Origin of the sequence: Pseudomonas sp. Marseille-Q5117 (assembly GCF_946901175.1) — a bacterium.
In the GTDB taxonomy this organism is placed as follows: Bacteria; Pseudomonadota; Gammaproteobacteria; order Pseudomonadales; family Pseudomonadaceae; genus Aquipseudomonas; species Aquipseudomonas iranensis.
In genome coordinates, this window is the sequence record NZ_CAMPPP010000010.1 from 1 (window position 1) to 210997 (window position 210997).

Genomic DNA, 210997 nt, shown 5'->3' on the forward strand with positions numbered 1-210997 from the left:
ACCGGATTCACTTCAAGCGCGGGCGGATCATCGACATCGAAACCGCCACGCTGAACATCCGCGCCAGCAGCGCGGTGAACTTCGACACGCCGGTGATAAACCAGACCGGCAAGATCGTCTCCACCGGTGATCAACTGGCCGGCGGCATCAGCCAGATCAAACACGTGCATGTTGGCGTCCAGGCCGGTAACGGTCAGACCGGCGCGCCGGCAGGAGGCCAATGATGTTCATCAGCCAGAACCTCCACGCCGCACTGACCCGCGCGGTGCTGATCAGCCTGTTCACCTGGCGTCGCGCCGCCGATGACGATGCCCTCGATGACGAAGAACGCTTCGGCTGGTGGGGCGACAGTTTTCCCACGGTTGCCGACGATCGCATCGGCTCGCGGCTGTGGCTGTTGCGCCGGGTCAAGCTGACCCGGCAAACGCAGATGGACGCCGAGTTCTATGCCCGTGAAGCCCTGCAATGGCTACTCGACGACGGCCACTGCAGCGCCATCGACATCATCAGCGAACGCCTCGACGCCCAGCGCTTGAACCTGCGCACGGTCCTGACCCTGGCCGACGGTGAGCGTCTGGACATCAACCCCGATAACAGTTGGCAGGTGATCTATGCCGTTTGAAACCCCTTCGCTGCCGGCGCTGATCAAGCGCACCCAAAGCGACCTGGCCGGCGATTCGCTGCGCCAGTCCGATGCGCAAGTGCTCGCCCGCACCCTCGGCGGCGCCGCTTATGGTCTGTACGGTTATCTCGACTGGATTGCCGAGCAGATCTTGCCGGACAAGGCTGACGAGTCAACCCTGGAACGCATCGCCGCACTGCGCCTGAACCAGCCGCGCAAAGCTGCGCAAGTGGCCACCGGCAGCGTCAGTTTTATCGCCACTCCGGGCGCCGTGCTTGACGTCGACACGCTGCTGCAAGCGAACGATGGCCGCACCTACAAAGTCACCACCGCGCGCACCACGGTCAATGGCAGCAACAGCACCACAATTGCCGCGTTGGAGGCCGGCAGCCTCGGCAACGCTGACGCCGGTCTGACGCTGACCCCGGTGCAACCGATTGCCGGCATTGTCGGCAACAGCTTCGTGGTGCTGGCGCCGGGCCTCAGCGGTGGCGTGGCCCGCGAAAGCCTTGAATCGCTGCGCTCGCGGGTGATTCGTTCCTACCGCGTGATTCCCCACGGTGGCGCGGCCAGCGACTACGAAACCTGGGCACTGGAAGTGCCGGGCGTGACGCGGGCGTGGTGCCGTGGTGGTTTGCTCGGCCCGGGCACCGTAACCGTGTTCATCATGCGCGACGACGATCCGCAACCGGTGCCGAACGATGAGCAGTTGGCGGAGGTTCAGGAGTACATCGAACCGCTGCGTCCGGTGACTGCGGAAGTGCACGTGCAGCGACCGGTTCAGGTGCCGGTGGTGTATCGCTTCAAGAGCGTCAATCCGGACACCACCGCCGTGCGCGCCGCCGTCGAAGCGCAGTTACGCGATCTGCACAACCGCGAGGCTGACCTCGGCGTGCCGTTGCTGATCAGCCATATCCGCGAAGCCATCAGCAGCGCCGGCGGCGAATACGATCACACGCTCACTGCTCCAGCCGCCGACGTGCCGGCCGGGCAGAGCGAACTGCTCACCTTCGGAGGCTGCGTATGGGGGGCATAAGAACCGCCGCGCAATACCAGGCGCAGTTGCGCGCCTTGCTGCCCAGTGGCCCGGCATGGGATCCGGAACGGGTGCCGGAACTCGAAGAAGTGTTGCAAGGCGTCGCCGTCGAACTGGCCCGTCTGGATGCGCGCGCCGCCGACCTGCTCAACGAAATGGACCCGGCCGGCGTCAGCGAACTGGTGCCCGACTGGGAACGCGTCATGCAATTGCCCGACCCGTGCCTGGGCACCACGCCACTGTTCGACGACCGCCGCCTCGCCGTACGCCGCCGCTTGCTCGCGGTCGGCAGCCAGGCTGTCGGCTACTACCTCGACATCGCCAAAAGCCAGGGTTACCCCAACGCCAGCATCACCGAACACGAAGCCCCACGCATGGGCCGCGCCCGCTTCGGCTCGGCGCATTGGGGCACTTGGGAAGCGCAGTTCATGTGGACGCTCAACACCGGCGGCCGCCTGCTGCTCGGCCGCCGTTACGGCGCGAGCTACTGGGGCGAGCGCTTCGGCGTCAACCCGGGCTCGGCGCTGGAATGCCTGATCCACCGCAGCGCGCCGGCGCATACCAAGGTGCATATCAATTATGACTAGGGAGGAATGAGGGATGGATTATCCGAAGAGTGTGCCGAGCGTCGGCCTGGTCGATGGTCGGTTTGTTGATGAAAACCCGGTGGCGGGGACGCCGGGCTCGTTGATTCCGGCGGTGTGGGGTAACAGCGTGACTCAGGAAATCCTGAGCGTGATTACCGGCGGGGGGCTGGAGGCTTCCGAAGCGGACAACGGTCAGTTGTTCAAGGCGATTCAGGCGATTGTCGGCGGCGCCAGTCCGATGCGTTCGGTGATTACCCGGCTGGCGGCCACGAAAACGCTCAGCGAACAAGAACTCGGGCTCGTGCTGATCGACGGCAGTCCCGGTGCCGTCACGTTGACGCTGCCGCCCGCCAATGCCGCGCTAGGTGTGCGCGATGTGATCGTTCGCCGGGTGGACAACAGTGGCAGTCGCATGGTGATCCAGGCGGCCGGTACTGACCGGATCCGTTTTCATACCCACCTCTCGCCGAATGGTTATGCGTTTTTCGTATTGATGGGGAATGGCGATTGGTGGCATTTGCGCAGTGATGGGGCAGGGAATTGGTGGCCAGTGGGGCGTTACGACAACACCCCTGTTGGCAGGCCATTTTTCGACACGACCATCGCGCTTAGTCCGGGCGGATACGGTGCGTTGAATGGCGCCGTCATGAAGCGCGCTGAATGGCCGTGGCTGTGGGACCACGCTCAGCAATCAGGAATGCTTGGATCGGAAGCTTTGCGCGCGGGCACTGAAGGGAAATGGACCACGGGTGACGGTGCCACTACATTTCGCGGCCCTGAGGGCCGGGGCGAATTCCTGCGGGTGCTGGACGAAGGGCGTGGTGTTGACTCGGGGCGTGTGATGGGGACTTTTCAGCCCGGCTCGACTCACTCCTTTGCCTTGGGCGCGAACGGCGGCGGGGCAGTGGGCTCGCGCTGGTCGGACAGCCTGATCGGCTTCGGCGCCGACACCCGTGAAGAAGCTCAACACGTTTCCGGGCTCGTCAATGGCGGCCCCACCTTCCCGGCCGGAACCAACTATCAAATGGATCCCGGCGCCACGCTGCTTTACACGTTCAAATCCCGCCCCCGCAACATCGCCTATCCCGGCCGCATCAAACTCATCTGAGGCGCATATGTTCAATTATCTATTTGATGGCTCGGGTGCCCTGTCCGGGCCGGTCGAGTTTCCCCTCACGCCTGGAATAGGCATTCAGCTTCCCGCCAACGCGGTTGAGCTGACGTACGAATTGCCTGAACCGGAAGCCGGTCGCAGCTGGGCGTTGATCAATGGCATACCGCGTGAAGTAGTTGACCGCCGCGGTTTGGTCTACCGCAAGGATGGTGGTGCTCAGCAGGTCTGGACCGAGCTGGGCGAGCTACCTGACGCTCTGACGGCAGAGCCGTGGCCCGGTGATTTTCATGTTTGGCGCGACAACGCCTGGCAGCCTGATGAGCAGACCCGCCTGGCGGATGCCAGGGAGCGGATCCTGACAACACGCGACGGGTTGCTGCGCGACGCTGTTCTGCGCATCGCGCCCCTGCAATACGCCGAAGACATCGGCGACGCCAGCCACGACGAACAATTGCTGCTGATCGAGTGGAAACTCTACAGCGTCGAGCTGAACCGCATCGAAAAGCAAAGCGGTTTTCCCCACGTGGTCACCTGGCCGGTGGTGCCTGGTGCCACGGTAGCCGTGATTGCATAACCAGGAGGCGGACAAATGGATTATCCGAAAAGTATCCCCGGGGTGGGACTGGTCAACGGTGGCTTTGTTGATGAAAACCCCGTCGCTGGAACGCCGGGTTCGTTGATTCCCGCTGCGTGGGGCAACAGCGTTACACAAGAGATTCTCAACGTGATCAAGGCGGCCGGGTTGACACCCGATGAGGCCAAAACGGATCAACTCGCCAGTGCGATCGGTGCACTGGTCGATTTCACCAAACTGAAAAATACCCCGACCACATTGGCCGGTTACGGCATCACCGATGCGGTGGGGCGGCAGCTGGCGGTCAGACAGATCGAGACGGTCGGTATTACGGTTTACAAGCCAAATCCCAAAGCCAAGCGGATCCGAGTGCGGTTGGTGGGTGCGGGTGGTTCCGGTGGCGGGTGTGGGCCGGTGCCGGCGGGCAGCCAGATTCTGGGGGGAGGTGGCGGTTCAGGTGGTTACGCGGAAAGCTTGTATGACGTTACCACGCAAATGCTCGCCGGTGTCCCGGTTTCGCTGGGCGCGGGTGGTGCGGTCAGCAACTCCACAGGCCTGGCGGGCGGTGGAGCTTCTTTTGGCGCCTACATGAGTGTTTCGGGCGGTGGTGGTGGGCAAAAACTGGCGATCGTGACGTCGGCTACATCATCTGGATTCATTCAGGGCGGTGTTGGCGGGACCGTGACGGGCGGCAATCTTTGCAATGCTCGGGGCATTTCGGGTGGATTCGGCATGAGCAACGCTAACTGGGGCTTGCTATCCGGTTGCGGAGCCGCGAGTGCGTTCGACGGAGGCGGCCCGTTCACGGGGTCGGACACCCCAGGCAGCGCCGGCACCCGTGGTTCCGGGGGCAGCGGCTCATGTTCGGTTCTGGCCACGGCCTCAGTGGTCAGCGGCGCCGGCGGCAACGCCTTCTGTGAAATCTGGGAGTATGAATAATGGCCATTTATGCACGGGTCGAGAACGGCGTGGTCGTCGAACGGATCGACGCCGGTGAGTACGCTATCTGCGAGCTGTTTGCTCCATCCTTCGTCGAGACGATGGTTCGCGTGCTGGAGGGTCAAGAGGTCGAGATCGGTGCGCCGATCAGCGGGCTTCCGACAGTCGCCGAAGAACTGCCTGCACAGCAGAGCCGTGTGGTAGCTCAGGCTCCCATTGTTGCGGAAGAGGAACCTGCGGCCGCACTTGTCTGGCGCCAAGCCTCTCTGGCCACGACCGAATGGTTAGTCACGCGGCATCGCGATGAACAGGACCTGGGACGCGGCACATCGCTCAAGCCCACGCAGTATCTGGAACTGCTTGAGTACCGACAGGCATTGCGCGACTGGCCTGACTCAGCGCTTTTCCCGGCGCTGAATGCCCGCCCTCTGGCACCCGCATGGCTCGCTATCAAAACAGGAGAACAGTAATGGATTACCCAAAAAGCGTCCCCAGCGCAGGGTTGGTGGATGGTAGCTTTGTTGATGAAGACCCGCTGAACGGCAGACCGGGATCGCTGATTCCGGCGAGTTGGGGCAATGGTGTCACCCAGGAAATCCTGAATGTCGTTCAAGCCGGCGGGCTGACGCCGAGTGAAGCGTCCAACACGCAAATGCTGGGCGCACTGCGCAGCGCCCAGCTTTTTAGGACCGCCGCACCTTTCGATATCAGCCGTTCGGCGGCGACTTGCGAGTATGTTCAGCGGGCTCTTGGCAACTACGCGGGGGCGCGTGACATCCTTGCCACTACGCAACTAACTCTCGCTGACCTGGGCTGGTCGTTAGGTCTGGGTGGTAACTCGCCTTACACCGTGACCCTGCCGGACATCGACAAGGTTCCAATGGGCGCCGCCATTGCATTTCACTGCCGTAGCAATGCTCCGGTCACGATTGCTCACCCGGGCGCCGCCAAGATAAGCCCGCAGGGCGTCTTGTTGAATTCGATAGTGATCAACAGTGGCGAGAGCGCCACCATCGTCAGGGAAAGTGGAGCCTGGGCGGTACACGGGACGGCGAGTCTGAAATATGCCTCGCTTTTTTCCGGATTGACGAGTGCCCAGGGATATCAAAAACACGCCAGCGGCAATATCGATCAATGGGGCTCAGGTCTGTCGAATGCTGCTGGACTGGTCTACGTGACATTTCCAATCTCTTTTCCGAGGGCCTATTTCTCGCTCGTGGCCACACATGCGGGAGGCGATACCGCAATGATCGTGCTGAATGCCGCCAACCAACAGGGCTGCACCTTGAAAATTCGCGATGCGAATGCGCAGTTGGCTGCCAATTGCACCGTCAACTATTTTGTAAAGGGCTATTGAATGAACACCTTCAACGTTTTATTCAGCGCCACCACCCGAGGTGTTTACGTACCCGGCATCAACTCGACGGACATCCCCGACGACGTCATCGAAATTCCTCAGGGCTACTGGATCTCGCTGCTGCAGCAACTGGCGGTGAGTGCGAAAATGATTGGGGTACGTGCGGACAATGGCTACCCGATTCTGGTAGATCCACCGCCACCCTCGGCAGAAGAAGTCGAGGACATTGAACGTCTATGGCGCAATGCGCAATTGGCAGCCACCGATGGCATGGTTGCACGCGATCGCGATGAATTGGAGGATGGCGGTGGCACGACGCTGACCACCGGACAATATGCCGAACTGCAAGCCTATCGACGTGAATTGCGCGATTGGCCGCAAGGGTCTTCCTTTCCCTTCAGCGAGCATCGCCCGCTTGCACCGCGCTGGTTGGTAGCGACGCCCTGACCCAGCGTCACTCACAAATACTTTCGCGGAAAACTCTGGAAAAAAATGGCTGGCAAGCATCAGCCGCCAGCCGTGATTCAATCGGGACAACATCCAGGGAGGATCATGCATCATGCAATTAACTGAAAAACACCTTACCGACATCATGCCCAACGCCCGCTCCCAAGCGGGCGTTTTTGTTTCGGCGCTCAACACCGCGATGGCCAGGCAGCGCATCGATACGCCAAAGCGTATCGCGGCGTTTCTGGCACAGGTCGGTCACGAGTCGGGCGAATTGCGTTACGTGCGCGAACTGGGCAATAACCAGTACCTGAGCAAATACGACACCGGCACGCTGGCGCTGCGTCTGGGCAATACGCCCGAGGCGGATGGCGACGGGCAAAAGTACCGAGGACGCGGGCTGATACAAATCACCGGTCGCGCCAACTATCGCCAATGCAGCCTCGGCTTGTTTGGCGATGAGCGTCTGTTGGCATTGCCCGAACTGCTCGAACAACCGCAATGGGCGGCCGAATCGGCGGCGTGGTTCTGGGCGCAGAAGGGCTTGAATGAACTGGCCGACGCTGACCAGTTCAACACCATCACCCGCCGGATCAACGGCGGGTTGAATGGCTTGCAGGATCGACTCGAGATTTGGGCACGGGCGAGGGCGGTGCTATGTCCAGCTCCTGGCGCGTGATGGGTCTGTTGCTGCTGCTGGCCGGGGCGTTTGCAGCGGCATGGCAGTTTCAGGACTGGCGCTACGGGCGGCAATTGGCCGAGCAGGCGCGGTTAAACGCCGAAACCCTCAATCAACTGACGCTGACCGCCGCCACCGCGCAACAGGCCGAGCAGGACAAACGCCTGGCTCTGGAGCAGCGGCTCGCGGCCAGTGAACAAACCCATTATCGAGCGCTGAGCGATGCCCAACGTGATCAGGATCGCCTGCGCGATCGCCTTGCTACTGCCGATGTGCGGTTGTCGGTCCTTCTCGACGCCGGCGACGTTGCCCACGGCGGTGCGGTGCCAGCCACCGCCGGCACCGGCGGCGTGGATTCTGCAGCCGTACGCGCCCGACTTGACCCGGCGCATGCTCAACGAATTATCGCCATCACCGACACCGGCGACCGTGGATTGATTGCCTTGCAGGCCTGTCAGGCCTATGTCAGAGCACTGGCGCCCGAACATCTTGAATGATTCTGTGTATTGAAAGCGCGTCCGGCTCGTGTACGGTGAAGACATTCCACACGATCCGGAGCTCGCCGTGAAAGAGACCACCCAACTGGCCGCAGAACTGGGCCGACGTCTGCAAGTGCTCAATGCCCATGTCACCACCGCCGAGTCCTGTACCGGTGGCGGTATCGCCGAAGCGATTACGCGGATTCCGGGCAGTTCGGCCTGGTTTGAAGCGGGGTACGTGACGTATTCCAATCGGCAGAAGACCCGGCAGCTGGATGTGCCGGGCGATTTGTTCGAGACGGTAGGGGCGGTCAGTCGCGAAGTGGTCGAGGCCATGGTGCGCGGTGCGCAGCAGCACAGCCTGGCGCATTTTGCCGTGGCGGTCAGCGGTGTCGCCGGCCCCGACGGTGGCACACCGAACAAGCCAGTCGGCACGGTATGGCTGGCCTGGGGTGTTGGCGACGAGGTTTACAGTGAGGTTCAGCACTTCCCCGGCAACCGTGATGAGGTCCGCCGACAAACGGTGAAGGCCGCGCTAGAGGGGCTTGTGCGACTAGCGGCACGAGAAATCGAAAATCAGGGGTAGGCGATCTTCGAACGCTGTGGAATAATACTGGCTACTTATACAGGTGTTGGCCGTCAGGCCTTATTGATTACGTGAGGACTTTAATGGACGACAACAAGAAGAAAGCCTTGGCTGCGGCCCTGGGTCAGATCGAACGTCAATTCGGCAAGGGTGCCGTAATGCGTATGGGCGATCAGGACCGTCAGGCAATCCCGGCCATCTCTACTGGCTCTCTGGGTCTGGACATTGCACTCGGCATCGGCGGTCTGCCAAAAGGCCGTATTGTTGAAATCTACGGTCCTGAATCCTCCGGTAAAACCACACTGACCTTGTCCGTGATCGCCCAGGCGCAAAAAGCCGGCGCGACCTGCGCATTCGTCGACGCCGAACACGCGCTCGATCCAGAGTATGCCGGCAAGCTGGGCGTCAACGTCGACGACCTGCTGGTTTCCCAGCCGGACACCGGCGAACAGGCACTGGAAATCACCGACATGCTGGTGCGCTCCAACGCTGTTGACGTAATCATCGTCGACTCCGTGGCGGCACTGGTACCGAAGGCTGAAATCGAAGGTGAAATGGGTGACATGCACGTCGGCCTGCAAGCACGTCTGATGTCTCAGGCGCTGCGTAAAATCACCGGTAACATCAAGAACGCCAACTGCCTGGTCATCTTCATCAACCAGATCCGTATGAAGATCGGCGTGATGTTCGGCAGCCCGGAAACCACCACCGGTGGTAATGCGCTGAAGTTCTACGCTTCGGTTCGTCTCGACATCCGTCGTACCGGCGCGGTGAAGGAAGGCGACGAAGTGGTCGGCAGCGAAACCCGCGTCAAGGTTGTGAAGAACAAGGTGGCTTCGCCGTTCCGTCAGGCCGAGTTCCAGATTCTTTACGGTAAAGGCATCTACCTCAACGGCGAGATGATCGACCTGGGTGTGCTGCACGGTTTCGTCGAGAAGTCCGGCGCCTGGTACGCCTACGAAGGCACCAAGATCGGTCAGGGCAAGGCCAACTCGGCCAAGTTCCTGGCGGACAACCCGGAAATTGCCGCGAAGCTCGAGAAGCAGCTGCGTGACAAGCTGCTGTCGCCAGCGGTGATCGCGGACTCCAAGGCCTCGGCGGTCAAAGAGACCGAAGACGACCTGGCCGACGCTGACCTCTGATACCAGCGATGACCACCGCCGTACTGGATACCCTCGTCGCGGTGCGGCGAACCGCTATGGACCTGCTCGCACGTCGCGAGCATGGTCGAGTCGAGTTGACGCGTAAGCTGCGTCAGCGCGGCGCCGAGGCGGAGCTGATCGAAACAGCCCTCGACCGTTTGACGGAAGAGGGGCTGCTTTCCGAAGCCCGTTACCTTGAAAGTTTTGTTTCCTACCGCGCCCGTTCCGGCTATGGCCCTCTGCGAATTCGTGAGGAGCTCAGCCAGCGGGGCTTGCAAAGTGCCGATATCGAAATCGCCCTGCGCGAAAGCGGTATCAATTGGCAGGCGCAGCTTCAGGATACGTGGCAACGCAAGTTCTCCGGACATTTACCGATTGATGCGAAAGAACGGGCCAGGCAAGGCCGGTTTCTGGCGTATCGGGGGTTCTCGATGGAGATGATCAACCGCTTGTTCAGCGGTCGAGGGATGGACGATTAGACCGATTCAACAAAAAAGGCCCGCTATTTTTTAGAAAATAGCGGGCCTTTTTTTTGCTTTCAAATCACGTTGAAAGGTTCGCGTGAGCGTTGTGCAGTGGGCGGTTTCGAATCGGCCCAGTTTTCCGGCAGATTGATAAAGTCCACCAACTCCCTCAGGCGACCATGGGTACGGCCATTGAAGGCAAACGCCAGCCGTGCCAGATGGCTGAACTGTGCATCGTCGTGTTCTTCACCGCTGTAGGCGTGTTGATGAAACTCGTCGCTCAGGCACAGGTCGGCGAACTCTTCCTGCATCTGTGTCAGTGCCTGGTCGCTGAGCTTGTGGTTCATGCGAATTACAAATTGCCGCTTGAGCCAGCGGCTGGAGTGGAAGTTGCTATAGAACTGATTGATCTCATCCACCGCGTCTTCAACGCTGTAAACCAGTCGCATCAACTTCATATCGGTCGGCAGGATATAGCGGTTTTCTTCCAGCTGATTGCGGATGAAGTCCAGCGCTCCCTGCCAGAAGGTACCGCCCGGAACATCCAGCAATACCACTGGCACCAATGGGCTTTTGCCGGTCTGAATCAGCGTCAGCACTTCCAGCGCTTCATCAAGGGTGCCGAAACCGCCCGGGCACAGTACCAGCGCGTCTGCCTCTTTGACGAAGAACAGTTTTCGGGTGAAGAAAAAGTGGAATGGCAACAGATTATAGGTGCCGTCGACGGTGGGGTTGGCATGTTGTTCGAAGGGCAGGGTGATGTTGAATCCCAAACTGTGGTCACGCCCGGCTCCTTCGTGGGCGGCGGCCATGATGCCGCCGCCGGCGCCGGTGATGACCATCATGTCTGCGCGTGTCAGCGCTGCGCCGAGTTCGCGGGCCATCGCGTATAGCGGATGTTCCACTGGCGTACGTGCCGAGCCGAACACGGTGACTTTGCGCCGGCCCTTGAATTGTTCGAGCACGCGGAACGCCTGCTCCAGTTCACGCAGGGCTTGCAGGGTGATCTTGGCGTTCCAGCGGTTGTGGTCTTCCTGAGCCATGCGCAGCACGGTCAGGATCATGTCGCGGTAGATGGGGATGTTCGGGCTGTTGGTGGAAATACGGTTGAGTTGGGCTTCGACCTGGCTGATGAGGTCGCCGCTTTCCTGAAAATGACGGCTCAAGAGGTCATTCGGTTGATAAGGCATTCAACGTCTCCTTCTGTACAGAGCGGGTAGCCCGGACAACCAGCGTCCGGGTCGCACTGCAAAACACACAGGGCCGGCAGTTCCATTTCTGCCGTTAACGAATGATCGGGAATACTCTCAATCTAGACCCTCGCACGCATTCGCGCTGACTTGAACAGTGCGCTGTAACGTTTTGCCTGGCAACCGCTTACTGATTTGCGCCAAAGCGTCGCCGCTCGTCTGAACGTGTCGCAAAGGGCCATCACTCTGATTTACTCAAATACAGACGTCGTAAGACAACCTTGCGCTTGCGCAAGGCTAGGCAATTCATGGATTCGTGGGTGGCAAGGAGGCGGGATGCATGGTCAGAGTGGTTCTGGAGATCGATACTCAGCTGTATCGAATGTTGCAGGAGTCGGCCGAGACGCATCAATTGAGTCTCGAAGAAGAGTGCTGCCGACGATTGGCCGGCGGCGAACGTCGCTCGCGCTATCTGCAAGCGCTAGTGGCGGAATTGCGCGCCGCGGATGAGCAGCGGCGCGCCAAGGCTTCGCGCTGATTACTTCTTCTTCGCCGGCGCGGCTTTCGGGCAATCGGATTCCTGATAGCTGGCCGAACCGATGGCTTTGTTGGTTTTCACTTCGGTGAAGTCGTAGCGCATGATCGCGCCCTTGGCCATCAGCTTGCGGTACGACGGGTTGTTGCAGACCGACGCGCCCAACTGGAAATAGACAGCCTTGGGATCGGCGCGCATCTTGTCGGCGTGGCTCTTCTGCACACTCAGATGGTTGATCAGCTGCGTGCCCTCGACGGTGTAGCCTTGATCAAGAATGTCTTCATTGATCGCCCGTGGCGTGCCGACGCTGCTTTGGGCGGCGACGTTGCGCAGCTCTCGGTTCAGATTCTGCTCACTCAGGGACGCAGCCTGAGCGGTAAAGGACGACGCCAGCAGAATGGCAGCGGTGGGAACGATAAGGCGCAGCATGAAACTCTCCTGATTCGGTGACTGGTGGTTCGACCCGTCACGGGGCGGTGCGTTCAGTGGCGGCGAATTATAGGTGAGCCGGTCTGGACGGTACAGGCTTGTGGCCGTCGCTCTGGTAAACTGCCGGCCTTTATTGCCCTGCCGAGTGTCGTTCGTGTCGAGTTTTCCTGTCTGCCGGTGTTGCCTGCGATGATCCATGCCCCCAACGCCGTGGCCCGCCTGCGCGATCAGCGTGAGGACGAAGGCATCAAGCCGATTCAGGCGCGCGGCTTTCGCTCCGAGCGTTGCCGCGATTGCCGGGTCATCATCAGTCATTGCCTGTGCGCGTGGCGACCAAGCGTCGACACCCGTTCCGGCGTGTGCCTGATCATGACCGGCAAGGAAGTGTTCAAGCCAAGCAACACCGGTTGGCTGATTGCCGATGTGGTGCGCGACAACCACGCGTTCATCTGGTCACGCACCGAGCCCGACCCGCACATGCTCGCATTGCTCAACGATCCGCAGTGGCAGCCGTATCTGGTGTTTCCGGGTGAGTATGTCGAACCGTCGCGGGTGACCAACACGGTGACAGTCGATAGCAGCAAGCGGCCGCTGTTCATTCTGCTCGATGCGACCTGGACTGAAGCGCGGAAGATTTTCCGCAAGAGTCCGTATTTCGACCGCTTGCCGATCCTCAGCCTGCTGCCCGACAAACTCTCGCGCTATCGCTTGCGCCGTTCGACCCGTAGCGAGCATCTGTGCACCGCCGAAGTCGCGGCGTTGTGCCTGGAATTGGCCGGTGACAGCGCTGCCGCTTCGGCGCTGGATGCTTATTTCGATGTGTTCAGCCAGCATTACCTCGGTGCCAAGCAGCAACTGGACATGAATGAATCAACGCCCGCTCACGCCGAACTGTTGCCCTATATACGAAAGCCGCAGCCGGAGTTGGCCCGATAGTGGCCCATACTGTCGACAGCGCTGGCCATGTTGCTTGACCACCCCGGCTGCGCTGGGCATGCTTGGCGCCGATTAGGGTGCGGCCAAGGTTTGAGACGCCGTGTTTGCTGTTGATTGGCGTTGAACGTGCCCCTGTGGATATCGCTTCCAAGCGCTGTCTCGAGTTGCTTTGGCAAGACCGGAATGCACCGCGTCTGCCATCAAAAAACAGGATCATTTGAAAAATGGCCACATACGACATCCTGATTGCCGATGATCACCCCCTGTTTCGCAGCGCCCTGCACCAAGCGGTGACGCTGGGCCTTGGCCCGGACGTGCGACTGGTGGAGGTTGCGAGCATTGCCGAACTGGAAGCGCGCCTGACCGAAAAGGCTGACTGGGATCTGGTCCTGCTGGATCTGAACATGCCCGGCGCCTATGGTTTTTCCGGGCTGGTGCTGCTGCGCGGGCAGTATCCGCAGATTCCGGTGGTGATGGTCTCGGCCCAGGAAGAAGCTTCGGTGATGGTCAAGTCCCGCGAGTTCGGCGCCAGTGGCTTCATTCCCAAATCCAGTGACTTGAGCGTGATTCAGGAAGCGGTGCGCAAGGTGCTCGATGGCGACGTGTTCTGGCCGCCGCAAGCCTTCGAAGCGGTAAGCGTGTCGGATGAAGCGAAAGCCGCCAGCGATGGCTTGGCCAGCCTGACGCCGCAACAGTTCCGCGTGCTGACCATGGTCTGCGAAGGTTTGCTGAACAAGCAGATTGCCTATGAGCTGAGCGTGTCGGAAGCGACCATCAAGGCCCACGTCACGGCGATCTTTCGCAAACTGAACGTGCGCACTCGCACGCAAGCGGCTTTACTGCTGCAACAACTTGAGTCAATTCCCAGCCAGTGATGGCTGGCGGTTTCACGCTTTTTTGACTTTCGTTGATCTAGCTTCCCCACACCTTTTTGGCTGGTTTTTTTCTTATGTCACCTTTCAAGGGCCAGACCGGCCTGAAACGCATCCTCAACGCGTCCGGCTATTCGCTCGATGGCCTGCGCGCGGCCTTCACTGGCGAAGCGGCATTCCGCCAACTGGTGCTGCTCAACGTGGTGCTGATTCCGCTGACATTCTTCCTCAATGTCAGCCGGGTCGAGCAGGCGGTGTTGATCGCGGTTTGCTTGCTGGCGCTTATTGTCGAGCTGCTCAACTCAGCGGTGGAAGCGGCCATTGACCGCATCTCGCTGGAATTGCATCCGCTATCGAAGAACGCCAAGGACATGGGCAGCGCCGCGCAATTCGTGGCGCTGAGCATGATCGGACTGGTGTGGGCGGTGATTCTGCTTTAAGCAATGGTCGGCAAGACGATCTCGTCGCTGCGCTGCACCCCGGCGGTAAAAGCGCGGCACAGCTCGAGAAACTCGCGCATGGCCGAGGTCTGGTACTTCTGTTTGTGCCAGATGAAATAGAACTGCCGGGCCAGGTCCAGATCCGGCGTCTCCACCGGCACCAGACTGCCGCGCCGGAAGGCATCGCGCAGCGCCAGCCGCGAAATGCAGCCAATCCCCAAGCCGGATTCCACTGCGCGCTTGATCGCTTCGGTGTGTTCCAGCTCGAGACGAATATTCAGCGCGCTGCGATGGTGACGCATGGCCTGGTCGAAGGTCAGGCGCGTGCCGGAACCCTGTTCGCGCAGAATCCACGCCTCATGGGTCAGCTCTTCCATGGTTGCACTGCCGCGTTTGGCCAACGGATGCTGCGGCGCGCAAAACACCACCAACTCATCCTCGACCCAACTCTGCACTTCGATGTCCGGGTGGCTGCAATCGCCTTCAATCAGACCCAGATCAATTTCGTAGTGGGCGACCTGTTGCACGATATTGGCAGTGTTCTGAACGTGCAGCTTGACCTGACTTTCGGGGTGGCGCTGCATGAAGCTGCCGATCAGCAGGGTGGCCAGATAGTTGCCAATGGTCAGCGTCGCCCCCACTGATAACGAGCCGAAACCGGATTTGCCGTTGAGCAGGTCTTCGATTTCCTTGGCCTGGTCGAGCAGGGCCACGGCTTGCGGCAATAGTTGTTTGCCGAGGGCGTTGAGGCTCAGGCGCTTGCCGGCGCGGTCGAACAGCTGGCAGCTGGACTGGCGCTCAAGCTCGGTGATCGAAGTGCTGGCCGCCGATTGCGAGAGGTTGAGCAGACCCGCAGCACGGGATACGCTTTCCTGCTGGGCGACGGCGACGAAGACTTGCAGTTGACGGAGAGTAAATCGCATATCGATATAACCGATAACCCTTATCTTAATAATCCAGTTAACAGATATTGTCGTCGCTATTAGAATGCGATGCAATTGCGCACGTTAAGCCTCGTTGAGCCGCGCAGACCAATCTCCAGGAGTCAAACGTACATGAGCAACATGAACCACGAGCGTGTCCTCAGTGTTCATCACTGGAACGACACTCTGTTCAGCTTCAAGTGCACCCGCGATCCGGGCTTGCGCTTCGAGAACGGTCAGTTCGTGATGATCGGCCTGCAACAGCCCAACGGCCGCCCGCTTATGCGCGCTTACTCGATCGCCAGCCCGAACTGGGAAGAGCATCTCGAGTTCTTCAGCATCAAAGTGCAGGACGGTCCGCTGACCTCCCAGCTGCAGCACTTGAAGGAAGGCGACGAGATCATCATCTCGAAGAAGCCTACCGGCACGCTGGTTCTTGATGACCTGAACCCGGGCAAGCACCTGTACCTGCTGAGCACCGGTACCGGTCTGGCGCCGTTCATGAGCGTCATTCAGGACCCTGAAACCTACGAGCGCTTTGAGAAAGTGATCCTGGTTCACGGTGTGCGTTACGTCAACGAAGTCGCTTACCGCGAATTCATCACCGAGCACCTGCCGCAGAACGAGTTCTTCGGCGAAGCGCTGCGTGACAAGCTGATCTACTACCCGACCGTGACCCGCGAGCCGTTCGAGAATCAGGGCCGCCTGACTGACCTGATGCGCAGCGGCAAGCTGTTCAGCGACATCGGCCTGCCACCGATCAACCCGCAGGACGACCGAGCAATGATCTGCGGCAGCCCGAGCATGCTCGATGAAACCAGCGAAGTGCTCGACAGCTTCGGCCTGAAGATCTCGGCGCGGATGCGCGAGCCGGGTGATTACCTGATCGAGCGTGCGTTCGTCGAGAAGTAAGCGCCACAGAGAGCCCCCATTGCCTTGCAGGCAATGGGGGCTTTTTTATGCCCGACACATTTCCCCATGCTTACGACAATCTCCTGTAGGAGCTGCCGAAGGCTGCGATCTTTTGATCTTGATCTTAAAAGCAAGATCAACAGATCGCAGCCTTCGGCAGCTCCTACATCGACCGTGAGCATCAATCCCCGGCAGGAATGACTTCCAGCACGCGGATCTGTTCGGGCGTCGGGTAGTGCCAGCGCACGTCCAGGTCCCAGAACTGTGCACCATATTCACGTTCCGGCGCCGGCGTCTGATACGCCGGGCGCGGATCCTGCGCCAGGCACTGCTCGATCAGCTCAACCAGCGGCTCATCGAGCCGCTGAGCGTGGGTGTGCGCCTGTTTCAAAGCCGAATCCGCCCACTGCACTTCGATCAGCTGCGGCGCGGCGCTGGCGATGTCATTGGTCGCCCCCGGGATGATATCGGCGTACGGCACATAGGGTTTGATATCCAGCACCGGCGTGCCGTCGAGCAGATCGATGCCGGAAATAAACAGCCGATTACCTTCGACCCTGTCCAGCTTCACCACCGATTGGCCGATGCCGTTCGGCCGGTGCGTGGCGCGGGTGGCGAACACGCCCATCGACTTGTTACCGCCCAGGCGTGGCGGGCGCACCTTCAGGCGTGGCTTGTCTTCCAGGGCCTGATGGAACAGAAACAACAGCCACACATGGCTGACCTGTTCCAGCCCCTGCACGGCGTCACCCTGATCGAACGGCGCGACCAGTTCCAGCACGCCACGGGCGGCCGGGGCCAGTTGCGGCTGGCGAGGGATGGCGAACTTCTCCTTGAAGCAGGAGCGCACGAAGCCGATGGGGGAGACGCTGTAAGTCATGGTCTGGGATCGAAGCGGGTAGGGCGGGCATGATAACCCGGCTCGCTTCAAGTCTGGTGTTGACAGGGCTGGCCTCTTCGCGAGCAGGCTCGCTCCCACAATGTAGCTGCGTCGTGTATGAAATCCCTGTGGGAGCGAGCCTGCTCGCGAATGCCGCACCGCCGACCTACAGACTGAACCCTCCATCCAGCGGAATGATGTTCCCGGTCATATAAGCCCCCGCCGTACTCGCCAGGCTGATCGCCAGCGCCGCCATCTCTTCCTCACGCCCCCAGCGCTTCATCGGAATCAGCGCAGTATCCTCAGCCAATGCCTGCTCATCATTACCAATATGCTGGGTCATCTTGCTCGGAAAGCGGCCCGGCGCAATCACGTTGACGTTGATGTGCTGGCTCACCAGTTCCCGCGCCAGAATGCGCGACAACTGATGCAGGGCGGCCTTGCTCGGCCCGTAGGCATACGCCTGCTCGCCAAACGAAGAAATCCCCGCCACCGAACCGATATTGATGATCCGCGCCGGATTCGCCGCCGAACCGGCCTTGCGCAGCAACGGCAGGAACTGCTGGATGCAACTGAACACCGAGGTCACGTTGAGCTGCATGACCTTTTCCCAGCCCTTGACCGGATAACTCTCCAGCGGCGCGCCCCAGGTGGTGCCGGCGTTGTTCACCAGAATATCCAGATGAGTGATCTGCTCACCCAGGCGCGCGGCCAGTTCCCGCACACCTTCTTCGGTCGCCAGATTCGCCGCCATGCCGTGGCAAGTGCCCAGGGCGCCAAGTTCTCCGGCGGTTTGATGGCAGGCTTCGACGTCGCGCGAGCACACGTAGACATGGGCGCCGGCCTCGACGAACGCCTTGGCGATCATTTTGCCGATACCACGAGTACCGCCAGTCACCAGAGCGGTGCGGCCTTGCAGGGAAAAGTAGGGATGCATGGCGAATCCTGAAGATTAGGGATCAGTACACCCTAGTCGTCAGCCGCGAAAAGCGGAGCCATTATTTTTGCAAGGAATGAACGGTCATGCGTTGCGGCGGCGACTATCGGTCGCCACCGCACAAGGGCATCAGGCAGGGCGGACGCGCAGGGTCAGGCCCTTGAGGAAGTTACGCAGCAACTGGTCGCCACACGGGCGATAGTTGGTGTGGCCGACCTTGCGGAACAGCGCGCTCAGTTCAGGCTTGGATACCGGAAACTCGGCGGCCTTGAGGATCGCGTGCATGTCGTCTTCTTTCAGTTCGAAGGCCACACGCAGTTTTTTCAGGATGATGTTGTTGGTCACCGGCACTTCGATCGGCTGCGGCGGACGGCTTTCGTCCTTGCCGCGCTTGAAGATCACCAGACCGTCGAGGAAGTGCGCGATGACTTCGTCCGGGCAACGTACGAAGCCTTCTTCGTCTTCTTCTTTCTTGTCGAGCCAGGTGATGACATCGGCGAGTGTGACGTCCATGCCGCCCAGTTTGATGATCTCGACAACTTTCTTGTCGCTGATGTCGAGCATGTAGCGCACGCTGCGCAGTACGTCGTTATGAACCATGTCGGTATTCCTGATGCGTTGTGGGCAGCGCTCGTAAGCGCTGCCGGAATGTGGGGCGGCAGTGGAAGTTCTAGAACTTCTCTTTGCCGGACAGGTAGCGCCATTGGCCAACCGGGACCTTGCCGATCGACACGCCGCCGATGCGGATGCGGCGGATGCCGATGACCTTCAGGCCGACCGCTTCGCAGAACTGCGCGATGATTCCCGGCTGCGGGTTTTTCATGGCGAAGCGCAGACGGTTTTCGTTCTGCCAGCTGGCCTTCACCGGCGGCAACTCCTTGCCCTTGTGCGTCAGGCCATGCTGCAGGCGGTTGAGGCCGTGGGCAGCCATCTCACCTTCGACTTCGACGATGTATTCCTGCTCGATCTTCGCTGCGTCGGCGGTGAGCTTGCGCAGGATTTTCCAGTCCTGGGTGAACACCAGCAGGCCGCTGGCCTTGGGCTGCAGGTCGGCGCTGGCGGTCAGGCGCAGGAAATGCCCGCGCAACGGACGCTTGCCGTAGCGATGCTCTTCGCTGAGGGTTTCGGCGCTGAGCGATTGCATGGCGCTGTCGACATCCATGCCGGCGGGCGCGTTAAGCAGGATGGTCACCGGCTCCGGCGCGGTGGCCTTGGCGTCCTTGTCGAGCTCGACCTTTTGCTCGCCAACCTTGAATTGCGGCTCATCGATGACTTCGCCGTCCACGGTGACCCAGCCGCCCTCGATGAACAGCTCGGCCTCCCGGCGGGAGCAACCGACCAGTTCGATGAGGCGTTTGGAGAGGCGAATCGGGTCAGTCATGACGGGGCCGTAACAAAAAAGGGGTGGGCATTGTACCTGTGTGGAAGCGGTTAAGCCCGGTTCCATTTGCAGGCACTGTATTCAATGTGGCAGCGAGCCCGCTCGCGAAGGCATCCCGCCAGTCAATGTTTGCAGTGACTGATCACCGCATTCGCGAGCAGGCTCGCTCCCACAGGGGTTCCATGGTGTGTCAGCCGTTGCTTGAGCGCTGTTGGGACTGCCGCAAGCGCATATGCAGCAGCGGATACGGCTGGCCCATGCCATCGACCTCGGAGCGGCCGATCACTTCAAATCCCTGCTTTTCATAAAAACCCAAGGCTTGCGGGTTCTGCTCATTGACGTCGAGTTCATCGGCGTTGAGCCGTTCGATCGCATAGCGCAGCAACTGCTTGCCCAAGTCTTGACCACGATGATCAGGATCGATGAACAGCATTTCAATCTTGCCCGCCGCCACACCGGCAAACCCGGTGATGCGCTGCTGGCGGTCCTTGGTGCAGATCAGCATGACCGCATCAAGATAGCGGGTGAGCACCAGATTGCGCAGCAGCTCGATGTAGCTGTCCGGCAGGAACTGGTGAGTCGCACGGACCGAGGCCTCCCAGACCCGGGTCAGTTCTTCGTAATCGCTGATTTTCGGTGTGTGAATGACCGAATGCTGACGCATGTGCGTGTGCCTCTTGTGCGGTTCAAGGGAGTCCGTCCCCCGCTAAACGATAGCCGCAAAAAAGCCCCGCATCTCGGAAAAGAGCGGGGCTTTTTGGATTTGTTGCGGTGTCTGGCTGGCTATTTCTGTCGCCAGCAAGATCTCTCCCCCTCACCCCAACCCTCTCCCCCAGAGGGGGCGAGGGGGAAGGGAGCTGATCTTCGTGCTGTTCAAAGCCTGAGTTCGACTCGATATTTCAAGTCGCCATCCTTTGAAGAGCACCTCGATCAGTCCCCTCTCCCTCTGGGAGAGGGCTAGGGTGAGGGGCTCTTGACGTTCAGATCTGCTCAGCCCACAAATCATATTCGTCGGCGTCAGTCACCTTGCACCAGACCTTGTCGCCCGGCTTCAGGTTGCTGCCATTGTCGATAAACACGTTGCCATCGATCTCCGGCGCATCGAAGAAGCAACGGCCAACCGCGCCTTGCTCGTCGACTTCGTCCACCAGCACTTCGATTTCACGACCGATGCGCATTTGCAGGCGTGCCGAGCTGATCGCCTGCTGGTGCGCCATGAAGCGCTCCCAACGATCCTGCTTGACGTCGTCCGGTACCACTTCCAGATCCAGATCATTCGCTGGCGCGCCATCGACCGGCGAGTACTGGAAGCAGCCGACGCGGTCGAGCTGGGCTTCGGTCAGCCAGTTGAGCAGGTACTGGAAGTCTTCTTCGGTTTCGCCCGGGAAGCCGACGATGAAGGTCGAACGGATGATCAGGTCCGGGCAGATTTCGCGCCAGTTCTTGATGCGTGCCAGGGTCTTGTCTTCGAACGCCGGGCGTTTCATCGACTTCAGGACTTTCGGGCTGGCGTGCTGGAACGGGATGTCCAGGTACGGCAGGATCTTGCCGGCGGCCATCAGTGGAATCAGCTCGTCGACGTGCGGGTACGGATAAACGTAGTGCAGGCGGACCCAGACGCCCAGCGTGCTCAGTGCTTCGCAAAGCTCGGTCATGCGGGTTTTCACCGGCGCGCCGTTCCAGAAGCCGGTGCGGTATTTCACGTCGACGCCGTAGGCGCTGGTGTCTTGCGAGATCACCAGCAGCTCTTTGACGCCGGATTTGACCAGGCGCTGAGCTTCGTCGAGCACGTCACCGACCGGACGGCTGACCAGTTTGCCGCGCATCGACGGGATGATGCAGAACGAGCAGCTGTGGTTGCAGCCTTCGGAAATCTTCAGGTACGCGTAGTGGCGCGGGGTCAGCTTGATGCCTTGTGGCGGCACCAGGTCGATCAGTGGGTTGTGATCCTGACGCGGCGGCACCACTTCGTGCACGGCGTTGACCACTTGCTCGTACTGCTGCGGACCGGTCACGGCCAGCACGCTCGGGTGTACGTCGCGGATGTTGCCTTCTTCCACGCCCATGCAGCCGGTGACGATGACCTTGCCGTTTTCCTTGATCGCTTCACCGATCACTTCCAGCGACTCGGCCTTGGCCGAATCGATGAAGCCGCAGGTGTTGACCACCACGACGTCGGCGTCCTGATAGGTGGACACCACGTCATAACCTTCCATGCGCAGCTGGGTCAGGATGCGCTCGGAGTCGACCAGTGCTTTCGGGCAACCCAGAGATACAAAGCCAACCTTTGGATTGGCCGGCGCAGGAGTGGTGGACATGTCTAACCTCGGTATTTTGTGACGTCGCTGGCCACACGCGGCAGCTGACGGATGGGCGCTTGAGATGCGCCTCTGATCAAAAAGTGCGCAATTCTAGCGGCGGGCAACGCACTTGACCAGCTTTATACGGGGAAATACGACGAGTGCTGCGCTATGCTTCGCGCCGTTGAGCTTTACCGATTTCGTGCAGTCAATCATTGGTCTGTAACAACAGGTAAAACAGCGCATGCTGCAACTCAAAGCATAGTGCTTCCTTCAAAGAAGCCGGTATCGAGATCAGGAGTGTTGGATGGGTCAGGCAAGTAGTCATGCGGCGGGCGCCGAGGGTTCGGCAAGCAGACCGCTGAGCATGCTGGTCGCGGCGGTCGGGGTGGTTTATGGCGACATCGGCACGAGCCCGTTGTACACCCTCAAGGAAGTGTTTTCCGGCGGTTATGGTGTGCCGGTCAATCACGACGGCGTGCTGGGCATTCTGTCGTTGATCTTCTGGTCGCTGATCTGGGTGGTCTCGATCAAATACATGATGTTCGTCCTGCGCGCCGACAACCAGGGCGAGGGCGGCATCATGGCCCTGACGGCACTGGCACGGCGGGCAGCGGCGGGGCGCAAGCGCCTGCGCACGCTGTTGGTGGTGTGCGGGCTGATCGGCGCGGCGCTGTTCTATGGCGACAGCATGATCACCCCGGCCATTTCGGTGCTGTCGGCGATCGAAGGCCTCGGCCTGGCGTTTGAAGGCATCGATCACTGGGTGGTGCCGCTGTCGCTGGTGGTGCTGGTCGCGCTGTTTCTGATCCAGCGCCACGGTACCGCGCGGATCGGCATTCTGTTCGGGCCGATCATGGTCACTTGGTTCCTCGTCCTCGGCGCCCTCGGTGTGTACGGCATTAGCCACACGCCGGAAGTGCTGCACGCACTGAACCCGATGTGGGCGGTGAATTTTTTCGTCGTGCACCCGGGCATGGGCGTTGCAATTCTCGGCGCCGTGGTGCTGGCGCTGACCGGCGCCGAAGCGCTGTACGCCGACATGGGCCACTTCGGCCGCAAGCCGATCGCCCGCGCCTGGTTTCTGCTGGTGCTGCCGGCGCTGGTGCTCAACTACTTCGGCCAGGGCGCATTGCTGCTGGAAAACCCGGACGCCGCGCGTAACCCGTTCTACCTGCTGGCACCGAGCTGGGCGCTGATTCCGCTGGTCGGCCTGTCGACCCTGGCCACGGTGATCGCTTCGCAAGCGGTGATTTCCGGTGCGTTCTCCCTGACCCGTCAGGCGATCCAGCTCGGTTACATACCGCGCATGTACATCCAGCACACCTCCAGCGACGAGCAGGGCCAGATCTACATTGGCGCGGTGAACTGGGCGCTGATGGTCGGCGTCGTCTTGCTGGTGCTGGGCTTCGAATCCTCCGGTGCACTGGCCTCGGCCTACGGCGTGGCAGTGACTGGCACCATGCTGATGACCACTATTCTGGTGTCGGCGGTCATGCTGCTGCTATGGAAATGGCCACCGATCCTCGCGGTGCCGGTGTTGCTTGGCTTCCTGTTGGTGGACGGTCTGTACTTCGCCGCCAATGTGCCGAAAATCGTCCAGGGCGGCGCGTTCCCGGTGATCGCCGGTATCGCCCTGTTCGTGCTGATGACCACCTGGAAGCGCGGCAAGCAACTGCTGGTCGAACGCCTCGACGAAGGCGCGCTGCCGCTGCCGATTTTCATCAGCAGCATCCGCGTGCAACCGCCGCATCGCGTGCAGGGCACCGCTGTGTTCCTCACCGCACGCTCCGACGCCGTGCCCCACGCGCTGCTGCACAACCTGCTGCACAACCAGGTGCTGCATGAGCAAGTGGTGTTGCTGACAGTGGTCTACGAGGACATCCCGCGCGTACCGCCATCGCGGCGCTTCGAGGTCGAAGCGCACGGAGAGGGTTTCTTCCGGGTGATCCTGCACTTCGGCTTCACCGACGAGCCCGACGTGCCGCAAGCGTTGAAGCTGTGTCATCTGGATGATCTGGACTTCAGCCCGATGCGCACGACCTATTTCCTCAGCCGTGAAACGGTGATTGCTTCGAAACTCGAGGGGATGGCGCGTTGGCGTGAGGCGTTGTTTGCGTTCATGTTGAAGAATGCCAATGGGAACTTGAGGTTCTTCAATCTGCCGCTGAACCGAGTGATTGAGTTGGGGACGCAGGTGGAGATGTAGCCTGCGCCTCAACTGAAAAGCCCCCGTCAGCCTTGCGGCTGGCGGGGGCTTTTTTGTGCCTGTGCCCAATCCTCAAACCACCGCTGATTCCCTGTGGGAGCGAGCCTGCTCGCGAAGGCTTAGTGTCAGTCGAAGCATGTGGTGGCTGAACCACCGCATTCGCGAGCAAGCTCGCTCCCACAAGGGGCTGCAGTGTTAGGGGCTATCAGGTAATTCTTCTTCAGATTCAGTCTTCGTCCGCGCGGGTCGTGGGATCAGCGCTTGGATCACGTCATCAACCAAGGCTTTGCCCATCATCGTCAGGTAATGCGCAGCCCAGGCGTGGCGGTCGGTGTCTCTGTTGAAAGCAGCGTCTTCTGCGAAGGATTTGGCGAGGGATAGCAGGTCGGAGGATTGCGACAAGGCATCGATGATCGGGATGCCGGCGCGGACGTTGAAGAACGCTTGATCCGAGTGGTAGAGGAAGGGGGTGAAGCCGATGGTTTCAAGATCAGATGGATTGTTCATTGTCAGTTCCCTTGATTTCGAGAGCTGCCGCATCCGATACCAAGCGAATGGGTGGCAGCTGTGCGCAGGTTGGTAAACCGGGGAATCAAGGAAACCGGCACGCCCGAAAGCGTCCCACGCACAGCTGCCATAACACAGGGACTCGGACGGGATTTCGGCTGAGTCGTGTCGGGTGCGCTGTTGCGCCTTATTCCACCGGGTTACCAAGCCCGATCGCTGAATGGGTCAGCGACGTCCGGAGAGTATCCCGTCGAAAAACAGCGCAATAGAGCGGCACAGCGCCCCAACAAGAGTTTCGGAGTTTGCCTACAAGGTCTGTGGGCGTCATCTGATATTGCGAGACTGGAAGTAAACGAAACTAAACGTTGCTGGCGATTTTGTGGGTATTTGTTCGGTAGATGAATGGGTGTGGAGTTGATGATTCGATAATGCCAATCATGCAGGTGTCCACGTTTTATGGAATGTGGACACTTGGCGTTTTTATCTTCCTGAAGAGTCAAGAAATTTACGAGCGTCGGCACAAAACCGCTGAATTTAGCGCAATTCCCCTGTGGGAGCGAGCCTGCTCGCGAAGACGTAGTGTCAGTCGACGAATCTGTAAACTGACCCACCGCTTTCGCGAGCAGGCTCGCTCCCACCAGAGATTTTGTTCGCGGCTGGAATGTAAAAAGCCCCCGTAACTGCGAAGTTGTGGGGGCCTTTTGTGGATGCGGCTCAGATCACTCTTCGGCGACCGAGTTCTTGCTCTGACGCTTCTCGATCAAGTCCACCAAACGCTTGGCCAGCGCCGGGTAGTTCTCGTCGAAGTGGTGGCCGCCAGGCAGCTTCACTGCCTCACCCACTGCCGTCTTGTCCGTGCAGCCGCTCTCGTCGGTTTCTTCTTCACCATAGATGCACACAACCTTGGCCGCTGGCAGTTTGGCCATTTCCGGGCCGGTGGCGGCTTCTTTACCAGCGTTGCCCAGCCAGCCTTCGACTTCGATTTCGAAGCTGCCGGTGCGGGCGAAGGCGAGCAGGATGATCGCGTCGACGCGTTGCTGTTCGTTCTCTGGCAGGCGGTTGTAGATCGCCGGGAGGACGTCAGCGCCGAACGAGTAGCCGGTGAGGATGAAGCGCTTGGTGCCCCATTTCTGCCGGTAGTGCTGCATCAGTTCGGTGAGGTCGAGTGCGCTTTGCTCCGGGCTCTTGTGCTGCCAGTAGTAGCGCAGGGTGTCGATGCCGACCACCGGGTAGCCGATCTTGGCCATTTCCCCGGCCACGTCGCGGTCGAGGTCACGCCAGCCGCCGTCGCCGGAGAGGAACAGGGTAACGGTGTCGTTGGCCTGACCGGCCGGCACTTCCACGACCGGGATCGCCAGGCCGCCGTTGGCCTTGTCGCCACCGACGAGGATTTTGCGCAGTTCGTTGTTCAGCACTTGCGGCAGGTTGATGTCGTAGTCGCTGATGCTGGTTTCGGCGTTCGGCTGATCGCGCACGAAGCCTGCGCTGGCGTCGTCCGGGTTGTCGTTCCACGCCACCAGCCAGTGGCCGTGGGCGGCGGATTTCGGCAGCAGGTGGGTGCAGCCGGGCTTTTCCAGAGCCAAGTCGACGGAGATGGCCTGGGCCTTGTCGTCTTTCTGTTCCGCCAGCCAGCGCCACGCCAGCACAGCGCCTGGGCCGATGCCGCTGACCAGAGTGGCCGGGCCATTCAGTTCACGCAGGCCTGATTGCAGGGCGCGGCTTTGCAGCAGGCAGTCCTTGGGCAGAATCACCTGAACGATCTGCGCCGAAGCGCTGCGGCTGAGGGTGGTCAGTTGTTTCTCGGAGAGCTTCTGTTCGTCGTTGACGGCCACCAGCACCTGAGCCTTCGGCTTGCTGCCGGGGATCACGCGGGTCATGGCTGTGCCATCGGCGGGTTTCAGTTGTTCGACGGTCGGTTCCGGTGCCGGACGTTTGAGGTACCAGTAACCGCCGCCGGCAATCACGGCCAGCACCAGCAGGGCGGCCAGGATGTACTTCAGGGAGCGTTGAATCATCAGCGTTTCACCAATCCAGTCAAGCCGCCCGCGATCAGGGCGGCAGTGTCGGCCAGCGCCACGAGCGGATCGAGTCCGGCGGGCACGGCCATATAACGGGGTTCCCAGTCAGGCTGGAACTTGTCTTTGAAGCGGCGCAAGCCTTGGAAGTTGTACAGTTGCTCACCACGGCGGAAGACCATCGAGCCCAGGCGCTGGGTCAGTGGTGCGCCGCGCCGGGGTTGCAGCCCCGACAACGGCACCATGCCCAGGCTGAAGCGCGCGTATCCGTGACTCTTATAGTGTTGAATCAGGCCGACCATCATGAATTCCATGGTCAGCTTCGGCGCTTCCGGGTGCGCGCGCATCAGGTCGAGACTGGCCAGATCGTGGCTGTAGGTCTCGAGCAGATTGGCGAACGCCACCGGGCGGCCTTCGAAGCGAATCACCGCAATGCGGAAATGCTTCAGGTAATCGTCGCTGAAACGGCCGAGGGAGAAGCCTTTCTCACGCACGTTCTTGCCCGTCAGCCAGGCATCGGAAATCACTTTCAGCTCGTCCATCGGCGCCTGCCCGGGCTCATGAATTTCCAGCGAAAGTCCATCGCGGGTACCACGGTTCCAGGTGTAGCGCAGGTCCTTCATCTCCTTGCCCTTGGCTTCCAGATCGAAGCGCAGCAGATCGACCCGGGCTTCTTCGCCGAGCTTGATCGCCGTCAGGCCGATGTCCATGTAGTACGGCAGGTTCTCCGCGCGCACTTGATAGAACACCGGGCGCGTGTGGTGGATGTCGCAGAGATCGCGGAACTGCCAGATCATTTCCGCACGTTGCTGGCTCGGCCCGATCGGGTCGTACAGCGCCACCAGACTGCGGCCACGGCGGGCGTACATCAGGAACGCTTCATCGTTGGGGTGAAACAGCAACGCCTTGTCACCGGTCAGCGCGAGGCCGCCATCGGGTTGCGACGAGGCCATGAGGATTTTTGCCGCGCGATCCAGTTCGTCCGGCGTCGGCAAATGGATCACCGGGCGCGCGGTGCGCAGCAGCCAGGTCAGCGAGATTATTACCAGCAACACCGCCGCACCGAGCAGCGAGCGCAGACCGCGCGGCGCGTCAGCGTCGAGGGTGAACTGCCACCACAGCTGATGGCTGTAGGGCACGTCCTGATAGGCGAACAGCAGCAACCAGGCCGAAGCGCCCAGCACGCAGAGACTGGCGACCAGATACAGCGGCGAAAACGGCAGTTCGGTCAAACGGCTCGGGCGATAGAAGGAGCGGCGGAACACGCCGAGCAGCGCGGCCGTCAACGTCATCAGCGTGGCTTCTTCCCAGTCAAAACCTTTGAGCAGTGAGAGCAGGGCGCCGACCAGCAGCAGAATGGTGGTCAGCATCCACGCCGCCGACAGGCGTCGGCGCAGGCCCTGCGCGAGTAACAGACAGAGGACGCCGATCAGGCTGGCGCCAAAGTGCGACGCATCGACCAGACGATGCGGGATCAGAAACCCGATGTGCTCCAGGCGCGTGTCGATCTCCGGGGTGGCGCCGGAAAACAGCAACCCCACGCCCGACAGGAACACCAGCACCGCCAGCACCGGCGCGGCCAGACCGGACGCCGCGCGCATGGTCTGGGATTGAAACAGGCGCTGGCCTTCGTTGATCAGCAGCAGTACGCAAGCGACCAGCAGCGGCAGCACCACGTAGATCAGGCGATACAGCAGCAGTGCGGCTGCCAGCGGCGCGGCGCCGAGCTTGTCGGCAAACGCGGCGAGCAGAATTGCTTCGAACACACCGACGCCGCCAGGTACATGGCTGAGGACACCGGCGGCGAGTGCCAGCAGATACACCAGCAGGAACGGCGCAAACGGCGGCGCTTCCGGTAGCAATAAATAGAGAACGGTGGCGGCAGCCGCGACATCGAGAGCGGTGATCACCAGTTGCAGAAAGGTCAGGCGCCGACCCGGCAGGCGCAGGGTGCGCCGCCCGGCACGGACCAGCAGATTGTCGGGGTAGGGTTGTTCCGGCAGGCGACGACGATAGATGCCGATCGCCAGCACCGCACCAAGGATCAATACGGCAGCGGCGACCGAGCCCAGCAAGAATTCGGACAGCCCAAGCGCTTGCGAGGCGGCGGGCAGGTTGCTCAGGGTGGCCAGCGCTGCCAGTGGCGGCAAGGCGCAGCCCAGCGAGAGGCTGGCAAATAGCGTCATGTGCGCAACTTCCGACGCACCGACGCCCAATCGCGCATATAAACGATAACGAACCGAGCCGCCGGACAGCAGCGACAGACCAATGGCATTGCCAATCGCAAAAGCGGTGAAGCCGCCGAGCGCAAGCGTGCGCGGCGGCAGTTTCACGCCAGCGTAGCGGCTGGCCGACCATTCATAGCCGAGCAGAATGATGAAACCGACCACGGTCGCGCCAATGGCGCCGAGCAGGGCCGGTTTCGGCACGTCCAGAATCGAGTCATGCAGCGCGTCGAGATCGAGCTCGGCGAGCAGATGGCGGCAGGCAATCAGGGCAATGGCAAACAGCAGCAACGTGACGGCCAGACCGATCGGCTGACGGTATTTGCTTAATCGATCCAGCCAGCGCAAACGCTCGGGTTTGATCGGTTGTTCTGCTGTAACGGTGTCTTGTGGATCAGACGAGTTGGCGCGCATCAATCACCTCTTGGATTGTGCGCGACAGGATGGAGGTATCCAGCCAAGTTACCAATCCCTGTAGAAAAAAATAATCACAAAATACTACGCCTCTCGTCGGGCATCGGCGAGGGCAGTTCCTGGATTGCAGATACCTTGTCCGCGACTCAAGCATAGTCGCAAGTCAGTGGTACTGATGATCCCCAGCGGTTCACTGCACAGTGACAGATCATTGTTGCGAAAGGACTTTTTCAACAGATACAAAAAAGGCCACTCTTTCGAGTAGCCTTTTTTGATGTTTGGTTGCGGGAGCCGGATTTGAACCGACGACCTTCGGGTTATGAGCCCGACGAGCTACCAGACTGCTCCATCCCGCGTCTGTGTGGCGGCATTCTACAGGCGAACGACGAGATGTCAACCGCTAATCCAGGAATGGGCCAAATAACTGCGAAATCGCGGCAAACGGTCGCAGGTGATGCGTAAGTTTCGGAAATGCAACGAATTGCCGTTTCGCCAGCGATTGAGCGGGGCGCCCCTTTGCAAAACAGACGCGCACAAAAAAGGCCACTCTTTCGAGTAGCCTTTTCTGATGTTTGGTTGCGGGAGCCGGATTTGAACCGACGACCTTCGGGTTATGAGCCCGACGAGCTACCAGACTGCTCCATCCCGCGTCTGTGTGGCGGCATTCTACAGACGTTCGCGAGCGTGTCAACCGTCGATCTGGATAAATCTGTTGAGGTTCAAGCGCTTAGCGTCTTTTCGCGGCGGTTGGCCGGCGCGCAGGGCAGGTAGCGCAAGGCTTTCAGCTCTATTGCACCTTGATCTGTGATTGAAAAAATAAATTCAGCGGAAATCTCCTACGGTCGGAAAAGAACATTCAACCACTGGTGCTATATACAGGTGCCAATGAGATACTGCCGCTCCGGCTTGCCACGTTGTCTTTTTCCGACATGACCCAGCGAAAAATCATCCACATCGACTGTGACTGTTTCTACGCCGCCATCGAGATGCGCGATGATCCGCGTCTGGCCGGCAAGCCGTTGGCGGTGGGTGGTTCGGCGGATCGGCGCGGGGTGATCGCCACCTGCAACTATGAAGCGCGCGCCTATGGTGTGCGCTCGGCCATGGCTTCCGGGCATGCATTAAAGCTGTGCCCGGACCTGACCATCGTCAAGCCGCGCATGGAGGCTTATCGCGAAGCTTCGAAAGAAATTCATACGATCTTTGCCGACTACACCGACCTGATCGAGCCGCTTTCGCTGGACGAGGCCTACCTCGATGTGTCGGACAGCGCGCATTTGGGCGGCAGCGCCACGCGCATCGCTCAGGACATTCGTCGCCGGGTCTCCAATCAGTTGCACATCACCGTTTCCGCAGGCGTTGCGCCAAACAAGTTTCTGGCGAAGATCGCCAGCGACTGGAAAAAACCCAACGGTTTGTTCGTGATCACCCCGGATCAGGTCGAGGAGTTCGTCAGTGGTCTGCCCGTGAGCAAGCTGCACGGCGTCGGCAAGGTCACCGCCGACAAGCTCGGCAAGCTTGGTATCGTTGACTGTCAGCACTTGCGCGAGTGGGGCAGGCTGGCGCTGGTGCGCGAATTCGGCAGTTTCGGCGAGCGCTTGTGGAATCTCGCCCGTGGAATCGATGATCGTTTGGTGCATAACGACAGCCGGCGGCAGTCGATCAGTGTGGAAAACACCTACGACGTTGATCTGCCGGACTTGCGCAGCTGCCTGGACAAATTGCCCGAGTTGCTCGATACCCTGAAAACCCGCATGGCGCGGATCGACAGCAGTTATCGACCGGGCAAGCCGTTCGTCAAAGTCAAATTTCATGATTTCACCCAGACCACGCTGGAACAGGCCGGGGCAGGGCGTGACCTGGGCAGTTATCAGTTGATGCTGACGCAGGCGTTCAATCGCGGCGGCAAACCGGTGCGGTTGTTAGGGGTGGGGGTGAGGCTGGAGGATTTGCGCGGCGGGTTTGAGCAGATGGAGTTGTTTGAGCGGTAGATTTGCGGTGCCTGGCAGGGGCTCTTCGCGAGCAGGCTCGCTCCCACATTGGATCTGCGTCGTTTACAGATCCCTTGTGGGAGCGAGCCTGCTCCGGGCGGCGTTCCGACGAAGCTTCTAAGCTTTAATTCGGTCCCGGATCAGCCACTAAACGCCCGGCATCCTTGGCCAGAGACTTGAGAAACTCAGTCTGCAACTCAGGATCATTGCGGGTCAGTTCGATCAGACTCTGCTCCAATTCGCTGGCTTCTTCTTCCAGGCCCAGCTCCGACAGGCGTTTGACCCGGTGTACCCACTGGCTCACCTCATCATCTTCCAGGTCGTCATAAATCAGCCCGTGCGCCTCGATCAACTTGCCGCGCAGGTGGCCGCTGAGCATCAGGGTCGAGTCGGTATGCACGTCGTCCTTGGCGTCTTCAACACTGATCTGCAAGCGGCCAACATGGTTGAGGTCATGTTCGGCGAAAGGGCTATCGAGCAGATTCAAGCGCAGCACACCGTTGCGGTCGGTGGTCATGTCGAACGTCTGCTTGCCGGCCTTGACCTGCACCGGTCGTTCGCTCCACGGCAGGCTCGAATACTCCGTGCGCTTGTCGCGCTGGACTTCGTCGATGCCCGCGAGGTTCTGCTGCGCGCGACCATTGGACTGCACGTTCATGAACGGGTTGAGCCCGGCAAAACCGTAGCTCAGCCAATCCTTGGTGACGCTGTCCGGCAGGTTACCGAGGGCAAACACGTTGACCACGTTGGCACCGACACCACCGACCACGGCCACCGCCCCCAGCGGAATCTCGTAGACTTCGCGCCAGGGTTGATAAGGCGTGTAGCGGTCGTAACGGCGGGTGACCTCGAACTCGGTGACTTCGAAAGTCTTCTGCTCGTTGATCTTCACGCGTCGCTGCGGCAGCTCGAGCACCTTGGGCTCGCCGACATCGATCTGCAGGCTGTGATCGAGCAGTTTTCGCTCGACCCGCTCTTCGTGCTCGCTGCGTTGCGACATGTGATTGGCGCAGCCGCTGACCAGCAGGGCGCCGCACAGGGCGGCGCCACCGAGGCCTAAGGTGTTTCGCTTGAACATGACGTCTCTATCTGGTTTCAGCGGCGGATACGGGCCTGAAGGAAGGACACAACATCGGCCACCGGCAGTGCTTGCGCCTCTGCTTCGGAACGACTCTTGTATTCCAGGTTGCCTTCGGCGAGGCCGCGGTCGCTGACCACGATCCGGTGTGGAATGCCGATCAGCTCCATGTCCGCAAACTTGATGCCCGGGCTGGTTTTCTTGTCGCGATCGTCCAGCAGCACTTCGAAGCCGGCCGCCGTAAGTTCGGCGTACAGCTTGTCGGTGGCTTCGCGCACCTGCTCGGTTTCATAGCGCAGCGGTACCAGCGCGATCTGGAACGGCGCCAGGGTGTCGCTCCAGATGATGCCGTTGGCGTCGTTGTTCTGCTCGATGGCAGCGGCGACCACGCGGGAAACGCCAATCCCGTAGCAGCCCATTTCCAGGGTCACCGGCTTGCCGTTTTCGCCCAGCACTTCGCACTTCATCGCCTTGCTGTACTTGTTGCCCAGCTGGAAGATGTGGCCGACTTCGATGCCGCGCTTGATTTCCAGCGTGCCTTTGCCGTCCGGGCTTGGGTCGCCGGCGACGACGTTGCGCAGGTCGGCAACGGTCGGAACCGGCAGATCACGCTCCCAGTTCACGCCGAAGTAGTGCTTGTCGTCGATGTTCGCGCCAATGCCGAAGTCGCTCATCATCGCGACCGAGCGGTCGATGATGATCGGCAGCGGCAGGTTCAGCGGGCCGAGCGAACCGGCGCCGGCGCCAATCGCGTCACGCAGTTCGGCATCGGAGGCCATCACCAGCGGGCTGGCCACGCCAGGCTGGTTGGCAGCCTTGATTTCGTTCAGTTCGTGGTCGCCACGAATCACCAGCGCGATCAGCTTGCCTTCTTCTTCGGCGTGGACGATCAGGGTCTTGATGGTCTTTTCAATCGGCAGATTGAATTTTTCCACCAGCGCCGCGATGGTTTTGGTGTCTGGCGTATCGACCAAGCGCAGTTCTTCGGTTGGCGCAGGGCGCGAGGTTTCCCGTGGCACCGCTTCGGCTTTTTCGATGTTCGCCGCGTAGTCGGAACCGTTGCTGAAGACGATATCGTCTTCGCCGGACTCGGCCAGCACGTGGAATTCGTGGGAGCCGGCGCCGCCGATGGAGCCGTTGTCGGCTTCTACCGGACGGAATTTCAGACCCAGACGCGTGAAGATGTTGCAGTAGGCTTCATGCATGCGGTCATAAGTGATCTGCAGCGACGCCTGATCAGCGTGGAAGGAGTAGGCGTCCTTCATGATGAATTCGCGGCCGCGCATCAAACCGAAGCGTGGGCGGATTTCATCGCGGAATTTGGTCTGGATCTGGTACAGGTTGATTGGCAGCTGTTTGTAGCTGCTCAACTCGTTGCGCATCAGATCGGTGATCACTTCTTCGTGGGTCGGGCCCGCGCAGAAATCACGACCGTGGCGGTCTTTGATGCGCAGCAGCTCAGGGCCGTATTCTTCCCAGCGCCCCGATTCCTGCCACAGCTCGGCCGGTTGGGTGCTCGGCATCAACACTTCCAGAGAACCGGCAGCGTTCATCTCTTCGCGAACGATGGCTTCGACCTTGCGCATGACTCGCAGGCCCATCGGCAGCCAGGTATACAGGCCCGAGGCAAGCTTGCGGATCATGCCGGCGCGCAGCATCAGCTGGTGGCTGATCACGACCGCGTCGGAAGGCGTTTCTTTCTGTGTGGCGAGCAAAAATTGACTGGTGCGCATGGTTGGCCGTTGTCGGTTGCTATGACTGGAAATGACGGAGCAGTGTACCGGCGAGTTTTGCTGACGTACAGAAGTGTGGCCGGCGGAAGGCGCCAGCGGCGGGATTCCTCCCGCCATTGGCGAAGCGTCCTACGATTCTTCGGTGACGGGCGTCGGTGCAGGCTCGGGCGTCGGTGTTTGTCCTTCGCGGCGGCGCTCCTGGAACCAGTGCAGCGCGATCAGTAGCAGCGTCGGTACGCCGAGCAGGGCGGTAATGAGGAAGAAGCTGTGATAACCGAACTTCTCGACCAGCACGCCGGAATAGCCGCCCATCAGGCGCGGCAGCAGCAACATGATCGAGCTGAGCAGGGCGTACTGCGTTGCGGAAAACTTCAGGTTGGTCAGGCTCGACAGGTAGGCAACGAACGCCGATGTCGCCAGGCCCGAGCTGAAGTTGTCGAGGGAAATGGTCACCACCAGCATCTGCAGGTTCGGGCCCATGTCCGCGAGCATGACGAACAGCAGGTTGGTCGCTGCCGAAGACACACCGCCGATAAACAGGATCGGCAGAATGCCGAAACGCACGATCAACAGGCCACCCATGCCGGCACCGACGAGGGTCATGATCAGGCCGAAAATCTTGCTGACACTGGCGATCTGATCCTTGGTGAAACCCTGGTCGATGTAGAACACGTTGGCCATCACGCCCATTACCGTGTCCGACATGCGATAGGTCGCGATCAGGCCCAGCAGCAACAGCGCCTGCCAGCGATAACGCAGGATGAAGTCATTGATCGGCGTGAGTACCGGCGCCAGTCCGCGTCGGCCCATGGCCGACAGGCACATGCCGGTGAGCAATATATAGAGGATGGCGCGCAGAAAGGCGCGGTCTTCGAGAAGTAGGTCGAGCGGGCTCATGTCACCGAACAGCACGCCAGCGAAATCGGTGTTGTATAGCTGGGTGAACATCGCCGGCACGGAAACCAGCAGAACGATCAGCACGAACACCGACATCAATTGATGCATGAACGTGTAGCGCCCGGCCTGCAACTGCGTGCGCAGCGGCACCGGTGGTTCACGCATGAACAGCGTGGTCAGCAGTGCGGGCACCATCAATGCGCCAAACAGTACATAGGTGCCGGTCCACGCCGCGTGCTTATAGTTGAAGCCGGTTGAGCCGAAACCTTCGGCGAAAAACAGCGCGCCGGCGGTGGCGAGCAGGGCGGCAACGCGGTAGCCGGACATATAGCTGGCGGCGAGCGCGGCCTGGCGGCTGTCATCGGCGATTTCCAGGCGATAGGCGTCGACCGCGATATCTTGGGTGGCCGAGGCGAAGGCGACGACGACGGCAATGGCGATCAGCCAGGACAAATGCTTTTGCGGATCACAGAAACCCATGCCGATCAGGCCGAGAATCACCAGTGCCTGGGAGAGCACCAGCCAGGAGCGGCGACGGCCGAGTTTGCCCAGCAAGGGCAGGCGCCATTGGTCGAGCAGGGGCGACCAGACCCATTTGAACGCGTACGCCAGGCCGATCAGGCTGGCATAGCCGATGGTTTCACGGGCCACGCCCGCTTCACGCAGCCATACGGAGAGCGTCGAGAACACCAGCATGTACGGCAGGCCGGCGGCAAAACCGAGCAACAACAGCACGAGCGTCGAAGGACTGGCATAGGCGGCGAGCGCGGCGCGCCAGGTTTTACGGGGCATGGGCTGAAGTCTGCCTCAAAATTGCGAAAACAAAGCGCGCACTCTAACCGCTGTGCTCTACCGGACGCCAGCCATGGCGCCGAATATCCACACGATTGTTCTGGACGGTGATGCCTTCCATGCGCAATCGCGCACGCTGTTCATCACCGGAAGGGCTGCCGACCGGCAGGCTGATGCGTCCGCCGGCGCCGAGCACGCGGTGCCAGGGCAGCTTGGTGTCGCCGGGCAACTGGCTCAAAGTCCGCCCGACCCAGCGCGCGGCGCGGCCCAGCCCGGCAAGTTCGGCTAACTGGCCATAACTGACGACTTTGCCTTCGGGCACTTGCGCGAGCGTCGAGTAGAGTGCCGTGCGTCGGATTTGCGCATCGTTTTCGACGCTGTCGAGTGGGTCTTTCACGTACGCGGCTCCTGAGCATTGGCGTGACGATGGCGACAAGGGTAATCGCTCGTGGCGCAGTTGAGAAATGAACTCAATTGAAATAGTCCGGTCAGTCCTTGTCATGGGCAAAATCCTACGGATAATGCCGACCCTTTTCGCCAACTCCGAGCCCCCGATCTGCTTATGTTCCCCAGAACCCTGTTGTGCCTTGCTGTTTTCAGCGCGTCCACGCCCCTGCTTGCCGACACCGTCTGGTTGAAAAACGGCGACAAGCTGAGTGGCACTATCACGGTATTCGACGGCGGCAAGCTGTTGATCCAGACCAAATACGCCGGCGCAGTGGCGATTGACTGGAAAGAGGTCAAGACCCTCGACAGCGATCAGCATCTGCTGGTGAAGCAGGACGCCTATGCCGGTGAAGTGTCGAAGTCGCTGACGGCGGCCGACGATGGCAAGGTCACCCTGGCCAACGGCGAGGCGCCGAAGACGGTCGAGCTGGCGAGCATTCAGCAGATCCTCAAGCCCAAGCCGATCGTCACCGACCTGGTATGGAAGGGCAACGTCGATCTGGCGCTGGACTATCAGCGCGCCGAAAAGGACACCGACGATTACGACGTTGCCTTCAAGACTTCGGCTCGCCATGGCCGCTGGCGCCATACCGGCGAGGGTGAGTACAACCGCGAAGTCCAGGATGCGGAAACCACCACCAACAACTGGCGCGCCGAATACTCTCTCGACCGTTTCCTCACCGATCAGTGGTTCTGGCAGGGGCGCATCAACTACAAGCGTGATCACATCGAAGAGCTGGCGCGTCAGCGCGTGGTCGGTACCGGTCCGGGCTACCAGTTCTGGGACGACGAACTCGGCGCGTTCTCCCTGGGCTCGTTGCTCAACCGCACCGATTACGAGTATCGCGATGGCAGCAAGGACAACTTCTATTCCGTCGCGATGAAGTGGGACTATAACCGCTACCTGATCGGCAAGAAGGTCGAGTTCTTCACCAATGGCGAAGTCGGCAAGCCGCTGTCGGGCGTTGCCGATTACGCGCTGGATGCCGAACTGGGCCTGCGCTACAAGGTCACCGACTGGGCCTCGCTCAACCTCAAGGCCGAGCGCGACATCATCAGCGGCACCAACGATGCGGATCTGAACAAGACCCGTTATACCGCAGGGTTTGGTGTGGCCTGGTAAGCACCTGCGCTAGAAAGGAGAAAGCCCCGTGATTGCGGGGCTTTTCATTGTCAGCTTTCTGCTTTGGTCTTGCTGACGGGAATCGAAACACATTCTCCCTGCCTGACGCCCATCTGGTATTGGCATTGGTAGCTAAGGCTGCCGTCTTTCCTGAAGAAGCGCATCGGTCCATGCTCGGCGCCATCGATATAATCGGTAAATGAAGCCATCTCACCGTTTTCGTGCCATGTCGTGGATGATCCGTGAAGGTTGCCGTCTTTGTATTTTCGATGTTCTTTAAGCTGGCCGGTCGCGTACCACTGTTTGAAGTCGCCCTGTTGGCGATGTTTTTCATCCCACTGCCACTGCAAGGTTTGCCTGCCTTGCTCATTCCATTGCTCATAGCTTCGTTGCACACCGTCCCTGTAAAACTGTTTCTCTTTGACTGTCCCGTCGATGAAGTAAGTGGTTAGCCAGCCATCTGGCTTGCCGTCGACATTGGTGCGGGAGGTCTCAACGGCTCCATTATCAAAATAATGATTATTTGGCCCTTGGGATTTGCCGTTGATGAAAACGGTTTCGTACCTGATCTGTCCATTCGAGTGGTATCCAAGGGCAGGGCCGTGGAGAACGTCATTTCGATAACTGCTGCGCCCGATCAGCGTCCCGTCCTCGTCATATTCCAAATACTCGCCATCTACATGCTTGCCCAGATGCCAATTGTAGGACTCAGCGATTTTGCCATTTTCGTGATAGATAAATTGCCAACCCTCGAGATGGTTGTTGAGGTAGTTTTCACGCTTGATGACGACCCCTTGTTCGGAATATGTCAGCGCCTCGCCCTGACGCAGGCCGTTAGCATCATTCTGGTAGGTCCGGCGGGGTTTTCCGTTTCGATAGTAAGCTTTGTATGTCAGAACGGGTTTCGCTGAAGCGAAGTCTTCTCTGTCGACGTAATGCTCGCTGCGTAGACTTCGCGTGTCCCGGTAAAAAATTTGTGCTTGCCACGCCTGTTTTTCTTCGTCATAGGACATTGGCATTTTCAGGTAGTACAACGCCAGGCCTTCGCCGATCGGCTTGAGGTGCTCGTCCAGATAAAGCTTGTCGTCTGCCAGAGGGTTCGTCAGGTCTGCGCACTCCTCAGGAGTGCAGGGGCGTACCTTTTCGAAGAAGGCGCGTTTTCGCTCGCAAGCGGAGAGCGTCAGAATCAGGGGGATTTTTTGGTCGATCAAGTCTTGGACTTCGCCGAGCGCTCGTCGAAATGATTCGTTCGGAATGCCCAATGATTCTGGCGTCAAATAGACCTCGTTGCTCCCGCAGGCGTGAGGAGTCGAGAGCGTCAGGAGCGCTGCGCCTCTGAGTTGCATCGAAGAGTGGCCATTGACTTCTGGTCCTTTCGCCAGATATGTCGCACGAGGGTTCATGCCGAGAATCACCGTCGGATGATCAGATTTGGTCTCTGCATTCAGAGGGGGGGCGAACGCCAACAGCAACGCGTTGAATGTGTTCCAAGAGATGAATTGCATCCTGCTTCTTCCATGTGATTCCAGGGCGCGGATCATATAGAGCGGAGGCAAAAAGAGGGGCAAACAAAATATACAGACACAAAAAAGCCCCGCTTTTAAGGGCGGGGCTCTTTTCTAAAGAAGCTACAAGTTAGATAACTTGTACTTCTTCAGCTTGCATGCCTTTCTGACCGCGGGTAGCGATGAAAGAAACCTGTTGGCCTTCTTTCAGGCTTTTGAAGCCGTCGGATTGGATAGCTTTGAAGTGAACGAACAGGTCGTCACCGGATTGTGGAGTGATGAAGCCGAAGCCTTTTTCATCGTTGAACCACTTAACGGTACCGGTTTGGCGATTAGACATGGTGTAACTCCTTGAACAAAGATAACTGCGACTCAGGAAGAACCCTGGCCGAGACTGAGTGCAAAGAGCAGGAAAAATTCTTGTAGATGGTTGGATCGAAATTCAACATATCGTGTAGAGATTCTCAGTGACACAAGCAACACAGTGACGCCACCTTAACCCTTTTTCCGGAACGTGCCAATGTTTCTTGCAAAGGATTCTGTGTTTTAGGGATCGGCGGTGCGACGGCTCGTCGCCACAGCGCGTAAATACCGGGTGTTTGCCCAGGATTGCGTTGCGCACTTTGATCGCGGCGACGCGCCCGGTAAGATGCCGGACAGAATTTTTCCACCTCGCTATTCAGGACAAACCCGCCATGAGCATCAAATCGGACAAGTGGATTCGCCGCATGGCGCAGGAACACGGCATGATCGAACCGTTCGTCGAGCGCCAGATGCGCGGCAGCGACGACAGCCGGGTGATTTCCTACGGCGTGTCGAGCTACGGCTACGACGTGCGTTGCACCAACCACTTCAAGGTGTTCACCAACATCAACTCGGCCATTGTCGACCCGAAGAACTTCGACGCCGGCAGCTTCGTCGACATCCACAGCGACGTCTGCATCATTCCGCCGAACTCCTTCGCCCTGGCCAGCACCGTCGAATACTTCCGCATTCCACGCAACGTGCTGACCATCTGCCTGGGTAAAAGCACCTACGCGCGCTGCGGCATCATCGTCAACGTCACTCCGCTCGAGCCTGAGTGGGAAGGTCACGTGACCCTGGAATTTTCCAACACCACCAACCTGCCGGCGAAAATCTACGCCAACGAAGGTGTGGCGCAGATGCTCTTCCTCGAATCCGATGAAGAATGTGAAGTTTCCTACAAGGATCGTGGCGGCAAATATCAGGGCCAGCGTGGCGTGACCTTGCCGCGTACCTGATCGACTATCCGACGGATGTCGGGAATTCTTTGGCGGGCAGACACTCTATGGGGTGTACTGCCCGTTTTTGTTACACACAGATTCGGGCCTTCACTGAGGAGTGCCCTATGAAGATCGACCCGCGAATCAGCGCTGAACTGGCAAGGCTTGAGCCCAATCAGATAGGCGTTCTGGCTTGGTCGTTACTGGCGAATCCGTCTTTGAGCCTGTCCGGCGGCGTGCCCGGCCAGCCCGATCCCGATACTCCCAACGAACAACCGACCGAACCAGGCGAACCGACGCTGCCGGATGAGCCGCCGCCGGCGCCTGTTGCCTGATCCACTGTCATGAATATGGCCCGTCAGTCTGATCGATTTGCGATCTAGCTGACGGGCCATATTTCGTTGTCGCCGATCACGAAGACCTTGCAGCTGTCATCGCGCTCGACCTGATAGCCGCCGGTAAACGCACCGAATGCCGGCATCAGGCTGATGCGTTCACCCAACCTGAAGCAGGCCAGGCGCAAGCTTTGCCGACCCTTGCCGTGCAATCGATAAACCGGGTGTACGTGGCCAGCGAGCACATGCCGCTCCGGATGCGCATCGGGCTCATGCTGCAAGGCAAACGGCCCGAGTAACAGCGGTTCTGGCACCACGCGCATATTCAGCGAGGCCGGCGGGTCGCCTGCGCGTTTGTCATGGTTGCCGCGAATCAGCGTCATCGGCAGGTCAGCGTGGCGCGCTCGCCATTCTGCCAGTGCGTTCAGGGTGGTCGGGACATGTGACCCGGGGCCATGCAGAAAGTCGCCGAGGAAGATCAACTGGCGACACGGCAGCCGCGCCAGCAACGCGTCGATCACCTCGATGTTGCTCGCCGTCGTGCCATGCGGCACCGGCTGGCCGAGGCTGCGATAGGCCGCCGCCTTACCGAAATGCACATCGGCGATCAGCAATGCTTCCTGCGCTGGCCAGTACAGCGCTTTCTCCGGCAGCAGCCATAACTCCTCACCGGCCAAACGTACCGGGTAGGCACTCACGACGATTTTCCGTTATCAGCGGTTTTTTCCAGGTCACCGACCATTCTTCTGATCCTGTCAGCCAGTTTTTCCGAACTCATGCTCTCGCGCATCCGCTCCACCAGCAGCGGAAAGCCCAACGGTGTAGGACGTTTAACCTGATGCACGTCGAGTTTCATCTGATTGATGCGCTCCAATGTCTGTTCCAGACGACGAATATCCAGTTCCTCGCGTAGGACTTCTTCCCCAGCCTGGGCCAGCAGCAGGTTGTCGGCGTCGTATTGTTTGAACACCTGGAAAAACAAGCCACTCGACGCCTGCACCTGGCGGGTACTCTTTGGTGCGCCCGGATACCCGGCGAAGACCAGCCCGGCGATCCGCGCGATTTCGCGGAAGCGGCGCAACGCCAGCTCACCGGCATTGAGACTGGCGAGCACATCCAGCAACAAGTCATCGGCGTTGAACAGCTGAGCGTCGATATGCGCGGCCCAATCCACCGGCGTGGCGCTGAGCAGCTCCAGGCCGTAGTCATTCACGGCAATCGAGAAGGTCACCGGTTGCCGCTGACTGACGCGCCACGCCAGCAGGCTCGCCAGTCCCAGATGCACTTGGCGCCCGGCGAATGGATAGAGGAAAAGATGCCAGCCTTCGCGGGATTTCAGTACCTCGGCGAGCAGATTTTCCGTGGTGGGCAAGCCGGACCAGCGTATCTGCGTCTCCAGCAGCGGCCGCAGCGCGTGCATTTCCGGGCCGTTGAACTGACCTTGAGCAGCGGCGCTGAAGCGCGTCACCACTGCTTCGGCCAGTTCGTTGGATAACGGCATGCGCCCGCCATTCCAGCGCGGCACGGCGGCTTTTTTTGCGGTGCTGCGTTTGACGTAGGCGGTCATGTTTTCCACCCGCACCAGTTCCAGCAGGCGGCCGGCGAAGAGGAAACCATCGCCGGGTTTCAGCCGGGCGATAAAGCCTTCCTCGACGCTGCCCAGCTGTTTGCCGCCGCCGCCCTTGCTCCAGAATTTCAGGTTGATGCTCGCGTCGCTGACGATGGTGCCGATGCTCATGCGATGGCGCCGCGCCAGGCGCGCATCCGGCACGCGCCAGACGCCGTGTTCGTCCGGCTCGACCCGGCGGTAATCCGGATACGCTGTAAGAGACATCCCGCCATGGCGAACGAACGCCAGCGCCCAGGCCCAATCCGCCGCTGTCAGGTCGCGATAGGCCCAGGCGCCTCGGACTTCTTCGTACAAGTCTTCAGGAATAAAGCCACCGCCAAGGGCCATGCTGACCAAATGCTGGACCAGCACATCCAGCGGCTTGTGCGGTGACAGACGCGGCTCGATGCGCCGCTGTTCGACGGCATCCCGTGCGGCAACCGCTTCGATCAGTTCAAGGCTGTGGGTCGGCACCAGCGTCACCCGCGAGGTGCGCCCCGGCGCGTGGCCGGAACGCCCGGCACGTTGCATCAAGCGCGCGACGCCTTTCGCCGAGCCGATCTGCAGCACGCGCTCGACCGGGAGGAAATCCACACCCAAGTCCAGGCTCGAAGTGCAGACCACCGCTTTCAACTGGCCATTCTTCAACGCCTGCTCGACCCAGTCGCGGGTATCGCGTGACAGTGAGCTGTGGTGCAGCGCGATCAACCCGGCCCAGTCCGGCCGCGCTTCCAGCAGCGCCTGATACCAGATCTCCGATTGCGCGCGGGTGTTGGTGAACACCAGGCTGCTGGCGCAGGCGTCGAGTTCGGCCACCACCTGCGGCAGCATCTTCAGGCCGATGTGGCCGGCCCAGGGAAAACGCTCGATGGCCGGTGGCAGCAGGGTGTCGACTTGCAGGGTTTTTTCGCTTTTGCCCTGAACACTGACGCCGCCGCCCTGTGGGATCAGCACTTGCTCGGCGTGGGATTGATTACCGAGGGTGGCGGACACGCCCCAAACGATCAGTTCCGGCTGCCAATGACGCAGGCGGGCGAGGGCCAGTTGCAATTGCACGCCACGCTTGTTGCCGAGCAACTCGTGCCATTCATCGACGACGATCATGCGCAGGCTCGACAACGCCGTGCGCGCATCGGCGCGGGCCAGTAGCAGAGTCAGGCTTTCCGGGGTGGTGATCAGCGTCGTCGGCAGACGTCGGCCCTGGCGGGCGCGTTCGCTGCTGCTGGTGTCGCCGGTGCGCAGGCCGATGCTCCACGGAATCTGTAAATCATCCACCGGGGTTTGCAGCGCGCGGGCGGTATCGGCGGCAAGAGCGCGCATCGGCGTGATCCACAGCACCGTCAACGGCTCGGCCGGCGGTTTGCGTTTGCGCGGTGTAGCCACGGGCGGTTGCAGGCGGGCGAAGCGGTTGAGCGCAGCAAACCACACCGCATAGGTTTTACCGGCGCCGGTGCTGGCGTGGAGCAACCCGGATTCGCCGTTTTTCACCGCCGCCCACACCTGTTTCTGAAAGGCGAACGGCTTCCAGTCGCGGGCGCTGAACCAAGTTTTTGCAAAGTCGGGGGATTTCGCCATGCCGGCTGCGTGCGCTCTGGAGGTGTTGTTTCAGAGACAGCGAAGCGGGGGGACAAGTTTAACTTTGTCGGTCGATGGATTCCCCCTGTGGGAGCGAGCCTGCTCGCGAATGCGATGTCTCATTCAACATTGATGTTGATTGATAAACCGCTTTCGCGAGTAGGCTCGCTCCCACACAGGGCGGGGGCCAACCTTATTTAAGATTGCCGCTGAGGAACTGCTTCAGGCGTTCACTCTTGGGATTGCCCAGCACGGCTTCCGGCGCACCTTCTTCTTCCACCAGACCCTGATGCAGAAACAGCACCTGATTCGACACCTTGCGCGCAAAACTCATTTCGTGGGTGACCATGATCATCGTCCGACCTTCTTCGGCCAGGCCCTGAATTACTTTCAGCACTTCGCCGACCAGTTCCGGATCTAGTGCCGAGGTCGGTTCGTCGAACAGCATCACTTCCGGTTCCATCGCCAGTGCCCGGGCGATCGCCACGCGTTGTTGCTGGCCGCCGGACAGGAACGCCGGGTATTGATCGGCGACCCGCGCCGGCAAGCCGACTTTGTCCAGATAACGTCGGGCGCGATCCTCGGCTTCCTGTTTGCTGCAGCCCAGCACCCGGCGCGGGGCCATGGTGATGTTTTCCAGCACGGTCATGTGGCTCCACAGGTTGAAATGCTGGAACACCATTGCCAGCCGCGTGCGCAGGCGTTGCAGTTCATCGGCGTCGGCGACGTGCATGCCGTGCCGGTCGGTGACCATGCGGATCGCCTGGCCATCGAGGCTCATGGCGCCGTCATTCGGTTGCTCGAGGAAATTGATGCAGCGCAAAAAGGTGCTTTTGCCCGAGCCGCTGGCGCCGATCAGGCTGATCACGTCGCCGGTTTTGGCCTTGAGCGAAACGCCTTTGAGCACCTGATGATCGCCATAGCTTTTGTGCAGGCCTTCAACGGTCAGTTTGTACATGGACGAGCATCCTCAAGGCGAAAGTAGGTAGCCGCTGCGATAGGCTTCGGCGCCCGCGACGTGGGCGATGACCATGCCGGCAGTGGCCATGCGCCGCAGCGAGCGCGCATACAGCAGGCCGGCGGCGGTGCAATGAATGGGGGTGACCTTGTCGTGGACCGGGTCGATGATTTCGGCGATCTGCTGGCCGGCTTCCAGGTATTGGCCGGGTGTGGCGCAGTACACCAGCAGGCCGCCGACTGGCGTGGTCACCGGTTCGACCCCGGCCAGCGGCGTGGGAGGGTACGGCAGTGGCGGTTGCGGCTTGGTCTCGCCGACGATGGCATCGAACTGGATCAGATAGTCGATCAGCGCCTGACAATCGCGGCTGGCCAGCGGGTGGTTGACGTCACCCTGGCCGCGCAATTCGACGGTCACCGAGAAGCTGCCCAGCGGAATCTCGAACTGCTCGCCGAAGCGCTCGCGCAGTTGCCACCAGAGCAGGGTGAAGCATTCGTCGAACGACTGCCCGCCGGAATCGGTAGCGAGCAGACTGGCCTGCGCTTCGATATAGCGCGCCAGTGGCTCGACCTGTGGCCAGGCCTCGGGCGTGGTGTACAGGTGCACCACCGATTCGAAGTCGCAGTGCAAGTCCAGCACCATGTCGGCATCGCAGGCCAGGCGTTGCAGGGTCAGACGCTGGGATTGCAGTTGTGTGGTCGGCGTCTGGCGGGCGAGGGCGTTGCGCAGGCTGGTGCGGATCAGTTCGAGGTTGTGCTGCGCGTCGTCGTTGAGTTGGCCTTCGATGGCGTTGCCGATTTCTTCGCTGAGGTCGACGAACCAGCGATTGAAGTTCTGCCCGCTCTCCAGGTCGTAACGGCCCAGCGGCACGTCCATCAGCACTTGTTCGAGGCCGACCGGGTTGGCCACCGGCACGAGGACGATTTCGCTGCGCAGGCGGCCGGCAGCTTCCAGCTCGGCCAGACGCTGCTTCAGGTGCCAGGCGACCAGCATGCCCGGCAGTTCGTCGGCATGCAGCGAGGCCTGAATGTACACCTTGCCCTTGGCCTGCTGTGGGCCGAAGTGGAAACTGTGAATCTGCCGTGCGGTCCCCGGCAGCGGGGCCAGCAAGTCATGAATCTGGTGGCGCATTGTTATCTCTTTATTGTCAAACCGGTGCTAGTGAGTCGGCCCGAGGAAGGCCAGCCAGCGGCGTTCGGCAAGGCGGAACAGACCGACCAGCGCAAAAGTAATGGTCAGGTAGATCAGCGCGGCGATGCCGAATGACTGGAAGGTCAGGAAGGTCGCCGAGTTGGCATCCCGCGCGACTTTCAGGATATCGGGAATGGTCGCGGTGAACGCCACGGTGGTCGAATGGAGCATCAGGATCACTTCGTTGCTGTAGTAAGGCAACGAGCGGCGCAATGCCGACGGCATGATCACGTAGGCGTACAGCTTCCAGCCGGTCAGGCCATAAGCCTTGGCCGCTTCGACTTCGCCGTGGTTCATGCTGCGAATCGCCCCGGCAAAAATCTCCGTGGTGTACGCGCAGGTATTGAGCGCGAAGGCGAGGATCGTGCAGTTCATCGCGTCGCGAAAGAAACTGTCGAGGATCGGCTGTTCGCGCACGGCGGCGAGGCTGTAGATGCCGGTGTAGCAGATCAGCAACTGGATATACAGCGGCGTGCCACGGAACAGGTAGGTGTAGAACTGCACCGGCCAGCGAATGTAGAAGTGCGGCGAGACGCGGGCAATCGACAATGGGATCGAGACGACGAAGCCGATGCAGATCGAGGCGCTCAGCAGCCACATCGTCATCGCCAGCCCGGTGATGTTCTGGCCGTCGGTATAAAGGAAGGCGCGCCAATATTCCTGGAGAAGTTCGATCATCGTACGGCCTCCCGGGCACCGGCGGCGTAGCGGCGTTCGAGCCAGCGCAGGATGAAGTTCGAAGCACTGGTAATCAGCAGATAGATCAAGGCGGCGAGGACCAGAAAGTAGAACAGTTGATAGGTGCTTTTACCGGCGTCCTGCGCTGCCTTGACCAGATCGGCGAGGCCAATGATCGACACCAGCGCGGTGGCCTTGAGCATGACCATCCAGTTGTTGCCGATGCCTGGGAGGGCAAAACGCATCATTTGCGGAAACACCACAAAGCGAAAACGCTGGCCACGTTTGAGGCCGTACGCGGTGGCGGCTTCGACCTGACCACGCGGCACCGCGAGGATCGCGCCACGAAAGGTCTCGGTGAAATACGCGCCATAAATGAAGCCCAGCGTCAGCACGCCGGCGCTGAACGGGTCGATTTCGATGTATTCCCATTCCATGTAGTCGGTCAGCGACGTCAACCAGGTTTGCAGGCTGTAGAAGATCAACAGCATCAGCACCAGGTCCGGCACGCCGCGAATCAGCGTGGTGTAGAGCTGCGCGGGCAGGCGCACCAATTTGACTTTCGACAGTTTGGCACTGGCGCCGAGCAGGCCGAGCAACACGGCCACCAGCAGCGACATCGCCGATAATTTGATGGTCATCCAGGTGCCTTGCAGCAGCAACGGGCCGAAGCCCTGCAGACTGAACGAGGCCAGCCCCAGATTTTGCAGGAGGGTTTCAAACATAAATCAGCAACCTGAGCGGATGGAAAAGGCGCCCATCGAGGATGGGCGCCGGGGCATTATTTGCCGCTGTACAGATTCAGGTCGCCAAAGTGTTTCTTTTGAATCTCGGCGTATTTGCCGTCGTCGTGTAACGCTTTGATACCTTTATCCAAAAGTGCTTTCAGCTCAGTGTTACCTTTCTTGATACCGATAGCGGTTTTCGACGGCAGCAATTCGCTGTCGACCGGCTGGCTGACTTCGTAACCTTCGCCTTTCGGCGACTTGAGGAAGCCCAGTTCGGCTTGCAGCATGTCCTGGATGGCTGCGTCGAGGCGGCCGGAGGTCAGGTCGGAATACACCTGATCCTGGTTCTGATAGGCCTGGGTTTTCACACCGGCCTTGTCCAGCACGGCTTTGGCATAGGCTTCCTGAATCGTGCCTTGCTCATAGCCAACGGTCTTGCCCTTCAGCGACGCGACGTCTGCGCTCAGGCCGGAGCCTTTCTTGAACACGTAAGCGGTCGGGCCGGAAAACAGTTCGCTGGAGAAGTCGATGACCTTCTCGCGCGCCGGGGTCACGGTCATCGACGAGATCACGCCGTCGAATTTGTTGGCCTTGAGGCCCGGAATCATGCCGTCGAAATCGCTTTCGACCCATTTGCACTTGACCTTCAGTTCGGCGCAGATCGCGTTGCCCAGATCGATATCGAACCCGACCAGGCTGCCATCGGCCGCTTTCGACTCGAACGGTGCGTACGAAGGGTCAACGCCAAAGCGCAGCTCTTTGTATTCCTTGGCCAGCGCGGAGCCGGCGGCCATGCACAACGCCAGTGCAGAAAGGGTCAGCAATGCTTTTTTCATTATTCAATCCCTAAGAACCAATATGAGCGCTTGTGGCGCAGAATTATTGTTACTGCAACGCTTACGACCTATAGAAAGTAGCAATTTCCGAACCAGAGTGCCGAACAGGTGTTTTAAAAGGTCGAGTGGAGACAGGCAAGGGTAGTTGAATGCCCGGAAACGGGCATTGCTGTTTGCATGCACTGTTTCGGTTCAAACGCGTAGTTCAGAGCAGTTGAAACTGTGGCGAGGGGATTTATCCCCGATCGGCTGCGCAGCAGGCGCAAAAACCTGAGTTCACGATTTCAGGGGGAAATTGCTGGGGGCCGCTGCGCAGCCCAGCGGGGATAAATCCCCTCGCCACAGGATTCTGCGATGTGTCGAGAATGAATCAGGCCAACAAGTCTTGCAGGGTAGCGAGGCTGTCGGCTTCTTCGACGGTCTTGTCCTTGCGCCAGCGCAGCATGCGCGGGAAGCGCACGGCGATGCCGCTCTTGTGTCGGCGCGACAGGGCGATGCCTTCGAAGCCGAGCTCGAACACCAGGCTCGGTTTCACGCTGCTCACCGGGCCGAATTTTTCCACCGTGGTTTTGCGCACGATGCTGTCGACCTGACGCATCTCTTCATCGGTCAGCCCCGAATACGCCTTGGCGAACGGCACCAGCGAGCGCTGGCTGGATTCCGGCGGGCCGTCCCACACGGCGAAGGTGTAATCGCTGTACAGGCTGGCGCGACGGCCGTGTCCACGCTGGGCATAAATCAGTACCGCGTCGACGCTGAACGGATCGACCTTCCACTTCCACCACACGCCCATGTCCTTGGTCCGGCCGACGCCATACAGCGAATCGCGCGCCTTGAGCATCATGCCCTCGACGCCGAGTTTGCGTGACGCTTCGCGCTGGCGGCCGAGGTCGAGCCAGTCTTCGCCGTTCAATACCGGGGAGGGCAGCAGTACCGGGCTGTTGCAGCGCGCGATCACCTCTTCGAGTTGCGCCCGGCGCTTGACCTGCGGCTGGTTGCGCCAGTCTTCGCCCTGCCATTCCAGCAGGTCGTAGGCCAGCACTACCACCGGCACTTCTTCGAGAATCTTCTTGTCGAGGGTCTTGCGACCGATGCGTTGCTGCAGCAGGGCGAACGGTTGCACGGCCGGCGGCTCATCGGATTGCGGATCGAAGGCATCTTCGGTGGTCGGATGGGTGCTCTTCCACACGACGATTTCGCCGTCGATCACCGTGCCGTCGGGCAGGCCGTGGACCAGCACATCGAACTCGGGGAAGCGCTCGGTCACCAGTTCCTCGCCGCGCGACCACACCCACAGCTTGCCGTCGCGCTTGACCACTTGCGCGCGGATACCGTCCCACTTCCATTCCACCTGCCAGTCGCTGGCGGGGCCGAGCAGAGCTTCGAATTCCTCGACCGGTTGCGCCAAGGCGTGGGCAAGAAAGAACGGGTAGGGCTGGCCGCCGCGCTGGGCATGTTCGTCGGCGGATTCCGGGGCGATCAGTTTCAGATAGCTGGCGGCGTTCGGCCGGTTTGACAGGTCCGTGTAACCGACCAGGCGCTGGGCCACGCGTTTGCTGTCGAGCCCGGCCATTGAGGCGAGGGCGCGGGTGACCAGCAACTTCGAAACGCCGACGCGGAAACTGCCGGTGATCAGCTTGATGCACAGCATCAGGCTCGGCCGGTCCAGTTGCGCCCACAACATTGGCAATTGGCGCGCCAGGTACTCCGGCGTTTCTCCGCGCAGTGGCAGCAGCTTGTCTTCGATCCATTCGGCAAGACCGGCCTCGGAGCTGTGGGAATTTTCCGGCAGTACCAGAGAAATGGTCTCGGCCAGATCGCCGACGGCCTGATAGCTTTCTTCGAACAGCCATGGCTCCAGTCCCGAAACTGCGACCGCCAGCTCACGTAGGATGCGCACCGGTACCAGTTGTCGCGGCCTGCCACCGGAGAGGAAATACACCGCCCATGCGGCATCTTCCGGCGCGGCCTGCGCGAAGTAAGCCTGCATCGCCGCCAGCTTGGCGTTGCTCGACGTGGTGGCGTCGAGTTCGGCATATAACTCGGCGAAGGTTTTCATGGCGATGTCTCGGCAACGGTGGGTTCGCTGGCGATGTTGTCGTCTTCGTCATCGCCGTATTCGGTGGTGAAGCCTTGTGCATCGAGGCCCTGTTCGCGCAGATGGCGCACGAGCACGGCGATCGAGCCGTGGGTGACCATCACCCGTTCCGCGCCGGTCTGGTTGATCGCCCACAGCAGGCCGGGCCAGTCGGCGTGATCGGAAAGGATGAAACCGCGATCGACGCCGCGCCGCCGCCGGGTCCCGCGCAATCGCATCCAGCCGCTGGCGAAGGCATCGCTGAAGTCGCCAAAACGGCGCATCCACGTGCTGCCGCCCGCCGATGGCGGAGCAATGACCAGCGCCTGGCGCATGATCGGATCGCTTTTTTTCACGTCGCCCGCATAAATCGTCGGCGGCAGGTACACGCCGGCATCGCGGTACACACGGTTCAACGGTTCGACCGCGCCGTGGCTGAGGATTGGGCCAAGGGTTTCGTCGATGCCGTGGAGAATCCGCTGCGCCTTGCCGAAGGAGTAGCAGAACAGCACGCTGGCCTTGCCGGCGGCGATATTGGCCGCCCACCACTGATTGATCTCGGCGAAGATCTGCGCCTGCGGCTGCCAGCGATAGATCGGCAGGCCGAAGGTCGATTCGGTGATGAAGGTGTGGCAGCGCACCGGTTCGAATGGGGTGCAGGTGCCATCCGGCTCGACCTTGTAATCCCCCGATGCGACCCAGACTTCGCCGCCGTATTCAAGGCGCACTTGCGCTGAACCGAGGACATGCCCGGCGGGGTGAAAACTCAAGGTCACGCCGTGGTGGGTCAGGCGCTGGCCGTAGTCGAGGGTTTGCAACTGAATGTCCTGACCCAGACGCGCGCGCAGAATCCCGGCGCTGGCGCTGCTCGACAGGTAGTGCTGATTACCGGTGCGCGCGTGATCGCCATGGGCATGGGTGATCACCGAACGCTCGACCGGCCGCCACGGATCGATATAGAAATCCCCGGCGGGGCAGTAGAGACCTTCAGGTCGGGCAATAACAAGATCCATGTCGTGACCGGAATGGGGGGCTTGTTAGCTATGAGGCGGGCGTGAGGCTGGAAGTTCGATCGGCTTTAAAGCGCTACCCTCACCCCAGCCCTCTCCCAGAGGGAGAGGGGGCCGACCGAGGTATCTGGTGAGGTACATCGACCTGGGGGACCGAGTTGAATATTGATCCGGCACAGCCTTGAGCCTGATCCAATATTGGATTCACCGTCTCTCTTTCAGGTCGGCGCAAGACCCAAGCATCCCCCAATCAGTCCCCTCTCCCTCCGGGAGAGGGCTAGGGTGAGGGGCCGTTGATCTTTGCTTTATTTCCCTGGAGTCAGGGTCAAGCGGGTCTTGCCATACACCCGATCAAAGTTTTGCGGCTGCATCGGCAGGCCGATGTACTGACCTTTCAGCCACGCATCGATCCCGTTCAGGTAATTCGGACTCAGTGGATTGCCCGACTGTCCCGTAGCGTTCTGCGCCATCAGCGGCTCGCTCTGGCCGAAGTCGACGATAAAGCGCATCGACGGCGCGCGCGTGGTGACGAAGTCCTGGCCCCAGGCAAACGCCGAGCTGTTCAGCGTGGTGTGATCGCCACCGGCCGCCAGCGGCCCGCGTACAGTCTGACCGTTGCTGTTTTTCCACGCATAGCTGTGCAATTTGCCCCACTGCCAGGCGCGATGATCGCCGCCCAACTGGCTGTCGCCCGCTGTAATCGCCGCCGCGAGGCTGCGGGCGAGAATCACGGATTTGTCTTCCTTCTGCGGCGTGCGCAGATCATCCCAGAACGGACTGTCCTCACGTCCCAAGAGATGATCGGCCTGCGCCGCGTAGGACAGATCGCCATTGGCGACAAAGGCCTTCCACGCCGGGCTCGACTCAGGACCCAGTTCATCGAGGAAGATCTGCTTCATGCTTTCCTGCAGAAACAGTTCGTAGATCGCCGCATCCGCCGAGGTCGGGCTGAGCTTGCCGTCGAACGCCATCAATCGGGTGAAGGCTTCGCGCGCCTTGCTGCGTTCGGCGTCCGGCAGGGCGTCGATCGCCTGTTTCAGCGGTTGCTTCATCCCCGGTGCTTCGAAGACTTTTTTCAGCTTGGCGGCGAAAGTGGTGGTCTGGTCGTACTGCATGGCGATCACGCTGCGGCTGTCCTGCTTGCCGCTGCCAGCCATTTCCGCCAAGCGTTCGCCACGCTCCGGTGCCGCCCAGGATTTCGACAACTGCATGCCGTAGCCGTCGGGAATCACACGCTGGTTGGCCGTGCCGAGCCAGCCTTGTGCCGGGTCCTGATCGTAGGGGTGCAGCATCGGGTCGGCGTAACCGTCCCAGTCGTAGCGACCGTCCCAGCCCGGCGAGGGCAGCAGACCTTCGCCTTCGCGACGGTTGGGGAAGCGCCCGGTGACTTGCCAGCCGATATTGCTTGCATCGGCAAAGACCAGATTGAGGGTGATGGCGCGGATTTCGCGGCTGGCGTCCGAGGCGCGCTCGACGTTCTGCGCGCGGGTCAGGTCGAAGAAGGCATCCAGCGTTTTGTCGTCGGTGAAGCTTGGCGTCTGTAAAGCGAGACCGAAACCGCTGCCCTGCGCCGCTGCCTGGGCACTGTTGAGCAACGCGCCGTGGCGGGTTTCGTAAACGGCCTCGCGAATCGGCCGCTGGCCTTTGACGAAATAGGTTTCGTTGCGCACGCCCAACGGCTGCCATTTGCCGTTGACTTCATAAGTGAGGCTGTTGCCCTGACGGCGGATTTTCTCGAGGAACAGGTCCTGGTTATCGCCGAGCACGCTGGTCATGCTCCACGCCACTTTGCCGTTGAACCCACCGAGCACCATCGGCAGACCGGCAACCGTGACGCCGGCGGCCTGATATTTCGGCGCGCGGATCTGCACGAAACTCCACAGCGACGGCGCGGCCAGCGGCCCGTGCGCATCGCTGGCCAGCAGGCTCTTGCCGCTGCGGCTGCGTTGCGGGGCAATCGCCCAATTGTTCGCAGTCGGCGTGGCGAGCAGGTTCAGCGCCGACAGTTGCTGGCTGGCGCTGCTCAGTTCGGTCAGCCCCGGAATCTGCCCGTTGAGCTTGAGGCCTTGCAGCTTGTCGGCTTCAGCCACTGGCAGGTTTTCATCAGGCGCCGACGGGCTCAGCCAGGCGAGTTTGTCAGTGGTCACGGTTTGCGCGAGCACCAGCGACTGGATTTCCTCCGGCAGGTTGGCCGACTGGCTGAAATTCAGCAGGGCAAAAATCAGCGCCGAATCTTCCGGTTTCCAGTATTCGGGCTTGTAACCGCTGGCGGCGAGATCGCCCGGCAACTTGTCGGCGTAGCGGAACAGGTAGGCGTTGACGCCCCGTGCATACACCTCGAAGAAACGCTTGAGCCTTGGCGACGAGGCCTTGTACAGCTCGCCGGCGCTCTTCTTCAGATTGACCGCGCGCATGTAGCGGTCGGCATCGAGCATCGACGCGCCGGACATTTCCGCCAACCGGCCCTGAGCCAACAGGCGCAGGGTGACCATCTGGTTGATGCGGTCGCTGGCGTGGACGTAACCGAGACTGAACAGCGCGTCATGGAAGCTGTTGCTTTCGATCAGCGGCATGCCCATCGCATTGCGCCGCACCGAAACGTTCTGCGCCAGGCCCTTGAGCGGTTGCACGCCGGAGGTCGGCGGCAGGCTGTCCTGGGCGTTCCAGGTCTGGCAGCCTGACAGGCCGAGGACACCGGCCACTGCTGCGGCAACGCCGAACCGGGGAAGAATAAGTGTAAGGGCTGGCGAGGCCATGGCGAAGCTCCTGCGGGGGTATAAGGCTGGGGGCGCAATAAAGCCGCTACGTTAGTGAGGGCGCGATGGCCGCGCAAGCAGGGCGAGTGGTTATTTATGCAGTTGTCGGCTGATCGGTCAGGGCTGTGGCGGTTGCTTGTGGGAAAGCGCTGATGTTGAACTACGGAACAAGTCCCGAGCCCTGTCAGAAGAAAGATCGCTATGGAGCTTCAGAGCAACGCTGCGCTGATCATCATCGACCAGCAGAAAGGCATTCTGCATCCGCGTCTGGGGCGGCGGAATAATCCTCAGGCCGAGGAAAGAATGCTTGAGCTACTGGCGCTGTGGCGGCGCAGCGGGCGCCCGGTGATTCACGTGCAGCATTTGTCGCGCTCGCCTGATTCGGTGTTCTGGCCCGAGCAGGACGGGGTGGAGTTCCAGCCGCGCTTTATGCCGCAGGACGGTGAATGGCTGATCCAGAAACAGGTGCCGGATGCGTTTTGTGCCAGTGGGCTGGAGGCGCAGTTGCGTGAGGCTGGCATCGGGCAATTGATCATCGTTGGCGTGGCGACCAATAACTCGGTTGAGTCGACTGCGCGCACTGCGGGCAACCTGGGGTTCGACACATGGGTGGTAGAGGATGCGTGTTTTACCTTCGACAAGGCCGATTATTTCGGCACACCGCGTACCGCTGAAGAGGTGCACGGGATGTCGCTGGGCAATCTGCATGGGGAGTATGCGACGGTGGTCAGTAGTGTGCAGGTTTTGGCGGCAGGCTGAAGTTTTGTAGTGGAGGCGCCGCCGCCTTCGCGAGCAGGCTCGCTCCCACAGTGACCATATTTCTTCAGATGAAACGCGATCCCTGTGGGAGCGAGCCTGCTCGCGAAAGCGGTGTGTCAGGCGAAGAAGACCTTCGCCAGTGACATCAAGCGCCGTGGCACTTCTTGAATTTCTTGCCGTTGCCGCATGGGCAAGGGTCGTTGCGGCCGACGTCTTTCAAGGCGTTGCGCACCGGTTCCTGGTGGGCGTGGCCGCAGTTCGGGCCGTGGACATGGCCATGGTCGTGATCGTGATGGTGGTCATGATCGTGGTTGCAGTCAGGGCCATGGACATGGGGTTGCTGGGTCATCGAGGTCACTCCGGAGTTAGATCGGCGGGGATTATCACGCCATTGCGCTCAAGGTGCACGTAGTGGGCGATGAATAAACCGGTTTCCATTTCCCCCTGCAATCGATAGGGAATCTGCTGATTCGGGTTTTTCAGCAGTTTCACCACCTGTTTCACCTTCGGCCACAGGTTGGTGCGGATCGGCACTTTGAAGTAAGCGCTGCGCTTTGGCCCGACGGTAAACCAGTGCTCGTGCTCGCCTTCGGTGAGCAGCATGTCGGCCAGGTGAATCCGGTATTCGAGGCCGCGCACGGTCAGGTCGCTGTCGTTGGGATTGTCGACGCGAAAGTGCAGGATGAATTTCTGCTCGAGCAGTTTGGCCCGCACCACCTCGACTTTCACCAGATGCACGGCGGGCTCGACGCTTTCGTCGCTGAACCACGAGGCACAGCCGCCGAGGTTGAGGATCAGCATCAACAGCAGAAAATGTAATGTGCGCCGACGACCGAGCATGAAATTGACTCCCTTTGTGCCCAGTCTAGACCTTAAAAGATTTCAGCCTTCGGCTAATCCCGTGTAGGAGCGGCCGAAGGCTCGGGCCGCGATCGGACGATCTTTTGATCTTCAGCTCAAGCGCCGAAATAACCCGAACAACACTTCTTGAACTTCTGCCCGCTGCCACACGGGCAGCCGTCATTGCGCCCTAGCTTCATCTGTACCGTCGGATCGATGAAGTACCAGCGCCCGCCGTTCTGCACAAACGAGGAGCGCTCGCGATGGCTGTGCTCGCCCTGGCTGTCATGCCAGCGCGCGGTGAAGGTCACAAAAGCGTGTTCCGGCTGGCCGCCGAACACTTCCGAGCTTTCAACCTCAAGGCCGAGCCAGGTGCTTTGCGCACTCCAGTCGCTGATCGATTGTCGATTCAATCCCGCCTGCTGCGCGGGCAGGGTAGTCGCCACCAGATAATCGACGAGCCCCAGCACATAAGCGCTGTAGCGCGAACGCATCAAGGCTTCGGCACACGGTGCCGGGTGGCCGTCGTGATAAGGGCCGCAGCAGGCATCCAGCAGATTGCCGCTGCCGCATGGGCAAATGGCTGTACTCATTGCATTACCACCAGTATTTCCCGAAGTTTTCCGGATTGGCCCAGAAGCGTGAATTGAGCCAGTCGGGGACTTGTTTGTAGTCAAGCAGATCGTAGGTGAACAGGGTCAGCACCTGCTCGTCGCGCTGGAAACGCTCGCTGGCCTGCAGGGCCAGCGAATAGAAATCGGTTTCCTGCCAGCCACTGGCCGCCAGATCCGCCAGCACCGCGATGCGACTGGCGTTGAGATTGCGGATGCCGCCCAAAAGATTCAGGCCGTCGCGCTTCGGCAAATGTTCCAGGCAATCGACTACCAGCGCCAGATCGAAGCGTTGCGCGGCCAGCTCAGCCGGCAGTGCGCCGGGTGCGGCATGGGCGACCACGGTGTCTGGATGCGCGTCCTTGAAAGCGCTCAAGGCGGGAAACTCGCTGGCGCCGATCAGCAGCAGACGGGCCGGGGCGTAGCGATCCAGCAAAGCGGCCAACGCCTGTTGTGGCGTGCGCGAAGAAATGGCGGCGTTCATCGAAGCTCCTCAGTCAGACCGCCAAGACTAGCCTGCCAGACCGCGTCGGCAAAGCGCCCGGTGGCAGCGGTTTTCGCCAAAAGAGGCAAACCCCTGTGAACACGGTCGCAAACAGCGGTGGCCTATTGCTGGCGGAGATTAAAACTCCGGTCTTTACTCCCTGAATCGGTTTTAAGCCGATCCCTCAGGAGAAAACTAGATGAGCATAGTTCGGACAGCATTACCCTTGGTTCTGCTAACCAGTGTGTTGACTGGTTGCGCAGGTTTGCAGAAAACCGACTGGCCGACCTGTGCGGCGGTCGGTGGTGTCGTCGGTGCCGGTCTCGGCGCGACCGAGAGCGCCTCGTGGGCGGGCGGCGGCGCACTGATCGTCGGTGGTATGGCGGCGGCCTATTGCTGGGTGCATGGTGATGGCGATGAAGACGGCGATGGCGTGCCGGACAGTCGTGACAAGTGCCCGGGTACGCCTAAAGGCGTGCAGGTCGATGCTGACGGTTGCCCGCCACCGACGCCTGCGCCAGTGGTCGAAGAAGCGGTTGTGGTCAAGGAAGAAACCATCGTCATTCGTGATGTGCATTTCGAATTCGACAAAGCCACGCTGACCGGCCCTGACAAGCAAGTGCTGGACAAGGTCGCCGATCGCCTGAAACAGGAATCCTCTACCGCGCAACTGACCGTGACCGGTCACACCGACAGTGTCGGCAGCGATGCCTACAACAAGAAACTGTCGGATCGTCGTGCGCACTCGGTGGTGGAATACCTGATCCAGCAGGGCGTGCCACGTGCCAGCTTCGTTTCGGTGTCGGGCCTTGGTGAAAGCCAGCCTGTGGCTGACAACAAGTCGGCTGATGGTCGTGCGCAGAACCGTCGCACCGAAATCAAAATCGTCCGCTAGCCCCTCTCGCATCCGCGGCTTGTGCAGTCGCGGATGCGGGTCTTTACTCCTGTGTAACCGGTATGGGCCGGTACACAGGAGCGTTCACAAATGCGTCTTTTCTCAAGGTCCGTCTTGCCGGTGCTGCTGCTAGGCAGCTTGCTCACCGGTTGTGCCACTCACAGCGATGGCACCGCCCCCCTCAATCAACGTACGTGGCCGATCTGCAGCCTGCTTGGCGGTCTGGTCGGCGGCGGTCTTGGCGCCATTGAAAGCGCCGGCTGGGCCGGTGGCGGCGCGGCATTGGGCATTCTTACCGGTGGGCTGATCTGTTACGCCCAGGATGGCGATGAGGACAGCGACGGCGTGTTCGACCGCCGCGATCGCTGCCCGGACACACCGGAAAATACCGAAGTCGATCACCGTGGCTGCCCGCTGCCGCAATATCCGGCGGCAGTCAAACCGGTCGAACCGGCGCCGCAAACCGAAGTGATCACCTTGAGCGATGCCGGCAACGTGCTGTTCGATTTCGACAAGTCCGATCTGACCCCGGCGGCCAAAGCCCAGCTCGACACCTTGATGGACAAACTGCGCAATGCCGATGTGGTCAGTATCAAGGTCATCGGGCACACCGACAGCAAAGGCTCCGACGCCTATAATCAGGCTTTGTCCGAGCGGCGCGCGAGCAGTGTCGCAGCGTACTTGCTCAGTCAGGGCCTGGCGCCGAACAAGCTTACCAGCGAGGGTCGAGGCGAAAGTGAGCCGGTCGCCGATAACGCCACCGATGAAGGTCGCGCGGAAAATCGCCGGGTCGAGCTGCACATCAATCGATAGAAAGCGCCTGTAGTGCGCAGGCTAGAGCCGCCGGGTCGAGATCGTCGTCCCGGCAGCCATTTCATCCGCGTTTGCACAAATTTCATTTTTCCCTCTGGCTTATCCCCCGCAGAAGCCGGTACTGTGCGTGCAAAGAATAATTCGCAACACGGGGGAGCGTATGAAGGTGTTCTGGGGGCTGGGGCGTTTGCTGACCCTGCTGTTCTGCTGCGTGGTACTGGCCAATCAACTGGTGCCGTTTGTTCATCCGCTGCATCTGCTGGTCAATCTGGCCGGCGCTCTGTTGTTGCTGATTCATCTCCTCGAAGTGCTGCTGTGCAACCGCAGCCTCAAGGGCCGTCCGCACCCTTGGCGTGATCGTGGCCGCATCCTGTTGTTCGGCGTTTTCCACCTGCAAACCATCCCGGCCCCGGCCGCTCCGGAGGCTTCTTCCCATGCGTAAACTCTGCCTGCTCGCTGCATTCATCAGTCCACTGGCCTGCGCGCAGGTGGTCAACGTGCAAAGCAATTCTTTGATGCGCTTGCCCAACACCACCAGCACGCTGCAACTGGAGAAACTGGAAGTCGCCGATTACGGCACCTTGCTGATCCCGTCGAATGTGACCGAATTGAACATCGATGAACTGCGTCTTGGCCACGAAGCACGTATTGCTATCGTTCCGGCTGAACAAGCGCTGGAAGTGAAGGTCAAGCGCGCTGAGTTGAGCGAGGGCAGCCAGATCACCGCGCGCGGCGCCCCCGGCACTTATGAAAAAGCAGCCCGGGCCGGACGCAATCTGAATCTGCAATTTCAGGCCCTGAGCGCGCCGCAACTGACGGTCGATGCCCGTGGCGGCAGGGGCGCGCCGGGTTTCGTCGGCCTCGACGGCGGCAACGGTGAAGATCCGGGCTGCACCTATGGCTCGGCCGGCCACGGTGCCGATGGCAGTGACGGCAGCGATGGCCAGCCAGGCGCGCCGGGTGCGCTGGTGCGCCTGGCCGTACCACGGGATTTCCCGGTCGAGCTGATCAAGGTCAACGTGGCTGGCGGTGCCGGCGGCCCGGCGGGTGTCGGTGGTAAAGCAGGGAAGGGCGGCAAATCCAAGGGCTGCCTGGTGTACCGCGCTGACGGCGGCAAGAACGGCAAGGCCGGCGCGGATGGCCAGCCGGGGCCGGAGGGAGCGGCGGGTTCGGTTACCGTGCAGCGCCTCTAAAACTGCGACCCACTCTCTGATCAATAAAATGCTTTGGTGAGTGAAGATCTTTGGTGAGTGAAATTATGTGGCGAGGGGATTTATCCCCGCTGGGTCGCGAAGCGGCCCCGCTCTACAAATCAAAAGCGGGACTGCTACGCAGCCCAGCGGGGATAAATCCCCTCGCCACAACTGTGTTCACAGCAGAACAAGAGTGCGATTCAGAGCATCGGTCTCGCCGCAGCCACCGCCACCAGCACCAACCCGACCAGCAGATTAAGCCCCACCACCCGGCGAATCCGCCCCAGCACAGCCGCACCCGCCGGCCAATCCTTCGCCTCAACCGCCTTGCGCAACTCCGGCAGCATCAACCCCTGAATGCGGATGAACAGCGCCGTCATCACCACATACAAACCGATCATCACCTGCACATACTTCGGCGCGGTCTCGAAGCCGACCTGCTGTAGATGCAGCATGCCCACGCCGCTGATCGGCAACAGGATCACGGCGACCCAGACCCAACGGAAAAAACCTTGAAACACTTCCACCCACAGGGTCAGGCGAGCTGGGCCGTCCAGAGCCTTCATAGCCGCAGGGCGCAAGACCATCCAGGCGAAAAACATGCCGCCAACCCACACCAAAGCGGCAAGGACATGCAGGGGGTAAACGAGGCTAAAAGGTGTCATTGGGTCACTCCGTTCTGCGCGGGATCGATTAGCGGGGTATGATAGCCGCCGAATCAAACCACTGAAAATTTATCCAGCGTTTTGCGCCCGACACTCAATGATCAGCACTGAACTCAAAACCACGATCCAGGGCGCCTATTCGCGTTTTCTAGAGGCCAAGAGCCTCAAGCCGCGTTACGGCCAGCGCCTGATGATCGCCGAAATCGCCAAGGTCCTCGGGGATATCGACACCGATGACGAAGGCCGGCGCAGTGGCGACCCCGCGATTGTCGCGGTGGAAGCCGGCACCGGTACCGGCAAGACGGTGGCCTACAGCCTGGCGGCGATTCCTACGGCGAAACTGGCCGGCAAGCGTTTGGTGATTGCCACCGCGACCGTCGCCCTGCAAGAGCAGATCGTCTACAAGGATTTGCCTGACCTGATGCGCAACAGCGGGCTGAATTTCAGCTTCGCCCTGGCCAAGGGCCGTGGCCGCTACATGTGCCTGTCCAAGCTCGACATGCTCTTGCAGGAAGGCCACGCGCAAACCGCCACCGCTCAGTTGTTCGAGGAAGAAGGCTTCAAGATCGAAGTCGACGAGGCCAGTCAGAAGCTGTTCACCAGCATGATCGAAAAGCTCGCCGGCAATAAATGGGACGGCGACCGCGACAGCTGGCCGAACGCGCTGGAAGACGCCGACTGGGCGCGCCTGACCACCGATCACAGCCAGTGCACCAACCGTCATTGCCCGAACTTCGGCCAGTGCGCCTTCTACAAGGCCCGCGAAGGCATGGGCAAGGTTGACGTGATCGTCACCAACCACGACATGGTCCTGGCGGATCTCGCGCTAGGCGGCGGCGCCGTGCTGCCGGATCCGCGCGACACCATCTACGTGTTCGACGAAGGCCATCACCTGCCGGACAAGGCCATCGGCCACTTCGCTCATTACACGCGCCTGCGCTCCACTGCCGACTGGCTGGAAACCACCGCAAAGAATCTGACCAAACTGCTGGCTCAGCATCCGTTGCCGGGCGATCTCGGCAAGCTGATCGAGCAGGTGCCCGAGCTGGCGCGGGAGATCAAGACCCAGCAGCAGTTCATGTTCACCGCCTGCGAACAGATCGCCGATTTCAAACCCGGCGAAGACGTCGAAGGCCGCGAGCGTCCACGACATCGCTTTGTCGGCGGGGTGATTCCCGAGGACATGCGCGAAATGGGCATCGAGCTGAAAAAAGGCTATTCGCGCCTTAACGACCTGTTCCAGCGCCTGACCGACCTGCTCAAGGAAGGCATGGATGGCGAGGTCAATATCGGCATCGCCAGCAATCAGGCCGAAGAGTGGTATCCGCTGTTCGGCAGCCTGTTGTCCCGCGCTTCCGGCAACTGGGAGTTGTGGACCGCGTTCACCGCCGAAGACCCGGAAGACAGCCCGCCCATGGCCCGCTGGCTGACCCTGGCCGAAAGCGGTTCGCTGTTCGATATCGAGGTCAACGCCAGCCCGATTCTGGCGGCGGAAACCTTGCGTCGCAGTTTATGGAATGTCGCTTACGGCTGCCTGGTGACCTCGGCGACGCTGACGGCGCTGGGCACTTTCGACCGTTTCCGCATGCGCGCCGGTCTGCCGAAAAAAGCTGTCACAGCGGTGGTGCCGAGCCCGTTCCATCATGCCGATGCTGGCGTATTGCGCGTGCCGGACCTGAAGGCCGACCCGCGCGATGCCGCTGCTCACACGGCGGCGATCATTCGCGAACTGCCCGATCTGGTCGAAGGTTCCCGTGGCACGCTGGTGCTGTTCTCCTCGCGCAAGCAAATGCAGGACGTGTTCGACGGTCTCGACCGCGACTGGCGCAAGCAAGTGTTCATTCAGGGCAACCTGTCGAAACAGGAAACCCTCAACAAGCACAAGGCGCGGGTCGATGGCGGTGATTCCAGCGTTCTGTTCGGGCTGGCCAGTTTTGCCGAGGGTGTCGATTTGCCGGGTGCCTACTGCGAGCACGTGGTGATCGCCAAGATTCCGTTCTCGGTGCCCGATGATCCGGTTGAGGCCGCGTTGTCGGAGTGGATCGAGGCGCGCGGTGGCAATCCGTTCATGGAAATCTCCGTGCCCGATGCCTCGCTGAAACTGGTTCAGGCCTGCGGGCGTCTGCTGCGTACCGAAGAAGACCGCGGCACCATCACCTTGCTCGACCGGCGTCTGGTTACCCAGCGCTACGGCAAGGCGATCCTCAATGCGTTGCCTCCTTTCCGACGTGAAATATCCTGAGACGCGGGTGGGCCGATTGGCCCGCCGCGTTGTCTATCTCTCTGCCACCGCTTTTCCATTGGCCTTGACTGGTCGTTAGGGAGAACTCCGTTCTTATGATCCGCCGTTCGTTGCCCGCTGTTTTCGCCATGTTCTTTGCCGCGCCGTTGCTGGCCGCGCCCGCCGGTCAGCAGACGCTGTTCAACTTCGTGCGCCCGGCCGACGTGGTCAAGGTCGCCACGGAAAACGCCGACCTGCCCCAGGCCAATGCCGAACAGACCGCGGAAGGTGAAGTGCTGCGCCGGGTGACGTTCAATCCGGTCGCCCGGCCAACCTTGCGCCTGACCCCACAGACTGGCGCCTGGGACTGGTCGCAGTCCGGCATGATGAGCTTGCGTCTGCAGAGTGCGATGAACTGGGCGGTGACGGTTTATGTGCAGATCCAGAGCAACGATGGCCGCACCCTGATCAGCCGCGTCGATCTGCCGGCCGGCCCCGCGCAAACCTTGCTGGTGCCGCTGGTGGCTTCGACGCCGCTGAGCCAGGGCATGAAAGCCGGGCCGCCGATGCCGATGACCGTCGATGGTCAACGCATCCTGCTGGCCAGTAGCACCGGCGAGATCGACCGCAGCCAAGTGGTCTCGGTGAGTCTGTCGATGGATCAGCCGAAAGTTGCGCAGAGCCTGTTGCTCGAGCGTTTCGGCGTGCAGGACGGCGAGTCGGTGACGCGCGCGGTGTACGGTAATCTGGTCGATGCTTACGGGCAGTCGACCCGCAGCAAGTGGCCGGAAAAAGTCAGCAGCGACGAGCAACTTAAAAGCGCCGCCAGCAAAGAGCAGCAACAACTGAATACGTGGCTGACTGAGCGTGAAAAGGCTTCGCTGGACAAGTTCGGCGGCTGGAACAAAGGCCCGGCGTTCAAGGCCAGCGGCTTCTTCCGCACGGAAAAACGTGATGGCCGCTGGTATCTGGTGACCCCTGAAGGCCACCCGTTCTATTCGCTGGGCGTCAACACCGTCAGCCCGCAGGTCAACCAGACCTACGTGGCTGTTCGTGAGTACATGTTCGAATCGTTGCCGAAGAACGACGACCCGCTGGCCGCCCATTTCGGCGAGGGCGACAACCGTGGCGGCAACGGTGCCGATCAGGGGCGTGGCTACGGCAACGGCCGCTGGTACGACTTCTACGGTGCCAACCTGCAACGCCTTTACGGCGAACCGTGCAAGGCGGACAGCGACAACAAGGCCGGGGTTGCCGAAGCGGCAAAGGCGGGCGCGGCTGAGGCCGGTTCGGTGCAGGCTGCTGAGACTGCAGCGGTGCCTGTCGAGCCGAAATCGGGTATTGCCGAAGCGGCGCAGACTGACGCGGTGCAAGCGTCCAGCGCGCAAACCGCTCCGTGCAAAGCCACAATGGATGAAGAACGCTGGACCCGGCATACCCTCGATCGGCTGCAAGCCTGGGGCTTCAACACGGTGGGCAACTGGAGCGCGCCGTCGCTGGCGGATTCTGAGCGCGTGCCGTACACCTTGCCGCTGTCGATCGTCGGCGATTACGCCAGTATCAGTACGGGCAGCGATTGGTGGGGCGGGATGCCGGATCCGTTCGATCCGCGTTTCGCCATGGCCACCGAGCGCGCCGTGGCCATTGCCGCCCGCGATCACCGTGATGATCCTTGGCTGATCGGTTATTACGCCGACAACGAACTGGCCTGGGCCGGCCCTGGCGACGATCCGAAGGCTCGTTACGCGTTGGCCTACGGCACGTTGAAAATGACCACCGACGTGCCGGCCAAGCGCGCCTTTCTCAAGCAATTGCGCGACAAGTACCGCAATCAGGCCGGGCTGTCCAAGGCCTGGGGCATCGAGTTGCCGGCATGGGAATTGATGGAAGACCCGGGCTTCGTGCCGCCGTTGCCGAACCCGGAACATCCGGAAATCGAGGCGGATTTCAAATACTTCCAGAAGGTCTTCGCCGATACCTATTTCAAGACCATTTCCGATTCGCTGAAATGGCACGCGCCGAACCAGATGCTCCTTGGCGGTCGCTTCGCCACCAGTACGCCTGAAGCCGTGGCCTCCTGCGCGCAGTACTGCGATGTGTTGAGCTTCAACATGTACACGCTCAAGCCGCAGGACGGCTATGACTTCGCCGCGCTGGCGGCGCTGGACAAACCGGTGCTGATCACTGAATTCAACTTCGGCTCGGCTGACCGAGGGCCGTTCTGGGGCGGCGTGACGCAATTGGCCAAGGAAGAAGATCGCGGTCCGGCTTATGCCAACTTCCTCAAACAGGCGCTGAGCGAACCGTCGATTGTCGGCGTGCACTGGTTCCAGTATCTCGACCAACCGGTGACCGGGCGTTTGCTCGACGGCGAGAACGGCCATTTCGGTCTGGTCGGGGTCACTGACCTGCCGTATCAGGGCTTTGTCGAGGCGGTGCGTAAAAGCAATCTGCAGGCGCTGGAGCAGTTGGGCAAGGAGGCGCAGAAAACCCCGGCGGCGGAAGTGGAAGGCGGGCGCAAGGCCGAGGCTGGCAAAGCTGCGGAGGCTGCACAGGCGGGTGGGCATTCGGGGAATGGTCACTAGGTTTCCGACCGCGTTATCGTTCTTCGCGAGCAGGCTCGCTCCCACAGGGGATCTGCGCTGCTGTTGAGATCCAGTGTCGAGCGAGCCTGCTCGCGAAGGGATCAACACAAATTGCCGATCAACCGTCTGGCCCGCGCCTGTTCCCAAATCCCTCAAGGGCTGGAACAATGCGGGCCACTTTGTAGAGCGTTTTCGCGGGGGAGTTGCGGGTGCAGATTCAGGGACATTACGAGCTTCAATTCGAAGCGGTGCGCGAGGCTTTCGCCGCACTGTTCGACGATCCCCAGGAACGCGGCGCAGCCCTGTGCATCAAGGTCGGTGGAGAAACCGTCCTCGACCTCTGGTCCGGTACTGCCGACAAGGACGGCGCCGAGGCTTGGCACAGCGACACCATCGCCAACCTGTTCTCCTGCACCAAGACCTTCACCGCCGTTACCGCGCTGCAACTGGTGGCCGAAGGCAAGTTGCAACTCGATGCCCCGGTTGCCCGCTACTGGCCGGAATTCGCCGCCGCCGGCAAAGAATCCGTCACCCTGCGCCAATTGCTTTGCCATCAGGCTGGCCTGCCGGCGCTGCGCGAACTGCTCGCCCCTGAAGCCCTTTACGACTGGCAAACCATGGTCGACGCCCTCGCGGCCGAAGCGCCATGGTGGACGCCGGGCACCGATCACGGTTATGCCGCGATCACCTACGGTTGGCTGGTCGGCGAATTGCTGCGCCGCGCCGACGGTCGTGGGCCGGGTGAGTCGATTGTCGCTCGGGTTGCCAAACCGTTGGGCCTGGATTTCCATGTGGGTCTGGCCGACGAAGAGTTTCATCGCGTGGCGCACATCGCCCGTGGCAAGGGCAACGCCGGCGACGCGGCGGCGCAGCGCCTGCTGCAAGTGACCATGCGCGAACCGACTGCCATGACCACCCGTGCCTTCACCAATCCGCCGTCAGTCCTGACGAGCACCAACAAGCCGGAATGGCGACGCATGCAGCAACCGGCGGCCAACGGCCACGGTAACGCGCGCAGTCTCGCCGGGTTCTATGCCGGCCTGCTCGATGGCAGCCTGCTCGAGAGCGAGATGCTCGAAGAGCTGACCCGCGAGCACAGCATCGGCGACGACAAGACCTTGCTCACCCGCACCCGTTTCGGCCTCGGCTGCATGCTCGATCAACCGGATGTGCCCAACGCCACCTACGGCCTCGGCCCACGCGCGTTCGGCCATCCGGGAGCGGGCGGCTCGATCGGTTTTGCTGATCCTGAGCACGATGTCGCCTTCGGTTTCGTGACAAATACCCTGGGGCCTTACGTTTTGATGGATCCGCGCGCGCAAAAGCTGGCGCGGGTGCTTGCCACTTGTCTGTAAAGCTTCAACAGAGGTTCCAGGGTCGGAACCTCGAAGGGATTTTCGTTTCAAAACGGCTGTTTATCCGGGCGAAAGTGCTCTGATTTTTCATTACTTCATTTTGTGGATTTTCAATGTCATCTAAAAAGACCCTCGCCCTGGCCCTGTGTGTAGCGATCACCGGTTGCGCACAGACTCCGAAAAACGATGCAGACGGCGGCAGTTGGTGGCCGTTCGGATCTTCCGACAAAGTCGCGGCCAAAGATCCGGCTCCGGCTCCGGCTCCTTTGAAACCTGCGGCGACTGCGCCAGTGGCCAAGGCCGAGAGCAGCAACCCGTGGTACTGGCCGTTCGGTTCCAGCGATGAAGCGGTCAAGGCTGATCTGAAAGCCGAGGTCAAACCGGAAGCCAAACCGGTCGAGGTGGCCAAAGCCGAGGCGCAGTCCAATGGCAAATGGTGGTGGCCGTTCGGCGGCAAGGATCAGCCAACCGTCAAAGCCGTGCCGATGCCGGATCCGAAGGTGACTCAAGCCTGGCTCGATGACTACGAACCGCGTCTGCGTGAAGCGGTGAAAGACAGCAATCTGCAACTCGAGCGTCGCGACAACGTACTGGTGGTGACTGCGCCGGTCGAAGGCTCGTTCAACCCGGACCGCCCGGCGATGCTGCTGCCGGTCACCCTTGGCCCGTTCACTCGCGTGGCAAAAATCCTTGAAGCCGACCCGAAAACCGCAGTGCTGGTGCTCGGTCACAGTGACACCAGCGGTGCCGCGCCAGCCAATGTCAAGCTGAGCCAGGAACGTGCGCAATCGGTGGCGGCGATCTTCCGCCTCAGCGGCTTGCAGCGCGATCGCCTGATGCTGCGCGGGATGGGTTCCGAAGCGCCGCGTGCGGCCAACGACAGCGTTGAAGGCCGTGCCTTGAACCGTCGTGTCGAACTGCTGGTGACGCCGCAAAACACCATGGTTGCGCTGCTGAGCAAATACAACATGCCGGCGCCGAAGCCGGTGACGATGGTTGCTGCGCAGGACGTCAAGCCAGTGGCTAAACCCGCCACCCCGGCGCCTGCTGCCAAGAAAACTGCTGCCCCTGCGGCGAAAAAAGCGCCAGCCAAGAAAGCTGCCGCCAAGGCACCTGCGAAGAAGGCCCCGGCCAAGACTCCGGCGAAAAAGACTGCGCCAGCCAAAGCCGCCGCGACCGACAAGAAAGTCGCCGCAGCCGACGCCGCTAAAAAGTGATCCGCTAACGAAAAGGAATCCGCCATGACCCAGGCTCTGGCCGATATGCGTCGCGACTACACCCGTGACGGTTTGACCGAGGCGCAAGCCCCGGCCGAGCCGTTTGCGCTGTTTCACCAGTGGTTCGCCGATGCGGTGAAAACCGAGCAGGCGCCGGTAGAAGCCAATGCCATGACCCTGGCCACAGTCGATGCCGACGGTCGTCCGCATTGCCGCATTCTGTTGCTCAAGGGCCTGGACGAGCAGGGCTTCACCTTCTTCACCAACTACGACAGCGCCAAGGGCCAGCATCTGGCGGCCAACCCGTTTGCCGCCATGACCTTCTTCTGGCCAACCCTGGAGCGCCAGGTGCGCATCGAGGGGCGGGTGATCAAGGTCACGGCGCAAGAGTCCGATGCCTATTATCAGGTGCGTCCGCTGGGCAGCCGCCTCGGCGCCTGGGCCTCGCCGCAGAGCCGGGTCATCAACGGTCGTGGCGAGCTGGAAGATTTGCTGAAGGCCACCGAGCAACGCTTCAGCGATACCCAGCCGCACTGCCCGGAACATTGGGGTGGTTACCGCTTGTTGCCCGAGCGCATCGAGTTCTGGCAGGGCAGGCCGAGCCGCCTGCACGATCGCCTCAACTACCGCCTCCAGGGCACCGAGTGGATTCTGGAACGACTGGCACCCTGAGCAGTCTACCGAGCGAGATAAACGCGGATGGCGCAGGATCGCTGATTTGACGCTACCTTGAGTGGACGCTTGCGGGCATCTGTACCAGGCCTGAATGGAAGCCAATTTAATCCGGATGGTGTCGTGACAGGCGCCAGGCCACGGGGTTTAATGAACACATGTTCTTTTGGAGTTGATGCTATGCGTAAGTCTGTTCTGCTGGTTGCTTCCTTTTCGACGATGGCGATGTTGCTGACCGGCTGCCAATCGAGCCTCACCGGCGACTCCTACTCCCGTGACGAAGCGCGTCGTGTACAGACGATTCGCATGGGCACCATCGAATCCCTGCGCCCGGTAAAAATCGAAGGCACCAAGACCCCGATCGGCGGCGCAGCAGGCGCAGTGGTCGGCGGCGTCGGCGGCAGCGCCATCGGCGGCGGCAAGGGCAGCATCGTCGCTGCGGTCATCGGCGCAGTGGCCGGCGGCCTGCTTGGCTCGGCCACCGAAGAAGGCCTGACCCGCACCCAGGGCGTGGAAATCACCGTCCGCGAAGACGACGGCAGCATGCGCGCCTATGTGCAGCAGGTTCAGGAGAATGAAGTATTCCGCGTTGGCGAGCGGGTACGGATCTCCACCGTTGGCGGAACCAGCCGCGTTTCGCACTAAGCGAGAAGCTGGGCAAATGAAACCCCGATCAGGTGACTGGTCGGGGTTTTTATATATTTACTGCGTGCTCAGGTTACACGTCAGCTGGAAATAGCACATAGCGTCATGAACTTTTTTGACGAGTAATTTCTCCAACGCTTCAAGCTGATGCCGTTCAAGATCGTACCCTTCCCAGCCCCATTGTTCTTCAGTCCAACCCATGATGAGTTTTATTTTTTCATCATGTCCGCACGGAATTTTTTCCTCGAATACGAGAAGGTCAGTCGTTTTGTCGAAAGCCTCAATGACGTAGATCATGTGAAGTATTACCAGTTGTCGCTGTACTCAAAAGCAATTTGATAGTCGTATATGTCCATGGCGATAGGGTGTTGAAAAAAAGGCTGGATAATGTCCACCCAGTGTCCTAGGACATCGAATCCGCCATTGTTTATATTGTTTTCGACTGGGATCCCCAATGCATTTAGTACGGACTCATCGTCGCCTAAATCGTTGGAAAATTCCTCGCCTTGGCCAATGGCGGTTCTCTTGTCGTACCACTCCAAAACTATTTTCAGTCCCATCACTACCTCACAAGTATTTCCTTCGGATGCTTCTCTCAGGTTTGGGATCTTCTCGTCGTTCCCCTGTCGCCGGGTCAAACGCTCCCAAGTGGGCTCCATCACTTGCACGATATTCTTCCAGTTCACCGTGCATTGAGTCCCATTCGTAAATTCTCTTGCCCTTGGCATCTGTCCATCGTTTTCGAAGTCCTCCACCGCCTTGTACCGGATTCATTTTTTTTGCGATCTTCAGACCAGGGAACGCAGTGATTTCTTCAGTTCTGGGAGCTTTATGGTAGCTATGTCCTGCGGCCGCTAAACCTTTACGCGCCTCGTTGATTACGATGTAGAGAGGTTTAACACCCGACCCCATCGGAAACACCAAAATAAAATCCCGATACTCCGGCGGATAAACCGGATTCACCAGTATCCCGTCCGCCGCTTTCGTCGGTGGATACACCCAGATATGCGGTGCCTGCGGTGCGGCCTCCAGCGCTGGAATGCCGAGAATGTCCGAGCCATTCACCGCCGGGGTCCAGAGCAGTTCGACGCCTTCACCCAGATCGGCAACGAACCGGTCGCCGCGCGCAGTGAATTGGACGACATCGACCATTTCCCAAGCGCGGTTCTTACCGGTGTAGAAACCGTAACCCTTGAGGCTGCCATCGGCCTGTTGCTCGACGCGCAGGCGTACGCGGGTTCGGGCTTGTTTGAGTGTGCTTAGTTGCTCATCGGTGTAGAGCGCGCTGTCGCCCAGGCTGGATGGCATCAAAAGCGCAACCAGCCCCACCAAAGACGCAGCCGCCGCAGGGGAGGCGAGCGCCGGCAGCGCTTCGAAAGCCGAGCCTGCTAGTGCCAGACTGCCGAACCCGACCGGGATGGCGTTGGCGCTGATTTTCTTCAGAGGAATGCCGCCGCTTGGGTCGGCTTCGCGAGCGCCGAGCAGGATCAGCTCGCCGTAATCCTTCAGGCTGTCGGTCGGCACCATGCCGGAAGGATTGCTGTAATCGATAATCGCATCCGGCAACTTGCAGGACTTGGCGAATACACAGCCGGCACGCACGGCTTCAGGTTTTTTCGCAGCCACTTCACGGCTGCGCTCGAACGCCTCCTGCCGCGCCAGCATCGCGTCGTAAGCGTTTTGCCCGGCTTCGCGCTCGGCCAGTTCTGCGGCCGTCATATACCGCCAGGTAACGTGATGTCCGTCGCCCTCCGGCGGGTTTTGCACCCGGGGAATGTCCTTGTTCCGCGCCACTGATCGTCCCTTCGTTCATCATCGACAGCCCCTCGGAAAGGGGCTGCACGACGTTATCGAAGCGGGGAAAGTGTGGCTGTAGGACGGGTCGCTAATGACGTGGGGATTGTTCGCTGCGTAACTGTAAGGCGAGAAATCTGTGGCGAGGGCCAAGCTCCCTCGCCACAGGGGTTATTGCAGTTGTGAATTCTTGCGACTCGCCGCCGCCGTCACCGCATAACCAATCACCGCCGCTAGGATCGAGCCGGTGAGGATGCCCATGCGATCCATGCCGGCGTAATCACTCACGCCCGGTTCGAAGGCCAGCGAGCCGACGAACAGGCTCATGGTGAAGCCTATGCCGCAGAGGATCGCGACGCCGAGGACCTGGCCCCAGTTGGCGCCTTGGGGCAGGGCGGCGATGCCGATCTTGACCGCAAGCCAGGTCAGGCCGAACACGCCGATGGTCTTGCCCAACAGCAGGCCGATAGCAATGCCCATCGGTACGTCGTGGGTGAAGCTTTCGACGGTGACGCCGCTCAGTGACAGGCCGGCGTTGGCGAAGGCGAACAGCGGCAGGATGCCGTAGGCGACCCACGGGTGCAGCGCGTGTTCGAGGGTCAGCAGCGGCGACGACTCGGCGTTTTTCGTGCGCAGGGGAATGCAGAAAGCCAGGGTCACGCCGGCCAGTGTCGCGTGGACACCGCTCTTGAGCACGCAGACCCAGAGGATCAGGCCGATGATCATGTACGGCCCGAGCTTGACCACGCCGAGCCGGTGCATCGCCACCAGCGCGGCAATGCACGCAGCTGCCAGGCCGAGGGACAGGGTCGATAGTTCGCCGGAATAGAAGATTGCGATGATGACGATGGCGCCGAGGTCATCGATGATCGCCAGGGTCATCAGGAACAGTTTCAGCGACACCGGCACGCGCTTGCCGAGCAGCGCCAGTACGCCGAGGGCGAAGGCGATGTCGGTGGCGGTCGGAATGGCCCAGCCACTCAGGGCGGCGGGGTTGTCGCGGTTGAGGAACCAGTAGATCAGCGCCGGCACCAGCATGCCGCCGATCGCCGCTGCGCCGGGCAGGACGATTTGCGAAGGCTTGGACAATTGGCCGTCGAGCACTTCGCGTTTCACTTCCAGGCCGATCAGCAGGAAGAACATCGCCATCAGGCCGTCGTTGATCCACAGCAGCAGAGGTTTGGCGATTTTCAACGCGCCGATCTGCGCCACCACAGGAGTGTCGAGCAGGCCGGTGTACAGCCACGACAGCGGTGAGTTGTTGATGATCAGCGCGAGAACGGCTGCGGCGATCAATAGCAGACCGCTGGCGGCTTCCAACTGAAAGAAACGCGTGAAAGTGCTACGCAGAGGCAAGGTCGCTCTCCATCGAATCGAGAAAAAGGTGAAACACCCTAACCCGTACCGTTAGTTGTTAAAACAAAAGTTATATTCTTTTTTGTTATATGTCGTTACAGGCTGTCTGGTACGGGCAGCACTGAGCCTAGCAGTTGCCTGACACATTGAGACTCAGCTGTATCTTTGCCGCCTGCGGGATTTTTCCTAAGCTTGCGGCAGACCTTTTTCAGAAGACCGATCTTCTGGCTGATTCAACGAGAACCGAAACCATGAGCGACAACCGACAGTGGGCCCGCGAAGCCATCCGCATCATCGAGGCGGACTTCCAGCGCAGCGCCGACACCCACCTGATCCCTTTGCCGCTGCCCGGTTTTGCCGGCATCGAGTTGTATTTCAAGGACGAATCCAGCCACCCGACCGGCAGCCTCAAGCACCGCCTGGCCCGCTCGCTGTTCCTTTACGCGCTGTGTAACGGCTGGCTGAAACCCGGCGCGCCGGTGATCGAAGCGTCCAGCGGCTCGACGGCGATTTCCGAAGCGTATTTCGCGCGCATGCTCGGTTTGCCGTTTATCGCGGTGATGCCCGCGACCACTTCGAAAGAAAAGATTGCCCAGATTGCCTTCTACGGCGGCCAGAGCCATCTGGTGCAGGATCCGACGCAGATCTACGCCGAATCCGAGCGCCTGGCCCGCGAGCATGGCGGTCACTTCATCGATCAGTTCACTTACGCTGAACGCGCCACCGACTGGCGAGCGAACAACAACATCGCCGAGTCGATCTTCCAGCAGATGCGCTACGAAAAACACCCTGAGCCGACCTGGCTGATTTCCAGCCCCGGCACCGGCGGCACCACCGCGACCCTCGGCCGTTACGTGCGCTATCGCCAGCACTGCACCCGCGTGTTGTGTGCCGATGCCGAGCGTTCGGTGTTCTTCGATTTTTACCAGACCGGAGATGCCAGCCTGCGCCTGGACTGCGGCTCGCGCATAGAAGGCATTGGCCGGCCTCGGGTGGAAGCGTCGTTCCTGCCCAAGGTGATCGATGCGATGGTCAAGGTGCCGGACGCCCTGTCCCTGGCGGCCATGCATTATCTGGCGCAGCGTTTGGGGCGGCATGTCGGCGGGTCGAGCGGGACCAATCTGATCGGTGCGCTGATGGCAGCGCAGCAGATGAAAGCGGCGGGGCAGTCGGGGTCGATCGTGGCGATCCTGTGCGATGGCGGCGAGCGTTATGCCGACACTTATTACGACCAGGAATGGTTGAAAGCGCAGGGTTTCGAACTGGGTGAGTTGATTGCAGCAGTGGCGGCGAGTGCCGAGCGCGGGGAGGCGCTGCCGACCTCGGTGCTGCGCGCGAATATCTAAAGCTGAACGCAGAAACCACTGTGGGAGCGAGCTTGCTCGCGAATGCGGAGTCACATTCAACATCTTCGTTGATTGACAGGCCGCTTTCGCGAGCAAGCTCGCTCCCACCGGGCTTGTGTTGCGTCAGCTTATGCGGATCAGGCTTCCAGGCCGAGGATATCGCGAGCCACTGCCTCGGCAATGCGAATCCCGTCGACACCCGCCGAGAGAATTCCGCCGGCATAGCCCGCGCCTTCACCGGCCGGGAACAGGCCTTTGATGTTCATGCTCTGCAGCGACTCGTTGCGGGTGATGCGCAGAGGCGATGAAGTGCGCGTCTCGATTCCGGTCAGCACGGCGTCGTGCAGGGAATAACCGCGAATCTGCTTCTCGAACGCCGGCAAGGCTTCACGGATCGCCTCAATGGCAAAGTCCGGCAGCGCAAGCGCCAGATCGCCCAAGGCAACGCCCGGCTTGTACGACGGCTCGACTTCGCCCAGCTCGGTCGACGGCTTGCCGTTGATGAAGTCGCCAACCAGTTGCGCCGGGGCCTTGTAGTCGCTGCCGCCAAGGATGAACGCGTGAGATTCGAGGCGCTCCTGCAACTCGATACCGGCGAGCGGGCCGCCCGGATAATCGACTTCCGGGGTGATGCCGACAACGATGCCGGAGTTGGCATTGCGCTCGTTACGCGAGTACTGGCTCATGCCATTGGTGACCACGCGATTGGGCTCGGACGTCGCCGCGACCACGGTGCCGCCCGGGCACATGCAGAAGCTGTAGACCGAACGCCCGTTCTTGGCGTGGTGCACCAGTTTGTAATCGGCAGCGCCGAGTTTCGGGTGGCCGGCGTATTTGCCCAGACGCGCGCGGTCGATCAGCGATTGCGGGTGCTCGATGCGGAAACCCACCGAGAATGGCTTGGCTTCCATGAACACGCCACGGCTGTGGAGCATGCGGAAGGTGTCGCGGGCACTGTGACCGAGGGCCAGAACCACATGCTTCGAATGCAGAGTTTCGCCGCTGGCCAGTTGCACGCCGACCAGTTGGCCGTCTTCGATCAGCACGTCGCTGACGCGCTCCTGGAAGCGCACTTCACCGCCCAGTTCGCGGATCTGCTCGCGCATGTTTTCGACCATACCGGTCAGGCGGAACGTACCGATGTGCGGCTTGCTGACGTAGAGGATTTCTTCCGGCGCACCGGCCTTGACGAACTCGTGCAGGACTTTGCGGCCGAGGAATTTCGGGTCCTTGATCTGGCTGTACAGCTTGCCGTCGGAGAACGTGCCCGCGCCGCCTTCGCCAAACTGTACGTTGGACTCGGGATTGAGCACGCTTTTGCGCCACAGGCCCCAGGTGTCCTTGGTGCGCTGGCGGACTTCGGTGCCGCGTTCGAGAATGATCGGTTTGAAGCCCATCTGCGCCAGCAGCAGGCCGGCGAAGATGCCGCACGGGCCGAAACCGACGACGATCGGCCGCTGGCCGAGATCGCTCGGTGCCTGGCCGACGAATTTGTAGCTGACATCCGGCGCCACGTTGACGTTACGGTCGTCGGCGAACTTGCTCAACACTCTGGCCTCGTCGCGTACGTTGAGGTCGATGGTGTAGATGAAGCACAGTTCGGAGGACTTTTTGCGCGCGTCATAGCTGCGCTTGAACAAGGTGAAATCGAGCAGATCATCACTGGCGATGCCCAGGCGTTGCACGATGGCGGTGCGCAGGTCTTCTTCGGGATGGTCGATTGGCAGCTTGAGTTCAGTGATTCGTAACATGGCGGGGATCCGGATTCGCGGGGCGCACAACTGCGCCAGGGCGTTTAAAGGCGGCGATTATAAGCCGCCGCGAGCGGATCCGTGGGGGAAAAACGATCAGTCGTTACGCGCGCCGCCGAAATAGCCGCAGCCGCGCTGCACCTGACCGTCGATGCGCAACTCGGCGCTCATGTGCTGCACGCTGCCGGTGCTGCTGTCGACGCAGCGCTGTGGCGCGACCCACAATTCGATGCGCTGGTTGTTGGCTTCGCTGCTGAGATTGAAGCGGCCGTCGCCCAGTTGCTCTTCCACATACGGCACGGCCAGTGGAGCCTGGCCGTCGCGCTCGATGACCATGCCTTTGCCGCTGACCTTGACGTTCCACTCCGGGCCATCGCCGGCGGCGCGCAGGATCAGCAGTTTGAAATTCGGGTCGTCGCAGGCCGTGCCCGAGCGCTCGACGCGATATAACTGGCCGAGGTCGAGACGATCGCCGGAAACCTTGCCGCGCACATCGGCAAACAGCTTGCCCTGCTCGTCAGCGAGGGTGGCGGCTTCTTGCAGGACGCTGGTGCCGCCGATGTCGTTGACCACCAGTTGCCGCTGCTCCTGGCACGGCTGGAACACCAGTTTGCCGTTGGCGGCGGTCAGTTGCCCCTGCATCCGCGTCTGCCCGGCATGGGACACAATTTCACGCTGGCCGTCGAACAACTGGCAGGCGGCAAACATCGGCAGCAGGGCAACGAGGACGAACGAACGGGCAACACGCATCTTTGGCTCTCCAGACAAGTGTCGCCACGTTACGCAGCCTGACCGTTCATCACAAGGGCCTTAACCCACGTGAAACGTCTGACCGGTTTGCAGGCCTTCGACACTTTTCGCGTAGGCCAATGCCACTTCCGCTGCAGGAACCGGCTTGAAGCCACGGAAGTAGGGCGCGTATTTGCCCAGGGTTTCGGTCAGCACGGTCGGGCTCACGGAGTTCACCCGCAGGCCACGCGGCAGTTCGATGGCGGCGGCGCGGACGAAGCTGTCGAGGGCGCCGTTGACCAGTGCTGCCGAGGCGCCGCTGCGAATCGGATCGTGGCTGAGCACGCCGGTGGTGAAGGTGAACGAGGCGCCGTCATTGGCGAACTCACGACCGATCAGCAGCAGGTTGACCTGGCCCATCAGCTTGTCTTTCAGGCCGAGGGCGAAGCTGTCCCCAGTCATCTCGTCCAGCGCTGCGAAGGTCACGTTGCCCGCCGCGCAGATCAGCGCATCGAACTTGCCGGTCTGCTCGAACAGCTTGCGGATCGACGCGCTGTCGCTGATATCCACTTGCAAGTCACCGCTGTTGCGGCCGATACGAATGACCTCGTGGCGTTGCGACAATTCTTTGTCCACCGCCGAACCGATGGTGCCGCCGGCGCCTATCAACAGAATTTTCATCGAGCTGTACCCCATGTGTGTGAATGAGGTTTCAGTCTAGAGTGGTTTTTTCTGCGGATAAGCGCACTAATAGGCAACCTTTGGTTTTCAAATGGAAACAATCCTTGAGCGAAATGGATGACCTTGCTGCATTCGCCGTGCTGATCGAGGCCGGCAGTTTTACCCTCGCCGCGCAGCAGTTGGGCTGCAGCAAGGGCCAGTTGTCCAAGCGCATCAGCCAGCTCGAAGCGCAGTTCGGTGTGGTATTGCTGCAACGCACCACCCGGCGCTTGAGTCTGACGGCGGCAGGGGCGGCGTTGCTGCCGCAGGCTCAGGCTCTGGTGGTTCAGGTCGAACGCGCGCGGCAGGCTTTGGCGCGTTTGAAGGACGACATGGCCGGTCCCGTGCGCATGACGGTTCCGGTGTCGCTCGGCGAAACCTTCTTCGATGGCTTATTGCTGGAGTTTTCCGGGCAATACCCGGAGGTGCAGATCGAGTTGGAGCTGAACAATAGCTATCGCGATCTGGCCCGCGATGGCTTTGATCTGGCGATTCGTGCCGAAGTGGCCAATGACGATCGGCTGGTGGCCAAGCCGCTGTTGGCGTGGCACGAAATGACCTGCGCCAGCCCAGCCTACCTCGAGCGCTTCGGCGAGCCGGCGACGCCGCAGTCACTGGCTGAGCATCGTTGCCTGCTCAACAGCCATTACAGCGGCCGCGAAGAATGGCTGTATCACCAGCAGCACGAGTTGTTGCGGGTACGGGTCTCGGGTCCGTTCGCCAGCAACCATTACAACCTGCTGAAAAAAGCAGCGCTGTCCGGTGCCGGCATCGCCCGTTTGCCGTCGTATCTCCTGCAAGCGGAACTGGCGGACGGCCGCTTGCGCTGGTTGCTGCGCGATTACCAGACCCGACGCATGCCGATGTATCTGGTGCACCCGTATCAGGGGGGATTGCCGAAACGCACGCAGGTGCTCGCGGATTATCTGATGGGCTGGTTCAAACGCAGTGGCGAGGCGCTGGATCGACTCCAGCGCTGATGTGATTTCCGTGTGGGAGCGAGCCTGCTCGCGAATGCGTCAGTTCAGTCGATACCGATGTTGAATGACACACCGCTTTCGCGAGCAGGCTCGCTCCCACAGCGGGGATCTTATTTTTCGAAACGGCGCGCGATCAGCTGATCGATCGACAATTTGCCCGGCCCGGTCGCCATAAGATACAGCAACACCGCCGCCCAAGTGCCATGGGTCGGGTAGGCATCCGGGTAGACAAACAGTTGGATAGTCAGGGTCATGCCCAGCAATGCCAGCGCCGAAAACCGTGTGGCGAAGCCGAGCAGGATCAGCAGCGGAAACACATGCTCGGCAGACGCCGCCAGATGCGCGGCAATTTCCGGCGAGAGCAGCGGCAGGTGGTACTCGCTCTGAAACAGCGGAATCGTCGAATCGGCCAAACGTGGCCAGCCCAGTTCAAAGGTGCCGTCAATCAAGTCGATGGCCAGTCCTTCGACCTTGGTTTGCCCGGATTTCCAGAACACCGCAGCGATGGAAAAACGCGCGATGAAGGCAATCAGGCTGTGCGGGATTGTTTCGAACAGCGCGATGACGCGCAGGATAAAAGCCTTCATGGCAACTCCTTGTAATTCAGCTGGGTGATCGCGTTATGCGCAATCAGTAAGGCGAGGGTTTGGGCGAGATCGAACGGCGGGCTGTTTTCTGCCGCCGCGAGCAGTGGCGAACCCTGGAGCAGATGACCAATGAACACGCTCGCACCCGCTTCAAGCGCAAACACCTCAACGTCGAGACCATTGCGCAGCACCAGGGCGTGCTGGCCTTGATTCAGGCCAATGCCCGCCAGACTTGGCTCCTGCTGATGCGCGGCCCAGATCGCCACCACCGCAAAAGCAGAGTCGAGCAGGTGCAGCGAGGGATGCAATTCAAAACACAGCGCACTCAGCGACTGCGGATCGGCCAGGGCGGCACTGACTTGTTCAGGCCGGATCGGCTGCGCATCAGCGGCGTGGTAGGCGACAGTGCGCAAGTGCTCGAGTCGCGCGACATCAGCCACATAAGGCACGCCGGCAATGGGTTCGAATTGTGCGATGAAGTCGGCGAAGTGCTCGCCATAGCGGCCCATCAACGGACTGTGTGGCGGCTGACTCTGGACGAAAATCGCCGCCATGGCGCGGAAGAATTCCTCGCCGACCAACTGCTGCACCACCGGATAGCTGTCGGCCAGGGCATTGATCAGCGAGCTCTGCACGTTGTTGCGATAGACCGCGAAACGCCGCGACGGATCAGCGCCGTTGCGGCTGCACAGGCCCTTGGGATACGGCAGTTGCGCATTGAGCAGGGCGGCGGCGAAGTCCGCTTGCGTGCTCATGCCGCACGCTCTGCGCGGCGCAACAGCGTCTCGGCTTGCTGCGCTTCGGCGAGCAAAACGTCGAAGGCCGGCACCTGATTATCACGTTCGATCAGCGTCGCCACCGGGCCGATACGTTGCAGCACTTGCCGGTACAGATCCCAGACGGCCTGATCAACCGGCGCGCCGTGATCGTCGATCAGCAAGCGGTCGCCGAGGTTATCGCAATCTTCAGCGAAGCCGGCCAGATGAATCTCGCCGACTGCGTGCAGCGGTAACGCATCAAGGTAGGCCAAAGGATCGCGCTGATGATTGATGCACGACACGTAGACATTATTGACGTCGAGCAACAAGCCGCAGCCGCTGCGGCGGATCACTTCGGCGATGAACTCGGCCTCGTCGATCGTCGAGTGCTCAAACCCCAGATAGGTGGCCGGGTTCTCCAGCAGCATCGGTCGTTTCAGAGTGTTCTGCACCTGGTCGATGTGCGCGCAGACGCGGTTCAGCGTCGGCGTGTCGTAAGCCAGTGGCAGCAGGTCATTGAGGAACACCGGGCCGTGGCTCGACCACGCCAGATGTTCGGAAAAGGCTTGCGGTTGATAGCGCTCGATCAGCTCGGCGAGGCGTTTGAGGTGCTGGCTGTCCAGCGCGCCTTCGCCACCGATCGACAGTCCCACGCCATGCAGTGACAGCGGGTACTGTTGGCGAATCAGACCGAGGAAATGATGAAACGGGCCGCCGGCCACCATGTAGTTTTCGGCGTGGACTTCGAAGAAACCGAGGTCCGGTAAGGAGCCGAGCACTTCGAGGAAGTGCCCGGTCTTGAGCCCCAGCCCGGCGCGGGCAGGGAGCTCGGAGCGAGCTGCCTGAGTGCGCGGCAGGGACGGTTCGTGATGACTGAACATGGGCGTCACTCAGGCAGGCCGTGGATCAGGACTTGGCTTTGAAGGCTTCGAGCTGACCGAAACCGGTCGGCGAGGTTTTGCTTTCGGTGGTGGCGCAGGTGCCTTTCGGAACGAGCTTCCAGGCGTTGGCCTGGTAGTCCATTTTCGCCGTGCCGGCGCAGGTAGTCCCGGCACCTGCGGCGCAATCGTTCTTGCCTTTCATGGCCACGCCGAAGCATTTTTCCATGTTGGCATCGGCGGCCTGGGCAGTGGAGACAGTGGCGATGCTCAGAGCGGAACCGAGGGCCAGAACCAGGGCGGTGGCGGACAGGGTACGGGTAGTCGCAGTCATGATGTTTCTCCAGTTTTTATCAGGGTTTCTGCAAGCGGTTTGTGCTTGCTTGTCCCTCTAGAGAACGGGTGCGGGGATGCGTTACAGGCGGGGGGGGAAAATTATAAAAAATTTTGGCTTCAGCTGTATCCCTGCTCGCGAAGGCGGTGTGTCAGCCACCCATAATGTTGAATGACAGAGCGCTTTCGCGAGCAGGCTCGCTCCCACAGGGTTACTTTGGTGGTACTCAGGAAATAAAAAAACGGCCCGAAGGCCGTTTTTTTGTGCAGCGATAACACTCAACCGCCGAGATACGCCTCGCGTACTTTCGGGTCGGTCAGCAGCGCTTCACCGGTGCCTTGCATGACCACGCGGCCGTTCTCCAGAACGTAGGCGCGGTCAGCGATTTTCAGTGCCTGGTTGGCGTTCTGCTCGACCAGGAACACCGTCACACCGTCCTTGCGCAGCTGTTCGATGATGTCGAAGATCTGCTGGATGATGATCGGCGCCAGACCCAGCGACGGCTCGTCGAGCAGCAGCAGCTTGGGCTTGCTCATCAGCGCACGGCCGATGGCGAGCATTTGCTGTTCGCCGCCGGACATGGTGCCGCCGCGCTGGTTGAAGCGTTCTTTCAGGCGTGGGAAAAGTCCGAGAACCTTGTCCATCTGTTCCTGATAGTCGCCCTTGTCGGTGAAAAATCCGCCCATCGACAGGTTTTCTTCAACGGTCAGACGGGCAAACACCCGACGCCCTTCCGGGACCACGGCGATGCTCTTGCGCATGATCTGCGACGAGTCCTGGCCGACCAGTTCCTCACCCATGTAGCGGATGCTGCCGCTGTGCGCCTGCGGCGAACCGCAGAGTGTCATCAGCAGCGTGGATTTGCCGGCACCGTTGGCGCCGATCAGCGTCACGATCTCGCCCTGACGGACTTCGACGTTGACGCTGTGCAGGGCCTGGATCTTGCCGTAGAAGGTGGAAACGTTTTCGAACTGCAGCATTTACGCTTCCCCCAGGTAGGCTTTGATCACTTCAGGATTGTCGCGGATCTGTTCCGGCGTGCCGTCGGCCAGCGGCGTGCCCTGGTTGATCACGACGATGTGGTCGGAAATGCTCATGACCAGTTTCATGTCGTGTTCGATCAGCAGCACGGTAACGTTGTGCTCTTCGCGTAACACACCGATCAGCGCCTTGAGGTCTTCGGTTTCCTTCGGGTTCAGGCCGGCGGCCGGTTCGTCGAGCATGAGGATCCGCGGGCGGGTCATCATGCAGCGGGCGATTTCCAGACGCCGTTGCTGGCCGTAGGCGAGGGTGCCGGCGGTGCGGTTGGCGAACTCTTTGAGATTGACCTTTTCCAGCCAGTACTCGGCAAATTCCATGGCCTCGCGCTCGCTTTTGCGGAACGCCGGGGTCTTGAACAGGCCGGACAGGAAGTTGGTGTTCAAGTGACGGTGCTGGGCGATCAACAGGTTCTCGACGGCAGTCATGTCCTTGAACAAACGCACGTTCTGGAAGGTCCGCACCACGCCTTTGAGGGCGATCTTGTGGCCCGGCAGGCCCTGGATCGGCTCGCCGTCGAGCAGGATGCTGCCGCCGGTAGGCTGATAGAAGCCGGTCAGGCAGTTGAACACGGTGGTCTTGCCGGCGCCGTTCGGGCCGATCAGGGCAACCACCTGCTTTTCCTTGACGGTCAGCGCCACGCCGTTGACCGCGAGCAAGCCGCCGAAGCGCATGCTCAGATTTTCGACTTTAAGGATCTCGCGGCTCATTTGCGCAACTCCATGTGTGGGCGTTGCATCGGCAGCAGACCTTGTGGACGCCAGATCATCATCAGTACCATCAGCGCACCGAACATCAACATGCGGTACTCGCTGAACTCACGCATCATTTCCGGCAACAGGATCATCACGATCGCCGCCAGAATCACGCCCAGTTGCGAGCCCATGCCACCCAATACGACGATGGCGAGGATGATCGCCGACTCGATGAAGGTGAACGACTCGGGCGTCACCAGGCCCTGACGCGCGGCGAAGAAGCTGCCGGCGAAACCGGCGAACGCAGCGCCCAGGGTGAAGGCGGAGAGCTTGATCACGGTCGGGTTCAGGCCCAACGCGCGGCAGGCGATTTCGTCTTCACGCAGTGCTTCCCACGCACGGCCGATCGGCATGCGCAGCAGACGGTTGATCACGAACAGCGCGGCCAGTGCGAGCAACAGCGCAACCAGGTAAAGGAAGATCACCTTGTTGATCGAGTTGTATTGCAGACCGAAATACTCGTGGAACGTCTGCAGGCCTTCGGCGGCTTTGCGCTCGAAGGTCAGGCCGAAGAACGTCGGTTTTTCGATGTTGCTGATGCCGTTCGGGCCACCGGTGATATCGGTCAGGTTACGCAGGAACAGACGGATGATTTCGCCGAAACCCAAGGTCACGATCGCCAGATAGTCGCCGCGCAGACGCAACACCGGGAAGCCCAGCAGGAAGCCGAACGTCGCCGCCATCAGGCCGGCAATCGGCAGGCAGATCCAGAAGCTCAAGCCGTAGTAATGCGACAGCAGCGCGTAGCTATAGGCGCCGACGGCGTAGAAACCGACGTAGCCCAGGTCAAGCAGACCGGCCAGACCGACGACGATGTTCAGGCCCAGGCCGAGCATCACGTAGATCAGGATCAGCGTTGCGATATCCACCGCGCCACGGGAGCCGAAGAACGGCCAGACCAGGGCGATCAGAATCAGCGCAATGATGAAATAGCGCTGGGTGGTTGGCAGGGTCAGGAAGTTGCTGGCCTTGGCCGGGATCAACGGCATGCCCGGCGAGGAGCGCCAGGCCTTGCTGATCTGCTGATTGAAAAGCACGCGCAGGAACATCAGCACCGAGCAGATCGCGATGGTCGCGAGTACCGCAGGGCTGGTGTTGTGCACTTCCAGATTGATGCCGACGATGGTCAGTTTCAGACCGAGTACCGGGTAGGCCACCGCCCACACCAGCAAGGCACTGAACAGTGCCTGTTTAAGATTCCTAGTCATACTTTCTCAACCTCCGGACGGCCCAGAATGCCGGTCGGACGGAACAACAGCACCAGAACCAGCAGGCCGAACGCAACGACGTCCTTGTACTGGTCGCCGAAGATATCGGCACCGAACGCTTCCGCTACACCGAGCACCAGGCCGCCGAGCATTGCCCCGGGGATGCTGCCGATGCCGCCCAGTACCGCAGCGGTGAAGGCCTTGAGGCCGACGAGGAAACCAGCGTTGGGGTTGATCACGCCGTATTGCATGCTCAGCAGCACTGCGGCAACGGCGGCCAGCGCAGCACCGATGACGAAGGTCAGGGCGATGATGTTGTTGGTATTGATGCCGAGCAGGTTGGCCATCTTGATGTCCTCGGCACAGGCGCGGCAGGCGCGGCCCAGACGGGAACGGGAGATGAACAGGGTCAGGCCGAGCATGGCGATCAGGGTCACCACAAACACCACGATCTGCATGTAGGAAATCAGCACTTCTTGTGCGCCACCCGGACCGAAGGCGAAGTTGCCCGGGATCAGGTTGGGGATAGCTTTGTCCTTGGAGTCTTGCGCCAGCAGAACGGTGTTCTGCAGGAAGATCGACATACCGATGGCAGAAATCAGCGGGATCAGACGGTTGCTGCCGCGCAGGGGGCGGTAGGCGATCCGTTCGATGCTGTAACCGTAGGAACTGGTGACGACGATGCTGGCGATGAACGCCGCGGTCATCAACAGCGGGACACTGTCGAGTCCCATCATGGTCAGCCCGGCGATGGCGATGAAGGCCACGTAGGAACCGATCATGTACACCTCGCCGTGGGCGAAGTTGATCATTCCAATGATGCCGTAGACCATCGTGTAGCCGATGGCGATCAGGGCATACATGCTGCCAACGTTGAGGCCGTTAACCAGCTGTTGGAAGAAGTGATAGAGGTCAGGCATTACAGCGCTCCTAAAAACCTGTACGCATTTCACTGGTGGAGTCATTTTCCCGCCCGGCCCCGTGGATCTCTATCCACTTCGAATCCGGGTTTTGCCAGCGAACCGCTGATGACGGTTTTGAGATTTTCAGGTGGGCCGACTGGCGGATCACGCCAGCGCGGCCCATACATTCGCAAAACAAAGCCCACGGCACGCCGTGGGCTTTATTGGCAGTCAGTCGGGCAAGGCCTTACTGAGGCGAAACTTCGGTTTTAGGTTTGCCGTTGTGCCACTCGTACACGACAAATTTGAAGTCCTTCAGGTCGCCCTTGTCGTCGAAGCTCAGGTCGCCGGTCGGGGTCTTGAACGAACCGGCGTGGATGGCTTCAGCCACTTTGGTAGCGTCTTCGGACTTGGCTGCCTTGATGCCTTCGGCAATCACGGTCACTGCCGAGTAGGACGGGAACACGAACGGACCGCTCGGATCTTCCTTCTTGGCTTTGAACGCGTCAGCCAGGGCAACGTTGGCCGGATCCTGGTCGAAGGATTTCGGCAGGGTCACCAGCAGGCCTTCGGACGCGTCCTTGGCGATCTGGGTGATCGAGTCGTTACCCACGCCTTCCGGACCCATGAAGCGGGCTTTCAGGCCTTTTTCCTGAGCCTGACGCAGAATCAGACCCAGCTCCGGGTGGTAGCCGCCGTAGTAGACGAAGTCGACGCCGGCTTGCTTGAGCTTGGCGATGATGGCGGAGAAGTCCTTGTCGCCAGCGTTGACGCCTTCGAAGACGGCAACCTTGGTGCCTTTCTTCTCGAGGGTCGATTTCACGGCGGTGGCGATGCCTTCACCGTACTGCTGCTTGTCGTGCAGCACGCCAACCACTTTCGGTTTCACGTGATCGGCGATGTAGTTGCCGGCGGCAGGGCCCTGGGCGCTGTCGAGACCGATGGTGCGGAAGATCATTTTGTAGCCACGGGCGGTGATATCCGGGCTGGTGGCAGCCGGGGTGATCATGATCACGCCTTCGTCTTCGTAGATGTCCGAAGCTGGCTGAGTGGAGCTGGAGCACAGGTGACCGACCACGAACTTGACGCCGTCGTTGACGACCTTGTTCGCTACCGCTACCGCTTGTTTCGGATCGCAGGCATCGTCGTATTCAACGGCTTCGAGTTTCTTGCCGTCGACGCCGCCCTTGGCGTTGATCTGCTCGATGGCCATTTTCGCGCCACTGAACTGCATGTCGCCGTACTGGGCTACTGGACCGGTTTTAGGACCGGCGATACCGATTTTGATGGTGTCAGCTGCGAACGAATGGCTGGCAACCCCGGCCAGAACCATAGCGGCAAACAGTTTGGAAATCTGCTTAGTAGCCTTAGTCATAGTGCTCCACTCTTACTGTTGTATTTTTTAGAGTTCTGGCGCCGTAGCAGCAGAACCGGGTCAGATATCTTTGCGATACCCTCCGGAAAATGCCCCGGCAACTGTACCGGTACAGTGTAGAGCGCCGCTTGATCAACTGGGAAGCGGGCGCCACGGGGCAAAACTTGGGGGTGTCGCATTTTTGAATGAAAGAGACAGAATTGCGGCGGGGCAATCGGGGACATATATCCCAAAAGGCAGCATTCCCTGGCGTTCCTGCTCTTTTCGTTCGGTGCAGCGATTTGCAACCGGGTTTTTCTGACGGACCACCGACGTTATCATTCGCGTCGATTTCTTTTCCGGACAGCTCCCATGAATCAAGAACCTAGCACCCTCTATGCCAAGCTGCTTGGTGAAACGGCATCTATTACCTGGAAAGAGCTGGAGCCGTTCTTCGCCAAGGGTGCCCTATTGTGGGTCGACCCTGACCTGGATTTGATCGCCGCCGCCGAGGCCGTGGCTTCGGATGAAGGCGAGAAAGTCGCGGCCTGGCTGGCCGACGACAAGGTCGCCAAGCTGTCTGAAACGCGGGCACTGGATATTTTCGAACGTGATCCGCAGCTGTGGGCCGTGGTGGTTTCGCCGTGGATTCTGATCCAGGAAAGGGCGGCCGTTTAATTGCCCGCACCCTTTTGGTGCCTCGATTGCCGCGCCGCAAGTGTGTAGCGGAGTAGCGTGATGGCACCTTGCCGTGGAGAAATGCCACGCCTCACGGTGACGTAAACGTAACGGGAACAGTTTATGGAGCGGCCTGAGGGTCGCTTAATTGTTTCTGGATGTTCGTAAAGCTGAATTTGTCGGTGAAGTCGAGGGCGCCTTCGCGAGCAGGCTCGCTCCCACCTTGGAATGCACTTTCCTGTGGGAGCGAGCCTGCTCGCGAATGGGGCGACTCGCTGCTGGATCAGACCGAGTAAGTCTTCCCGGTATGGTTATTCAGCGAAATCACCTTGGTCTTGCCAATCCGGTGGCGGTAGATCTCGCGCAGGTACTTGATCGACTTCTTCACGCAATCGCGTGACAGGCGAATGTCATTGATCGAGACGAACTTGTCCTTGTCGTTGATCAACTCACGGTATTTCTTTTCGTACATCGGTTTGATCGCGTACCAGTTGGTATCGAGGATCTTCGCCGGGTTTTCGAATTCGTTGAGCAGGTCGTCGATCCGCTCCTCGTCGAAGTCTTCCTGAATGATGAAGTCGAGAATCGAGTTATCCAGCGTCTCGTCGAAACGGTACGGATTCTTCGCGAAGCAGCGCTTGATGAACGCCACGATCAGTGTGAGGAAGTCGTCCGACAGGCACGGGCTCTTGGCGATCAGGGTGGTCAGCGACAGGTTGGCCGAAGCGCCGATCACCAGCGCGTAACGCTTGAGCGTGGTGTTGGGGAACAGGCTGTTGAGGTGGGTCTTCAACCGGTTCAGATCCATGTACGACAGTTTGTAGTCTTTCGGCAGCGACACGATCGAGACCACCGACGAGCAATTCTTGAAGAAGTGCAAATCGTGCAGCGCGGCGGCGTCGTAGCCGGAATTCTTGTACTGCTCAAGCGAAGCGCGATAACGCTTGGATTCAATCGGCAGCAGGCTGATGCCTTCGATGGCCTGAGTGACCTTGTTGAAGTGCGGCAGGTCGATCGAACGGAAGAACAGGTCGTCGATGTTCAGGCGCTGCGGCTCTTTGTCGAAGACCTTGAACTTGTCGCTGCTCGGCGGCGGGGTTTCCGGGACTACCGATTCGGCGTAGGCAATCGCCACCGGCCCGGCCAGACTCATGAACAGGTCGTTGGCGTCCAGGCGGATGGTTTCGCCGATGTCGATGCCGGCGCGGCGGAAGTAGTTCTGGTCGTAGTCAGTGGTGACTGCCTGCGCCGTGAGAATGTTGAAGATCTGCTGCGAGATGTACTGGTTGGCGTGTTTCTCCATGGCATTGACATCAATGTTCTGGATATTGCCGTCATCGCTTTCTTCGGCGTAACGCATGATGTCGTTGGAGATCAGCATCATCGCGTTCCACGGGCGGATACGTCCCATCACGCTGGCTTCGCTGCTGTCTTCATTGGCGAAGTTGTAGGAGAAATCCCATTCTTCCGACAGGTATTTGCACAGCAGGCGCCCGGCGTTGATGTGCAGCGCCTCGGACATTTCGCTGCGGTGGTCGGAAATGTTCGGCAGCACGCAGATGCCGCTGGTGAAGATCGGCTCGAAGACAAACGAATGACCGCTCTTGCCGTCATGCTCGTCCATCGGCTTGGTGTCGAAGGTCTTGTTCATGTACGAGTGCTGCTGGGCCAGACCGAACTCCGAGGCCATGCCCGAACCGGTACCGCCGCCGGCACTGAAGATCGAGAAATACAGGCGCGACTGGTTGGCCTTGATCCCGCAGCTGTCGATCAGGTACGAGTGGATCATTTTCCAGTCGGGACTGGAGAAGCGCTGGGTGTCCTTGTTGAGGATGATTTTCGCCAGGTACTGGCCGAGGATCGGCGCGTTACCGGCGCCACCGGCGTGGACTTCGGACAAGTCCATGATCTTCATTTTGCTGTAGTCGCGCAGGAAGCCGCTTTTCTCGCCCTTGCGCGAGAAACGGATGCGCCCGGCGATGTCCTTGTCGAGGTCGCCGAGCATCACCAGCGGTTCGACCAGAAACACCGGTTTGGTCGATTTGCTGGTGCCGATGCGCAGGTTGTTCTTGATCCACTGCGCCGGGCTGTAGCCCTTGTCGGCCAGACGCCGGTCGGTCGGGCGGTCTTCGTTGTTGAATTCGTTGAGGTAGAACTTGCGCGCGTTGTACACCAGCTCCGCCACGTCGAGGGCGATGTTGGAGCCGCAGCGACCGAGGCCGATCAGGCACACCGAGGGGAATTCCTGGTCGTTGTGCTGCTCGTTGTCGCCTTCCTGATGCGCCGGGCGCGGGAACACCGAATCACGCAGGCCGTCGAGGTTATCGAGGATGCGGTCGGTGTTGGTCTCGGTGAAGTACAAGTATTGCTGGGTCGACAGCGGGCGCGAAGGCGGCGTCGGTCTGGATAATGACGCGCTGTTCGCGGCGGGGCTCAGGGTCAGATCGGCTGTTGCACTGGCGGGGTTGTTTTTAGAGGTCATGGTGCGCCATTTACCTGGACTGGGTTGGCCCGCCGAACAGTGCCGGCGAACCTCACGGAATAAGATCTCGCGTCTTGTGTGCGCGAATACGGCCCGGGCGTCGTAGTGCTGGCTGATCTGATCGCCGGGCGGAATCCTTTCCTGATCGTTGATGAATCGGCCATGATTCGGTGATCTTTAATCGAAAAGAGGCGAAATGATGTCAACGCTACCTTCGTTGGGGTTTGCCGGAATCGGCCTGATGGGCCTGCCGATGTGCCGGCGTCTGCTGGCGGCGGGTTACCCGCTGACCGTGTGGAACCGCAACCCGGACAAGTGCGCACCGCTGGTTGCTGCCGGCGCCCGCCAGGTATCGAACCCCGCCGAACTGTGCGCGCACGCCGACATCGTCATGCTGTGTCTGGCCGATACCGCCGTGGTGCGGGAAGTGGTGTTTGGCACTGGCGGTGTTGCCGAAGGTGCGAAAAACGGCCAGCTATTGGTGGATTTCTCCAGTCTTGAACCGACCGCCACTCGCGAAATGGCCGCAGCGCTGGCCGAGAAAAGCGGCATGGGCTGGCTTGACTCCCCGGTGTCCGGCGGCGTGGGCGGCGCCGAAGCTGGCAGTCTGGCGATCATGGTCGGTGGTGCAGCGGCAGATCTTGAGCGCGTGCGCCCGGTGCTGCTCAGCCTCGGTCAGCGCGTCACGCACATGGGCGGCGTCGGTGCTGGCCAGGTGACCAAGGCCTGCAACCAGATGATCGTCGCGTGTAATGCGCTGGTGATTGCTGAAGTGGTGGCGTTGGCCGAGCAGGCCGGGGTCGATGCCAGCCTGATCGCCGAGGCGCTGGCCGGTGGTTTTGCCGATTCCAAACCGTTGCAGATCCTTGCTCCGCAAATGGCCGAGAGCCGTTTCGAACCGATCAAGTGGCATGTGCGCACGCTGCTCAAGGATCTCGACACAGCGGTGAAATTTTCCCGCGAGCAGGGCTCGGCGACGCCGATCAGCGGATTGGCCGCACAATTGATGCGCCTGCATGGGGCGCAAGGCTTTTTAGCGAAGGATCCAGCGACGCTGGTGCAAATGTATCGCGCGCCAGACTCAACGGATTGACCCCGAGCACGGGTTTGCGCTGGTTGATTTCATCGAGCACCGCGCGTAATTCGTCCAGCGGCACCGGGCGGCTGAGCAGATAACCCTGAATGAAGTCGCAGCCCGAACGCTCGAGAAACTCGTATTGCTCCAGGCTCTCGACGCCCTCGGTGACCACCTGCAGATGCAGGGTGTGAGCCATGACGATGATCGCCTGGACGATCTCCATGTCCGCCGTAGCGGTGGGGATGTCGAGGATGAACGAGCGGTCGATTTTCAGGGTGTTCAGCGGCAGACGCTTGAGGTAGGCCAGCGACGAATAGCCGGTGCCGAAATCATCGATCGACAGCGACACACCGAGGGCGCGGATCTGCCGCAGCAGCACCAGAGTGTTGGCGATGTTGCCCATCAAGGCGTTTTCGGTGACCTCCAGTTCCAGGCGTTCCGGCGCCACACCGGCGGTGCGCAAGGCGTGTTCGATCTCCTCGGCCAGCTCCTCGCGCGCCAGATTCAGCGGCGAGCAGTTCCAGGCGATTTTCAATTCGGCACAACCATGCCGCGACAGCTCGCCAAGATCCTTGCAGGCGCGGCGCAACACCCAGTTGTCCAGTTCGGCGATCAAACCGTTGTTCTCGGCAATACTGATGAAGCGATCCGGGGTGAGCAAACCGTGAACCGGATGCTGCCAGCGAATCAACGCTTCGAGCTTGGTCACGCGACCGGTTTTCACTTCGAAGATCGGCTGGTAATAGAGCATCAGCGCGTGGTCTTGCCGTAGCGCACTGCGCAGTTCTTCTTCCAGTTGCAGCTCGAAACTGGCGCGGGTCTTCAGGCTGGAATTGAAGAAATGCAGACCGTTGCGCCCGGCGCCTTTGGATTGGTACAAGGCCAGGTCGGCGTGTTTGAGCAGCTCTTCGCAAGTGGTGCCGTCTTCGGGAAACAGGCTGATGCCGATGCTGGTGGTCATCACCATGCGCCGGCCGGCCAGTTCGATCGGCTCTTTCATCTTGTGCATGATGCGCTGCGCCATACCGCGCGCCTCTTCGCGGTCACGCAGGCTGATGAGTATGCAGAATTCGTCGCCGCCGAACCGCGCGACCACGTCTTCATGGCTGCGCACCGAGCTTTTGATGTGCTGGGCGATGACTTTGAGCAGCGCGTCGCCGGCGTCATGGCCAAGGCTGTCGTTGATGCGCTTGAAGTGGTCAATGTCGAGAAACATCACCGCGAGCATGCCGCCCTCGCTGGTTTTCTGGCTGAGCTTCTCGGCGAACATCTGGTTGAAACCACGGCGGTTGATCAGGTTGGTCAGCGCGTCGTAATTGGCCGCTTGCTGCAAAGACATGCGCGCCTGATCGAGTTGGCTGAGCAGGGCGTTGAGCCGGCGCAGGTCGTTTTCCTTGTTCTGCAGCTTTTTGTCGGCGAGAGCGGCGCTGATCGCACTGCCGAGAATCAACAGGATGATCAGCGCTACGGTCAGGCCCAGTTGCAGATGGCCGGTGTCGCCACCGCTCGCTGCCAGAGCGCCTTCTGGAAGCACCAGATCCAGCGCAGCCATGCCGGTGAAGTGCATGCTGATAATGCCGGCGCCGAGAATCAGCGCCGCGCTGTACTTGAGCAATTGATGCGCGACGCCGCTGCCTTCGCTGAGATAGCGCGCCACCCACAGCGCGGTGAAACTGGCGCCGATGGCAATCAGCACCGACAGCGCGAACAGCCCTGGCTGATAGTAGGCGGTGGCGCTCGACTTCATCGCGGCCATGCCGACGTAATGCATGCCAGCGATGCCCAAACCGATGACACACGCGGTCTTCAGGCAATGCAACGCGCTCGGCTGCACCTCACTGAGGGTGTGCATGGCCAGCCAAGAGGCGAGCAGGGCGATCAGCAACGACAGGAGGGTAATGCCGAGGTCGTACTGAATATCGATGGGGGTCTGGAAGGCCAGCATGCCGATGAAGTGCATGGCCCAGATGCCGCCGGCCAGGCAGGTCGCGCCGATCCAGCGCCAGATTCGCCGCGACCCCGGATCTTCGGCATGCACCAGGCGCTCTGCCATGTCCAGGGTGGCGAAGCTCGCTGCACAGGCGACCAGATAGGCCACCATCACCAGCAGAGGATTGTGACTGCAATCAAGGAGAATCTGCCCGCTCGCCGGCAGCTCGGCAACAAACTGCAAACCAAGCCACTCCATAGCATGCCCCGTCTCGGATTCATCTGGCCCGTGCGTCAATCAACGCAGGCGAATGAAAGCAGTATAGAGGCGGTTTCCCGGCTGCAAGCCGTAGTGGCACATTGGTGGTAATGATTTTGCCATTAGGCTCATAGCGATTCGCGCTAACGCTCAGGCAATGCGCTCCAGCGGCAGGTCGTTCCAGTGTGGCCGCAAGGGTGGCAGGCCGTGGGCGGCGCGGGCCTTGTCGCAGTCGGGATTGTGCTCGCCGTTCTCCCACGACGCCTCGAACTCGCGGCAGGTGCTCGAGCGCTTGTCATAGATCGTGCAGGCCACAGCGCTGCCGACCTCACCCGCCAGCGACATGCAACGCGCCGGTTTGCGATCGGTGCCGATCATTGCCACCCGGCTCGGAGTGATCTGCGCGACCAGTTCATCGGGCACCGTCCCGCCAGCGGATGAGCACTCACCCCAGAAAAAAGACACGCGAAAGTGGGAACAGCAGGCACCGCAATTCAGACACGGACTGGCTTCGGACATGGGCGGGGGTATCAAAGGGATTGATCGGAAGATCCGGACGGATCCGGCGGCCATTCTAGGCTTTGCCATGGCGTTGGGAAGGGGGGCGCGAAACTATTTTTTTGTCGCCGGATTTTGCCGCGAAAGCCCCGTATGGCGGGGGATTCCAGACTTATCAAGGGCTTACGTTTCGTTACAGTGCGATGGGTCGATATCAGGCTGACGAATGATGACAGACAGCCCCCGCGCGGCTGACTAGATTGCAGGTTCCGGGCTCGACGCGCTGGCAGTGAAGCCCTCATAACAATAAAGAGACGGACCCATGCAGAACTCGACCCAAGCGGCGAATGCCTGGCGCATTCTGTTCCTGCTGTTCCTCGCCAACCTGTTCAATTTCTTCGACCGCACCATCCCGGCGATCATCATCGAACCGATCCGCATGGAATGGCACCTCAGCGACTTTCAGCTGGGCATCATTGGCACCGCGTTCACCATTGTTTACGCGATTGCCGGCCTGCCCCTCGGGCGCATGGCCGACACCGGTTCACGCAGCAAACTGATGGGCTGGGGCCTGGCGACCTGGAGTGCGCTGACTGCGGTCAACGGCATGGTCGGCAGTTTCTGGAGTTTCCTCATCGTGCGCATGGGCATCGGCATCGGCGAAGCCAGTTACGCACCAGCGGCCAACTCGCTGATCGGCGACCTGTTTCCCGCACACCGTCGGGCGCGGGCGATGGGTATTTTCATGCTTGGCCTGCCGCTGGGGCTGCTGCTGGCGTTCTTCACCATCGGCGCGATGGTCAAGGCCTTCGACAGCTGGCGCGCGCCGTTCTTCATCGCTGCCGTGCCGGGGCTGATCCTCGCGATCTTCATGTTCTTTATCAAAGAACCAAAACGCGGCGCAGCGGAAACCGTGCAGGTCTCCCAGGAGAAAGTCGACCGGCCTATCCGTCGCGTCCTCGCCGTGCCGACCTTCCTCTGGCTGGTGATGGCCGGGCTGTGCTTCAACTTCGCGACCTATGCCTGCAACTCGTTTCTGGTGCCGATGCTGCAGCGCTATTTCCTCATGCCGTTGCAGGAGGCGGCGGTGGCCACCGGTGTCATCGTTGGCGTGACGGGATTGGTCGGGCTGACCCTTGGCGGCTGGATCGCCGACAAGATTCATCAGCGCTTCGCCAGTGGGCGGCTGTTGTTTGCCGCGTTCAGCCTGATCATTTCAACGTTGTGCACAGCCTGGGCGCTGCATGCCGGGCGCATCGAGATCGGTGTGTTCGTCGCGGTATTCAGCGTCGGCTGGCTGTTCGCCTACAACTTCTATACCTGCGTGTACACGGCAATTCAGGACGTCGTCGAACCGCGCCTGCGGGCCACGGCGATGGCGTTGTTCTTTGCCGGTCTGTATCTGCTCGGCGGCGGGTTGGGGCCAGTGGTGGTGGGTGGGCTGTCGGATCACTTCGCGCACACGGCGATGCTGGCGGCGGGGGCTGAGCAGATGACCGAAGCGTTCAAGGCTGTCGGCCTGCATGACGCGATGTACCTGATCCCGGTGGCGCTGTTCCTGACCATGGTCTTTCTGTTTCTGGCATCGCGGTGTTTTGTCCGGGATGCACAGCGGATGAAGGAGGGATTGGTGGCGGTGGTTGAGCCAGAAATTTCTGCGGCGACTGCCTGACCGTTTTCGCGAGCAGGCTCGCTCCCACATGATCGTTCCCACGCTCTGCGTGGGAATGCCTCAAGGGACGCTCTGCGTTCCAGCTTCGGTAGGGACGCGGAGCGTCCCGGGCTGCATTCCCACGCAGAGCGTGGGAACGATCCGCCCGCATCACTGCGGGCCTCTTGGTTTTCAGCGGTGAAGCGGGGCGGTTAACCCGCTACCAGCACCCGAATCGCTTCCAGGCGCAACGCCGCTTTGTCGAGCATCGCCAGACCCTGCTCACGCTGAGTGCGCAACGCCTCCAGTTCGCTGTCGCGCACGGTCGGGTTGACCGCTTGCAACGCGGTCAGGCGCGCCAGTTCTTCGTCGGTATCGGCGGCCAGGCGGCGGCGCGCTTCGGCCACACGCTCGGCGTGACGCGGGGCGATCTTTTCTTCGCCGGCATTGATCCGAGGCGTCAGCTGATCGCGCTGGGCCTGGATGAACTTGTTGGCGCTGGCCCGTGGCACGCTTTCCAGCTGATCGTTGAGGGTTTCGAACGACACCCGTGGCGACAGGTCATTGCCATTGGCATCGAGCAGGCAACGCAGCGCCGCCGGTGGCAGGTAGCGACCCAGTTGCAGCGAGCGCGGTGCGACCACTTCGCTGACGTAGAGCAATTCGAGCAACACGGTGCCCGGCTTCAGCGCCTTGTTCTTGATCAGCGCGACGGCGGTGTTGCCCATCGAACCGGACAGCACCAGATCCATGCCGCCCTGCACCATCGGGTGTTCCCAGGTGATGAACTGCATGTCTTCGCGCGACAGCGCCTGGTTGCGGTCGTAAGTGATGGTCACGCCTTCGTCGTCGCCCAGCGGGAAACTGGCGTCGAGCATCTTCTCGCTCGGCTTGAGGATCAGGGCGTTTTCCGAGTGGTCTTCGCTGTCGATGCCGAAGGCGTCGAACAGGGTTTCCATGTAGATCGGCAGGGCGAACTGATCGTCCTGCTCGAGAATCGCCTCGACCAGCGCTTCACCTTCGCCAGCGCCACCGGAGTTGAGTTCCAGCAGACGGTCGCGGCCGGTGTGCAGCTCGGCTTCGAGACGTTCACGCTCGGCGCGTGCTTCGTCGATCAGCGCTTGCCACTCGCCGTCATCGGCTTCTTCGAGCAGCGGCAGCAGGCGTGGGCCGAACTGATGCTGCAAGGCGTTGCCGGTCGGGCAGGTGTTGAGGAAGGCGTTGAGCGCCTCGTGGTACCACTGGAACAGGCGCTCTTGCGGGCTGGTTTCCAGGTACGGCACGTGCAGTTCGATGATGTGCTTCTGGCCGATCCGGTCGAGACGGCCGATGCGCTGCTCGAGCAGGTCCGGGTGCGACGGCAGATCGAACAGCACCAGATGATGAGCGAACTGGAAGTTGCGACCCTCACTGCCGATTTCCGAGCAGATCAGCACCTGCGCGCCGAACTCTTCATCAGCGAAGTAGGCGGCGGCGCGATCACGCTCAAGGATGTTCATGCCTTCGTGGAACACCGTGGCCGGGATGCCGGAACGCACGCGCAACGCGTCTTCCAGGTCCATCGCGGTTTCGGCGTGGGCGCAGATCACCAGCACTTTGGTGCGCTTGAGCATTTTCAGCTGATCGATCAGCCACTCGACGCGCGGATCGAATTTCCACCAGCGCTCTTCTTCACTGGCTTCCGGCTGGGCCTGGAAGCTGACTTCCGGGTACAGCTCGGCGTGTTCGCCCAGCGGCAGTTCGAGGTATTCGTCGGGGCACGGCAGCGGATACGGATGCAGTTTGCGCTCCGGGAAACCCTGCACGGCGGCGCGGGTGTTGCGGAACAGCACGCGGCCGGTGCCGTGGCGATCGAGCAGCTCACGCACGAGGCGGGCGCTGGCTTCAGTATCGCCATCGTTGACGGCGGTGAGCAGGGCTTCACCTTCGTTGCCGAGAAAACCGTGAATGGTCTTGTGCGCTTCGGCGGAGAGACGGCCCTTGTCGAGCAGTTCCTGCACGGCTTCGGCGACCGGGCGATAGTTGTCGCTCTCGGCGCGGAACGCGGCCAGGTCGTGGAAACGGTTCGGGTCGAGCAGGCGCAGACGGGCGAAGTGGCTGTCCTGACCGAGTTGTTCCGGGGTGGCGGTGAGCAGCAGCACGCCGGGGATGACTTCGGCCAGTTGCTCGACCAGCGAGTATTCCGCGCTGGCCTTGTCTTCATGCCAGACCAGGTGGTGCGCTTCGTCGACTACCATCAGGTCCCAACCGGCAGCGAACAAGGCGTCCTGTGCCTTCTCGTCGTCGACCAGCCACTCCAGCGCGACCAGCGCCAGTTGCGTGTCTTCGAACGGGTTGGTGGCATCGCTTTCGATAAAGCGTTCTTCGTCGAACAGCGCGACCTGCAGATTGAAACGGCGGCGCATCTCCACCAGCCACTGATGCTGGAGGTTTTCCGGGACCAGAATCAGCACGCGATTGGCGCGGCCCGAGAGCAGCTGGCGGTGGATGACCAGACCGGCTTCGATGGTCTTACCCAGACCCACTTCGTCCGCCAGCAATACACGCGGGGCGATACGGTCGGCGACTTCGCGGGCGATGTGCAACTGGTGCGCGATCGGTTGCGCACGCACGCCACCCAGGCCCCACAGCGAGGACTGCAACTGGCGGCTGGTGTGTTCAAGAGTGTTGTAGCGCAGGGAGAACCACGGCAGCGGGTCGATCTGTCCGGCGAACAGGCGGTCGCTGGCCAGACGGAACTGAATGAAGTTCGACAGCTGGGTTTCCGGCAGCGTGACGACCTCGTTCTGCCCGTTGAGGCCGTGATAGACCATCAGCCCGTCGACGTCGTCGACCTGCTGCACGGTCATCTTCCAGCCTTCGAAATGGGTGATGGAGTCGCCCGGCGAAAACCGCACGCGGGTCAGGGGCGCATTCCGTAGCGCGTACTGGCGGGTTTCGCCAGTGGCCGGGTAAAGCACGGTCAGCAAGCGGCCGTCCTGTGCCAGAACGGTGCCTAAACCAAGCTCTGCTTCGCTGTCACTGATCCAGCGTTGCCCCGGTTGATACTGCTGCGCCATGCTGCCTGACTCCCACCTTGAAAAAGCGGGCTATCTTAACGGAATGCGACCCTGAGGCCAAAGAAATACTGGGGTAGGAGCTGCCGCAGGCTGCGATCTTTTGATCTGTGGGAACACTTCGGTTTTGCGTTGTCCCATAAGAGATCGCAGCCTTCGGCAGCTCCAACAGGTGCCAAGCGCATCACAAGTTTGCGACAGGCGGCTCAAGGCGCCTGCACCCCAGCCGATAGCCTGCAGACAGGAGACCTTTATATGTTGCCACCGATGCTCCCCTTGAGCGCCGTGCCGATCACTTCCCAGCAGGATCCGATCCGCCAGCGGCCGGACATCCCGCCAGTGGTGCCGGTGCAGGAAAGCTCCAACGAAAGCACGATCGATCTGCAGAAGCGTGATCCGGAAGAGGATCGTCTGCTGGCGCGCGAAGAACAGCGTCGTCAGCAGGAACGTGACCGCCGACGCCGCGAGGCGGATGAGGATCCTGAAGAGCATCTGGCCGTGCCGGGTACCGAGTTGAACGCCGACAACACCGTGCCAGTGGTGCCGTTGATAGATGATCAGCCGCGTCAGGGGCTGTGGGTCGATATCGAGATTTGAGCAGTGACTGGTCAGCGCCTGCGCCAAGCGGCATGATTGGCGCAATCCTGTCGGTGACGGCAGCTGTGATCTCTTCTGCGATGTGCCGGACGCCATGAGCCAAGACGACAAACTGATCGACCTCAGCACTGAACGCGCCAAGCGTGTGCATGACCTCAACGAAAAGCGCCTGAACGAAGTGCGTCAGGCTTTCGAGCAGGCGATGCCGTTGGGAAAAGCCAAGAAAAAGTCGAAGAACAAGCCGAAAAAGCGTTGATCTCCCGCTGCATTGGTTGATGCAGATCAGTTATTTCCCCTCCTTTATTTCCCTTCGTTGCGGATATTGATCCTGGTCAATATGTGCGCCTGTGTGTTTGTTAATTTGAGTCCATCGCAGCAAAGCAAAGCAGGGCCGGGAGGTCAGTCATGTTTTTCGATAACGTGGTGTTTGCCGGGGTTCTCACGGTGGGGCTTATGGTGCTGTTTTTTGCAGGGTTTGGATTTTTTATCTGGAAGGATGCGCATAAGCGGCGCAAGTGAGTTCTTCTGGATTTGATGGGCACGCAAGGCATTTTGGGGCGACTTCGGTTGCCCCTTTTTTTTGTGCCTTGGCGGCCTTGGCGGCCTCTGGGCCGACCAGATTCTTGGGGTTTTGGGTGAATATCCGTTGCTTCGGGTGTGGCGGCTGGCGGTTTCGCCCTTACGGCGAGTCACTTTTTCAGACGCCAAAAAGTAACCAAAACGCTAGCTCCTGCGTTCGGCCCTCGCAGGCTCGGGTCCCTTCGCTCCGGGACTGATCCGGGCGCAGCGGCTCCGGTTTGCTTCGCTGCACCTCCTTCCGCTGTGTCTGGCTGCGCCAGACGGCCGCTGCGCTCCCACGCCCGGATCAATCCCTCCGCTCAGCCTTCCGACGTCGCCTGTGAATCAAGATCAAAAGCGGTACTCGAGCTTGCGCTCATTGTTTTGAGTGGTGAAAAGCGTGTGATCTGCTTCGGATCTGTGTTGGATTCGCCCCTCACCCCAGCCCTCTCCCCGAGGAGAGGGAGCTGATTTGTGTGCTTTTCAAATCCTGAGTTCAACTCGGACTTTCACATCGACGTAACTCGCTCAAACACCTCGGTCAGTTCCCTCTCCCTCCGGGAGAGGGCTAGGGTGAGGGGCTCTTGATCTGGCTTTTGCTTTGGCTTTTGATCTTTTGCCCCTTCGGCATACTTCTTAGCCCCAATAACAAAAAAGGCGTGATCCTCACGAATCACGCCTTTTCCAATCAACAGCTAACGATCAACTACCCAAAGCCTTCGAAGCCAACCAGAACAACCCGGCCGACAGCGCCACGGTCGCCGGCAGGGTCAACACCCAGGCCAGCAGAATAGTCTTCACCGTGCCACCCTGCAGGCCGCTCTTGTTGGCAACCATGGTCCCGGCCACACCCGAAGACAACACGTGAGTGGTCGACACTGGCAGGCTGAAGATGTTGGCCATGCCGATCAAACTGGCTGTGGTGATCTGCGCCGACATGCCCTGCGAATAGGTCATGCCTTGCTTGCCGATCTTCTCGCCGATGGTCAGCACCACACGCTTCCAGCCGACCATGGTGCCCAGGCCCAGTGCCAGGGCGACCGCCAGAATCACCCAGAACGGGGCGTATTCAGTGGTGGTGGTCAGATCTTTGCGCAGCTTGTCGAGGTCAGCCTTTTCACGGGCTTCGAGGCCTGGCAGCTTGCCGACTTTCTTCGCCGTGTCGTCCAGACAGAGCAGGTAGCGACGCACTTCGATGCGGCTGTCCGACGACAGCGAATGGTAGTCCGCTATACCTTTAAGGGTGTGCAGCAGGGCGGTGATGGTCGGTTCGGTCTGCTGCGGGTTGCAGCGGAATTTTTCCGGCAGGTCGCCTTCCACGCTCTTGCCCAGGGCCAGGAACTCACCCAGCGAATCGGCGTTGCGCTGGTAGAACTGGCTCAGGTGCAGGGTCGCGTCGCGGGTGCGTTCGATCTGGTAGGTGGTGCTGTTCAGATCGAGTACGAACTGCGCCGGGACGATACCGATCAGCACCAGCATGATCAGGCCGATGCCTTTCTGGCCATCGTTGGAACCGTGCACGAAGCTCACGGCCATGGCCGAGATCACCAGGACCAGGCGGTTCCATCCAGAACGGCGGGTGTTTTTTGTCGTCGATCTTGCGGCGCTGTTCCGGCGTCTTGTGCATCTTCGACAGCGGGCGCCACCATTTCAGGCCGATCAGCACCAGCGCGGCGATGAGGAAGCCGGCCATCGGCGAGAACACCAGCGAGGCGCCGATGTCGATCGCTTTCTGCCAGTTCACGCCATCTCTCAACGGAATGTCGTTGATCAGTGCGTTGGCCAGGCCGACACCGAGGATCGAGCCGATCAGGGTGTGCGAGCTGGAAGCCGGGATACCGAAGTACCAGGTGCCCAGGTTCCAGGCGATTGCCGCGGCGAGCAACGAGAACACCATCGCCAGGCCATGGCCGGTGTTCACATTGATCAGCAGCTCAACCGGCAGCAAGTGGACGATGGCATACGCCACGCCAACGCCGCCCAGCAGCACGCCGAGGAAATTGAACACACCGGAAAAGAACACCGCCAGGTGTGGCGGCATGGCTTTGGTGTAGATAACAGTGGCTACCGCGTTAGCGGTGTCATGAAATCCATTGATGAACTCGAAGGCGAGGACAAACGTCAGGGCGAGCAAGAGGCTCACAAGCACCCAAGCATCCAGTCCGCTGAATAAATCGATCATGAAGGTTTTCTGACCCGGTCGTAAGGGGGCGCGATTATGCCAGAAAAGACAGGAAATCGATGCCCCGTCTGCTCACTGGTCACACCCTTCTTCGATTTAATTTGTTGCAGGGCGTGAAAACCAGGCAGCACGCAGGGTTTTCCAACTATTTGATTTTATTGAATAAAGAAGATTTTTAAGCCAATTTTTCTGATATCTCAAAGGCTCAAACGCTTGTCTGAAATATCTCTGAATCCTGTGGGACGCTCGTTCATAAGCCGCAGAACAGCGATGCAGCCGCTGCCCGCGGATAGCGGGCGCGCGAGGTGTCGTCTTCCACCGTGCTGTGGCTCAGGCGGACGTCGACTTTCGAATGCTCAACCGCCGTGGCTCATGGCTCTTCGGCTTTGAGTTCCTTTTCGATCTTTTCGATTTCCTGCTTGAACACCTGATCCTGAACGGTAGGGCGCTTGCGCCATGCCTTGCGTTCCGGTTCCGGCTGCGCGGCGTAGGTGGTGACTTCCCCGCCGTAAACTTCCTTGTAACGTTGTTCCTGGCGCTCTAGTTCCGCGCGCAGTTCGTCTTTTGTCACGGTGCTACCTGTATGAGTTGAATTGAATATCCGGTGAAACACACTGCAACGAGTCAATTGAGCGAACCCGCCAGTCATCCACAGCCCGATCGGGCGGAGACATTGCAGAGGCGATCAAGACTTCCGTGTTACAGGCGGCTACGGCACCAGATAAAAACTGACGCAGCATCAGTTTCCTGTTTCAGCGAGCGCTGGCGTTGCATGTGTGATGGGCGCCGGGCGCTGGCCGGAGCTGAGACGAAGGACCTCGTTTCAGCAAGTCGAGGGCTTTTGATTAAAGCGCCGCGACTAGGGTGCATTATAGCGGCCGATTCGGGAATGACTATCTTTGCCAAGTTAAAAACGGTTCTGAATGTGTGATGGTTTTGTTGCTGGCAACTTTTGCCGCTAGTTAAGTGTAAAGACAGCGTTATAGAACCGGCGTTCTGTTTTTGGCGTCATTAACTAGAACAACTAAGTTGCGAGCAGAATCGCTAAAGCTGCCTCTAGCATGAAGAAGAGGGCGAGGGGGCTGGATTGCGATTATCGGTCGGCGGTTCGATAATCGCCCAATGTTGGCGCCCCGGTGCTTGTGCATCGCGCGGCGAGCCGTTTGACTAGGCATCGATGCGTGCCGGACAAGGACAAGAAATGAACGATCAAATGCGCAACTCCTTCACCTCGGTGGCGCCGCCCATCGTCGCCTCGCCGGCCAAGCGCATTCAGGCGCTGACCGGTGATCCGGATTTCATGACGTCCCTGGCCCGCGGTCTGGCGGTGGTGCAAGCGTTTCAGGAACGCAAACGCCACCTGACTATCGCGCAGATCAGTCATCGCACGGAAATCCCCCGCGCCGCCGTGCGCCGTTGCCTGCACACGCTGATCAAGCTCGGCTACGCCACCACCGACGGCCGCACCTATTCGCTGCTGCCGAAAGTGCTGACCCTCGGCCACGCCTATCTGTCCTCGACACCGCTGGCCGTCTCCGCCCAACCGTATCTGGATCGCATGAGCGAGCAACTGCACGAGGCCTGCAACATGGCGACGCTGGAGGGCGATGACATTCTCTATATCGCGCGTTCGGCGACCACTCAGCGATTGATCTCGGTCGACCTTTCCGTCGGAGGACGGCTGCCGGCGTATTGCACGTCGATGGGGCGCATTCTGTTGGCCGCGCTGGACGACACCTCCCTGGGCGAATACCTCGACCACGCCGAACTGGTGGCCAAGACCAGCCGCACCATTCATACCCCCGACGCGTTGCTCGAATGTTTGCAGCAGGTGCGGCAGCAGGGCTGGTGCATTGTCGATCAGGAACTGGAACAGGGGCTGCGCTCGATCGCCGTGCCGGTGTACGACGCCTCGGGGCAAGTGGTCGCCGCGCTCAATGTCAGCACCCACGCCGGGCGGGTCAGCCGCGCCGAGCTGGAGCAGCGCTTCTTGCCCGGCCTGCTCAGCGCCAGCCGCGACCTCAGCGCGCAGTTGTTCGCCTGAGGAAGCTGTTCGATAAACGCACAGTGTTGCGTTTATCGAATTGACGCTAAAACCCTCGGATCATTAATGTCGCGGCAGCGTCATCCGGCGCTGATGTGAATGAGCTCGCCGGACTGTCGACCCCATAATAATGACAAGAGGCAACTCACCATGCGCTCGCTCCCCCACTGTCTGTATCCCACCCGTTGTTGCCGGGTTCACCGCAACGCCTGATTGCAACCTTCTATTCTTGTGACCGTGCCGTGCTTTGGCCGGCCGCCGTTCGACTGCGTTTTCGCGTGGAATAAAAATAATGAACCAGCCTCAGTCCGCTGTGGGTAACTGCCTCGATGTGCAGACCTTCATCAACGCCCAACCGATCTCGCGCTATCAGTGGCGAGTGGTGATTTTGTGTTTCCTGATCGTATTTCTCGACGGCCTCGACACCGCCGCTATGGGCTTCATCGCCCCGGCGCTGTCGCAAGACTGGGGCATCGACCGCGCCAGCCTCGGCCCGGTAATGAGTGCCGCGCTGATCGGCATGGTCTTCGGTGCACTCGGCTCCGGCCCTCTGGCTGACCGCTTCGGGCGCAAAGTCGTCCTCGTCGGTGCGGTGATTCTGTTCGGCGGCTTCAGCCTGGCCTCGGCGTACAGCACCAACGTCGAACAATTGCTGGTGTTGCGCTTCCTCACCGGCCTCGGTCTCGGCGCAGGGATGCCCAACGCCACAACGCTGCTCTCGGAATACACCCCGGAGCGCAAGAAGTCGCTGCTGGTGACCAGCATGTTCTGCGGCTTCAACCTCGGCATGGCCGGCGGCGGTTTCATCTCGGCAAAACTGATCCCGGCCTTCGGCTGGCACGCGTTGCTGATGATCGGCGGGATCCTGCCACTGATCCTCGCGGTAGTGCTGCTGTTCTGGCTGCCGGAATCGGCGCGCTACCTGGTGGTGCGCAACCGTGGCACCGACAAAGTACGCAAGACCCTCGCGCCGATCGACCCGGTTACCGTCGCCCAGGCTGCGAGCTTCAGCGTGCCGGAACAGAAGACCGTGAAAGCGCGTAATGTCTTTGCGGTGATCTTCTCCGGCACGTACAGCACCGGCACGCTGCTGTTGTGGCTGACCTATTTCATGGGCCTGGTGATTGTGTACCTGCTGACCAGTTGGCTGCCGACGCTGATGCGCGACAGCGGCGCGAGCATGGAGCAGGCCGCGTTCATCGGTGCGTTGTTCCAGTTTGGCGGCGTGTTGAGCGCGGTCGGGGTGGGCTGGGCGATGGATCGCTTCAATCCGCACAAGGTCATCGGCATTTTCTACCTGCTGGCCGGGGTGTTTGCCTACGCCGTGGGGCAGAGCCTGGGCAACATCACCTTGCTGGCGACGCTGGTGCTGGTGGCAGGCATGTGCGTCAACGGCGCGCAATCGGCGATGCCGTCATTGGCCGCGCGCTTCTACCCGACTCAAGGTCGCGCGACCGGGGTGTCGTGGATGCTCGGCATCGGCCGTTTTGGCGCGATTCTCGGCGCATGGATGGGCGCAACCTTGCTCGGCCTGGGCTGGAATTTCGAGCAGGTGCTGACCGCGCTGGTGATCCCGGCCGGTTTGGCGACGGCGGCGGTGCTGATCAAGGGCATGGTCAGTCATGCGGATGCGACATGAGGCAGACCCATGATCGTTCCCACGCTCCGCGTGGGAATGCCTCAACGGACGCTCTGCGTTCGGCTGTACAGGGACGCGGAGCGTCCCGGGCTGCATTCCCACGCGGAGCGTGGGAACGATCATTAGGGAAGCAACAATCCGTTCGATAAACGAACACTCAGTCGATTATCGGATTGTTTGGCGAATTTCCCGAGCTTAATCTTCAGTGACTCCGGCGCTGAACCTCGCGCCTTTTTATCACTGGCGATTCCTTACAAGAACAGGAGCCCGCTCCATGGCTGAGATCCTTTCGCTGCACGACGCGGTGAAGCAATTCGTCAACGACGGCGATACCGTCGCCCTCGAAGGCTTCACTCACCTGATCCCTACGGCAGCGGGTCATGAAATCATTCGTCAAGGCAAGAAAGATCTGACGCTGGTGCGGATGACGCCTGACCTGATCTACGACCAACTGATCGGCGCCGGTTGCGCGCGCAAACTGATTTTCTCCTGGGGCGGCAACCCGGGTGTTGGTTCGCTGCACCGTTTGCGTGACGCGGTCGAAAAGCAGTGGCCGCACGCGCTGGAAATTGAAGAACACAGCCACGCCGACCTCGCCAACGCCTACGTCGCCGGCGCGTCCGGCCTGCCGTTCGCGGTCCTGCGTGCCTACGCCGGCTCCGACCTGCCGAAGGTCAATCCGCTGATCAAAACCGTGACCTGCCCGTTCACCGGCGAAGTGTTGGCGGCAGTGCCATCGGTACGCCCGGACGTCACCGTGATTCACGCGCAGAAAGCCGACCGCAAAGGCAACGTGTTGCTCTGGGGCATTCTCGGTGTGCAGAAAGAAGCCGCGCTGGCGGCCAAGCGTTGCATCGTCACCGTGGAAGAAATCGTCGACGATCTCAATGCACCGATGAACGCTTGCGTACTGCCGACCTGGGCCTTGAGCGCGGTCTGCCATGTGCCGGGCGGCGCGCATCCGTCCTACGCCCACGGTTACACCGAGCGTGACAATCGTTTCTATCAGGCGTGGGACCCGATCGCTCGCGACCGTGAGACGTTTACCGCGTGGATCAACGAATACATCCATGGCTGCGCTGACTTCAGCGAATTCCAGGCCAAATTGGCCGCTGCTTCGGAGGCCAAGTAATGACTTACACCACCAATGAAATGATGACCGTCGCGGCGGCCCGGCGCCTGAAGAACGGCTCGGTATGCTTCGTCGGCATCGGCCTGCCATCGAAAGCCGCCAACCTCGCGCGTCTGACATCATCGCCGGACGTGGTGCTGATTTACGAATCCGGCCCGATTGGCGCCAAGCCGAGCGTGCTGCCGCTGTCGATCGGTGACGGCGAGCTGGCCGAGACCGCCGACACCGTGGTGCCGACCGGTGAGATTTTTCGCTACTGGTTGCAGGGCGGGCGCATCGACGTCGGTTTTCTCGGCGCCGCGCAGGTCGACCGTTTCGGCAACATCAACACCACCGTGGTCGGCGACTACCACGCGCCGAAAGTGCGCCTGCCGGGTGCCGGTGGCGCGCCGGAGATCGCCGGTTCGGCGAAAAGCGTGCTGATCATCCTTAAACAGTCGGCGCGTTCGTTTGTCGACAAGCTCGACTTCATCACCTCGGTCGGTCACGGCGAAGGTGGCGATTCGCGTAAACGGCTGGGCCTGCCGGGTGCCGGGCCGGTGGGCATCATCACCGACCTGTGCATCATGGAACCGGAGGAGGGTACCCGCGAATTCGTGGTCACCGCGCTGCATCCGGGCGTGACCCGCGAGCAAGTGGTCGCCGCCACCGGTTGGGCGATCCGTTTTGCCGACTCCATTGAAACCACCGCTGAGCCGACCGAAGTCGAGCTGACCGCGCTGCGTGATCTTGAAGCGCGCACCGCCGCCGCCCACGGTCAGGCACCGGGAGAAGCATGATGCGTGACGTGTATATCTGCGACGCGATTCGCACCCCCATCGGCCGTTTCGGCGGCGGACTGTCCACCGTGCGCGCCGATGACCTCGCCGCCGTGCCGATCAAGGCTCTGATGGAGCGCAATCCATCGGTGGACTGGAATGCCGTCGATGAGGTGTTCCTCGGCTGCGCCAACCAGGCCGGCGAGGACAACCGCAACGTTGCGCGCATGGCGCTGCTGCTGGCGGGTCTGCCGGACAGCGTGCCCGGCGTTACGCTCAATCGCCTCTGCGCTTCGGGCATGGACGCGATCGGTACTGCATTCCGTGCGATTGCCAGCGGCGAGATGGAGCTGGCGATTGCCGGCGGCGTCGAGTCGATGTCCCGCGCGCCATTCGTGATGGGCAAGGCCGACGCGGCGTTCTCGCGCAACATGAAACTGGAAGACACCACCATCGGCTGGCGCTTCGTCAACCCGCTGATGAAAGCGCAGTACGGCGTCGATGCCATGCCGCAAACTGCTGACAACGTTGCCGACGACTACAAGGTTTCGCGCGAAGATCAGGACGCCTTTGCTCTGCGCAGTCAGCAACGTACCGCCGCCGCTCAAGCCGCCGGATACTTCGCTGAAGAAATCGTCGAAGTGCGCATCGCCCACAAAAAGGGCGAAACCGTGGTCAGCCAGGACGAACATCCGCGCGCCGATACCACGATTGAAGCGTTGGCCAAACTGAAACCGGTCAACGGCGCGGACAAAACCGTCACCGCCGGTAATGCCTCCGGGGTTAACGATGGTGCTGCTGCGCTGATTCTGGCTTCGGCCGAAGCGGTGAAAAAACACGGCCTGACCGCCCGCGCAAAAGTGCTCGGCATGGCCAGCGCCGGCGTTGCACCACGGGTGATGGGCATCGGCCCGGTGCCGGCGGTGCGCAAACTGACCGAGCGCCTCGGCGTGGCGGTCAGCGATTTCGACGTGATCGAACTCAACGAAGCGTTTGCCAGCCAGGGTCTGGCGGTACTGCGTGAACTGGGGCTGGCGGATGACGCGCCGCAGGTCAACCCGAATGGCGGCGCGATTGCCCTCGGTCATCCGTTGGGTATGAGCGGTGCGCGGCTGGTGCTGACCGCCCTGCATCATCTGGAAAAGACTGGCGGCAAGAAAGGTCTGGCGACCATGTGCGTCGGTGTTGGCCAAGGTCTGGCCCTGGCCATCGAACGTGTCTGACGCGCTGCGGCACTTACAAGAACTGAGGAAAGCGAAATGACTGACAAGCCTGGTTACCGTCGCCCACAGGCAGGCACTCAGCCTGACTACCTGCACCCGACGTATCAATCCACCAACCTGCGCTCGCCGTCCAAGCCGTTGGTGCACCTGCCGCACTCGCTGTCGGAAATCACCGGGCCGACCATCGGCGCCGAACACATTGCCGAGAAGGACAATGACCTGACCGCGCAGCACGACGGCGAGCCGCTGGGCGAGCGCATCATCATTCACGGCCGCGTGCTCGACGAAGACGGCCTGCCGGTGCCGGGGATTCTGGTGGAGATCTGGCAGGCCAACGCCGCCGGCCGCTACAACCATGCCCGTGACCTGCACGACGCGCCGCTGGACCCGAACTTCACCGGCACCGGCCGCACCGTCACCGATGCCGATGGCTGGTACCAGTTCCAGACCATCAAGCCCGGCGCCTATCCGTGGGGCAACCACCACAACGCCTGGCGCCCGGCGCACATCCACTTTTCCCTGTTCGGGCCGAGCATCCTCACCCGACTGGTCACGCAAATGTATTTTCCCGGCGACCCGTTGCTGGCGTATGACCCGATCTACAACTGCGTGCCGGACACTTCGGCCAAGGAACGCCTGATCGCTGCTTTCGATCTGGAAAAAACCATTCCGTCCTACGCCCTCGGTTACCGCTGGGACATCGTGCTGCGCGGCCGTGAAGCCACGCCGATGGAGAAATAAGATGACGCTCTATGCGACCACGTCCCACACCGTCGGGCCGTATTACCACATCGGCCTGACCTGGCTGAACCGCGAAACCCTGGCCAACGAGCTGACCCTCGGCGAGCGCGTGGCAATCACCGGCCAAGTGGTGGATGGCAATGGCGATGTCGTCAACGACGCCATGCTCGAAGTCTGGCAGGCCAACGCCGCCGGCAAGTACGACCACCCGGAAGATCAGCAGGACAAACCGCTCGACCCGAACTTTGAAGGCTTCGGCCGGGTGCCGGTGGACGCCGAAGGGCGCTTCCGTTTCACCACGATCAAACCGGGCACGGTGCCGGGGTTGAAAGGCTCGACCCAGGCGCCGCATCTGGTGGTGCTGGTGTTTGCCCGAGGGTTGGTGAAGCACTTGCTGACGCGGATCTACTTTGAAGGCGAGCCGGCCAACGTTGATGATCCGTTGCTTGAGTGCGTGCCGGCTGAACGCCGCGCGACCTTGCTGGCGAAGAAGGATGAATCGGGTGTTTACCAGTGGAATGTGATCCTGCAGGGCACTGATGCCGAGACGGTGTTCTTCGATTATTGAACACTCCATCGGTGGTCAGCGATCAACTGTGGCGAGGGGATTTATCCCCGTTCGAGTGCGAAGCGCTCGCAAATCAGATACACGCGATTTACCTGAAATAACGCGCTGAATGGTTTTGGGGCCGCTTCGCTGCCCAACGGGGATAAATCCCCTCGCCACAAAGGCTGATCCAGACTTGAGTGATGATCCGATGTGGAACGGGACTGTTGCAAAGTGTGTCTAGACTGTGACTGTCCCTATCGAGTGAAAAAACAATGACAACCACCACCTCCCACTACACCGGCGAAGAGCGCAGCAAGCGCATCTTCGCCATCGTCGGCGCTTCCTCCGGCAACCTCGTAGAGTGGTTCGATTTCTACGTCTACGCCTTCTGCGCGATCTATTTCGCCCCGGCGTTTTTCCCCTCCGATAACCCCACCGTGCAACTGGTCAACACCGCTGGCGTGTTCGCCGCCGGGTTCCTGATGCGGCCGATTGGTGGCTGGATTTTCGGCCGGGTCGCTGACAAGCACGGGCGCAAGAACTCGATGCTCATCTCGATTCTGATGATGTGCTTCGGCTCGCTGCTGATTGCCTGCCTGCCGACCTACAAGGACATCGGCGTCTGGGCACCAGTGCTGTTGCTGTTCGCGCGTTTGCTGCAAGGTCTGTCGGTGGGCGGCGAGTACGGCACCACCGCGACCTATATGAGCGAAGTTGCGCTCAAGGGCCAGCGCGGTTTCTTCGCCTCGTTCCAGTACGTGACGCTGATTGGCGGACAACTGCTGGCGGTGTCGCTGGTGGTGGTGCTGCAACAGTTCCTCACTGAAGAAGACCTGCGTGCCTACGGCTGGCGGATTCCGTTCGTGGTCGGTGCGGTGGCGGCGCTGATTTCGCTGTTCCTGCGTCGTTCGCTGAAGGAAACCACCAACAAGGAAACCCGCGCGCACAAAGACGCCGGCAGCATCACTGCACTGTTTCGCGATCACAAAGCGGCGTTCATCACCGTCCTCGGCTACACGGCTGGCGGCTCGCTGATTTTCTACACCTTCACCACCTACATGCAGAAATACCTGGTCAACACCGCCGGGATGCACGCCAAGACCGCCAGCTACATCATGACCGGCGCGCTGTTCCTGTATATGTGCATGCAGCCGTTGTTCGGCATGCTCGCCGACAAGATCGGCCGGCGTAACTCGATGCTTTGGTTCGGCGCCCTCGGCACGCTCTTCACCGTGCCGATTCTGCTCAGCCTGAAAAGCGTTAGCAGCCCGTTTCTCGCGTTCGTGTTGATCACCCTGGCGCTGGCGATTGTCAGTTTCTACACCTCGATCAGCGGTCTGGTCAAAGCCGAGATGTTCCCGCCGGAAGTGCGTGCCCTCGGTGTCGGCCTGGCTTACGCGGTGGCGAATGCAATCTTCGGTGGTTCGGCAGAGTTTGTGGCCCTGAGCCTCAAGGCTGGCGGCATGGAAAACGCCTTCTACTGGTACGTCACGGCGATGATGGCGGTGGCTTTCCTGTTCAGTCTGCGTCTGCCCAAGCAGGCGAAGTATCTGCACCACGATCTGTAAACCCATGTGCGCGGGCTGCGAGGCCTGCGCCGGCAAGGACTGTTTATGACTCAGCGACCGGGCAATCAATTGTTCGATGCCTACTTCACCGCCCGCGATATGCGCGAAGTGTTCTGCGATCAGGGCCGGGTGCAGGCGATGCTCGATTTCGAAGCGGCGCTGGCCCGGGCCGAGGCGCGGGTCGGGCTGATTCCTTCATCGGCCGTGGCACCGATTGCCGCAGCGTGCGACGCCGGCCTGTTTGACTTCGCGGCGCTGGGCGAGGCGATTGCCACGGCCGGCAATTCGGCGATTCCACTGGTCAAGGCCTTGGGCAAGCAGATCGCTTCGAGCGATGCCGAAGCCGAGCGCTATGTGCATCTGGGCGCGACCAGTCAGGACGTGATGGATTCCGGGCTGGTCCTGCAATTACGCCAGGCGCTGGCGCTGATCGAAGACCAATTGGCGCAACTGGCCGACTCGCTGGCCGCTCAGGCACAACGTTTCGCTACCACGCCACTGGCCGGGCGCACCTGGCTGCAACATGCCACGCCAGTGACCCTCGGTATGAAAATCGCTGGATGGCTCGGCGCCGTCACGCGCAGCCGTCAGCGTCTACAGGAGCTGAAACCGCGTCTGCTGGTGCTGCAATTCGGTGGCGCCTCCGGCACGCTCGCGGCGCTGGGTGAACAGGCGTTGCCGATCGCCAAAGCATTGGCCGAAGAGCTGCAACTGACCCTGCCCGAGCAACCGTGGCATACCCAGCGTGATCGCATCGTCGAGTTCGGCGCGGTGCTTGGCCTGATCGCCGGCAGCCTCGGCAAATTCGGCCGCGACATCAGCCTGTTGATGCAGACCGAAGCAGCGGAAGTATTCGAGCCTGCGGCACCGGGCAAAGGCGGGTCGTCGACCATGCCGCACAAACGCAACCCGGTCGGCGCGGCGGTGCTGATCGGCGCGGCCACGCGGGTGCCGGGGCTGGTATCGACGCTGTTCAGCGCGATGCCGCAGGAGCACGAACGCAGCCTCGGTTTGTGGCACGCCGAATGGGAAACCCTGCCGGAGATCTGCTGTCTGGTGTCCGGTTCGCTGCAACAGGCGCGCTTGCTGGCCGACGGTCTGGAAGTCGACGCGGCGCGCATGGCTCGCAACCTCGAATTGACCCAAGGCCTGGTGCTGGCCGAAGCGGTGAGCATCGTCCTCGCCCAACGCGTCGGCCGCGACACCGCGCATCACCTGCTCGAACAATGCTGCAAACGTGCAGTGGCCGAGCAACGGCATTTGCGTGCGGTGCTCGCTGACGAGCCGCAAGTCACCGCCGAACTCAGTGGCGCTGAACTCGATGATCTTCTGAACCCCGCGCATTACCTTGGCCAGGCGCGAGTCTGGGTCGAGCGCGCGGTGGCTGAACACAACGCTTTGACTGTCTGAAGGAGAGGGCTGTGGCTTTCGTTCAACTCGCCGATGGCGAACTGCACTATGAAATTGAGGGCCCGGCGGAGGCGCCGGTACTGGTGCTGTCCAACTCGCTGGGCACCGACCTGCACATGTGGGACGCGCAAATGCCGGCGTTCACCGAGCATTTCCGCGTGCTGCGTTTCGACACGCGCGGCCATGGGCAATCGCTGGTCACCGAGGGGCCGTACAGCATCGAACAACTCGGTCGCGACGTGCTCGGTCTGCTCGATGCGCTGCATATCGAGCGCGCGCATTTCTGCGGGCTGTCGATGGGCGAGCTGATCGGTCAGTGGCTGGGGATCAACGCAGGCCATCGTCTGCACAAACTGATCGTGTGCAACACCGCAGCGAAAATCGGCGATCCGTCGGTGTGGAATCCGCGCATCGAAACCGTGTTGCGCGACGGCCCGGCGGCGATGGTCGCGCTGCGTGATGCCTCGATTGCGCGCTGGTTTACCCCGGACTTTTCCGCAGCGCATCCCGAGGCGGCGAAGAAGATTACCGACATGCTTGCCGCAACCAATCCACAAGGCTATGCGGCCAACTGCGCGGCCGTGCGCGATGCCGATTTCCGTGAACAACTGACTTCGATCAGCGTGCCGTTGCTGGTGATTGCCGGCAGCGAAGATGCGGTGACGCCGCCGTCCGGCGGGCACTTCATTCGCGACCACGTGCGCGGTGCCGAGTACGCCGAGTTCCATGCGGCGCATTTGTCCAACGTGCAGGCCGGTGCCGCTTTCAGCGACCGTGTGCTGGCGTTTTTGCAGGCTCAGTGAGGAAGAATTTGTGGACGAGAAACAACGTTACGACGAAGGCATGCAAGTCCGCCGCGCGGTGCTGGGCGATGCCCACGTCGATCGCAGCCTGACCACGCTGACCGAGTTCAACTCGGAATTCCAGGAGATGATCACCCGCCACGCCTGGGGCGACATCTGGACCCGCCCGGGCCTGCCCCGTCATACCCGCAGCCTGATCACCATCGCCATGCTGATCGGCATGAACCGCGAGGGCGAACTGAAACTGCACCTGCGCGCGGCGGCCAACAACGGCGTCAGCCGCGGCGAGATCAAGGAAGTGATCATGCAGAGCGCGATCTACTGCGGCATCCCGGCGGCGAATGCGACGTTTCATCTGGCTGAATCGGTGTGGGATGAACTCGGGGTTGAATCCCGCGAGTGAGGTTGTTGCCACTGACGCCTTCGCGAGCAGGCTCGCTCCCACATTGGAATGCATATCCCTGTGGGAGCGAGCCTGCTCGCGAAGGCCATTTCATATTCGACAGAGATGTCGACTGAAGCTGCGCTTTCGCGAGCAGGCTCGCTCCCACAGTGGGGCATGTGTGGTTAGAGCAGGCTGATCGGGTAGCTGACGATCAGGCGATTTTCATCGAACTCGTTGTTGCTGAAGTCGCGGCGCATGGTCGAGTTGCGCCATCTGACGTTCAAATCCTTCAACGTGCCGCTCTGCACCATGTAACCCAGTTCCGATTCGCGACCCCATTCCTTGCCGTCGGTGATCGTCCCGGTGTGCACGTTGTCGCCGCTGATGTAGCGGTTCATCAGGGTCAGGCCGGGGATGCCCATGGCGGCGAAGTTGTAGTCGTGGCGCAGCTGCCAGGAGCGTTCCTGAGCGTTGTCATAACTGGCGTTGTAGCTGTCGTTGGCCAAGGTGCCGCCGCTGGTGCCGTTGACGCGCATCCACGCGCTGTCGCCGGTGAGTTTCTGCAGGCCGAGGTAGAACGTGTTGCCGCCGTACTTGGCCGAAAACATCCCGTACCAGGTCTTGTTGTCCAGATCGCCGGCACGCGCGCTGCCATCTTCCTTGCCGTAGAAAAAGCCGAGGTTGGCGCCCAGCGTCCAGTCGCCGAGCGGCTGGCTGTGCAGCACGTTGAGGTACTGCTGGCTGTAGATGTCCTTGAGCTGCGCGTTCCACAGGCCGATCTGTGTGCGCTTGTCGTTGAACAGGTATTCGCCGCCCTGGAAGTTGAAACGATCAGAGGTGAACGCGGCTTTGCCGGTCATCGACATGTCGCTCATGCTGCTGTCGTCGCGCGGGCTGTTCGCGCGGAACTGGCCGCCATAAAGGGTCAGGCCAGCGATTTCCTTCGAAGTGATCTGACCGCCACGGAAGGTTTGCGGCAGCGAGCGACCGTCGTCCGAACGCAGAATCGGCAGCACCGGCATCCACTCACCGACCTTGACCTCGGTCTGGGACAACTTCGCTTTGAACGCGACGTTGGTGCGGCCGAAGTTGTCCGCCGGGCGCCCGTCATGGTCCAGCGGCAACAACTGCGTACCGCCCGTGCCTTTACCGCCATCGAGCTTGATCGAATACAGCCCGAGTACGTCCATGCCGAAACCGACGGTGCCTTGGGTGAAGCCGGATTTGGCGTCGAAAATGAAGCTCTGTGTCCACTCTTCAGCCTTGCCTTGGGCCTTGGTCGGGTTGGTGAAGTTGCGGTTGATATAGAAGTTGCGCAGGTTGAGGTTGACCTTGGCGCCTTCAACGAAGCCGCCTTCTTCGGCGCTGGCTGGCAGGGCCAGACCGGCGATGGCCAGGGCGATCACAGCGGGCAATGCGTAGGGCACAGGGAAAACTGTCATGGACTTGGGTCTCTCTTGTTTTTTTAGGGCGAACGGCTGCGCTGTCGCGGCGGATGCGGCGCAGGCAACGTGATGCAGGTCTGAGGTGGAACGGTGGCGGTCAGCCGGGCGGGGCAGGGCGCTGGAGCATGGTGTCGGACCTTGTTGTTATTGGTTTTCTGAGGCGAATGGTGAAGGGCCTGTGTGTTCGGGTTCAATTGCTGAAAGCGGGTTTTGGGCGGTTATCGAACGCAAGATTCAGCCGGTTTTTGGGTGAATGTGAGGGCCTCATCGCTGGCAAGCCAGCTCCCACAGATTTTTGCATCGCTCACTAATTTGGGTACACCACAGAACATTGTGGGAGCTGGCTTGCCAGCGATGAGGCCAGACAAGACAACGCAGTTTTATGGCAGGCAACAAAAAGCCCACCAATAAGGTGGGCTTGATGTAGTCAGCCGATGATCAGAACAGCTTCATCTTCGGCGCTTCTTCTTTCAGCGCTTCGTTCTGCGCGGTCTGCGCATTCCAGCCACCACCCAGTGCCTTGTACAGGTTGACCGCACTGGTCAACTGCGCGAGGCGGTCGGTGATCAGCGCTTGTTGTGCGCTGAACAACTGACGCTGGGCATCGAGGAAGGTCAGGTTGCTGTCGACGCCGATGCGGTAGCGACGTTCGGCCAGGCGGTAGTAATCCTGGTTGGCCTGCACGAAGTCACGCTGCGCTTGCAGCTGCTCGGTGTAGGTCTGGCGAGCGGCGAGGCCGTCGGCGACTTCCTGGAAGGCCGTTTGAATCGACTTCTCGTAGTTCGCCACGCCAATGTCCTTCTGGATCTTGGCGTAGTCGAGGCTGGCGCGCAGGCTGCCGGCGTTGAAGATCGGCAGGTTGATCTGCGGCTGGAACAGCCACGTCCCCGAGCCACCCTTGAACAGACCGGACAGATCCGGGCTCAGGCTGCCCGCGTTGGCGGTCAGGCTGATGCTCGGGAAGAACGCTGCACGGGCCGCACCGATGTTGGCGTTGGCCGCCTTCAGGTTGTACTCGGCCTGGAGGATGTCCGGACGACGTTGCAGCAGGTCCGAAGGCAGACCGGCCGGTACATCGCTGAGCAGATCATCGGACAGCGGTTTGGCCGTTTGCAGGTTGGCCGGAATACCGGTGCCGAGCAGCAGGGTCAGGCTGTTTTCGTCCTGTGCGACCTGGCGGGTATAACGCGCCAGTTGCGCCCGGGCGTTTTCCACGGAAGTGCGCGACTGCGCCAGATCCAGTGCCGAAGCCACACCGACTTCGTTGCTGCGGCTGGTCAGCTTGTAGCTTTCTTCGAAGGCACCGAGGGTGTCCTGCGTCAGCTTGAGCAGTTCCTTGTCCGCCTGCCAGGTCAGGTAGGCATTGGCGACGTTGGCGACCAGACTGATCTGCGTACTGCGGCGTGCTTCTTCAGTAGCGAAGTACTGTTGCAGCGCTTGCTCGCTCAGGCTGCGCACCCGACCGAACAGGTCGAGTTCGTAGGCGCTGACGCCGACGGTGGCGGAATACGAACTGCTGATCATCGACTCGCCGGTCTGCGAGGCACGGGCCGGCAGACGCTGGCGGCTGCCGGCGGCATTGGCCGACACTGCCGGGAACAGGTCGGCGCGCTGGATGCGGTACTGCGCCGCGTAAGCGTCGATGTTCAACGCCGCGACACGCAGGTCGCGGTTGTTTTCCAGGGCGACCTGGATCAGCTGTTGCAGGGTCGGGTCATGGAAAAACTGCTTCCAGCCCTGTTCGGCAGCGGCTTGCGCCGGAGCCTGGGCCGGCGAATATGCCGGCCCCTGCGGGTACTGACCTGCGACCGGAGCCTCAGGCTGCTGATAGTCAGGTATCAGCGAGCAACCGCTCAGCACGAAGGCGGCGACTGCTATGGAGAGTAGCGACTTGCTCATTGGCCAGCCTCTTTAGGAGTTTCAGTAGTGTCATCCGCGTCGGTCTTTTTGCGCTGACCGATGGACGACACAGTAACGAAGAACAGTGGGACCCAGAAGATCGCCAGGATCGTGGCCGTGAGCATACCGCCAATCACGCCGGTACCGATCGCATGTTGACTGCCTGAACCGGCGCCGGTGGAAATCGCCAGCGGCACAACACCGAGAACGAAGGCCAGCGAGGTCATGATGATCGGGCGCAGACGCATGCGGCAGGCTTCAATCGCCGCTTCACGCAGGGTGCGTCCCTGTTCATGCAGTTCCTTGGCGAATTCGACGATCAGAATGGCGTTTTTAGCCGCCAGACCGATGGTCGTCAACAGACCCACCTGGAAGTACACGTCGTTGGACAGACCGCGCAGGCTGGTGGCCATCAGCGCACCGATGATCCCCAGCGGTACCACGAGCATGACCGCGATCGGAATCGACCAGCTTTCATACAGCGCCGCCAGACACAGGAACACCATCAGCAGCGACAGGGCATAAAGCGCCGGTGCTTGCGAGCCGGACAGACGTTCCTCGTAGGACAGGCCGGTCCAGGAGATACCGACACCGGACGGCAGCTTCTTGGCAATCGCTTCGACTTCAGCCATCGCTTCACCGGTGGAGTAGCCCGGCGCCGGAGCCCCGAGGACCTCGACCGCTTCCACACCGTTGTAGCGCGCCAGCTTCGGCGAACCGTAGACCCACTCGCCCTTGGCGAACGCCGAGAACGGAACCATGGTGCCTTCGGCGTTACGCACGTACCACTTCTTCAGGTCTTCGGGGCTCATGCGCGAGTCCGGCTGGCCCTGCACATACACCTTCTTCACCCGACCACGGTCGATGAAGTCGTTGACGTAGCTACTGCCCAGCGCGATCGACAGGGTGTTGTTTATGTCGCTGATGGTGATGCCGAGGGCACTGGCCTTCTCGTCGTCGATTTCCAGCTGGAACTGCGGCTCGTCGTTCAGGCCGTTCGGACGCACCTGGGTCAGCACCTTGCTTTGCGCCGCCATGCCGAGGAACTGGTTGCGCGCTTCCATCAGTTTTTCGTGACCGATACCGGCGCGGTCCTGCAGGAACACGTCGAAACCGGTGGCGTTACCCAATTCCAGAACCGCTGGCGGGGCGAAGGCAAACACCATCGCGTCGCGGAAGCTGAAGAAGTGTTGCTGGGCACGCGCAGCGAGGTTGAACACGCTGTTGTCGGCGTTACGTTCGCCCCACGGCTTGAGCATGATGAACGCCATACCCGAGCTCTGGCCACGGCCGGCGAAGTTGAAGCCGGTCACGGTAAACACCGAAGCCACCGCGTCCGCCTCACCGCCGTCCTTGTTCGGACGCAGCAGGTACTCACGCATTTCATCCACCACCACCTGCGTGCGCTGGGCACTGGAACCGGCCGGGGTCTGCACCTGAGCGAACAGAACGCCCTGGTCTTCTTCCGGGAGGAACGCGGTCGGAATGCGGGTGAACAGCCAGATCATGCCGACGACGATCAACAGGTACGCCAGCAGATACGGCGCCTTGCGGGTCAGCATGTTGCCGACGCCACGCTCGTAGCTGCGTACGCCACGGTCGAAGTTGCGGTTGAACCAGCCGAAGAAACCTTTCTTCGGAGTACCGTGCTCGCCTTTCGGAATCGGCTTGAGCATGGTTGCGCACAGCGCCGGGGTGAAGATCAGGGCAACCAGTACCGACAGGGCCATGGCCGACACGATGGTGATCGAGAACTGCTTGTAGATCACACCCGTGGAGCCGCTGAAGAACGCCATCGGCAGCAGTACCGCCGAGAGCACAAGGGCGATACCGACCAGTGCACCCTGGATCTGGCCCATGGATTTCTTTGTCGCTTCCTTCGGTGACAAGCCTTCTTCGCTCATCACCCGCTCGACGTTTTCCACCACGACGATGGCGTCGTCCACCAGCAGACCGATGGCCAGCACCATGCCGAACATGGTCAGGGTGTTGATGCTGAAACCGGCGGCGGCGAGGATGCCGAATGTACCGAGCAGTACCACTGGCACAGTCATCGTGGTGATGACGGTGGCGCGGAAGTTCTGCAGGAACAGGAACATCACCAGGAACACCAGCGCGATCGCTTCGACCAGGGTATGCACCACGCCTTTGATCGACTCGGTCACCACCGGAGTGGTGTCGTACGGGAACACCACTTCCATGCCTTGCGGGAAGAACGGCTTGAGGCTGTCGATGGTGTTGCGCAACGCTTTGGCGGTATCGAGGGCGTTGGCGCCGTTGGCCAGTTTCACCGCCAGACCGGACGCCGGGCTGCCGTTGAACTGGGCACTGATCGCGTAGTTCTCACCGCCGAGGCCGACTTCAGCCACGTCTTTGAGGCGAACCTGCGATCCGTCCTTGTTGACCTTGAGCAGGATTTCCTTGAACTGCTCGGCGGTCTGCAGACGGGTCTTGCCGATGATCGTCGCGTTCAGTTGCTGGCCCTGCACGGCAGGCAAGCCACCGAGCTGACCGGACGACACCTGGACGTTCTGCGCAGCAATGGCATTCTTCACGTCGACCGGGGTCAGGTTGAAGTTGTTCAACTTGGCCGGGTCGAGCCAGATACGCATCGCGTACTGCGCACCGAAGACCTGGAAGTCACCGACACCGGCGGTCCGCGAGATCGGGTCCTGCATGTTCGACACGATGTAGTTGGACAGGTCGTCCTTGGTCATGCTGCCGTCACGCGACACCACGCCGATCACCAGCAGGAAGTTCTTCACTGCCTTGGTCACGCGGATACCCTGTTGCTGCACTTCCTGCGGCAGCAGCGGGGTGGCCAGGTTCAGCTTGTTCTGGACCTGGACCTGCGCGGTGTCGGAATTGGTGCCTTGCTCGAAGGTCGCGGTGATGGTCATGCTGCCGTCGGAGTTACTTTCCGACGACACATAACGCAGGTTGTCGATACCGTTGAGCTGTTGCTCGATGACCTGCACCACGGTGTCCTGCACGGTTTGTGCGGACGCGCCCGGGTAGGTCACCTGGATCGCAATGGCCGGTGGCGCAATGCTCGGGTATTGGTTGATCGGCAATTTCAGGATCGAAAGTGCCCCGACCAGCATGATCACCAGGGCGATTACCCAGGCGAAAATCGGACGGTCGATGAAGAATTTTGACATGGGTTACTCCCCTTTGCCGCCGGCGGCTTTGTCAGCTGCCTGTGCGGGGGCCGGGTTCTTGGTGCCGACGTTAGTCGCTTCGGTCGCTTTGACCTCGACGCCCGGTTTGACGTACTGCAGCCCTTCGGTGATCAGACGATCGCCGGCTTTCAGGCCGTCTTCGATCAGCCACTGGCTGCCGACGGTGCGGCTGGCCTTGAGCTGACGCAGTTCGACCTTGTTGTCGGCGCCGACGACCAGTGCGGTCGGGGTGCCTTTGAGGTCGCGGGTCACGCCCTGCTGTGGCGCGAGGATCGCTGCGCTGTTGACGCCGGCCTGCAACTGGGCGTGAACGAACATGCCTGGCAGCAGGGTGTGATCGGGGTTCGGGAACACTGCGCGCAGGGTCACCGAGCCGGTGGTCTGGTCAACCGAGACTTCGGAGAATTCCAGCTTGCCGTCGAGCTTGTACTGGCTGCCGTCTTCCAGGGTCAGCTTGACCGCAGCGGCGTTGTCGCCGGCCTTCTGCAGACGGCCGCTTTCCAGTTCGCGGCGCAGTTCCAGCAGCTCCACCGACGACTGGGTCACGTCGACGTAGATCGGGTCGAGCTGCTGAATCACTGCCATCGCATCGGCCTGACCATTGCTGACCAGTGCGCCTTCGGTCACCGAAGAGCGGCCGATACGGCCGGAAATCGGCGCGTAGACTTTGGTGTAGCGCACGTTGATCTGCGCGCTCTGCAACGATGCTTCCGATTGCAGGCGGTTGGCCAGTGCGGTGTCGTATTCCTGACGGCTCACGGCTTGTTCGTCGACCAGTTGCTTGTAGCGGTCGGAAATCGACTTGGTCGAACGCAGCTCGGCTTCGGCGCTTTTCAGCGTAGCTTCATAGACCGACGGATCGATCTGATACAGCTGCTGGCCGGCTTTGACGTCGGCACCTTCCTTGAACAGGCGCTTGAGAATGATGCCGTTGACCTGCGGGCGAACTTCCGCGATGCGGAACGCACTGGTGCGGCCCGGAAGCTCCGAGGTCAGGGTGAAGGCTTGTGGTTGCAGGGTGACGACGCCGACCTGAGGAGGCGGAGCGGCAGGGGCCGCTTCTTCCTTTTTACATCCGCTGAGCAGCGATGCCAGGGCGACGGCAGTGACCAGAGCGGTAACAGCTGGCTTGAATTGCATGAAGATCCTCGGGTCAGGCGCGCAAGAAGCGCACAAGAAGTGTGAAAGAGTAAAAATCGGGCACCGGGTGGATAAGTAGCTTGCTAAGTAATATACTTACGTTCATGGTTGTTTGTAAACACCTGCGCCGCGTACCCACCCTGATACAAAAGTCGTCGCAAGGTTTGAAATTGTAGGCCGGGGAGCCGATTCACGAGAGATCGCCCCCTCTTTATTCAGCGGATATTCAGCCATCCCTGAAACATCCTGTTTGAGGTTTTACTGCCATGGTCCGTCGTACCAAAGAGGAAGCTCAGGAAACCCGCAGCCAGATTCTGGAAGCGGCCGAGAAAGCCTTCTATGAAAGGGGGGTTGCCCGCACCACCCTGGCGGACATCGCGACCCTCGCCGGTGTGACGCGTGGCGCCATCTACTGGCATTTCAGCAACAAGGCCGATCTGGTCCAGGCCATGCTCGACAGCCTGCATGAACCGCTGGATGAACTGGCCAAGGCCAGCGAAAGCGAGGACGAACCGGACCCGCTGGGCTGCATGCGGCAGTTGCTGATTCATTTGTTTCATCAAGTTGCACTGGACCCGAAAACCCGGCGCATCAACGAAATTCTGTTTCATAAGTGCGAGTTCACCGATGAAATGTGCGATCTGCGCCAGCAGCGCCGGACGGCCAGTCTCGATTGCAACCTGCGCATCGGCCTGACCTTGCGTAATGCGGTGAATCGCGGCCAGTTGCCGGAAGATCTCGACACTGCCCGCGCGGCGATCAGCATTCATGCCTACATCGACGGCCTGCTGTACGGCTGGCTGCTGGCCCCGGACAGCTTCGAACTGCACGCCGAGGCTGAACGCTGGGTCGACACCGGGCTGGACATGCTGCGCCTGAGCCCAAGCCTGCGCAAATGAAACAAAATGCGCAATTGCCCGGCAGGATGTCAATCAGCCGCCATGGCTGATGATCGCGGCGGAGAGTTTAAACGTAGCGAGTCGTGGATTTTGTAGGGAAATTGTGTCGCTGTTGTGAAACGGTGTTCGCAGGCTCTTACCCTGCGCCAACAGCAAAAAGCCCCGGACTCTCACAAGTCCGGGGCTTTTTCATTGCTGCACTACAGCGTGCTTACAACGTCGGATAGTCGATATAGCCGACCGGACCCTTGCCGTAGAAAGTCTCCGGATGCGGCTCGTTCAACGGCGCATCGGCCTGCAAACGTGCCGGCAGATCCGGGTTGGCAATGAACGGCACGCCGAACGCGACCGCGTCTGCCTTGCCGCTGGCCAGCCACTCGTTGGCGCTTTCCTTGGTGAACTTCTCGTTGGCAATGTATGGGCCACCGAACGCTTCTTTCAGTTGCGGGCCGAGGCTGTCGGCGCCTTCTTTTTCGCGCGAGCAAATGAACGCGATGCCGCGCTTGCCCAGTTCACGGGCTACGTAGGTGAAGGTTTCGGCGAGGTTGTCATCGCCCATGTCGTGGGAATCGGCGCGCGGTGCCAGGTGCACACCAACGCGACCAGCGCCCCAGACTTCGATCGCGGCGTCGGTCACTTCCAGCAGCAGGCGCGCACGGTTTTCCAGCGAGCCGCCGTACTGGTCGGTGCGCTGGTTGGTGCTGCTTTGCAGGAACTGGTCGAGCAGGTAACCGTTGGCGCCGTGGATTTCCACGCCGTCGAAACCGGCGGCCTTGGCGTTCTCGGCGCCGGTGCGGTAGGCGTCGACGATGTCGGCGATTTCAGCAGTTTCCAGGGCGCGCGGGGTTGGGTAGTCGGCCAGTGGGCGCACCAGGCTGACGTGGCCCTTTGGCTGAATGGCGCTTGGCGCGACCGGTGCTTCACCGTTCAGGTACGAAGGGTGGGAAATGCGGCCAACGTGCCACAGTTGCAGGAAGATCTTGCCGCCGGCGCCGTGAATCGCCTTGGTCACGTTGGCCCAGCCACGCACTTGATCGTTGGACCAGATGCCCGGGGTGTCCGGGTAGCCGACGCCCATCGGCGTTACCGAAGTGGCTTCGCTGAGGATCAGGCCGGCCGAGGCGCGTTGTACGTAGTATTCGGCCATCAGCGCGTTTGGCACACGACCTTCGTCGGCGCGGCAGCGGGTCAGCGGGGCCATGATGATGCGGTTGTTCAGCTCGATGTCGCCGAGTTTGATCGGGTCGAAAATAGTCGCCATGTCTAAAACCTCTTGAATGGAAAGTTGATCAGTTGGATGCAGGCGCCAGCTCGGCATTGCCGTTCTGGCGGAAAGTAATCAGGGTCACCAGCAGGGCAAGCACAGCCAGCGCGGCGGCGGCCAGAGGCACGCTGGTCAGGCCGTAGCCGTGGGCGATGACGCTGCCGCCGACCCAGGCGCCGAGGGCGTTGCCAACGTTGAAGGCGCCGATGTTCAGGGTCGAAACCAGGTTCGGTGCAGCCTTGCCGAAGGTCACCACGTTGACTTGCAGCGCCGGCACAGCGGCGAAACACGCGGTGGCCCAGAGGAACAGAGTGATTTCAGTCGGGATCAGCGCGACGCTGGTCCAGCTCAGCACGGTGGAAACCACGGCCATGGCGATGAACACGCCGATCAGCGTGGCGGCCATGCCCTTGTCGGCGAGTTTGCCGCCGATGATGTTGCCGACCGTCAGGCCCAGACCGATGAGCATCAGCGTCCAGGTCACGCCACGCGGCGACACGCCGGTGACTTCCCCAAGCAGTGGGGCAACGTAGGTGAACAGGGTGAAGACCGAGGCGGCGAACAGCGCGGTCATGCTCAGCGACAGCCAGATGCCGGCACCCTTGAGGGCAGCGAGCTCGGCGCGCATGTCGAGTTTCTCTTCGTCACGCTTGGCCGGCAGAAAGCGGATCAGGCCGATCAGCGCGATCACACCGATGACGGTCACCGCCCAGAAGGTCGAACGCCAGCCGGCTTCCTGACCCAATGCGGTGCCCAGCGGTACGCCGAGCACGTTGGCCAGGGCCAGACCGGTGAACATCAGGGCGACCGCCGAGGCACGTTTGTTGGGCGCGACCAGATGGGCCGCCACTACCGAGCCGATGCCGAAGAATGCACCGTGGCACAAAGCGGTGACGACCCGGGCAAACATCAGCACGTTGTAGTCGCTGGCGATGGCGCAGAGCAGGTTGCCGACAATAAAGATGCCCATCAACGCCACCAGCGCGGCCTTGCGCGGCAGCTTCGCGGTGGCCAGCGCCATGAACGGCGCACCGATGGCCACGCCCAGGGCGTAACCGGTGACCAGCCAGCCGGCGCCGGGAATCGACACGCCGAGGTCCGCCGCCACGTCGGGCAGCAGGCCCATGATGACGAACTCGGTGGTGCCGATGGCGAAGGCGCTCAGGGCGAGGATGAGAAGCGAAAGGGGCATGCAGGTTTCCTTGTCGGCTGGCTGACGTTAAGGGTCAGAGCTCTTTACTGAGAGTGCTGAGAAACGCCTGGATGACGTCCTCGTTACGTTTGAAGAAATGCCACTGCCCGGCCTTCTGGCTGCTGATCAGCCCGGCCCGTTGCAACGTCGCCAGGTGTGCCGATACGGTCGATTGCGACAGGCCGCAACGCTGATCGATCTGCCCGGCGCAAATACCGTATTCGTGGTTGTGCAACTGCTCGGGGAATTCGCCTTTCGGGTCTTTCAGCCAGTTGAGGATGTCTCGCCGTACTGGGTGCGCCAGGGCTTTTATTATTTCGTCGAGGTCGAGGTTCATGGCTTGGGCTCGTGGTGGCAGTGGCGATATATCGCGATGGAGCGAACTTTAAATCGTTGGATCGCGATATACCAATATGAATTCGGTCTGACGAACGCATAAATCGCTATATCGGGTTATAACGATACGAGGATGCTGGAGGAGCGAACGCAGTGCTAAGCTGCGCCCATGAACTATCTCGCGCATTTGCATCTCGGCGGCCAGCGCCCCGGTCAATTACTCGGCAGCCTGTATGGCGACTTCGTCAAAGGTCGGCTGCAAGGCCAGTTCGACCCGGAGGTGGAGGCGGCGATCGCCCTGCATCGGCGCATCGACGTCTTCACCGATCGCCATCCACTGGTCGACATCGCTCTGGGCCGCTTCAGCGAAACGCGGCGGCGCTATGCCGGAATCGTCCTCGATGTGTTTTTCGATCATTGCCTGGCGCGGGACTGGACGCTGTATGCCGACCGACCGCTGGAGCAGTTCACCGCAGACGTCTATCACGTGCTGTCCCGCGAACGACAGTTGCCGGAACGGCTGGCGAAGATCGCCCCGCACATGGTCGCCAACGACTGGCTGGGCTCGTATCGCGAATTCGAGGTGCTGGAACAGGTGCTGCACGGGATCTCGCGACGGTTGACCAGGCCTGAAGAGTTGGCCGGAGCAATGGCGGAGTTGCGGCGGTTGTATGAGCCGCTGAGTGAAGACTTCAGCCTGTTTTATCCGCAATTGCAGGATTTTGCGCAAAACTCTGATCCACTGAGATCTGAATGTGGGAGCGAGCCTGCTCGCGAATGCGGTGTCTCAGCCAATATAGATGCTGAATGACACGGCGCCTTCGCGAGCAGGCTCGCTCCCACAGGGGATTTGTGTTTTTCAGGCGGCGATCAAATCGCCTGCGCGACGCGGTTCGGCAGGTTTCGTCACCTCACCAAACAACACCTTCTGCACCGCCTGCTGCGCTTCGAACGCCAGCGCCGCACGCTCGCGGCCCTGACACTCTATTGGCTTGAGCAGATGCACTTCGACATCGCCGCAGTCGTGGCTGAACAGGCGCATCAGGTGCGAGAGCAGGTCATCGTCACCAATGAACGGTGCGAGCGTGTCGATTTCGCCGTCACGCAGATAACGGATCGCCACCGGTTGCAGCATCACTTCGGAATCGATCGCCGCCGACAGCAGGCGACCATGGAAAGTGCGCAGCGAACGGCCATCGGTGGTGGTGCCTTCCGGGAACATCAGCAGTGCATGTTCGGTTTGCAGATGGCGGCTCATCTGCTTGCGGATCAACTGGCTGTCGCCCGACCCACGGCGGATGAACAGGCTGCCGGCCTTGGCCGCGAGCCAACCGGCCACCGGCCAGGTGCGCACTTCGGCCTTGGACAGAAACGACAGCGGCGTGAGCATGCCCAGCAGCGGAATGTCGGTCCACGACACGTGATTGCTGACCCACAGCATTGGCTGTTTTGGCAGCTCGCCATGCACGCTCACGCGAAACGGCAGGGCATTGCTCAGCCGCGCCATGAAGAAGCGCGACCAGCGCTGGCGCCGCTCCATCGAGTGCGCCAGACCGATGCGTTCGAACACGCCGAAGACGCTGGCCATGGTCAGGCCCAGCGTCACCACCAGCAGCACTCGCGCGATTCGCGCGTACACCCGCAACCGGCTCATCACACCGCCGCCTTGAAGTGCTTTGCGTAGCGCGGGCAGAGTTCGTCGCGCTTGAGCAGGATGAACACGTCGGCGACCTGGAAGTCTTCGTCCCAGCACGGCTCGCCGCAGATCTTCGCCCCGAGGCGCATGTAGGCCTTGAGCAGCGGCGGCATTTCGGCAATGACGTTGGACGGGATATCCAGCGTCGGCAGCGGATTTTTCGGCTCGGCGCGCAGGTGTTCGGTGCACAGATAACGCTCGCGCAGACGCTGCATGATCGCGTGGGCCTGAATGCCGCCGTCCTGCATCGGGATGCTCGCGCAACCCATCAGGTAGCTATAGCCGCCCTGATTGAGCACTTCGGCCAATTCGCCCCAGAGCACGGCGATGGTGCCGCCGTTGCGGTACGCCGGATCGACGCAGGTGCGGCCAATTTCCAGGATCGGGCCTTGCAGGTGGGCGAGGCCGTGCAGGCTGAATTCTTCTTCGCTATAGAACTTGCCGAGGCTGCTGGCGGCGGTGTGATCGAGCAGACGCGTGGTCGCCACCAGGCGCCCGGTGTTCAGATCACGCACGCCGATGTGGCTGCAGTGAACATCATAATCATCCATGTCCAGACCCAGTTCGGCGCCTTTGAGTTTGGCGTTGAACTCGCCGCTGAAGACGGCGAAGCGCAGGGCCTGGGCTTGCTGCAAGGCTTCGGCGCCGATCAGGCGTTCGGCTTGCAGGCGGCGTTCATTGCCGGTGTCGCTGATGCGGGCGATTTGCGTCATGTGAATCTCCGTACGGGCCTTTAACCCGTCGTGGGTTGCAGCCGATCGACTTTCTTTATGCAGCCGTGTTGTGCAAAGTCAGGCTATGTAGCCCCGGTGTCATCGCCATGAACGTTCGGTGATGCTTATATGACAGCCCACAAGGAGGCGCCCATGCCCTGGACAGATCTGCTGCACCGCCGTGAACGCTTGCCCGCTGCTGCTGATCTGGCCGAGGGCTTTGCAACGTTGTTGCAGGCGCTGGGCAACGTCACGCCGTACGAATTGGCGGTGGCTGGCGGGCGGCGGATGGCCACGCCGGGGCTGGCGTTTCTGGTCGGTTATCAGGCAGCGCTGCGCATGTTGTGGCCGAGCGCGCCGCCGAGCCTTGGCGCCTTGTGCGCGACCGAACAACGCAGCCTGCGTGCGGCCGACATGCAAACGCGGCTGAAAGATTTGCGCTTGAGCGGGCGCAAGGATTTCGTCACCGCCGGCGACGCCGCCGACTGGTTATTGGTGGCTGCGCGCAGTGAGGAGCCGGGCGCAACACCGCGCCTGAGTCTGGCGGTGGTGTATCCCGGCGAGCCCGGCGTGAAGGTGGAAAAGCTGCCGGCGTTGCCGTTGATGCCGGACATCAGCCACGGCCGCCTGCACCTCGACGGCGCCCTGTGCGAACTGCTCGCCGGCGACGGCTGGGACGCCTACGTCAAACCGTTTCGCAGCCTTGAAGATGTCTACGTGCTCAGCGCCATGACCGCGTGGCTGTACGGCGTCGGCCAGGACAGCGACTGGCCGCAGGCCCTGCAATTGCGTTTGCTGGCGCTGCTGGCCGGGTGCGCCGAGGCCAGCCGGCAAGCGCCGAACAATCCGCCCGGGCATGTGCTGCTGGGCGGATTGTTTGCGCAGTTTGAAGCGCTGGCGGGGGGGGGAGATGAGGCGCTGGGCAATGGCCCGGCGGAGGGGGCGCAGATGTGGCAGCGGGACAAGGGCGTGATGCAGTTGGCGGCAGGGGCGAGGGCCAAGCGGTTGGCCAAGGCTTTGGCGGTGACCTGAGCGGCCCCTTCGCGAGCAGGCTCGCTCCCACAGGGACGGTATTCTTCAATTGAAATGCGATCAAACTGTGGGAGCGAGCCTGCTCGCGAAGGCGGCCTCAAAATCACCATACATCTGTCATAAACCCCGACTAGTCTCGACAGGTTCATCCCCAGAGCGCCCACCATGTTCAAAGGCCTGTCGCTGTTCCTGCTGCTGATCAGCCTCACCGTCCGCGCCGAACAATGGCCCGGCGAGCAATGGCCCATCGCCCCGCAGATCACCGGCCCGGCTGTCGAAGCACTGGAAAACTACGCCTTCGCGCCCCGCAACGTCGCCACCCGCGAAGGCATCCGCACCGACGCCTTGCTGATCATCCACGACGGTCAGATCATCTACGAACGCTACGCCGGTCCGACCACCGAACAGACCCCACATCTGACCTGGTCAATCAGCAAAAGTCTGCTGGCAACCGTTCTCGGTGTGGCCTATGGCGAAGGCCGGTTCAAGCTCGACGATCCGGCGTTGAAGTTCTACCCGGCGCTGGACAAACACCCGGCGATCACCCTCGGCCATCTGCTGAACTGGGCTTCCGGTCTGGATTGGCAGGAGGACTACGAATACGCCCCGCTGAAATCTTCGGTGGTGGCGATGCTCTACACCCGGGGCCATCGCGACATGGCCGCGTTCACCGCCGCACACGACAGTTATGCCGCAGCGGGTCAGGCATTCCGCTATTCCAGCGGTGACAGCAATCTGCTCGCCGCCGCCCTGAAAACCATGGTCGGCCCAGAGCGTTACGCCGACTATCCGTGGACAGCATTGTTCGAGCCGTTGGGCATTCGCCACGCCGTGTGGGAAAGCGATGCCAGCGGTACCTTTGTCGCCTCGTCCTATGCCTATTTCACCGCGCGTGATCTGGCGCGGGTCGGTCTGCTGATGGCGCGCGGCGGGCGCTGGAACGATCGGCAGTTGCTGCCCGAGGATTGGATGGCATTCAATCTCAAGCCCTTTGCCGGCTACAGGGCGCAGCAGGACGAAGCCGTGCCCGGCGGACATTGGTGGCTCAATCGCCCTGTCGATGGAGCACCATCACCATGGCCCGACGCGCCACCCGACACCTTCGCCGCCCTCGGCCACTGGGGCCAGGCGCTGTACGTGATGCCCAGCGAGAAACTGGTGATCGTGCGTTACGGCGATGATCGTGATGGCAGCTACCAGCACAACGAATTGCTCAAACGCGTGTTGCAGGCGGTGCGGCGATGAAGCGCTTTCTATTGTTGCTGCTGATCGTACTGCTCGGTTGGGGTTGGTATGAACGGGAAAACCTCTGGGCTTTCCCGGACATCATCAGCGCCTACACCGCCAAGGAATATTGCTCGTGTCGTTATGTGATGAACAACGATGCCGGGTATTGCCGTGGCTATGTGAAGCAATGGCTGCCAACCAGCGGTTTTACCGATGACCCGTCGAGCAAAACCATCACCGTCAGCGGCATGGGCCGCAGCAACAGCGCGCAGTGGCTGAGCGAACGCCAGGGCTGTCGCCTCAATCCTTGAATTATCTGGTCTCCCTGTGGGAGCGAGCCTGCTCGCGAAATCGCCGCAAGCCGCAATACATGGCGCGCGGGGAGCATTGCATTCGCGAGCAGGCTCGCTCCCACAGGGCTTGCAATAACTTGGCGGGCGGTTAAGGTTCGTGCAGGTTTATCGCCCTCACGAGTGTTCAATGTTCAACCGCTCCCTCTCTACAACCTTCGCCAGTCTGCTGTTGACCGCCGCTGCGCTGCCGGCCCAGGCCAATTGGTATCTGGACGGCGAGTCGTCGCGGCTGTCGTTCGTCAGCACCAAAAATGCCAGCGTGTCGGAAGTGCAGCGCTTTCTGGTGCTGCACGGCAAGGTCGACCCCAACGGTCGCGCCGAGGTCGAAGTCGAGCTCGAATCGATCAACAGCGGCATTCCCCTGCGTGATGAGCGCATGCGCAAGGAGCTGTTCCAGATCGAGCAATTTCCCGCAGCCACTATCACCACGCAGATCGACCTGCGTCCGATTAACGATCTGGCCCCCGGCGCGCAGCTGGAGTTGCGCCTGCCGCTGACCGTCAGCCTGCACGGCAAGCAGCACGAGTATCCGGCCGAGTTGCTCGCCACGCGTCTGGATGATCGGCGTTTTCAGGTGGTCACGCTGGAGCCGCTGGTGATCAACGCCGAGGATTTCGATCTGGCGCCGGGCCTGGAAAACCTGCGCAAACTCGCCGATCTGTCGGCGATCAGTCTGTCGGTGCCGGTGGGTGCGGTGCTGATTTTCACGGCGCGCTGACATGCGCGGTGCGGTGTTCCCCTGGCGTGACGGCAACCGTTTCGAACTGTTGATCGACGGCCCGCAGTTCTTTCCGCGCATGCTCGAGCACATCGCTGGAGCTACAGAACAGATCGAACTGGAGCTGTATCTGGTCGAGGCCGGCGCCTGCGCCGAAGCCATCGTCCAGGCGCTGGTCGCGGCGGCCGAGCGCGGAGTGCGCGTGCGTTGCCTGTTCGATGATTACGGCAGCCTCGCGTTTACGCTGCATCTGCGTCAGCGTCTGACCCAGGCCGGGGTCGAGCTGCGTTTCTACAATCGCCTGAGCTGGCGGCGCTGGGTCGGCAATTTCTATCGTGACCACCGCAAGTTGCTGCTGGTCGACCAATGCCTGGCAGTGGTCGGCGGCACCGGCGTGACCGATGAATTCTGGACGCCGGGCCATGATGTCAGCGAGTGGCACGAAGTGATGGTCGAGATCAGCGGCCCATTGGTGATCGATTGGCAATTGCTGTTTGATCGCCAGTGGATCGCCAACCGTTACCGCCGCGCCTGGCGCCCGGCCGCGCATTTTGGTCTGCCACGTTTGCCGCGCGTGCCGGACAAGGGCGAAGGCATGGGCCGCGTAGCCTACGCCGACGCACGTCAGCACCGCGACATTCTGCAATCGCTGTTTCGCGCGCTGAACAGCGGGCAAAAACGCATCTGGATGGCCACGCCGTACTTTCTGCCGACATGGAAAATCCGTCGCTCGCTGCGCAAAGCCGCCGCACGCGGTGTCGATGTGCGGCTGTTGCTGACCGGGCCGCGTACCGATCACCCGTCAGTGCGCTACGCCGGCCATCGCTACTACCCGCGCCTGCTCAAGGCCGGGGTGCAGATCTTCGAATACCAGCCGTGCTTCCTGCATCTGAAAATGGTTCTGGTCGACGAATGGGTAAGCATCGGTTCGTGCAACTTCGACCACTGGAATCTGCGTTTCAATCTGGAGGCGAATCTGGAGGCGCTGGATCCGGCGTTGACGTCAGCGGTCGAGGCGAGCTTTGTGAAGGATTTCGGCTTGAGTCAGCTGGTGAGTCTGGAGGAATGGCAGCGCCGACCGTTGTGGCGGCGGGTCAAGCAGCGGGTGTGGGGCTGGGTGGATCGGTTGGTGGTGAATATTCTCGATAGACGCGGATAACCACGATTTTGAATACACCCTGAATCCAATGTGGGAGCGAGCCTGCTCGCGAAAGCGGTTTGTCATTTGATCGTTCCCACGCTCTGCGTGGGAATGCCTCCAGGGACGCTCCGCGTCCAGTGATGCGGAGCGTCACGGGCTGCATTCCCACGCGGAGCGTGGGAACGATCAATGTGGGATCGGTGTTACAGCAATTCAAAGCTCTGCTGCGTCACCGCCTGCGAATCCAGGCCGATCTGCACGTTGAACTTGCCAGGCTCGGCTGCGTATTTGAGCTGGGCGTTGTAGAACTTCAGGTCTTCCTCGGTGATGGTGAAGTGCACGACTTTCTGTTCGCCGGCCTTGAGCATGATCTTCTGGAAGTTCTTCAGTTCTTTCACCGGGCGGATCATCGAACCGGTGACGTCCTGGATGTACAACTGCACCACGGTTTCGCCGTCACGCTTGCCGGTGTTCTTGACCATGACGCTGGCGTCGAGCTTGCCGCTGGCGTTCAGGGTGGTCGATGACAGCGCCATATCGCTCAGGGCGAAGGTGGTGTAGCTCAAGCCATAACCGAACGGAAACAGCGGGCCGGTGGTGTCATCGAAATACTGCGATGTGTAGTTGCCCGGTTTGCCCGGCGTGAACGGCCGGCCGATGCTCAGGTGGTTGTAGTAGGTCGGGATCTGGCCCACGGAACGCGGGAAAGTCACCGGCAGTTTGCCCGACGGGTTGTAGTCGCCGAACAGCACGTCGGCGATGGCGTTGCCGCCCTCGGTGCCGCTGAACCAGGTTTCCAGGATCGCATCGGCCGACTGGTTCTCTTCGAGAATCGTCAGCGGACGGCCGTTCATCAACACCAGCACCAACGGCTTGCCGGTGGCTTTCAGCGCACGGATCAATTCGCGCTGGGTTTGCGGGATATTCAGGTCGGTGCGGCTCGAGGATTCGTGGGACATGCCACGGGACTCGCCCACCGCTGCAACGATCACATCAGCCTCTTTCGCTGCTTTTACCGCTTCGTCGATCAGCACGCTGGCCGGGCGCGGGTCATCGACCACTTCCGGGGCATCGAAGTTGAGGAAATTCAGGTAGTCGAGGACCTTCTTGTCGCCCGTGATGTTGGCGCCACGGGCGTAGATCAGGTTGGCTTTGTCGCCGATCAACGCACTCATGCCATCGAACAGCGTGACCGATTGTGCCGGGCGCCCGGCGGCGGCCCAGCTGCCCATCATGTCGATCGGCGCTTTCGCCAATGGACCGACCAGCGCGATTTTCGCGTCTTTCTTCAGCGGCAGGGTTTCGTTCTGATTTTTCAGCAGCACCAGACTGCGCCGCGCGACTTCGCGGGCCTCGGCGCGATGCAGGCGGCTTTCGGCGTAGGTGTCGGCCGGATCATCTTCAGCCTTGCCGATGCGCAGGTACGGGTCCTTGAACAGGCCCATGTCGTATTTCGCAGCGAGGACTTCGCGCACGGCGTTATCGATGTCTTTCTGTTCGATCTCGCCAGACTTGAGCAACCCCGGCAGCTCTTTGCCGTAGAGAGTGTCGTTCATGCTCATGTCGATGCCGGCCTTGATCGCCAGCTTCGCCGCTTCGCGACCGTCGCGAGCGACACCGTGCTTGATCAGTTCGAAAATCGCGCCGTGATCGCTGACTGCCAGGCCTTTGAAGCCCCAGTCCTTGCGCAGCAGGTCGTTCATCAGCCAGGTGTTGGCCGTGGCCGGAATGCCGTTGATCGAGTTCAACGCCACCATCACACCGCCAGCGCCGGCATCGATCGCGGCGCGGTAGGGCGGCAGGTAATCCTGGTACATCTTCACCGGGCTCATATCGACGGTGTTGTAGTCGCGACCGCCCTCGACCGCGCCGTACAGGGCGAAATGCTTGACGCTGGCCATGATGCTGTCGGCAGCGCTCGGGGTCTCGCCCTGATAGGCCTTGACCATGACTTTGGCGATGCGCGAGGTCAGGTAGGTGTCTTCGCCGAAACCTTCGGAACTGCGGCCCCAGCGCGGATCGCGGGAGATATCCACCATCGGCGCAAAGGTGATGTCGAGGCTGTCGGCGGCGGCTTCTTTAGCCGCAACGCGACCGGACTGGCCGATGGCGTCCATGTCCCAGCTCGACGCGAGGGCCAGCGGAATCGGGAAAATCGTACGGTGACCGTGGATCACGTCGTACGCGAAAAACATCGGAATCTTCAGGCGACTGCGCATGGCAGCGTCCTGCATCGGACGGTTTTCCGCGCGGGTGATCGAGTTGAACGTACCGCCGATGTTGCCGCCGGCAATTTCCTTGCGAATCAGCTCGCGGGGCATTTCCGGGCCGATGCTGATCAGGCGCAACTGGCCGATCTTCTCGTCGAGGGTCATTTGTTTCATCAGGTTGCTGATGAAAGCGTCCTTGTTTTCCAAAGGCACCGGGGTCGTGGCGGCCAGTACCTGATGACTGGCCAGGCTGACGAACAGACCCAGCAAACACAGCTTCTTCATGAATTTTTTCTCTAGAGCCCAAACGGTGATGCAACACCGGCCAGCCAAAATGTAGGAGCGACTATTGTTGTTCGGATACCGGCGCAAAATCCTGAGCCGGAAAACCGCAGCCGACAGCGGCAACGTGAACGCGAAGGGCACTTTTTAGCCGATTAGCCCGTCGCATGCCAGTGGCGGCGCCGATTATGCCCCAACCGCTGGCCGGGAATGCCCAGCGCTCGGTTTTTAAATCAAATGTGTCATGGAGCATCACTGCAATGAATATCAGCTCAACCTCCCGTTCACGGTTACAGATCGCCACGTTGCTGGTGTTCGCCACGCTGTTGACCGCGTGCGGCATCAACAATATCCCGACCCTCGACGAACAGGCCAAAGCCGCCTGGGGCCAGGTGCAGAACCAGTACCAGCGCCGTGCCGACCTGATCCCCAATCTGGTGGAAACCGTGAAGGGCTACGCGGCCCACGAACAGGAAACCCTGACCGCAGTGATTGAAGCGCGTGCCAAGGCCACCTCGATTCAGGTCGATGCCAGCACCCTCGATAACCCCGAGAAACTCAAGCAGTTCCAGCAGGCACAGGATCAACTGACCGGCGCGTTGAGCCGCTTGATGGTGGTCTCCGAGCGCTACCCGGATCTGAAAGCCAACCAGAACTTCCTCGCCCTGCAATCGCAACTTGAAGGCACGGAAAACCGCATCGCCGTGGCGCGCCGCGATTTCATCCTGGCGGTGCAGAAGTACAACACCGAGATCCGCACTTTCCCCGGTCGCCTGTGGCACAGCGTGATGTACAGCGATCTGCCGATGCGCGAAACCTTCGAAGCCACCACGCCCGGCGCGGAGAGGGCCCCGGAAGTGAAATTCTGATTCGAGGTCGCCCATGCGTGTGTTGAAACTGGGCCTGGTGCTGCTGCTCTGGCTGTTCGCCGTCAGCGCCTGGGCCGAATTGACGTTTCCGCCGCTGAGCGGGCGCGTGGTCGATCAGGCGCAGATGCTCGAGCCATCGATTCGCGCGCAACTGAGCCAGCAATTGCAGGCGCACGAGCAGGCCACCGGCGAGCAATTGGTGGTGGTCACGCTGCCGGATCTGCAGGGCACCACCATCGAGGATTTCGGCGTTCAGCTTGGTCGGCACTGGGGCATCGGCCAGAAGGACAAGAACAACGGCGCCTTGCTGATCGTCGCCCGTGACGAGCGCAAACTGCGCATCGAAGTCGGCTATGGCCTGGAGGATCGCCTGACCGATGCGCAGTCGGCGGTGATCATTCATCAGGTCATCACGCCGGCATTCAAGGCCGGCAACTTCAGCAAAGGCATCAGCGATGGCGTTGCGGCGATGCTGGTGGTGCTCGGTGGCAATCCGCTGGACGAACCGTCGACCGTGTACGAATCCAGCGGCGACCCGGCGGATGATTTCATTTCGCGGCACCCGGCGCTGTTCATGTTTCTGGTGATGTTGTTCATCCTGACGGTGTTTGTCTGCCAGATGCTCGGTATCCTGCCTGCCGGCCGGGGCGGCTCCGGAGGAGGGGGCGGCTTTGGCGGTGGCGGCGGATTCGGCGGCGGTGGCGGTGGCGGCTTCAGCGGTGGCGGGGGCAGTTTCGGCGGCGGCGGTTCGTCCGGCGGCTGGTGAGATCAAAAGAATAATGAGCAGGCACTTTTCGACATGGCATTACTGACTGAACACGAACAACGCAAAGTCGCCGAGGCCATCGCCCGGGTCGAACGCGACACCGACGCCGAACTGGTCACGGTGCTCGCTGCCCGCGCCGACGATTACGCGTACATCCCGCTGCTCTGGGCCAGTCTGCTGGCGCTGGTGTTGCCGGGCATCGTCCACTACCTCACCGGCTGGCTGACCCTGCGCAGCCTGCTGCTGGTGCAATGGGGCATGTTCATCGTCCTGTGCCTGCTGTTTCGTCTGCCGAAAATCACCACCCATCTGGTCCCGCGCCGCGTGCGCCACTGGCGCGCCTCCAACCTGGCGCGGCGGCAATTTCTCGAACAGAACCTGCACCACACCGTGGGCAGCACTGGCGTGCTGATTTTTGTCTGCGAGGCTGAGCGCTATGTGGAAATTCTGGTGGACGAGGGAATTTCCAAACGGCTGGACAACAGCAACTGGGACGCGATTGTCGCAGCGTTCACCGAACAGGTCAGGCAGGGGCGCACGCTGGAAGGGTTTGTCACGTGTGTAGAGGCGTGTGGTGAGTTGTTGAAAGTGCATGTGCCGGTGACGCAGGTGAGGAATGAATTGCCGAATCGGTTGGTGGTGTTGGGCTGATATGGCTTTTCACTCGAGCCCCAGACCCTCACCCCAGCCCTCTCCCGCAGGGAGAGGGAGTCGACCGAGGTGTCTTTTGCTCGACAGCGACCTGAACGTCCGAGTCGACTATGGATTGAGAACCTGAGTTCGGCTCGTTTTTTCAGGTCGGCGTAGTTCTGGAGAACAGCGCGATCGGCCCCCTCTCCCTCCGGGAGAGGGCTGGGGTGAGGGGCTTGTGGACCGTTGGGTAAATAAGAGGGTGTCCCCAACCCCCATCCCCCCTAAAATACCCGCCATTCCCGATTCCGCCCGTCCGAGGCCGCTTGTCCATGTCCGTTTCCGCTTCTTCCGCGCCGTCCGCCAAACCGGCCGCCGATCACCACGCCCAGTTCATCGAGCTGCTGCAAACCAGCCTCGACGACAACGGTTTCATCAAACTGGTGCTGGCCAAGTACGTCGGTGAAGAGGCGGATCTGCAGCGGGTCATCATCAAACCGGTGACGGTCAAGGCGCAGCCGTGCCTGTCATTCGTTTATCGCTACAAGACCCGCGACATCACCAAGAACCTGCCGCTTGACGAGGGCGTGGCGCTGATCGGCGGTCTGCTGCCGACCTCGTTCAAAAATGCGCATTTACTGGCGCTGACCGACGAAGCGCAGCTGGAATACAGTAAAAAGGGCAAGAGTTCGCTGTTCAAGAGCAAGCCTCAGCAATTGCGTGAAGCGCCGTCTGCCGAGCACAACCGCGAGAAAAACCGCTTTCTCGAACTGAGCCGCCCGTTCCTCAAGGATCTGGGCGTGACCAATGCGCAGCACGAGCTGATCCCGGCGATGTCGCGCAAGTGGAAGCAGATCAACAAATTCATCGAAGTGTTCAGCCATGCCCTGACCTCCTCGCCGCTGGCGCTGGACAAAACGGTGCGAGTCGCAGATTTCGGTTCAGGCAAGGGCTACCTGACGTTCGCCATTCACGACTACCTGCGCAACACGCTGAAGGCCGAGGGCGAAGTCACCGGCGTCGAGCTGCGCGAAGAAATGGTCACCCTGTGCAACGCCGCAGCGGCCAAGCTCGAGCATCCGGGGCTGGTGTTCAGGTGCGGTGACGTGCGCACGGTGGCGCCGAGCGAACTGGACGTGATGATCGCCCTGCATGCCTGCGACATTGCCACCGATTACGCGATCCACACCGGCATCCGCTCGGGTGCGTCGATCATCATGTGCTCGCCCTGCTGTCACAAACAGATCCGCCTGCAGATCCAGAGCCCGGCGCTGCTCAAGCCGATGCTGCAATACGGCTTGCACCTCGGCCAACAGGCGGAAATGGTCACCGACAGCTTGCGTGCACTGTTCCTCGAAGCCTGTGGTTACGAGACCAAAGTCTTCGAATTCATTTCGCTGGAACACACCAACAAGAACAAGATGATTCTCGCGGTGAAACGCGCCGAACCGGTCGATCCGACGCAGTTGTTGGCGAAAATCGCAGAGCTCAAGGCGTTCTACCACATCAGCGAACACTGCCTGGAAACCCTGCTGCGCGCCGACGGTTATATGCCTTAACAGGCAGCTGCAAGCTTCAAGCTGCAAGCTGCAAGTTGCAGCATGACGCTGGTGTGCCTGATATGGGTGATCTTGTTTTTTCTTGAAGCTTGAAGCTTGAAGCTTGCAGCTCAATTTGGGTCTACCTTGAATACTCCCCAGACCTTTCCCCGAGGAGTTTTCCCATGGCCGCGAAAAAGATCCTGATGCTGGTCGGCGATTACGTCGAAGACTACGAAGTGATGGTGCCGTTCCAGGCCTTGCAGATGGTCGGCCACACGGTCCACGCCGTGTGCCCGGACAAGTCCGCGGGCAGCACCGTGCGCACCGCGATTCATGATTTTGAAGGTGATCAGACTTACAGCGAAAAACCCGGTCACTTGTTCGCACTCAATTTCGACTTCGCCAAGGCCAGCGAAGCCGATTACGACGCGCTGCTGATCCCCGGCGGTCGTGCGCCAGAATACCTGCGGCTGAACGACAAAGTCCTCGAACTGGTGCGCGCGTTCGACAACGCCGGCAAGCCCATCGCAGCGGTCTGCCATGGCGCGCAACTGCTCGCTGCGGCAGGTGTGCTCGAGGGGCGTGAGTGCAGCGCGTATCCGGCCTGCGCCCCGGAAGTACGTCTGGCGGGCGGCACCTACATCGACATTCCGGTGACCGACGGCCATGTTCAGGGAAATTTCGCCACCGCTCCGGCCTGGCCGGCGCATCCTAAATGGCTGGCCGGTTTCCTCGGTCTGCTCGGTACGAAAATTACCTTGTAGTCGAGGCAGGCGACAGACCGCGGCTGCTGGTCTTTACTCTGAAGCGCGAAATCTCTCAATCGCCCCCAGGAGAAACAGACATGTCCGGATGGTACGAAGTGAGCAAAAGCAGCAACGGCCAATTCAGGTTCGTGTTGAAAGCAGCGAACGCCGAAACGATTCTGACCAGCGAGCTCTACAGCACCCGCGCCGGCGCCGACGGCGGCATCGCCTCGGTGCAGGCCAACAGCCCGCATGACGAGCGTTACGAGAAAAAATCGACCAAGGACGGCCACCCGTACTTCAACCTCAAGGCGGCCAATCACCAGGTCATCGGCAGCAGCGAGTCGTACTCATCGGATGGCGCGTGTGACAAGGGCATCGCCAGCGTCAAGGCCAACGGCCCGACGAAAACCATCAAGGACAAGACCCTGCCTGTCCTCTGAAATCCGACATCAACCTGTGGGAGCGAGCCTGCTCGCGAAAGCGGTGTTCCAGTCACCTTTTGTATTGGCTGACAGGCCTTCTTCGCGAGCAGGCTCGCTCCCACAGGTGACCGCATTCCATTGTGGGAGCGAGCCTGCTCGCGAAGGCGTCAGCCCGGCCAATATCAAACCTCAACCGGTACCGACAATTTTGGATCGCCCAGGGCGTGGCTCTTGGCATCAAAGAACCGCAACTCAACGCCGGTACCTTCAAACACCTTGGCGTAGTGACGTTTCTGATGCTGAATGAATGCGGCGCTGCGCGGGTAAATCGAGATCGCCACGCATCTCGGTCGGGCCAGGCGCAACGCGCGCACCAGATGCGCATCCTGCTCGCCCAGCGCATGGCCGAAGATGCACAGGCTGTCGCCATGAGCCAGTAATTGCTCGTAGCAGAACGACAGATAATCGGAGCTGCGAATGGTCTTGAGCTTGTCAGCGCTCGGCCCTTCGGTGACGAACAGCGGCACGTCGTCCAGCGTCTTGATCGTATTGTTGATGGCGAAACTGCCGAGCAGGGTGCCCTCGGTCGAGGTCAGTTTGCGTGCGGTGCCGTCCTGATTGCGCACCAGATGCAGACCACCGTGCAGGTACAGCAGACGCGGTTTGTCGGTGGCGCTCTGGCTCAGATCGAAACTCGCGTCTGCGCCGTTGAACAGGTCGTCAATGGCCTCGCCCGGGTGTTGCAGCGCCCAGTAATTGAGCAGGTCGTAGTTGGTGGTGAACACCGTGCGATAGCGCGCCAGTTCTGCATTGAGCACCGTCAGTGTCGAAGGCTGCACCAGCCGCCACGGGATGTGCACTGCGTGTACGGTGTTGATCAGCGCTTCCTTGATCGCGTAATAGCGATTGCGCGGCGCCGCTGAACTGACCGCCAGCGCCTTGTTGACCCGGCTGGTGGTTTTCAGGGCGCCCAGCACTTGCTCGAAGCTGCGGGTTTGCAGCGCGTCGAATACCGCCAGTTCCGATGGGCTCAGCGGTTTCTCTTCGACCGTACGGGCGTTTTCGAACAGCGAGTCGTAGCCGAAGTCATCCCACACCGCGCGGCTGGCGCCATTGCCCACCAGCAAACCCTGGAAATCGTTCGCGGCGCGCAGGGCGTTCCAGTCTTCGAGGGTGGCGTCGACATCGAGAAAATCGGTCATTGCGTGGGCGGTCTCAAAACAAAGGGCAGATGGACGGCGACTTTATCACGAGCGGACATTGAGCCAGATCAACATTGCTCGTGACCGATCGGTCGATCCTGTGTGCAACCGCCGAATCGAGGCAGTCGATCCGGCTTCAGTCAGGAGACACACGATGAGCAGCACCTTCTTCATTCCGGCGGTCAACATCATGGGCAGCGGCTGCCTCGACGAAGCCATGGTCGCGATTCGCAATTATGGCTTTCGCAAGGCGCTGATTGTCACCGACAGCGGGCTGGCCAAGGCCGGCGTGGCGGCGATGATCGCCGAGAAACTGGCGATGCAGGACATCGATTCGGTGATCTTCGATGGCGCCAGACCCAACCCGACCACGGCCAATGTCGAATCGGGGCTGGGGCTGTTGAAGGAAAGCCGTTGCGATTTTGTCGTGTCGCTGGGTGGCGGCTCGCCACACGATTGCGCCAAGGGCATCGCCCTCTGCGCAACCAATGGCGGGCAGATCGGCGATTACGAAGGCGTCGATCGCTCGAGCAAGCCGCAATTGCCGCTGATCGCCATCAACACCACCGCCGGTACTGCCAGCGAAATGACCCGCTTCTGCATCATCACCGACGAATCGCGCCACGTGAAAATGGCCATCGTCGACCGCAACGTCACGCCACTGCTGTCAGTCAACGATCCGGAACTGATGGTCGCGATGCCCAAAGGCCTGACCGCCGCCACTGGCATGGATGCACTGACCCACGCTGTCGAAGCCTACGTCTCGACCGCCGCCAACCCCATCACCGATGCTTGCGCGTTGAAAGCGATGAGCCTGATCAGCGGCAACCTGCGCCTGGCTGTGCGCGACGGCAGCGACCTGGCGGCGCGGGAGAACATGGCTTACGCGCAGTTCCTCGCCGGCATGGCGTTCAACAACGCCTCGCTCGGATTTGTCCACGCCATGGCGCATCAGCTCGGCGGCTACTACGACTTGCCTCACGGCGTGTGCAATGCCGTGCTGCTGCCACATGTGCAGAGCTTCAATGCGCTGGTCTGCGCTGAACGACTCAGGGATGTCGCCCACGCCATGGGCGCGGACATTCGCGGTTTCAGCGCGGAAGAGGGCGCCCAAGCGGCGATCAATGCCATTCGCAGTCTGGCCAAAGACGTCGAGATTCCCGGCGGACTGCGTGAGCTGGGCGCAAAACTCAGCGACATCCCGGTGCTCGCCGCCAATGCTTTGAAGGATGCGTGCGGACTGACCAATCCACGGGCGGCAGATCAGCGCCAGATCGAGGAAATTTTCCGCAACGCGTTTTGAATGAAGGCGCGCAGGCGAGCGAGGTCGAACAGTCCTTCGCTTGCTTCTGCGACCACGGTAAATGTCCGCACACGGCTCCAATCTGAAACCTGGCCGGCGATGTTGTGAACGGCGGATATACGGTACTGCCCGACCGCCAATGAGTGTGCAGCCGGTGTTTGCCATTTCCGGTCGCTTTCGACCGCTGCTCTGGCAATCTCCAGGCCAGTGTCCAGATCGAAAATACTGACGAATCCCTCGGCCCGTGCGACATCTCCCGACAACATCAGAGACGCATTTACCTCCGCTCCCTCAAGCGGTACGAAGACGCCCGGGACCTCGATTTCGGGCCGTAGTCGCACCTCATATCCGCGCTCTTCACTCCATTCAGACGTGATGCCTGCATACGTCTGGTGGGCGTGAATCTTCTGCTGGCCTGGAGCCTGGGCGCCGCTGATGCTGAACGCCCATCGTCCCTTTGCGCTGACCACCCCTGCACCGAGCGAATGAGTATTTTCAATGTTCCAGACCTGTACAAGCGCATCGGGTATGCCGCTGCCGAGCAACAATGTCGCAGGTCCCGTCGTGCTGGCCTCCTCGGGGTAGGTGATGGTCGGAGCCGGGGCAGGTTGTGACATTTGCTCGTCGCGAGTGCTCATCGTTCTTCTCGTCCATGGCTGATTTGAACGCTGAGGTTGGCATGACGTGCCTGAATTCGAACCTGTAAGAACTACCAGTCATCCAGTCTTTTTTGCACGGTGATCAATTTCGTTTTCTTCTAAAAAACTGTCATTTGTGTCAGTTGTCCGGCGTGGCTTCTTCGGGTCGAATGCTCCCAGCGAGGGGATCGATGTCGATCCCACAGGAGAATACGAACATGCCGGAATCCACCGCGCCATTGCCCCCAACCGTGCAGTCAGCCGGGGAGCTGGATGCTCAGTTTGGTCTGCGAACGCTGAAATTCCCCGGAGCGGCCAAGACCATTGCCGAAGGCGTGTCGATCACGCCTTCGGGGAAGATCATGGTCAGCGCTACCGTCGAGCAATCGGGCCATTCGTACTACGGCCTTGCGCGCCTGGATGCCGATGGCAATCCGGATCCGGATTTCGCCACCGGCGGATATCTCAGCGGCCAGTTCGGCACAGGCTCGCTCACCCAAGGCGGGCCATTGATCGTTGATGCGCTCGGACGGATCTGGATGTGCGGTGTGATTGCCGTGGTCAAAGACAAGACGCTTGAATACCAGCAAGTCATCGCGCGGTTTCTGCCCGACGGTTCGCCGGATATCGAGTTCGGCGGCGACAGTAATGGCTACCGGATTGTGCCCATGCGGATTCCGGCACTCTTTGGGGCGACCCATGGGCAACTGCTGCTGGCGAAATCCGATCCGCAGCTTGCGCAGCCGGACAGGCTGCTGTTTGTGACCGCGCAAAAGGGCAGTGGCCTGTTGACGCGATTCCATCTCGATGGCTCGGACGATTTATCGTTCGCCAGCAACGGTTGGCTGCCCCTGTCGCTGTCAGGCGTGGCCATTTCGCTGTCCGGGATCATCCAGCTCGACGATGGGCTGATTCTGCTGCACGGCAAAACAGAAATAACCAATCAGGGGTTGGTCATGGCATTCGACCACAACGGGAAAGTTGCAGAAGCGTTCGGCGACAAGGGCGTACTGCTATTGAACCTTCAGCGCGATGGTCACCCGCTCGAAAGCCGCGTGGAGCAGATCATTGAGCAAACGGCAGAGCGCTTGCTTCTGTTCGGTTCGGCGGTCGAGTCAACGGAAGGCACGAAACTGCAACATGCGTTCATCAGTGGTATCAACCATACCGGTGAGTTGGACGAAACGTTCAATGGCAAAAATCCTGTGATCACCCCAGCGACACAGCTACTGGATCTCAGGCAATGGACGGCAGGGTTCGCGCTGGACGACATCGCCGGCAAACGGATCGTTGCGGTCGGACAGACCTCTGGCAGCGCACGAGGCTTGCTGACGGGAGGCTTTCTGGTCGATGGCGCAGTGGATGATTCGTTTGATGTCGAGGGCGCGAAGGATATTTCATGGCCAGCCATCGATGCCTGCCTGCAAGGCTCATTCATCCTTGTGTTTGGTCGCAAGGACGACAGCGCGCAGTTGGTCCGCTTGCTGACCGCGCCTGTCACAAAACAGCGCGCCAGCATGGGCAACTGAGCAGTCAGCGGTAAAACCGGGCTATCCTGCCGGCTCGGATGAACCCTGCCTTCGAGCCCACCATGCTGCAAAAAAGCCTGATCCGCCGTCTCGACCTGATCACTCTGCAACTGTTCGTCGCCGTCCACGAGGAAGGCACGTTGACCCGTGCAGCTGCGCGCGAGGCCATCGCGGTTTCGGCGGCGAGCAAGCGGCTGATGGAGTTAGAGGAGGCGTTGGGCATCGCTTTGTTCGTGCGCCAGGCCAAAGGCATGGTCCTCACCCCGGCCGGTGAAACCCTGCTGCACCACGCCCGGCAGATGCTCTTCAATGTGGAAAAAATGGGCCTGGAACTGGGCGAGCACAGCCACGGTGTGCGTGGTTACGTGCGCATGCTGGCCAATCTTTCGGCGATCATTCAATTCCTGCCCGAAGACTTGCGCGACTTCTCCGCGCAGCATCCGCAGGTCAAGACCGACCTTGAAGAACGCCCCAGCGCCGGGGTGATTCAGGGCGTGCTCGACGGCGTTGCGGACCTCGGCATCTGCTCCGACGACAGCGACATCAAAGGTCTGTACAGCGCGCTGTATCGCCAGGACAAACTGGTGGTGGTGATGCTGCCGGAGCATCCGTTGGCTGCGCATGAATCGGTGGCCTTCGATGAAACCCTCGACAGCGACTACGTTGGTTTGCACGCGGCCAGTTCGATCAACATGCGTACCCATGCAGCGGCGCGGCAGGCCGGTAAAGTCCTGCGCATTCGCATTCATGTGCCGGGGTTCGATGCGGTGTGCCGGATGGTCCAGGCGAACATGGGCATCGGCATTCTGCCGCAGCGAGCCTATGAGTTGTTTGGTCAGGCACTGGGCTTGCGCGCGGTGCCGCTGACCGATGTCTGGTCCGATCGCGCGCTGATTGTGGTGGTGCGCGATGAGGCAGGGTTGTCACCGGTGAGCCGGATGTTGTTTGAGCATTTGCGCGGGCGGTAGATCTTCATTGCAGCTGATGGCCTCTTCGCGAGCAGGCTCGCTCCCACATTGAACTTGTGTGGACACAGAATCTGAAACCACTACAGGACCTTGTGGGAGCGAGCCTGCTCGCGAAGGCGGCCCTGAATTCACCACGCAATCACAGCGGAGCATTCGCATTTCGCGAACGCCCATTGCCGAGAGACGGCTGGATTCGCTGACGATCGTTCCTCTAGCCTTGGCGACATATTCCAAGAACAAGAGGTACCCGCGATGACTGCCCCTTTGAGTGCAATCAAAGTGATCGAGATCGGCACCCTGATCGCCGCGCCGTTTGCCGCGCGCATGCTTGCCGAGTTCGGCGCCGAGGTGATCAAGATCGAAGCCATGGGTCAGGGCGACCCGCTGCGCAAATGGCGCAAGCTGCACGAGGGTACTTCGCTGTGGTGGTACCTGCAATCGCGCAACAAGAAATCCCTGGCGCTCAATCTCAAATCCGCTGAAGGCATCGAACTGGTCAAGCAACTGGCCGGTGATGCAGACGTGATCATCGAAAACCTGCGTCCCGGTGCGCTGGAAAAACTCGGTCTGGGCTGGGACGTGCTGCATGCCCTGAATCCGAACCTGACCCTGGTGCGTATCTCCGGCTACGGCCAGACCGGCCCGTACCGCGACCGGCCCGGCTTCGGTGCGATTGGCGAGGCCATGGGCGGCATCCGCTACACCACCGGCAATCCCGATTCGCCACCGGCGCGAGTCGGCGTCAGCCTCGGCGATTCGCTGGCCTCGCTGCACGCGGTGATCGGCGCGCTGATGTCGCTGTTGCGGGTCAAGACCGGGCAGGGCGGTGGGCAGATCGTCGATGTGTCGCTGGCGGAAAGCGTGTTCAACGTCATGGAAAGTCTGGTGCCGGAATACGACATGCTCGGCCATGTTCGCGAGCGCAGCGGCGGTGCCCTGCCGGGTATCGCGCCCTCCAATACTTACCTCACGGCCGACGGCGCTTATGTGGTGATTGCTGGCAACAGCGACCCGATCTACAAGCGTCTGATGCACACGATCGGCCGCGCAGACCTGGCCGAGGCAGAGGAATTCGCCCACAACGACGGCCGTGCGGCGCAGAGCGGTTTGCTCGATGCGGCCATCACGCACTGGACCAGCAGCCTGCCGATTGACGAGGTACTGGCCGCCCTCGAAGCCGCTGAAGTGCCGGCCGGGCGCATCTACTCGGTGGCTGACATCGTCGCCGATCCGCACTATCAGGCGCGGGACATGTTGCTCGATGCCGACTTGCCCGGCGGCGCAACGGTGAAAATGCCCGGCATCGTCCCCAAACTCTCGGAGACTCCCGGCGGAGTGAACTGGTCCGGACCGGAACTGGGCCAGCACACCGACGCTATTCTGGCCGGGCTGGGGCTGGCTGAACTCGACATCGAACGCCTGAAAAGCCAGGGGGTGGTGCAATGATCACTGACTATTCGCACAAGCTCATCGTCCAGGAAGTCTCGCCGCGCGATGGCTTGCAGATCGAGCCGACATGGGTGGAAACCGCTGACAAGATCGCCCTGATCAATCAATTGTCTCAGGCCGGATTCAGCCGCATCGAAGCCGGCTCGTTCGTCTCGCCCAAAGCCATTCCGGCCCTGCGTGACGGCGAACAAGTGTTCAACGGCATTCAGCGCCAGCCGGGTGTTATTTACGTGGCGTTGATCCCCAACCTCAAAGGCGCGCAACGCGCACTGGCGGCGAATGCCGATGAGTTGAATCTGGTGATGTCCGCCAGCCAGACCCACAACCTGGCGAATATGCGCATGCGTTGCGAAGAGTCGCTGGCGGCGTTCGCTGACATCGTTGCGTTTGTCAGCGGCTCAGGTGTGCGCCTCAACGGCAGCATCGCCACCACGTTCGGTTGTCCGTTCGAAGGCCGGATCGATGAGGATCGTGTGCTGCAGGTCGTTGACGCCTATCAGGAACTCGGCATACAGGGCATCAGCCTCGCCGACACCACCGGCATGGCCAATCCGCGTCAGGTCGATCGCTTGGTGCGGCGCGTTTTGCAACGGGTTTCACCGACCGACCTGACCCTGCATTTCCACAACACCCGCGGCCTTGGCCTGTGCAATGTGCTGGCCGCTTACGAGGCCGGCGCGCGGCGCTTCGATGCGGCGCTGGGTGGCCTCGGTGGCTGCCCGTTTGCCCCGGGGGCGTCAGGCAACATCTGCACCGAAGACCTGGCGAACCTGTGCGATGAAGTCGGCATTCCCACCGGGATCGATTTGCCGCTGTTGCTGAAGCTTTCGCGCGGCTTGCCGGCGCTGTTGGGCCACGATGTGCCCGGCCAACTGGCCAAGGCCGGGCGCAATTGCGATCTGCATCCGATGCCGACCTGAAGATACAAAACCCTTGTGGGAGCGAGCCTGCTCGCGAACGCGGTGTGTCATTCAACATCGGTATCGACTGATCTGGCGCATTCGCGAGCAGGCTCGCTCCCACAGTTCAAAAGCATTCAGCAGTAACCAGACAACAAAAACAATCGGACGCCCATCGGCAGTCCGCCTGGAGAAAAATCTATGAGCCTCAATGTAATGGAGGCGGGCGTGAATCCGTCCGTCGATCACGACGCCGAAAAAGCCTTGATCAGCAAAGTCGCCTGGCGGTTGATGCCGCTGATCATGGTCTGCTACCTGTTCGCCTTTTTCGATCGCATCAACATCAGCTTCGCCAAATTTCAGCTGCAGGCCGACCTGAGCCTGAGCGACACCGCGTATGGCTTGGGCGCCGGGCTGTTCGTGGTCGGTTACGTGCTGTTCGAAGTGCCTAGCAACATGATGCTGTACAAGGTCGGCGCACGGCGCTGGATTGCGCGGATCATGATGTCGTGGGGCGTGGCGACGGCGGCGATGGTCTTCGTCAACAGCGAATGGCAGTTCTATGCGCTGCGCTTCGTCATCGGCGCGATGGAAGCCGGTTTTGCCCCGGGCGTGCTGTATTACCTGACCCTGTGGTTTCCGCAGCACTTCCGTGGCCGCATCACCTCGATGCTGTTTCTCGCCTCGGCATTCGCCGGGCTGGTCGGCGCGCCGTTCTCCGGGCTGGTGCTGCAACACCTCGACGGCGTGTTGGAGATGCGCGGCTGGCACTGGTTGTTCCTGCTCGGTGGCGTGCCGTGCATCGCCCTCGGTTTCCTGGTGCTGACGCAGCTCAAGGACCGCATCGAGGATGCGCACTGGCTCACCGCTGACGAGAAGAAGTTGCTCTCCAGCCGCATCGCCCATCACGAGCCACACAAGAGCGGCGGCTCATTGCTCGCGGCGTTGAAAATTCCCGGGTTCCTGACGCTGGGTTTGATCTACTTCCTGATTCAGGTCGCGTCCTACGGGTTGAATTTCTGGGCACCGCAATTGATCCGCAGCGCCGGCACCGAAAGCCCGGTGATGATCGGCCTGCTGACCGCCATTCCGTACATCTGCGGGGCGATCAGCATGGTCGTGATCGGGCGCTTGTCAGATGCCACTGGTGAGCGGCGCAAGTTTGTCGCCGGGCTGGTGATCGTCGGCGCAATCGGCTTTTTCAGCGCAGGAATCTTCGCCAGCCACACGACCTTCCTGATCGTCGCGCTCGGCCTGCTTGGCGCCGGCATCATCGCTTCGATCCCGAGCTTCTGGACCCTCCCACCGAAACTGCTGGCGGGCGCCGGTGCCGGCGCAGCGGGCGGGATCGCGGTGATCAATACCCTGGGGCAGTTCGGCGGGATCGTCAGCCCGGTCATGGTCGGACGCATCAAGGACCTCACCGGCAGCACCACCCCGGCGCTGTACGTCATCGGCGTCGCCGCGCTGATCGCCGCAGCGTTGCTGCTGTGGGGCTTGCCGCAGAAGTTGCGTACGCTGGACAAGTATTGAGATTGGCGGCGTCGGCGATGACGCCTTCGCGAGCAGGCTCGCTCCCACATTTGCAATGCGGCTTTCCTGTGGGAGCGAGCCCCCTCGCGAATTGCGACTTCAGACACATGAGAAGATTCGCTGGCCAGATCTGTTGAATCCTCCGATGCAGAAAGGGATAGTGCGCGCCTGGAAATATCTTCAAGGAGCGGGAATTGACAATGAAGTCCATATGGATCAGCGCTGCCACGCTCTGCGGGTGGTTGATGGCTGGGCAGGCGTGGGCCGATTGCACGCCGCCTGCGCTCAGTGGGGAAGCGGACTTTTCTTTGTGCAAGAACTGGCCGGCTTATCCGCAGCTGACGATTACCGCGCTATCGACGTTCGCGCCCGATCCCGTCTATGGCCAGGAGGGCAGGGTGGGTTCATACGATCTGGATCTGGCCGTCATCGCGGCCGGCAGCTCCAACCCGCTGGCGACCTATCATCAGCCGTCGACGTTTCTCTCCGATGCGATCGCGCTGGAGAGTCTGGAACTCGACACCGCGCGTTATAAACTCACGCCCGACCTTCGCGCATTCGGCGTACGCGCCCATTTCAAAGGCTCGTCGCGTGTCAATCCGCTGGATGAAACCCTGCTGTCGCTCTACGTGAAAGAGGGCGACAAACTGCGCCCGGTGCTGGATCGCTTGGTCGTCTACAGCTTCAGTGGCGAATGGGACGGCAATTGCGCCGGGGAGCGAGCGGAGACGGTGCGTACGCTTGAGATGGGCAAAACCAGTTCCCATGGTTACGCCGATATCATTGTCCGCTCGGTCACCATGGGCCTGGTCGGTGAGGGACCGGCTGACGCCTGCGAATCGAAAACTACCCACGAAAAGCCGGTACTGACCACGTTGCGCTATGACGGCAAAACCTACGTTTTGCCGCAAGGTTTCAAGGGCATTTGACTGGTGTTACTGATACGAATACTTCAAGGAAGAATCATGAATCTGCATCTCCGAATCTATATCGCCCTCGGCTTGTTCGCGCTTACGGCCCAGGTCCATGCCGCTTGCGAAGTAAAAAAATTCGACGGCCATACTCTCTCGCGCTGCAAAATCTGGCCTGCGTTCAACACTCAATCAATTGCAGCGAAGGCCACCTTCGTTCCCGATTCCGCGGGTGCTCAAGACGGCGTGTTCGATCTGGCACTGTCAGTAATCAACGCCACGACGGGCAACACAGTCGCCCGTTATGCCAAACCCGGCGCTTACAACTCCGATGCGATCAGCTTCGATGATCTGATCATCGATACGGCGCGTTACCGCTTGGCGGCGGATGTCCGTGCGTTCGGGCTGCGATCGACGTTCATGAGCCACGGTTCCAGAGCGAATCCGTACTCCAAAACCGACCTGGCTTTGTATGTTCGCGAAGGCAATCGCTTACGCCCAGTGCTGGAAGGCCTGGTGGTGCGCAAGGATTTCGGTGAGGGTACCGGGGACTGCGATACGCGAGACACACGCATTCGCAGGACTGTCGAAATCGGCTCATCCAGCCACAACGGGTTTGCGGATCTGATCGTCAGTTCCAGCGGTTCGTTGATGGAGTCTTTCACTTCGGGCAAACAATGCGCTTCGAAAACCACCAACCTGAAGAACACCCAGGTCACCCTGGCCTACGACGGCCAGCAATATGTCGTTCCCGAAGACCTCAGAGGTTACTGATTCGATGCTTACCGGTCTTAACCACCTGACCCTGGCCGTCCGCGATCTGCAGCGCAGTCTGGCGTTTTATCGCGATGTGCTGCAATTGAACGTCGAAGCGACGTGGGATAACGGCGCCTATTTGTCACTGCCCGGACTGTGGTTGTGCTTGTCAGAAGATCCTCAGCGCAGTGGGGAGCCGGGCGCGGACTATACCCATTACGCTTTGAGCGTGAGCGCGGCAGACTTCACTTCACTGGTTGAGACGTTGAAATCGGCTCAGGTGCCGCAGTGGCGAGACAACCGTAGCGAGGGCGCGTCGTTCTACTTTCTCGACCCCGACGGGCACAAGCTGGAAGCCCATGTCGGCGATTTGCAATCGCGGCTGGCTGCGTGTCGGCAGAAACCGTACCCCGGCATGCGTTTTAACGACGCGCAGTGATCGGGCGCAGTCGGCTGATATAGACTGGCCGCCACGTGTTCTGGCGCTCGCAGGTTTTCCATGACTCCATCATTGCTGTTGGCCGTTCTGGCTTCGGGTTTCATCTACGGGATCACCCCCGGGCCGGGCGTGCTGGCGGTGTTCGGGATTGGCGCGGCCCATGGGCGGCGGGCCGGGGCGGGGTTTCTGTGTGGGCATCTGCTCGGCGACGTGATCTGGTGCAGTACCGCGCTGGTGGCGATTGTCGGTGCGCGGGAAATCGGCAGCACCGCGTTCGATGTCCTCGGCGTGCTCAGCGCGGTGTACCTGTTCTGGCTCGGCTGGCGTGCGGTGCGTGCCCAACGCCGTAGCGGCGACGAGGCGCAAGGCGCGGCGCGGCAGCCGTTCTGGCACGGCATCGTCTTCGGCCTGACCAATCCCAAGGCGTACCCGGTGGCGGTGGCGACCTTTACGGCGCTGCTGTCGAGCCGCGCCGAACTGCTTAATTGGTCGATGCTGCCGGCGCTGATCGCCCTGAGCTTTATCGGCGGTGCGCTGGCTTACGCTATCCTCATCGGCGTGGTCGGCGCGCAGCGGGTGCGCACGGTGTATCAGCGTCATGAGCTGCTCATCACCCGTTTATGCGGCGTGATGTTTATCGGCTTCGCCATCAATGCGTTGATGCACGCGCTGCCGGGGCTGCTGCCGAACAAGGGCTGATACAAACGCCGTTCGTCGCGCCTCGCCCGGTTTTTCTAAACCTTTGACCGTTAAAGCATTCCTAACAGAGGCGGACGCTTGTCCGCCGCGAGCATTTTGAGCAGCGGGTGAAACTCGGCCCGCGTGAATTATCAACGAAGGAGGGCGCGACCATGAGCCGGATGGCCACCCGTTTACGTAATGCCAGTTTTGCGACTCTGCTGGGCCTGTGCGCCAGCACTGCGTTCGCACAGTCGCCTGCCGAATTCATCAACGATGCCTCTGCCAAAGGCATGGCCGACATCGAAGCCAGCCGTCTGGCCCACGGCAAGACTGAATCCAAAGAGGTGAAGGATTACACCATCGTCGTCATCAACGACCGCACCACGGCCAACCAGCATTTGGCGAAAATCGCCAAGAAGCTCGACCTGCCGGTTGCCCCCCGCGAAGAACTCGCCGACAAGGCCAAAGAGTTGATGCCGGAAGTGAAGGACGGCGCGACTTTCGATCAGGCCTACGCCGCCAGTCAGGTCAAGGCGACCGAAGAGGCCATCACCCAGATCGAGCAACAGGCACAGACCACCGACGTGCCGGAAATCAAAGCGTTTGCCGATGAGACTTTGCCGAAGCTGCAAAGCCATCTGGAGAAGGCCCGCGCGTTGCAGGCCAGTCGCTAACTTCGCTGTATTGTTCAGCGCGAATGCAATCTTGAGTTGAAAAGCGATGCTTCCCCTGTGGGAGCGAGCCTGCTCGCGGAAGCGGTCTGTCAGTCAATGATGTTTTGACTGACCCTCCGTCTTCGCGAGCAGGCTCGCTCCCACAGGGTGTGTTTACTTGCTCAGCACTCATTCAAATCCTGCTTTGGCTTGCTCTTGTCGCCAAGCCCCTCAAGATCAAACACCTGATTCTCACCCAGCGCGCGGTAATGCCGGCGCAGCGCTTCAAGCTGTTTCAGATCCAGCGCCTCCAGCCCGAGCATCGCGTTCTGCGCTTCCTTGTTCACCCGCAGCAGCTCATCGAGTTTCAAGTGCAGAATGTCGGTATCACGGTTCTGCGTGTTCTGAATCAGGAACACCATCAGGAACGTGATGATCGTCGTCGATGTATTGATGATCAGTTGCCAAGTGTCGTTGTAACCAAAAATCGGCCCGCTCAAACCCCACAACCCGATCAGAATCAACGCCCCCATGAACGTCTTCGGGCTACCGGCCCACAGGGCAAGTTTTTGGGCAATTTTTGCGAATTTCATGATGGGAGTCCTTGTTTTGGGAGCTTGAAATTCAGACATCGGCGTTGCGCTGAAAATTCTGTTTACAAAGTTTCGGCGCAGGACTTTGGTAGGGAAGGCGTGCCGCACGGATCGCTGTATTGTGTCGGCAGTTGCCAGAACACCCTCGACAGGAGAACGCAATGAGTTGGTCTGCCCAGCAATACGTCGCTTTCGAAGATGAACGCACCCGCCCGGCCCGTGATCTGTTGGCGGCGATACCCACGGCGCACGCCCGGGCGGTGGTGGATATCGGTTGCGGGCCGGGCAATTCCACCGAGTTGCTGGTGCAGCGTTTTCCCGAGGCCAGGGTCAGTGGCCTGGACAGTTCGGCGGACATGATCGCCGCCGCGCGCAAGCGCTTGCCCGATGTGCAGTTCGAGGTGGCCGAGATCGACAAGTGGACCGATGAAGCCCCGTTCGATGTGATCTTCGCCAATGCGGTGCTGCAATGGGTGCCTGATCACGCTTCGTTGTTGCCAGCCCTGGCCAGCAAGCTTTCAGATGGTGGCAGCCTGGCGATCCAGATGCCGGACAACCTCAACGAACCGTCCCACCGCTTGATGCGTGACATCGCCGCCGATGGGCCGTGGGCGAGCAAGTTGGCAGACGCTGCCGGGCAGCGTACCGACATGGCCAGTGCCAGTGAGTATTTTTCAATGCTGCGCCCGCACTGCGCGCGGGTCGATGTGTGGCGCACCACCTATCATCACCAACTTCGCGATGGTGCGGCGGGGGTGGTGGAGTGGTTCAAGGGCAGTGGTTTGATTCCGTTTCTGAACCCGTTGGCCGAGGAGGAACGGGCGCAGTATCTGCAGCGGTATCTGGCGGAAGTTGCCAAGGCTTATCCGGCCTTGGCTGACGGCTCGGTGCTGCTGCCGTTTCCACGTTTGTTTATTGTTGCGACTCGCTGAATCAAGCCTCTAACTTTCTGGGGTTCGCCACGTTATCTCAGGTCGGCGCATCCCTTGAAAGCAATCCGGTCGGTTCCCTCTCCCTCGGGAGAGGGCTAGGGCTAGGGTGAGGGGCCTCTTGGCGCATGCAAATCCGATCACCGCTGCAACGCCACCATCATCGTCCTCTGGCATCCTTTCAACTCGTTCACGCTGAATTCGTCGGAAATTTCGTTCTCTTTTCCAGGCTTTTACACGTGGTGCGCCATGGCTGTTTAAAGTCGAACCGCGTTACGTCCCGATGCCTACAAATCCTTGCGCCGCTGCCTACCGGTACGCCAGAATCCGCCGGCTTGTGCGCCTAGAGGGCGGTCGGTAACCTGGTTCGCGTCACTGATTTCCAGTGATCGGGTTTAGCAGCCCGCCCAGGATTGACCAACGGTTGCACATGTACCTTCCAGTCAGGCTTCGCCTGCACTTGATGGTGGCTGTGCGCATGGCACCCTCGGGTGCGCCGGGTTTTGGACTTCCTACCGGTCTGCTAACTTGCGTACAGCTGCCACCCTTTCGTATAGCAGCGGGACGGTTGCAGTTACCACTACAGGAAGATTCCATGTTCAAGGTAACGCCAAATCCACCGGAAACCGATCCGACCTCTCCGTACGAGTCCCTCGATTCGAAAAAACTCCACGAAGCCGCCGAACGCGCCCTCGACCACTACCTCATTTCGCCGAAAACCAGCTCACCGCCATACCAGACCAGCAGCATGTTCATGGTCAACCCGAGCACCGACACCGAGTCGCTATTGGTCAACGCCAGCGAATCCCTCGGCTCGGCCAGCGTCATGCTCGGCGACTTCGCCGCCATGCTCGACGGCAGCCAGCGCAAAACCCTGCTCGGCATCGCCCAGGTCGTCATGCTGGGCGAGCTGGCGGTGAATCGGGCGCTGGATAATGTGGTGCCGGTCGGTTAACCGGCGCTGATTTCCGGGCAAAAAAAACCGGTCGTTGCGACCGGTTTTTCGGCTAGTGCAGCGTCAAAACCGCTGATCAATACCAGGTTTGTCCTCTTGAAAGGGCTCGGAAGGGGGAATCGGGAATTGCTGCTCCTCATACTCCCCCACCCGCCGAGCGAGAATTTCCAATTCATCGCCTTCCGGCGAGTTCATCTCAGCGCCCCAGATCTGCTCGATACGCAGCAATGCTGCGGACAAGTCTTCAGTGCTCCGAATGGGTTTGATGTCCATAAATGATGTCCGCTTTGGTAACCACATGAGCGGCGATCTTGAACGGCACGACAAACGCTGTGTTCATCATTACGTTGCCAAATATGACTGCATTGCGGAGAGTCAGATTCGCGGTGACAAAAGCGGCCACGCGCGTAATCCTCAGTGTCAGCGGTGTAGCAATCAGAAGATCTCTAATGCTCCACGGAATTAGTGAAAATTACTCAAAAATGGTCATATCTGATCCTTAAGGAAGATTAGATAGCTACAATGGCTCAATTAAGATCCTTAAGAATTGGAAGGGTTTGCCATGTCATTCATGCATTTGCTTCACTCGCCGGCTGAGATCGCTAGAAATGTCGGAGAAAACGCCAAAATCCTGCGGCTCTCCAAAAACCTTTCCCGCAAGACGCTCGCAGAAAAGGCGGGGGTTTCCGAATCCACCATCAAGCGATTCGAAGCGACCGGGCTCGTGACGTTGGAGGCTTTGATCCTGATAGCCACTGCGCTTGATGAACTCAACGCTGTGACCAAGCTGTTCAAACCAGAGCAACCGAGCTCGCTGGATGAGCTGAAGAATGCCAGGCGCAAGAGAGGGATGCGCTGATGATCAAGCCTTTCAAACACACAGAAGCGCTGAATGTTTTGAAAGAGGGCGCCAAGGTTGGCGAGCTGGTCAGAGTCGCGGGCCGGGGGATTTACTTCGCTTACGATCCGGGTTGGCTTGCCACTGGCTACAATCTTTCGCCGCTGGCAATGGCTTGGGACGAAAAGCCCCAGTTGGCCAGGAACACCAGCCTCTTCGAAGGGCTACACGGACCGTTCGCCGATTCACTGCCTGACGGCTGGGGCATGCTGCTGATGGATCGATATTTCGACAGCGCCTTCGGTGACGGCACCCACCTTACCCTCACAGCGCTTGATCGCCTTGCTTATATGGGCGAGCGCAGTATGGGTGCGTTTGAATATCAGCCGAAGGCGGAAAAAACAGAGCTCACAGGCCCTTTGGATATTTGCCAACTCTACGAAGCTTCAATCGAAGTTCAAGAGGGTGAGACCCCTGCAGTGCTTACCAAATTGCGACTGGCCGGTGGCTCACCGGGGGGCGCACGACCGAAGGCAATCGTGGCGCTGTCTGCCGACAAAAAACACGCAATTTCGGCCTTTGATGCCCTGCCCGAGGGCTATGCACATTGGATCGTGAAGTTCAGGGCATTGTACGAACCGATTGAAACCGGCGGCATCGAACTCGCCTATGCCGAGATGGCTCGTGCCGCCGGAGTGACCATGGCTGAATCGGATCTTCTGGATGTGCAGATGCCTGGCGGCGAGGTTGAGCGTTTCTTCGCAACCCAGCGCTTCGACCGCGACGGCGAGCGCAAGATTCACATGATGACCGTCTCGGCGCTCATGTACGCGGACTACCGCGCATTGTCATCCATCGACTACCCGAACTTGCTCAAGCTCACTCAGGTGTTGACCAGAAGCTCCGTCGAAGTGGAAAAGATGGCCAGGTTAATGATCTTCAATGCGCTGTCTCACAACCATGACGATCATGCGAAGAACTTTGCCTTTCTCTGCCACAATCCTGAAAAAAAAGGCGAGAAAGAAACCTGGACGCTGTCCCCGGCATACGACCTGACCTTCGCAAACGCCATGGGCGAGCACACCACTGACTTCGGTGGCCGCACTCCCGGCACGCCTACGCGCAAGCGAATCATGGAGATCTGCAAGGATTACAAATACCTCAAGGCCGAGGAATATATCGAGCAGACTCTCGCTGCGCTCGCCAACTGGAAGAAAGTATTCACTCGATTGAACGTCCCGCACAAAGCCGGGGAGCCGATCTTCAATGTACTGGCGAGGCTGCATCTGGATTTCGAGAAGTAACCTGATGACTATTAGCTATACGACGCATTGCTTATATGCAAGGGGCTTTGAAGGGACTATATAGGGGTGTCGAATTTGGCAGTTTGGTATCTTTAAAGGGAATTCGCTTGCTCAGGGTACCCTACAGGCAGGCCCGAGGCGATCATCGCCTCAGGCCTGCCTGTAGGGTACCCTGATCGAAGCCTTTGTCAATCGCGAGCTTCAATACATATCAGAGCAGAATAATCTGAGATCGGCATTCACAAAATGCGCAATAAACTACACTGTTTGCATTTGTCTCTGACTGGCCTCGAAATGCCTCGTCTGGTAAGGCATTAGCGCTTGAACCTTCAAGCCCAAGCCCTTTTCAAGACCCCAAGATAGCGCTAGACGATCAACGCGGCCTTTGGCAATGATGCCGCTCTTTTTGTGAGCGACAACCAGGTCAAGAGCGCGATTAGCCTCAGACACTCGAGCATCTGTAGCGCAAGTGAATTGCGTTAGACGCTCAAGGAGATAGCCAGCACGTCTAACCTCAACATCGCTACGGCGCGTACGCAAAAAAGAATTCAATGCGGTTTCAAGATTATCATTCGAATACCAAAATGCACGGGCAGCACGTACCAAGACAGCGTCATCCGCTTGATCGAGGGGGCGCTTCGCCAGTCGTTCCAATTCAGTCGAGAGGACGGTGGCGCTAGGGCGCTTCGTCTTCATCGTTAGTCTCCAGGTAATCCGCAATGATGCGCTTGAGAATTGAGGTTGGGGGTTCCTTGTTACCAACGTACACGTCAATTGCTTGTGTCGCCAGTCGATTCAGATCTGTGGTTAAGATTAGCCCCATTCGAAGCAGCTTTTCAATATCCTCAATGTCTTGCTCGGTAGCACGTCCCAGCTTTGAGATTGCCAAATCCAACGGTGCAGCGAGAAAAATGTGGATGGGGGAATCTTCGTCGAACTCTTTAAGACGAATCGCCCGATCAAGATAGTCTTCATGCAACGGCCCAAGCGTTGTGTTGAAGGTGAGATCATAGTTTAGAGCCAGCGTTCGCCCGGCTGGGTCAATGAAGGACTCGGGAGTCGCTCCCAGGTTTTCGATGAGTTCGTCCTTGCTCAGGGACCGATCACAATAAAAAATTTCACCATCGATATCGACCGAAACCCGGTGATTGGTATACAGGTGTACTGCTACGCCACCGAATATGATGATTTTCACTGACCCGGGCGCGTATCCGTCGAGCTCTTCCTGAACTCCTTTGAACATTGCTACAACCGCTTGTCCGAGCGGCTTGCTGGTGTCGACAATGGCGGTGTGCACATCCGGGGCTTCTATCCTCATAGGATCTCCTCCTTGGAGATGGCAATAACTGGATACGATCCATGCGCGGGTATTGGCTATCTCCGTTTCTATTCGGGTTTACCGTATCGCATGCGACACCTCGAAAACTCTGGAGCAATTCGCAGGGGCTGAACTCGGTCGCACTGTAACCTGGTAGATACGAAGACTCACTGGATGGCCAATCTACTAGCTCTGCCGAACTGCCTGCACAGATACGTTGTTGCTACTTGTATCCTTGCACGCCCCGATTATTGACTGATCCCTGCTTAACTCTTGCATCTAAGACCGAACTCTAGTGCTCGTGCGCGAAGCAGAACGATGTGCCGAGGCATATCTGTGAAGCGCTTGCGCTTCTCGGCGGTGAGCATTTTGCGCTGTGTTAGAGAGGCTTTCGGACTGAGCCACATAGCTCGGTCCCGATCAAACTGATCTGGTGTTGCGAGACGCAGCTCGGCTGTCGGCAACAGCAGTCCAATTGCAAGTTGTGTGATGCGCCTGCCTTGATGTTGATGCAGGACTTGCGGGAAGGGCAGTAGCTCGGTCAAAAAAGTGTGGAGCGGGTAGAGGGAATCGAACCCTCATCTAAAGCTTGGGAAGCTTTCGTTCTACCACTAAACTATACCCGCTCAGAGCGGCTGACTTTGTACCAGACTCGGCCACGGATTTGAAGTTTTCTTTTCTCTGCGAGGGCTTTGCCGCGCAGAAATCGGTCGATCGCGAGCAAGGGCTGCGCCGGTGCAACAGGCACTTCAAGATTGCAGCCTTGCCCGCGATGACGCTGTTTCAAATGGCCAGTGCATGTTGATCCTGCACAAACGAGTAGCGCGTTCGGCTGGCTTGCGGCGCAGGTTTCAGAAAGCCGAGCAGGGCGTTCTGGCTGTCGCGGCAGGCGGCCTTGTGCTCCATGTCGAGGAAGTGCCCGGTGGCTTGCAGGGTGGTGAAGCTGCTGTGCGCTACGTGATTGCCAAACAGGCGTGCGTCTTCAGCAGCGGTGTATTCGTCCCATTCGCCATTCAGGAACAGCACCGGCACGTTGATCTTTTTCGCCGCATTCAGATAGCACTGGCGATCGCTGTGCAGTACGTCGTTGATGTGAAAGTGCATCTGCCCGTACTCATGCTCGGCGAGGCTGCTGACATGGCGATAGTTGAAGCGCTTGAACAGCGACGGCAGGTGTTTGCCAATCGTGTTGTTGACCAGATGACCGACCCGATCGCCGTCTCGGCTGCCGAGGTAATCGACGCCGCGCTCAAGGTAATCGAGCATGTGCGCATTGATCACCGGGGAGAACGAGCTGATCACGGCTTTTTCGATGCGCCGCGGTTGCTGGGCGAGGGCGACCAGAGTGGCGGCGCCGCCCCAGGAGAACGACAGCACGTGTTCGGCGGCGAAGTGATCGATCAGCTCCAGCAGAATCTGCCCTTCGACTTCCTTCGTCAGATGTTTCTCATGCCGGTTGTGGGCTTTTGAGCGGCCCGCGTAGGGCTGGTCATAGCAGACCACGTTGAATTGCGGGTGCAGGTTTTTCACGGTCTGTGCAAACGACGCAGTCGTGGCCATCGAGCCGTTGACCAGAATGATGGTCTTTTCTGCGGCGTCTGCGCGATAGAACTCCGTGTAAACCCGATACTGACCCTGTATATCCAGCACAGCGATTTCTGGCCTCATGTCATAAGACTCCTGGCAAGCAAGCGGGTATGCGCGCAATCGAGATTGCACGAGCTTTGTGACAGGTAGGCATACGCCTGAAATTTGCTGGCCCATGTCGATCCGGTACGGCAGGTCGACGGGTGTTGTTATTGGCGGGCAGATTGCCGGCTGAGGCGCAGCCCTTGAGGGCAGACGACCGACAAAAAGTTTCTTGGAAGTATGTAGTGACTCATCGGTCACATTTCGGCCGACGTCCTGATTCAAGCAGGGGACTCAGGATCACGCAAGTGCCGTCGGCGAATTGTTCGACAACTTCGGCTGAGCGGTCGCCGGCTTAGAACAAATGAATCTCTTCGGTGCGCAAAGCGCGGTATTCGCCCGGTTTTAGCGCGTGATCGAGGGTCAGTTCGCCGATGGATTCGCGGTGCAGGCGCAGGACTTTGTTGTTGAAAAACCCAAACATGCGCTTGACCTGATGGTAGCGGCCTTCAACGATGCTCAGTCGCGCCGAGCGTGGGCCGAGCAGCTCCAGTTGCGCCGGTTGCGTGGTCAGATCTTCAAAAGCGAAGTAAATGCCCGCGGCAAATTTCAGCGCGTAGCTCGGGTCGATGTCCTGTTCGGTTTCGACGTAATAGACCTTCGGCAGTTTGGTTTGCGGCTGCGTCAGGCGTCGCGACCAGGCGCCGTCATTGGTGATCAGCATCAGCCCGGTGGTATTGAAATCCAGACGTCCGGCGATGTGCAGATCGTCCTTGTGCGGTTCATCGAGCAGGTCGAGCACGGTCGCATGCTGCGGATCGCGGGTGGCGCTGACGCAACCCGGCGGTTTGTGCAGCATGAAATAGCGCGCCGGTTTACCGCTTTGCAGCACCTCATCATCGACTTCGACTCGACTGAATTCCAGCACCTCACTGTGCGGGTCGCTGACGACTTTTCCGTCAATCCGCACGCGCTTTTCCACCAGCAACAGGCGAACCTGCTGACGGTTGTAGCGGGGCAGATTGCTAAGGAAGCGGTCGACGCGCATGGTCAGGATTCAACGGATGAAGGGCCGCGCATCTTACGGGATCGGCCGCCGGCCTGCTTGCAGTTGCGCTTCGACCTGTGCGCAGCGCGGGCACAGGCAGGCTTGATTGCGCAGCGCGGCCGGCAGCGCTTCGAGCACCGCCGGGTCGATGGACACGCCATAGCACCAGCATTCGCGGTCGGCGGTGCGCGGGTCGGCGAGGCTGCATTCGTTGCGCGCACCGCAGGCCGGGCAGTGGTCGGGTTTGACGTCGTTATCAGGCATAGGTCGAGTGCGGCATTTCCATGCAGGTGCGGTTGCGCCCGGTTTGCTTGGCGCGGTACATCGCATGATCGGCCCGCGACAGCAGAGTGTGCAAGGTGTCATCGCGTTGCACGGGGGCGGCGCCGATGCTTACGGTCAGATGCAGGGTGTGGCCATCGTAGGCATATTCGTGTTGCTCGACGTGCTGGCGGATCTTCTCGGCAATTTTCTGCCCGGTCTCGCCGTCGGTGTCTTTCAACAGAACGATGAACTCTTCACCGCCCCAGCGGCAGACGATATCGGCGTGGCGCAGGCAACTTTGCAGGTCGCGGGCGAAACCGATCAACACCTGATCGCCGGCCATGTGGCCGTAGGTGTCGTTCAACGCTTTGAAGTGGTCGAGGTCGAGCAACAACGCGGTCAGCGGCCTGGTTTCTCGTTGGGCCTCGTGCAGCGCTTGCGCGGCGAGGATGTCGAAGCCGCGTCGGTTCGGCAGTTCAGTGAGACTGTCGAGGGTGGCGTGCGCCTGAATCTTCGCCTGAAAGCGCTTGATGACCCGATTGAGCAGCGCCAGCACGATCAACGTCACCAGCAGGCAGATCAGCAGATTGAGATACAGCGACTGGCGGATCTCGCTCAGCGCGCCGTCCTCGCGTTTATCGACGAACAGGTACCAGTTCAACTCGGGGATAAACCGCACGTTGAGAAAATGCCCCTGGCCCTGAGTGGAATATTCGTAGCTGCCGCTGTGTGGCTTGGGCAACTGGCTGACCAGACTTTTCATGCTCTCCAGTTCGCCGAGACTCTGGCCGATGTGCGCGCCTTCCGGGCCACCCTCGGCACCGGTCAATACGAGGCGGCCGAAGGTATCGACGAAGTACACGCTGCGTTGATAGCGCTGTTGATACTTGTCGATCAGCTTGATCACCGCGTCCACCGTCAGGCCCACGCCTGCGGCGCCGATGAAGCGGTTGTGGTAGTCGTAAACCTTGTAATTGATGAAGAACGTCAGGTTGTCCTTGTTGGCCAGATCCGGGTCGACGTTGATCTCGTACGGGTCCTGCATGTCGCGCACGCGGAAGTACCAGGTGTCGCGCGGTTCATCGACTTTGACCTGCTTGAGCACGCCTTTGGCGTGGTAGTAGGTGAGCGTGGCATTGGAAACGAAGAACGCCGTGTAGGCGCCGTAATGGGTCATGACCTCGTCGAGATAGCGGGTCATCTGCTCGGGACTCTGCTCGCCATTGACCACCCAGTCGCGCATGAACGTATCGCGGGACATCATCGAGGAAATCAGGATCGGCCGGACCAGGTCTTTCTGGATTTCCGAATAGACCGTGTCGGAGGTCAGCGGCAGTTCGGTGTTGACGATGTTGTCGCGGATCGACTCGCGGGAGGCGAAATAGCTCAACAGTGACGTAGCGAGAAAGCCGGCGCCGAGCAGGGCAACCAGGGTGAGCACCAGTGAACGTTGCGAGTACAAGGGAGAACGAAGCGGCATGGCAGATCCGTTGGCAGTGGCCCGATGGGATGCATTCTAGTGGCACTGCGCGCAAATAACTGCTCCCTGTGCGGCGTGAATGGTCGTCCCTTTATTCGGGGGGGGGCCAGAACCTGTGGGAGCGAGCCTGCTCGCGAAGGCGGTGGGTCAGCCACATCAATGTTGAATGACATACCGCATTCGCGAGCAGGCTCGCTCCCACAGGGCGACAGATTCAGGCCAGGGTTTTGAGGTATGCCCGCCATCCCCCCAAATGACTGATATCCACCGCACCCTCCAACCCATACGGCTCACAGATAAACCCGCTCTCCCAGCGCCCATCCGCCAGTTGCACCTTACCCAGCCCCAGCGGCGCCGGAATCCCGGTGAGAAACGAGCCCAATTCGCTGCTCGGCAACTCCCAAACCTCCACGGCAATCGCCTCGCCGCCATCCTTGACCCGCACCATCCCCGGCCGCAATGGCGGGCCGCCGGCGAGGGCGTGCAGTCGATAGTCCGGCGAACTGAACGTGGTTTCCAGCAAGCGCCCGCCACGCTGGGTCAGTTGCCAGTTCAACGCCAGCCCTTGCAGGTGCGCGCCACACACCACCAATCGAGCGCGATCATTGCGCGCAGGGTTCGTCGGAGTTGGCAGGGCACTGTCGTGCTGGCGCTGCAAGGCATCGGCCACGCTCAACAGATACTGGTCGGTAAACACCCGCCCGAACAACGTCACGCCCCACGGCAGACCATTGCTCATGAATGCGGTCGGCACGGCCACGGCGGCGTAGTCGAGCAGGTTCATGAAGTTGGTGTAATAGCCCAGTTCGGAATTGCGCAGCACCGGCTCGGCCTCAAGCTCGGCCAACGTCACTGGACGGCCGATGGTCGGCGTCAGTACGCAGTCGAGATTTTCCAGGGCCTCGTCGCAGAGGGCCTTCAGTGCCTGCAATCGATATTGCGCGCGAAAGGTCTGCACGCCAGTCACTGCCGGAGCCTTGGCCAGCACCGCACGGATCACTGGCAGCACCGCTTCGGGATTCTGCTCCATCAGCTCACCGGCGACGCTGTAACGCTCGGCGACCCACGGCCCGTCGTAGAGCAGGCGCGCTGCTTCGAGAAATGGCGACAGGTCCAGTTCGACCGCTTCGCCACCCAGAGCCTTGAGCCGTTCGATGGCCGCTGCGAACAGTTGCGGCCCTTCGTTGCAGCCGAAAAATTCAAGGTCTTGCGCCCGTGGCACGCCGAAGCGAAACGGCCGTGGCGCGCCAAATGCCGAGCCGTCGTTCCATGCCGGATTGCCTCGGCTGTATTCATCGCGAGGATCATGTTTGGCCGTAAGCGCCAGCAACTGACTGGCCTCGCGGGCGGTGGCGGTGAAAGTGGTCACGCAGTCCAGCGTGCGGCACGCGGGCAAGACACCGGCGGTGGACATCAGGCCTTTGCTGGCCTTCAATCCCACCAGATTATTCAGCGCCGCCGGCACTCGCCCGGAACCAGCGGTGTCAGTGCCCAAGGCAAAACTCGCCACACCCAGCGCTACCGCCAGGGATGAACCCGCGCTGGAACCGCCGGACGGATACTCCGCCAGCACGCTGTTCGGGCAAGCACCATAAGGCGAGCGGCTGCCATTGAGGCCGGTGGCAAACTGATCAAGATTGGTCTTGCCCAGCGGTATCGCCCCCAGCGCCAACAGCTGCTCGACGATGGTCGCCGACTGCTGCGGCACATAGGCGAACGCCGGGCACGCGGCGGTAGTGGGAATGCCGGCCAGATCGATGTTGTCCTTGATCGCGAACGGCACGCCGTACAGCGGCAGACTGTCGAGGTCACGACCGTCGAGGGCGGCCAGATACGGCTCCAGTTCATCGACGCTGAGCAGGTGGATGAACAGGTGATAGTCGGGATTCAGCGCAGCGGCTTTTTCGCGCAATTGCAGCAGCAGTTGGCGCGGTGTGGTGTCGCCATTGCGGTAGGCCTGGCGCAGTGCATCGAGTTGCAGATTCATCGGTTGATCCTTTTCAGAAATGGCTTCAGTCGAGTTCCAGCACCGCCACTCGTTGTCCGGCGCGCACCGCCGAACCGGGTTGCACGCGGATCTCTCGCACGACACCGGCCAGCGGCGCGAGCACAGGGATTTCCATCTTCATCGACTCGAGAATCACCAGCACATCGCCCGCCGCGACACGCTGGCCGGTCTCGACCTGCACCTGCCAGAGATTGCCGGCGATGTGGCTGTCGACGCTGTGTTCACCGCTTTGCAGCGGTGCTTCTTCGCTGGCGTCAGGCACGGCTTCTTCGCTGTCGAAATGCGCCTGGCCGCTGGCGATCCAGCGCTCGCGTTCAGCCTTGAACGCGCCCTGTTGCTGCGCACGGAAAGCGCTGATGCCCTCGGCTTCCTGACTGAGAAATGCCTGATAGTCGGCGAGGTTGAGCTGGCTGTGTTCGATGTTCAGATCGAAGCGCCCCAGCGGGAAATCGCGGCGGATGCGCAGCAGTTCTTCAGCGCTGACCGGGTAGAAGCGGATCTGATCGAAGAAGCGCAGCAGCCACGGTTTACCATCGAACGCGGCGACTTCGCGATAGCGATTCCACATCTGCAGGGTGCGCCCGACAAACTGATAACCGCCCGGGCCTTCCATGCCGTACACGCACATGTAGGCGCCGCCGATGCCCACCGAATTCTCGGCGGTCCAGGTACGCGCCGGGTTGTACTTGGTGGTCACCAGACGATGGCGCGGATCGAGCGGCGTGGCCACCGGCGCGCCGAGGTAAACGTCGCCAAGGCCCATCACCAGATAGCTCGCATCGAACACCGTGCGCTGCACTTCGTCGAGGTTCGGCAGGTCGTTGATGCGCCGGATGAACTCCAGATTGCTCGGGCACCACGGCGCGTCCTTGCGCACGGTGGTCATGTATTTCTCGATCGCCAACTGGCAGGCCGGGTCGTCCCACGACAGCGGCAAGTGCACGATGCGCGACGGCACTTGCAGATCTTTTGCGGCGCACACCGCGTCCCATTCGCCGGCGATGATGCCGAGCAGATCGGCCAGCGGCAGTTGCTCCGGCTGGTAGTGCACTTGCAGCGAGCGAATGCCCGGGGTGAGGTCGATCACCCCATCCAGGGCTTGGCTTTCCAGCGCCTGCATCAGTGCGTGGGCGCGAAAGCGCAGGACCAGATCAAGCTCCGGCGCGCCGATTTCCAGCAGTAGATGAGTGTCGCCAGAAACCCGTGCAACCAGTCGCTGATCGCCTTGGCCCAACGCCAACACCACAGGCGACATCAAACCCTGTGGGAGCGAGCCTGCTCGCGAAGAGGCCGTGTCAGTCAATATCGATTTGTCTGGGGCGACGCTTTCGCGAGCAGGCTCGCTCCCACAGGGAAGATCCCATTTCAGGGCGAGATCGCGGGCGTCAGCCAGAGAGACGGGAATGAACTGAATTTTATCGCCCGCCTTGAGCTGCCCCAGCTGCCACAGATCCGCCTCGATCACCGTCACCGGGCAGACAAACCCACCCAGGCTCGGGCCATCCGGGCCGAGGATCACCGGCATGTCCCCGGTGAAATCCACCGCACCAATCGCATACGGATTGTCATGGATGTTCGACGGGTGCAAACCCGCTTCACCGCCATCCTCACGCACCCACTCAGGCTTCGGTCCGATCAGGCGCACGCCGGTGCGGCTGGAGTTGAAATGCACTTCCCACTGGGTCACAAAGAACGTGGCGATGTAGTTTTCGCTGAAGTATTCCGGCGCGCCGTGCGGGCCGTAGATCACCCGTATCTGGCGCACGCTCGGCAGCGCCGTGATGTGCTGTTCGGCCAGTTGCTGGCCGACGCTGCGCTCGGTCAATGCCGGCACATGCAACACGTCACCGGCCCTCAACGCGCGACCGCCATGCCCGCCGAACTGGCCGAGAGTGAAGGTACTTTTGCTGCCCAGATAATCCGGCACCTGCAAGCCGCCGCGCAGGCACAGATAACTGCGCGCGCCGGCGCCGCTGATGCTGCCCAGTTGCAACGTCGCGCCGGCCGGGATCAGCAGCGCGGTGTTCATCGGCACCGGTTCAGCGTCAAGGGTCAAGGCAATCGGCGCGCCGGTCACCGCGACCACCGCGTCACAATTGAAGCGCAGGATCGGCCCGCTCATGGTGATCTCCAGTGCGGCGGCGCCTTGTTCATTGCCGAGCAGACGATTGCCCAGGCGCAGCGCTCGGCTGTCCATCGGCCCCGAGGGTGGCACGCCGACGGCCCAATAGCCGAGGCGTCCGGGATAGTCCTGCACGCTGGTCTGCGTGCCGGCGCTGAGCACTTCGAAGGTGTTGGCGTGATAGAGCAGATTTTCCAGGCAACGGGTCCACGGCTGGCCGCTGGCGAATGGAGCATCGAGCAGAATCTGCCGCAGGTAATCGCGGTTGGTTTCCACGCCATATAGCAGGCTATCGCCCAATGCCTGATGGAGTTCGGCGCGAGCCTGTTCGCGGCTGGGCGCCCACGCGATGAGCTTGGCGATCATCGGATCGAAATACGGTGGGATTTCCACGCCGGCCTCGACCCAGGTGTCGATACGCAACTCAACGCCGTTGGCGGGCGGAAATTGCACAGCGGTCAGCAGGCCCGGGCTCGGCTGGAAATCACGCCCCGGATCTTCCGCGTACAGACGTGCCTGAATCGCATGGCCCTGCGGTTCCAGGCCTTGATACAACTCGTTCAGCGGCGGCAGATCACCAGCGGCCAGCTCGATCATCCAGCGCACCAGATCCACGTCCCACACCTGTTCAGTAACGCCGTGCTCGACCTGCAAGCGCGTGTTCACTTCGAGAAAATAGAAGCGCTGGGCCTCACTGTCGAAGACGAATTCGACGGTGCCGGCGCTGCGGTAATTCACCGCTTGCGCCAGTTTGATCGCCGCTGCGCACAGCTCATCGGCCATGCCTTCGGGCAGGTTCGGCGCCGGGGTTTCTTCGAGGACTTTCTGGTTGCGCCGCTGCACCGAACAGTCGCGCACGCCGAGAGCGATGACTTCACCGCAGCCGTCGCCGAACACCTGCACTTCCAGATGCCGCGCGCGTTCGATGTACTTTTCGATGAACACCCCGGCGTCGCTGAAGTTGTTCTGCCCAAGGCGCTTGACCGCTTCGAATGATTCGCTCAACTCACTGGCGCTGCGGCACACGCGCATGCCGATGCCACCGCCGCCAGCGGTGCTTTTCAGCATCACCGGGTAGCCGACCTGTTCGGCGGCACTCAGCGCGCAATCGAGGCTGTCGAGCAGGTCGGTGCCTTCGAGCATGGGTACGCCGTGCTGTTTGGCCAACGCGCGAGCAGTGTGCTTGAGGCCGAACACCCGCAATTGCTCCGGCGTCGGCCCGATGAAGGCGATGCCCTGCGCTTCGCAGGCTTCGGCGAACGCTGCGTTCTCGGAGAGAAATCCGTAGCCGGGATGAATCGCCGTGGCGCCACTTTGTTTGGCGATCGTGAGGATTTTGTCGATCGCCAGATACGTCGCGGACGCCGCGCCTTCGCCGAGGCTGTACGCTTCTGCGGCCTGGGAGATGTGCAGGCTGGCAGCATCGGCTTCTGAGTACACGGCGACGCCTTGGGCCTTCAGCACGTTGATCGTGCGCAGGATGCGACAGGCAATCGCGCCACGGTTGGCGATCAGGATTTTTTCGAACATGGCATAACCCCTGAAGGGGGAGCGGGCCGTCCCGCTGTTTTTCGACAGACATCCGGGCCGTCCCGGATGGAAAAAACACACTTCACTCCAACCCACCACAAACCCCCTGTGGGAGCTGGCTTGCCAGCGATGAGGTCGGCACATCCAACATTGTTGGTGACTGAAACACCGCAATCGCTGGCAAGCCAGCTCCCACAGGACTGTCAGTGCCTTGAAGCTTTCAGGCACTGCCCGGAACGCGCCTGGCACAGGGCAAAAAGCCAACGGCGTAAACGGCTGATGGTCAGTTCCATATCAGCAACTCCGCCGGGGTCGGGTTGTAGGCATTGCACGGGTTGTTCAACTGCGGGCAGTTGGAAATCAGCACGATGACGTCCATCTCCGCGCGCAAATCAACGTACTTGCCCGGCGCGGAAATACCGTCCTCGAAGGTCAGCCCGCCATCCGCCGTCACTGGCACGTTCATGAAGAAATTGATGTTCGGCCCGATGTCGCTCTTGCTCAATCGGCCGTCGTGGGCGCAGGCGCGCAGGTAGTTGTCGCGGCAGCTGTGCATGTAGCGTTTTTCCAGGGCGTAGCGCACGGTGTTGCTCTCTTGCGCGCAGGCGCCGCCGAGGGTGTCGTGGCGCCCGCAAGTGTCGGCAACGATGGTCAGCATCGGCTGGCCGAGGTTGGAATACAGCACGCTGCCGGTGCTCAGGTAGACGCTGTTCTGCCGGCGCAAGGTGCGTTGCACGTCGTAGCGTTCCTTGGGGTTGGCGAGGCTGTAGAACAAAGTGTCGACTGCCTGATTGCCTTCCAGATCGAGGATGCGCAGGGTCTGCCCGGCCTTGACTTCCATCAGCCAGGGCTCGCCGGCGGGAATGGTCGCGCGGTAGATCGCGCTGTCGGCTTGCTTGTGCGAAGTGGCGATTGCGAGTGACATGGCTGCGATCCTCAGGCGAACAAACGGTCGGTGTTGATAAAGCCGCGCTCGTTTTCCGGGCGCGAAGTGCGGCAGTGTTCAGCGACGCTGGCGTCGGCGTTCATCCAGCTCAGCTTCAAGGGTTTCGGGGCGTATTCGGGTGACGGGTCCATCGGATGTTGCAGGGCGGTGAGGACCACCAGGGTGTCCATCGGCGCGTATAGCTCGATGTAGTCACCGGCCTCCGAATTGCCCTCGACGAAGTGGAAACGCCCGGCCTCATCGACGTTCACGCGGCTGAACAGATTGAGAGTCATCAGCAGGTCGGACAGGCCCAGGCCCCACTTGCCGAGTTCCACCAGCAGGTTGTCGGTGCCGTTGCGAAAGAAGCCGTTGCGCAGTTCCTGGTAGCGGCCCTGGCCGTATTTTTCGGCGACTTCTTGCGCGCACAGCACGCCGCCGAGGCTGTCGCTCCAGCCGCAGGTGTCGGCGGTGATCGCGGCGAGTACGCGGCCCATGTCCGAGTACAGGCAGTGGCCGGCGGTGAGCTTGGCGGTGTGTTGGCATTTGAGGCTGTCGGGCAGGTTCAGCCGCTCGGTTTTTTCATTGGCATTGAGCAAGGTCAGGCTGACATTGGCGCCGCCGCGCAGGTCGGTCAGGCGCAGCAATTGGCCGCGCTTGAGCACGAACGAACGGTGGCCGCCGCCCGGCAGCAGTTCTTCAGCGAAGGGTGGGAAGAGTTGGATTGAATCAGTCATTGGAGCAGTCCTCTCAAGCAGTGCGAAGGGTGCCCGCCAGCGGCAGCGGCAGGGCCTCGACGGCGGCGCGCTGGGCGCGGCGGTCGCTGTTCAACGGAATGTCGTAAGTGATGCGGGCGCCATAGGCGCCGGGGGCGTGCGGGTCGAGGCGCACCTTGTCGAACACCAGCAGGCGCGTGCCCAGGCTGAAGCCTTCCGACAGGTCGTGGGTGACCATGAACACCGTCAGTTGCGTCTCGCGCCACAGCTCCAGCAGCAGCGCGTGCATGTCTTTGCGAATGCCCGGATCGAGCGCGCCGAAGGGCTCGTCGAGCAGCAACACGCGCGGCTTCATGACCAGCGCCTGGGCGATGGCCAAGCGTTGCTGCATGCCGCCGGACAGCTGTGCCGGGTACTTGTCCAGCGCATGGCCGAGGCCGACTTTTGTCAGCAGGGCTGCAGCCTGCTCGCGCGCCTCGCGTTTGGCGCTGCCGAACAGCCGGCCAAGCAAGGGCGCGCGCGGCAATTCGAGACCGAGGGCGACGTTGTCGAGCACGCTCAGATGCGGGAACACCGAGTAGCGTTGAAAGACCACGCCACGGCTGGCATCCGGCTCGCTGGCCAAGGGCTGGCCGTCGAGCAGAATCTCCCCGCGACTGGCGCTTTCCTGGCCGAGCAGCAGGCGCAGGAAGGTCGATTTGCCGCAACCGGAGGCGCCGACCAAGGTGCAGAACTCGCCTTCGTTGACGCTCAGGTTCAAGCCTTCCAGAACCACTTGATCGGCGTACTGCTGCCAGACGTTTTTTACTGTGATGAAGCTCATTTCGCCGCTCCCTCATACCAAGGGAAAGCGCGCTGGGTCAGCTGTTTCAAGCCCCAGTCCATCAGCCAGGCGAGCAGGGTGATCCACACCACGTAGGGCAGGATCACATCCATCGCCAGGTAGCGCCGCACCAGAAAGATCCGGTAGCCGAGGCCATCGGTGGAGGCGATCGCTTCGGCGGCAATCAGGAACAGCCACGCCGAACCGAGCATCAAGCGCAGCGAGATCAGCAAGCGCGGCAACAGCTGCGGCAAGACCACGCGCAGCATCAACGTCCAGGTCGAGGCGCCGAGGGTCTGCGCCTTGATCAGCAGTTCGACCGGAATGTCACGGGCACGCTGTTCCAGATCCCGGGCCAGTGCCGGGGTGATGCCAATCACAATCAGCATGACTTTCGACAACTCGCCCAGGCCGAAGACGATGAACAGAATCGGCAGGATCGCCAGCGGCGGCACCATCGACAGCACCGTCAGCAACGGCGACAACGGCGCGCCGAACAGCGGCAGGGTGCCCGCCGCGATACCGAGGCAAAGACCCGCCAGCGCCGCGATGCCGAGGCCGATGGCCAAACGCCGCAGACTCGACGCAGTGTCTTGCCACAACAGGTATTCACCGGTGCGGCTGTCGGCGTTGAAGGCCAAGCGTTTAACCGCGTCGCTCATCTGCACGGCGCTGGGCAGCAGTTTGTCGTTGGGGTTGTCCGCCAGGCGCTCGGCCGAGCCTGTGAAGTAGGCGAACAGCACCAGCGCGAACGGCAGGATCACCAGCAACAGGCGACTCGGGCGATCAGGGTGGCGATTGATCAGGCGCATGGCCAAATCCTCCGTGGCTTACAGCTTGGCGTCGGCGGCCATCTGCACGTAGGTCGGATCGAAACGCAGCTTGAGGTTGGCGGTGTCGCCGCTGGTCACGCCGTTGGCGAAGGACATGCCCACCGCGCTCGGGTCCTTCGCGCCTTCGCCGAGCAAGCCGTGCTCGAAGGAGAACTCGGCGACCTTGCGCATGGTGTCCGGCAGTTGTTTGCTGGTGGCGAAATTCAGCGCTTCGCTTGGCGTGGCGAACAGTTTTGTGGTGTCCAGTTGCGCCTGGAAGCCGGCGAGATCAGTACCCGAGGCCTTGGCCATGTGTTCCAGCGCAGCTTTGCTTGCGGCGGTTTTCGCGTTCATCAAAACGACCACTTCGAACCACGCCCCGGTCAACGCTTTGCCCAGTGCCGGGTTGTCTTTGAGCGTGGCGCTGTTGACCACCATCATGTCCATGATCTCGCCGGGGATCTGGCTGGAATTGAACACTTCGCTGACGCCGGGTTTGGCCTTGATATCCGAGAGCATCGGGTTCCAGGTGGTCACGGCGTTGACGTCGTCGGTGTTGAATGCGGCGGCAATGTCGGCGTCGGAGGTGTTGACCACCTTCAGGTCTTTCTCGGTCAGGTCCACCGAGTCCAGCGCGCGAGCCAGCAGGTAATGCGAGACCGACAGCTCGACCAGATTGACGTCCATGCCTTTCAGATCGGCGACTTTTTTACCTTCGCCTTTGAGCACGATGCCGTCATTGCCATTGGAGAAATCGCTGACGATCAACGCGGTGCTGTCAACGCCGCCGGCAGCGGGAATGGTCAGGGCATCCATGTTGGTCATGGTGCAGCCGTCGAACTGGCCGGCGGTGTACTGGTTGATCGATTCGACGTAGTCGTTGAGTTGCACGACGTCGATCTTGATCCCGTATTTCTTCGCCCATTTGTCGACGATGCCCTGGCTGCCGGCGTACTCCCATGGCATCCAGCCGGCGTAGATCGTCCAGCACACGCTGAAGTGGTCTTTCTGGGCGGCGGAAGATTGCGTGTTGATGAGCGCGGCGAAGGCGGCGGCGAGCAGGGCGGGGAAACGTAGTCGGATCATTGCGGATTCTCCAGTTGATCGAGGGCGGACAGGAAGGCAACGCGGCACCGCGAACGGTGGCTTGTCTCCCGGGCTTTTGTCCCGCCGTGTAACCTCAACTGGAGGTCGCCAACTCTCGGACCAGCCACTCGCGATTGCGAGCCGGAACCCTAGTCAGCCATTGCAAATTGTGGTGCCGCGAACCTGTGATGACTCCTGCACAGGTTTGCTAAAGCGAGAGACGTGCCAAGTCGCGCCGAGGCCTCTGTGGCGGGGATCTGCTGGATTGCCGGGGGGAGCGGGGCGAGCGATAGCGCATCGTGGTGGTGCGCGGTTGCACCGTCATGCAGCGCGTTTACGCATCACTGATCGTTGATTTGCGGATTAACAAGATTTCATGATCACTTGTTTCAACTTGTTGCAGGAACGCACCAGATTCCGAAACCGCTGTCTGATTCTTCGACAGTCACGCAATTGCGGACGGTCGCCTGCCAGCGTCGCTGGTGTGGCCAACCCGCGGTCCAGGAGGCCGCCATGTATCGCCGAATCGTACTGCTTGCCGTGATGCTTTTTTCCCTTGGCGGATGCGTTCCTTATTCCTATGGAGACAGCTACTACAGGTCAGAGGTCTACACATCACCCGCACCGGCCTATTACAGCGGTGGCGGCTCCTATTACCGCAGCGGCGGCACTTATTACACTCAGCCGCGCTACTACCAGCCAGCGCCGCGGTACTACCAGCAACCGCGTTATTACCAGGCGCCGCGGCACTATCAACCGGCCCCGCGTTACTACGAAAGCCGTCGCTGGCACGGCAATGATCGCGGACGTTGGGACGGCCACCGTCGCGGCGGTTGGGACAATGACCACCGGGGTCGCGGCAACTATGATCGTCACAGCGGTCGCCGTGACTACAACGGCCGTGGCAACCGCTGGTAAATCACTACAATGAACAAGCGGCGCATCAAGCGCCGCTTTTTTTTGCCCGGCGAAAAAGCGTTCCGTGGGCCATCTCCCAAGGCAATCCCGGAAGCGTCCTACAGTTTCATTTCGTGGTGTTTGTTAGCGTTCATGGATGCCGAACGAGGCGAGCAATCCTCAGCTCGATAGCGGCGATAAATGGACGTTCAGCACTATGAAACTACTGGTTATTCATCAAAATTTTCCCGGCCAGTTCCGTCATGTGGTGCTGGCGGCGCTGGAGCGCGGTGATGAGGTTGTGGCGATAGGTCGGGACACGGCACCGGGCGTCGCCGGTGTGGACACCTGTCGATATCGAGCGACCAGCCGAGCGCCCGGCAATATTCACCCCTATCTGATCCGCTACGAACAAGCGGTGATCGACGGGCAGAAGGTTTTTGAAATACTGGGCAGGCTGAAACGTTCGGGCTATCAGCCAGACGTGATTCTTGCTCATCCCGGATGGGGAGAGACGCTGTTTGCCAAGGATGTCTATGCCGATACGCCGCTGATTCACTATTGCGAGTATTACTATCGAGCGCAGGGCGCCGATTGCGGGTTCGACCCCGAATTCCGCCGAGCTACAAGAGAGTCGTCACGGCTGCGCGTGCTCAACTCGCTGCATCTGTTGAATCTTCAACAATGTGATATCGCAATCGCGCCTACCCAGTGGCAGCGCAGCCTGTTTCCGGCCGCTTACCGGTCGGCGATTCGGGTCATTCACGAAGGTGTGATTCAACGTTCTGACCTGGCGAAAGTCGGGGCAGTCAGATTGCCCAATGGAATCGAGCTCAAAGCCGGACAGCCGATCGTTACCTATGTCGCCAGAAACCTCGAGCCTTATCGCGGCTTTCACAGTTTCATGCGAGCGATCCCGCTTATTCAGGCCGAGTGCCCCGATGCGCAGATCATCGTGGTTGGCGGTGACGGTGTCAGTTATGGGAGTAAGCCGGTCGGGTACCCGGATTGGCGCAGCAGGATGGAGGCGGAGGTCAGTTTCGATCACTCCAGAGTGCATTTCACAGGGAAACTTCCTTACCAGACTTACCGCGCGGTTCTCGCATGTTCCAAAGTCCATGTTTATTTGACGTATCCGTTTGTCTTGTCGTGGTCGTTACTGGAGGCGATGGCGTCCGGTTGTGTGGTTGTTGCGTCGGATACGGCTCCGGTAAGGGAAGTCATTGTCGAGGGGGGTAATGGCGTGTTGGTGGATTTCTTCGACCATCAAGGAATTGCCAGAAGTATAAGCAAGGTTTTGAAGTCGGCAGGTGAGTACGATGGACTTGCCAGCGCCGCGAAGTTGACGGCAGGTCGGTTCAGTGTGGAATCGGGCGTGAGCCAGTATTTTGAGGTTTTTGCAAGCGCGATATCCGGGCATAACGACATACCAACCGTTCCGCAGTTTGAGCGGGAGGTTTGAAATGTCCAGGAAGTCGCGTAAGCAGACGATCAAGTGGTTTAAAAGGTTATTGAAGTATGGATTGTTCTTTTATGTCTGTTATTGCGTAGCGGAATTTTATATTCGCAAAGAACAATCTGCCGAGTCGGCGGCTATTCACCAAGCAAACGAGAAAGCTTGCCAGAACAAGCTGGCGAGCATGAAGCAAGTGCCGATATTAGGCGGCGCCTATATAGATAAGACACTAGTCCCCGAGTTTTACGTTGGCATGCCTGAGATGGTGAACAAGAAAGCGTGTCTGGCGATTGCTCTGAAGGGGCTTTTCTGGTGGACCGGGACGGGGCTGCGCCGGCACCAGAATCAGCGCCTGGAACCGATCCCCGAAAGCTGGCGGCTCTATAAATTGAATGCCGGGCTTTTTACCAGAAAGGAAACTACCGAGCCCCATGAGCGGGGTTATCGACACGTCAACTGGCCGGATGAGTTGATTGTGAAACTAAAGAATTATCCGGGGCTGGAGATTTGGCTCGATGCACCTCCGCCGCATTTCAAGAATGAAGATTCGGTTAGAACGTTTGTCATTACTGGCTGGCCGCGGCGAGATGGAACCCCTCGGTTGATCAACTGTGACGGCTTGATTCGCCCGGCTTCGGAGGAAAAGCTGACTGACGAGAAACTGGCAAGGTTCAGCAGAACTGAATTGGAAAATCTTGATTTCGGCAAACTGAATTTCTTCTGCAATATCAATCTGGATAACTTCGACTTTGCCGGGGGGCACGGTAGCGTAGGTCTCGGATTAGCGTCATTACGCGAAGCACCTGAGATGCTCAAATATCTCAGTGACTATCTTTCACGCTCTGTTATTACAAGGAAGTAACAATGAGTTATGTATTCAGCGATATGGAAAAATCAGAGATTTTCAACGCAGCAAATATTTGCAAAGGAATGAGGCTGCGCTCAAAACAACTTCAGTACGATGCACTGAAATTAGCAGGGGCAAGCTGCGCCCCCCTGTACCAAAAGCTGTTCGATATTATTGGTGAGAAAGTTTCTGACGTTGCAGCTGCCGATAAAGAGGCTGGAGAGGTGCTGAAAAGCGCCAGACTCTGGCTTGCAGTGGCCATTGATGCCAACGGTGGAAACGGTGCCTACTCTGCCCTGATTCGTGGTTACACCTCACGCCAGGGTGAACTCAGACTGAATACAATTTTCAGTGAAGACCTGATGCAGCTTTCATCCAACCAGGTTGCCGTCAACTTCATCAATACCCTGATCAACGGATCCCTTGCCGGTCAACTGGCACCCTGGACTGTTCCGTCAATCAGCCAGATCGCAGAAATCGACGCCAGCGCGATTGGCGAGGCGCTGTTCAAGGAGGTTTGCGGGGAGGACGACACCGCCGTGAAACGTAACTCTGGTTGGTCTGGAACAGTCGGATTCAGCCTGTTGGGCGGTAAACCTCCCTATGAAACGTGGAGACTGATCTCTGCGGGCGACCCGGATGCGGAAGATGGCGGCCCACCCACTCAGGCAAAAGCCAACCGGCTCGACGACTATAAAAACATTCTCTTCGCCATCGACGCCTATAGCGTCGGCCTGCGAGCGGCGATCAGCAATTTCGGCATCAATCCACTGCAAAGTCTGCTATCGGTCGTACCCGAGCAAATCAACATCGCGCTGGCCAGTGGCAGTGTGAATCCGCTGATTCAGCATGTAGTCAAAGGCACGCCTGTTGCCGCCGTCGTCGAGCTGATCTTGCGCTACGGCCAGAACGAATTTCTCGACATGTTCAAGCGCACTTACGACGGCGATTCTGCTGCCATACCCACTACCAACGACACCTTCGCCAGCAACGCTTACGCCTTCTTCTCGGCATTCTCCCCAGAGCGGTCGCAAAGCATCGTCACCCGGACAATAAGCGAGTTCGGCAATGCCAATGCATGGGCGAAACTGGCAGGCGAGGCGACGCCGCTCGGTCTGGCGTTGCGCAACTCTTTGCAGCAACTCAGTGAAGTCGTCATAGAACGAGCCGACGGTTATCCCGATCGCAACCTCGAGCTTTACGATCCGCACACTGGCGAAGGCTTTATCACCGCGCAGTGGCTGGCGGATCGAGCGCAAATGCTGGCGCGGTTGATCGCCCGAATCCAGGGCTCGTTTGGCGAACACTCGCTGCAGAAGTTTTCCTACTCCGATCTCGCCTCAGGCAAACAGGCGCCGATGACCACCGGAGTGCTGAACCCGCTGGCCATGTTCGGTGATGACGGCGGGCGATCTTTCGCTGGTGGCGCAAATGCCGATCATCTGTATGGCGGCGTGGGCAATGACTCCATCGATGGGATGGCCGGTCACGATGTCATTGAAGGTGGTCGCGGCAATGACTCGCTAACCGGAGGTGACGGCAATGATGAGTTGTACGGGATGGCCGGTGACGATGTTCTGCTCGGAGGAAAGGGTAACGACTCCTTGATCGGGGGCGAAGGTAGCGACCGTTATGAATTCGCCAGCGGCGATGGCCTAGACGAGATTCTTGATGCCAATGCCAATGGGCAGCTGTGGATCAACGGCGCACCGATTCCCGCACTCAAACGCCGCGCGCCTCTGAGCAATATCTGGTCTACCGAGGATCGGTCCATCACCCTGACGCTTGTTGAACACACCCTCAACATCAAATATGGCCAGAGCGATCTGGTGGTCATCAAGAACTTCCAGCCCGGGATGCTTGGCATCCGCCTCCCTGAATACGAGGGGCAGCCGCTCACTGCTGCGGATTTGACGCTCCAGGGCGACTGGAAAGCCAAAGACGCGGATCCGACTGTTCCCGGCGATCAGCCTTCCTTTGATGAGCTGGGCAACGTGGTGCTGCTGCCCAAGGTCAAACAGCGCAACAAGGCCGACGTACTTTACGGTTCCGCTGCAGACGACATCATTCTCGGCCTGGGTGGTTCTGATCGATTGTTCGGCAAGGCTGAAAACGATCGGTTATTCGGCGACAAGCAGACGACGCTCGAAAAAGCTATGGCCGACGGTGACGCCAAGGGCAAGGCAAGTCGCGGAGACTGGCTCGACGGCGGGCAAGGTGACGATTTGCTTATCGGTACGGCATCCCGAGATGTTCTGCTCGGTGGTAATGACCGGGATACCTTGATCGGCGGTGCTGGCGACGATGTGTTATCCGGAGACGAAACCACTGGTGCACTGGAACAAGGTTGGGCGGTCAAACGCGCTGACGTCCCCATAGCTCGCGGTGTAACCAGTCACCGAGCGGTCTATTCAAAGGCCTCGATAAACAGTGCGCCCGAGGGCGGTGACGACGTGCTGTACGGGCAGGGCGGCAAGGACATTATCAACGGCGGCTGGGGTGAGGACCTGCTTGACGGCGGAGCTGACGACGATTTTCTCAAAGGCGATCAAGGTGACGACACCCTGACCGGTGGCAGCGGCAACGACGTAATGCTCGGCGACAACCTCGATTGGGGCGGTGGGCTACCCAGCAAACACCATGGCAACGATGTGCTGGACGGCGGTAGCGGTGATGACCGGCTCGCCGGTAACGGTGGCAGCGACGCGCTGTATGGCGGCCCTGGCAACGACATTTTGCAGGGTGATGACGGCGTACTGGACGGCGTCGAAGGCGATGCCGCGCATTTTTTTGGCGATGATCTGCTGGACGGTGGCTCCGGCGATGACACGCTCTGGGGCGGCGCTGGCGATGATTTGCTCTTCGGCGGCGAAGGCCATGACGATCTGATTGGCGATAGCCCTGAGCATCCGGTTCGCTATCACGGCAACGACTTTCTCGATGGCGGCGCGGGGGATGACACCCTGCGCGGCATGGGCGGCGCGGATACGCTGACGGGTGGCGCAGGGGCGGATTTTCTCGATGGCGATGTGTCTGACCTGCAGCCGGGCGGAAGCAACAATGACGTGCTTCAGGGCGGCGAAGGAAACGATACGTTACAGGGTGGTTTCGGTGCCGACACGCTGTACGGCGGCGCGGGTGACGACATTCTTGCCGGCGATTACGAAAACAGCGCTGAGGCCGAGCACAATGCCGATTATCTGCACGGTGGCTCAGGTAACGACACGCTGCTCGGAGGTGGTGGCAACGACACCCTGCTGGGCGGGGAAGGGACGGACTACCTTCGCGGTGATTCTGGCGACAATGTGTTTGATGGCGGCCCCGGTGCTGACGTGCTGGATGGCATGGATGGCGCCGACATCTACTATTTCGGCGCTGGCGACGGCCTGGATATCGTCACCGATGCCGGCGGCCGCAACCTCATCAGGTTCGGTGCAGGGTTTTGCGCGCAAAGCCTTAAGGCCGACGTTATCGACGTTACCGTCGGCACGGTGTTGCGACTGGCCAATGGCACGGGCGACGCGATACTCATCAAGAATCACGAGAAGTGGAAGGACTCCACATTCAGTTTCAGCGACGGCGGGGTACTTGATTACGCAGATGTCCTGCGCAAAACATTGCCACCGATAGAGATGTCCGAGCCACCCGTACCGGAACCTGTCACCGCCTCGGCAACCCCTGAAAGCAAAGTTGCGGATCCGGTTCAGCCAGACGATGTCACCGCTGCGGCGCAAGGCCTGGTGGCATCTGTTCAAGCGGTCAACTGGACCGATGAGTTCCTCGCGCAAATCAAGTCAAAACGCTCCGCCCGCAGACACGCCACAGGTTTTACCTTGAATGAGCAAGGCGTCTGGGTGCGCAGTCATGTCACCACCAGCGACACCGGTTACACCACTCACACCGAGCTGATCGATGGCAGCGTCGAAGCGGGGACACTGTCTGAAACGCCGCCATGGATGAAGGCGGATGCAGGGCAAGCCGTAGTCAGTGAAAGGCAGTCGACAACCACAACCCGTGTCGAACATAAACCGGTGAAAGCCGAGGGAGCAGTCGCCTCCTCAAGTCAGGCGCCTCGCTATTATCGATCCGGCTCGGCCAACGGGTTTTTCTTCAATACGGGCGACGTATTGGTTGAAGACCGAAAGCAATCCGGCGCGCTTGAAGGCTGGTACGTCTATCCGGCGGCAAGCTTCAGTTCGGGCGTAACAGTGCCCAAGGCGTTTCGCTGGGATGTCACAACTGAAACGATCAAACGCAAAATCGTCCATGGCGGCGATGCCGGCGGGCGAGTCAACGTCGAAGTGGAAAACGTTTTCCACGGCGGCGCGGGTGATGATCTGATCGTCGCTTATGCAGGCTCCCCACTTGACTACGGCACTGTCGGCGACAGAACACCGGGCGCGTTTCTATCCGCAGGGGCAGGTGACGATACCTTGCTCGGCTCCGAGGGCGCCGACTATCTGCTCAGCGGCTCGGGTGATGACTGGCTCTACGGCGAAGACGGCGCCGACACCTACGTCGTGCAAGCGAATGCCGGGGCAACAACCACGATTGCGGACGTGCTCAACCCTGTTTTCCACCGAGCAGAAGTTGGCGTAGCGGGGTGGAAAGATGAGTACGGATTGATCGATCAGGACACGGTCGTCCTTCCAGCGGAAGCGAAGCGCGATGCACTGCAATTGAGCTGGGGTGCTGCGCTGATAGAGACCACCCATGTCGAGCTGGAGCCCAACCCGAGTCGCGGGGCTTACCGCAACCCGCCGCGAGCGAAAATGCTCCATCCGACGCTCGATATCCAATGGGGTGGGACGCAAAAAGTCCGCATCGTCTTGCCCCACAGCGGTGAACTTGAGGGCGCCGGTATTGAGCTCGTCAAGTTCGCCGATGGGGCGGTCGCAAGTTTGAAGCAGCTCCTGGAATCAAGTCGGCTCGGCCCTGCGCCCGAGACTTTTCGTACGGGTGTCATCGTCAACCATCCCAGCCGTTCAACTTCCTTGCGAGACGAACGAGCGCTGCCACTCGTGGGCGGTCGCGGCAACGACACGATAAGCGGGACGGGAGAGATCCGAGGCATGCACGGCGACGACGTGCTGATGGGCAGCCACGGTGATGATCTGCTGCTGGGTGGGCCGGGCAATGACACGCTGGCCGGCGGCGCTGGAAATGATATCTACCGATACGATGGCCTCGGCAGAGACGTGATCATCAACAACGGAGGAGGTCTGGACGGGATCGATTTTTCCGAGCGCAGGCTAACGATCGAAAACCTGAAATTTCACCGTGAGCGCGATGATCTGGTGATCGTGGTGGATTACGGCATGGCGCCGAAAATCCGGGTTTCCGGGCACTTTGCCGAAGGTGAAAGCGCTATTGGCTTCATAAGAGTCAGCGAAGGAACAGCGACTCAAGACTACAGCGCGACGCAGATTGCCGAGCGTCTGCACCCGCTTCCGCCACTGAGGGATGTCGAGGATATTTTGATAAAGGGCGACGATGCAGCGCAGCGGGCAATCAAGGAAATCATTGAGTTCTACGAACTGAATGTCTGACAAGATGACCGATTGAGCCGGCCCGCGATGGCAATCCAGTCGCCAGCGCGGGCCTCGCGTCACCTCAATACTGGGTCAGATCCGCCAACGGATGCCGCCCCTCCCAGACTTTATGAAAGTGCGCCTCGACCACCGCATCCGGCACGTTATTGATATCCGGCCAGTGCCAGTGCGGTTTCTGATCCTTGTCGATCAGCCGCGCGCGCACGCCTTCGCTGAATTCCGGATGGCGGCAGCAATTGAGGCTCAGGGTGTATTCCATCTGGAATACTTCGGCCAGCGACATGTGCCGCGCGCGGTTGATCTGTTCCCAGACCAGATGCGCGGTCAGCGGCGAGCCCTCGGTCATGGTTTTCGCCGCGCGGGCAATCAACGGATCGCTGCTGTCGCGGTGCAGGCTGATGGCTTTCCACGCGCAGGCAACGTCGCTGACATCGAGCAGTTCGTCGATCAGCTGACGACGCGGCAGCCACTGCGCTTCGGGCATTTGCCCAAGTGCTTCCTGCTGCAAAGCCTTGAGCAGGCTGTTGAGCTGCATGGCGGTCTGTTCCTGCCAGTTCAATTGCAGCAAGCCTTCGATCAATTGCGGTTGCTGTTCGTCGAGCAGGAAGCGGTCGGCCAGATCCAGATCCAGCGCATCACGGCCGTTGATATGCGCGCCGGTCAGACCGAGAAACAAGCCGAGCTTGCCCGGCAACCGCGCAAGAAACCAGCTGGCGCCAACGTCCGGATACAGACCAATGGTGATTTCCGGCATCGCCAGACGGCTGCTCGGCGTGACGATCCGCGTGCTCGCGCCCTGCAACAGGCCCATGCCGCCGCCAAGCACGTAACCGTGACCCCAGCAGATCAGCGGCTTCGGATAGGTATGCAGGCTGTAATCGAGGCGATATTCCGCGCTGAAAAACTGCGCGGCCAGCGGCGGCACTTCGCCGGGGTGAGCGCGGCAGGCTTCGACCAGGCTGCGCACTTCGCCACCGGCGCAGAAGGCTTTGGCGCCGTTACCGCGCAGCAGTACGCAGACGATTTGCGGGTCATTGGCCCAGGCGTTCAATTTGTCGCTGAGCGCATTGATCATCGGCAGGGACAGCGCGTTCAACGATTTTTCGGCATCCAGGCTGGCAATGCCGATGCGGGCGCCGTCGGTGCCGGTAAGTTCTTCGAAGTGCAGATTCATCGTGACCTCGATCGGGAATTTGAGCGATCAGTATGATCGCTATGGGGGAAAGTGCCGGATCTGCGTCAGATCAATTGACAAGCGTGGTCGGCTTTCCTAGGGTTCGCCCCATTGTTTTTGCCGGAAATGACCATGACTGCTGACGACCGTATCAAACTCGAACCGAGCTGGAAGGAGGCACTGCGTGCTGAGTTCGACCAGCCTTACATGGCAGAGTTGCGCAGCTTTCTGCAGCAGGAGCGGGCGGCCGGCAAGGAAATCTATCCGCCGGGACCGATGATTTTCAACGCACTGAACTCAACGCCCCTGGACAAGGTGAAAGTGGTAATTCTCGGCCAAGACCCGTACCACGGCCCGGGCCAGGCCCACGGTCTGTGCTTCTCGGTGCAACCGGGCGTGCCGGCGCCGCCGTCGCTGGTCAACATCTATAAAGAGCTGAAGCGCGACCTCAATATCGACATTCCCAACCACGGCTACCTGCAGAGCTGGGCCGAGCAGGGCGTGCTGCTGCTCAACACCACCATGACGGTTGAGCGCGCCAACGCCAACGCGCACAAGGACAAGGGCTGGCAACACTTCACCGACCGCATCATTGAAGTGGTCAGCGAACGGCAGCCGCACCTGGTGTTCATGCTTTGGGGCGCCCATGCGCAGAGCAAGCAGAAGCTTATCGACGCGACCAAGCACCTGGTGCTGACCTCGGTGCATCCGTCGCCGTTGTCGGCCTATCGCGGGTTTTTGGGCTGTGGGCATTTCAGCCGGACCAACAAGTTTCTCGAACAGAATGGCGAAACGCCGATCGACTGGCGCTTGCCACCGATTTGATGTGTCGACCGGGTTGGCCCCTTCGCGAGCAGGCTCGCTCCCACAGGAATTGTGTGCAAGCCACAAACCCCCTGTGGGAGCGAGCCTGGTCGCGAAAAGAGCGACCGGATCTCGCAGACTTACGCGGGATGACGATTCCAGTACTTGAACAACGGCTCCGCCAGAAACAGCACAAACAACAGCCGCATCACCTGCATCGCCGTCACCAGCGGCACCGACAGTTGCAGGGTCTCCGCCGTCAGGCTCATCTCGGCGATCCCCCCAGGCATCATGCCCAGGGTCAGTGAACGCAGATCCAGATGGGTCAATGCACTCAAGCCCAGCGCCGCCAGCGACGCGATCAACATGGTCAGCGCCGTGCCGATCAACGTCCGGCCCATGAACGACGGCGCGCGGCGGAAGAACTGCCGATTGAAGTGACAGCCCAGGCCGCTGCCAATCAGCCATTGGCCGATCTGACTGCCGCCGTTGGGTAAGCCGATGTGCAGATCCCACGTAATGCTCACCGCCGCACTGACCAGCAACGGCCCGAACAGCCATGGATTGGGTTGGCGCAGACGCTGCCAGAGCCAGGCGAGCAGGGCGCCCGCCGGAAACAGAATCGCCAGCCAGCGCCAATCGACACTGCCGGCGTGAGAAATCGGCGTGCCGTCACCGAGCAGATACTTGAACGCCGCCGGCACGCACAACACCACCACCAACACCCGCAGACTCTGCCCGGCCGCGACATGGCTGAGCAGAGCACCGTTGCGCGCGCCGAGGTTGACCATCTCCCCGGAACCACCGGGCATGCTTGAGAAAAACGCCGTGGCGCGATCCTCGCCGGTGCGGCGCATCAGCCACACGCCGACCACCGCCGAAAGGCTGGTGACCAATGCACCGAAGAAGATCAAACCGAAATGACTGAGCACCTGTTCCATCACCAGCGGGGTGAAGTGCAGGCCGATACCGATGCCGACGATCCACTGGCCGCACTTGCGCCCGCCGGGGATTTCCGCCAGTTGCCACGGCGTCAGGCAGCGCACCAGGATGATCGCCAGCAACGAGCCGACCATCCACGGTAGCGGCCAGCCGATCTGGCTGGCGATGAAACCACCAAGCAGACCGACCAGCGGGGTGCCCCACCAGGCTTTCAGGGACAAGCGATCAAACATCGGCAATGACGCGCCGTGCCGCCGAACGCTTGCGCCAGATGCGGATCAGCGGCATCAGCAGCATGATCGCGGTGAGGATCCAGCAACCGAAGGTGATCGGACTCGACCAGAGAATCTCCAGCGCGCCATTGGAGATCGACAGGGCGCGACGCAGGTTCTGCTCCATCAGGCCACCGAGGATGAAGCCCAGCAGCAGCGGCGACAGCGGGAAATCCAGCTTGCGCAGGATGTAACCGAAGATGCCGATACCGATCATCAGGAACAGATCGAAGGTGGTCGCGTGCACCGCGTAAACGCCGATCCCGGTGATGATCGCGATGATCGGCACCAGCGCCCAGTTCGGCACGGCGAGGATGCGGGTGAATACGCGGATCATTGGGATGTTGAGGATCACCAGCATCACGTTGGCGATGAACAACGACGCGATCAGGCCCCAGACGATGTCCGGTTGCTGTTGGAACAGCAGTGGACCCGGGGTGATGTTGTACAGCGACAGCGCGCCGATCATCACCGCCGTGGTGCCCGAACCCGGAACGCCGAGGGTCAGCATCGGAACGAGAGCGCCGCACGCCGCGCCGCCGATAGCGGTTTCCGGCGCGGCCAGACCACGGGGATCGCCTTCACCGAATTTGCCGCTGGTGCCGGCGATGCGCTTCTCGGTCATGTAGGCCACGGCACTGGCGAGCGTTGCGCCGGCGCCGGGCAGCACACCCATGATGAAACCGAGCACGCCGCAGCGGACGTTGACGACGAAAACCGACGCCGCTTCCTTGAAGTTGAACATCATCCGGCCGGTGGCTTTCACCGCTTCCTGGCCGTGGTGGGTTTTTTCCAGCAGCAGAAGGATTTCGCTGATCGAGAACAGACCCAGCACCAGCACAACGAACTGGATGCCGTCGGTCAGGTGAATGTTGTCGCCGGTAAAACGGTAAACGCCACTGTTGGCATCGATGCCGACGGTGGAAAGGAACAGACCGATCAGCGCCGCGATAAAGGTCTTCAACGGTCGATCACCGGCCATGCCGCCGAGACAGACAATCGCGAACACCATCAGCACGAAGTATTCCGCCGGTCCGAAGGCAATCGCCCATTTCGCCAGCAGCGGCGCAAACAGGACCATGCCGCAGGTGGCGATGAACGCGCCGATGAACGAACTCCACGCCGACAGTGACAGCGCGACACCGGCCATACCTTTGCGGGCCATCGGGTAGCCGTCGAGGGTGGTCATGACGGTGGAAGCTTCACCCGGAATGTTCAGCAGGATCGAGCTGATCCGGCCGCCGTATTCGCAGCCCAGATAGACCGCCGCGAGCAGGATCAGCGCCGACTCCGGCGGCAGGCCGAGCGCGAACGCGATCGGAATCAGCAACGCCACGCCGTTGATCGGACCGAGGCCCGGCAGCAGGCCGACGACGGTGCCGATCAGGGTGCCGCACAGGGCGGTCACCAGGTTGTACGGGCTCAGCGCGACGCCGAAGCCCTGACCCAAATAGCCAAGGGTATCCATATCAGTTCTCCAGGACGCTGAGCAGGCCGAGGGGCAGCGGAACATCCATCAAGCGATCGAACAGCAGATAGAGACCAACCGCCATCAGGCTGATGATCACCACGCTCGGTAGCCAGCGGCCGCCGTAGAGACGGGCCATCGGTACGCCGGTAATGATGCTGGCCACGATGAAGCCAAGGGGTTCGAAGGTGCCGGCAAACACCAGCAACAACACCACGCACAGACCGATCTTGGTCAGGGCTTCGCGATCCAGCGGCGGCTCATCCGGGTTGTGTTTGATCGGCGCCGGGCGAAACACCATGTACAGCAGCGCCAGCCCCATCAGGCCGAGCATCAGCAGCGGAAAGGCGCGCGGGCCGACCGGTTCATAGGAAAAAACCGCTTGGTACGGCCACGCCATCAGTGCCAGGCCGGCACACACCAGCAGTAACACCGAGGCGAAAATGCGTTGAATAAGCATGGGAGCTCCTGTGCTGCGTCCCCGCGTAGGAGACGCAGCCACTAGACAGAGACGATCACTGGATCAGGCCGAACTCTTTGGCCAGCACTTTGTAGTCGGCGACCTGCTTCTTCACGTAGGTGTCCAGCTCCGGGCCAGTCATGGCGAACGGGAACAGCTCACGCTGATCGCGCAGCTTGGCGAACTCGTCGGACGCCAGCAGTTTGTCGAACGAATCTTTCCACCAGGCGTAGTCTTCGTCGCTGACTTTTGGTCCGAGGTAGAAGCCGCGCACCACTGGCCAGACGATGTCGTAGCCTTGCTCACGAGCGGTCGGGATGTCCTTCATTTCCGGTTCGTCGAGACGCTTGTCCGAGAACACCGCGAGCAGACGCATGTCACCACTCTGGATGTGCGGCATGGAGTCGGAGATGTCGGTACTGCCGACCTGGATGTGGCCGCCGAGCAGGGCCGTGGCGATTTCACCACCGCCTTCGAGTGCCACGTAACGCAGTTCGCGCGGGTTGATCCCGGCAGCCTTGGCGATCAGTGCGGTCTGCATCCAGTCCTGGCTGCCGACGGTGCCGCCGGAGCCGATGACCACCGAGCCTGGATCTTTCTTCAACGCCTGAACGAGATCGTCGAGGGTCTTGTAGGGCGAATCGCTTTTCACCGCGATGGCACCGTAGCTGGTGCCGACCGCCGCGAGCCAGCGCACGTTGGTTTCATCGAAGCGGCCGAACTTGCCCTGCGCCAGGTTCAACAGCGAACCGCTCGACCACGCCACCAGCGTGCCGGCATCCGCCGGACGTTGCGCGACCACTGCGTTGTACGCCACCGCGCCGACACCGCCGGGCATGTAGGTGACGCGCATCGGTTTGCTCAGCAGCTTCTGGTTGACCAGTGCGCTCTGCACCAGTTTGCAGGTCAGGTCGAAACCGCCGCCGGGGGAGGCGGGCGCGATGCATTCCGGACGTTTCGGCTCGGCCATGAGTTGGCCGGCAAACAGCATCGCGCCAGCGGCGAGAGCAACTTTACGCAGTGATACGTTCATTTGAGTCTCCAGAGGAGTTGTTGTTATGGATGGACCGAATGACCAAAGGGCAACGCGAAAGCTTAGCGGCAGGCGCAGTTTTCTCGCGGCGCGCGCGCAACGACTGAAACAACGGAGGGGAAACAGGACTGCGGCGAGAAGCCGACAGTGCAGCGGTGGAATCGAGCAAGGCGAGCAGGCATTAAAGCCTTGGTGCGCATGGAGGGCATGCTGGGGTACTCCGTTATTGTTCTTATGGGTCGAAAACGCTTCATGGCGTTTTTCGTTGCGCTGTGGCAGCAGCGGCGACAGTCGAAACTGTCCGTGGGCCGACTCTATCCGGCTAACCTTTCAACAACCTTTCAATTGTCTTTCGCGGTTTTCGGGCTTCACAGCGGCGGTTGCGGCTGTAAACTCCGCGGCAAAGCGTGGCGTCGGCCAACCCTGAACGAGGTAAAAATCCATGCGTGTCCTGCTCGTCGAAGACCATTTGCAACTGGCCGAAAGCGTGGCTCAGGCGCTCAAGAGCACCGGTCTGACCGTGGATGTGTTGCAGGATGGCGTGGCCGCCGACCTGGCGTTGGGCAGCGAGGAATACGCCGTGGCGATCCTCGATGTCGGCCTGCCGCGCATGGACGGTTTCGAGGTGCTGGCGCGGCTGCGTGCACGGGGCAAGAACCTGCCGGTGTTGATGCTGACCGCGCGCAGTGACGTCAAGGATCGCGTGCATGGCCTCAATCTCGGTGCTGACGACTACCTGGCCAAGCCGTTTGAGCTGACGGAACTGGAAGCGCGGGTCAAAGCCTTGCTGCGCCGCAGTGTGCTGGGCGGCGAGCGTCAGCAGCGCTGTGGTGTGCTGGCTTACGACCTCGACACAAGGCGCTTCACCCTCGGCGACGAACTGCTGACCCTCACCTCCCGCGAGCAAGCTGTCCTGGAAGCGTTGATCGCGCGGCCGGGGCGAGTAATGAGCAAAGAGCAACTGGCCGCGCAGGTGTTCGGCCTCGACGAAGAAGCCAGCCCCGACGCCATCGAAATCTACGTGCACCGCTTGCGCAAGAAGCTCGATGGCCAGCCCGTGGCCATCGTCACCTTCCGTGGCCTCGGCTATCTGCTGGAAAGCCGCGATGCATAAGCCCAGCAGCCTGCGCTGGCGGTTGCTGTGGAACCTTGGATGGTTGCTGGTGGTGCTGATGCTCGCCAGTGGTTTGAGCGCTTACTGGAACGGTCGCGAAGCCGCCGACACCGCGTATGACCGCACGCTGCTGGCCTCGGCACGCACCATCGCTGCCGGGTTGTCGCAGCGCGATGGCAGCCTCAGCGCCGACGTGCCTTACGTGGCGCTGGATACCTTCGCCTACGACAGCGCCGGGCGCATTTACTACCAGGTCAACGACATTCACCAGAAGCTGATTTCCGGCTACGAAAATCTCCCCGGGCCACCGCCCGGCACGCCGCGCACCGACAGCTATCCGGCGCTCGCGCGCTTTTACAACGCGAAGTACAACGGCCAGAACGTGCGTGTGGTCAGTCTGCTCAAGGCAGTAAGCGAGCCGAACATGAACGGCATGGCGGAAATCCGCGTGGCTGAAACCGACGAAGCGCGGGTCAGCATGGCGCGCAGTCTGGCGGCTGACACCCTGTTGCGCCTGGGCATGTTGGCCGTGGGTGCATTGCTGCTGGTGTGGTTCGCGGTGAGTGCGGCGTTGCGCCCGCTGGAGCGGTTAAGAACCGCTGTTGAGGAACGCCAGCCCGACGACTTGCGGCCGCTGCCGCTGGTGGAAGTGCAGCATGAATTGGGACCCTTGGTCCGCGCGCTCAATCATTTCACCGAGCGTCTGCGCGGCCAGTTCGAGCGGCAGGCGCAGTTCATCGCCGATGCCGCTCACGAGTTGCGCACGCCGCTGGCGGCACTCAAGGCACGCCTGGAACTGGGCCTGCGCTCGAACGAGCCGGAGACCTGGCGCACCACCCTTGAATCGTCCGCGCAAAGCACCGATCGCTTGACCCATCTGGCCAATCAGCTGCTATCGCTGGCCCGGGTCGAAAACGGCGCGCGGGCGATTGCCGAGGGCGGCGCGCAGTTGCTCGATCTGAGTCAATTGGCCCGAGAGCTGGGCATGGCCATGGCGCCGTTGGCGCACAAGCGCGGCGTGGCGCTGGCGCTTGAAGCGGATGAACCGGTGTGGCTGCGCGGTGAGCCGACGCTGCTCAATGAGCTGCTGAGCAATCTGGTCGACAACGCGCTGGCGCATACGCCATCGGGCGGCAATGTGATTCTGCGGGTCACGGCCCCGGCGGTGCTTGAGGTCGAGGACGACGGGCCGGGCATCCCGCTGCACGAGCGTGATCGGGTGTTCGAACGGTTTTATCGGCGCAATCAGCAGGTTGCCGGTTCAGGTCTGGGCTTGGCGATTGTCGGCGAGATCTGTCGCGCGCATCTGGCGCAGATCACCTTGCATGATGGCGAGCAGGCAGGGTTGAAGGTGCGGGTCAGTTTTATTGCCGGGTAATACTTTTGTGGCAAGGGTTTTTTGTGGCGAGGGGATTTATCCCCGCTCGGCTGCGCAGCAGTCGCAGTTCAGCGATCACAATCTGTCTGGAAAAAAACGGGTCGCAGAGTTCAGCGTCGCTTCGCAACCCAACGGGGATAAATCCCCTCACCACAGGTCAGTAGAACATCGACCGCGATTCTTCCAGATCCGCGCAAAACTGCTTGTTCTCCGGATCAATCCCGAGCTTTCTGAACGCCGGCACGCTAAACGGGTCAATCCGCGCAAACGGATGGTCGGTGTCCTTGCGGCAATACAGATTGGCCACCTGCACGACATCGACGTAATCGATGCGCGTCGAGTCGCGGCTGAAGTCTTGATACAGCAACGGCAAATGCACCAGGCGCTCGGGAAACTCCCACACCCGCAGCAATTTCTCGCCGAGCAATGGGTGAATCTGCTCGATCACATGGGTCAGGCTGACCGCATCCGAGAGCAGTTCATTGTGGTCTTCGGCGTAAGTCAGAATCGGCAGCACGCCAATCTGATGCACCAGTCCGCCGAGTGCCGCCTGATCGGGTTTGAGCTGAGTGTGACGACGACACAGCGCATAGCTGACGCCAGCGATTTCCAGACTGCTGCGCCAGACTTCGCGCATTTTCTGTTCGACCACTTCGGAGCGGGCATTGAAGATCTGCTCCATCACCAGACCGATCGCCAGGTTGCTGCTGTAGTTGATGCCCAAACGGGTGATGGCGGTGTGCAGGTCGGTGACTTCCTGCGCGGCGCGCAGCAGCGGACTGTTGACCACTTTGATCAGGCGCGCCGACAGCGCGGTGTCGCGGCCGATAACTTTGCTCAGGTCGCTGACGCTGATTTCCGGATCCTCGGCAGCCTTGCGAATCTGCAGGGCCACTTCCGGCAAAGTTGGCAGAACCAGGTCATCGTTATCGATGGCCGCAACCAAATCCTGTTGGACCTTTTCCGCCAGTTCGCTCATTTGGACTCTCTAGGGTGTTGCAACAATGCTGCGATCAACGCTGGATTTCGCGGTCGCGATCCAGTTCGTAAGGCAGGTCGAGCACGTGCAACGCGGGGCCTTCGAGGGCGCCCAGACGCAAATCACCGGCTTCGGCAGCTTCGGCCTGCAACACGGCCAGGAGTTCAATGTTTCCCTCGGCATTGGCCGCCAGCACCACTTCGCCGATTGAGCTGTTGTGGCTGGGGGTGAACAGTTGAGTGCCGGGCTCCGGCAACTCGGCCGCGTCGAGGCGCAGGCGGTACAGGCGCCGCTTGAGCTTGCCCAGGTACTGCATGCGCGCAACGATTTCCTGGCCGGTGTAGCAGCCTTTCTTGAAGCTCACGCCGCCGACCGCCTGCAGATTGAGCATCTGCGGGATGAACAGTTCGCGAGTGGAAGGCATGACCTGGCCGATACCGGCGCGGATCTGGCCCAGCAGCCATTGATTCAGTTCGGCCTCAGGCAGCGCAGTCGACAGTTGGCTTTGAATGTTTGGCGCCTGAGCGGCAGGCACCCAGAGTTCGGCGCGCTCGGGCGAGACGCGAATTGCGATCAGGCCTTCATGGCGCACAACGCTGTCGGTTTCGGCGGGCAGTGCCAGACCGAGGCTGGTCAGGGCTGCATCGCCATGCGCCAGACCGAAGCGCACCCAGGCGGCGCTTTCATCGGTCAGTTTCGATTTGGAGAACACTGCGTACTTTTTCAGGTCGGCCAGTTGCGGCTCGAGCAGAGCGCTGGCCATCGCCATCACCACCCCGTCGCCCTCAAGCAGGATGCGGAAGCTCGACTGCATCCGGCCTTTCTGCGTGCAGCGGGCGCCGAGGCTGGCGCGGGTGTCGCTCAGGTAATTGATATTGCAGGTCAACTGGCCTTGCAGGAATTTTCCGGCGTCCGCACCGCGAACCGCGAGTACGCCTTCATGAGACAGGGTGCAGAAAAAAGCAGAATCGGCCATGGGTCATCGCAGGGTAAATAGACTGGGGCACATCATAAGGGGGCAGGGTTGAAATGGGTAGTTGATAAAGGATCAAGGGTCCCCGACCAAAGCCGACTGTGCGGCCCGCGCCGGGGCTGTATACTGCCCGGCAAATTCGAGGAGGGCTCCATGGTCGAACAAGTTGAACTGAATCGCCTCTTTTGGCACAGCCGTCGCGGCATGCTTGAGCTTGACGTGCTGCTGGTGCCGTTCGTGCAGGAGGTTTACGCGACGTTGAATCAAGTGGATCGCGATCTGTACGTGCGTTTGCTGACCTGTGAGGATCAGGACATGTTCGGCTGGTTCATGGAGCGCAGCGAGTCGGAAGATCCCGAGCTGCAACGCATGGTCCGGATGATTCTGGATCGTGTCCAGCCCAAGTAATACGTTCGAATGCCGCTGGCATGCCTCACGGCAGTTGCTGGCGGCGTATCTGTTGGCCCAGGCGTTCGCCATGGGTTCGCTGTGTCTGCTGTCGATTCCGCTCTGGGCCAGTCTGCTCGGCGCTTGCGCCTGTGCGCTGCACGGTTTTTGGATGCTGCCACGGCAGATTTTGCTGAGTCATCCGAAAGCATTTTGCGGGTTGCGGCGCGACGGCGATGGCTGGCAGGTGTGGAATCAGGCTGATGGCTGGCAAGCGGTGCAACTGCGCCCGGACAGTCTGGCGCTGCCATTGATCGTGGTGCTGCGCTTTCGTTTGCGCGGAGAGTGGCGGGTCAGGTCAATCTGCGTGCCACGTGACTCGCAAGCGGCGGATCTGCACCGACGCCTGCGAGTGCGGCTCAAGTTCAGCCGGCGTAGGTGGGCGGCACCAGAATAGTGTCGAGCGCTTCGGGCAGCATATCCGGATAGTCGAGGGTGTAATGCAGCCCGCGACTTTCCTTGCGTTCCATGGCTGAGCTGATCATCAATTCGGCAACCTGTGCCAGGTTGCGCAACTCGATCAGGTCTCGGCTGACTTTGTAGTTGCTGTAAAACTCATCGATCTCATCCAGCAGCAGACGCACCCGGTGCTGCGCTCGTTGCAGGCGCTTGTTGGTGCGCACGATGCCGACGTAGTCCCACATGAACCGCCGCAATTCGTCCCAGTTGTGCGCGATGATCACGTCTTCATCCGAGTCGGTCACCTGGCTGGCATCCCAGACGGGCAGGGCGTTTGGCGCCGCGACCTCATCAAGTTGCGCGAGAATGTCCGCCGCTGCCGAACGGGCATAAACGAAGCATTCCAGAAGTGAGTTGCTGGCCATGCGATTGGCACCGTGCAGACCGGTGAAACTGGTTTCGCCGATAGCATAGAGGCCGGGCACGTCGGTGCGACCGTGCTGATCGACCATCACCCCGCCACAGGTGTAGTGCGCAGCGGGGACCACCGGGATCGGCTGTTTGGTGATGTCGATGCCGAAGCCCAGGCAGCGCTCATAAACAGTCGGGAAGTGAGCTTTGACGAACGATTCTGGCTTGTGGCTGATGTCGAGATATACGCAGTCGACACCCAGACGCTTCATTTCATGGTCGATGGCCCGCGCGACAATGTCACGAGGCGCCAACTCCGCGCGTTTGTCGAAGCGATACATGAAGCGCTCGCCGTTGGGCAGCTTCAAATGCGCGCCTTCGCCACGCAACGCTTCAGTGATCAGGAAACTCTTGGCTTGCGGGTGATACAGGCAGGTCGGGTGGAACTGGTTGAATTCCAGGTTCGCCACCCGGCAACCGGAACGCCAGGCCATGGCGATGCCGTCACCGCAGGCGCCGTCGGGGTTGCTGGTATAAAGGTAGACCTTGGCTGCGCCGCCCGAAGCCAGAATCACGAACCGTGCGCCGTAGGTGTCGACTTCGCCGGTGGCGCGATTCAGCACGTAGGCACCGAGGCAGCGGTCGCCTTCCAGGCCTAAGCGGCGCTCGGTGATCAGATCAACGGCGACGCGCTGTTCCAGCAATTCGATGTTCGCGCGCTCTTTGGCCTGGGCCAGCAAGGTTTTGAAGATCGCCGCGCCGGTGGCGTCGGCAGCATGGATGATCCGTCGATGGCTGTGGCCACCTTCGCGGGTCAGGTGAAATTCGAAACCACCGTCTTCAGTGCCGGACTGTTCGTCGCGGGTGAACGGCACGCCTTGGTCGATCAGCCATTGAATGGCTTCGCGGCTGTGCTCGACAGTAAAGCGTACGGCGTCTTCATGGCACAAGCCGCCGCCCGCATTGAGGGTGTCGTCGACGTGGGATTCGACAGTGTCGGTATCATCGAGCACGGCGGCAACGCCGCCCTGGGCCCAGAATGTCGAACCGTTGGCGAGATCGCCTTTGCTCAATACGGCAATGCGCAGATGACCGGGCAAGGTCAAAGCGAGAGTCAAACCGGCAGCACCGCTGCCAATCACCAGAACATCGTGTTGGAACTGTTGGCTCATTTCAGGATTCCGCTCAAAGCGACCCGGGTCGGGGTTGGCGCAAGACAGCTGGATCGGCGAGTCAAGACAGCCACACAGCCCACTAGTATATAGAGGGGTTGGGCGGCACAATAGCCGGGCCCAGATGGCATTGTGAGACTACTGCGCAGTAAAAAGCGCTGTGCTTCGTCGGAAGTTTTTTTCATCGGTTTTGAAAAATGACACCTGTATCGGCGCTGAAACAGTCTTTTCCGAGCAGGGTTGCGCAATGTCAGGTGGGTACGGCTATAAATAATTGGAACTTTTGCCAAAGGCCCAAGATCAATAGACGGTGCCAGAAACCAGGGACAGTGTCGGCTTCAGTGCGGAATCTGCGTTTGGATTCCTGCCGGCGAAACCGATAACAAGATTATTCGCGCAGCCGGTTTATCCCGCGCTGCGTTTTTCGTGCGTGCCAAATCAGAGCTCGCAGGAAACTTGCTTGGAGGGGGAGAACTTTTGCGAAAAGCCCGAGTCTATGTTTGCAAGTCTGGTCGTTTAGTAATGCAAGTCTCCTCCGGGCTTATCGAGGAGTGTTCATGCTAACCCAGGAAGAGGATCAGCAGCTGGTCGAACGCGTACAGCGTGGCGACAAGCGAGCTTTCGATCTGCTGGTGCTGAAATATCAGCACAAAATTCTCGGGTTGATCGTGCGTTTTGTGCACGACACCCATGAAGCCCAGGACGTTGCTCAGGAAGCCTTTATCAAGGCGTATCGGGCACTTGGAAATTTCCGCGGTGACAGTGCGTTTTATACGTGGCTGTACCGTATTGCCATTAACACGGCAAAGAACTACCTGGTTTCCCGCGGCCGTCGGCCGCCGGATAGCGATGTAAGTTCAGAGGATGCAGAGTTCTACGATGGCGATCACGGCCTCAAGGATCTCGAATCTCCGGAACGTGCATTGCTGCGGGATGAGATCGAAGGCACTGTCCATCGGACCATCCAGCAACTGCCAGAGGATTTGCGTACGGCTTTAACTTTACGTGAATTCGATGGTCTGAGTTACGAGGACATTGCGAGCGTCATGCAGTGTCCGGTGGGTACCGTGCGCTCCCGGATTTTCCGCGCTCGGGAGGCCATCGACAAAGCCCTGCAACCGTTGTTGCAGGAAAACTGAGACAGCGGCGACAGCCAAGAGAGGAACGCCATGAGTCGTGAAGCCCTGCAGGAATCGCTGTCCGCAGTGATGGATAACGAAGCGGACGAACTGGAATTGCGTCGAGTGCTCAGCGCACTGGATGATGTTGATACCCGTGAGACCTGGGCTCGTTACCAGATCGCTCGGGCAGCCATGCACAAGGATCTGCTGCTTCCGCGTCTGGATATCGCTGCGGCAGTGTCTGCTGCGCTGGAAGACGAAACGGCTCCGGCCAAAGTATCCCGCAGCCCATGGCGTAACCTGGGTCGCCTCGCTGTTGCCGCTTCGGTAACCGTGGCCGTTCTGGCCGGTGTTCGCCTGTACAACCAGGACGAAATCGCCGGTGTTGAGCTGGCCCAACAGTCGAATCAGCCTACTCTGGCCACTCCACAGGTCAAAGGTCCGGCAGTTCTGGCTGGTTACAGCGAAAGCTCGGAAGCGACTGGCCCTATGGCCAACGGCGTTCTGCAAGGTCAGCCAGGCTGGCATGATCAGCGTCTGCCAGGCTACCTGCGTCAGCACGCTCAGCAGGCTGCACTCAAAGGAACTGAAAGCGCGCTGCCATACGCACGTGCCGCAAGCCTGGAAAACCGTTAAGGAGGATCATGCGCGCCATCCCTCTACTTTCGCTTCTGCTCAGTGGCTGGTTCATAGTTCCAGCCCACGCTGACGAGGCCCAGGACTGGTTGACCCGTCTGGGCCAGGCCGAGCAGCAGCAGAGCTTCCACGGCACTTTCGTTTACGAGCGCAACGGCAGTTTTTCCACGCACAACATCTGGCATCGCGTCCAGAATGGCCAGGTCCGCGAGAGGTTATTACAGCTCGACGGCTCGGCTCAGGAAGTCGTGCGCATTGATGGACGTACTCAATGCGTCAGCGGCACCCTGATTGCGGGATTGGGTGATTCACCCAATGCTGCCGCCCGTGCGCTGGATCCCAAAAAGCTGAAGAATTGGTATGACCTTGCCGTCATTGGCAAGTCGCGCGTGGCCGGCCGTGATGCAGTGATCGTGTCGCTGACGCCTCGTGATCAACACCGTTATGGTTTCGAGTTGCATCTGGACAAGAAAACCGGGCTGCCGCTCAAGTCGTTGCTTTTGAACGACAAGGGGCAGTTGCTCGAGCGTTTCCAGTTCACCAGCCTCGACACGGATGAAGTCCCGTCGGACAAGGACTTGTTGGCGGACCCGGATTGCAAGCCGATCAACATTGCAAGCGACAAGGCTTCTGCAGCTAAAACCGTGCAAAACTGGCGTTCGGACTGGCTCCCGCCAGGCTTTGAGCTGACCAGCAGCAGTTCGCACAAGGATGCGCAGACCAAGACCCAGGTCAGCAGTCTGATGTATGACGATGGTCTGGCGCGTTTCTCGGTGTTCCTTGAACCGTTGAATGGCGCAACCGTCACTGACACCCGCACTCAGTTGGGCCCGACCGTCGCGGTATCCCGTCGCCTGACCACGCCGCAGGGTGAAATGATGGTCACGGTGGTCGGCGAAATCCCGATTGGCACCGCCGAACGAATCGCTCTATCGATGCGTAACAACGATGGCGCTGCGACCAGCAAGCAGTGAGCTGATTTCAGTCATTTCCACTTCGTCGTCGAGACGTCGAAATGTTTGCTGAGCATTTTCATTTGCAAAACCCCTGAAAATTTTTTATAGGTCAGAGCCTCACGGCTCTGGCCTTGTTTGTTGTTCCCGGAACAAAAATGCCGGTCTGTGGTTTCCGGTGTTCCTTTGCTCCATATCGCTTAACCCTGCTCGTCGTAACGGGAGCTGTATGTCGATACCAAGTTTGAAGTCTTACCTTTCCATCTTCGCCACCGTGCTGTTGCTCGGTCAGGCGGTGCCTGCTGCGCAAGCGGCCGATCTGCCTGATTTCACCCAATTGGTCGAACAAGCGTCGCCAGCGGTGGTGAACATCAGTACCACGCAGAAACTGCCGGACCGTCGTGTCAATCAGCAGATGCCGGATCTGGAAGGCCTGCCACCGATGCTGCGCGAATTCTTCGAGCGCGGCATGCCGCCTCAGCAGCGCTCGCCACGTGGCGATGGCCGCCAGCGTGAAGCGCAATCGCTGGGCTCGGGGTTCATCATTTCGCCGGATGGCTACATCCTCACCAACAACCACGTGATCGCCGATGCTGACGAAATCCTCGTCCGTCTGGCTGACCGCAGTGAGATGAAAGCCAAGCTGGTCGGCACCGATCCACGCTCTGACGTGGCGTTGCTGAAAATCGAAGGCAAGGATCTGCCGGTGCTCAAGCTCGGCAAATCTCAAGACCTGAAGGCCGGCCAGTGGGTCGTCGCGATCGGTTCGCCATTCGGCTTTGACCACACCGTGACCCAAGGCATCGTCAGCGCTGTCGGCCGCAGCCTGCCGAACGAAAACTATGTGCCGTTCATTCAGACCGACGTGCCGATCAACCCGGGCAACTCCGGTGGCCCGCTGTTCAACCTGAACGGTGAAGTGGTCGGCATCAACTCGCAGATCTACACCCGCTCCGGTGGTTTCATGGGCGTGTCGTTCGCCATTCCGATCGACGTGGCGATGGACGTTTCCAATCAGCTCAAGAGCGGTGGCAAAGTCAGCCGTGGCTGGCTGGGCGTAGTCATTCAGGAAGTGAACAAGGATCTGGCCGAGTCGTTCGGTCTGGACAAGCCAGCTGGCGCGCTGGTAGCGCAGATCCAGGATGACGGCCCTGCGGCCAAGGGCGGCCTGCAGGTTGGCGACGTGATCCTGAGCATGAACGGTCAGCCGATCGTCATGTCCGCCGATCTTCCGCATCTGGTCGGCGCGCTGAAGGCTGGCGCCAAAGCCAATCTGGAAGTGATTCGTGAAGGCAAGCGCAAGAACGTCGAGCTGACCGTCGGCGCAATCCCGGACGAGGACAAGGAGCTGGCAGGTCTGCCGAAATCCGGTGCTGAAAGCAGCAGCAACCGCCTCGGTGTTGCGGTCGGTGAATTGACCGCCGAGCAGAAGAAAACCTACGACCTCAAAGGTGGTGTGGTGATCAAGGAAGTGCAGGACGGTCCTGCGGCCCTGATCGGTCTGCAACCGGGTGACGTGATCACCCACCTGAACAATCAGGCCATCGGCTCGGCCAAGGAGTTCACCGACATCGCCAAGGCATTGCCGAAGAACCGTTCGGTGTCGATGCGCGTGCTGCGTCAGGGCCGTGCCAGCTTCATCACCTTCAAACTGGCTGAATAAGCCAGCAGGCAGGTAAAAAGAAACCGCCTCGAAAGAGGCGGTTTTTTGTGTCTGCAGCTTTTGTCTTTGTCGGGAAAGACTCAGCCCATCATGTCCTTGACCATTCGCTCCTGCTCCATCAGCTCGCGCTGGCGGGCATCGATGCGCGAGGACAGCGGGAAGTTGTTGCCCGCCTTGCGCTTGGCGAAGTCCAACTGCTGAATGGCCTGGCGGTAATCGCCGACCAGCGCAAAGTACTCAGCGCGCGCCTGATGCAGGCCAATGATGTTGCCCGACAGCCCGCGAGTTTCGGCAACCTGATACCAGACGTCCGGGTCATCCGGGCGGGTCTTGAGCAAACTGTCTAGCGCCTTCTCGGCATCGGCGGCGCGATTCTGTTTCAGCAGCAGATCGACGCGCACCTGATTCAGCGGATAGTTGCCCGGGTACTGCGTGAGCATGCGGTCGACCCGTGACTGCGCATCAGGCAGGCGATTATTGGTGATGTCCAGATCGACCTGAGCGAGGTTGTAGATGATCTCGTTCGGCGACTTGGCCAACAATTGCTTGAGGTTCTCGCGGGCCTCGTTGAGCTGGCCGCCCTTGATCTGGGCGATGGCGAGGCCGTAACGCGCCACATCGTTTTTCAGGTTTTCATCGAGCAGGGCGCGGAAACGCTTGGCGCCCAGTCCCGGGGTTTCTTCGTAGATCAACTGCACCCGCGCGCGGATCAACTGGTAGCGCATGCTGTCTTCGATGCCGCCCGGTTTCGCCTGCTCGGCGCGGTTGCGGGTGTCGGCGATACGCGATTCGGTAACCGGGTGAGTCAGAAGGAATTCCGGCGGCTTCGCGTCAAAGCGGTACTGGCGCATCAGGCGCTCGAACATGGTCGGCATCGAGCGCGGGTCGTACCCGGCCTTTTCCAGGTTGAGGATGCCGATGCGGTCCGCTTCCTGTTCGTTCTGCCGTGAGAAGCGCCGTTGTTCCTGCAACGCCGCAGCCTGGGTGCCGGCGATGGTGGCGATGCCGGCATCACCGCCACCTGCTGCCGCGATGACGATGCCGGCGAGCAAAGCGGCCATCATCGGCACCTGCATTCTTTGTGAGGCTTCGACGCCGCGAGCGAAGTGGCGTTGCGACAAGTGCGCCAATTCGTGAGCGAGCACCGAGGCGTATTCACCTTCGGTCTGGGCGTTGAGGAACAGGCCGCCGTTGACTCCGACCACGCCGCCCGGCGCTGCGAAGGCGTTGAGTTGCGGGCTGTTGATCAGGATGAATTCCAGACGTCGGTCGGAGACCTGGCTGGTCTCCACCAGCTTGTAGACGCTGGATTCGACGTAATCCTTGAGCTGCGGATCGTTGAGCTGGGAAACCTGACTGCGCAGCATGGCCAGCCAGGCGCGACCGAGCTGGTATTCCTGTTGCGGCGAGACAATGGCAGAGCTGGCGTCGCCGAGTGACGGCAGATCGTCGGCAAAGCCTGGTGAGGCGAGCAGGCAAGCGAGCGTCAGCAGGGTAGGGCGCAGAAAAGTCATGCACAAAGCCTTGGAGGACAAAGACCTTACTGTAGCCGGACACCGAAGCCGCGACCAGATATTCTAGGCAGCTCGACAACCCGAACCGGAGTGACGCAATGACTGATGCTGTAGCCCATGACGTGGAACTGGACGCCAGTGGCCTGAACTGTCCGTTGCCGTTGCTCAAGGCGAAAATGGAACTCAATAAACTGCAAAGCGGCGCTGTACTCAAGGTCATCGCCACCGATGCGGGCTCGCAACGGGATTTTCGTACCTTTGCCAAACTGGCCGGTCATGCGCTGTTGCGCGAAGAAGACGAGGCTGGCGTTTACCGTTACTGGTTGAAAAAAGCCTGACGCGAGCGCGTTAACGATCGAAGGGATTATTGATGTTCAAAGTGTTACGCGACTGGATTCAGCGCTACTTCTCCGATGAGGAAGCGGTGGTGTTGGCAGTGCTGCTGTTTCTCGCCTTCACCGCCGTGCTTACCCTCGGCGGCATGCTTGCGCCGGTTTTGGCCGGGATGGTGCTGGCGTATCTGATGCAGGGCCTGGTGGTGACGCTCGAGCGGCTGCGTGTGCCCGGCGGGGTGGCCGTGGGGCTGGTGTTTGCGCTGTTCATGGGCGCGCTGATGCTGTTTATTGTCGTGGTGCTGCCGCTGCTTTGGCATCAGTTGATCACGCTGTTCAATGAGTTGCCGGGCATGCTCGCCAAGTGGCAATCGCTACTGCTTCTATTGCCCGAGCGCTATCCGCATCTGGTGTCTGACGAGCAAGTCTTGCAGGCGATCGAAGCGGCGCGGGGCGAGATTGGCAAGTTCGGTCAGTGGGCACTGACTTTCTCGTTGTCGAGTTTGCCACTGCTGGTGAACATCATGATCTACCTGGTGCTGGTGCCGATTCTGGTGTTCTTCTTCCTCAAGGATCGGGCGATGATCGGCGAGTGGGTGCGCGGCTATCTGCCTCGCGAGCGCGCACTGATCACCCGCGTCGCCCAGGAAATGAACCGGCAGATCGCCAATTACATACGTGGCAAAGGCATCGAGATCGTGATTTGCGGCGGCGTGACCTACATCGCCTTCATCGCGCTGGGCCTGAATTACGCGGCGCTGCTGGCGTTGCTGGTCGGCTTGTCGGTGGTGGTGCCGTATGTCGGTGCGGTGGTGGTGACCGTACCGGTGCTGCTGATTGCGCTGTTCCAGTGGGGCTGGAGCGATCAGTTCATCTACCTGATGGCGGTCTACGGAATCATTCAGACGCTGGACGGCAACGTGCTGGTGCCGTTGCTGTTTTCGGAAGCAGTGAATCTGCATCCGGTGGCAATCATCTGCGCGGTGCTGTTGTTTGGCGGGTTGTGGGGATTCTGGGGGGTGTTCTTTGCGATCCCGCTGGCGACGCTGTTCAAGGCTGTGCTGGATGCGTGGCCGCGCAAGGAGCCGGTGGTGGCGCCGTTGCTCTAGCGGTTGATCCGAATTTTGCAGAGAGGCTATTCGCGAGCAGGCTCGCTCCCACAGTGATTACATTTCAATTGTGGGAGCGAGCCTGCTCGCGAAGGCGTCTTCAAAGACGCAGCACACCATTAGGCTTTATTCAGAGCCTCAGCCGCCGCCAGCACGGCATCAACATGCCCCGGCACTTTCACACCACGCCATTCCTGACGCAGCACGCCGTCCTTATCAATCAGGAAAGTGCTGCGATCAACGCCCAGGTATTCCTTGCCATACAGCTTCTTCAGCTTGATCACGTCGAACAACTGGCAAACCGCCTCGTCCTTGTCGCTGATCAGCTCGAACGGAAATTCCTGCTTGCCTTTGAAGTTTTCGTGCGACTTCAAACTGTCGCGGGAAATGCCGAAGACTTCGGTGTTGGCAGCCTTGAACGCCGCATATTGATCGCGAAAGCCCTGGCCCTGAGTGGTGCAGCCCGGGGTGCTGTCCTTCGGGTAGAAGTAGATCACCACTTGCTTGCCCTTGAGTTCGGACAGGCTGACGGTCTGCCCGCTGGTCGCAGGCGCGGTGAAATCCGCAACCGGTTGGTCGATGACAACGGCCATGAAAGCTTCCTTACATTGGGTTTTGTGGGCGCCAAGGCTCGATCAGGGCATCCAGGTTCATCGCATCGGCGAAGTCGAGGAACTGATCGCGCAGCCAGCTGATCTGGGTGCCCGCCGGCAGGGTCACGGTGAACGTGGCGTTGAGCATGGTGCCGCCGGTCTGAGGCGCCTGATAAGTGTCGCAGGTGAGGTTTTCCAGCTCGACGTTGTGGTCCATGAAGAACTGGCACAGCTCATTGATGATGTCCGGGCGATAAGCCGAGCTGACGTAGGCCACGTAAGGCAGGGCCTGAGGGCGATTTTCCAGAGCGGCGCTGCGTACCACGTTGACTGTGAAAGCGTGACGCTTGGCCAGCACTGGCAGGCTGCCTTCGAGGCGCGCGAGGGCGTCCCAGCTGCCGGAAATTTCCAGCACCAGGGCGCTGCACTCGCCGTGGCGGGTCAGGCGAGAGGTGACGACGGCGCAGCGGTTTTCATGGCTGGCGCGGCACAGGACGTTGGTCAGCTCCATGGGGTTGGCGCCGAGGGCACTGATGACAAGGAATTGTTCGCGAACTGTGGGGGTGGACATGCAGCATTCCTAAAGCGATGAGCGGTCGGTAGGTTGACGGGCATTGGTAGCCGGGAGTGCCTGTTCTGGCGGTCCGTAAAAAGAGACCCGGCCAGCGATCGCGGCTCGCTCCACTGTGCAGGAGCGCGTCGATGCGACGCAGGAACGGGGCCTGGGAGGCCGAAAGGGGAGGCTGAAACCCGGCGTACAAGCTGATCTGTACCGATCAAAGTCTGAAGGGTAGCGAAAAGCGGCGCCAAGGGGAATGGCGGCGGCGCAGTACTTCGCTTGTGCAAGCATCTTGGCGCCAGTACCATTACCGCTCTCTTTTTCCGGCAGGAGCGGTTTCATGATTGCGGGCAGTATGGTGGCACTGGTCACTCCCATGGATGCAGAAGGGCGTCTTGACTGGGACAGCCTCAGCAAACTCGTGGACTTCCACCTCAAGAACGGCACCCATGCCATCGTCGCCGTCGGTACTACCGGCGAGTCGGCCACCCTTGATGTAGAAGAGCACATCGCCGTCATCAAAGCCGTGGTCAAACAGGTTGCCGGGCGCATTCCGGTCATCGCCGGCACCGGCGCCAATTCGACCCGCGAAGCCGTCGAGCTGACTCGCAACGCCAAGGCCGCCGGCGCCGATGCCTGCCTGCTGGTGGTTCCTTATTACAACAAGCCGACCCAGGAAGGCCTGTACCAGCACTTCAAGCACATCGCTGAAGCGGTCGACATTCCGCAGATTCTCTACAACGTTCCCGGCCGCACATCCTGCGACATGCAGGCCGAGACGGTGATTCGCCTGTCCACCGTGCCGAACATCATCGGCATCAAGGAAGCCACCGGCGATCTCAAGCGCGCCAAAGCGATCATCGATGGCGTGAGCAAGGATTTCATCGTGCTGTCCGGCGATGATCCGACCGCTGTCGAGCTGATCCTGCTGGGCGGCAAAGGCAACATTTCGGTCACCGCCAACGTCGCCCCGCGCGAAATGGCTGACCTGTGCGAGGCCGCGCTGAAGGGCGACGCCGGTACCGCACGCGCAATCAACGAAAAACTGATGCCGCTGCACAAGGACCTGTTCATCGAAGCCAACCCGATTCCGGTGAAGTGGGCTTTGGTCGAAATGGGCCTGATGCACGAAGGCATCCGCCTGCCACTGACCTGGCTGAGCACCCCTTGTCATGAAACGCTGCGCTCGGCCCTGCGCCAGTGCAACGTCCTGGTTTAATTGAGGAAGTACAACGCATGAAGCGAATGGCCGGACTTTCCGCACTTGCCTTGATTATCTCCAGCACCAGTGGCTGCGGATGGGTCTGGGGGCCGGAAGGTTATTTCCGCGACCGTGGAAGCGATTACCTGCAAGCGCAACAGACTGCACCGATGCAATTGCCACCGGATGTGAGCACTGCCAAACGTCTCGATCCGCTGTTGCCGATCCCGCGCAACGTGGCCGATGACACCGCGACGGGCGAATACGTCGTGCCGCGTCCTCAGCCGCTTTCGGCGGTTGCCGATGCCACGGATTACTCGCTGCAGAAGAGCGGTGATTCGCGTTGGGTCGTGGCCCAGCACCCGCCGGCCGAAGTCTGGCCAGTGGCGCTGCAGTTCTTCCAGGACAACGGTTTCCGTCTGGATGAACAGCGTCCGCAGACCGGTGAATTCACCACCACCTGGCAGCACTCCGACGAGCTGTCCGCGTCGATGGCCAAGCGCCTGAGTGCGGCCGGTATCGCCAGCGACAGCGAAACCCGCGTGCGCGTGCGCATCGAGCCGGGCGTGCAGCGCAACACCAGTGAAATCTACGTGGTCAGCGCCGAGCGTCCTGCCGGCAGCACGGCGGACGTGGCTTTCACCAACCGTTCGGTCAACACTGGCCTGGACGCTGCGCTGGTCGACGACATGCTCGCGAGCATGAGCCGCACCTCCGAGAAGGGCGGTTCGGTGTCGATGCTGGCCTCGCGTGATTTCGACGCGCCAAGCCGCGTCAGCCTCAGCGAAGACGGTAGCGGCAACCCGGTGTTGAACGTCGGTACCGATCTGGACCGCGCCTGGTCGAGCGTCGGCCGTGCGCTGGAACAGGGCGAATGGCGCGTTGAAGACATCAACCGCAGTCTGGGCCTGTACTACATCAACCTGGCCGAAAAAGCCGAGAAGAAAGACGACAAGCCTGGCTTCTTCAGCAGCCTGTTCGGCAGTGCGCCGAGCAAGGAAGAAGTCGAAGCCCGCGCCGAGCGTTATCAGGTTCGCCTGAGCAAGGTGGGCGAGAACATCCAGGTTACCGTCGAAAAGAACATCAACACCGTCGCGCCGGCCGATGTCGCGCGTAAAGTGTTGAGCGTGATTCAGGACAACCTGGGCTGATCCGATATGCGTTTTGCCGTTCTCGGCAGCGGTAGCCAAGGGAACGGCACGCTGATCGCCAGTGCTGATACGTATGTGCTGGTGGATTGTGGTTTTTCCCTGCGGGAAACCGAAAGACGTCTGTTGCGCCTGGGTGTGCACCCGGCGCAACTGAGCGCGATACTCGTGACCCACGAACATGCCGACCACGTGCATGGCGTGGGTTTGCTATCTCGGCGCTACAATCTGCCGGTCTACCTCAGTCGCGGCACATTGCGCGGGATGCGCAAACCGCTTGAACCGGCTGGTTTTCTGGCCGGCGGCGAGCAACTGCAGATCGGCGCACTGAACGTCGGGGTCATTGCCGTGGCCCATGACGCGCAGGAGCCGACCCAGTACGTTTTCAGCGATCAGGAACAGCGGCGCTTCGGCCTGTTGACCGACCTGGGATCGTTCTGCGAGCGGGTGCTGGATGGCTATCGGGACCTCGATGCATTGATGATCGAGTCGAACCATTGCCGCGACATGCTGGCCCGTGGTCACTACCCGTACTTTCTCAAGCAGCGGGTAGGCGGCGAATGCGGACATCTGAACAACCATCAGGCGGCATTCCTGGTGGCCGAGTTGGGCTGGCAGGGTTTGCAACACCTAGTCCTGGCCCATCTGAGCAGCAAGAACAACCTGCCGCAGCTGGCCCGGCAATGTTTTGTCGACACCCTCGGGTGCGACCCGGACTGGCTGCAACTGGCCGATCAAGATTCAGGGCTCGACTGGCGCCACATCGCCTAGCCCACCTACTTAGCAAGCGGAGCCCATCATGGAAAAACGTGAAGAACTCTACCGCGGCAAAGCCAAATCGGTTTACAAGACCGACGATGCTGACCGCTTGATCCTGCTGTTTCGCAACGACACTTCGGCGTTCGACGGCAAGCGCATCGAACAGCTCGATCGCAAAGGTATGGTGAACAACAAGTTCAACGCTTTCATCATGCAGAAGCTCGAAGCGGCCGGCGTGCCGACCCAGTTCGACAAACTGCTGGGCGACAATGAATGCCTGGTGAAGAAGCTCGACATGATCCCGGTGGAATGCGTCGTGCGTAACTACGCCGCCGGCAGCCTGGTCAAGCGTCTGGGCGTCGAGGAGGGCATGAAGCTCAACCCGTACACCTTCGAACTGTTCTTGAAGGACGACGCCAAGGGCGACCCGTTCATCAACGAATCCCACGTTGTGGCGTTCGGTTGGGGTACCGCCGAGCAACTGGCGCGCATGAAGGAACTGTCGCTCAAGGTCAACGAAGTCCTGAGCAAACTGTTCGACGACGCCGGCCTGCTGCTGGTCGACTTCAAGCTTGAATTCGGCGTGTTCAGCGACGGCTCGATCGTCCTCGGCGACGAGTTCAGCCCGGACGGCTGCCGTCTGTGGGACAAGGACACCAAGAAGAAGATGGATAAGGACCGCTTCCGCCAGGGCCTCGGTGACGTCATCGAAGCCTACGAAGAAGTCGCCGCTCGTCTGGGCGTACCGCTTTAATCGACGCAAGCATCTGATAGCACGGAAAAAATTTCGTTTGGGGGGTTCGCAACCAACGAAAGTGTTGTTATGATGCGCGCCGTTGGAGAGATGCCAGAGTGGCCGAATGGGACGGATTCGAAATCCGTTGTACCTTCACCGGTACCTAGGGTTCGAATCCCTATCTCTCCGCCATTATTGAACAAGACGAAGCCCCCGTAATCATTGCTGATTACGGGGGCTTTTTCGTTTCTGGCGTTTTGTTCGTTACGCTTTTCGGGTACAACCTGCCGACTGCATAAAAGGAACAGCTCGATGAGTGAAGTTCAGCCGTTGGCGGGGGATGACGATGTGAAGCCGCAGGCCGTGAGCCTGCGCGAGGCTTTCTGGTTCTGGTTGAAGCTGGGCTTTATCAGTTTCGGCGGGCCGGCCGGGCAGATTTCGATCATGCACCAGGAGTTGGTCGAGCGGCGGCGCTGGATTTCCGAGCGGCGTTTTCTGCATGCCTTGAACTATTGCATGTTGCTGCCCGGGCCTGAGGCGCAGCAGTTGGCGACTTATATTGGCTGGCTGATGCATCGGAGCTGGGGCGGGATTGTGGCCGGGGCGTTGTTCGTGTTGCCGTCGCTGTTCATCCTGATTTTCCTGTCGTGGCTCTATATCGCCTTCGGTGAAGTGCCGGTGGTGGCGGGGCTGTTTTACGGGATCAAGCCTGCGGTGACGGCCATTGTCGTGCAAGCGGCGCATCGCATCGGTTCGCGGGCGCTGAAGAACAATTGGCTGTGGGCGATTGCGGCGGCGTCGTTTACCGCAATCTTTGCGTTTAATGTGCCGTTCCCGTTGATCGTGCTGGGTGCGGCGGTGGTTGGCTATTTCGGCGGTCGACTGGCACCGGAGAAATTCAGGGCCGGCGGGCATAGCGCAGCGAAGAAGTCTTTCGGCGCGGCGTTGATTGACGACGACACGCCAACCCCGGCCCATGCCCGTTTCAGCTGGACGAAACTGGCCACGCTCGCCGTGATCGGTGCCGCGCTTTGGGCGTTGCCGATGGGAGTATTGACCGCGCTATTCGGCTGGCAGGGCACGTTGACGCAAATGAGCTGGTTCTTCACCAAGGCAGCGCTGCTCACCTTCGGTGGAGCTTATGCGGTGCTGCCCTATGTCTATCAAGGTGCGGTCGGTCACTACGGCTGGCTGACCCCGACGCAGATGATCGACGGCCTGGCGCTGGGCGAAACGACGCCGGGGCCGCTGATCATGGTGGTGGCGTTTGTCGGTTTTGTCGGCGCTTATGTGACGCAGGTGTTCGGCGCCGATCAGGTGTTTTTCGCCGGAGCGGTCGCCGCCGCGCTGGTGACGTGGTTCACCTTTCTGCCTTCCTTCCTGTTCATCCTCGCCGGCGGCCCGCTGGTGGAGTCAACGCACGACGAACTCAAATTCACCGCCCCACTGACCGCGATCACCGCTGCGGTGGTTGGGGTGATTCTCAATCTGGCGTGTTTCTTCGGCTACCACGTGCTCTGGCCGCAAGGGTTCAGCGGCAGCCTGGATTGGCCCTCGGCGTTGATCGCCATTGCGGCGGCCATTGCGCTGTTTCGCTTCAAGCGCGGAGTGATTCAGGTGTTGCTGGGCTGTGCGTTGGTTGGGTTGGTGGTGCATTTGCTGCGTTAGTGATCGCGGCGCCGGAAATCGAATCGCGCGCTGGAGACTCGATTCCGGCAATAAGTTCCGGTCATTCCAGTGCGAATATCCCCAGCGGTATAGCCCCGTTTCGCTTGTTGGCGCGGTTCAAACCATTTGTCCTGTCGCCGCAAATTTTTTGAAATTTCCGCAACGACAATGCTTCACAAAAGGGTAGGCAAACTTTTACCCAGAACTTGCCACGCTTACCCGACTGAGGAGATTTGTCATGTTTCTACATAACAAGCGACTTCAATACACCGTTCGTGTCGCCGAGCCCAATCCGGGGCTGGCCAATCTGTTGCTCGAGCAGTTTGGCGGCGCACAAGGTGAACTGGCGGCGGCTTCGCGCTATTTCACTCAAGCCCTGGCCGAGGACGATCCGGGACGCAAGGACTTGCTGATGGATATCGCCACTGAAGAACTCAGCCATTTGGAAATCATTGGCTCGATCATCGTCATGCTCAACAAGGGCGCCAAAGGCCGGATGGCCGAAGGCGTCGAACAGGAGGGCGAGCTGTATCGCTCGCTCAATGGCAACGGCAATGACTCGCACATCACCAGCCTGCTCTACGGTGCCGGTTCGCCGCTGACCAACTCGGCCGGCGTACCCTGGACGGCGGCATACATCGATACGATCGGCGAGCCCACTGCCGACATGCGCTCCAACATCGCTGCAGAAGCGCGGGCCAAGATTGTTTACGAGCGCTTGATGAACGTGACCGATGACCCCGGCGTGAAAGAGGCACTGGGTTTTCTCATGACCCGTGAGATCGCCCACCAGTTGTCGTTCGAAAAAGCCCTGCATTCGATTCAGCCCAACTTCCCGCAAGGCAAGCTGCCCGGCATGCCTGAGTTCACCAACGTCTACTTCAACATGTCGCAAGGAACCGAAAGCATGCGCGGGCCGTGGAATCAGGGCGACGATTGGGAGTTTGTCGAAAGCCCGACGCCGGCGGTCGACGGCGGCGACGGCCTGGCCACCGTGCAACTGGACAGCGCCGACGAAGCGCTGCTGGAAAACATGAAAATGCGCACCATGTCCGACCCCAACAGCGAGCCGGTCACCGGTGCGGATCTGGGCTCCGGCGCGCAGGCCAAGCCTGGTTTGTAAGGCACGTGGGGCGCGCCGGACATCAGGCGGCGCGCCCCGGTTGATCACTGTGAAATCATCAAGAAGAGGACTCGACAATGGCTACTCCACAGGAAAACCTGCTCGACTGGCTGCGTGACGCCCATGCCATGGAGCAACAGGCCGAGCAGATGCTCAAGGCGCAATCCAAGCGTCTGGAACATTACCCGCAGCTCAAGGCGCGCATCGATCAGCACATCGAAGAAACCCTCGGCCAGCAGAAGCTCATCGACGAATGCCTGCAACGATTGGGGGGCGATTCTTCGACGATCAAGGACCTGGGCGGCAAATTGATGGCGTTCGGTCAGGCTGTTGGCGGCTCCTTGATGAGCGATGAAGTCATCAAGGGCGCTATGGCCGGCTACGTTTTCGAGAACATGGAAGTCGCCAGCTACACCGTGCTTATTGCAGCGGCGAAAGCGGCGGGGGACACGCAAACTCAGAAGGCCTGCGAACAGATTCTGCCGCAGGAAGTGGCCATGGCTGAATGGCTGCTCAAGCATTTGCCGCAACTGACCGACGCGTTTCTCGAACGCTCGGCGGATCCGGACAAGGAAGCCAAGAAATAACCGCACCTACCAGCGTCCGCCCACCATCCGGGCGGACGCGGTATCGAATTACGGCGCGACCTGCAGCGGTTTGCGCTCGATTGCCACGGGCTGTAAATGCCCAAAGCGGTCGAGGTGATAACGCTGCAGATCCCGCGCCAGAATCAGTTGGCCGTTATACAGCGCCGCCGCTTCACTGCGCACATCTTCGATGGATGGACTCACCGCCGGGTTGGCCTGATAGCGCGCGCTGAAATGCGTCAGCACCAGATTGCGTACTCCAGCAGCCTCGGCAAAACCAGCGACAGCGGCGGCGCTGCTGTGGCCGTAACTGGCACGAGCGCGGTCGATTGCTGCCTGCACGAATGTCGCTTCATGCACCAGCACATCCGCCGATTGCGCCACTTCTGCCAGCAGCGCCGGCCGATCGTTGTCGCCGCAGACGATGATGCGCCGATCAGGTCGCGCGCTCAGCAGATAGTCGCGAGCGTGCAGCATCCGCCCGTCAACCTCCACGTCCTGACCATGGGCCAACTGACCCCAGAGCGGGCCGCGTTCGATGCCTTCAGCGTCGAGTCGCTGCACGTCGAGACGCGGTTCCGGATCGGACTCGGTAAATACATAACCGTGACACGGCACACGGTGGGACAACTCGACGGTCTGCACCTGAACGTTGAGGTTGCGCCATTCGGTAAGCGTTTCCACAGCGTGCAGGTTGATCTCGAAGGGCAGATGCGATTGCGTCACCTCCAGGCTCATTCTCAGCCACGGATGCAGCGCCGCCGGCAGAATAATGTCCAGCGGCCGCGTGCGTCCGGACATGCCGGTGCTCGCCAGCAGACCCGGCAAGCCCAGGCAGTGATCGGCGTGCACATGAGTGATGAAAATCGCCCGCAATTCACTCAGTGACAGCGGCGTGCGCAGCACCTGATGCTGGGTGCCTTCACCGCAATCGATCAGGTACCAGCCTTTGCCGGCAGAAGCGATCAATGCTGTTGCGCTGACGTTGCGCTGGCGGGTCGGCACGCCGGCAGACGTGCCCAGAAACAACAAATCCACGGTGGTTCTCCCTGGCGGATCGGATTTCAGATCTTGCGTGCAGTTCTCGGTGAGCTTTCGACAATCAGCGAGGCGATTCGGATCCATCGAAGTACCGGGACATTTCATCGGACACCCGCCGTTGCGGTGTGCGGCCTTGGCACTTCGCTCGCTGATGATGGTCACAGCGAAACGGAGTCACTTAGCGGAGGTCAACTTGCCCAGAAAATCCAGGCCGATCGTCGACCGCGCCGATGCGGCGACCCTTTCGCAAGAACGCAAAGATGTGTTTTTTGCGGCGGTGCAGGTCAGCCGCATGGCCATGATTGTCACCGATCCTGCGCAGCCCGACGATCCCATCATTTTTGCCAACAATGCGTTTCTTGAACTCAGCGGCTACGAGCTGGAAGAAGTGCTCGGGCGCAACTGCAGATTTCTGCAAGGCGAGCAGACTGATCGCACCGTGTTGCAACAGATCAAGCAAGCGCTCAAACATCAACACGAAACCTGCGTGGAGGTGCTCAACTACCGCAAGGACGGCTCATCGTTCTGGAACGAGCTGTTCATCGCGCCGCTTTTCAACGAGCGCGGACAATTGGTGTATTTCTTCGCCTCGCAAATGGACGTCAGCCGCCGACGCGACGCCGAGGACGGTCTGCGCTACAGCGAGAACATGGAAGCGCTGGGCCAGTTGACCGGTGGCATTGCCCACGATTTCAACAATCTGTTGCAAGTGATGATCGGCTACATCGAGCTGATCCAGCACACCGCCAAGCGGCCGAGCATCGATCCGCAACGCATTGTGGTAGGCGCCGGTCACGCCCGTGCGGCGGCGGAAAAAGCTCGTCTGCTGACCCAGCATCTGCTCGCGTTTTCCCGGCGGCAACGGCTCGAAGGCCGGGTGATCAATCTCAATGCCATGCTTGAGCGCTCTGCGCTGCCGACGCATGAATCCGCCGATCTGGAACCGCAATTCGAACTGGCCGAGGACTTGTGGAATTGCCGGCTCGACCCGGCGCAGGCCGAGATGGCGCTCAATCATCTACTGTCCAATGCCCGTGACGCCCTGCTGGGGCAACCGCAGCCAGAGATC

197 protein-coding genes, 4 tRNA genes, 3 pseudogenes and 1 riboswitch are annotated in these 210997 nt (G+C 60.5%); of the genes and pseudogenes, 107 read left to right on the plus strand and 97 right to left on the minus strand.

The features are described 5' to 3' along the window. The 15 genes and pseudogenes from OC605_RS16510 to recX form a co-directional block, all read left to right on the plus strand. Positions 1-224, plus strand: a pseudogene (locus OC605_RS16510) (phage baseplate assembly protein V); the annotation flags it as partial. Next, positions 224-622 carry a phage GP46 family protein gene (locus tag OC605_RS16515; protein WP_016771422.1) on the plus strand — a complete coding sequence of 133 codons (399 nt, stop codon included), beginning with the start codon at positions 224-226 and terminating at the stop codon, positions 620-622. The pseudogene OC605_RS16510 and the gene OC605_RS16515, both read left to right, overlap by 1 nt. Then, positions 612-1658 carry a baseplate J/gp47 family protein gene (locus tag OC605_RS16520; protein WP_262138238.1) on the plus strand — a complete coding sequence of 349 codons (1047 nt, stop codon included), beginning with the start codon at positions 612-614 and terminating at the stop codon, positions 1656-1658. The genes OC605_RS16515 and OC605_RS16520 overlap by 11 nt, the downstream gene beginning before the upstream one ends. Then, positions 1646-2245 (plus strand): YmfQ family protein, encoded by a 600-nt coding sequence (locus OC605_RS16525; protein WP_042607028.1) that lies wholly within the window; start codon positions 1646-1648, stop codon positions 2243-2245. Before OC605_RS16520 ends, OC605_RS16525 begins: the two co-directional genes overlap by 13 nt. 13 nt (positions 2246-2258) lie before the next feature. Next, on the plus strand, positions 2259-3353 hold the full coding sequence (locus tag OC605_RS16530; protein ID WP_262138240.1) for a phage tail protein: 1095 nt from the start codon (positions 2259-2261) through the stop codon (positions 3351-3353). Positions 3354-3360: 7 nt separating this feature from the next. Continuing rightward, on the plus strand, positions 3361-3933 hold the full coding sequence (locus OC605_RS16535) for a tail fiber assembly protein (protein WP_262138242.1): 573 nt from the start codon (positions 3361-3363) through the stop codon (positions 3931-3933). Positions 3934-3948: 15 nt separating this feature from the next. Next, complete coding sequence (locus tag OC605_RS16540; protein ID WP_262138244.1) at positions 3949-4872, plus strand: hypothetical protein; 924 nt, start codon at positions 3949-3951, stop codon at positions 4870-4872. Continuing rightward, positions 4872-5342: a phage tail assembly chaperone gene (locus OC605_RS16545; protein WP_262138247.1), complete on the plus strand. Its 471-nt coding sequence runs from the start codon at positions 4872-4874 to the stop codon at positions 5340-5342. The genes OC605_RS16540 and OC605_RS16545 overlap by 1 nt, the downstream gene beginning before the upstream one ends. After that, complete coding sequence (locus tag OC605_RS16550; RefSeq protein ID WP_125925216.1) at positions 5342-6229, plus strand: phage tail protein; 888 nt, start codon at positions 5342-5344, stop codon at positions 6227-6229. Before OC605_RS16545 ends, OC605_RS16550 begins: the two co-directional genes overlap by 1 nt. Next, the gene (locus tag OC605_RS16555; protein ID WP_073475955.1) at positions 6230-6676 is read left to right on the plus strand and encodes a phage tail assembly chaperone; all 447 of its coding nucleotides are present in this window, start codon (positions 6230-6232) and stop codon (positions 6674-6676) included. A 112-nt stretch (positions 6677-6788) separates the two neighbouring features. Continuing rightward, positions 6789-7355, plus strand: coding sequence for a glycoside hydrolase family 19 protein (locus OC605_RS16560; protein ID WP_186569831.1), 567 nt, complete (start codon positions 6789-6791; stop codon positions 7353-7355). After that, positions 7334-7852, plus strand: coding sequence for a lysis protein (locus OC605_RS16565; RefSeq protein WP_262138250.1), 519 nt, complete (start codon positions 7334-7336; stop codon positions 7850-7852). Before OC605_RS16560 ends, OC605_RS16565 begins: the two co-directional genes overlap by 22 nt. Before the next feature lie 67 nt (positions 7853-7919). Further along, the gene (locus tag OC605_RS16570) at positions 7920-8420 is read left to right on the plus strand and encodes a CinA family protein (protein ID WP_038861108.1); all 501 of its coding nucleotides are present in this window, start codon (positions 7920-7922) and stop codon (positions 8418-8420) included. An 83-nt stretch (positions 8421-8503) separates the two neighbouring features. Further along, a complete protein-coding gene (recA, locus tag OC605_RS16575) occupies positions 8504-9562 on the plus strand; it encodes a recombinase RecA (RefSeq protein ID WP_024011876.1) in 1059 nt (352 codons plus the stop codon). An 8-nt stretch (positions 9563-9570) separates the two neighbouring features. Further along, positions 9571-10041: a recombination regulator RecX gene (gene recX / locus OC605_RS16580; protein ID WP_262138252.1), complete on the plus strand. Its 471-nt coding sequence runs from the start codon at positions 9571-9573 to the stop codon at positions 10039-10041. Positions 10042-10100: 59 nt separating this feature from the next. Here recX and OC605_RS16585 read toward each other — a convergent pair whose 3' ends face one another. Beyond that, a complete protein-coding gene (locus tag OC605_RS16585; protein WP_262138254.1) occupies positions 10101-11216 on the minus strand; it encodes a TIGR00730 family Rossman fold protein in 1116 nt (371 codons plus the stop codon). Between the two features lie 340 nt (positions 11217-11556). Between OC605_RS16585 and OC605_RS16590 the strand changes: the two genes are divergently transcribed. Next, positions 11557-11754 (plus strand): hypothetical protein, encoded by a 198-nt coding sequence (locus OC605_RS16590; protein WP_262138256.1) that lies wholly within the window; start codon positions 11557-11559, stop codon positions 11752-11754. On the opposite strand, the gene OC605_RS16595 is transcribed toward OC605_RS16590, so the two are convergent. After that, entirely contained in the window at positions 11755-12180 is a 426-nt protein-coding gene (locus OC605_RS16595) for a PA3611 family quorum-sensing-regulated virulence factor (protein ID WP_007908738.1), read from the minus strand. A 189-nt stretch (positions 12181-12369) separates the two neighbouring features. Here OC605_RS16595 and OC605_RS16600 point away from each other — a divergent pair, with 189 nt between their 5' ends. From OC605_RS16600 to OC605_RS16610, 3 genes are all read left to right on the plus strand, one after another. Then, positions 12370-13116, plus strand: coding sequence for a tRNA-uridine aminocarboxypropyltransferase (locus OC605_RS16600; protein WP_186569828.1), 747 nt, complete (start codon positions 12370-12372; stop codon positions 13114-13116). A gap of 224 nt (positions 13117-13340) precedes the next feature. Further along, positions 13341-13991, plus strand: a complete 651-nt coding sequence (gene erdR / locus OC605_RS16605) for a response regulator transcription factor ErdR (protein ID WP_016771412.1) — start codon at positions 13341-13343, stop codon at positions 13989-13991. A gap of 74 nt (positions 13992-14065) precedes the next feature. Further along, complete coding sequence (locus OC605_RS16610) at positions 14066-14428, plus strand: diacylglycerol kinase (RefSeq protein ID WP_016771411.1); 363 nt, start codon at positions 14066-14068, stop codon at positions 14426-14428. On the opposite strand, the gene OC605_RS16615 is transcribed toward OC605_RS16610, so the two are convergent. After that, a complete protein-coding gene (locus OC605_RS16615) occupies positions 14425-15351 on the minus strand; it encodes a LysR family transcriptional regulator (RefSeq protein WP_024011881.1) in 927 nt (308 codons plus the stop codon). The genes OC605_RS16610 and OC605_RS16615 overlap by 4 nt on opposite strands. 132 nt (positions 15352-15483) lie before the next feature. On the opposite strand from OC605_RS16615, the gene fpr reads away from it, so the two are divergent. After that, the gene (fpr, locus tag OC605_RS16620) at positions 15484-16263 is read left to right on the plus strand and encodes a ferredoxin-NADP reductase (protein WP_007908723.1); all 780 of its coding nucleotides are present in this window, start codon (positions 15484-15486) and stop codon (positions 16261-16263) included. Between the two features lie 181 nt (positions 16264-16444). On the opposite strand, the gene tsaA is transcribed toward fpr, so the two are convergent. The 6 genes from tsaA to rimO form a co-directional block, all read right to left on the minus strand. Continuing rightward, a complete protein-coding gene (tsaA, locus tag OC605_RS16625; protein WP_262138262.1) occupies positions 16445-17143 on the minus strand; it encodes a tRNA (N6-threonylcarbamoyladenosine(37)-N6)-methyltransferase TrmO in 699 nt (232 codons plus the stop codon). 166 nt (positions 17144-17309) lie between these two features. Further along, positions 17310-18080: an SDR family oxidoreductase gene (locus tag OC605_RS16630; protein ID WP_186569866.1), complete on the minus strand. Its 771-nt coding sequence runs from the start codon at positions 18078-18080 to the stop codon at positions 17310-17312. Between the two features lie 129 nt (positions 18081-18209). After that, entirely contained in the window at positions 18210-18680 is a 471-nt protein-coding gene (locus tag OC605_RS16635; protein WP_056783315.1) for a DUF1456 family protein, read from the minus strand. Between the two features lie 70 nt (positions 18681-18750). Continuing rightward, positions 18751-19461: an rRNA pseudouridine synthase gene (locus OC605_RS16640; RefSeq protein ID WP_056783317.1), complete on the minus strand. Its 711-nt coding sequence runs from the start codon at positions 19459-19461 to the stop codon at positions 18751-18753. A gap of 190 nt (positions 19462-19651) precedes the next feature. Continuing rightward, positions 19652-20125, minus strand: coding sequence for a GNAT family N-acetyltransferase (locus tag OC605_RS16645; protein WP_262138264.1), 474 nt, complete (start codon positions 20123-20125; stop codon positions 19652-19654). A gap of 316 nt (positions 20126-20441) precedes the next feature. Beyond that, positions 20442-21779, minus strand: a complete 1338-nt coding sequence (gene rimO / locus OC605_RS16650) for a 30S ribosomal protein S12 methylthiotransferase RimO (RefSeq protein WP_024011887.1) — start codon at positions 21777-21779, stop codon at positions 20442-20444. Positions 21780-22128: 349 nt separating this feature from the next. Here rimO and OC605_RS16655 point away from each other — a divergent pair, with 349 nt between their 5' ends. Then, positions 22129-23970 carry a potassium transporter Kup gene (locus OC605_RS16655; RefSeq protein WP_371699263.1) on the plus strand — a complete coding sequence of 614 codons (1842 nt, stop codon included), beginning with the start codon at positions 22129-22131 and terminating at the stop codon, positions 23968-23970. A gap of 195 nt (positions 23971-24165) precedes the next feature. Here OC605_RS16655 and OC605_RS16660 read toward each other — a convergent pair whose 3' ends face one another. The 5 genes from OC605_RS16660 to OC605_RS16680 all read right to left on the minus strand — a co-directional run bounded on the left by OC605_RS16660 (position 24166) and on the right by OC605_RS16680 (position 29781). Beyond that, entirely contained in the window at positions 24166-24477 is a 312-nt protein-coding gene (locus OC605_RS16660; RefSeq protein ID WP_262138269.1) for a DUF3077 domain-containing protein, read from the minus strand. Between the two features lie 719 nt (positions 24478-25196). Then, positions 25197-26492 (minus strand): virulence factor family protein, encoded by a 1296-nt coding sequence (locus OC605_RS16665; RefSeq protein WP_262138271.1) that lies wholly within the window; start codon positions 26490-26492, stop codon positions 25197-25199. Continuing rightward, a complete protein-coding gene (mprF, locus tag OC605_RS16670) occupies positions 26492-29131 on the minus strand; it encodes a bifunctional lysylphosphatidylglycerol flippase/synthetase MprF (RefSeq protein ID WP_262138273.1) in 2640 nt (879 codons plus the stop codon). Before mprF ends, OC605_RS16665 begins: the two co-directional genes overlap by 1 nt. A gap of 279 nt (positions 29132-29410) precedes the next feature. Then, positions 29411-29487, minus strand: a tRNA-Met gene (locus OC605_RS16675). 217 nt (positions 29488-29704) lie between these two features. Continuing rightward, a tRNA-Met gene (locus tag OC605_RS16680) sits at positions 29705-29781 on the minus strand. 279 nt (positions 29782-30060) lie between these two features. Here OC605_RS16680 and dinB point away from each other — a divergent pair. Continuing rightward, entirely contained in the window at positions 30061-31122 is a 1062-nt protein-coding gene (gene dinB, locus OC605_RS16685) for a DNA polymerase IV (RefSeq protein ID WP_262138275.1), read from the plus strand. 124 nt (positions 31123-31246) lie between these two features. On the opposite strand, the gene OC605_RS16690 is transcribed toward dinB, so the two are convergent. The 4 genes from OC605_RS16690 to OC605_RS16705 form a co-directional block, all read right to left on the minus strand. Next, positions 31247-32200, minus strand: a complete 954-nt coding sequence (locus tag OC605_RS16690) for a hypothetical protein (RefSeq protein WP_073475925.1) — start codon at positions 32198-32200, stop codon at positions 31247-31249. 17 nt (positions 32201-32217) lie between these two features. Further along, on the minus strand, positions 32218-33933 hold the full coding sequence (locus OC605_RS16695; RefSeq protein WP_024011894.1) for a proline--tRNA ligase: 1716 nt from the start codon (positions 33931-33933) through the stop codon (positions 32218-32220). 129 nt (positions 33934-34062) lie between these two features. Continuing rightward, positions 34063-35622 carry an AmpG family muropeptide MFS transporter gene (locus OC605_RS16700; protein WP_024011895.1) on the minus strand — a complete coding sequence of 520 codons (1560 nt, stop codon included), beginning with the start codon at positions 35620-35622 and terminating at the stop codon, positions 34063-34065. 43 nt (positions 35623-35665) lie between these two features. Beyond that, positions 35666-36019, minus strand: a complete 354-nt coding sequence (locus OC605_RS16705; protein ID WP_016771391.1) for an MGMT family protein — start codon at positions 36017-36019, stop codon at positions 35666-35668. 165 nt (positions 36020-36184) lie between these two features. Here OC605_RS16705 and OC605_RS16710 point away from each other — a divergent pair, with 165 nt between their 5' ends. Continuing rightward, a complete protein-coding gene (locus tag OC605_RS16710) occupies positions 36185-37192 on the plus strand; it encodes a DUF481 domain-containing protein (RefSeq protein ID WP_024011896.1) in 1008 nt (335 codons plus the stop codon). Between the two features lie 50 nt (positions 37193-37242). On the opposite strand, the gene OC605_RS16715 is transcribed toward OC605_RS16710, so the two are convergent. Both OC605_RS16715 and OC605_RS16720 read right to left on the minus strand, forming a co-directional pair. Further along, positions 37243-38697 (minus strand): toxin-antitoxin system YwqK family antitoxin, encoded by a 1455-nt coding sequence (locus OC605_RS16715; RefSeq protein ID WP_225927669.1) that lies wholly within the window; start codon positions 38695-38697, stop codon positions 37243-37245. 130 nt (positions 38698-38827) lie between these two features. After that, positions 38828-39037, minus strand: coding sequence for a cold-shock protein (locus tag OC605_RS16720; protein WP_002554837.1), 210 nt, complete (start codon positions 39035-39037; stop codon positions 38828-38830). Positions 39038-39392: 355 nt separating this feature from the next. Between OC605_RS16720 and dcd the strand changes: the two genes are divergently transcribed. Continuing rightward, positions 39393-39959, plus strand: a complete 567-nt coding sequence (gene dcd / locus OC605_RS16725) for a dCTP deaminase (protein ID WP_007940589.1) — start codon at positions 39393-39395, stop codon at positions 39957-39959. Between the two features lie 107 nt (positions 39960-40066). Next, positions 40067-40276, plus strand: coding sequence for a hypothetical protein (locus OC605_RS16730; protein WP_016771389.1), 210 nt, complete (start codon positions 40067-40069; stop codon positions 40274-40276). 44 nt (positions 40277-40320) lie between these two features. Here OC605_RS16730 and pdeM read toward each other — a convergent pair whose 3' ends face one another. The 10 genes from pdeM to OC605_RS16780 all read right to left on the minus strand — a co-directional run bounded on the left by pdeM (position 40321) and on the right by OC605_RS16780 (position 53694). Continuing rightward, positions 40321-40974, minus strand: coding sequence for a ligase-associated DNA damage response endonuclease PdeM (gene pdeM, locus OC605_RS16735; protein WP_410056006.1), 654 nt, complete (start codon positions 40972-40974; stop codon positions 40321-40323). After that, on the minus strand, positions 40971-43460 hold the full coding sequence (locus OC605_RS16740; RefSeq protein WP_262138280.1) for a ligase-associated DNA damage response DEXH box helicase: 2490 nt from the start codon (positions 43458-43460) through the stop codon (positions 40971-40973). Before OC605_RS16740 ends, pdeM begins: the two co-directional genes overlap by 4 nt. 193 nt (positions 43461-43653) lie before the next feature. Further along, on the minus strand, positions 43654-44418 hold the full coding sequence (locus OC605_RS16745) for an ABC transporter ATP-binding protein (RefSeq protein ID WP_122610663.1): 765 nt from the start codon (positions 44416-44418) through the stop codon (positions 43654-43656). 12 nt (positions 44419-44430) lie between these two features. After that, positions 44431-45549, minus strand: a complete 1119-nt coding sequence (locus OC605_RS16750; protein ID WP_125925230.1) for a succinylglutamate desuccinylase/aspartoacylase family protein — start codon at positions 45547-45549, stop codon at positions 44431-44433. 27 nt (positions 45550-45576) lie between these two features. Then, complete coding sequence (locus OC605_RS16755) at positions 45577-46287, minus strand: ABC transporter permease (protein WP_150743349.1); 711 nt, start codon at positions 46285-46287, stop codon at positions 45577-45579. Next, on the minus strand, positions 46284-47012 hold the full coding sequence (locus OC605_RS16760) for an ABC transporter permease (protein ID WP_016771383.1): 729 nt from the start codon (positions 47010-47012) through the stop codon (positions 46284-46286). Before OC605_RS16760 ends, OC605_RS16755 begins: the two co-directional genes overlap by 4 nt. A gap of 56 nt (positions 47013-47068) precedes the next feature. Further along, complete coding sequence (locus OC605_RS16765) at positions 47069-47851, minus strand: transporter substrate-binding domain-containing protein (protein ID WP_024011901.1); 783 nt, start codon at positions 47849-47851, stop codon at positions 47069-47071. Between the two features lie 370 nt (positions 47852-48221). After that, positions 48222-49910, minus strand: coding sequence for an ATP-dependent DNA ligase (locus OC605_RS16770; RefSeq protein ID WP_262138285.1), 1689 nt, complete (start codon positions 49908-49910; stop codon positions 48222-48224). Then, entirely contained in the window at positions 49907-50941 is a 1035-nt protein-coding gene (locus OC605_RS16775) for a ligase-associated DNA damage response exonuclease (protein WP_262138287.1), read from the minus strand. Before OC605_RS16775 ends, OC605_RS16770 begins: the two co-directional genes overlap by 4 nt. Positions 50942-51243: 302 nt before the next feature. Continuing rightward, positions 51244-53694, minus strand: coding sequence for a penicillin acylase family protein (locus tag OC605_RS16780; RefSeq protein ID WP_262138289.1), 2451 nt, complete (start codon positions 53692-53694; stop codon positions 51244-51246). A gap of 201 nt (positions 53695-53895) precedes the next feature. Between OC605_RS16780 and OC605_RS16785 the strand changes: the two genes are divergently transcribed. Next, on the plus strand, positions 53896-54453 hold the full coding sequence (locus OC605_RS16785) for a cysteine hydrolase family protein (RefSeq protein WP_262138290.1): 558 nt from the start codon (positions 53896-53898) through the stop codon (positions 54451-54453). Between the two features lie 145 nt (positions 54454-54598). Here OC605_RS16785 and OC605_RS16790 read toward each other — a convergent pair whose 3' ends face one another. The 4 genes from OC605_RS16790 to OC605_RS16805 all read right to left on the minus strand — a co-directional run bounded on the left by OC605_RS16790 (position 54599) and on the right by OC605_RS16805 (position 56388). After that, positions 54599-54802 (minus strand): SEC-C metal-binding domain-containing protein, encoded by a 204-nt coding sequence (locus OC605_RS16790; protein WP_003198420.1) that lies wholly within the window; start codon positions 54800-54802, stop codon positions 54599-54601. A gap of 5 nt (positions 54803-54807) precedes the next feature. Then, complete coding sequence (locus tag OC605_RS16795) at positions 54808-55293, minus strand: LEA type 2 family protein (protein WP_133335093.1); 486 nt, start codon at positions 55291-55293, stop codon at positions 54808-54810. Positions 55294-55409: 116 nt separating this feature from the next. Then, positions 55410-55886 (minus strand): YchJ family protein, encoded by a 477-nt coding sequence (locus OC605_RS16800; RefSeq protein WP_071174594.1) that lies wholly within the window; start codon positions 55884-55886, stop codon positions 55410-55412. A 4-nt stretch (positions 55887-55890) separates the two neighbouring features. Continuing rightward, the gene (locus tag OC605_RS16805; protein ID WP_039762620.1) at positions 55891-56388 is read right to left on the minus strand and encodes a DUF6231 family protein; all 498 of its coding nucleotides are present in this window, start codon (positions 56386-56388) and stop codon (positions 55891-55893) included. Positions 56389-56587: 199 nt separating this feature from the next. Between OC605_RS16805 and OC605_RS16810 the strand changes: the two genes are divergently transcribed. The 4 genes from OC605_RS16810 (at position 56588) to OC605_RS16825 (ending at position 59289) form a co-directional block, all read left to right on the plus strand. Continuing rightward, positions 56588-57283 carry an OmpA family protein gene (locus OC605_RS16810; protein WP_041478049.1) on the plus strand — a complete coding sequence of 232 codons (696 nt, stop codon included), beginning with the start codon at positions 56588-56590 and terminating at the stop codon, positions 57281-57283. A gap of 90 nt (positions 57284-57373) precedes the next feature. Continuing rightward, positions 57374-58096, plus strand: a complete 723-nt coding sequence (locus OC605_RS16815; RefSeq protein ID WP_262138295.1) for an OmpA family protein — start codon at positions 57374-57376, stop codon at positions 58094-58096. Positions 58097-58256: 160 nt separating this feature from the next. Beyond that, positions 58257-58538: a DUF1145 domain-containing protein gene (locus OC605_RS16820; RefSeq protein WP_016771375.1), complete on the plus strand. Its 282-nt coding sequence runs from the start codon at positions 58257-58259 to the stop codon at positions 58536-58538. After that, positions 58531-59289: a collagen-like protein gene (locus OC605_RS16825; RefSeq protein ID WP_133335095.1), complete on the plus strand. Its 759-nt coding sequence runs from the start codon at positions 58531-58533 to the stop codon at positions 59287-59289. The genes OC605_RS16820 and OC605_RS16825 overlap by 8 nt, the downstream gene beginning before the upstream one ends. Before the next feature lie 200 nt (positions 59290-59489). On the opposite strand, the gene OC605_RS16830 is transcribed toward OC605_RS16825, so the two are convergent. Next, complete coding sequence (locus OC605_RS16830; protein WP_262138298.1) at positions 59490-59954, minus strand: CopD family protein; 465 nt, start codon at positions 59952-59954, stop codon at positions 59490-59492. A gap of 97 nt (positions 59955-60051) precedes the next feature. On the opposite strand from OC605_RS16830, the gene dinG reads away from it, so the two are divergent. The 6 genes from dinG (at position 60052) to OC605_RS16860 (ending at position 68649) form a co-directional block, all read left to right on the plus strand. Beyond that, positions 60052-62196: an ATP-dependent DNA helicase DinG gene (gene dinG / locus OC605_RS16835; protein WP_024011911.1), complete on the plus strand. Its 2145-nt coding sequence runs from the start codon at positions 60052-60054 to the stop codon at positions 62194-62196. 95 nt (positions 62197-62291) lie between these two features. Then, positions 62292-64760 (plus strand): beta-galactosidase, encoded by a 2469-nt coding sequence (locus OC605_RS16840; protein WP_262138300.1) that lies wholly within the window; start codon positions 62292-62294, stop codon positions 64758-64760. A gap of 209 nt (positions 64761-64969) precedes the next feature. Continuing rightward, a complete protein-coding gene (locus OC605_RS16845) occupies positions 64970-66115 on the plus strand; it encodes a serine hydrolase domain-containing protein (RefSeq protein ID WP_262138302.1) in 1146 nt (381 codons plus the stop codon). A 113-nt stretch (positions 66116-66228) separates the two neighbouring features. Continuing rightward, complete coding sequence (locus OC605_RS16850) at positions 66229-67332, plus strand: OmpA family protein (protein WP_262138304.1); 1104 nt, start codon at positions 66229-66231, stop codon at positions 67330-67332. Positions 67333-67356: 24 nt separating this feature from the next. Then, a complete protein-coding gene (gene pdxH, locus OC605_RS16855; protein ID WP_262138306.1) occupies positions 67357-68004 on the plus strand; it encodes a pyridoxamine 5'-phosphate oxidase in 648 nt (215 codons plus the stop codon). A 180-nt stretch (positions 68005-68184) separates the two neighbouring features. Further along, positions 68185-68649 (plus strand): glycine zipper 2TM domain-containing protein, encoded by a 465-nt coding sequence (locus tag OC605_RS16860; RefSeq protein ID WP_016771369.1) that lies wholly within the window; start codon positions 68185-68187, stop codon positions 68647-68649. Between the two features lie 57 nt (positions 68650-68706). On the opposite strand, the gene OC605_RS16865 is transcribed toward OC605_RS16860, so the two are convergent. From OC605_RS16865 to nhaA, 4 genes are all read right to left on the minus strand, one after another. Continuing rightward, the gene (locus OC605_RS16865; RefSeq protein WP_262138308.1) at positions 68707-68946 is read right to left on the minus strand and encodes a hypothetical protein; all 240 of its coding nucleotides are present in this window, start codon (positions 68944-68946) and stop codon (positions 68707-68709) included. 8 nt (positions 68947-68954) lie between these two features. After that, the gene (locus OC605_RS16870; protein WP_262138310.1) at positions 68955-69209 is read right to left on the minus strand and encodes a cloacin immunity family protein; all 255 of its coding nucleotides are present in this window, start codon (positions 69207-69209) and stop codon (positions 68955-68957) included. Between the two features lie 7 nt (positions 69210-69216). Then, a complete protein-coding gene (locus OC605_RS16875; protein ID WP_262138312.1) occupies positions 69217-70443 on the minus strand; it encodes an S-type pyocin domain-containing protein in 1227 nt (408 codons plus the stop codon). A gap of 171 nt (positions 70444-70614) precedes the next feature. Then, positions 70615-71799 (minus strand): Na+/H+ antiporter NhaA, encoded by a 1185-nt coding sequence (gene nhaA / locus OC605_RS16880; protein ID WP_262138314.1) that lies wholly within the window; start codon positions 71797-71799, stop codon positions 70615-70617. Positions 71800-72050: 251 nt separating this feature from the next. Here nhaA and OC605_RS16885 point away from each other — a divergent pair, with 251 nt between their 5' ends. Further along, on the plus strand, positions 72051-73145 hold the full coding sequence (locus tag OC605_RS16885) for a PLP-dependent cysteine synthase family protein (protein ID WP_262138315.1): 1095 nt from the start codon (positions 72051-72053) through the stop codon (positions 73143-73145). 137 nt (positions 73146-73282) lie between these two features. Here OC605_RS16885 and OC605_RS16890 read toward each other — a convergent pair whose 3' ends face one another. The 3 genes from OC605_RS16890 to OC605_RS16900 all read right to left on the minus strand — a co-directional run bounded on the left by OC605_RS16890 (position 73283) and on the right by OC605_RS16900 (position 76306). After that, positions 73283-74896 carry an NAD(P)/FAD-dependent oxidoreductase gene (locus OC605_RS16890; protein ID WP_262138317.1) on the minus strand — a complete coding sequence of 538 codons (1614 nt, stop codon included), beginning with the start codon at positions 74894-74896 and terminating at the stop codon, positions 73283-73285. 96 nt (positions 74897-74992) lie between these two features. Beyond that, on the minus strand, positions 74993-75646 hold the full coding sequence (locus OC605_RS16895; RefSeq protein WP_130926990.1) for a COG3650 family protein: 654 nt from the start codon (positions 75644-75646) through the stop codon (positions 74993-74995). Positions 75647-75706: 60 nt separating this feature from the next. Further along, positions 75707-76306: a short chain dehydrogenase gene (locus OC605_RS16900; RefSeq protein ID WP_262138320.1), complete on the minus strand. Its 600-nt coding sequence runs from the start codon at positions 76304-76306 to the stop codon at positions 75707-75709. Positions 76307-76410: 104 nt separating this feature from the next. Here OC605_RS16900 and OC605_RS16905 point away from each other — a divergent pair, with 104 nt between their 5' ends. Then, positions 76411-77325: a LysR family transcriptional regulator gene (locus OC605_RS16905; RefSeq protein WP_262138322.1), complete on the plus strand. Its 915-nt coding sequence runs from the start codon at positions 76411-76413 to the stop codon at positions 77323-77325. 110 nt (positions 77326-77435) lie between these two features. Here the strand turns inward: OC605_RS16905 and OC605_RS16910 are convergent, their stop codons facing one another. The 9 genes from OC605_RS16910 to OC605_RS16950 form a co-directional block, all read right to left on the minus strand. Further along, positions 77436-77912, minus strand: coding sequence for a DoxX family protein (locus tag OC605_RS16910; protein ID WP_262138323.1), 477 nt, complete (start codon positions 77910-77912; stop codon positions 77436-77438). Next, positions 77909-78667 carry a DUF2063 domain-containing protein gene (locus OC605_RS16915; RefSeq protein ID WP_262138325.1) on the minus strand — a complete coding sequence of 253 codons (759 nt, stop codon included), beginning with the start codon at positions 78665-78667 and terminating at the stop codon, positions 77909-77911. The genes OC605_RS16910 and OC605_RS16915 overlap by 4 nt, the downstream gene beginning before the upstream one ends. Further along, positions 78664-79551 carry a DUF692 domain-containing protein gene (locus tag OC605_RS16920; RefSeq protein WP_262138327.1) on the minus strand — a complete coding sequence of 296 codons (888 nt, stop codon included), beginning with the start codon at positions 79549-79551 and terminating at the stop codon, positions 78664-78666. Before OC605_RS16920 ends, OC605_RS16915 begins: the two co-directional genes overlap by 4 nt. A gap of 25 nt (positions 79552-79576) precedes the next feature. After that, on the minus strand, positions 79577-79882 hold the full coding sequence (locus tag OC605_RS16925; RefSeq protein ID WP_016771358.1) for a DUF2282 domain-containing protein: 306 nt from the start codon (positions 79880-79882) through the stop codon (positions 79577-79579). A 278-nt stretch (positions 79883-80160) separates the two neighbouring features. Beyond that, a complete protein-coding gene (locus tag OC605_RS16930) occupies positions 80161-80862 on the minus strand; it encodes an ABC transporter ATP-binding protein (RefSeq protein WP_003222380.1) in 702 nt (233 codons plus the stop codon). Beyond that, positions 80863-81630, minus strand: coding sequence for a high-affinity branched-chain amino acid ABC transporter ATP-binding protein LivG (livG, locus tag OC605_RS16935; RefSeq protein WP_016771357.1), 768 nt, complete (start codon positions 81628-81630; stop codon positions 80863-80865). Further along, on the minus strand, positions 81627-82883 hold the full coding sequence (locus tag OC605_RS16940) for a high-affinity branched-chain amino acid ABC transporter permease LivM (RefSeq protein WP_016771356.1): 1257 nt from the start codon (positions 82881-82883) through the stop codon (positions 81627-81629). Before OC605_RS16940 ends, livG begins: the two co-directional genes overlap by 4 nt. Beyond that, the gene (livH, locus tag OC605_RS16945; protein WP_016771355.1) at positions 82880-83803 is read right to left on the minus strand and encodes a high-affinity branched-chain amino acid ABC transporter permease LivH; all 924 of its coding nucleotides are present in this window, start codon (positions 83801-83803) and stop codon (positions 82880-82882) included. Before livH ends, OC605_RS16940 begins: the two co-directional genes overlap by 4 nt. A gap of 229 nt (positions 83804-84032) precedes the next feature. After that, positions 84033-85160, minus strand: a complete 1128-nt coding sequence (locus tag OC605_RS16950) for a branched-chain amino acid ABC transporter substrate-binding protein (protein WP_016771354.1) — start codon at positions 85158-85160, stop codon at positions 84033-84035. Between the two features lie 351 nt (positions 85161-85511). Between OC605_RS16950 and OC605_RS16955 the strand changes: the two genes are divergently transcribed. Beyond that, on the plus strand, positions 85512-85817 hold the full coding sequence (locus OC605_RS16955) for a DUF2288 domain-containing protein (RefSeq protein ID WP_016771353.1): 306 nt from the start codon (positions 85512-85514) through the stop codon (positions 85815-85817). 283 nt (positions 85818-86100) lie between these two features. Here OC605_RS16955 and OC605_RS16960 read toward each other — a convergent pair whose 3' ends face one another. Next, positions 86101-88299 carry a hypothetical protein gene (locus OC605_RS16960; RefSeq protein WP_076566290.1) on the minus strand — a complete coding sequence of 733 codons (2199 nt, stop codon included), beginning with the start codon at positions 88297-88299 and terminating at the stop codon, positions 86101-86103. Positions 88300-88495: 196 nt separating this feature from the next. Between OC605_RS16960 and OC605_RS16965 the strand changes: the two genes are divergently transcribed. Then, the gene (locus OC605_RS16965; RefSeq protein WP_262138333.1) at positions 88496-89392 is read left to right on the plus strand and encodes an NAD(P)-dependent oxidoreductase; all 897 of its coding nucleotides are present in this window, start codon (positions 88496-88498) and stop codon (positions 89390-89392) included. Here OC605_RS16965 and OC605_RS16970 read toward each other — a convergent pair. Next, entirely contained in the window at positions 89283-91565 is a 2283-nt protein-coding gene (locus OC605_RS16970) for a putative bifunctional diguanylate cyclase/phosphodiesterase (RefSeq protein WP_186568239.1), read from the minus strand. The two genes, OC605_RS16965 and OC605_RS16970, sit on opposite strands and share 110 nt — an antisense overlap. 150 nt (positions 91566-91715) lie before the next feature. Next, positions 91716-92084, minus strand: coding sequence for a YkgJ family cysteine cluster protein (locus tag OC605_RS16975; RefSeq protein WP_262138335.1), 369 nt, complete (start codon positions 92082-92084; stop codon positions 91716-91718). A gap of 301 nt (positions 92085-92385) precedes the next feature. Here OC605_RS16975 and OC605_RS16980 point away from each other — a divergent pair, with 301 nt between their 5' ends. Beyond that, a complete protein-coding gene (locus tag OC605_RS16980) occupies positions 92386-93735 on the plus strand; it encodes a spinster family MFS transporter (RefSeq protein WP_262138337.1) in 1350 nt (449 codons plus the stop codon). Between the two features lie 191 nt (positions 93736-93926). On the opposite strand, the gene rapA is transcribed toward OC605_RS16980, so the two are convergent. Continuing rightward, the gene (gene rapA, locus OC605_RS16985) at positions 93927-96773 is read right to left on the minus strand and encodes an RNA polymerase-associated protein RapA (protein ID WP_041478023.1); all 2847 of its coding nucleotides are present in this window, start codon (positions 96771-96773) and stop codon (positions 93927-93929) included. Positions 96774-97025: 252 nt separating this feature from the next. Between rapA and OC605_RS16990 the strand changes: the two genes are divergently transcribed. From OC605_RS16990 to ccoM, 3 genes are all read left to right on the plus strand, one after another. Further along, the gene (locus OC605_RS16990; RefSeq protein ID WP_024011931.1) at positions 97026-97367 is read left to right on the plus strand and encodes a hypothetical protein; all 342 of its coding nucleotides are present in this window, start codon (positions 97026-97028) and stop codon (positions 97365-97367) included. A gap of 94 nt (positions 97368-97461) precedes the next feature. Next, on the plus strand, positions 97462-97623 hold the full coding sequence (locus tag OC605_RS16995; protein WP_016771347.1) for a hypothetical protein: 162 nt from the start codon (positions 97462-97464) through the stop codon (positions 97621-97623). 149 nt (positions 97624-97772) lie between these two features. Continuing rightward, on the plus strand, positions 97773-97886 hold the full coding sequence (gene ccoM, locus OC605_RS28035) for a cytochrome c oxidase subunit CcoM (protein ID WP_016771346.1): 114 nt from the start codon (positions 97773-97775) through the stop codon (positions 97884-97886). A gap of 741 nt (positions 97887-98627) precedes the next feature. Here the strand turns inward: ccoM and OC605_RS17000 are convergent. Both OC605_RS17000 and OC605_RS17005 read right to left on the minus strand, forming a co-directional pair. Then, positions 98628-100107, minus strand: a pseudogene (locus OC605_RS17000) (inorganic phosphate transporter). Positions 100108-100477: 370 nt separating this feature from the next. Beyond that, positions 100478-100678 carry a hypothetical protein gene (locus OC605_RS17005; RefSeq protein WP_008080067.1) on the minus strand — a complete coding sequence of 67 codons (201 nt, stop codon included), beginning with the start codon at positions 100676-100678 and terminating at the stop codon, positions 100478-100480. Between the two features lie 630 nt (positions 100679-101308). Here OC605_RS17005 and pcaR point away from each other — a divergent pair. The 11 genes from pcaR (at position 101309) to pcaC (ending at position 112378) form a co-directional block, all read left to right on the plus strand. Then, positions 101309-102151 (plus strand): pca regulon transcriptional regulator PcaR, encoded by an 843-nt coding sequence (gene pcaR / locus OC605_RS17010; RefSeq protein ID WP_016771343.1) that lies wholly within the window; start codon positions 101309-101311, stop codon positions 102149-102151. A gap of 292 nt (positions 102152-102443) precedes the next feature. Then, positions 102444-103790, plus strand: coding sequence for an MFS transporter (locus tag OC605_RS17015; protein ID WP_039762657.1), 1347 nt, complete (start codon positions 102444-102446; stop codon positions 103788-103790). A 274-nt stretch (positions 103791-104064) separates the two neighbouring features. Next, entirely contained in the window at positions 104065-104922 is an 858-nt protein-coding gene (locus tag OC605_RS17020) for a CoA transferase subunit A (RefSeq protein ID WP_024011937.1), read from the plus strand. After that, positions 104922-105701: a CoA-transferase subunit beta gene (locus OC605_RS17025; RefSeq protein WP_186568243.1), complete on the plus strand. Its 780-nt coding sequence runs from the start codon at positions 104922-104924 to the stop codon at positions 105699-105701. Before OC605_RS17020 ends, OC605_RS17025 begins: the two co-directional genes overlap by 1 nt. Beyond that, a complete protein-coding gene (gene pcaF / locus OC605_RS17030) occupies positions 105698-106903 on the plus strand; it encodes a 3-oxoadipyl-CoA thiolase (protein ID WP_262138342.1) in 1206 nt (401 codons plus the stop codon). The genes OC605_RS17025 and pcaF overlap by 4 nt, the downstream gene beginning before the upstream one ends. Positions 106904-106939: 36 nt before the next feature. Continuing rightward, the gene (gene pcaH / locus OC605_RS17035) at positions 106940-107644 is read left to right on the plus strand and encodes a protocatechuate 3,4-dioxygenase subunit beta (protein WP_262138344.1); all 705 of its coding nucleotides are present in this window, start codon (positions 106940-106942) and stop codon (positions 107642-107644) included. A 1-nt stretch (position 107645) separates the two neighbouring features. Then, on the plus strand, positions 107646-108212 hold the full coding sequence (gene pcaG / locus OC605_RS17040; protein WP_186568248.1) for a protocatechuate 3,4-dioxygenase subunit alpha: 567 nt from the start codon (positions 107646-107648) through the stop codon (positions 108210-108212). Positions 108213-108466: 254 nt separating this feature from the next. Then, positions 108467-109762: an MFS family transporter gene (locus OC605_RS17045; protein ID WP_130912696.1), complete on the plus strand. Its 1296-nt coding sequence runs from the start codon at positions 108467-108469 to the stop codon at positions 109760-109762. A 45-nt stretch (positions 109763-109807) separates the two neighbouring features. Then, positions 109808-111172 (plus strand): 3-carboxy-cis,cis-muconate cycloisomerase, encoded by a 1365-nt coding sequence (locus OC605_RS17050; RefSeq protein ID WP_262138347.1) that lies wholly within the window; start codon positions 109808-109810, stop codon positions 111170-111172. An 11-nt stretch (positions 111173-111183) separates the two neighbouring features. Further along, the gene (pcaD, locus tag OC605_RS17055; protein ID WP_262138349.1) at positions 111184-111975 is read left to right on the plus strand and encodes a 3-oxoadipate enol-lactonase; all 792 of its coding nucleotides are present in this window, start codon (positions 111184-111186) and stop codon (positions 111973-111975) included. Positions 111976-111985: 10 nt separating this feature from the next. Beyond that, entirely contained in the window at positions 111986-112378 is a 393-nt protein-coding gene (pcaC, locus tag OC605_RS17060; RefSeq protein WP_007917093.1) for a 4-carboxymuconolactone decarboxylase, read from the plus strand. A 164-nt stretch (positions 112379-112542) separates the two neighbouring features. Here the strand turns inward: pcaC and OC605_RS17065 are convergent, their stop codons facing one another. The 4 genes from OC605_RS17065 to emhA form a co-directional block, all read right to left on the minus strand. After that, positions 112543-113802, minus strand: a complete 1260-nt coding sequence (locus tag OC605_RS17065) for an OprD family porin (protein WP_262138351.1) — start codon at positions 113800-113802, stop codon at positions 112543-112545. Between the two features lie 441 nt (positions 113803-114243). Then, positions 114244-115704, minus strand: a complete 1461-nt coding sequence (gene emhC, locus OC605_RS17070; protein ID WP_262138353.1) for an efflux RND transporter outer membrane subunit EmhC — start codon at positions 115702-115704, stop codon at positions 114244-114246. Then, positions 115701-118865: an efflux RND transporter permease subunit EmhB gene (emhB, locus tag OC605_RS17075; RefSeq protein ID WP_071174632.1), complete on the minus strand. Its 3165-nt coding sequence runs from the start codon at positions 118863-118865 to the stop codon at positions 115701-115703. Before emhB ends, emhC begins: the two co-directional genes overlap by 4 nt. 3 nt (positions 118866-118868) lie before the next feature. Beyond that, the gene (gene emhA / locus OC605_RS17080; protein WP_016771331.1) at positions 118869-120026 is read right to left on the minus strand and encodes an efflux RND transporter periplasmic adaptor subunit EmhA; all 1158 of its coding nucleotides are present in this window, start codon (positions 120024-120026) and stop codon (positions 118869-118871) included. A 266-nt stretch (positions 120027-120292) separates the two neighbouring features. Between emhA and emhR the strand changes: the two genes are divergently transcribed. Beyond that, positions 120293-120925 (plus strand): efflux system transcriptional repressor EmhR, encoded by a 633-nt coding sequence (gene emhR, locus OC605_RS17085; protein ID WP_016771330.1) that lies wholly within the window; start codon positions 120293-120295, stop codon positions 120923-120925. A 211-nt stretch (positions 120926-121136) separates the two neighbouring features. Here the strand turns inward: emhR and OC605_RS17090 are convergent, their stop codons facing one another. From OC605_RS17090 to OC605_RS17100, 3 genes are read right to left on the minus strand one after another with little or no spacing between them, the layout of a single operon-like run. After that, on the minus strand, positions 121137-122186 hold the full coding sequence (locus tag OC605_RS17090; protein WP_016771329.1) for an alkene reductase: 1050 nt from the start codon (positions 122184-122186) through the stop codon (positions 121137-121139). A 28-nt stretch (positions 122187-122214) separates the two neighbouring features. After that, the gene (locus OC605_RS17095) at positions 122215-123381 is read right to left on the minus strand and encodes an MFS transporter (protein WP_262138357.1); all 1167 of its coding nucleotides are present in this window, start codon (positions 123379-123381) and stop codon (positions 122215-122217) included. Between the two features lie 34 nt (positions 123382-123415). Then, complete coding sequence (locus OC605_RS17100) at positions 123416-123718, minus strand: ArsR/SmtB family transcription factor (protein ID WP_016771327.1); 303 nt, start codon at positions 123716-123718, stop codon at positions 123416-123418. 168 nt (positions 123719-123886) lie between these two features. Here OC605_RS17100 and OC605_RS17105 point away from each other — a divergent pair. Then, positions 123887-124450 (plus strand): annotated as a pseudogene (locus OC605_RS17105) (ACP phosphodiesterase); the annotation flags it as partial. A gap of 126 nt (positions 124451-124576) precedes the next feature. Here the strand turns inward: OC605_RS17105 and OC605_RS17110 are convergent. Together OC605_RS17110 and olsB are read right to left on the minus strand one after the other, a co-directional pair. Further along, positions 124577-125371, minus strand: a complete 795-nt coding sequence (locus OC605_RS17110; RefSeq protein ID WP_262138359.1) for a lysophospholipid acyltransferase family protein — start codon at positions 125369-125371, stop codon at positions 124577-124579. Further along, positions 125371-126126 carry an L-ornithine N(alpha)-acyltransferase gene (gene olsB, locus OC605_RS17115; RefSeq protein ID WP_016771324.1) on the minus strand — a complete coding sequence of 252 codons (756 nt, stop codon included), beginning with the start codon at positions 126124-126126 and terminating at the stop codon, positions 125371-125373. The genes OC605_RS17110 and olsB overlap by 1 nt, the downstream gene beginning before the upstream one ends. A 153-nt stretch (positions 126127-126279) precedes the next feature. Here olsB and OC605_RS17120 point away from each other — a divergent pair, with 153 nt between their 5' ends. The 5 genes from OC605_RS17120 to OC605_RS17140 all read left to right on the plus strand — a co-directional run bounded on the left by OC605_RS17120 (position 126280) and on the right by OC605_RS17140 (position 130615). Next, positions 126280-127158, plus strand: a complete 879-nt coding sequence (locus OC605_RS17120) for an acyl-CoA dehydrogenase family protein (RefSeq protein WP_262138361.1) — start codon at positions 126280-126282, stop codon at positions 127156-127158. 165 nt (positions 127159-127323) lie between these two features. Next, positions 127324-128403 carry a serine hydrolase domain-containing protein gene (locus OC605_RS17125; protein ID WP_262138364.1) on the plus strand — a complete coding sequence of 360 codons (1080 nt, stop codon included), beginning with the start codon at positions 127324-127326 and terminating at the stop codon, positions 128401-128403. Further along, positions 128400-128696 (plus strand): amidase, encoded by a 297-nt coding sequence (locus tag OC605_RS17130; RefSeq protein ID WP_262138366.1) that lies wholly within the window; start codon positions 128400-128402, stop codon positions 128694-128696. The genes OC605_RS17125 and OC605_RS17130 overlap by 4 nt, the downstream gene beginning before the upstream one ends. Before the next feature lie 169 nt (positions 128697-128865). After that, a complete protein-coding gene (locus OC605_RS17135) occupies positions 128866-129456 on the plus strand; it encodes a YceI family protein (protein ID WP_262138368.1) in 591 nt (196 codons plus the stop codon). A gap of 1 nt (position 129457) precedes the next feature. Then, positions 129458-130615 (plus strand): phospholipase D-like domain-containing protein, encoded by a 1158-nt coding sequence (locus tag OC605_RS17140; protein WP_262138370.1) that lies wholly within the window; start codon positions 129458-129460, stop codon positions 130613-130615. Between the two features lie 185 nt (positions 130616-130800). Here OC605_RS17140 and bglX read toward each other — a convergent pair whose 3' ends face one another. Then, positions 130801-133092 (minus strand): beta-glucosidase BglX, encoded by a 2292-nt coding sequence (gene bglX, locus OC605_RS17145; RefSeq protein WP_262138372.1) that lies wholly within the window; start codon positions 133090-133092, stop codon positions 130801-130803. A 257-nt stretch (positions 133093-133349) separates the two neighbouring features. On the opposite strand from bglX, the gene OC605_RS17150 reads away from it, so the two are divergent. The 6 genes from OC605_RS17150 to OC605_RS17175 all read left to right on the plus strand — a co-directional run bounded on the left by OC605_RS17150 (position 133350) and on the right by OC605_RS17175 (position 138084). After that, positions 133350-133958, plus strand: coding sequence for a LemA family protein (locus OC605_RS17150; RefSeq protein WP_262138373.1), 609 nt, complete (start codon positions 133350-133352; stop codon positions 133956-133958). Positions 133959-133971: 13 nt separating this feature from the next. Then, entirely contained in the window at positions 133972-134724 is a 753-nt protein-coding gene (locus OC605_RS17155; protein ID WP_262138375.1) for a TPM domain-containing protein, read from the plus strand. A 33-nt stretch (positions 134725-134757) separates the two neighbouring features. Continuing rightward, the gene (locus OC605_RS17160; RefSeq protein WP_024011959.1) at positions 134758-135375 is read left to right on the plus strand and encodes a TPM domain-containing protein; all 618 of its coding nucleotides are present in this window, start codon (positions 134758-134760) and stop codon (positions 135373-135375) included. A 311-nt stretch (positions 135376-135686) separates the two neighbouring features. After that, the gene (locus OC605_RS17165; protein WP_262138377.1) at positions 135687-136913 is read left to right on the plus strand and encodes a class I SAM-dependent methyltransferase; all 1227 of its coding nucleotides are present in this window, start codon (positions 135687-135689) and stop codon (positions 136911-136913) included. Between the two features lie 164 nt (positions 136914-137077). Beyond that, positions 137078-137659, plus strand: a complete 582-nt coding sequence (locus tag OC605_RS17170) for a DJ-1/PfpI family protein (RefSeq protein WP_039762696.1) — start codon at positions 137078-137080, stop codon at positions 137657-137659. A gap of 80 nt (positions 137660-137739) precedes the next feature. Then, positions 137740-138084, plus strand: a complete 345-nt coding sequence (locus tag OC605_RS17175; protein ID WP_133335170.1) for a YegP family protein — start codon at positions 137740-137742, stop codon at positions 138082-138084. Between the two features lie 164 nt (positions 138085-138248). On the opposite strand, the gene OC605_RS17180 is transcribed toward OC605_RS17175, so the two are convergent. After that, complete coding sequence (locus OC605_RS17180; protein WP_262138380.1) at positions 138249-139268, minus strand: DUF4917 family protein; 1020 nt, start codon at positions 139266-139268, stop codon at positions 138249-138251. 154 nt (positions 139269-139422) lie between these two features. Between OC605_RS17180 and yiaY the strand changes: the two genes are divergently transcribed. Then, positions 139423-140571: an L-threonine dehydrogenase gene (gene yiaY / locus OC605_RS17185; RefSeq protein WP_262138382.1), complete on the plus strand. Its 1149-nt coding sequence runs from the start codon at positions 139423-139425 to the stop codon at positions 140569-140571. Here yiaY and OC605_RS17190 read toward each other — a convergent pair. Further along, positions 140532-141209, minus strand: coding sequence for a hypothetical protein (locus tag OC605_RS17190; protein ID WP_262138383.1), 678 nt, complete (start codon positions 141207-141209; stop codon positions 140532-140534). The two genes, yiaY and OC605_RS17190, sit on opposite strands and share 40 nt — an antisense overlap. Positions 141210-141427: 218 nt before the next feature. Between OC605_RS17190 and OC605_RS17195 the strand changes: the two genes are divergently transcribed. The 10 genes from OC605_RS17195 (at position 141428) to OC605_RS17240 (ending at position 151048) form a co-directional block, all read left to right on the plus strand. After that, on the plus strand, positions 141428-142738 hold the full coding sequence (locus tag OC605_RS17195; RefSeq protein ID WP_262138385.1) for a hypothetical protein: 1311 nt from the start codon (positions 141428-141430) through the stop codon (positions 142736-142738). Positions 142739-142800: 62 nt separating this feature from the next. After that, positions 142801-143706 (plus strand): LysR family transcriptional regulator, encoded by a 906-nt coding sequence (locus tag OC605_RS17200; RefSeq protein ID WP_262138387.1) that lies wholly within the window; start codon positions 142801-142803, stop codon positions 143704-143706. A 252-nt stretch (positions 143707-143958) separates the two neighbouring features. Then, on the plus strand, positions 143959-145152 hold the full coding sequence (locus OC605_RS17205) for a CaiB/BaiF CoA transferase family protein (RefSeq protein ID WP_262138389.1): 1194 nt from the start codon (positions 143959-143961) through the stop codon (positions 145150-145152). Further along, positions 145149-146075, plus strand: coding sequence for a hydroxymethylglutaryl-CoA lyase (locus tag OC605_RS17210; protein ID WP_262138390.1), 927 nt, complete (start codon positions 145149-145151; stop codon positions 146073-146075). Before OC605_RS17205 ends, OC605_RS17210 begins: the two co-directional genes overlap by 4 nt. A gap of 180 nt (positions 146076-146255) precedes the next feature. Beyond that, complete coding sequence (locus OC605_RS17215; protein ID WP_186568288.1) at positions 146256-147587, plus strand: MFS transporter; 1332 nt, start codon at positions 146256-146258, stop codon at positions 147585-147587. Between the two features lie 194 nt (positions 147588-147781). Next, positions 147782-148516, plus strand: a complete 735-nt coding sequence (locus OC605_RS17220) for a hypothetical protein (protein WP_262138393.1) — start codon at positions 147782-147784, stop codon at positions 148514-148516. A 36-nt stretch (positions 148517-148552) separates the two neighbouring features. Beyond that, complete coding sequence (locus OC605_RS17225; RefSeq protein ID WP_262138395.1) at positions 148553-149272, plus strand: hypothetical protein; 720 nt, start codon at positions 148553-148555, stop codon at positions 149270-149272. A gap of 4 nt (positions 149273-149276) precedes the next feature. Next, positions 149277-149693: a fosfomycin resistance glutathione transferase gene (fos, locus tag OC605_RS17230; protein WP_137215396.1), complete on the plus strand. Its 417-nt coding sequence runs from the start codon at positions 149277-149279 to the stop codon at positions 149691-149693. A gap of 60 nt (positions 149694-149753) precedes the next feature. Further along, entirely contained in the window at positions 149754-150392 is a 639-nt protein-coding gene (locus OC605_RS17235; protein ID WP_262138398.1) for a LysE family translocator, read from the plus strand. 152 nt (positions 150393-150544) lie between these two features. Continuing rightward, the gene (locus OC605_RS17240; RefSeq protein WP_122691681.1) at positions 150545-151048 is read left to right on the plus strand and encodes a DUF4142 domain-containing protein; all 504 of its coding nucleotides are present in this window, start codon (positions 150545-150547) and stop codon (positions 151046-151048) included. A 161-nt stretch (positions 151049-151209) separates the two neighbouring features. Here the strand turns inward: OC605_RS17240 and OC605_RS17245 are convergent, their stop codons facing one another. Beyond that, positions 151210-151620 carry a low affinity iron permease family protein gene (locus OC605_RS17245; protein ID WP_016771301.1) on the minus strand — a complete coding sequence of 137 codons (411 nt, stop codon included), beginning with the start codon at positions 151618-151620 and terminating at the stop codon, positions 151210-151212. Positions 151621-151781: 161 nt separating this feature from the next. Between OC605_RS17245 and tam the strand changes: the two genes are divergently transcribed. After that, positions 151782-152552 carry a trans-aconitate 2-methyltransferase gene (gene tam / locus OC605_RS17250; protein WP_186568296.1) on the plus strand — a complete coding sequence of 257 codons (771 nt, stop codon included), beginning with the start codon at positions 151782-151784 and terminating at the stop codon, positions 152550-152552. Positions 152553-153144: 592 nt separating this feature from the next. Then, the gene (locus OC605_RS17255; RefSeq protein WP_262138402.1) at positions 153145-153504 is read left to right on the plus strand and encodes a DUF6124 family protein; all 360 of its coding nucleotides are present in this window, start codon (positions 153145-153147) and stop codon (positions 153502-153504) included. A gap of 63 nt (positions 153505-153567) precedes the next feature. Here OC605_RS17255 and OC605_RS17260 read toward each other — a convergent pair whose 3' ends face one another. Further along, entirely contained in the window at positions 153568-153777 is a 210-nt protein-coding gene (locus tag OC605_RS17260) for a transcriptional regulator (RefSeq protein ID WP_081932519.1), read from the minus strand. 289 nt (positions 153778-154066) lie between these two features. On the opposite strand from OC605_RS17260, the gene OC605_RS17265 reads away from it, so the two are divergent. Further along, entirely contained in the window at positions 154067-154363 is a 297-nt protein-coding gene (locus tag OC605_RS17265) for a helix-turn-helix domain-containing protein (protein ID WP_110602078.1), read from the plus strand. Continuing rightward, positions 154363-155646: a type II toxin-antitoxin system HipA family toxin gene (locus OC605_RS17270; protein ID WP_262138406.1), complete on the plus strand. Its 1284-nt coding sequence runs from the start codon at positions 154363-154365 to the stop codon at positions 155644-155646. The genes OC605_RS17265 and OC605_RS17270 overlap by 1 nt, the downstream gene beginning before the upstream one ends. A gap of 258 nt (positions 155647-155904) precedes the next feature. Here the strand turns inward: OC605_RS17270 and OC605_RS17275 are convergent, their stop codons facing one another. The 14 genes from OC605_RS17275 to OC605_RS17340 all read right to left on the minus strand — a co-directional run bounded on the left by OC605_RS17275 (position 155905) and on the right by OC605_RS17340 (position 171407). Beyond that, positions 155905-156342: a hypothetical protein gene (locus OC605_RS17275; protein WP_262138408.1), complete on the minus strand. Its 438-nt coding sequence runs from the start codon at positions 156340-156342 to the stop codon at positions 155905-155907. Beyond that, a complete protein-coding gene (locus OC605_RS17280) occupies positions 156323-156964 on the minus strand; it encodes a DUF6036 family nucleotidyltransferase (protein WP_262138410.1) in 642 nt (213 codons plus the stop codon). The genes OC605_RS17275 and OC605_RS17280 overlap by 20 nt, the downstream gene beginning before the upstream one ends. 552 nt (positions 156965-157516) lie before the next feature. After that, a tRNA-Gly gene (locus OC605_RS17285) sits at positions 157517-157590 on the minus strand. Positions 157591-157747: 157 nt separating this feature from the next. Next, positions 157748-158632: an alpha/beta fold hydrolase gene (locus OC605_RS17290; protein ID WP_041478884.1), complete on the minus strand. Its 885-nt coding sequence runs from the start codon at positions 158630-158632 to the stop codon at positions 157748-157750. A gap of 316 nt (positions 158633-158948) precedes the next feature. Further along, positions 158949-159641: a pseudouridine synthase gene (locus OC605_RS17295; protein ID WP_262138412.1), complete on the minus strand. Its 693-nt coding sequence runs from the start codon at positions 159639-159641 to the stop codon at positions 158949-158951. Between the two features lie 33 nt (positions 159642-159674). Further along, complete coding sequence (locus OC605_RS17300; protein WP_262138414.1) at positions 159675-159905, minus strand: cysteine-rich CWC family protein; 231 nt, start codon at positions 159903-159905, stop codon at positions 159675-159677. Beyond that, the gene (locus OC605_RS17305; protein WP_262138415.1) at positions 159898-161385 is read right to left on the minus strand and encodes a sensor domain-containing diguanylate cyclase; all 1488 of its coding nucleotides are present in this window, start codon (positions 161383-161385) and stop codon (positions 159898-159900) included. Before OC605_RS17305 ends, OC605_RS17300 begins: the two co-directional genes overlap by 8 nt. Before the next feature lie 214 nt (positions 161386-161599). Further along, positions 161600-163372 carry an allophanate hydrolase gene (atzF, locus tag OC605_RS17310; protein ID WP_262138416.1) on the minus strand — a complete coding sequence of 591 codons (1773 nt, stop codon included), beginning with the start codon at positions 163370-163372 and terminating at the stop codon, positions 161600-161602. 25 nt (positions 163373-163397) lie between these two features. Beyond that, entirely contained in the window at positions 163398-167045 is a 3648-nt protein-coding gene (gene uca / locus OC605_RS17315; RefSeq protein WP_262138417.1) for an urea carboxylase, read from the minus strand. Between the two features lie 283 nt (positions 167046-167328). Continuing rightward, the gene (locus OC605_RS17320) at positions 167329-167970 is read right to left on the minus strand and encodes an urea amidolyase associated protein UAAP2 (protein ID WP_130903204.1); all 642 of its coding nucleotides are present in this window, start codon (positions 167968-167970) and stop codon (positions 167329-167331) included. Positions 167971-167981: 11 nt separating this feature from the next. Continuing rightward, entirely contained in the window at positions 167982-168707 is a 726-nt protein-coding gene (locus OC605_RS17325) for an urea amidolyase associated protein UAAP1 (RefSeq protein WP_262138418.1), read from the minus strand. A 13-nt stretch (positions 168708-168720) separates the two neighbouring features. Then, positions 168721-169509 (minus strand): ABC transporter ATP-binding protein, encoded by a 789-nt coding sequence (locus OC605_RS17330; protein ID WP_262138419.1) that lies wholly within the window; start codon positions 169507-169509, stop codon positions 168721-168723. Continuing rightward, positions 169506-170321 carry an ABC transporter permease gene (locus OC605_RS17335; protein ID WP_024011982.1) on the minus strand — a complete coding sequence of 272 codons (816 nt, stop codon included), beginning with the start codon at positions 170319-170321 and terminating at the stop codon, positions 169506-169508. The genes OC605_RS17330 and OC605_RS17335 overlap by 4 nt, the downstream gene beginning before the upstream one ends. Before the next feature lie 18 nt (positions 170322-170339). Next, complete coding sequence (locus OC605_RS17340) at positions 170340-171407, minus strand: putative urea ABC transporter substrate-binding protein (protein WP_262138421.1); 1068 nt, start codon at positions 171405-171407, stop codon at positions 170340-170342. A 63-nt stretch (positions 171408-171470) separates the two neighbouring features. After that, a riboswitch (guanidine-I (ykkC/yxkD leader) is annotated at positions 171471-171571 on the minus strand. A 349-nt stretch (positions 171572-171920) separates the two neighbouring features. Between OC605_RS17340 and OC605_RS17345 the strand changes: the two genes are divergently transcribed. From OC605_RS17345 to OC605_RS17360, 4 genes are all read left to right on the plus strand, one after another. Further along, on the plus strand, positions 171921-172325 hold the full coding sequence (locus tag OC605_RS17345; protein WP_039760873.1) for a hypothetical protein: 405 nt from the start codon (positions 171921-171923) through the stop codon (positions 172323-172325). A 196-nt stretch (positions 172326-172521) separates the two neighbouring features. Next, positions 172522-173766 (plus strand): glycosyltransferase family 4 protein, encoded by a 1245-nt coding sequence (locus tag OC605_RS17350; protein WP_262138423.1) that lies wholly within the window; start codon positions 172522-172524, stop codon positions 173764-173766. 1 nt (position 173767) lies between these two features. Then, positions 173768-174622 (plus strand): hypothetical protein, encoded by an 855-nt coding sequence (locus OC605_RS17355; protein WP_262138425.1) that lies wholly within the window; start codon positions 173768-173770, stop codon positions 174620-174622. 2 nt (positions 174623-174624) lie between these two features. Then, a complete protein-coding gene (locus OC605_RS17360; protein WP_262138427.1) occupies positions 174625-180156 on the plus strand; it encodes a calcium-binding protein in 5532 nt (1843 codons plus the stop codon). Positions 180157-180220: 64 nt separating this feature from the next. Here OC605_RS17360 and OC605_RS17365 read toward each other — a convergent pair whose 3' ends face one another. Continuing rightward, the gene (locus tag OC605_RS17365; RefSeq protein WP_262138429.1) at positions 180221-181333 is read right to left on the minus strand and encodes an enoyl-CoA hydratase/isomerase family protein; all 1113 of its coding nucleotides are present in this window, start codon (positions 181331-181333) and stop codon (positions 180221-180223) included. 132 nt (positions 181334-181465) lie between these two features. Between OC605_RS17365 and ung the strand changes: the two genes are divergently transcribed. Then, positions 181466-182158: a uracil-DNA glycosylase gene (gene ung, locus OC605_RS17370; protein WP_024011989.1), complete on the plus strand. Its 693-nt coding sequence runs from the start codon at positions 181466-181468 to the stop codon at positions 182156-182158. Positions 182159-182277: 119 nt separating this feature from the next. Here ung and OC605_RS17375 read toward each other — a convergent pair whose 3' ends face one another. Genes OC605_RS17375 through OC605_RS17390 form a run of 4 tightly spaced genes read right to left on the minus strand, consistent with a single transcriptional unit; the run spans position 182278 to position 186312 of the window. Further along, the gene (locus OC605_RS17375) at positions 182278-183312 is read right to left on the minus strand and encodes an AbrB family transcriptional regulator (RefSeq protein WP_056783516.1); all 1035 of its coding nucleotides are present in this window, start codon (positions 183310-183312) and stop codon (positions 182278-182280) included. Next, on the minus strand, positions 183305-184819 hold the full coding sequence (locus OC605_RS17380; RefSeq protein ID WP_016771277.1) for a tripartite tricarboxylate transporter permease: 1515 nt from the start codon (positions 184817-184819) through the stop codon (positions 183305-183307). Before OC605_RS17380 ends, OC605_RS17375 begins: the two co-directional genes overlap by 8 nt. A 1-nt stretch (position 184820) precedes the next feature. After that, positions 184821-185279, minus strand: coding sequence for a tripartite tricarboxylate transporter TctB family protein (locus OC605_RS17385; RefSeq protein ID WP_262138432.1), 459 nt, complete (start codon positions 185277-185279; stop codon positions 184821-184823). Positions 185280-185334: 55 nt separating this feature from the next. Further along, the gene (locus OC605_RS17390) at positions 185335-186312 is read right to left on the minus strand and encodes a Bug family tripartite tricarboxylate transporter substrate binding protein (protein WP_024011991.1); all 978 of its coding nucleotides are present in this window, start codon (positions 186310-186312) and stop codon (positions 185335-185337) included. 442 nt (positions 186313-186754) lie between these two features. Between OC605_RS17390 and OC605_RS17395 the strand changes: the two genes are divergently transcribed. Together OC605_RS17395 and OC605_RS17400 are read left to right on the plus strand one after the other, a co-directional pair. Further along, positions 186755-187426, plus strand: coding sequence for a response regulator (locus OC605_RS17395; protein ID WP_262138434.1), 672 nt, complete (start codon positions 186755-186757; stop codon positions 187424-187426). After that, on the plus strand, positions 187419-188804 hold the full coding sequence (locus OC605_RS17400; RefSeq protein WP_024011993.1) for a sensor histidine kinase: 1386 nt from the start codon (positions 187419-187421) through the stop codon (positions 188802-188804). Before OC605_RS17395 ends, OC605_RS17400 begins: the two co-directional genes overlap by 8 nt. Positions 188805-188961: 157 nt before the next feature. On the opposite strand, the gene OC605_RS17405 is transcribed toward OC605_RS17400, so the two are convergent. Together OC605_RS17405 and OC605_RS17410 are read right to left on the minus strand one after the other, a co-directional pair. Next, entirely contained in the window at positions 188962-189783 is an 822-nt protein-coding gene (locus tag OC605_RS17405) for an HDOD domain-containing protein (RefSeq protein ID WP_016770675.1), read from the minus strand. A 34-nt stretch (positions 189784-189817) separates the two neighbouring features. After that, positions 189818-190759 carry a YgfZ/GcvT domain-containing protein gene (locus OC605_RS17410; protein WP_262138437.1) on the minus strand — a complete coding sequence of 314 codons (942 nt, stop codon included), beginning with the start codon at positions 190757-190759 and terminating at the stop codon, positions 189818-189820. Positions 190760-190909: 150 nt separating this feature from the next. On the opposite strand from OC605_RS17410, the gene OC605_RS17415 reads away from it, so the two are divergent. Both OC605_RS17415 and OC605_RS17420 read left to right on the plus strand, forming a co-directional pair. Next, positions 190910-191164, plus strand: coding sequence for a succinate dehydrogenase assembly factor 2 (locus tag OC605_RS17415; RefSeq protein WP_007911418.1), 255 nt, complete (start codon positions 190910-190912; stop codon positions 191162-191164). Next, entirely contained in the window at positions 191148-191600 is a 453-nt protein-coding gene (locus tag OC605_RS17420; RefSeq protein WP_262138439.1) for a protein YgfX, read from the plus strand. Before OC605_RS17415 ends, OC605_RS17420 begins: the two co-directional genes overlap by 17 nt. Here the strand turns inward: OC605_RS17420 and nadB are convergent. After that, positions 191569-193185, minus strand: a complete 1617-nt coding sequence (gene nadB, locus OC605_RS17425; protein WP_186568323.1) for an L-aspartate oxidase — start codon at positions 193183-193185, stop codon at positions 191569-191571. The genes OC605_RS17420 and nadB overlap by 32 nt on opposite strands. Positions 193186-193742: 557 nt before the next feature. Here nadB and rpoE point away from each other — a divergent pair. The 4 genes from rpoE to OC605_RS17445 all read left to right on the plus strand — a co-directional run bounded on the left by rpoE (position 193743) and on the right by OC605_RS17445 (position 197558). Continuing rightward, positions 193743-194324 carry an RNA polymerase sigma factor RpoE gene (gene rpoE / locus OC605_RS17430; protein WP_003172477.1) on the plus strand — a complete coding sequence of 194 codons (582 nt, stop codon included), beginning with the start codon at positions 193743-193745 and terminating at the stop codon, positions 194322-194324. Positions 194325-194354: 30 nt separating this feature from the next. Further along, positions 194355-194942: a sigma-E factor negative regulatory protein gene (locus tag OC605_RS17435; RefSeq protein ID WP_008077804.1), complete on the plus strand. Its 588-nt coding sequence runs from the start codon at positions 194355-194357 to the stop codon at positions 194940-194942. 8 nt (positions 194943-194950) lie between these two features. Further along, positions 194951-195916 carry a MucB/RseB C-terminal domain-containing protein gene (locus OC605_RS17440; RefSeq protein ID WP_186568325.1) on the plus strand — a complete coding sequence of 322 codons (966 nt, stop codon included), beginning with the start codon at positions 194951-194953 and terminating at the stop codon, positions 195914-195916. Between the two features lie 208 nt (positions 195917-196124). Continuing rightward, a complete protein-coding gene (locus tag OC605_RS17445) occupies positions 196125-197558 on the plus strand; it encodes a DegQ family serine endoprotease (protein WP_016771271.1) in 1434 nt (477 codons plus the stop codon). Positions 197559-197638: 80 nt separating this feature from the next. Here OC605_RS17445 and OC605_RS17450 read toward each other — a convergent pair whose 3' ends face one another. Then, positions 197639-199072: a M48 family metalloprotease gene (locus OC605_RS17450; protein WP_262138441.1), complete on the minus strand. Its 1434-nt coding sequence runs from the start codon at positions 199070-199072 to the stop codon at positions 197639-197641. 98 nt (positions 199073-199170) lie between these two features. Between OC605_RS17450 and OC605_RS17455 the strand changes: the two genes are divergently transcribed. Next, positions 199171-199410 carry a sulfurtransferase TusA family protein gene (locus OC605_RS17455; protein WP_016771269.1) on the plus strand — a complete coding sequence of 80 codons (240 nt, stop codon included), beginning with the start codon at positions 199171-199173 and terminating at the stop codon, positions 199408-199410. 32 nt (positions 199411-199442) lie between these two features. Next, complete coding sequence (locus OC605_RS17460) at positions 199443-200513, plus strand: AI-2E family transporter (RefSeq protein WP_016771268.1); 1071 nt, start codon at positions 199443-199445, stop codon at positions 200511-200513. A gap of 119 nt (positions 200514-200632) precedes the next feature. On the opposite strand, the gene OC605_RS17465 is transcribed toward OC605_RS17460, so the two are convergent. Together OC605_RS17465 and OC605_RS17470 are read right to left on the minus strand one after the other, a co-directional pair. Further along, complete coding sequence (locus OC605_RS17465; protein WP_041478861.1) at positions 200633-201106, minus strand: peroxiredoxin; 474 nt, start codon at positions 201104-201106, stop codon at positions 200633-200635. A 10-nt stretch (positions 201107-201116) separates the two neighbouring features. Beyond that, a complete protein-coding gene (locus OC605_RS17470; protein WP_123465477.1) occupies positions 201117-201677 on the minus strand; it encodes a glycine cleavage system protein R in 561 nt (186 codons plus the stop codon). Positions 201678-202005: 328 nt separating this feature from the next. Here OC605_RS17470 and dapA point away from each other — a divergent pair, with 328 nt between their 5' ends. From dapA to OC605_RS17510, 8 genes are all read left to right on the plus strand, one after another. Next, the gene (gene dapA / locus OC605_RS17475; protein ID WP_186568327.1) at positions 202006-202884 is read left to right on the plus strand and encodes a 4-hydroxy-tetrahydrodipicolinate synthase; all 879 of its coding nucleotides are present in this window, start codon (positions 202006-202008) and stop codon (positions 202882-202884) included. A gap of 17 nt (positions 202885-202901) precedes the next feature. Next, positions 202902-204017, plus strand: a complete 1116-nt coding sequence (gene bamC, locus OC605_RS17480; protein ID WP_186568329.1) for an outer membrane protein assembly factor BamC — start codon at positions 202902-202904, stop codon at positions 204015-204017. A 6-nt stretch (positions 204018-204023) separates the two neighbouring features. Next, entirely contained in the window at positions 204024-204785 is a 762-nt protein-coding gene (locus OC605_RS17485) for an MBL fold metallo-hydrolase (protein WP_262138444.1), read from the plus strand. A 28-nt stretch (positions 204786-204813) separates the two neighbouring features. Further along, the gene (purC, locus tag OC605_RS17490; RefSeq protein ID WP_016771262.1) at positions 204814-205527 is read left to right on the plus strand and encodes a phosphoribosylaminoimidazolesuccinocarboxamide synthase; all 714 of its coding nucleotides are present in this window, start codon (positions 204814-204816) and stop codon (positions 205525-205527) included. Positions 205528-205611: 84 nt separating this feature from the next. Next, positions 205612-205701: transfer RNA gene (locus OC605_RS17495), tRNA-Ser, on the plus strand. A 120-nt stretch (positions 205702-205821) separates the two neighbouring features. Next, positions 205822-207177, plus strand: a complete 1356-nt coding sequence (gene chrA, locus OC605_RS17500; protein ID WP_262138446.1) for a chromate efflux transporter — start codon at positions 205822-205824, stop codon at positions 207175-207177. 238 nt (positions 207178-207415) lie between these two features. Beyond that, positions 207416-208300 (plus strand): manganese catalase family protein, encoded by an 885-nt coding sequence (locus OC605_RS17505; RefSeq protein ID WP_186568335.1) that lies wholly within the window; start codon positions 207416-207418, stop codon positions 208298-208300. A gap of 77 nt (positions 208301-208377) precedes the next feature. Further along, on the plus strand, positions 208378-208887 hold the full coding sequence (locus tag OC605_RS17510) for a ferritin-like domain-containing protein (protein WP_039760925.1): 510 nt from the start codon (positions 208378-208380) through the stop codon (positions 208885-208887). Positions 208888-208935: 48 nt separating this feature from the next. On the opposite strand, the gene OC605_RS17515 is transcribed toward OC605_RS17510, so the two are convergent. Beyond that, entirely contained in the window at positions 208936-209925 is a 990-nt protein-coding gene (locus tag OC605_RS17515; protein ID WP_262138449.1) for a ribonuclease Z, read from the minus strand. A gap of 196 nt (positions 209926-210121) precedes the next feature. On the opposite strand from OC605_RS17515, the gene OC605_RS17520 reads away from it, so the two are divergent. After that, a partial coding sequence (locus OC605_RS17520; protein ID WP_262138451.1) for a PAS domain-containing protein occupies positions 210122-210997 on the plus strand: 876 nt, incomplete at its 3' end.

What these genes read in the sequence shown, in the direction of transcription:
- OC605_RS16640 (WP_056783317.1), bottom strand. Translation starts at nt 19,461, where the DNA reads ATGACTGACCCGATTCGCCTCTCCAAACGCCTCATCGAACTGGTCGGT.
- OC605_RS16545 (WP_262138247.1), top strand. Translation starts at nt 4,872, where the DNA reads ATGGCCATTTATGCACGGGTCGAGAACGGCGTGGTCGTCGAACGGATC.
- OC605_RS16645 (WP_262138264.1), bottom strand. Translation starts at nt 20,125, where the DNA reads ATGCGTCAGCATTCGGTCATTCACACACCGAAAATCAGCGATTACGAA.
- OC605_RS16825 (WP_133335095.1), top strand. Translation starts at nt 58,531, where the DNA reads ATGCGTAAACTCTGCCTGCTCGCTGCATTCATCAGTCCACTGGCCTGC.
- OC605_RS17125 (WP_262138364.1), top strand. Translation starts at nt 127,324, where the DNA reads ATGTTCAAAGGCCTGTCGCTGTTCCTGCTGCTGATCAGCCTCACCGTC.
- OC605_RS17270 (WP_262138406.1), top strand. Translation starts at nt 154,363, where the DNA reads ATGATCAAGCCTTTCAAACACACAGAAGCGCTGAATGTTTTGAAAGAG.
- OC605_RS16795 (WP_133335093.1), bottom strand. Translation starts at nt 55,293, where the DNA reads ATGCTCGGTCGTCGGCGCACATTACATTTTCTGCTGTTGATGCTGATC.
- OC605_RS16720 (WP_002554837.1), bottom strand. Translation starts at nt 39,037, where the DNA reads ATGTCTAATCGCCAAACCGGTACCGTTAAGTGGTTCAACGATGAAAAA.
- OC605_RS17025 (WP_186568243.1), top strand. Translation starts at nt 104,922, where the DNA reads ATGACTTACACCACCAATGAAATGATGACCGTCGCGGCGGCCCGGCGC.
- livG (WP_016771357.1), bottom strand. Translation starts at nt 81,630, where the DNA reads ATGAGCCGCGAGATCCTTAAAGTCGAAAATCTGAGCATGCGCTTCGGC.
- OC605_RS16960 (WP_076566290.1), bottom strand. Translation starts at nt 88,299, where the DNA reads ATGACCTCTAAAAACAACCCCGCCAGTGCAACAGCCGATCTGACCCTG.
- tsaA (WP_262138262.1), bottom strand. Translation starts at nt 17,143, where the DNA reads ATGACTTACAGCGTCTCCCCCATCGGCTTCGTGCGCTCCTGCTTCAAG.
- rimO (WP_024011887.1), bottom strand. Translation starts at nt 21,779, where the DNA reads ATGTCCACCACTCCTGCGCCGGCCAATCCAAAGGTTGGCTTTGTATCT.
- pcaH (WP_262138344.1), top strand. Translation starts at nt 106,940, where the DNA reads ATGACTGACAAGCCTGGTTACCGTCGCCCACAGGCAGGCACTCAGCCT.
- OC605_RS17120 (WP_262138361.1), top strand. Translation starts at nt 126,280, where the DNA reads ATGCCCTGGACAGATCTGCTGCACCGCCGTGAACGCTTGCCCGCTGCT.
- OC605_RS17265 (WP_110602078.1), top strand. Translation starts at nt 154,067, where the DNA reads ATGTCATTCATGCATTTGCTTCACTCGCCGGCTGAGATCGCTAGAAAT.
- OC605_RS17165 (WP_262138377.1), top strand. Translation starts at nt 135,687, where the DNA reads ATGTCCGTTTCCGCTTCTTCCGCGCCGTCCGCCAAACCGGCCGCCGAT.
- OC605_RS16815 (WP_262138295.1), top strand. Translation starts at nt 57,374, where the DNA reads ATGCGTCTTTTCTCAAGGTCCGTCTTGCCGGTGCTGCTGCTAGGCAGC.
- OC605_RS17390 (WP_024011991.1), bottom strand. Translation starts at nt 186,312, where the DNA reads ATGAACGTATCACTGCGTAAAGTTGCTCTCGCCGCTGGCGCGATGCTG.
- OC605_RS17095 (WP_262138357.1), bottom strand. Translation starts at nt 123,381, where the DNA reads ATGCCCCTTTCGCTTCTCATCCTCGCCCTGAGCGCCTTCGCCATCGGC.
- yiaY (WP_262138382.1), top strand. Translation starts at nt 139,423, where the DNA reads ATGAGCAGCACCTTCTTCATTCCGGCGGTCAACATCATGGGCAGCGGC.
- OC605_RS16765 (WP_024011901.1), bottom strand. Translation starts at nt 47,851, where the DNA reads ATGAAAAAAGCATTGCTGACCCTTTCTGCACTGGCGTTGTGCATGGCC.
- OC605_RS17130 (WP_262138366.1), top strand. Translation starts at nt 128,400, where the DNA reads ATGAAGCGCTTTCTATTGTTGCTGCTGATCGTACTGCTCGGTTGGGGT.
- OC605_RS17225 (WP_262138395.1), top strand. Translation starts at nt 148,553, where the DNA reads ATGAATCTGCATCTCCGAATCTATATCGCCCTCGGCTTGTTCGCGCTT.
- OC605_RS16775 (WP_262138287.1), bottom strand. Translation starts at nt 50,941, where the DNA reads ATGGATCTTGTTATTGCCCGACCTGAAGGTCTCTACTGCCCCGCCGGG.
- OC605_RS17460 (WP_016771268.1), top strand. Translation starts at nt 199,443, where the DNA reads ATGTTCAAAGTGTTACGCGACTGGATTCAGCGCTACTTCTCCGATGAG.
- OC605_RS16920 (WP_262138327.1), bottom strand. Translation starts at nt 79,551, where the DNA reads ATGTTCAGTCATCACGAACCGTCCCTGCCGCGCACTCAGGCAGCTCGC.
- OC605_RS17380 (WP_016771277.1), bottom strand. Translation starts at nt 184,819, where the DNA reads ATGGATACCCTTGGCTATTTGGGTCAGGGCTTCGGCGTCGCGCTGAGC.
- OC605_RS17050 (WP_262138347.1), top strand. Translation starts at nt 109,808, where the DNA reads ATGACTCAGCGACCGGGCAATCAATTGTTCGATGCCTACTTCACCGCC.
- pdxH (WP_262138306.1), top strand. Translation starts at nt 67,357, where the DNA reads ATGACCCAGGCTCTGGCCGATATGCGTCGCGACTACACCCGTGACGGT.
- OC605_RS17510 (WP_039760925.1), top strand. Translation starts at nt 208,378, where the DNA reads ATGGCTACTCCACAGGAAAACCTGCTCGACTGGCTGCGTGACGCCCAT.
- atzF (WP_262138416.1), bottom strand. Translation starts at nt 163,372, where the DNA reads ATGAATCTGCAACTCGATGCACTGCGCCAGGCCTACCGCAATGGCGAC.
- emhC (WP_262138353.1), bottom strand. Translation starts at nt 115,704, where the DNA reads ATGAGCAAGTCGCTACTCTCCATAGCAGTCGCCGCCTTCGTGCTGAGC.
- OC605_RS17150 (WP_262138373.1), top strand. Translation starts at nt 133,350, where the DNA reads ATGAATATCAGCTCAACCTCCCGTTCACGGTTACAGATCGCCACGTTG.
- OC605_RS17140 (WP_262138370.1), top strand. Translation starts at nt 129,458, where the DNA reads ATGCGCGGTGCGGTGTTCCCCTGGCGTGACGGCAACCGTTTCGAACTG.
- OC605_RS16925 (WP_016771358.1), bottom strand. Translation starts at nt 79,882, where the DNA reads ATGACTGCGACTACCCGTACCCTGTCCGCCACCGCCCTGGTTCTGGCC.
- pcaG (WP_186568248.1), top strand. Translation starts at nt 107,646, where the DNA reads ATGACGCTCTATGCGACCACGTCCCACACCGTCGGGCCGTATTACCAC.
- ccoM (WP_016771346.1), top strand. Translation starts at nt 97,773, where the DNA reads ATGTTTTTCGATAACGTGGTGTTTGCCGGGGTTCTCACGGTGGGGCTT.
- OC605_RS17135 (WP_262138368.1), top strand. Translation starts at nt 128,866, where the DNA reads ATGTTCAACCGCTCCCTCTCTACAACCTTCGCCAGTCTGCTGTTGACC.
- OC605_RS16885 (WP_262138315.1), top strand. Translation starts at nt 72,051, where the DNA reads ATGAGCGACAACCGACAGTGGGCCCGCGAAGCCATCCGCATCATCGAG.
- dinG (WP_024011911.1), top strand. Translation starts at nt 60,052, where the DNA reads ATGATCAGCACTGAACTCAAAACCACGATCCAGGGCGCCTATTCGCGT.
- OC605_RS16965 (WP_262138333.1), top strand. Translation starts at nt 88,496, where the DNA reads ATGATGTCAACGCTACCTTCGTTGGGGTTTGCCGGAATCGGCCTGATG.
- OC605_RS17435 (WP_008077804.1), top strand. Translation starts at nt 194,355, where the DNA reads ATGAGTCGTGAAGCCCTGCAGGAATCGCTGTCCGCAGTGATGGATAAC.
- OC605_RS16690 (WP_073475925.1), bottom strand. Translation starts at nt 32,200, where the DNA reads ATGTTCAAGCGAAACACCTTAGGCCTCGGTGGCGCCGCCCTGTGCGGC.
- OC605_RS17365 (WP_262138429.1), bottom strand. Translation starts at nt 181,333, where the DNA reads ATGAATCTGCACTTCGAAGAACTTACCGGCACCGACGGCGCCCGCATC.
- OC605_RS17210 (WP_262138390.1), top strand. Translation starts at nt 145,149, where the DNA reads ATGATCACTGACTATTCGCACAAGCTCATCGTCCAGGAAGTCTCGCCG.
- OC605_RS17240 (WP_122691681.1), top strand. Translation starts at nt 150,545, where the DNA reads ATGAGCCGGATGGCCACCCGTTTACGTAATGCCAGTTTTGCGACTCTG.
- OC605_RS16550 (WP_125925216.1), top strand. Translation starts at nt 5,342, where the DNA reads ATGGATTACCCAAAAAGCGTCCCCAGCGCAGGGTTGGTGGATGGTAGC.
- OC605_RS17485 (WP_262138444.1), top strand. Translation starts at nt 204,024, where the DNA reads ATGCGTTTTGCCGTTCTCGGCAGCGGTAGCCAAGGGAACGGCACGCTG.
- OC605_RS17350 (WP_262138423.1), top strand. Translation starts at nt 172,522, where the DNA reads ATGAAACTACTGGTTATTCATCAAAATTTTCCCGGCCAGTTCCGTCAT.
- OC605_RS17345 (WP_039760873.1), top strand. Translation starts at nt 171,921, where the DNA reads ATGTATCGCCGAATCGTACTGCTTGCCGTGATGCTTTTTTCCCTTGGC.
- dinB (WP_262138275.1), top strand. Translation starts at nt 30,061, where the DNA reads ATGACCCAGCGAAAAATCATCCACATCGACTGTGACTGTTTCTACGCC.
- rapA (WP_041478023.1), bottom strand. Translation starts at nt 96,773, where the DNA reads ATGGCGCAGCAGTATCAACCGGGGCAACGCTGGATCAGTGACAGCGAA.
- OC605_RS17215 (WP_186568288.1), top strand. Translation starts at nt 146,256, where the DNA reads ATGAGCCTCAATGTAATGGAGGCGGGCGTGAATCCGTCCGTCGATCAC.
- OC605_RS16565 (WP_262138250.1), top strand. Translation starts at nt 7,334, where the DNA reads ATGTCCAGCTCCTGGCGCGTGATGGGTCTGTTGCTGCTGCTGGCCGGG.
- OC605_RS17045 (WP_130912696.1), top strand. Translation starts at nt 108,467, where the DNA reads ATGACAACCACCACCTCCCACTACACCGGCGAAGAGCGCAGCAAGCGC.
- OC605_RS16810 (WP_041478049.1), top strand. Translation starts at nt 56,588, where the DNA reads ATGAGCATAGTTCGGACAGCATTACCCTTGGTTCTGCTAACCAGTGTG.
- OC605_RS17405 (WP_016770675.1), bottom strand. Translation starts at nt 189,783, where the DNA reads ATGAGCGAACTGGCGGAAAAGGTCCAACAGGATTTGGTTGCGGCCATC.
- OC605_RS17450 (WP_262138441.1), bottom strand. Translation starts at nt 199,072, where the DNA reads ATGACTTTTCTGCGCCCTACCCTGCTGACGCTCGCTTGCCTGCTCGCC.
- mprF (WP_262138273.1), bottom strand. Translation starts at nt 29,131, where the DNA reads ATGCGCGCCAACTCGTCTGATCCACAAGACACCGTTACAGCAGAACAA.
- OC605_RS16805 (WP_039762620.1), bottom strand. Translation starts at nt 56,388, where the DNA reads ATGAACGCCGCCATTTCTTCGCGCACGCCACAACAGGCGTTGGCCGCT.
- OC605_RS16890 (WP_262138317.1), bottom strand. Translation starts at nt 74,896, where the DNA reads ATGTTACGAATCACTGAACTCAAGCTGCCAATCGACCATCCCGAAGAA.
- OC605_RS16665 (WP_262138271.1), bottom strand. Translation starts at nt 26,492, where the DNA reads ATGATTCAACGCTCCCTGAAGTACATCCTGGCCGCCCTGCTGGTGCTG.
- OC605_RS16940 (WP_016771356.1), bottom strand. Translation starts at nt 82,883, where the DNA reads ATGACTAGGAATCTTAAACAGGCACTGTTCAGTGCCTTGCTGGTGTGG.
- OC605_RS17385 (WP_262138432.1), bottom strand. Translation starts at nt 185,279, where the DNA reads ATGCTTATTCAACGCATTTTCGCCTCGGTGTTACTGCTGGTGTGTGCC.
- OC605_RS17340 (WP_262138421.1), bottom strand. Translation starts at nt 171,407, where the DNA reads ATGATCCGACTACGTTTCCCCGCCCTGCTCGCCGCCGCCTTCGCCGCG.
- OC605_RS17290 (WP_041478884.1), bottom strand. Translation starts at nt 158,632, where the DNA reads ATGAGGCCAGAAATCGCTGTGCTGGATATACAGGGTCAGTATCGGGTT.
- emhB (WP_071174632.1), bottom strand. Translation starts at nt 118,865, where the DNA reads ATGTCAAAATTCTTCATCGACCGTCCGATTTTCGCCTGGGTAATCGCC.
- recX (WP_262138252.1), top strand. Translation starts at nt 9,571, where the DNA reads ATGACCACCGCCGTACTGGATACCCTCGTCGCGGTGCGGCGAACCGCT.
- OC605_RS17445 (WP_016771271.1), top strand. Translation starts at nt 196,125, where the DNA reads ATGTCGATACCAAGTTTGAAGTCTTACCTTTCCATCTTCGCCACCGTG.
- chrA (WP_262138446.1), top strand. Translation starts at nt 205,822, where the DNA reads ATGAGTGAAGTTCAGCCGTTGGCGGGGGATGACGATGTGAAGCCGCAG.
- uca (WP_262138417.1), bottom strand. Translation starts at nt 167,045, where the DNA reads ATGTTCGAAAAAATCCTGATCGCCAACCGTGGCGCGATTGCCTGTCGC.
- OC605_RS17245 (WP_016771301.1), bottom strand. Translation starts at nt 151,620, where the DNA reads ATGAAATTCGCAAAAATTGCCCAAAAACTTGCCCTGTGGGCCGGTAGC.
- OC605_RS16525 (WP_042607028.1), top strand. Translation starts at nt 1,646, where the DNA reads ATGGGGGGCATAAGAACCGCCGCGCAATACCAGGCGCAGTTGCGCGCC.
- OC605_RS16970 (WP_186568239.1), bottom strand. Translation starts at nt 91,565, where the DNA reads ATGGAGTGGCTTGGTTTGCAGTTTGTTGCCGAGCTGCCGGCGAGCGGG.
- OC605_RS16790 (WP_003198420.1), bottom strand. Translation starts at nt 54,802, where the DNA reads ATGACCCAGCAACCCCATGTCCATGGCCCTGACTGCAACCACGATCAT.
- OC605_RS17395 (WP_262138434.1), top strand. Translation starts at nt 186,755, where the DNA reads ATGCGTGTCCTGCTCGTCGAAGACCATTTGCAACTGGCCGAAAGCGTG.
- OC605_RS16975 (WP_262138335.1), bottom strand. Translation starts at nt 92,084, where the DNA reads ATGTCCGAAGCCAGTCCGTGTCTGAATTGCGGTGCCTGCTGTTCCCAC.
- OC605_RS16555 (WP_073475955.1), top strand. Translation starts at nt 6,230, where the DNA reads ATGAACACCTTCAACGTTTTATTCAGCGCCACCACCCGAGGTGTTTAC.
- OC605_RS17100 (WP_016771327.1), bottom strand. Translation starts at nt 123,718, where the DNA reads ATGAACCTCGACCTCGACGAAATAATAAAAGCCCTGGCGCACCCAGTA.
- erdR (WP_016771412.1), top strand. Translation starts at nt 13,341, where the DNA reads ATGGCCACATACGACATCCTGATTGCCGATGATCACCCCCTGTTTCGC.
- OC605_RS17295 (WP_262138412.1), bottom strand. Translation starts at nt 159,641, where the DNA reads ATGCGCGTCGACCGCTTCCTTAGCAATCTGCCCCGCTACAACCGTCAG.
- OC605_RS17280 (WP_262138410.1), bottom strand. Translation starts at nt 156,964, where the DNA reads ATGAGGATAGAAGCCCCGGATGTGCACACCGCCATTGTCGACACCAGC.
- OC605_RS16560 (WP_186569831.1), top strand. Translation starts at nt 6,789, where the DNA reads ATGCAATTAACTGAAAAACACCTTACCGACATCATGCCCAACGCCCGC.
- OC605_RS17170 (WP_039762696.1), top strand. Translation starts at nt 137,078, where the DNA reads ATGGCCGCGAAAAAGATCCTGATGCTGGTCGGCGATTACGTCGAAGAC.
- ung (WP_024011989.1), top strand. Translation starts at nt 181,466, where the DNA reads ATGACTGCTGACGACCGTATCAAACTCGAACCGAGCTGGAAGGAGGCA.
- OC605_RS17195 (WP_262138385.1), top strand. Translation starts at nt 141,428, where the DNA reads ATGCCGGAATCCACCGCGCCATTGCCCCCAACCGTGCAGTCAGCCGGG.
- OC605_RS17440 (WP_186568325.1), top strand. Translation starts at nt 194,951, where the DNA reads ATGCGCGCCATCCCTCTACTTTCGCTTCTGCTCAGTGGCTGGTTCATA.
- OC605_RS17400 (WP_024011993.1), top strand. Translation starts at nt 187,419, where the DNA reads ATGCATAAGCCCAGCAGCCTGCGCTGGCGGTTGCTGTGGAACCTTGGA.
- OC605_RS17325 (WP_262138418.1), bottom strand. Translation starts at nt 168,707, where the DNA reads ATGACTGATTCAATCCAACTCTTCCCACCCTTCGCTGAAGAACTGCTG.
- fos (WP_137215396.1), top strand. Translation starts at nt 149,277, where the DNA reads ATGCTTACCGGTCTTAACCACCTGACCCTGGCCGTCCGCGATCTGCAG.
- OC605_RS16760 (WP_016771383.1), bottom strand. Translation starts at nt 47,012, where the DNA reads ATGTTTGAAACCCTCCTGCAAAATCTGGGGCTGGCCTCGTTCAGTCTG.
- purC (WP_016771262.1), top strand. Translation starts at nt 204,814, where the DNA reads ATGGAAAAACGTGAAGAACTCTACCGCGGCAAAGCCAAATCGGTTTAC.
- OC605_RS16610 (WP_016771411.1), top strand. Translation starts at nt 14,066, where the DNA reads ATGTCACCTTTCAAGGGCCAGACCGGCCTGAAACGCATCCTCAACGCG.
- OC605_RS16930 (WP_003222380.1), bottom strand. Translation starts at nt 80,862, where the DNA reads ATGCTGCAGTTCGAAAACGTTTCCACCTTCTACGGCAAGATCCAGGCC.
- OC605_RS17020 (WP_024011937.1), top strand. Translation starts at nt 104,065, where the DNA reads ATGGCTGAGATCCTTTCGCTGCACGACGCGGTGAAGCAATTCGTCAAC.
- OC605_RS17335 (WP_024011982.1), bottom strand. Translation starts at nt 170,321, where the DNA reads ATGCGCCTGATCAATCGCCACCCTGATCGCCCGAGTCGCCTGTTGCTG.
- OC605_RS16655 (WP_371699263.1), top strand. Translation starts at nt 22,129, where the DNA reads ATGCTGGTCGCGGCGGTCGGGGTGGTTTATGGCGACATCGGCACGAGC.
- OC605_RS17200 (WP_262138387.1), top strand. Translation starts at nt 142,801, where the DNA reads ATGCTGCAAAAAAGCCTGATCCGCCGTCTCGACCTGATCACTCTGCAA.
- OC605_RS16740 (WP_262138280.1), bottom strand. Translation starts at nt 43,460, where the DNA reads ATGGCGAAATCCCCCGACTTTGCAAAAACTTGGTTCAGCGCCCGCGAC.
- OC605_RS16955 (WP_016771353.1), top strand. Translation starts at nt 85,512, where the DNA reads ATGAATCAAGAACCTAGCACCCTCTATGCCAAGCTGCTTGGTGAAACG.
- OC605_RS16750 (WP_125925230.1), bottom strand. Translation starts at nt 45,549, where the DNA reads ATGCGCCACCAGATTCATGACTTGCTGGCCCCGCTGCCGGGGACCGCA.
- OC605_RS16980 (WP_262138337.1), top strand. Translation starts at nt 92,386, where the DNA reads ATGCAGAACTCGACCCAAGCGGCGAATGCCTGGCGCATTCTGTTCCTG.
- OC605_RS16830 (WP_262138298.1), bottom strand. Translation starts at nt 59,954, where the DNA reads ATGACACCTTTTAGCCTCGTTTACCCCCTGCATGTCCTTGCCGCTTTG.
- OC605_RS16710 (WP_024011896.1), top strand. Translation starts at nt 36,185, where the DNA reads ATGTTCCCCAGAACCCTGTTGTGCCTTGCTGTTTTCAGCGCGTCCACG.
- OC605_RS16585 (WP_262138254.1), bottom strand. Translation starts at nt 11,216, where the DNA reads ATGCCTTATCAACCGAATGACCTCTTGAGCCGTCATTTTCAGGAAAGC.
- OC605_RS17110 (WP_262138359.1), bottom strand. Translation starts at nt 125,371, where the DNA reads ATGAGCCGGTTGCGGGTGTACGCGCGAATCGCGCGAGTGCTGCTGGTG.
- OC605_RS17305 (WP_262138415.1), bottom strand. Translation starts at nt 161,385, where the DNA reads ATGCCGCTTCGTTCTCCCTTGTACTCGCAACGTTCACTGGTGCTCACC.
- OC605_RS16590 (WP_262138256.1), top strand. Translation starts at nt 11,557, where the DNA reads ATGGTCAGAGTGGTTCTGGAGATCGATACTCAGCTGTATCGAATGTTG.
- fpr (WP_007908723.1), top strand. Translation starts at nt 15,484, where the DNA reads ATGAGCAACATGAACCACGAGCGTGTCCTCAGTGTTCATCACTGGAAC.
- recA (WP_024011876.1), top strand. Translation starts at nt 8,504, where the DNA reads ATGGACGACAACAAGAAGAAAGCCTTGGCTGCGGCCCTGGGTCAGATC.
- rpoE (WP_003172477.1), top strand. Translation starts at nt 193,743, where the DNA reads ATGCTAACCCAGGAAGAGGATCAGCAGCTGGTCGAACGCGTACAGCGT.
- OC605_RS16755 (WP_150743349.1), bottom strand. Translation starts at nt 46,287, where the DNA reads ATGATCGAACTTCTCCAGGAATATTGGCGCGCCTTCCTTTATACCGAC.
- OC605_RS16870 (WP_262138310.1), bottom strand. Translation starts at nt 69,209, where the DNA reads ATGGGACTGAAAATAGTTTTGGAGTGGTACGACAAGAGAACCGCCATT.
- OC605_RS17375 (WP_056783516.1), bottom strand. Translation starts at nt 183,312, where the DNA reads ATGTTTGATCGCTTGTCCCTGAAAGCCTGGTGGGGCACCCCGCTGGTC.
- OC605_RS17235 (WP_262138398.1), top strand. Translation starts at nt 149,754, where the DNA reads ATGACTCCATCATTGCTGTTGGCCGTTCTGGCTTCGGGTTTCATCTAC.
- OC605_RS16860 (WP_016771369.1), top strand. Translation starts at nt 68,185, where the DNA reads ATGCGTAAGTCTGTTCTGCTGGTTGCTTCCTTTTCGACGATGGCGATG.
- OC605_RS16535 (WP_262138242.1), top strand. Translation starts at nt 3,361, where the DNA reads ATGTTCAATTATCTATTTGATGGCTCGGGTGCCCTGTCCGGGCCGGTC.
- OC605_RS16660 (WP_262138269.1), bottom strand. Translation starts at nt 24,477, where the DNA reads ATGAACAATCCATCTGATCTTGAAACCATCGGCTTCACCCCCTTCCTC.
- OC605_RS16995 (WP_016771347.1), top strand. Translation starts at nt 97,462, where the DNA reads ATGAGCCAAGACGACAAACTGATCGACCTCAGCACTGAACGCGCCAAG.
- OC605_RS17275 (WP_262138408.1), bottom strand. Translation starts at nt 156,342, where the DNA reads ATGAAGACGAAGCGCCCTAGCGCCACCGTCCTCTCGACTGAATTGGAA.
- OC605_RS17175 (WP_133335170.1), top strand. Translation starts at nt 137,740, where the DNA reads ATGTCCGGATGGTACGAAGTGAGCAAAAGCAGCAACGGCCAATTCAGG.
- OC605_RS17355 (WP_262138425.1), top strand. Translation starts at nt 173,768, where the DNA reads ATGTCCAGGAAGTCGCGTAAGCAGACGATCAAGTGGTTTAAAAGGTTA.
- OC605_RS16800 (WP_071174594.1), bottom strand. Translation starts at nt 55,886, where the DNA reads ATGAGTACAGCCATTTGCCCATGCGGCAGCGGCAATCTGCTGGATGCC.
- OC605_RS17505 (WP_186568335.1), top strand. Translation starts at nt 207,416, where the DNA reads ATGTTTCTACATAACAAGCGACTTCAATACACCGTTCGTGTCGCCGAG.
- nadB (WP_186568323.1), bottom strand. Translation starts at nt 193,185, where the DNA reads ATGAGCCAACAGTTCCAACACGATGTTCTGGTGATTGGCAGCGGTGCT.
- OC605_RS16910 (WP_262138323.1), bottom strand. Translation starts at nt 77,912, where the DNA reads ATGAAGGCTTTTATCCTGCGCGTCATCGCGCTGTTCGAAACAATCCCG.
- OC605_RS16865 (WP_262138308.1), bottom strand. Translation starts at nt 68,946, where the DNA reads ATGATCTACGTCATTGAGGCTTTCGACAAAACGACTGACCTTCTCGTA.
- OC605_RS17190 (WP_262138383.1), bottom strand. Translation starts at nt 141,209, where the DNA reads ATGAGCACTCGCGACGAGCAAATGTCACAACCTGCCCCGGCTCCGACC.
- OC605_RS17255 (WP_262138402.1), top strand. Translation starts at nt 153,145, where the DNA reads ATGTTCAAGGTAACGCCAAATCCACCGGAAACCGATCCGACCTCTCCG.
- OC605_RS16770 (WP_262138285.1), bottom strand. Translation starts at nt 49,910, where the DNA reads ATGAAAACCTTCGCCGAGTTATATGCCGAACTCGACGCCACCACGTCG.
- OC605_RS16595 (WP_007908738.1), bottom strand. Translation starts at nt 12,180, where the DNA reads ATGCTGCGCCTTATCGTTCCCACCGCTGCCATTCTGCTGGCGTCGTCC.
- OC605_RS16820 (WP_016771375.1), top strand. Translation starts at nt 58,257, where the DNA reads ATGAAGGTGTTCTGGGGGCTGGGGCGTTTGCTGACCCTGCTGTTCTGC.
- OC605_RS16630 (WP_186569866.1), bottom strand. Translation starts at nt 18,080, where the DNA reads ATGCATCCCTACTTTTCCCTGCAAGGCCGCACCGCTCTGGTGACTGGC.
- livH (WP_016771355.1), bottom strand. Translation starts at nt 83,803, where the DNA reads ATGCCTGACCTCTATCACTTCTTCCAACAGCTGGTTAACGGCCTCAAC.
- OC605_RS16700 (WP_024011895.1), bottom strand. Translation starts at nt 35,622, where the DNA reads ATGCCCCGTAAAACCTGGCGCGCCGCGCTCGCCGCCTATGCCAGTCCT.
- OC605_RS17065 (WP_262138351.1), bottom strand. Translation starts at nt 113,802, where the DNA reads ATGACAGTTTTCCCTGTGCCCTACGCATTGCCCGCTGTGATCGCCCTG.
- OC605_RS16715 (WP_225927669.1), bottom strand. Translation starts at nt 38,697, where the DNA reads ATGCAATTCATCTCTTGGAACACATTCAACGCGTTGCTGTTGGCGTTC.
- OC605_RS16745 (WP_122610663.1), bottom strand. Translation starts at nt 44,418, where the DNA reads ATGTACAAACTGACCGTTGAAGGCCTGCACAAAAGCTATGGCGATCAT.
- OC605_RS16850 (WP_262138304.1), top strand. Translation starts at nt 66,229, where the DNA reads ATGTCATCTAAAAAGACCCTCGCCCTGGCCCTGTGTGTAGCGATCACC.
- OC605_RS17410 (WP_262138437.1), bottom strand. Translation starts at nt 190,759, where the DNA reads ATGGCCGATTCTGCTTTTTTCTGCACCCTGTCTCATGAAGGCGTACTC.
- OC605_RS16730 (WP_016771389.1), top strand. Translation starts at nt 40,067, where the DNA reads ATGAAGATCGACCCGCGAATCAGCGCTGAACTGGCAAGGCTTGAGCCC.
- OC605_RS17415 (WP_007911418.1), top strand. Translation starts at nt 190,910, where the DNA reads ATGGTCGAACAAGTTGAACTGAATCGCCTCTTTTGGCACAGCCGTCGC.
- OC605_RS17160 (WP_024011959.1), top strand. Translation starts at nt 134,758, where the DNA reads ATGGCATTACTGACTGAACACGAACAACGCAAAGTCGCCGAGGCCATC.
- OC605_RS16895 (WP_130926990.1), bottom strand. Translation starts at nt 75,646, where the DNA reads ATGCGTGTTGCCCGTTCGTTCGTCCTCGTTGCCCTGCTGCCGATGTTT.
- dcd (WP_007940589.1), top strand. Translation starts at nt 39,393, where the DNA reads ATGAGCATCAAATCGGACAAGTGGATTCGCCGCATGGCGCAGGAACAC.
- OC605_RS17015 (WP_039762657.1), top strand. Translation starts at nt 102,444, where the DNA reads ATGAACCAGCCTCAGTCCGCTGTGGGTAACTGCCTCGATGTGCAGACC.
- OC605_RS17360 (WP_262138427.1), top strand. Translation starts at nt 174,625, where the DNA reads ATGAGTTATGTATTCAGCGATATGGAAAAATCAGAGATTTTCAACGCA.
- tam (WP_186568296.1), top strand. Translation starts at nt 151,782, where the DNA reads ATGAGTTGGTCTGCCCAGCAATACGTCGCTTTCGAAGATGAACGCACC.
- bamC (WP_186568329.1), top strand. Translation starts at nt 202,902, where the DNA reads ATGAAGCGAATGGCCGGACTTTCCGCACTTGCCTTGATTATCTCCAGC.
- OC605_RS16915 (WP_262138325.1), bottom strand. Translation starts at nt 78,667, where the DNA reads ATGAGCACGCAAGCGGACTTCGCCGCCGCCCTGCTCAATGCGCAACTG.
- OC605_RS16615 (WP_024011881.1), bottom strand. Translation starts at nt 15,351, where the DNA reads ATGCGATTTACTCTCCGTCAACTGCAAGTCTTCGTCGCCGTCGCCCAG.
- OC605_RS16540 (WP_262138244.1), top strand. Translation starts at nt 3,949, where the DNA reads ATGGATTATCCGAAAAGTATCCCCGGGGTGGGACTGGTCAACGGTGGC.
- OC605_RS16780 (WP_262138289.1), bottom strand. Translation starts at nt 53,694, where the DNA reads ATGGCCTCGCCAGCCCTTACACTTATTCTTCCCCGGTTCGGCGTTGCC.
- OC605_RS16990 (WP_024011931.1), top strand. Translation starts at nt 97,026, where the DNA reads ATGTTGCCACCGATGCTCCCCTTGAGCGCCGTGCCGATCACTTCCCAG.
- olsB (WP_016771324.1), bottom strand. Translation starts at nt 126,126, where the DNA reads ATGACGCAAATCGCCCGCATCAGCGACACCGGCAATGAACGCCGCCTG.
- OC605_RS17330 (WP_262138419.1), bottom strand. Translation starts at nt 169,509, where the DNA reads ATGAGCTTCATCACAGTAAAAAACGTCTGGCAGCAGTACGCCGATCAA.
- OC605_RS17465 (WP_041478861.1), bottom strand. Translation starts at nt 201,106, where the DNA reads ATGGCCGTTGTCATCGACCAACCGGTTGCGGATTTCACCGCGCCTGCG.
- OC605_RS17155 (WP_262138375.1), top strand. Translation starts at nt 133,972, where the DNA reads ATGCGTGTGTTGAAACTGGGCCTGGTGCTGCTGCTCTGGCTGTTCGCC.
- OC605_RS16600 (WP_186569828.1), top strand. Translation starts at nt 12,370, where the DNA reads ATGATCCATGCCCCCAACGCCGTGGCCCGCCTGCGCGATCAGCGTGAG.
- OC605_RS17205 (WP_262138389.1), top strand. Translation starts at nt 143,959, where the DNA reads ATGACTGCCCCTTTGAGTGCAATCAAAGTGATCGAGATCGGCACCCTG.
- bglX (WP_262138372.1), bottom strand. Translation starts at nt 133,092, where the DNA reads ATGAAGAAGCTGTGTTTGCTGGGTCTGTTCGTCAGCCTGGCCAGTCAT.
- OC605_RS17260 (WP_081932519.1), bottom strand. Translation starts at nt 153,777, where the DNA reads ATGGACATCAAACCCATTCGGAGCACTGAAGACTTGTCCGCAGCATTG.
- OC605_RS17300 (WP_262138414.1), bottom strand. Translation starts at nt 159,905, where the DNA reads ATGCCTGATAACGACGTCAAACCCGACCACTGCCCGGCCTGCGGTGCG.
- OC605_RS16840 (WP_262138300.1), top strand. Translation starts at nt 62,292, where the DNA reads ATGATCCGCCGTTCGTTGCCCGCTGTTTTCGCCATGTTCTTTGCCGCG.
- OC605_RS17320 (WP_130903204.1), bottom strand. Translation starts at nt 167,970, where the DNA reads ATGTCACTCGCAATCGCCACTTCGCACAAGCAAGCCGACAGCGCGATC.
- OC605_RS16635 (WP_056783315.1), bottom strand. Translation starts at nt 18,680, where the DNA reads ATGGTTCATAACGACGTACTGCGCAGCGTGCGCTACATGCTCGACATC.
- emhR (WP_016771330.1), top strand. Translation starts at nt 120,293, where the DNA reads ATGGTCCGTCGTACCAAAGAGGAAGCTCAGGAAACCCGCAGCCAGATT.
- OC605_RS17090 (WP_016771329.1), bottom strand. Translation starts at nt 122,186, where the DNA reads ATGGCGACTATTTTCGACCCGATCAAACTCGGCGACATCGAGCTGAAC.
- OC605_RS16515 (WP_016771422.1), top strand. Translation starts at nt 224, where the DNA reads ATGTTCATCAGCCAGAACCTCCACGCCGCACTGACCCGCGCGGTGCTG.
- OC605_RS16520 (WP_262138238.1), top strand. Translation starts at nt 612, where the DNA reads ATGCCGTTTGAAACCCCTTCGCTGCCGGCGCTGATCAAGCGCACCCAA.
- emhA (WP_016771331.1), bottom strand. Translation starts at nt 120,026, where the DNA reads ATGCAATTCAAGCCAGCTGTTACCGCTCTGGTCACTGCCGTCGCCCTG.
- dapA (WP_186568327.1), top strand. Translation starts at nt 202,006, where the DNA reads ATGATTGCGGGCAGTATGGTGGCACTGGTCACTCCCATGGATGCAGAA.
- OC605_RS16900 (WP_262138320.1), bottom strand. Translation starts at nt 76,306, where the DNA reads ATGAAAATTCTGTTGATAGGCGCCGGCGGCACCATCGGTTCGGCGGTG.
- pcaF (WP_262138342.1), top strand. Translation starts at nt 105,698, where the DNA reads ATGATGCGTGACGTGTATATCTGCGACGCGATTCGCACCCCCATCGGC.
- OC605_RS16530 (WP_262138240.1), top strand. Translation starts at nt 2,259, where the DNA reads ATGGATTATCCGAAGAGTGTGCCGAGCGTCGGCCTGGTCGATGGTCGG.
- OC605_RS17455 (WP_016771269.1), top strand. Translation starts at nt 199,171, where the DNA reads ATGACTGATGCTGTAGCCCATGACGTGGAACTGGACGCCAGTGGCCTG.
- OC605_RS16950 (WP_016771354.1), bottom strand. Translation starts at nt 85,160, where the DNA reads ATGACTAAGGCTACTAAGCAGATTTCCAAACTGTTTGCCGCTATGGTT.
- OC605_RS16695 (WP_024011894.1), bottom strand. Translation starts at nt 33,933, where the DNA reads ATGCGCACCAGTCAATTTTTGCTCGCCACACAGAAAGAAACGCCTTCC.
- pcaR (WP_016771343.1), top strand. Translation starts at nt 101,309, where the DNA reads ATGAACGATCAAATGCGCAACTCCTTCACCTCGGTGGCGCCGCCCATC.
- OC605_RS16785 (WP_262138290.1), top strand. Translation starts at nt 53,896, where the DNA reads ATGGAGCTTCAGAGCAACGCTGCGCTGATCATCATCGACCAGCAGAAA.
- OC605_RS17180 (WP_262138380.1), bottom strand. Translation starts at nt 139,268, where the DNA reads ATGACCGATTTTCTCGATGTCGACGCCACCCTCGAAGACTGGAACGCC.
- OC605_RS17470 (WP_123465477.1), bottom strand. Translation starts at nt 201,677, where the DNA reads ATGTCCACCCCCACAGTTCGCGAACAATTCCTTGTCATCAGTGCCCTC.